Genomic DNA, 230,686 nt, shown 5'->3' on the forward strand with positions numbered 1-230,686 from the left:
TCACTCTGGAAGTAGCTGAAGTTCAGCACCTCGATCGGACCCGAAATCATCTTGCGGCCGGCGGCCTTGAAGGTAGCGACACCGGGATGTTTCTCGTCGAGGGTGCCGAACACATGCTCGACCATGGTGTCCATCTGCTCTTCGGAGACCGTCTCGATCGCCTCGACGTCCATGATCGCGAGCACCGGGTTGCCCTCGACATTCGGGTCGCGCAGGGCAATACGGGAGGCACCCTCGATGGCGGCGGTGTCTTTCACCATGTTCACCACCGGAACCGGCCAGAACAGGCCGTCCACCGTGCGTAGTGTCTCGGCGACACTCAGCGCATCGGCCAGGTTCATATAGCCGTGCAGCGGATTGAAGTAACCCGCCCCCAGCATCACTGCATTGGCTGCAGCCGCAGAACTGACCACGATCGACGGCAGGGACTCCGCCTCGTGCATCAGCTGGTGATGTCTTTCACTGTCGTAAACAAACCGGGGCTGCAGCTCAACGCTACCGTGGGGGCGAACCAGGGACATATTGGTCTCCAAACAAGCAATTGCCGATAAATCTTGAAATTTTGGAGCCGCCATTATACGGATCTGCGGCCCCCAACCAATGACCGGTGAACCGAAATCTTGCCAGCCTGCAGACTGACGTCCACCTGAAGGGCTCTGCGCCCATGGTTCCGGCGGTTCCGGCCCGCGAGCCATGTATAATGGCCGCAAATTGAGGAGTCGCGAGTGTCCCTACAACGTTTTTTCCAGGAATGGGCCGCCCCCGCCGGTATCGGCCTCGCCGTGGCGGCGCTACTGCTGCTGGCATTTCCGCAGCTGCGCGGTGGCGCCCCCAAACCTGCGGCGGACGAATGGCAGGGCCCGGTTTCCTATGCCCGGGCGGTGAGTCTCGCCGGTCCCGCGGTGGTCAACATCTACACCCGCAAGGCGGTACCCCAACGCCAGCACCCGCTGTTCAACGATCCCCTGTTCCGCCGCCTGTTCGACAGCATGAACCTGCCGCAGCGCGAGCGGATGCAGTCCAACCTGGGGTCGGGCGTGATCGTCAGCGACGACGGCTATATCCTGACCAATCACCATGTCGTCGATCAGGCAGATGCCATCGTGGTATTGCTGGCCGACGGCCGCGAGGCCCAGGCACAGCTCGTCGGCAGTGATATCGATTTCGATCTGGCGGTGCTGAAAGTCGAGCTGTCCAACCTGACCTCCATCGAAGTCGGCGACCCGGAGAAAACCCAGGTAGGCGACGTGGTACTGGCAATCGGCAACCCCTTCGGGGTCGGCCAGACGGTTACCCAGGGCATTATCAGTGCCACCGGCCGCTATCTGGAAAACAACGGCACCGGCGGCTATCTGCAGAACTTCCTGCAGACCGATGCGGCGGTCAACCCGGGCAACTCCGGCGGCGCCCTGGTGGATGCGCACGGCCGCCTGCTCGGCATCAATACCTCCATCCTGAACCAATCCGGTTACTCAGGCGGCATCAGCTTCGCGATACCGGCCAATATCGCCTTCAAGGTGATGCAGGACATCATCGAATACGGGCGTGTGGTACCCGGCTGGCTCGGCATTGAAGCAAGTGCGATAACACCGCAACTGGCGCGTGCCTTTCACCTACAGTCCACGAACGGTGTGATTATCACCGCCATCTACAATCAGGGCCCGGCGCACCAGGCCGGCCTCAAGCCCGGAGATGTCATCACCCATATCGATGGTCAGCCGATCAATGACGGTAAACGGGGCATTGCCACCATGGCTACACTGCGCCCGGGGGATACCGTTTCGATCACCTTTGTCCGCAAAGGTGTGGCCGATACGGTGCAGGCAACCGTATCGGAAAGACCCAAGGCACAACGCCGCAGCGAACCATAAACAAAGCAATAAGAGGGACGATTATGCGTGCTCTACTAGGTATTCTGCTTTTCGCTTTACTCGCCGCACAGGCCAGTGCCGGCGATCGGGAACAGTTGCGACAGCAGCTCGACCAGTTTCTGGCCGGCGCCGCCGGCGATGCCGATGTTCACCAGCGTTTCTGGGCCGACGACCTGATTTACACCAGCTCATCCGGCCGCCGTTTCGGCAAAGACGTGATCATGCAGGGTCTGGAAGGGGCGAAAGGCCAGCCGGTCACTGCGAGCTACCGAGCCGAAGAGGTTGATATTCGGCTGTTCGACGACACAGCGGTGGTCGCGTTCAAACTGGTGGGAGAAGACCGATCCTCTGGCGAGGCGGTTACCAGCCACTATTTCAATACCGGTACCTTCGTAAAAAGAAACGGGGAATGGCGGGCAGTCGCCTGGCAGGCGACCAAGATACCGGGCGAGGACAAATAGGACCGAGTTACTGTAACCCCCGCGTCAATCCTCGACCCGACGCTCTATTCTGTGACCCGATAAAGGGCCGAGCGCGCATGCGCTTCCAACCCCTCGCCGCGCGCCAGCGTCCCGGCGACGCGGCCGAGCTTATCCGCACCTTCCGGCGAACAGTAGATGATCGAGCTGCGCTTCTGGAAATCGTAGACCCCCAGTGGCGACGAGAAACGCGCGGTACCGCTGGTGGGCAGTACGTGGTTGGGGCCCGCACAATAGTCACCCAAGGCCTCGGCGGTGTGCCGGCCGAGGAAGATGGCGCCGGCATGGCGAATCTGCGCCAGGTATTGTTCCGGGTCCTCGACGGAAACTTCCAAGTGCTCAGGGGCAATGCGGTTTGACAGTGCCAATGCCTCCTCAATGCTCGCCACCTGAATCAGCGCACCGCGCCCGGCCAGTGACTGAGCCGCAATCTCCCGACGCGGCAATTCATCCAGCAACCTGCTCAGCGATTTCTCCACCGCATCCAGGAACGCGGTATCCGGGCTGAGCAGAATCGACTGCGCCTGCTGATCGTGCTCGGCCTGCGACAGCAGATCCATGGCAATCCAATCCGGATCCGTCTTGCCATCGCAGATCACCAGGATTTCCGAGGGGCCGGCGATCATGTCAATGGCGACTCGACCGAAAACCGCGCGCTTGGCGGCAGCGACAAAGATATTGCCGGGCCCGACAATCTTGTCCACCTGCGGAACCGACTCGGTACCGTAGGCCAGCGCCGCCACCGCCTGAGCCCCACCGATGGTGTACAACTGATCCACGCCGGCGATGGCAGCGGCAGCCAGCACCAGGTCATTGAGCTGACCGTCCGGCGCCGGCACCACCATCGCGACACAGTCGACTCCGGCTACTTTGGCCGGGATCGCATTCATCAGCACCGAGGACGGATAGCTGGCCTTGCCACCGGGCACATAGATACCGACCCGCTCCATTGGCGTGATCTGCTGGCCGAGCACGGTGCCGTCGCTCTCCTCGTATCGCCAGGACTCCTGCAGCTGGCGCTGGTGGTATGCGCGCACCCGCTCCGCAGCCGCCTCCAGCGCCTGCCGTTCCGCCGCCGGAATGCGTTCCAGGGCGGCGCCCAGCGCGGCTTGCGGCAAACAGAATTCGCTGCCGCTTTGCAGCTGGCGACGATCGAAGCGGTTTGTATATTCGATGACCGCCGCATCGCCGCGAGTGCGTACCTGCTGCAGAATCTCCGCTACAGTGGCTTCGACACGGGTATCGGCAACGGACTCCCAGGCCAGCAGTTGCTGCAGCTGCGTATCGAAGTCACTGTCTGCGGCGTTCAGCCGGCGAATGCTGTCGGTGGTCATGGTCGCTTTCGTTCGGAAATGGATTCAGTCTGGCTTTACCGCGGCGGCCAGTTTCTCGATCAGTGCGTTGATGGGCTGATATTTCATTTTCATCGACGCCTTATTGACGATCAGGCGGCTGCTGACATGCGCGATCGTATCGCGGGCTTCCAGCCCGTTTGCCTTCAAGGTGTTGCCGGTATCGACGATATCGACAATTTCATCGGCCAGATCCATCAGCGGCGCCAGCTCCATGGCTCCGTACAGCTTGATGATATCCGCTTGGCGGCCCTGGGCCGCATAGTAGCGTTTGGCGCTCTGCACAAATTTGGTCGCCACCTTGATACGCCCGCGCGGCCGTTCCGCACCCTGGATGCCGGCGGTCATCAGGCGGCAACGGGCTATACCCAGATCCAGCGGCTCATAAATGCCGTCGACACCGTGCTCGAGCAGCGTATCCTTGCCCGCCACCCCCAGATCCGCCGCACCGTGCTGCACATAGGTGGGCACATCCACGCCGCGCAGTATCAACAGGCGCACGCCCTGCTGGTTGGTGGGAAAAATCAGCTTGCGGCTCTTGGAAATATCTTCCAAAGGCTCCAGTCCCGCGGCCGCCAGCAGCGGCAGGGTTTCCTTCAGAATTCTTCCTTTGGTCAGGGCGATGGTGATTTGCATGGCGTTTATGATTTTGCAGCTGCCCTTTCCGGGCATCGGGCGGTCCCACTTACGGGACAGATTGTAACTACTTCCCTGTACGCAGCTCGCGGCCGATGAAAGCCGCAAAAGACCCCGCGTCAGCGCGGGATCTTCGCATCCAGTCCTTGCTTATCAGCCGGGCACACGGCGAATATTCGCCCCCAGCTGCTGCAGTTTTTCCTCGATACACTCGTAACCGCGGTCGATATGGTAGATGCGGTCCACAATGGTGGTGCCCTCGGCGACCATGCCGGCGATCACCAGGCTGGCAGAAGCGCGCAGGTCCGAGGCCATCACCGGAGCGCCCTTCAGCTTCTCCACGCCGGTGACAATGGCGGTGTTGCCCTCCAGCAGGATATTGGCGCCCATGCGGTTGAGCTCATGCACCTGAATCAGGCGGTTCTCGAAAATGGTCTCCACCACTGCACCCTTGCCCTCCGCCACCGCGTTCATTGCGGTGAACTGGGACTGCATGTCGGTGGGAAATGCCGGATAGGGAGCGGTGCGGAAGCTGACGGCTTTCGGGCGGTTGCCCTTCATATCCAACTCGATCCAGTCATCGCCGATACTCAGGTGCGCGCCGGCCTCTTCAAACTTGACCAGCACCGCATCGAGAATGTCGGCGCGGGTATGGGTCAGGCGCACCTTGCCGCGCGCCGCGGCCGCCGCCGCAAGGAAAGTGCCGGTTTCGATGCGATCCGGCATGACCGTGAAAGTACAGGGGTTCAGTCGCGACACGCCGTGCACGCGCAGGGTATCGGTACCGACACCTTCGATCTGCGCACCCATCGCGATCAAAAACTCTGCAAGATCGACGATCTCCGGCTCACGCGCGGCGTTGTGCAGTACCGTAGTGCCCTCGGCCAGCACCGCAGCCATCAGCAGGTTTTCTGTGCCACCGACAGTGACCTTTTCCATCACGATGTTGGCGCCTTTCAGGCGACCGTTGGAGCGAGCGCGGATAAAGCCCTCGTCGATGGTGATCTCCGCACCCATGGCCTCGAGGCCCTTCAGGTGGATGTCAACGGGACGGCTGCCGATAGCGCAACCGCCGGGGAAGGACACATTGGCCACGCCATGGCGGGCCAGTAGCGGACCGAGCACCAGGATCGAAGCGCGCATGGTCTTCACCAGCTCGTACGGCGCGGTGAGATCGTTGACCGAGCGCGGATCTATCTCCACCCCCAGCTTCTCGTCGATAGTGACGTCGCACCCCATGCACCGCAACAGGGTGATCATGGTCGTGATGTCGTTCAGGTGCGGCAGGTTGTGGATGTGCACCGGCCCATCCGCCAGTAACGCGGCGGCAAGAATCGGCAGCGCAGCATTTTTCGCGCCGGAAATCTTCAGGGTTCCGGAGATGGGGCTGCCGCCCTCAATTATTAACTTATCCATTCGGTCTCGCGTATCGATGGCCGGCTATTACCGGCCGGCTTCTTCCGGGGTGAGCGTCTGCATCTGCACCGCATGTAATGTGCCGTCTGCGATCTTGTCGCTGAGGGCGGCGTAGACCAGCTGCTGTTTCTTCAGCCGGCTCAGACCTTCAAATGCGCTGCTGACGACTGTCACCATCAGGTGGCTGCCCTCGAAGGCAACATCAGCACGACTTTCAGGAATATGCCCCTCGATCAGGGCCTTGATTTCATCGGGTTGCATAGGCGGGAATAGCGTTGAGTTGAAAAACAGCGCGCAAGTGTACTGGAAACCGACCGGTCGCGCAGCCGCGGCGCGATCCCGGTCAGAGCCGATCAACCTACCTGGTCGGCAACATCCTTGGCTGCGGACCAGTTGGCGATCACCTTGTCGAGGTCACCATGAGTCTGCATGGATTGGGCGAACTGGCTGCGGAAAGTCTTGCCCAGGTTGACGCCGTTGAGGATCACATTGATCAGCTTCCACTGTCCCGAACGATTGCGCACCAGGGTATAGGAGACCTTGGTGATACCTTCTTTACTGCGCACTTCCTGCAATACGTTGACGCGATTGCCGTTCGGAGCACTGCCGGGATTGACAACCTTTACATCCATATCGCCGAAAGTGGCCACGCCACGGGCAAAGGTTGCCACCAGATCACGGCGAAAAGCGCTGGTAAAGCGTGAGCGCTGCGCGGCAGTCGCCTGCTTGGCATAACGCCCCATGACACCGCGGGCGATAAAGTCGAAGTCCACCACCGGGGTCAGCACGCCGTCCACTGCGCTGTAGTAGCGCTGCGGGTCTGAGTTCAGGTATTGAGCGTTGGAGCGAATCACACCCAGCAGGTTCTGGGATACCCCCTCGATCATGACGTAGGGGTTCTGAGCGGCACTGGCTGAGGGTGCCCAGGCAGACACCAGTAAAGCGCAGAGAAGGGCCTTCGCCCACAGCATAAAGCCGTGCCGATCAATCATTGAAGATGCGTTCACAAAAATTCTCCCATTGGCAAATCGTTCCTTGGACGCACATGGCGCAGATTAGTGCCATGGCGACGCCGTTTTCTTCGGCATCAAGCCGGACTTCTAGAGTCTGTCGATCATCCGCTAAGCGACAGAGCTGACAGAGACGGCGGCAGACTATACCATGGCCGCGCCCGATGATGTGGTCGCACATCACAAGCCCGCTGCCATCCGTCGCTATATAAGGTGTTTTACACCGAATTCAACGATTCGGCGGCGCGGGTAAATAGAGATTAGCACGACAAGCTGCCGGCCGGACGCATCCCCGGCCCCACGCAGCCGTCGCAATTGCGACCACACATAGGGTGCCCGGTCGCTGCCGGACACCCTTTTGGAGGCCGTTTCACGACAATACGGCACTTTTTGGATGTACCTACACTCAAATAGAAGCGATTAACTAGAGACACTCAATGACCCAGGACCCGATTTTGCAAGCGGGACGCCGCACGATCCTGATGGAAACGGAAGCCGTCGCCGCGCTGGAAAACAGAGTCAACGACGACTTCAAACGCGCTTGCGAACTGATCCTGCAGTGCCGCGGGCGCACCATCGTTACCGGTATGGGCAAGTCCGGACATATCGGTCGCAAGATCGCCGCCACCCTTGCCAGCACCGGCACTCCCAGCTTTTTCGTACATCCGGGCGAGGCCAGTCACGGCGACCTCGGCATGATCACCCGCGATGACCTGGTGATCGCCATTTCCAATTCCGGCTCTTCGGCGGAAGTGCTCACGCTGCTGCCGCTGCTGAAGCGCCTCGGCATCCCGATGATCAGCATGGCCGGCAAGGCCGATTCGCCGCTGGCCCAGGCCGCCGATGTCAATCTGGATATCGCCGTGGAAACCGAGGCCTGCCCGTTGAACCTGGCCCCCACATCCTCAACCACGGTGACCCTGGTAATGGGAGACGCCCTGGCCGTCGCACTGCTGGAGGCCCGCGGTTTCACCGCCGAGGATTTCGCCTTTTCCCACCCCGGCGGCGCCCTCGGCAGGCGGCTGTTGCTGAAAGTGGAAGATGTGATGCACGCCGGCGACGAACTGCCACAGGTATCGCCCGAGACCCTGCTGTCCAAGGCGCTGCTGGAAATGACCAGCAAGGGCTTCGGCATGACGACCGTCGTCGATCACAAGGGCACACTGCTCGGCGTATTCACCGACGGCGACCTGCGCCGGGTCATCGACCACAAAGTGGAACTGGACAAGGCCACCATGGATGAAGTCATGAGCCGTCGCCCGAAGACCGTGTCCGCGGAAACTCTGGCTGCGGAGGCGCTGCGTATCATGGAGGATCACAAGATCACGGCGCTGGTGGTAGAGGACGAGGCGCATCATCCGGTTGGCGTCCTGCATATGCACGACATATTGCGCGCCGGAGTGATCTGATCCTACCGACAAGAGATCACTGAAACCTGACAAGAAGGCGCCAGCCGCAACTGTGGCGCCGCTTTACCGCATTTAAGGACAACCGCTCTGTGATACCTGAAGAAAAACTAAACAGCGCCCTGCGTCAGGTTCGCTGGCTGGTGCTGGACGTAGATGGCGTACTGACCGACGGCAGGCTCTATTTCGACAACAACGGCAACGAACTCAAGACCTTCAATACCCTCGACGGTCACGGCATCAAGATGCTGCAGAAATCCGGCGTGCGTGTGGCGATCATCACCGGCCGCCGCAGCGCGGTTGTGGAGCGGCGCGCCCACGATCTGGGGATCAACAAGCTGATACAGGGCCGCGAGGACAAGTTCTCCGCACTCCAGGAGCTGTTCGCGGACGACCCCTGCCGCCTCGAGGACATCGCCTATGTGGGCGACGACTATCCGGATCTGCTGGTAATGACCCGCATCGGCTGCCCGATCTCAGTACCGGATGCCGCCCCGCCGGTGCGCGAGCGCGCGCTGTGGATCACCGAGGCGCGCGGTGGCGAAGGCGCCGTGCGCGAAGTGTGCGACCGCATTATGCAAGCCCAGGGCACCTTCGACGCGGCGCTGGCGCCCTACCTCGCCCCGGCGGCCCCGGGGGAGCACTGATGCGCACCTGGCTGCCGCTGGTTATTGTCGTGCTGCTGATCAGTGCCGGGCTCTGGTTCTCTGAAAGCCCGCCCCAGGAGCTGCTCGGCAAGCGGCCGACCCCACAGCAGCAGAAAGGCGCTGCCGACCTGGTGATCCACGGCGCCAAGACACGCCACTTCAACCAGGAGGGCACCCTCGCCTATCGCGTGGATGCCGAGAAGATCACCTTCTTCAAGTTCGAGCGGCGCGATCGCGCCGACCTGACTGAGCCGCGTATACTCTTCTATCAGCAGGACAAGCCGAAGTGGCGCACCGAATCCAGAAGCGGGATCGCCCACAACAACGGCCGCCGGGTGGTATTGCGCGGCGATGTGGAAATCACCGAGATGCCGGCGCCGGGCGGCATCAAGCTGAACACCCAGAGCATCACCATTAAGCCGCGTGAGGAATACGCCGAGACGGACAAAGTTGTTAAGATTACCGCCGGCCCAAACAGCACTACCGGCAAAGGCCTGCGCGCCTTCCTGAAAGAGGACCGAGTGGAAATCCTCTCCGACGTAAAGAGCAGCTATGAAACCGAATAACTTTTGTCGCCACCTGCAGATCTTTGCTACCGCAACCCTGCTGGCCCTGACTACCCCTCAGCTCCAGGCGCTGCAGAGCGACCGCGAACAGCCCATCAAGGTGCAGGCCAAGAAACTGGAAGCCAACCGCAGCTCAAACCTGTCTGTCTACAGCGGCAATGTGGTCATTACCCAGGGCTCACTGGAGATTCGCGCCGATCGCGTCGAGGTCCACGGCAATGCCAGCGGCGAGATCAGTCGCGTTATCGCCACCGGCAAGCCCGCCCATTTCCAGCAACAGATGCAACAGAGCCAGAGCCCCGTCAAGGCCCGCGCCCGCCGCATCGAGTACACCGTAGCTTCCGACGAACTGCACCTGACCGGGGATGCCCATGTCGACCGCGACGGTAACACACTGACCGCCGAGAAGATCGACTACGACCTGAACAGCGAACAGATGCAGGCTCAGGGCCAGTCCGGAGAAGGCCGCGTGGAAATGATCTGGAAGCCGGAGAAAAAGGACAACAACCAACAGGCCGGAGAGACGCCGCAGAACCAGTAGCGGCCCCACTCCGCCAACAACTGGATAAGTGCGCCGCACCTTTGCGCAGAGACCAATCCGGCATTGGACAGCCTTCTATCGTCCAGCCGCCGGACAGACAGAATTCGGAACATATTATGCCGACGCTGAAAGCGTTACACCTCGCCAAACAGTACAAGAAAAGAAAAGTTGTCCAGGACGTTTCTGTCAGCGTTACCAGCGGCCAGGTAGTGGGTCTGCTCGGCCCGAATGGGGCCGGCAAGACCACCTGCTTCTATATGATTGCCGGTTTGGTGCAGGCTGATGCCGGCCGGGTACTGATCGATGACGAGGATATCACCCGCCTGTCCATGCACGGACGGGCGCGCAAGGGGATCGGCTACCTGCCCCAGGAGGCCTCCGTATTCCGCCGCCTATCGGTGCGCGACAATATCCTCGCCATTCTCGAGACCCGCAAGGACCTGTCCCGCGCCGAACGGCAGCAACAGGTGCAGGAACTGCTGCAGGAGTTCAACATCACCCATATCGAGAACAGCCTCGGCATGGCCCTGTCCGGCGGCGAACGACGCCGGGTGGAGATAGCCCGCGCACTGGCCACGGATCCCAACTTCGTCTTGCTGGATGAACCCTTTGCCGGCGTTGACCCCATCTCGGTTAACGATATCAAGCAGATCATCCGCCACCTGCGCGACCGCGGCATCGGCGTGCTGATCACCGACCACAATGTGCGCGAAACCCTCGATATCTGCGAGACGGCCTATATCGTCAGCGAAGGCCATATCATCGCCGCCGGCACACCGGCAGAGGTACTCGCCAACCAGCAGGTACGCGAAGTCTATTTGGGACACGAATTCACGATTTAAGCCCTGCCCACCCTTCTGGTCCCCCGTTTTGGAGAGTGACCGAAAATTCATCACCACTCGCCGGACCCAGCCGAAATTGCGACCGCAGTTTCGGCACAGTTATTGCTTGTAATCCGCCAATCAGGGGGTTAGTCTGCTGCGTCTTGGATATTTTGAAGCAGCATCCGCCGCCTTGGCCTGCAGTTCCCCACTATGAAGCAGTCTCTCCAGTTAAAGCTCGGCACACAGCTGACGATGACGCCCCAGCTACAACAGGCCATTCGCCTGCTGCAGCTGTCGACGCTGGATCTTCAGCAGGAAGTGCAGTCGGCACTGGACAGCAACCCACTGCTTGAAATGGAAGGCGAGGAGCAGGCGCCAGCGGAGCCCCAGCAGAATCAGCAATCAGCGGAGCCCGGCGCTAGCGACGACAGTGCGCACAACAGCGGCGAGCGGGACAGTGAGGGCGACTGGAACCAGGATATCCCCGACGAATTGCCGGTGGACACTCGCTGGGACGACATCTACAGCGGCGGCAGCTACAGCGGCGACGGCGACGAACTGGCGCTCGAGCAGCGCAACTCCGCCCCGGACAGTCTGCAGGACCACCTGCTCTGGCAGCTCAATCTCACCACCTTATCGGCGCACGACAAACTGATCGGCGAGAATCTGATTGACGGCATAGCCCCGAATGGCTTCCTGGAAACCCCTCTCGGCGAAATCGCCGCAGATCTCGACGCGGAAGAGGATGAGGTCCTCACCGTACTCAAGACCATCCAGCAGTTCGAGCCCGCCGGCTGTGGCGCGCGCGACCTGCGCGAGTGTCTGCTGCTGCAACTGCACCAGCTGCCGGCCAACACTCCCTGGCTGGAGCAGGCGCAGCTGGTGGTAGATCGCCATCTGGATCTGCTCGGCAAACGCGATTTCCGCCAGCTCAGCCGGCGCACGCGCCTGAACGAAGCCCAGCTGGGCGACGTAGTGCGGCTCATCCAGACCCTTAACCCCTACCCCGGCGAAGCCTTCGGCGGCGAGGAACCCCAATATGTGGTGCCGGACATCATCGTCCGTCGCCGGGAGCACCGCTGGCTGGTGGAACTGAATCCGGAGACCACGCCGCGGCTGCGCATCAACGGCGACTACGCCGCCCTGATCAAGCGCGCCGACAACTCCACGGAAAACAACTTCCTGCGCGACAACCTTCAGGAAGCACGCTGGTTTCTCAAGAGCCTGCAAAGCCGCAACGAGACACTGTTAAAGGTGGCTTCCTGCATCGTCGAGAAGCAGCAAGCGTTCTTCGAGCTGGGTCCGGAGGCGATGAAACCCATGGTGCTGGCCGATATCGCGGAGACCATCGGCATGCACGAGTCCACCATCTCCCGGGTCACCACGCAGAAATACATGCTGACCCCCCGCGGTGTTTTCGAGCTCAAATACTTCTTCTCCAGCCACGTGAGCACCGACTCCGGCGAAGACGCCTCGTCCACCGCCATTCGCGCGATGATCCGCAAGCTCATCGACGCCGAGATACCGCGCAAACCGCTATCCGACAACAAGATCACCCAGGAACTGGACAAGCAGGGTATCAAGGTGGCCCGGCGCACCGTGGCCAAGTACCGCGAGTCCATGGGTATCCCCTCCTCCAGCGAGCGCAAGCGCCTGGTCTAGCACCGCGGGCAGGCCTACTGCCCGGAGCACCAAATTGGCAGCCGCAGGGTGCACCGACGCAACGTCGCACGCAGATAATTGACCAGAATAAAAAGGCTGGTCGCAAATTCACGGGCGCCCGTTGCCACCCGGGCCGCGACCAATGTCCAAACTTTGAGTGTATCCTTCCATTCTGGCGTACTTCCTAGTAGGGTTGCCGCCCAGATGGGGGGTCGCGCCGCTACGCGATGCACTCGATAAGGAGCAATCCATGCAGATCAACATTAGTGGTCACCACGTCGATTTAACTCCACCCATTCGCGATTACTGCGAAAGCAAGCTGGAAAAACTCTCCCGGCACTATGACAACATTACCAATGCCCACGTAATTCTCTCCGTCGAAAAACTGATTCAGAAAGCCGAAGCCAGGGTGCACATCAACGGGCACGACCTCTGCGCCGGCTCCGAAGACAAAGACATGTATGCGGCCATCGACGCACTCGCCGACAAGCTGGACCGCCAACTGAAAAAACACAAAGAGAAGTTGCAGAACCACCGCTGAACTATGACATTGGAAGCATTACTCTCTCCCCGCCTGAGTCTTTGCCACCTGGCGGGGAGCAGCAAAAAGAAGTTGCTGCTCAATATTGCCCAGGCCATCGCCGAACAATATCCACAACACGACTCCGACACCATCTTCAACCAGCTGATCGCCCGCGAACGCCTGGGATCCACCGGTATTGGCGATGGCGTCGCTATCCCTCACTGTCGCCTGCCCGGCTGTGAGCGACCCATTGGTGTCCTCTGCACCACCCAACCCGCCATCGATTTCGACGCGGTAGACCGCCAACCGGTGGATCTCCTGTTTGCGCTATTGGTACCGGAAGACGCCGAGCAGGAACACCTGGAAACCCTGGCGGAAATCGCCGCCCTCTTCTCCGATAGCCGGGTAAGAGAAAAACTGCGCCAAGCGGAGAGCGGGGATGAGCTCTACGCACTGGCCATCGACAGTGCCGCCGCTGCATAATCTGACACAGAAAATAGGTTGCCTTCGATGACATGAGCGCTATCGGCGCCGTCTCCGCTCGCGTCATTACGGCAGCTTGTTGCTTTTCGAACAGTTCGCGCTGCATGAAGAAAGGATTTCCCTATGCGCCTGGTGATTATCAGTGGCCGCTCCGGTTCCGGAAAAAGCTCTGCCTTGCAGTTGCTGGAGGATGTCGGTTTTAACTGTATCGACAACCTGCCCGCCAGCCTGCTGCCGGAGCTGATCAAGCGGGTGCGCGAACAGCCGCCGATTGACAGTACCCCAGGCTCTCTGGGCAGTCCCCGCCTCGCCCTGGGTATCGATGCGCGCAACCTTTGGCAGGATGTGCAGCAGGCTCCGCGAGTAATCGAATCACTGCGGGAGAGCGGCGTACAGTGCGATGTCATCTATCTCGATGCGCGCTCACCGGTACTGGTGCAGCGCTTCAGCGAAACCCGCCGCAAACACCCCCTCAGCGACGACCGCACCCACCTGCTGGAAGCATTGAACCGGGAAAAGGAACTGCTCGCGCCGGTTTCCGCAATGGCCGACATGGTGATCGATACCAGCAGCCTCAGCCTGCATCAGCTGCGCGACCTGATAAAGACGCGGGTGGTGGGCGATGGATCGGAGGGCATGGCCATCCTGTTTCAGTCCTTCGGCTTCAAGCACGGCGTACCGGTAGACGCAGACCTGGTATTTGATCTGCGCTGCCTGCCGAACCCCTACTGGGTAGCGGAGCTGCGCCAGAAGACGGGCCTGGATCCGGAAGTGGTCGAGTTCCTGCGCACGCATCCCGAAACCGACGCGATGGAGCGGGATATCAGCCAGTTCCTGCAGCACTGGCTACCCTCCTATCAAAAGAGCAACCGCAGCTACACCTGCATTTCAGTCGGTTGCACCGGCGGCCGCCACCGCTCCGTTTATATGGTGGAGCAGCTGGCCAAGACCTTCGCCGGCCAGTTCGACAATGTGCAGGTTCGCCACCGCGAACAGCAAAAATAAAACCCGACATCAGCCGGAAACACCGACGTCCCATGCAGAAAAGTCGCCTAACGATCATCAACAAACTCGGCCTTCACGCCCGTGCAGCGAGTAAATTTGCGCAGACCTCGGCACGCTTCTCTGCCAACGTCAGGGTGCACTGCGGGGGCAAATGCGTGGACGGTAAAAGCGTTATGGCGCTGATGTTATTGGCGGCTGGCAAGGGCACCGAACTGGAACTCGAGATCGAGGGCCGCGACGAAGACGCTGCGCTCTGTGCCATATGCGAACTGGTGGCCGATCGCTTTGGCGAGGCCGAGTGAACAATGCGCACTTGTGCCCGGCAGCATGTGGATAGATAGCGGCGATAGGCATAGAATCGCCGCTGACTAAGCAGCACCGATTTTCGACCACCCACCACCTTCAATGCAGTAAGGAATCACCGTGTCCAGCCCTCCCCCCGCAGAAATCAAGTTCCGCGCGCAGAACCAGCTGGGTGAACTGTTTGCGGCACTGGATAGCGGTACCGGGCGCGAGGTGCGGCGCATGCTCAGCACCCTCACCCCGCAGAGTATTGCCCAACTGCTCGAGAGTTCCCCGCCCCGCATCCGCCAGGTACTGTGGAAGCTGATCGACAAAGACGTCGAAGGCGAGGTGCTGCAAGAGCTCACCGACGAGGTGCGAAGCCAGATTCTCGCCACCATGGACACGGAGGAAATGGTGGCGGTGATGGAGGGGCTCGACGCCGATGACGTCGCCGACATACTCCAGGATCTGCCCGAGCGGGTGATGGCGGAAGTCCTCTCCGCTATGAGCGCAACCGACCGCCGGCGGGTCGAGAGCGTACTCGCCTACGACGAGGAGACCGCCGGCGGCCTGATGGACACGGATACCATTTCCGTGCGCCCCAACCTGACCCTCGACGTGGTGCTGCGCTACCTGCGCCGCCACGAGCAACTGCCCGAGTCCACCGACAGCCTGTTTGTGGTCAATCGCCAGGGCCAGTACATCGGGTTGCTGCCGCTTGCCAAGCTGCTTACCACCGACCCGGCGGTAACGGTGCGCGAAGTGGTCAACACCGACGTGGAGCCCATTCCGGCCGACATGCCCGACACCGAGGTGGCGCGGCTATTCGAGAAGTATGATTGGATCACCGCGCCGGTGGTGGACGAGAACAACCGCCTGGTGGGGCGTATCACCATCGACGACGTCGTGGACGTGATCCGTGAGGGCGCGGACCACTCACTGATGAGTCTCGCGGGTCTGGACGAAGAGGAAGACACTTTTGCCCCGGTACGCCGCACGGCGCGGCGGCGCGCGCTGTGGCTCGGTATCAACCTGCTCACCGCACTGCTGGCATCCTGGGTGATCAGCCTGTTCCAGGGCACACTGGACAAGGTGGTGGCGCTGGCGATCCTGATGCCGATCGTCGCCAGCATGGGCGGCGTCGCCGGCAGCCAGACCCTGACGGTGGTGATCCGCGGCATGGCCCTCGGCCAGATCGGCCGCAGCAACCTCGGCTGGCTGATGTCGCGCGAGCTCGGGTCCGCGATACTTAATGCACTGCTCTGGTCTGTGGTGATGGGTGTGATCGCCGGTCTCTGGTTCGGGGATCAGCGCATCGCGATCATTATCATCGCCGCGATGGTGATCAACCTGGTCACCGCCGCCCTCGCCGGCGCGGTCCTGCCGGTGGCACTGCGCGCCATGCGCATCGACCCGGCCCTGGCCGGCGGCGTGGCCCTCACCACGGTCACCGACGTTGTGGGCTTTATGTCCTTCCTCGGCCTCGCCACCTGGTATTACGGCTGAAATCACTAATCTTAGAAGGTCGCCCCGGCGCCCCAAACAGGGCTTGCGACAGTGGTCGAAAACGGTATCGGGGCGGACCGCCCCTAGGGCAATGAATTGGAAAGCGGAATGTACGAAGACGACGATTACGAAGACGACCTGCCGAAGAGCAAGACCAAAGTCAAACAGGAAATGCACGAACTGCAGGACTTGGGCAAACAGCTGACCGAGCTGTCCAAAGCGCAGCTGGCTGAAGTGCCTATCGATGCGGACCTGCAGGAAGCGATCGACACCCTGCACCGGATCAAATCCAATGAGGCGCGTCGTCGCCAGATGCAGTACATCGGCAAACTTATGCGCAGCGCCGACAGCGAGGCGATCGAAGAGGTGTTAGACCGGTTCAAGGAGCGCGACCAGCAGCACCTGCGCTTCGACAAGATGGCCGAGGACTGGCGCGAACGCCTGTTGCAGGAAGGCAACCCGGCGCAGAGCGACTTCTTCGATCGCTATCCGCAGGCAGATCACCAGCAGTTGCGCCAGCTGGTACGCGATTCCAACAAGGAAATAAAGAACAACAAGCCGCCGACCAACCGGCGCAAGCTGTTCCGATTTTTGCGGGATTTCTTTATGCAGGAAGGGCAGTAGACAGACTGCGGCCGCTATTTTTCCGCAACCACGGCGCGGAGGCGAACACCCGGTTCGCCTCCGCGTAGTATTTACTCCCCGCTGGTCTCAGCCTGCCACTCAAAGAGGTTCAACTCGATAAAGAAGAATGCCACCAGCCATAGGAAGGCATCCCAGAAATCCAGGAAGCTGCCGCTGAAGCCCCAATAGATTGCACACAGGAACAGGGTGAAATACAGCACCGCTTTCACCAGCTGCGAGTAGCGCATGATTCGATCGGACAGCTCGTGGCGCAGCTGCAGCCATACCTCGAACGCGAGAATCACCACCACCAGTAGCCAGGCACCGGCGTTGATCACGTCTGTCCAGGCGAGCCATTCAATTTCGCGCCAGACCGCCGTGTCGCCGAGAATCTGTACGTCGGCCAGCCGCAGCACACGGGCATCCGCCAGGGTGGTGCAGTTCGCCGCCGTCAGCGGCACATACTCGTCCTGCGCCACGACCAACTGCCAGCCCCCCTGCGCCGCCAGCTCACAGACGGGCTGCGCCACCGACGCCAGGTCGGATACGTACACCATCTCGGCCACATAGCCGTAGAAGGAGTACACGATGAACAGGTAACAGAAGGCCGATATGGCGTTAAGCGTCCACTTGATCCAGCCGCGAATCCTGTGATCCGCGAGGACAAATGTCTCCAGCTCGAACACCAGCAGCAACAGCACCCAGGCCAGGGTATCGATGGAATCGTTGTAGGCCTCGATCACCCGGCTCCATTGCAGGCCATCGCCAAACACAGAGCCGGCGGCGGCATGATTGTCCAGAAAAAAGGCGTAGACGTTATAGGCGAGTAACAGGTAAACGGTGTATTTGAATACCCGGAAAAGCGTGTAGCGGTTGTTGGGCAACGCCACCGAAGCCATCTCGGACATCAGCACGGACCTCTGTAGATTATTGTTTTACCTCGTCGCAGCGGCCGCAGTGGACCGCCAGCGACAATATCGAATAATTATTCGGTTTTTGCAATAGCCGGGACGAAATCCAGGGCCAGCGAATTCAGGCAATAGCGCAGGCCGGTGGGCGCGGGGCCATCCTTGAACACATGGCCGAGGTGTTCGCCACAGGCCGACAGCACTTCGGTACGCTTCATGCCCCAGCTGTAGTCCACCTTCAGCACGACATTTTCCGGATAGGCGATGTCCCAGAAGCTGGGCCAGCCAGTGCCGGACTCGAACTTGTGCTCGGAGCTGAATACCGGCAATCGACAGCCGGCGGTCACATAGACGCCATCGGCTTCGTTATGCAGCCACTTGCCGGAGAAAGCGCGCTCGGTGTCCTTTTCCCACAAGACCTCATACTGATCCTCCGGCAACAGCTGGCGCCAGACAGACTTGGGAATTGCAGACAAGTTGGTACCGGCAGCGATATGCGCCCTGGCCTCCGCCACGGTCATGGATTGATCGCGTTTTTCGTCGGCCTCGGTACAGGCTGGCAGTGCGAATACCGCCAGCAGTAGCGAGACCATAAACAAGGATCTGTTCATTCTCGACTCCTTGGGCAGGTAAATTTCCCGTCACTATAGAATTGGAGTCCGGGCAGGCGGGGCAGTTCAAATCGCCGGCGTCAGCCGGGAGGGCGGCTCCGCGGGCTCGGCGTACAGATTCTCCGGCGTTTGCAGGCGGCGCCGCTCCTCCCGCTCGGCGGCCTCACCCTGACGCTGGGCGCCGTCGCCGTCGAACAGCTTGTCGAAGCGCACTTCCGGCTCCTCCCAGTCACCGCTGATGCGGTAGCTGACGCTGGCCATTTTATTTACCTGTTTCTTGAACGCCTTACTGATCAGGTAGACCCCGGCCGCCGCCGGCAAGCCGCCGGCCAGCGCCGCCACCAGCGCCAGATTGTTGCCCACCGGCAGTGTCGCCACCAGGGTCAGGTTCAGATCCTCCCGCTTCAGATTGACTCTGCCCGCCATCTGCAGCTCGCTGGTCGGCCCCTCCACCTGGATGGGCACTGCGATTAACAGCTGACCGTCGCCCTCGAACACCACCTCGCCGCGCACCTGGTCGAATGCCATACCGCTCTGGTAGAGGTCAGAGAAGTCCAGCCGCAGGCGGCGCGCCCAGGTGTCGAAATTGAACAGGGACAGCAGCCGCAATAGCGCCGAACCGGCATTGTCGGTGGCGCGCAGGAAACGGCCATCGCGGATATCGATTTTCAATTCACCGGACAGCAGGTTGCCCGCCACCCGCGCCGGCGAGCCATCCCAGCGCAACGCTGTGTCAAAACTGGCGAAGCGGCTCTCGATCAAGGGTTCCTGTCCCCAGGCGCGCTGCACATCGGCCAGATCGTCGGCCACCAGGCGGCCGATAAATTGGGACGAATCGCGGCCATCGGCATCGCGCATCCACATCAGCTGGGCGCCGAGCCTTTTCTCGCCACTGCCGCGGCCCTCCAGCCGCACGCCGCGCGCGGCACCGCGAATGTCACTAAGCACCAGGCGGTCCGTGGACGGGCGCAGACGGAAGGACCAGCGCCCCAGATCCTCTTCGCCGATATGCAGGCTTTCGGTACTGAAATCGATCCGGGGGAGCCCGGCAAAATCGAAACCCGCCCAGGGATCGGCTTTTTCCTGCTTCTCAGCGTCTTCGCTGCCGGCCGCAGCCTCGGACGGCGCCGGCAAGCGCAGATGCGTCAGCTCCAGCTGCAGCGGTGTCGATCCGTCCATGGCCCCGCTCAACTGTCCGGCAGCGGTGTCACTGTCGAACTGCAGTTGCCAGTCGGCACCGAGGCCGCGCCCGCGCACGTGTATATGTTCGATTTCCGTGGTGCCAAGCAGCAGGCGATCGGTGCTCAGATCCAGCGAGACCGGCAGCGGCTGCGGGGAAGCCTCCAGGTCGGCACCGACACTTTCGCCAGTGTCGCTTTCACGAGCATCATAAATGCGCAACAGCTCACGCCAGCGCGGCAGGTCGATGCGTGACAGGTCTCCGCTGATTGCCAGCCCCCGGTCCCGGGGTAGCCGCGCCTCGGAATTCAGGGCGATGACGCCGCGCTCCATTGCTCCCTGCACCAGCCAGAACTGGCCCTGTACATGCTCGCCCAAATTCAAGTGAAACAGACTGCCCTGCTCGCCAATGGGTACACGCAGCACAAAATTGGTCTTTGCCTCGGCCTGTTTGCCGAGCGGCGCCGGCAGGTTCACGGCCACACCGGCCAGATTGGAGTTCAATTCGAAGATCGCCGAATAAGGCTCTTCCTTCGCCTTGGCGGGTATGGTCACCAGCGCCTGATAGGCAAACACGCCATCCAGCCACTGCAGTTCCGGGCGACCACTCCAACGACGCACCGACTCGGTATCGGCACTGCCGTCGACAACCACCTGGGTGTCGCGCTGTTCGCCAGTGCCGAAATGGCGAATCTTGGCACTCAGCGGCCGCCCCCACAGGCGGCCGTTGAACCGGGTTCCGGCCAGCCCCTGTTCGCTGTCGTAATCCACGCGCCCGTGCAGCTGCTCGATCTGCAGGTTGAGGTTCTGCAGTTGCAGGGCGCCGCGCTGCAGATCCAGCTGCACGCGCTGCCGGGCGGGCAGATCCGCACCGCCGAGAGGCTGCGACAGGGCCAGACTGCCGTCCATGTGGCCGCCCAGTTTCCACTCGTCGAATGCACTGCCCAGCTGCTGCCGCAGCGGCGACTGCTGCAACAGCCTGAGTCCGTCAGCGGCCGGACCCGACAACTGCGCATGCACATCGAGCCGGGAGCCGATTCCATGGGGATTCGGTGTAACCCCCACCACAATGTCGCGCGCATCGATGTTCCACAAACGCGCCGCTGCGGCCCGCACCAGCACATTGCCATCATTGATCAGCAGGCGTCCGTCGACGTTGTGAGCGGCGGGCCAGCCCGCCGCATAATCCAGGTCGGCGGTGTTGAAGTCGGCGGCAAGTTGTACGGTCTGCCGGTCCGCGTGCTGCCCCAACGCCAGCAACCTTTCGTCGTCGCCTTCTCGGTAACTGGAACCGCGATAGACAAAGGCCGCGTTGGTGACGCGGCCGGAATTCTTGTTGCCGAGCCCGTCGTTTAACCAGTGCCGCAGGTCGTCACTGACCGTCTGGGGCACCAGCTGCCGCTGGACCGAAAGTGGCGCGTCGCGCAGGCCCAGCGCCAGGGTGAGCTCCGCCGCGCGGGTGCGGGCGACATAGGGCAGCTGCAGCAGGAACTGGCCACTGACTTTGCCCAACTCGCCGTCGAGTTGCAGCGGGCCGGACAGCACCTGCACCGAATTGCCCTGCCGGTCTACAGACCAGGCAACGGTACCGCTGGCGTGTTCGAAATGAAACGTATCGCCATACAGGTTCGGGAAATGGGCGCTGAACCCGCCTCCATCCAGTTCGACGCGTCCGTTGGCACCCTGCAACTGCACAAAACCATTCAGTCCCGCGACAGCTGGCGCACCGCGGTACGCCTCGGCGCGGAGGTCGCGCAGGTTGGCGCTCAACGCGATTTGGCCGTCGATCGCGCGAACCAACTGTACACTGCGCAACTGACCGCTGGGCTGCAGGGCGCGCAGCCATTCGTCTGCCGGTCCCTGCAACAGCTCCAGCCGCTCGAGGATACTGCTCCAGCCACCGAGGTCGATCACATCGGCTGCCAGCTGCAGGCCGTGCTCACGGCTGCCGCTCGTCTGCAGGTTCAGCGGCGGCATTTCGAGGCCGCGCCAGTCCAGCTGGATATCCTGCAGCGCCAGGCGCCACTGCTGCCCGGGCTGCCAGCGCCCGGAAATGTCCCCGGCGACAGACTGCAGCGGCGCGAGTACCGATACCGGCGACTCGCTGTCCGCCGCGGCGATGACGTCGGAGTTCTCTGCCTGGGCCTGGCCATCCGGCTCGACCTGCTCGAGGCTGAGGCGGCCGAGCAGCCGGTAGCCACTGTCCGCGGCGCTCTGCAACCACAGCTTGCCGCGCGCTTGCTTGCGCCCGGCCCAGTGATATTTCTCCGGCAGTGGTGTCAGCTGGTGCAGCAGCGTGACGATATCCTCGTCGAGCAACAGCTCATTCAGTTGGATATAACCGTTTAGCGAGAAGTGGGATTTGTCACGAGGATTGCCGCGCCCCTCGAGAATCAACCGCAGGGTTTCCCGATCCACCTCCGCCATCTGGGAATCGCCGTCACGGGAGATAAACGCGCGGGCGCTGAGGCGGTGAAAATAACCGCTGTTTTCCAAATGGATCTGCGGCAGGTTTACCTCCGCCCGCTGGCCGTCCGCCAGGCGCAGGGTGATGCTGGCATTGCGCACCTGCACCTTGGGGCCGAGCTGGAAGATGCGTGCAGGATCGCCGACGCGCGCTACACCTTCGCCTGCTTTGTCGACCGCCTCTACCGACGCCTGGGGGAAACCGTCGATATGCCACTGGCCGCGCTCACCGCGACTGAGTCCGGCAGCAAAATCGTGTACCTGCAGGTTCTTCCACACCAGTTCGCGGTTCCACAGGCTGGCGAGCAGATCCAGATGAAACAGCCCGTAGCCCATCTGTACTTCGCCATTTTCGCCGAGGCGCAGCCCGTCCAGCTGCAGCGCCACCTCCAGCGCCTGCCAGCGCAGGGACAGGCGATCCATCTGCACCGGGACGCCGAGACTCGCCGACAGCCAGCTACTGATCTGCGGGCGATACTGCTCCACCTGCGGCGACAGAATACGTCCGGTCTGCACCAGTATCGCCAGCGCGATCACCACACTGACGGTCAGCAGCCAGAATTTGCGTGCCAGCCAGCGCAGTACCCCGATCACGATCCACCTCCGATTGCGCACGGCGATTCGCCTCGCACCACAGGGGCACGGGGGGCTCGGCGGGCGACAGAGCGCGGATCAGACCAGCACAATGTCGTACTGCTCCTGGTTGTAAATGGGCTCTACCTGAAACTGAATGGGACGACCGATAAACTCTTCCAGATCGGCGACATTGGCGGACTCCTCGTCGAGCAGCAGATCGATCACGACCTGACTTGCCAGTACCATGATTTTCTCGCTGTCGTAGGCGCGGGCCTCACGAATAATCTCACGGAATATTTCGTAACACACCGTCTCGGCACTCTTCAACGTGCCCCGCCCCTCGCATACCGGACAGGGCTCACAGAGGATCTGGCCGAGAGACTCACGGGTCCGCTTGCGGGTCATTTCCACCAGCCCCAGCTCCGAGACACCGGTGATACTGGATTTGGCGTGATCCCGCTCGAGGGTCTTTTCCAGCGTGCGCAGCACCTGGCGCTGGTGCTCCGGGTCCTTCATATCGATAAAGTCGATAATGATGATGCCGCCCAGATTGCGCAGACGCAGCTGGCGCGCAATGGCGGTGGCCGCCTCCAGATTAGTCTTGAAGATGGTCTCTTCGAGATTGCGGTGGCCGACGAAAGCACCGGTGTTCACATCGATGGTGCTCATCGCCTCGGTCTGCTCGATAATCAGGTAGCCGCCGGACTTCAGTGTGACCTTATTCTGCAGCGCCTTGCGGATCTCCTCCTCGACACCGTACAGGTCGAACAGCGGGCGCTCGCCCGGATAGTGCTCCAGGCGCCCGGCGATCTCCGGCGCATACTTGCCGGCAAATTCTGCCGCGCGACCGTGGGCCTCGCGGGAGTCGATACGGATTTTCTCGGTGTAGGGGCGCGCCAGGTCGCGCAACGCGCGCATAAACAGCGGCAGATCCTCGTAGATGACCGAAGGCACCGGGCGATCCTTGATGCGCTGCTCCAGCTCCCGCCACAGCTTGTACAGGAAGGGGATATCGCGCAGCAGCTCGTCTTCGCTGACACCCTCGGCCACCGTGCGCAGGATAAAGCCGCCGTCGCCGGACAGGCCCTCTTCCGCCAGCTTTGTCGACGCCAGCTCTACCAGCGCGCGCAGCCTGTCGCGCTCGCTCTCATCCTCGATCCGGTTGGAAATACCTATGTGACGGGTCTGCGGCATGTACACCAGGTAGCGCGCGGACACCGAAAGATGTGTGGTCAGACGCGCGCCCTTGCTGCTGATCGGGTCCTTGACCACCTGCACCACCAGCGACTGCCCCTCGCGCACCAGTGCACGGATGTCCGCCACTTCGGTCGACTCGCGGGACTCCATGCCCTCCTCGTCCAGCGGCGCGATATCCGACGCGTGGATAAAACCGGCCCGCTCGAGACCAATATCCACAAACGCCGCCTGCATGCCCGGCAGCACTCGCACCACCTTGCCTTTGTAGATATTGCCGACGATGCCGCGGCGCGCGCTGCGCTCCAGGTAGACTTCCTGCAACACACCGTTTTCCACCAGTGCCACGCGGGTCTCGGTGGGCGCGACATTGATCAGCAGCTCTTCGCTCAAGAGTCGGCCTCCTGCCAGTAGGACTCACACCAATAGGGAATGGCGGCGTGTTCCAGCATCGGCACCAGCGCCTCCAGCGGCAGCCCCACCACATTGCTATAACTGCCACTGATGGATTCGACCAGGGCGGCACCGAGGCCCTGAATACCGTAACCGCCGGCCTTGTCAGCCGGTTCCCCGGTACGCCAGTAAGCGTCGATCTGTGTCTTGTTCAGATGCCTAAATCGCACTCGGGTTTCCACCAGGCGACTGAACTGGCGCTCCATCGAGCGCAGGCACAAGGCGGTCAGCACCGAGTGCTCGGTACCCGAAAGTGCGTGCATCATGCGCTCAAAATCGGCGAAATCCCGCGGTTTTTCCAAGACCCGGTCGCCGGCCATGACCACTGTGTCGGCACCCAGCGCCCACAGGCTCGGATCCGAGCCGGCGGCCATCTGCAACCCGGCCGCTGCCTTGTCGTGGGCGAGGCGCTGGATATAGTCCTGCGGAGTCTCCCCGGACTGGCGCTGCTCCGGCACATCGGGGGTGATCTGTGAAAAAGGCACAGCAATCTGCGCCAGCAGCTGTGCGCGGCGCGGGGAGCCGGAGGCTAGGAGAAGTCGGCTTGCGGCGGAAGATTTTGACACAGTACTGCTTATTGTTAGTGGACCAGCGGCTGATTATAGCGGCATCGATCGAAAAGTGATCGGCCTTTTACAGAGTTTAACAGTCGGTGACCAACCGTTCAGCGCACCTGCAGGCGCCCAGCCATGCTGTTAAGCCACGGTGCCACCCAGGGCCACAACAGGGCACTGGTGATGGCCGGCCACAGGAAAGTCAGCCCGGGAACCGGCTTGCCGGCCAGGCTGTGTACCCAGTTGCCCACCACCTGATTGATACCCACGAGGACGAATACCCACAGCAGCTGCTGGGCTGGGTTGAAAGCGCGGGTGCGCCGGTAGGTCAGCAGACTGAAATAGGCCAGCACCGCCAGTGCCAACGCGTGCGACCCCAGTGTTGCACCGGTTACCAGGTCTTCCACCAACCCCACCAGCCAGGCAAATCCTACCCCCAGATTCTGCGGCATGCGTGTGATCCAGAAGATGACTAGCAGTGCGGTGAATGACGGGCGAAACCACAGCCAGTGGTGCGGCAGTGGCATGACGGCCAGCAGCAAAGCGACGAGCACCGTTGCGGCGATGAACCAGCGGTTATTCGCTTCCAAGGCCTTCGTCCCTGTCGCCGATCACCGCCAGCACAAAGCGGCTCCGGTTCATGCGCCCGCGCGGCTGCACTTCGGCCTCGGCAAATGCCTGGCCGGGATCACGCTGCACCGAAATGACTTCACCGACCGGATAACCGGCCGGGAAGCGCCCGCCGAGCCCGGAGCTCAGCAGCAGGTCGCCCTCGCGGATATCACTGGTATTGGCCAGGTGGCGCAATTTGAGTCGGTAGAGGTCGCCGGTACCCTCGGCCACCGCACGCACACTGTTGCGCAGCACCTGCACCGGGATGGCGTGACTGGCGTCGGTGATCAGCAAGACCCGGCTCGAAGAGCCACCGGCTTCAATCACCTGTCCCAACAGACCGCTGGCGTCCATAATCGGCGTACCCACGTCGACACCGTCGTCGCGGCCCTTGTCGATCAGCAGCACATGTTCGAGCGGGTCCGGCGAGACACCGATAATCTGTGCCACCAGCAGCCGCTCATCCACGGTCTCGGCCGAGTTCATCAGTTCTTTAAGCTGGGTATTTTCCGCTTTTACCGCCGCGAGCAGCTGGCTGCGCTGTTCCAGCAGCAACAGCTGACGCTTGAGCCGGCTGTTCTCCTCCAGCAGCTCCTCGCGCGTGCGCCACTGCTCGCCGGCCCAATCGCCGACACGCTCGGGAGCCCCGGTTATCCAGTAGAAGGGCGCAACAAAGCCGGCCAGTCGCTCACGCAGCGGCTGCAGCCAGTCGGTATAGAGATTGATCGCGATGAGTGCCGCCGCCACCAGGCCCAGCACGAGAATGCGGGACTCAGGCGAAGGGCCGCGGGTAAATAGCGGTTTAATGGGCAGACCCCCATTAACAGGTCAGTTTGTGTTCTTGTTATCGGATCATACATGTAAGAGCGGCCCCTGGCCGCGATCTACTTCTCGCCGCCGCAGCGACTGATCGCGGTCAGGGGCCACTCCTACAGCAACAGCCGGTTAGTTGGACACCAGGTACAGGCGGCTCTTGTCCATCATATCCAGCGCCTTGCCGCCGCCACGCGCCACACAGGTGAGCGGGTCGTCGGCAACGATTACCGGCAGGCCGGACTCTTCCATCAGCAGGCGGTCCAGGTCGCGCAACAAAGCACCACCGCCGGTCAGCACCATACCGCGCTCGGCAATATCGGAGGCCAGTTCCGGTGGAGACTGCTCCAGCGCACTCTTCACCGCCTGGACGATGCCAGTCAGCGGCTCCTGCAGCGCTTCGAGAATTTCGTCGGAGTTCAGGGTGAAGCTGCGCGGCACGCCTTCGGCCAGATTGCGGCCGCGCACGTCGATTTCGCGCACCTCACTGCCGGCGTAAGCACAGCCGATCTCTTCTTTGATGCGCTCGGCCGTGGCATCACCGATCACGCTACCGTAGTTGCGACGCACATAGTTGACGATGGCCTCATCGAAGCGGTCGCCGCCGATGCGTACGGAATCGGAGTAAACGACACCGTTCAGGGAGATGATGGCGATCTCAGTGGTACCTCCGCCGATATCCACCACCATGGAACCGCTGGCTTCCTCAACCTTGAGGCCGGCGCCGATCGCGGCCGCCATGGGCTCCTCGATCAGCCATACCTCGCGCGCCCCGGCACCCATCGCGGATTCGCGAATCGCGCGGCGCTCCACCTCGGTAGACTGGCACGGCACGCACACCAGTACCCGCGGGCTCGGACGCATCCAGCTGTTCTCGTGCACTTTCTTGATAAAGTGCTGCAGCATCTTCTCGGTGACCTGGAAGTCGGCGATAACACCGTCTTTCAGCGGGCGTATCGCTGTGATATTACCCGGCGTGCGGCCGAGCATACGCTTGGCCTCGACACCGACGGCCTCGACGATCTTCTGGCCGTTGTAGTGGCGGATGGCGACGACGGAGGGTTCATCGAGGACTACGCCGCGATCGCGCACGTAGATCAGCGTATTGGCTGTTCCCAGGTCGATAGAGAGATCACTGGAGAACATGCCCCGCAAACGTTTAAACATGGAATTCGATTACCTTGTACTAATTATCAGCGCCCCGGGGCGGGCACCGCAGGCGCGGTTCAAACCCGGTCTCAAAGCCTAGTTAGTCCGCGCGAAAAATTCTGAGTTCCAGACCGCAAAAGCTGCCCGGATTTATGCTTGTTTACCGGGGGCGCGCAGACCCCGGCCAGAATCGGCAAACTCTAACAACGGCGCGGGTTGAGAGCAAGGCTGAAAAACAATCAATTGTGGACCGCGAGCCATATTGCGAGCCGGGCCCCGCGGCCGGCGCTGGCCAGCCGGTGAGAATAGCGGCCCAATGTGCTAAATTTGCCTCCCCCTGCCTCCCGCCCGACGCGAGGCAGCCCGATATTTGCCACTCAAGCTGGAGCCCCAATTGCCATGGCCGTGGATACGCAAACCGTAGAGAAACTGGCGGAACTCGCCCGCATCGCTATCTCCACCGAGACCATCGACGAGGTCAGCAACCGCCTGGGCGAGGTCCTGCAACTGGTGGATCAGCTGCAGGCTGTCAGTACCGAAGGCGTGGCCCCCATGGCCCACCCACTGGACGAGGAGCAGGTGCTGCGCGCCGACGAAGTCACCGAGTCCGACCGCCGCGAAGAATTCCTGCAGCTGGCTCCCCAGTCCGAAGAGGGTCTCTACCTGGTGCCGAAAGTGATCGACTGACCGCGCCGGCGCCTTCAGCCAGCCAGATCAGACGAAGAGCCTTCAGCTCAACTGGAAAGAGCCCTCAGCTCAACGGGAAAGAGCCCTCAGCTCAAGCATAAAGAACTCTCAGCTCAAGCGGAAAGAGCCATCAGCTCAGACAAATCGAGCCTTCAGCGAAATAAGAGATCCCTCAGCCGATCCGAACCCATTAGGGAAGAACATGCACCAGCTAACCATCGCCGAGATTATCCGAGGATTGCGCGACAAGCAGTTCTCCAGCGTCGAGATCACCCGCCACCTGCTCGACCGCATTCAGCAACTGGATGGCAATTACAACAGTTTTATTACCGTCACCGAAGAACTGGCGATGACCCAGGCCGCGGCGGCGGACGAGCGCCTGAGCAAAGGCGAGGCACCCGCCCTGTGCGGCGTGCCCATCGCCCACAAGGACATCTTCTGCACCAGCGGCGTGCGCACCAGCTGCGGCTCGAAAATGCTGGATAACTTCGTACCGCCCTACGACGCCACTGTGGTGGAGAACTTCAACGCTGCCTCCGCCGTTACCCTGGGCAAGACCAATATGGACGAGTTCGCGATGGGCTCTTCCAACGAGACCAGCTTTTACGGCCCGGTGAGAAACCCCTGGAACACCGACTGTGTGCCCGGCGGCTCCTCCGGCGGTTCCGCCGCTGCCGTAGCGGCGCAGCTGGCTCCCGGCACCACCGCTACCGACACCGGCGGTTCCATCCGCCAGCCGGCGGCGCTGACCAATACCACCGGCCTGAAGCCCACGTACGGGCGCGTCTCCCGCTGGGGCATGATCGCGTTCGCGTCCAGCCTCGACCAGGCCGGCCCCATTGCCCGCAACGCGGAAGATGCTGCCTACCTGCTGTCGGCGATGGTGGGCCACGATCCGAAAGACTCCACCAGCCTGAACCGACCGGTGCAGGACTACACGCTGAACCTGAACGACAGCATCGCCGGACTAAAAATCGGCGTGCCGAAAGAATACTTCGGCGAGGGCCTGAATGCGGACACGGCGGCGCGGGTTCAGGACGCATTGAAAGAATTCGAAAAGCTCGGCGCCGAACTGGTGGAAGTGAGCCTGCCCCACACCGATTTGGCCGTGCCCGCTTACTATGTCATTGCGCCGGCAGAGGCATCGGCCAACCTGTCGCGCTTCGACGGCGTGCGTTACGGCTATCGCTGCGAGGATCCGCAGGACCTGCGCGACCTCTACATGCGCTCCCGCGGTGAAGGCTTCGGCGACGAGGTCCAGCGCCGCATTCTCGTCGGCACCTACGCCCTGTCCGCCGGTTACTACGATGCCTACTACAACAAGGCACAGCAGGTACGCCGCCTGATCAAACAGGACTTCGTGCAGGCGTTCGAGAAAGTCGACGTAATCATGGGGCCGACGTCGCCGTCACCCGCCTTTGCGCTGGGGGCAAAAAAGGCGGATCCGGTGGCCATGTACCTGGAGGATATCTATACCATCGCCACCAACCTGGCGGGCCTGCCCGGCATGTCCCTGCCCTGCGGCCTGGTAAACAACCTGCCGGTGGGCCTGCAGATCATCGGCAACTACCTGGATGAAGCGCGCATGCTCAACGTCGCGCACCAGTACCAGCAGGTAACCGACTGGCACCAGCAATTCGCAAGCTCGGCCAGCCCCGCATAAGGAGAATCACTGTGGAATGGGAAATCGTTATCGGGCTGGAAGTACACGTACAGCTCTCCACCAAATCGAAACTGTTTTCCGGCGCCAGCACCCAGTTTGGCGCCGCACCGAACACACAGGCCTGCGCGATCGACCTGGCCATGCCGGGCACCCTGCCGGTCCCCAATGCAGAGGCCTTTCGCTCCGCCGTGATGTTCGGCCTGGCGATGAATGCGGAAATTGGCAAGCGCTCCGTGTTCGAGCGCAAAAACTATTTCTACCCGGACCTACCCAAGGGTTACCAGACCACCCAGCTGGCGGAACCCATCGTCGGCCCCGGTGAAATCGAAATTCACCTTGAGGACGGCAGCAGCAAGACAGTGCGCCTGCACCACGCCCACCTGGAAGAGGACGCCGGCAAGTCCCTGCACGAAGCTGTTTTTGAAAGTGGCCACGGCATGTCCGGCATCGACCTGAACCGCGCCGGTACGCCGCTGATCGAAATCGTCTCCGAGCCGGATATGCGCAGTGCCGCCGAGGCGGTCGCCTACCTGAAAAAGATCCACAGTATCGTCACCTACCTGGGCATCTCCGACGGCGACATGTCCCAGGGTTCGATGCGCTGCGATGCCAACGTATCGGTGCGATTAAAGGGCGAGGAGAAACTCGGCACCCGCACCGAGCTGAAAAACATCAACTCCTTCCGCTTCGTCGAGCGCGCCATCAAGGTGGAAGCCGAGCGCCAGATCGACATCCTCGAGGACGGCGGCAGCATCGTGCAGGAGACGCGCCTGTACGACGCGGACAAGAATGAAACCCGCTCCATGCGCAGCAAGGAAGTGGCCAATGACTACCGCTACTTCCCCTGCCCGGACCTGCTGCCGGTGGTTCTCAGCGACGACTATGTGGAGCAACTGCGCAACGAGCTGCCGGAGCTGCCGGACGCCAAGGCCGCGCGCTTAAGGGATGAGTACAAGCTGTCTGCCTACGATGCCGACCTGCTAACTCAGGAAAGGGCAACCGCCGACTACTTCGAAACGGTAGCGAAAGCATGTGGTGAAGCCAAGCTGGCGGCCAATTGGATGACCGGTGAACTCGCCGCGCTGCTGAACCGGGAGGAGCTATCCATCGGGCAATCGCCGGTCTCCGCCGAACAGCTGGCCGGCCTGATTCTGCGCATCAAGGACAACACCATCTCCAGCAAGATCGCCAAGCAGGTGTTCGAGGCCATGGCCAACGGCGAGGGCGACGCGGACACGGTGATCGAAAAGCGCGGCCTCAAGCAGGTATCCGATACCGGCGCCATCGAACAGATGGTCGATGACGTCATCGCCGCGAGTGCTGCGCAAGTGGACAACTACCGCAATGCCGACGAGGCCAAGCGACCGAAGATGATGGGGTATTTCGTCGGCCAGATCATGAAGGCCTCCAAGGGCCAGGCCAATCCGCAGATGATCAACAAGATCCTCAAGGAAAAGCTCGACGCCCTGCTCTGAGTCTTGCCTCTATCTAATCGGGGGAGCACCTGAGGGCGCTCCCCCATCCTCCCCTGCCCGAGTAATCCGCCCGCCACTCGCCAGTGCAGGCGATCTCCGGTCGCCGAACGATCATTCTTTGCCTGCACATACGCTGCAGCTAGTCCGGTATTCGACCAATGGCTACTGGACAAACGCCACAAGAGTCACGAAAGTAAGGATCAATAACCGATAACGATAACCTCAGTACGATAACAACAACGAGGTACCGCCGATGACAGACACGCTTCTCAGCTACACCAGCGGTAGCAGCGCCCAGCCGCTGATCGATATGACCATCGGCGACAAGTTCGATCAGGTCGCGGAAAATTACCCCGATAATGAAGCCTTGGTCGTGCGCCATCAGGGCATTCGCTGGAACTATCGGGAGTTCCAGCAGCAAGTCGACACCTGCGCCCGCGCGCTGCTGGCCATCGGCATCGACAAGGGTGACCGGGTCGGCATCTGGTCGCCCAACTGCGCCGAGTGGACCACGCTGCAATTCGCCACCGCCAAGATCGGCGCCATCCTGGTCAACATCAACCCGTCCTACCGCCTGCACGAACTCGAATACGCCCTCAACCACTCGCAAACCCGTATGCTGGTGATCGCCGAGCGCTTCAAGAGCTCGGATTACACTCGGATGCTCTACGAGCTGGCGCCGGAACTGCAGTCATCGGATCGGGGCAAACTCGCCGCCGCACGGCTGCCCCACCTGCAAGTCGTCGTCAATCTCGCCGAGCGGGACTACGGCGGCATGTGGCGCTGGAACGACCTGCTCGAACAGGCCGACAAGGCCAGCGAGGCCCAACTGGCAGCGGTGCAGCAATCGCTGCACTACCGCGACCCGATCAATATCCAGTACACCTCCGGCACCACCGGTTTCCCCAAGGGCGCCACCCTGTCCCACCACAATATCCTCAACAACGGTTTCTTCGTCGCCGAGAGCATCAAGCTGACCGAGCACGACCGCCTGGTGATTCCGGTGCCGCTGTATCACTGTTTCGGCATGGTGATGGGCAACCTGGGTTGCGTCACCCACGGCGCCACCATGATCTACCCCGGCGAGGGCTTCGACCCGGGCGCGGTACTGGAGACGGTGGCAACAGAGCGCGCCACCGCCCTGTATGGCGTGCCGACCATGTTTATCGCCGAGCTGGAACACCCGGACTTCGCTAAGTACGACCTCAGCTCCCTGCGCACCGGCATCATGGCCGGCTCCATCTGCCCCGCCGAGGTGATGAAGGCGGTCAACGGCAAGATGCATATGCAGGAAGTACAGATCGCCTACGGCATGACCGAGACCAGCCCGGTTTCAACCCAGACTGCCGCCAACGATCCGTTCGACAAGCGCGTCACCACCGTCGGCCGCACCCAGCCGCACCTGGAATCGAAGATCGTCGATCCCGCCAGCGGCGAGACGATGCCGCGCGGCGCAATCGGCGAACTGTGCACCCGCGGCTACAGCGTCATGCTCGGATACTGGAATAACGAGGAGGCCACCCGCGCCGCCATCGACGGCGACGGCTGGATGCACACCGGCGACCTGGCCACCATGGACGAGGACGGCTACATCCAGATCGTCGGCCGCATCAAGGATATGGTGATCCGCGGCGGCGAGAACATCTATCCGAAGGAAGTGGAGGAGTTCCTCTACACCCATCCGGCCATCGCCGATGTACAGGTCACCGGCGTGCCGGACAAGAAATACGGCGAGGAGCTGGTGGCCTGGGTGCAGCTGCGCACCGATGCCGGCACTGTTTCAGAGGAGGAATTGCGGGAATTCTGCAAGGGCAAGATCACCCACTTCAAGGTGCCGCGCTACTTCAAGTTTACGGACAGCTTTCCGATGACCGTCACCGGCAAAGTCCAGAAATTCAAAATGCGCGAGATCTCCATCGCGGAGCTCGGCCTCGAGCAGTAGGAAAAGCAACGGGCGCGGATGTTCCGCGCCCGTCACCTGCACGCCGATAGTATTCACTCTCCCCCAAAGGCGTGCTTCTTATGTACCATGGGAACGGACCAACTCACCAAAGTGTTGAAGGTTCCCCATGAAAATAATAAAAACGTTAACTCTCATCGCACTGATGCTGCTGACAGGCTCCTATACCTGGGCCACCGATTATTCGTCCGTTGCAGAGCTGCGCCGTGCGCTCGATAACGGCAGCACCACATCCGCACAGCTTGTAATCGGCTACCAGAAAATGATCGAGGAGCACGACGCTGAGCTCAATGCGGTCACCCAGATCAGCCCCACGGCCCTGCGGGAAGCCACGCGCCTCGACCGACTGCGGGCCCAGGGCAAGTTGCTGGGGCCGTTACACGGCATCCCGGTACTGCTGAAGGACAATATCGACACCGCCGATGGTCTCGCCAACACCGCCGGATCGGTGCTGCTCGCAGACAACTTCCCCGAGCAGGATGCATTCCTGGTCAAACAACTCAAAAAGGCCGGAGCCATTGTGCTCGGCAAGGCCAACCTGAGCGAGTGGGCCAACTTCCGCTCGACCAATTCCTCCAGCGGTTGGAGTGCGACCGGCGGCCAGACCCGCAACCCCTATGATCTGAGCCGCTCCCCCTGCGGCTCCAGCGCCGGTTCCGCGGTCGCCGTCGCCGCGGGGCTGGTGCCATTGGCAGTGGGCACCGAGACCGATGGCTCCATCACCTGCCCGGCTGCGATCAACGGTATCGTCGGTATCAAACCCACCCTGGGACTCGTCAGCCGCTCCGGCATTATTCCCATTTCCATACACCAGGATACCGCCGGCCCCATGGCCACCACGGTGACCGGTGCAGTGATGCTCCTGGACGCCATGGTTGGGCGCGACAGCACCGACCCCTTCGCTCAAGCTCCGCACGGGCCCTACGCAGACAATCTGGTCACCGGCGGTCTGAAGGGAATGCGGGTTGGCGTGGTGCGCAACCTGATGGGCTACAGCCCGCGCACCGACGCGGTCTTCGAGCGCGCGCTCGACACGCTGAAAAACCAGGGCGCGGCGATCGTCGACAACGCCAATATCGAAACCCTGGATGCGATCCACGCAAAGGAATTCGATTTGCTGGCCTGGGACTTCAGGGACGCGCTCAATGACTATCTCGCCGGTGCCAGCGGCGACTACAGGAGTCTGGCAGCATTGATCAAGGGCAACGAAGAATATCGCGAGCGGGAATTGCGCTATTTCGGTCAGGAAATCTTTATCAAAGCGCAGGACTCCCGCGGTCGCGATGAACCCGAATACGAACAAGAAATCGCCAGACTCAAGTCTCTCGCCGGCGCGAAAGGAATAGATGCGACCCTGGAGAAATACGATGTCGATATCTTGGTCGCACCGACCGTCGGTCCGGCGTGGAAGATCGACCATATCAACGGCGACCACTACCAGGGCTCCGCCACCACACCCGCGGCGGTAGCCGGCTACCCGCATATCACCGTACCCATGGGCTTCGTCGAGCACCTGCCGGTCGGCATCTCATTTTTTTCCGGTGCCAACCGGGAGGACATACTGATCCGCGCTGCGTACAATTACGAGCGGGCCAGCCAACAGCGCCGCGCCCCCGAGTTTTTGGCGGGCGATTCAATTTAAACCGCGCTGTGTGGCCGCGCCCCAACTCCGGGACAATTTAAGGAAGAGTCTGTGAGCCTGAAAAAAGACAAGCAAAAAGTACTCGGCGAAGTATTTGACGATGAACGTATCGCCGGTTTCCTGGTTGGCGAAGCGCCGGAAGGCGTCAATCGCGACTACTACCTGCTCGAGCGCGCCTACCGCAGTATGAAAGCGGACAATTTCGCCACTTTCATTCGCCTATTCCAGGAACAGAACCTGGACCTCGACAGTCCCGGACCGGATGGCAAAACACTGCTGGCGCGCATCGAAGAACATCGCCAGGGCACAGACTATGCAGAGATCCTGAAGGCCGCCGGCGCCCGCGCCTGACGGGGGAAAGATTATGACTTCCAATCCGGTACACGGTGTCGACGCACTGATGCGCGGCGCCCGCCTGCTGACCAGGCGCGAACTGCGACCGTTCATTATCGTTCCGCTGCTGATCAACCTGGTAATTTTCATCGCCGTCAGCGCGCTGATGATCTCGCAACTGGGCGGACTCACCGACTATCTCGGCAGCCTGCTCTCTCACACCCCGGTGAATACCGAGAACATGTCCTGGTGGGAATCCGTCATGGCCAAAGGCGCCGCCTGGGCCGCCGACGCCTTCCGCTGGCTGGCCTGGGTGATCGCGCTGGCCGTGCTGGTGCTGTTCTTCTTTGTCTACGGTTACCTATTCGGCATCATCACCAATATTATCGCTGCGCCATTTAACGGCTTTCTGGCGGAGAAGGTGGAGGAAATCCTCACCGGCAAAGCGCCACCACCGGAGCCGCTGGGCAAGATGGTCTGGCGTACCCTGGGCCGGGAATTCCGCAAGCTCGGTTACTTTATCGGCTGGGGTCTGGTGATACTTGTTGTCGCACTGCTGACGAGTTGGACCGTGTTCATACCGGCCGTGCTGAGCGCCCTCTGGGGTGCCTGGTGCATGGCGATCCAGTATGTGGACTATCCGCTAGACAATCACCAGCGTCCATTCAGCGAACTGAAAAGCGTTCTGCTGCGGCGCAAACTGACCACACTGAGCTTTGGCGGCACCGTGATGCTGGCAAAGATGGTGCCGATACTGAATATCTTCGTTATGCCGGCGGCAGTGGCGGGAGGCACCGCGCTGTGGATCGAGCGCCTGCGCCAGCACGGGGATCCCGGCACGGACAAGCTGCCCATCGACCAATAAAAAACGCGGGCCAAGCCCGCGTTTTTTGTTTTGGCTAACGCCACCTGCCACGCTGCTGCGCGCGCGCACTAACCAGCCGGAATACGATCCAGTAGATCCGGTACCAACCGCTCTGAACCGAAAGCGCTCAGGTGATCATCGTCGCGGTAGAGGGGCATCCCGCTTGCCTGAATCTGGCAGCGCGGACGACAGAGTTCCGGCACCAGGCTCTGACGCTGTACCTGAAACTCTTCCGCCAGAGCGTCAAATATCGCATTGGCGCGGCGGTTGCGCGCCTCCACATCCTCCCGCGTGGGGGCTGCCTGCAGCTGGGCGCCAACAAACTCGGCACTCACGATGGCCATCGGTACCGAGAAGGGGATCTCTGGAAGTCCTTCCACGATCACAACCTCTCGCCCGGTAGCACGAATGCGGGCAACGGTATCGGCAAGGCCGCTGGCGACCAGCTCGAAATTGTGCGACGCCGGATCTCCCGCCGCCGCAATTTGCCGGGCACTCTGCCCGGAGGCCGGAGCCATAACGGCGGGCGGGCCACTTTCACCTGGGGAGCGGGTTCCCTCCACCACCAGTGCCCAGCGAGCCACCAGGATCACGGTATTCAGGTCATCGCGCTGCTCCAGCATCTCCATTACCTGCGCGTTGAAGGTATCGCAGCCGTGAGACGCCCCCATTTCCATCCGGACCACACCCAGCAGCGGTGCACAGGCCGACTTGACCGCCGCAACACCGCGGCGCTTCCTGTCCTGCAGCCAGCGCTCAAAACCCGGTAGAAAGGCACCGGCATGCGAGTCGCCCCACAGCAGATAATCGACAGAAGCGCCGTCTTCCGCCGCCACACCAAACTCGCACAGCCCCTCTGCCGGTGAAAGCCCCATGCAGCGACGCTGCTCGGGGGTGCGTTTGATGGCATTTTGATAAGTCGCAAACAGGGATTCCGGCAAACGGGAGGGCATCCCCTTGTTGACGTTGATCACCAGGGCCACGGATACCACCAGCGTGGCCACGGCGCCGAGGGTGCGCACCAGACCCCGCCGCGAAAAGCCCTGCGGCGTCGGTCGGCGAAACGGCGCCTCCACGAACCCCCAGCTAAGCCAGGCCAGCACCAGGGAAAGTGCCACCGCCTGCAAAGCCAGCGCCAGCGGAAGTTCCGCGCCGCCGTGCAGGAGCCGGAAAAGTACCAGCACGGGCCAGTGCCACAAGTACAGGGAATAGGAAATCAGCCCGACTGCAACAAAGGGACGCCAGGACAATAGTCTGCCGGCCGCCGTCTGCCGCTGCCCCCCAACCCAAATCAGAGCAGCGGCACCGATACAGGGCAACAGTGCAGCCATGCCGGGAAAGGGCGTGGAGGCATCGTAAAGAAAGACAGCGGCGAGGATCATTGCTAGGCCGGCGCCTGCGGCAAGCTCCAGCAGCCAGACACGGCGCACTCGGGCTACGCCCGCCAGTGCAATCAACGCTCCCAGGCCCAACTCCCAGACTCGGGTCGGCGTCAGAAAATAGTTGGCAAACGGCTGTGCCTTGGTGGCCCAGATCGACAGGCCGAGGGAGAGTGCGGATATGCCGGCCACGGCGAGTAACGTCAGGCTTCGGCCACGGCTGGCCAGCAGGCAGAGCAGCAGCGGGAACCCGAGGTAAAACTGCTCTTCTACCGAGAGCGACCAGGTGTGCAGCAATGGCTGCCAGTCTGCATCGCTGCCGAAGTAGTCCTCGGTGCTCCGCCAGAACCAGATATTGGAAACGAACAGCAGCGTAGCCAGCACCGACTGCGCCAGCTCTTTCAGCGGCTCAGGCGGTAAAACGAACCAGCCCACAGCTAGAGAGACGATCAGGACTGCGAACAGGGCCGGCAGAATACGGCGGGCGCGGCGCTCATAAAAGCTCGTCAGGGAAAAGCGGTCCTCTCCGATCTCACGCAGCAGAATGCCGGTGATCAGGTAACCGGAGATGACGAAAAATACATCGACACCGACAAAGCCACCAGAGAATCCCGGCAGCCCGGCATGCGCAAACAGAACCGGCAGAACCGCGAATGCGCGCAATCCGTCAATATCGCGACGGTATCCAATATTACTCACAACCAATGACCAAGAACTGACTATTCAGTAAAAATAATTTACATACAGCCAGTCCATGGCGCGCTGCGTTTAACCCTGCTGTTGCGGGTGACGGAGCTACTACCTACCAGAGGTTTTCTGTTTCCTGATACGCCGATACCAGGGTGCCCGCGGCTGGGCTATTTTGGCGGTCTGCGCCAGGCACTGCGCGAGCGCGGACAATTCCTCACCAAGAGTTCCACCGAGGATTCCATCGGCACAGTCGGCTGTTAACAGCGCCTGCAACCGGTCTGCCAGCAGGGCATCCCTCAATCCCAATGGATTTTCCAGCCCCGCCTCGAACAGATCCACCGTCCAGCGGCTCAGATCCGAAAATGAAATCCTGTCGTTGCCCTCGCGCGGGTAGGCACTGAAGTCATCACTAAAGGCCAACCCGGAATCGTTGCACAAGAAGCGATCGTTCAGATTGCGGTTGGAAACCTCGAACTGCAGGAAGAATGCGAGCGCCGAGGCGCGGCTGGGTGTCAGGCGGACAGTGTCTACAACCATCTTCGGCTTGAGTTTATCGATTTCCCAGCGCGCCACGCCCAGTTCGACCAGCTTGTGAGTCAACAGGAACTGCTTGCGGCAGACACCCTCATTGACGCGACACGGTGGGATTTGAACCCCGTCACCCAGCAATGCGGCAAAATCCGTGACGATATCGCCGCTGCTCTCTCTGGCGACATCGAAGTCCCGCACCCGGAGCGACGGCAGGCCAAAACTCTGCTCCCACAACTGCAACTTGGCAAAATAGTCGTAATAGGTTTTGACGGCTTCGTTTAGCTCTGGAAAAGCGCCCTCGCTGTGCCCCATCAATTTGCTGGAGGAACTCCAGTCGCGCTCGCTGGCCCTGGCCGACTGCTGCTTGAAGGACATCGCCTGCCGGTCCTGTCGTCGCAGATAGACAATCACAACGACATCGTCGAAAAACTTCTCGCAGCAGGCTCGCACCTGTTCGATGTCCTCTGCCGAGTGCAGGAATGAAAAATGCTCACCGGAGACGATAACGCGCTCACCGCGACTGTTCGCCAGCAGCTGCTCGAGGCGCCGATTGGGGCCAAACGAAAGACCTCCATTCTCCTTACGCACGTCCACCGCCGCCGATGAATTGCCGTTCTTACCCAGCGAAACAAATTCATAGCCCTGCTCGAGCAAACGGTCGGCATGGCGCTTAAGGGCCAGCTGCAGCGAGCTCGATGCGGTCTTGTGATAGCCGATATGCAGGTAGAGGGTGCGCATGGTGCCGTTGATAGTCTGGATAATCGGTGCAAGAGTAAAAACAATCGTCACCGGAGTAAAACTTCTGTGACTCGCTGTTTCTTGTCGACCCGTGTGGTTTTTAACTTATTCTGTTCATTCTTTGCCCGCGGGGAATAAAAACGCGGGCTGAGCCCGCGTTATTTACGGTTGGACTAGTGGCGCGGCCGCCGGCCACCGCCGCCGCGACGGCTGCCGCGACTGTCTCTGTCACCGCTGCTGCGCTGCACTTTCACTTTCGGCGGTTCTGCCAGCAGCTCCTCCGGCGGAACCTCGCACTTCAGTTTTTGGCCCAGCAGCTGCTCGATCGGCTCCAGGCGCATGGCATCGTCTTCACAGGCAAAGCTGATCGAGGTACCGGTCTTGCCGGCGCGACCGGTACGGCCGATACGGTGTACGTAATCTTCCGGCTCTTCCGGCAGCGTGAAGTTGACCACATGGCTGATGCCGTCGATATGGATACCGCGGCCCGCCACATCGGTGGCCACCAGCACCTTGGTCTTGCCGGACTTGAAATCCTCGAGCGTGCGCACGCGCTTGTTCTGGGCGATTTCACCGGACAGCAGGCCGGCGGAGATACCGTGGGCCAGCAGGTTTTCATGCAGGCGGCGGCACTGGTCGCGACGGTTGGCAAACACGATCAGGCTGTCCACCGCATCACTCTGCAGGATGTTGTACAGCAGTGTGTACTTCTCATCGCTCGCGGCCAGGTAGACATGTTGCTCGACGCTGTCGGTGGCCACGCGCTCCGGCTCGATCTCGACAATGACGGGCTCGTCGGTCCACTGCTCTACCAGGGAATCCACTTCCGGCGTAAAGGTGGCGGAGAAGAACATGGTCTGGCGGTGTGTCTTGCGCGGCGTCTGGCGGACGATACGGCGCACCTGCGGGATAAAGCCCATATCGAGCATGCGATCGGCTTCATCGATCACCAGCACCTCCACCTGGTCCAGGTAGCAGTCGCGGTTGCTGGCAAAATCCAGCAGCCGGCCGGGAGTCGCGACAAGGATATCCACCAGTCGCTCGTTCAGGTTGCGCTGCTGCTTCTGGTAATCCATACCGCCGACCAGGGTATGAATCTCCAGATCGGTGTACTTGCACAGGGCCTTGGCGTCATCGGCGATCTGCATCACCAATTCGCGGGTGGGAGCGATGATCAGCGCGCGCGCCTCACCGGCATAGCGCTCGCCGTCAAACGGGTTTTTCAGCAGGTCGTCGATAATCGTGATCAGGAAGGCGGCGGTCTTGCCGGTGCCGGTCTGGGCCTTGCCCACCATGTCGTGGCCATTCAGGGTGTGCGGCAGCGAGCGGCCCTGAATCGGTGAACAGTATTGGAAGCCGAGATCCTGAATCGCATGCATCAGCACCGGCGGCAGGCCCAGGTCGTGGAAGCGCACCTTGCCTTCCTGTTCCGGCACCTGGAAATCGTCCAGCGACCAGGGAGCGGACTGCGCCGGCGCAGCCTCCTGGCTCTTGCTGTCCCGGCCACGGCGGGACTTGCCCTGGTCGGCGGCGGAGCCGGACTCGGCTTGGTCGGCCTTGGAACTCTTGTGGCTCTCGGACTTGGCGCCCTTGCCGGAACGCTGGCGCTCTCCCTTGCGATCAGAGCGCTTTTCCTCGCGCTGGCGGCTCTCAGCCTCTCGCTGAGGACTCTTTACCTCGCGCTGAGGGCTCTTCTCCGCCCGCTGAGGGCTCTTTTCCTGCTGGGGGCCCTTCTCGTCTTTGGACCCGGAACGGCGGAACAACTTTCCTATCAAGTGAAATACTCGCTATATGCTCACAAATTCGACAAGAGCGAATTTGAACGCCGCAGGCGCCCGCAGGGCGCACGCCATGGACGGCATGGGTTAAATAATCGGCGAGTATATCATCTATATGGACCGGAACCCGAACCTTATTGACGCCATCACTATTTGCTGCAGCGGCGGCAGATCCAGTAATCCAGGCTGAGGAAGCGGCCCGCGCCGCTGAACAGCAGCGCCAGCAGCATGATGAAGTAGGTGGCGGCGAACTCTATGCCATTTTTCAGTATCGTGAAGTTACCTGCCTCGGTCAGCCAGTCGTAGTTGCCGTACTCCTTGAGCAGTTCCACTGCCTTGTCCTTACGCACCGCGGCCTCGGCGATCAGGTCCTGGCGCCATTCCCAGGGCATCACCAGGGTCTGGTCCGGCAGCGCCGACCAACCGTACTGCCAGTGCGCCGTCACGGCGGCGACGGCCATCACAAACATCAGCGGCAGCGCCACCAGGCGCACCCCCAGACCCAGCAGCAGCGCTACGCCGCCGAGCAGTTCGGTCAGCGCCGCCAGCCAGGCCATCAGCAGCGGCGCCGGCAGCCCCAACCCCCAGTCCGGATTACCGAACCAGGCGGCCACGTCACCGATATGGCTGACCTTGTTCATACCGGACAGAATAAAGATCGGCGCCAGGTAGATACGCAGCGCCAGCGGCCCCAGCCAGTCCAGCGAGCGCAGGCAGCGCAGAAAACCGCCATAAAGTCGATTGATACCCGCCAATGCGCCATCCATAATTCCGCCCTCGTTATTCGCGCTCGTTTTTCACTGTAGTCGACGCACTGCCGCCAGTTGTTACACCCCTATGTTCAAACTCTACCGACGGGCCACCGCCACCGAACTCTCCCGCCTGACCACGCTCGGTGGACCGCTGGTGGTAAGCAACCTGTCAGTGGTCAGCATGGGCGTGACCGACACTATCGTCGCGGGGCGCGCGGGCGAGGTAGATCTGGCCGGACTGGCGCTCGGATCGAGCATCTGGGCAGTCTTTGCTGTGACCCTGATCGGCCTGCTGGCGGCAGTATCGCCGCTGGTGGCCCACCTGCGCGGGGCGCGGGACGAGCGGGGCTGTGCGGAGCAGCTGCAACAATCGCTATGGATTGCACTGGTCGGCGGCCTGATTGTGGTCGCCGCGCTGCTGGCCGTGCCGATCTGGAGCCAGTGGATCGACACCGAGGAACCGGTACGCCGGGTCCTGCAGCAGTACATGCTGGCGCTCGCCACCGGCACCCTGCCCTTTGCCGTGGGCACCGCACTGCGCGGCTATTGCGAGGGTATGGGCCAGGTGCGCCCGGTGATGCGTATCTACCTGGCAGCGGCAGTGCTGAACATCCCGCTGGATATTCTGTTCGTATTCGGTGCCGGGCCGATACCTGCCATGGGCGGCGCCGGCTGCGGCTGGGCAACGGCCCTGGCGAGCTGCTCTATTGCCGCAGCACTGTTCTGGCACGCCGGTAACGACCCGGTCTACCGCGCGCTGCAGCTCAGGTTGCTGCCACCCCGGCCCCACGGGCCGACACTTCGACAACTGCTGACGGTGGGCCTGCCCATCTGTATCGGTGCCGCCAGCGAGGTCACCTTCTTCGCCAGCCTGACGGTGTTGCTGGCCCCCTACGGCGCCACCATTCTGGCGGCGCATCAGATAGGCCTGAACATCGCCTCCATCTTTTACCTGGTGGCACTCGCGCTGGCACAGGCGCTGAGCATCCGCACCGCCCAACTGCTGGGGCAGGCGCGGCCGAAACGCGCGCGCTTCACCGCCAAGGTGGGCATCAGCAGCGGACTGCTATTTGCGTTCGCAACCGGCATACTGCTGATCACCCTCCGCCACCCATTCGTACTCGCCTATACCAGCAACGCGGATATCATCGCGGTGGCCACCAACCTATTGCTGCTGGGTGCGGCGTTTCAGCTGGTGGACGTCGCCCAGGCCATGGCCTGGGGCGCTCTGCGCGGTTACCGGGATACCCGTGTGCCGATGTACGTACAGCTGTTTTCGTACTGGTTGGTGGGCCTGACCTCGGCCTACTGGCTGGGGGAGAATTTCTGGGGTGTCTACGGCTACTGGACAGGTATCTGTATCGGCCTCAGCACCGCGACCATCCTGCTCGGCTTGCGCCTGTGGCGCACCAGTCGCCGCGCGATCCTGAGCGTCCACCATCCCTGATCGGCAAATTTCGTCACAGACCCGGGGAACGCTTTCGCTATACTCGCGCTCCAAGGCTACAGCCAACAGGCGCGTAATTAAGCCTGCCATCGAGTTTTTACTGGAGTGACTGAATGTTGTTGCGCTCGCCCCTGAGCCGATCCCACCGCACACTGAGTTTCGCCCTGCTGCTGATATCCGCACAGGCACTGGCCCTGACCGAGGCGGAAGAGCCGCAGGACAAGCCGGTGCCACAGGCGGAAAACCTGCAGCTGGACCAGCCGCTTGTCGAGGAGCAGCAACCGGTTGCGCCGGCTGGCACAGACCAGAAGCCCCAGGACGAAGCGGCGCCGGAGAGCAAAGACGAGGAACCCCTGCCCAAGGCGGAAAACCTGCAGCTCGACCAGCCCATCGAGGAGCTGGAAGAAGTTCCGGCGGCCAAGCCTGAGCCACAGCCGGCGGTATCCGACACCACAGACTCGCAGCCGATAGCGGGCGCGGAGAGCGAAGAGCTACAAACTGACGCGCCCCCCCCCGAAGAGCAGGCCAAACCGCTGCGCCTGCTGGGCGCCGAGGTACCGCCGGGCACCTCCACACGCCTGGCATGGTCCCCCTCCCAGCACTTCGAAGGTGTTTACAGCTCCACCGCGGTGCTGGTGGTCAACGGTGCCCAGCCGGGCCCGACCCTGTGCCTGACCGCGGCCGTACACGGCGATGAACTCAACGGCATAGAGACAGTGCGACGGGTCATGTACAACCTGGATGCGGACAAACTAAGCGGCGCGGTTATCGGTGTGCCGATCGTCAACCTGCAGGGTTTTCACCGCGGCTCCCGCTATCTGACCGACCGCCGCGACCTGAACCGGCACTTTCCCGGCGACCCGCGCGGTTCGTCGGCATCGCGTATCGCCCATTCATTTTTCCACGAGGTGATCAGCCACTGCACCGCAGTGGTGGACCTGCATACCGGCTCCTTCTACCGCACCAACCTGCCGCAGCTGCGCGGTGACCTGAGCAACCCCAAGATCGTCAAGATGACGAAGGGCTTCGGCTCCACTGTGGTACTGCACAGCGATGGCGCCAAGGGCACTCTGCGCCGCGCCGCGGTGGAGGCTGGCATTCCCACGGTCACGCTGGAGGCCGGCGCGCCGATGGTGCTGGACGAGCTATCGGTGAGCCACAGCGTCAAGGGCATCCGCACGCTGCTGAATCAACTGGGCATGGTGGCCAAGTTCCGCCTGTGGGGCGATCCGGAGCCCGTCTATTACAACTCCACCTGGCAGCGCGCCACCACCGGCGGCATCATCTTCAGTGACGTGAAGCTGGGGCAGTTCGTGCGTAAGGGCGACCTGCTGGGCACGGTGACCAACCCGATCACCAATGTGCGCACCGAGATCCGCTCCCAGCACAATGGCCGCATCCTGGGCATGGCGATGAACCAGGTGGTGCAGCCGGGATTCGCCGCTTACCACATCGGCATTCAGGCGCCGCAGGAACAGATCAGTCCGCCGGAAGAAGTGACCGCCGAGAACGAGCAGACGGTAAAAGAGACCGCCGCATCGCCGAGCGACGAAAAACCGGCGAAGGGCGACGCCCACGCCGATGAAGCCGCGAGCGGCGATGAAGAAGTGATCGAGAGCCAGTCGTCCGATAGCGATGGCCGGGATGAGGACTAGGGAACCTCACTTCCCGGCGACTGAACGCCGCTGACCCGGTCGATGATGCTCACACCGGCCAGGCTCAGCGGCTCCGGCTGCAGCGTGATGTGATCGATATCGAAACGCTTGATCAGGGTTGCGCGCAGCCGCCCCAGCACTGCCGGCCAGGCCTGCAGGTCGTCGACGACGATATGCGCAGACAGGGAAATGGTGCTGCTATCCAAACGCCAGATATGCAGGTCGTGCACCGAGCGCACACCTTCCACCGCTGCCAGCGTCTCCCCCACTACCGGCAGGCTCAACTCCCGCGGCACCCGCTCCATCAGCACATCCACCGCATCGCGCAGCAGGCGCAGACTGGACAGCAGGATCAACAGACAAATCAGCACCGACAATAGTGGATCTATCGGCAGCCAGCCGGTGAAATAGATCACCGCACCGGAAATCAGTGCCGCCACCGAACCGAGCAGGTCCCCCATCACATGCAGCAGCGCACCGCGGATATTCAGCGTCTGTTCGCCGCGGTGCAGTGTCCAGGCCACCAGCAGATTGACCAGCAAACCGATAAACGCGATCAGCATCACGGTGCCGCCCTGCACCGGTTGTGGCTCGCGCAGCCTGCCCACCGCGGCATAGCAGATACCCACCACGATCAGCAGCATGAACACCGCATTGACGATCGCCGCCAGTACCTCCGCCCGGCCCCAGCCAAACGACAGCTCGCGGTCCGCGGGCCGCTGCGCCAGCAGCGCCGCCACCGCGCCCAGTGCCAGCGCCAGTGAGTCGGTGGCCATATGGCCGGCGTCACCGAGCAGCGCCAGCGACCCCGACAGCCAGCCACCGACGGCCTCCACCATCGCAAAAGCGAAGGTGATAACCAGGCCCCAGACCAGGGGTCGCAGATGGCCGCTGCCGTGGCGGTGGTGGACGTGTTCGTGCACGGATTCCCTCCCGGTGAAATCAATGTTCTGCAATGCGCGCCGGACATGAGCCATTGCAGCAGAATTATTTTTGCCCCAGCGTCAGCCGCTCCCAGCCCGAGTAGTCTTTGCGGCTGTCGATATTGTTGAAACCGGCAGCGGCGAACAGATCGCGCACCGCTGCCGCCTGCTGCCAGCCGTGTTCCACCAGCAGCCAGCCGCCGGTCTCGAGATATTCAACACTGCGCCGGGCTATCTGTTCAATATCCGCCAGCCCCTCGCGATCCGCAACCAGTGCCGAGCGCGGTTCGAAGCGTACGTCACCCTGCGCCAGGTGCGGATCGGCGGCATCGATATAGGGCGGATTGCTGACAATCAGATCGAACGGCTGCGGCGCTATCTGCGCAAACCAGTCGCTCTGCACTATCTGCACATTGTCGAAACCGAGTGCGCGCCGGTTTTCCTCGGCAAGCGTCGCGGCATCCGCGGACTTTTCCGCGGCGACAATGTGCCAGCCGGGTCTCTCTGACGCCAGTGCCAACGCGATGGCACCGGTACCGGTGCCCAGGTCCAGCGCGCGCAGCTGGTGTTGCGGAAACAGCTGCAGTGCGGTCTCCACCAGCAGTTCGGTTTCCGGGCGCGGAATCAGTGTGGACGCATTGACTTTCAGCGGCAGTGACCAGAACTCGCGCTCGCCGGTGAGGTGCGCCACCGGCTCTCCGCTGGCGCGGCGCGCCAGCAGTGCATCGAATTGCCGCTGTTCCGCTTCACTGAGTTCGTATTCCGGCCAGGTGTAGAGCCAGGTGCGGGGCCGGCCGAGAATATGGCCGAGCAGCACCTCGATATCGAGGCGGGCGCTGTCGCTGCCGGGGAGTTCGGCGCTGCGGCTGAGATTCTGCTTGACGCTGCTCATCGGAAAATAGTCATCGGGCGGCAACCGCAGCAGGCGGCTCCCGCCCGAGCCATCACTGGCCCAGCGCCGCCAGCTGGTCCGCCTGGTGCTCGGTGCGCAGCGGTTCGATCACTTCATCCAGCGCGCCCTGCATCACCTCGTCCAGCTTGTACAGGGTCAGGCCGATGCGGTGATCGGTCACGCGGCCCTGCGGGAAGTTGTAGGTACGGATACGCTCGGAGCGATCGCCGCTGCCCACCAGGCTTCGGCGCGCATCGGAAATTTCCCGCGCCGCGGCTGCCTCCTGCTCGCTGGAAAGCTTGGCCTGCAGCAGGGCCATCGCCTTGGCCCGGTTCTTGTGCTGGGAGCGCTCGTCCTGGCACTCGACGACGATACCGGTCGGAATATGGGTCAGGCGCACCGCCGAATCGGTCTTGTTCACGTGCTGGCCGCCGGCACCGGACGCGCGGTAGGTGTCGACGCGCAGATCCGCCTTGTTGACTTCGATCGCGTCGCGCTCGTCCGGCTCCGGCATGACCGCGACGGTGCAGGCGGAGGTGTGAATGCGCCCCTGGGATTCGGTCTCCGGCACCCGTTGCACCCGGTGCGCGCCGGACTCGAACTTCAGTTTCGCATAGACATTTTCACCGGCCACGCGGGTGATGATTTCCTTGTAGCCACCGTGCTCGCCCGGGTTTTCGCTGATGATCTCGATGCGCCAGCCCTGCTTCTCCGCGTAGCGGGAGTACATGCGGAACAGGTCGCCGGAGAAAATCGCCGCTTCGTCACCACCGGTGCCGGCGCGGATTTCCAGGAACACGTTCTTGCGGTCATTGGGATCCTTCGGCAGCAGCAGAGTCTGTAGCTCACGCTCCAGCGGCTCCAGCTGCGCCTCGGCTTCGCGCAGCTCTTCCTGCGCCATCTCGCGCATTTCCGGATCGCTCTCGTCGAGCATTTCCCGCGCTGCGGCCATATCGTCCTGCAACTGTTTATAGCGACCGTAACATTTGACCACCTCTTCCAGCTCTGCGTACTCGCGGGAGAGATCGCGGAACTGCTCCTGATCGGATATCACCTCGGCATCACCGAGCAGCGCCGACACTTCTTCGTGGCGCTCCTGCAGGTTCTCCAGCTTGTTCAGTAGCGAGTCTTTCATCCGTCTTTTTTCTCTGAATCGATATCGGTCAGCGGGTCCAGCCCGACGATTTGCCGCGCAATACGCAGCCGCTCCAGATCGCCCTCGGCGGTGGCGCGCTTGAGGCTGATGGTGGGCGCGTGTATCAGTTTGTTGGTCAGCGAGCGGGCCAGCTGTTCGAGCAGCCGCCGCGGATCCGCACCCTTGTCCAGCTGCTGCAGCGCCCGCTCGAGCTCAACGCCGCCGATTTCCTGGGCGCGCTGGCGGTAGCTGCGAATGGTATCCACGGCGCCGAGCGAGCGGTGCTGGCGCATAAATTCCGCCGCGGCAGTGGCGACGATCGAATGGGCGGCCTCGGCGGCCTTCTCCCGCGAGCGCTTGCCCTCGTCAATCACGCCGCGCAGATCGTCCACCGTATAGAGGTAGACGTCGTCCAGCTGGCCTACCTGAGTTTCGATATCCCGCGGCACGGCGATATCCACCATAAATACGGGGCGGTGGCGACGCTTCTTCAATGCCGACTCCACCGCGCCTTTGCCGAGGATCGGCAACTGACTGGCGGTGGAGCTGATAACAATATCGGCACGGGGCAAATGATCGGGAATATCGGCCAGCAATATCGCCTCGGCGCCGAAGTTCTCCGCCAGCTGCTGCGCGCGGTGCAGGGTGCGGTTGGCGACGATCAGCTGCCGCACGCCCTGCTCCAGCAGGTGGCGCGCCACCAGTTCGATGGTCTCGCCGGCACCGATCAGCAGCGCTGTCTGCTCCTTCAAATCGGTGAAGATGCGCGACGCCAGAGATACGGCAGCGTAAGCCACCGACACCGGGTTTTCGCCGATGGCGGTCTCGGTACGCACCTTTTTCGCCACCGCAAACACCTGCTGGAACACGCTGTGCAGCAGGCTGCCGACGCTGCCGCTCTCGCGCGCGACCGCATAGGCGGACTTGATCTGGCCGAGGATCTGCGGCTCGCCGAGCACCAGCGAGTCAAGCCCACAGGCCACCTGCATCATATGGCGCACCGCCGCCTCGCCACTGTAGCTGTAACTGCAGCTGTCCAGCTGCTCCAGCGACACTTGGTGATACCCGGCCAGCCATTCGAGCAGGCGCTCGCGCTCAACCTCGCCGTAGATCTCGGTGCGGTTGCAGGTCGACAGTATCGCCAGCTCCGGGCAGTTCAGCGCCTTGCGCGCTTCCGTCAGGGCGCCGGGCATCACCTCGGGGGCAAAGGCCACCCGCTCGCGCACCTCTATTGGTGCACTATCGTGGTTAATACCCAGGGCGAGGATTGGCATAGGTTCCCGTCGGCGTTAAATCTTGAGGTGCAGGCCCGGGATCCCCCCAACCCCCTACTGCGGCGGCCCCAGAGCACACCCTGACTGTTTTTCGCTCGGTCGAAGTGCTCTACGTACTGCAAGTACGCATGCGCTCTCCTCCTGTCACGAAAAGCAGCCAGGACGCACTCTGGAGCCACCTCGCTACGGTGGTTCGGGGGAATTCCGGGCCAGCGTTGGGGGCGCATTTTCACGGGCGGCCGCTCCGCTTGCAAGGTCGGGAGGCGGTTTAATTGCGCGCAGAGTTGCGGCCAGCCCCTCTGCCAGACGGCTCCGCAGGCAAATCGCGACTAGAATTATACGGAGATAATCGCCTAAAACACGCCACCCGCGCCAAGGCCCCGCGCGACGCCAACGTATGGATACGTCTCTATGCTTCCAGCACCTCGTCCGAATCCAGCCGCCAAAGCCTCCTCACCGCTTCGCTACCCAAGCCTGCTGGCGGCGGCGCTATCTCTACTCATCAGCGCCTGCACACAACAGCAAACCCAGGTACCGCCAGAGGCCGCCCTGCAGCAAGACACACTGCCGGCACCGGCCGTCGAGAAAGAGACCGCCGCACGCGCCTTCCCGATTGATACGTTTTATACGCTGCTGGTCGCCGAAGTGGCCGGCAACCGCGAGCAATACGACGTAGCCCTGGCCAACTACTTTCATCAGGCCGAACGCACCCAGGACGCCGGCGTGGCAGCGCGCGCCACCCGTATTGCGCGCTTCCTCAATGCGCGGCGGGCAGCACTGCGCTCGGCAAAGCTGTGGGCGGAACTGGAACCGGAAGATCCGGAGGCTCAGCTGGCCGCCACCGCCGAACTGACTCTGGCCGGAGACCTGCAGACCGCCCTGGTACACGCGGAAAAGGCCCTGGAGCTGGGGGGCGACGCACCGCTGCAGTCCCTCGCTGCCACCGCCGTATCCAACCGGGAACTGACCGAGCAGGTAAAGCCCGATTTCCTGCGCCTGGCGGAGAAATACCCCGACAACGGCGAGGTGGTGCTGGCCTACGCAATGATGCTTCGCGCCGCCGAGCAGTATGCACAGGCGCTGACCCTGGTGCGCAGGGTACAGGAACAACACCCGGACCTGCTCGACGCACCGCTACTGGAGACGCACCTGCTCGTCGACCAGGACAGGCGCAAGGAGGCACTGCAACTGCTGGAGAAACTGGTCGCTATCCATCCGCGGGAGAGCCGCCTGCGCCTGCAGTATGCCCGCCTGCTGATTCGCGAGGATCTCGCCCTGGCCCAGCAGCAGTTTGCGGAGCTAGTAAAACAGAACCCCAACGACGGCAACCTGATCCTGTCCCTGGCGCTGATTCGCTATGAAACCGACCATATCGACGAAGCCAAACCACTGCTGGAGCGGCTGCTGACACTGGAACAGCATCAATCGGCCGCGCATTTCTATCTGGCTGGCATCGCCGAAAAGGAAAAGGACGTTCCCGCCGCAGTGGCGCACTACCGCAAGGTTGAACCCGGCAACGACTATGTGGAGGCCATTACCCGCGGCACGGAGTTACTCGCCGCCACAGGGCAGAATGAAGAAAACGGCAAGTGGTTTGCCGAGCTGCGCCGGCGACATCCGCAACAGCAAGAGCACTTCTATCTGATGGAAGCGGAGCTGTTACGCAAAAATGAACACTATCAACAGGCGCTGGAACTGGTCGACCAGGCCTTGGAAGACCACAGCGACAATGGCCGTTTGATTTACACCCAGGCCCTGCTGAACGATAAGCTCGGCAACGGCGCCGCGTTTGAACAGGGCATGCGCAAACTGCTGGACCGGGACCCCGATAACGCCACCATACTCAACGCACTGGGTTACAAGCTGATTGAGGACGAGTCCCGCCACGACGAAGCGCTGCAGCTTATCAGCAAGGCACTGGAACTGCGCCCCGACGATCCGGCCATCATCGACAGCATGGGCTGGATACAGTACCGTCTCGGCAATCACAGCGAAGCGGTCAAGTATCTGCAGGATGCCCTGGAGAAATTACCCGATCACGAGATTGCAGCGCACCTGGGCGAGGTACTGTGGGTACAGGGCAATCGCGAAAAAGCCATGGCAGTCTGGCAACAGGGGCTCAAAAACAATCCGCAGAGTAAAATCATTCCGGCCGCGATGAAGCGTCTGCAAATCAACGAATCATTGGAACAACATGCATCTGACAGCTGATTATTCCCGCATCGCAAAACGGATTCATTTTCTTGCGTTGGCCCTGCTGACTTTTTTGCTCGCCGCCTGTGCCGGCCAGCAACCCCAGCCGCCCACCGCAGCGGAGCAGTCGGCGATGCAGCTGCAGAACTGGACCATCCGCGGCAAGCTCGGCGTGCGCTCCCCCACTGACAATGGCAGCGCCAATCTGACCTGGGAGCAACAGGCAGCGCCGAACTACCGCATTCACCTCAGCGGCCCCCTCGGCGCCGGCGCCACGGTGATCAGCGGTTCGCCCGGCGGTGTCAGCCTGAAGCGCGGCGACGAACCGCCATTGCAGGCGCGCAACCCGGCGCAACTGACCATGGAGACCCTTGGCTGGCCGCTGCCGGTCAACGAGATGTTCTACTGGGTTCGCGGCCTCCCGGCCCCCGGCGGCGCCAGCAATCAGCAGCGCAACGCGCAGGGTCAACTGCAGAGCCTGCGGCAATCCGGCTGGCAGCTGAATTTCAGTGAATACCAGAACCGGGGCCCCTATGTCCTGCCCACCCGCATCAAGGCGGAAACGCGCGCTGCCGCGGGGCCGGTAAAAGTGACGCTGGTGATCAAGGAGTGGCTTTTTTGAATGATGGATGGCGTGCAGATCGGTATCATGCACCGTTCTGCTTAACTGGCCCAACCACCATTCATGATTCTGCAGCTACCCGCGCCCGCCAAACTCAATCTGATTCTGCGCATTCTCGGTCGCAGACCCGACGGCTATCACGAACTGCAAACCCTGTTCCAGCTACTGGATTTCGGCGATTCACTGGAGTTTGAGACGCGTGAAAACGACCGGATCAGCGTGGATGCGGGCACGCTGGATATTCCACTGCAGGACAACCTGATTTATCGCGCCGCGCAACTACTGCGGCAGCATACCGGTTGCAACAAGGGAGCCCATATCCGCCTGCAGAAAAACCTGCCCCAGGGCGGCGGTATCGGCGGCGGCAGCAGCGACGCGGCGACCGCACTGCTCGGCCTCAATTACCTGTGGCAATGCAATCTGCCAATCGACGCGTTGGCGGAGTTGGGACGACAGCTGGGTGCCGATGTACCGGTGTTCGTACGCGGCCGCACTGCGTGGGCCGAAGGCGTCGGTGAAAAACTGACACCGGTAGCCACCGAGCCGCGCCACTACCTGGTGCTGGTACCCAACTGTGCCGTCAGCACTGCGGCGGTTTTTGGCGATCCCCGTTTGACAAGAGATTCCACCGCAATTACATTAGCGGCCCTTCGCGAGGGGCAACCCGGCGACATACGGCTGGACAGTGAATGGCTGGAACGACATTCCGGTAATGACTGCCAGGCCCTGGTCGAGAAACTCCACCCGGAAATCCGCGCCGCCCGAGAGTGGCTGCAGCAGTTCGCCAAAGCGCAACTGACCGGTACCGGGGCCTGTGTATTCGCAGCGTTTGACTCGGCCCAGGCGGCCAGCGACGTACTGGCGAAACTGCCGGCAAAATGGAGCGGCTTTGTCGCCGCCGGGGTGCAGGAATCCCCCACCCACCGGCAACTTGCGAAGATAGCGTCAACTCTTTAAGGCGCAAACTTTACTGGGGCGTAGCCAAGCGGTAAGGCAGCGGGTTTTGATCCCGTCATGCGTAGGTTCGAATCCTACCGCCCCAGCCACTCTTTCAGTTTTGCAGAATTCATCCTGAATTCTGCAAAAGACGCCGATCGCGGCACATGTCCGCAATCGGCTCCCGCCAATTCAACGGCTTCGCCGCTGAATTGCGAGCGTCACATCCATGTGACGCCGGGTAGTAATGAACAACATTATCCTGTTTTCCTTCGCGGCCGCCTGTGCCGCCCGGCATAAAGGTGACGCAATCGCGCGCTAACAGCTTTCATAGACGCAGGCATCTACACTTCATTTCATTTGCAGACAGAACTAAAGGAACTCGCAGTGGCTGACTTAATGGTCTTTACCGGTAACGCAAACCCGGAACTGGCACAGAAAATTGTCGACCATATGGCGATCCCCCTGGGCGAAGCGGTGGTCAAGCGCTTCTCCGACGGCGAGATTGCAGTGGAAATCACCGACAACGTGCGCGGCCGCGACGTGTTCGTTGTGCAGTCCACCTGCCAGCCCACCAACCGCAACCTGATGGAGCTGATCCTGCTGGTCGACGGCCTGCGTCGCGCCTCCGCCGGCCGCATCACCGCGGTGGTACCCTACTTCGGTTACGCGCGCCAGGATCGCCGCGTGCGTTCCCAGCGGGTGCCCATCTCTGCCAAGGTGGTGGCCGATATGATGGTGAGCGTTGGTATCGACCGCGTTCTGACCGTCGACCTGCACGCCGAGCAAATCCAGGGCTTCTTCGACGTGCCGGTGGACAACGTCTACGGCTCCTCAGTACTGCTGGACGATATCGAGCGCCAGAACTACGAAGATCTGGTGGTGGTATCCCCGGATATCGGCGGCGTGGTGCGCGCCCGCGCCGTGGCCAAGAGCCTCGAATGCGAACTGGCCATCATCGACAAGCGCCGTCCGGCCGCCAATGTGGCCGAGGTGATGAACATCATCGGTGAAGTCAACGGCCGCACCTGCCTGCTGGTAGATGACATGGTCGATACCGCCGGCACCCTGTGCAACGCCGCCAATGCCCTGAAAGAGCACGGTGCCAAGAAAGTCGTGGCCTACTGCACCCACCCGGTGCTGTCCGGCAACGCCATCGACAACCTGAACAACTCGGTTCTGGATGAACTGGTAGTCACCGACTCCATTCCGCTGGGCGACAAGATGGAGCGGGCACCGAAGATCCGCCAGCTGACCCTGTCCGCGATGCTGGCCGAATCCATGCGCCGCATCAGCAACGAGGAATCGCTGTCCGCGATGTTCCGTTGATCCCCTGCCGGCAAAGCGTTGCGGATCACGCAACGCTTTGCCTTTCCCCGCGATTCCCGTAGAATACGCGCCCGCCCGGCCCCGCCGGGCGTTTACTATTGGATTGAAGCAATCCGATTTACAGCAATGCCAGAGTGGTCCGGTCGCAGGTCACTCTGGGCAGACAACCCGAGGTTTATCCCATGTCTGATATCAAACTGAATGCCAGCGTCCGCAGCGACGAAGGGAAAGGTGCGAGCCGCCGCCTGCGTCGCCTGGAAGGTCGTGTCCCCGGTATCGTTTACGGTGGCAAGGCCGAGCCGCAGTCCATCTCCGTACTGCAGAAAGAACTGTTCAAGGCCCTGGAGAACGAAGCGTTCTTCTCCTCCGTTCTGAGCCTGGACATCGACGGCAAGGAAGACAAAGTGATCCTGCGCGATCTGCAGCGTCACCCGGCCAAGCAGCAGCTGCTGCACGTCGACTTCCAGCGCGTTTCCGCCAACACCAAGGTTCACGTGAAAGTGCCGCTGCACTTCCTGAACGAAGACACCTGCAAAGGCGTTAAAGCCGGCGGCATCGTGTCTCACACCCTGACCGAGCTGGAAATCAGCGCTCCGGCGTCCAAGCTGCCCGAGTTCATCGAGGTAGACCTGGCCGGCCTGGAAATGGACGGCATCCTGCACATCTCCGACATCAAACTGCCGGCCGGCGTTGAGTCTGTGGACCTGAGCCACGGCGCCGACCACGACCTGGTTGTCGCTTCCGTGCACAAGCCGCGCGGCGCCATCGAGGCAGAAGCCGAAGGCGAAGGCGAAGCAGCTGAAGGCGCAGGCGAAGAGTAAGCGCTTTGTCGAAGGCACCGGACACGCCAATCCAGTTGGTTGTGGGGCTGGGCAATCCCGGCCCCGAATACGACCGGACGCGCCACAACGCCGGTGCCGACTTTGTCACCGAGCTGGCCCGCCGCCATGGCGTCCAGCTCGCGTCCGACAGCAAGTATCACGGCCTCAGCGGCCGCGTGCGGATCGGCGGCCAGGATGTGCGCCTGCTGATTCCCACCACCTATATGAATCGCAGCGGCCAGTCCGTGGGCCCGCTGGCGAACTTCTTCAAGATTCCCGCCGAAGCCATTCTGGTCGCTCACGATGAGCTCGACCTGCCCCCGGGTACCGCGCGCCTGAAAGCCGGCGGCGGTCACGGTGGCCACAACGGGCTGCGGGACATCATCTCCGCGCTGGGTAACAATCGCGACTTCATGCGCCTGCGACTCGGTATTGGCCATCCGGGCAGCGCCCGCGAAGTGGTCAAATTTGTCCTGCAGCGCGCCCCCAGAGCGGAACAGGAACAACTGGCCGATGCCATCGACCGCGCCGTCGATGTCATGCCTGCCGCAGTCAGCGGTGACTGGGGGGCGGCCATGAAAGATCTCCACACTAACGCCAAATAAGCCGGGCACAGTCGTACCGACTGGGTGCAGCCAATCCGCCCAAGCCCGGACTAGCAGACAGGAACCAGACCATGGGTTTTACTTGCGGTATCGTCGGCCTGCCCAACGTGGGCAAATCCACGCTGTTCAACGCCCTGACCAAGGCGGGTATCGACGCCGAGAACTTCCCCTTCTGTACCATTGAGCCGAACGCCGGCGTAGTACCGGTGCCGGATACGCGCCTCGACAAACTGGCCGAGATCGTCAAACCGCAGAAGGTGCTGCCCACCACGATGGAATTCACCGACATTGCCGGCCTGGTCGCCGGCGCCTCCAAGGGTGAAGGTCTGGGCAACAAGTTCCTGGCCAATATTCGCGAAACCGATGCCATCGCCCACGTAGTGCGCTGCTTCGAAGACGACAACGTCATCCACGTGGCCAACCAGGTACATCCGGTCGCGGATATCGAGGTGATCAACACCGAACTGGCGCTGGCCGACCTGGACACCGTCGAGAAGGCGCTGCAGCGCTACACCCGCGCCGCCAAGGGCCAGGACAAGCACGCCATCAAGATGAAGGCCCTGCTGGAGAAAATCCTGCCGCACCTGGACGAGGCCAAGCCGCTGCGCTCCTTCGGCCTGTCCGACGATGAGCTGGCCGACTTGCGCGAACTGAGCCTGCTGACCGTCAAACCCACCATGTACATCGCCAACGTGGACGAGGACGGCTTCGAGAACAACCCGCACCTGGACGCCGTGGCTGCCATTGCCGCCGAGGAAAATGCGGTGCTGGTGCCCATCTGCAACAAGCTGGAAGCGGAGATCGCGGAGCTGGACGACGACGAGAAACAGGAGTTCCTCGAGGAGCTGGGCATGGAAGAGCCGGGGCTCAACCGGGTCATTCGCGCCGGCTACCAGCTGCTGGGCCTGCACACCTACTTCACCGCCGGCGTCAAGGAAGTCCGCGCCTGGACCATCCCGCTCGGCGCCACTGCACCGCAGGCCGCCGGCAAGATCCATACGGATTTTGAGAAAGGCTTTATCCGTGCCGAAGTGATCAGCTACGCCGACTTCGTCGCCCATAACGGCGAAGCCGGCGCCAAAGAAGCCGGTAAATGGCGCCTGGAAGGCAAGGATTACGTGGTCGCGGATGGCGACGTGATTCACTTCCGTTTCAACGTCTGACCTTCGCACGTCTTCGCCCCCCTCCGGCTCCGGAGGGGGCGCGCTCCCCACACCGCAACACCGGTGACCCAATGATCCAATCCAACTGGAAAGTCGGCCTGCCCCTGGCGCTGACCACTGCCTTTATGTGGGCAATGCTGCCGATCGCCATGAAGGGCCTGCTCGGCGACATCAGCGCAGCCACGGTCACCTGGTACCGTTTCTCCGGCGCCGCACTGCTGGCGGGGACCTATTACGGCTGGACCCGCCAACTGCACCTGGGACAGCTGTTCACCCGCAGGCTGCTGCCCCTGACCACACTGGCCGTGCTCGGCCTGCTGGGTAACTACATCGCCTACGCCACCGGACTGAGCTATATCACCGCCGGCGCAGTGCAGGTGCTGATTCAGCTGGCCCCGCTGCTGCTGCTGATCGCCAGTGTTATCTGGCTCGGGGAGAGCTTCTCCCCGCGCCAGTGGATGGGCGTACTCATGGTGGCCGTGGGGCTGCCGCTGTTTTTCAATCAGCGCCTGGAGGAACTGCTCAGCGGCAGCAATGCGGATTATCTGATCGGCGTCGGCTTTATCCTGATCGCCGCCGTCACGTGGGCCATCTACGGGCTGTTCCAGAAGAAAATCGTCACCAGCACCCGCCCGCAGAGCCTGCTGGTACTGATCTACCTGGCCGGCACCCTGTGCTTCCTGCCGATGGCGGATCCCCTCAGCGTGGTCAGGCTGGACTGGCTCGGCTGGGCGCTACTGATCTTCCTGACCGCCAACACCCTGATTGCCTACGGCGCCTTCGCCAAGGCCATGGCCGCCTGGGAGGCATCCAGGGTCAGTGCCACCCTGGCCCTCGTTCCGCTGATGACCCTCGGCCTGAGCGCACTTATCGGCGCCCTGTGGCCCGACTATATCGAGGTCGAACCCCTGAACTGGATCAGCTGGATGGGCGCATTTGCCGTGGTCGCGGGCTCCCTGTTCGCTGCCATCGGCCGGGGCCGCTAGCGCTCGCACAGAGACGCTAACTTACTGATTAATTTACTAAAATGGGGGTTGACACACCCCCGCAGTCGCCCGATAATGCGCGCCCTCGGTTAGCCGAGACTTTCAGTGGCAAGGTAGCTCAGCTGGTTAGAGCGCAGCACTCATAATGCTGAGGTCGGGAGTTCAAGTCTCCCCCTTGCTACCATTTTCAAACTGTGAGCAATCGTTTCACAGTCCTTGAAACTGGGGCGTAGCCAAGCGGTAAGGCAGCGGGTTTTGATCCCGTCATGCGTAGGTTCGAATCCTACCGCCCCAGCCATTTTCTTCTTCGATGAATCCCCTGGAAACCCGAAGCCGATATCACTCGGTATCGCCCGCAGTTTCGGCATTCAACCAACTGGCCGGCACTTAACACGCAGTTTTCCAGGGCCGACTACACCAATTCGCGACAGCGCCAAATAAAAAGGGCGATCACACGATCGCCCCCGCAGCCTCATAACTTTGCGCACTCCCGCTGCGATCCCTCTGCCTGGACAGACGTCGCCCCTCGCGGCGCAGGCCCAATAAACGCAGCCATTCGAACCCCGCCAGACACAAGATGACCGCCAACAGCGCCAGGCCGAGACCGGCCACGCCCAGCGTGTCCAGCTCTGACGCACAGGCCCAGACAAACTGCCCGACACACAGAACCGCCACCACCAGCAGCGTAGGCTTGCGACCGATCAGCCCTACGACGAATACCCCGAGTGGCGCCCCCAGAGCCACCACCGGCGCCGCGGCCAGCCAGTTGCCGAACACCCCCGGCTGCCACTCACCGGCCAGCGACTTGACCACGACGCCGATTACGGATGCGAACGCCATGATGACCACCGAGGTGGGAATCGCCACCTTGAGGTCGACCCGGCTCAGCAGCACCAGCGCCGCGTAGATCACCATATCGATACCGACTCCGGTAACCGACACGGCACTGAACCCCGCTACGCCGCCGAGCAATAGCCCGACCCGGAAATCCAGCGGACAGTTCGGATCTCCGGCGTGGTCGTGACCGGTAATCTCGCCCAGGCGGTACAGATGCAGGATGCCGAAGCTGCCCCAGAGGACGGCGAACGCCAATTTCACCCACAGCTCTGGCACCAGCGGTGCGAAGAAAAGGATACCCGCGGGAGTGGCGACAAGCGCACCGAGCAGCGCACCGCGCAACATCGACCAGGCCAGCACCTGGCGGCGGCAGAGAATAAAGATACCGGCACTGACCATACCGATGGACTGCACCGCAAAACTGAAGTCCCGGCCGAGACTGGCCGGCATATCGAACAGCAGCACGAGTACGGGGAACCCCACCGTACCACCGCCCATCGGGGTCGAGCCGGCGGCGTAACTGCCGACCGCCATGGACACGGCCATGGGCCAGTGCTCGAGGGCTGTTTCCCAGTGGTCAAAACCGATGACCAACAGCAGCCACACACCGTAGAAAGCCGCCAGAAACAGCAGCCACAACCAGATTAAGTTACGCATGGCTTGACGAGGAAAACAGGTAGGACATGAAGGAATCAGGGCTCCATGGTGCGGCGAACCACGACATGGAGCTCAGGGCGCGCCGACTCAAATGGCCGTGCGCGCCGCCGCGGGTGCGGCTTAAACGCCAGCCTGAAGTTTGGCCAGACGCGAGAACTGGTGCAATGAACCCAGCTGCGCGTACAGTGCCGGCAGGAAGCCGCGCTTGCGGAAGTCGGCAAAATCCTCTTCGCTCAGCTCGCCCAGCTTCTTCTCGTCGACGATGTAAATACCGCCCAGGTTGATCTTTTCCTCGCCCGCGTTGACCGCGACATTCTGCGAGGTCAGCAGATCTTTCTCGACCAGAACGTTGACGAACGCCTTGGTCATCTGGTCACTTTCCAGATAGCCAACCAGGGCTTCCTTCTTGGCCTTCAGGTAGTCGGTTTCCTCGCCGGTCTCGGTAAACAGGGCGTTACCCTCCTCCTCGCTCACCAGCGGGCTGTTTTCCAGCAGGCCGACCATCAACTGATCACTGTCTTGCCCGGCCGGAGCCAGCACAAACGGGTGGTTGCGGATGGCGCCGGGCACGAAGACTCCCAGCCACTTGTCACCATCGACGAACAGGTTCTCGCCGGCCTTCAGTCCCATCAGCGCAACCGACTGAAACTGATCGGTGTCAGAATTCTTGACAAAAACAATCGGGTATTCAGCAGCCAGACGCGCATACTCATGCGCGGTAACAGGCACCATGTGGCTACCCTTGACATGCTCAAAGGTCCCCAGCTCGCGGATCTTCACTTTGCTGTGGGCATCGCTACGCAGGGCGACAACTTTGGGGGACTGGTTCTCAGACATACAACACTACCTAATTTAGTTATTAGCTGATTATTATGCTCAGTGGGTCCACAGTATATTTGCCTGCTTGCAAAAGAAAAGTGTTTATCGGCAGGTATCGTCAGCCAGTTGCGCCTGCCACCGGGCAATTGACAAGCAGGCCTCTGGCTACCGCAGATTCGAGCATAGAGGTCGCGCCTATGGCTCGGGGGGCTCAGAAATTATCCCTGCATCTCGGTATGCGTGCTTCCTCTTCCGCATCCACAAAGGCGACATTTCCCGACCGAGCGTTCATTGGTGTTACCGTCAGCAAGGCACAGCCGCTATCCGATAAGGGGTCCGGGGATCAATGGCAGAAGCTTATCGAGCCTTGCAATGACTACGGAAGGACGCCCTGCCCCAACCGGGAAAGCCCCACCATAGACGGTGCATAGCTTCCCGCTTGTCTATTCATCGGGGTTTAGCCTGGCCGACAGATAGGTTTTCAGTTGCCGCCTGTGTATTTCCGTCACCCCTCCCAGGACACCGCGCATATTTGCCGGAATATGTTCCGCCGGATTGCCGCTTTTGCGGAACACCAAGTAGTCGAAGATCTCACTCCAGGCTTTGAGCTTTTCCGGGGACAGGGCATGGGTTGCCAACAGAGCATGCAGAAGTGCATCAAATACTGAGTCGGCACCGGAGTCACCGCCTATTGCACCGCCCTGCCAGTAGTTTACGAGAACATTAATATCACTCAGCGCTTCGACCTGGTGCCACCACAGCGTGGGGATAAATATTGCATCCCCCGGACGCAGCTCCGCGAATTGTGCCGCGGTGTGCGCTTTGCTGAATTTTGGATAGCGGGCCAGGTCCGGCTCGATTCCCATCAGCGTGGTAGGTGCACCCGCCGGAGTATGATCGATCGGTCCGATGTACAGATTCTCTATTTGCCCTGTCGGAAACAGGGTAAATCTGCGTCTCCCCATGGCGACACAGGCAATATTGTCAGCATCGTCGAAATGCGCCCCCACACTGCCCTGATTGCCAATCCAGATTCTGGGCCTGACGGCGGGATCAAATAGCGGCATCGTCAGCCTATTGGCGAGTTTCGGAAAAATCTCATCGATAAAGGTGCTCTGCAGCGCCAGTACCATGACGCTATCGAGCGGCACCAATTGTTCCAACTTCTCCACGAAAGCGGCGAACGCCATATCCTTGCGGGAAAAATTCAGACGGCCGGATTGCTGTGAATAGCCAATACGGCCTCGCTCCTTTGCCGGCGCCTCAACGACGCGGATCCTCCCGGGGCGTTCGTCCCGGCCCAAATCGCGCAACTTCTCCAGGGCATCCGCGGGCGAATCGGCCAGTATCGGCCAATCCGCCACCAGACCACGAATCACGACCGGTGTCTGGGTACTGAGATATTCGTCTTCAAACCCGGACAAGTCGCAAGATTTAATCTCATCTATTGGCCGCATCTCCCTAGCCGCCCTGTTTTGCCTTCAGCTCCAGGATCCGGCGAACCTGGCCCAGCGAGACCAAGTGGGCATATACAGCACCGAAATAGTTGCGCTGGTGCATTTCAAGCACGGAAGCTTCATCCAGATCCCGTACCGCCTGTTCAGAAACACAAAAGATTCCGGAAATCTTGCGATCCTTACCATCGACCTTGAACATAAGCTCCCGCTGTTCGAGAAGATTCTTGCTATCCAGAAACTCGACAAAGACTCGCGTCTCCGCCTCATTGCGTGCGTGCTCGCTTAACAATTTTTTCATCGAGTTGACAACCTGGGATGGGTTGCCATCTTCATCAAACAACGGCTGTCCGAAGTCCCTGGAGAATTTCTTCGACAGTTCATTGATGCACAGGGTCATCTCTCCAGTATCTCCGTTGCCGGCGATATAGAATGGATACCGCCTGATATCGAGGGGAATATAGGCGGAGTTACCCTGCCCATTTGTGAACACTACATTCTCTCCTTCCTCTACCCCCAGCATTCCCGCACAACGGTAATCGCCGGTTGCACCATCTTTTACAAAAATAGTCGGAAAGCTGTTAGCCGCACTGATTAATTCACTCGCGGCCAATGGGACCAACTGCTGGCCAGCCAGATGCTCAAATTCAAAGCCTGGCCGTATACGCAACTCCCGATGTTCATTCGAATCGAGAGCAACAATATTTCGCTCAAAAGTCATATTCCTACCCAGCTATCGGCATATTGATATTCGGACAACCTGAAAAACCAGAAAAAACTACAAAAAAAGCCGGGCGAAAGCCCGGCTTTTTTTGTGCTAACAACGCTTAGAAGTCGTAGCGCGCACCGATTACAAACCGGCGTCCATTCTCATACAGAGACATCAGACGATCTTCGTAATCGCTGTACTCAACGATCTGCTCATCGGTGAGGTTAACCGCTTCAAACGTTAGCTGTGCGTTGTCAGTAACGCTGTAGGAGAAGCTCGCATCCCACTGGCCGTAGGCGTCGTTGGAGAGCGGGTTACCGTTCCAGTGAAAACCTTTGCTCCACTCGGAGCGATAGTTGTACATGAGGCGGGCACCGAAGGTGTCGTTCTCATAGTAACCCATCAGGTTTGCCATGGTATCGGAGATACCGACTACAGTATCTTCACCGGTGCTGGTGTAGGTATAGTTGGCCTGCAGACCAAAACCGTTGTCGAAATCGTGCAGCACGGCAAGTTCGACACCAGCCACCAGGCCGCCCGGACCATTGACGTCACGGGAAAAGTCGACATCTACGTAGCTGTCGCTCTGCTCGTCATAGCGGGCCTCGGTGTAGGTTTCCTTGGCCAGATAGCTGTGATTCTTCTTCACGAAGGTAGTTGCGGAGAAAGCGGAAACATCGCCGTAATACCACTCGTAAGAGACATCCAGCTGGTCGGCAATAAACGGCTCCAGGAATGGGTTACCTGACTGGCCCTGAGGATCCGGCGCATTCAGAGAACCGAAAGTCTCAAATGCGGAAATCTGGTTCCAGTTTTGACGGGCCATCACCCGGGCAACCGCGGTGCGAACCACCATGTCATCGTTCAGGTCGTAGGCAATATTGAAGCTCGGTAGGAACTCACTGTAGTCATTGTCTTCAGTCACCCACTCGAGATAGGCCGGATTCAGCCAATCGCGGTCGATGGTTTTGAAGCCCCAGGAATCGCTGCTGAACTCGTAGCCGGAAGAGGCCTGATCGGTTGTTACGTAGCGCAGACCAAAGTTACCGCGGTAGCGCTCGCCCTCGAATTCCGCCTGCGCGTAAACAGCGAAGATATCCTCTTCTACCGCCCAGATATTGGCCAGCTCCAGAGACCGGGCGTAATCCGCCGGGACGCCGTTCAGGCCACTAAACGCAATTTCTTCCATTACGTCGCGAACCTGTTTGACCACGTTGGTCGCGTTACCGGCAACCGGAGAATCGATGTTCACGGTACCACCTGAGTTCAGGTCACAGCTGGCCAGGGTCGGACAAGTATTGAAGATGTATTGCAGGTATACCGGCCACTCAGAGGCCAGGTCCTCGTTACCGGCAAGAGTTCCGGGACCATGCCAGCTGTACACGGTGCGGTCCTGGGTACGCTCTGCACTGCGAGACTTGATACCGGTCTTGATAGCAGTGAAGGCACCGGCGTCGATCGGCAGTTCCAAATCGACCTGGAAGTAGGTCTCTTCGTCTGTGGTGGGCTTTTCGCCACCCCAGATCCAGCCGGCACCATAGGCCTCGGCATCGTTCGGAGCGGGATTGGTAGTCAGTGACGGCTTTCTCAGATCGAAAGCATAGTCACCACCGGTCCAGCCATACTCCCAAGAGGTCTCGCGGTAGGTACCGCCCTCCGCAGAAGTCTGGCCAGCCACCACGTCCAGGCTGAACGCATCGGCGTCATACTCGGCTGTCAGGGTATAAGACTGGGACTCGGAAGAAGAGACACGGTTAATCCAGTTAACCACACCGCGACCTGCACCGCTGATCTCGGACGCGACAACACTGGAACCGCTCATTTGACCGTTTGCAACATGTTCTAGGGCATTGTCACCGGCAAATACCAGCCAGTTTCCGTTCATGTTGTCGGCGTTTACGCTGGTATCGAGGGCATCGAGGGTGAACAGCAGCTCATCGGTGGCACGGAACTGGGTGGACACGAAAATGGTCTCGCGCTCGCGTTCCTGGTAGAAAGTCGGCGCACCCATGGTTCCCGGGACCATGGTTCCCGGAGTCGCCTCATCGGTCCAGGACAGCACTTCGAAGCCGGAACGCTGTACGGTGCGGTCCTGCTTGGTCGCAGCAACCAGGATACCGAACGTTTCGCTGTCGTTTTTCCAGGAATACTGGCCCGATACGCTCGGATCGAACTCTTCGGAGCTCTCGGAGTAAACGCTCTCTGCGGTTATAGAACCCTCACCCGCATCCAGGTCGAGTGGACGGTGGGTGCGAACGTTTACGGTACCGCCCAGAGAACCTTCATCCTGGGAGGCCTGCGGGCTCTTGGAAACTTCAAGCGAGGAAATCAGTGTTGACGGCAGCAGGGTGAAGTTAAAGCTGCGAGCCGGGTTATCCAGAATAAACCAGTCCGCGGTACCAACGGATTGGCCATTCAGGGTCGTGCGGTTGTAATCGGGACCGGCACCGCGAATAGAAACCTTCTCACCCTCACCGAATTCACGACTAACCGCGACACCAGTGATGCGTGACAGAGATTCAGCGACGTTCTTGTCCGGGAACTTGCCCACGTCCTCGGCAGAGATCGCATCGACGATTCCTCCAGCATTACGCTTGGTGCTGAGCGCGTCCTGCAGAGAACCGCGAATACCGGTAACGGTAACCTCTTCGAGGGCCTCACCACTGGTCTGGGCAACTGCCAGCGGGGCCACCAGGCCACCGGTCAGGACAGCCGCACTGATGGAGAGTGCGAGTTTGTTGCGATTAAGCATCGATTTCCCCTTCCTTTTTTATTGATATAAAGATTTGGTTTGAAATTTTTTATCACCTTGTACCGCCAAATGATAGCGCTGTCATTTCCATTTATGATAGCGCTGTCATTTCCGTGAAAAACAATACACAGAAAAAAAATAAAAAGCTACAGGTTAGGAAGCGATTTAACTTGATATCCGTTTATCTGGACGTATTTGACGCCAACGGGCAAAAATCCAGCTGAAACAGCAAGTTAAGGAATTGTCGGGCGAGACCAGTATCTACGCCAAATTGTCATGAATGACAGCAAGGCGGCGGATCAACCGCAGCTTTCTGATTAATTATTAACCGCAGTGAAAAGTAACTGGCAACGAAAGGCCGACAGGGGGAAGCGGTTCCGCCCCTCCCCCAAGGGATCAGGGCAGAACCCATTGATTAACAATTACTCAATTTCTTTGATGCGCATCGAGCTCGTATGGCCGTTTACATTCAGGCGTTCGCCCTGGGTAATCAGAATACGCTGGCCTTTTTGCAGGTCGAGGCGCGAACCCAATACTTCCACGATCGATTCCGTCAGGTGGCCGAGGGGCACGGATGCCGGATCGAACTCTACCGGCTCGACGCCGCGCAGTAACACCAGCTGGCGCGCGACACGCGGGTGACGGGTCAGCGCGTAAATCGGCAGCTGGGTGGTGGCGCGGGACATGATACGCGGCGTGCGCCCTGACTCGGTCAGCGCCGCGATCGCGCACAGGTTCTCTACCCTCGCGGCCACGTCAATGGCGGCCTGGGCGATCACTGTGTCGATGCGGACAGACGCACTCTGGTTGGCTGCCGGGCGCGGCACACTGCCGAGATACTGTTCGGCACCTACGATGACTTCGCTCATGGACTCGACTGCGGCTACCGGGTAGTCGCCGGCGGCGGTTTCCGCGGACAGCATCACCGCATCGGTGCCATCGAGTACCGCATTGGCCACGTCCATGACTTCGGCGCGGGTCGGTGTCGGGCTGGTGATCATCGACTCCATCATTTGGGTCGCCGTGATCACGCCGCGGTTCAGCGCGTTGGCGCGGTTGATCAGTTTCTTCTGCACCCCGATCAGCGCCGGATCGCCGATCTCGACACCGAGGTCGCCGCGGGCCACCATAATCGCATCCGATGCCAAGATCAGCTTATCCATCTGTTCGTCGTTGCCCACCGCTTCGGCGCGCTCCACCTTGGCGACAATCGCCGCCTGGCTGCCGGCCTCCTGCATCGCGCGGCGGGCGGTTTCCAGGTCGTCCGCACAACGCGGAAAACTGACCGCGAGGAAATCCACTTCCAGTTGCGCCGCCAGTTCGATATCCCGGTAATCCTTTTCCGTCAGCGCGGGCGCAGAGAGGCCGCCACCGAGCAGGTTGATGCCCTTGTTGTTGGACAGCTTGCCGCCCTGCAATACGCGGCAATAGAGCTTGCGTGGCGTGGTGCCGGTCACTTCGAGGCGGATCTTGCCATCGTCCAGCAACAGGATATTGCCGGCCTTGCAATCCTTGATCAGGCTCGGATAGTCGACACTGACACGGTGCTGGTCACCGCCTTCCGGCGGGCAGTCCAGATCGAGCGCAAACTCGCTGTTGTTTTCCAGCCAGATACTGCCCTCGGTGAAGCGGGCAATTCGTATTTTCGGTCCCTGCAAATCGCCGAGCACCGCAACCAGCTTGTTCTGAGCTACGGCGGCCCGGCGCACTTCCTCGACGCGGCGGCGATGATCTTCGGCGGAGCCGTGTGAAAAGTTCAGGCGCACAATATTGACACCGGCGCGGACCATTTCCTCGATGACATGCGGCTTGTCGGTTCCGGGGCCGAGGGTGGCGACGATTTTGGTATGGCGAATCATAGAGTCCAGCTGGAAATTATTGTGAAAATTTAAGAGCTTTGCCCTCCCATTCAGGGAGGGCTGTACACGTGATAAAGCTTACGCGGATTCCGCCACAAACTGATTAAGCTGTAGTGCTTCCGCCATCGCGAGGCTGGTATCGAGCATACGGTGGGAGAAGCCCCACTCGTTGTCATACCAGGCCATGACCTTGACCAGATTACCATTGACGCGGGTGTGGTTGGCATCAAAGTGACTGGATGCCGTGGTGTGATTGAAATCCACGGATACCAGCGGCTGGTCGCAGTAGGTCAGTACACCACTGGTTTCCGCAGCCTCGCGCATGATGCGGTTGACTTCATCCACGGTGGTTTCGCGACCGGCGATAAACTGGCAGTCCACCAGGGACACATTGCTTACCGGAACACGTACCGCCATACCGTCCAGGCGACCTTTCAACTCGGGCAGCACCAGGCCCACTGCCGCGGCAGCGCCGGTCTTGGTGGGAATCATATTGTCTGCGGCGGCGCGGGCGCGATAGATATCCGCGTGCACCGCATCCTGGGTGTTCTGGTCGTTGGTGTAGGCGTGCACCGTGGTCATGAAGCCGCGCTCGATACCCAGGGCACGGTGCAGGGCCTTGGCCACCGGTGCCAGGCAATTGGTGGTACAGGACGCGTTGGAAACGACCTTGTGCTCCGCGGTCAGCTTGTCATCGTTCACGCCATAGACGACGGTCAGGTCGGCATCCTTGGACGGGGCGGAAATCAGCACCGCCTTGGCACCGGCGGCAAGATGCGCGGATGCCGAAGCCTTGTCGGTAAAGCGACCGGTACACTCGAGCACCAGATCGACACCCAGCTCACCCCAGGGCAACTTGGACGGATCGCGCTCCTGGCACACCTGCACGCGATCGCGACCAATCAGCAGCGCATCACCATCCACCTGTACCTCGGTGTTGAAACGGCCGTGGATAGTGTCATAGCGAGTCAGGTGTGCATTGGACTCCACCGGCGCCAGATCGTTGATGGCCACCAGCTGAACACGGTCACTGTAGCCGGATTCGTAGATCGCGCGGGTGACATTGCGGCCGATACGGCCATAGCCATTGATGGCAATTCTGATTTTCATCTCACTTTACCTTCATTATTTGAATTTGGTCATTCCGCCGGGAATCCACCGGTCCGTCGGGGCTCCCCTCCCGTGCTCCGACCGTTTACTTGAGCGCGGATGCCACCTTGGCCAGGCGAGTGATTTCCGCCCAGTTCCCCTCCCGTACCAGGCCGGCAGATGCCATCCAGGAGCCACCCACGCACACCACATTGGAAAGCGCGAGGTAGTCGGCGGCGTTACCCGGGCCTATGCCACCGGTGGGACAGAATTTCACCTGCGCCAGCGGACCGCCGATAGACTTCAACATCGGCACGCCACCGGCAGCCTCGGCCGGGAAAAACTTCTGGTAGCGATAGCCGCGCTCCAGCAGGCGCATCACCTCCGACGGGTTGGCGGCACCCGGCAACAGCGGCACATCGGACTCTGCCGCCGCGTCGAGCAGCTGCTCGGTCGAGCCCGGACTGACCATGAAACTGGCTCCGGCATCCACCGAACGGCGCAGGTCATCACCGTTCAGCACGGTGCCGGTTCCCACATGCGCATCCGGCAGGTGTTTCGCAATCTGTTCTACGGCGCCCAGCGCCGCTTCCGTGCGCAGGGTCACTTCGAGTACGTTCAGTCCCCCTTCTACCAGCGCTTCGGCGAGTGGCAGTGCATCTTCAACTTTTTCTATGACCAGTACCGGGACTACGCCAGCCTGCTCCAATACTTCGGCGAGTTTTTTTTGCATCAGTAAATTCCAGATTATTCGTTAAGGCGCCCAGTAAACGGTGACCGGCTTTAACCCCTGCTTGAGAATACTGCGCACGGGCATCTCCAGCTCGTCGCTGCCAAGCAGCGCCTCGCGATACACTTTCAGTTTCTCGTCGCCGGTAATGAGCAGTTTGATATCTCGCGCCTGCAGAATGCCGGCCAGAGTCAGCGTCATGCGTTCGGTGTGAACTCCTGTGACCTCACTCTGTCTGGCGGTAATGGCGCTGCACAGTTGTGCGGAATTTGGGTCCAGTGCCGCTTCCAGGCCCGCGGCGTGAGGAAACAGGGACGCGGTATGCCCGTCACTGCCCATGCCCAGCACGCAGACGTCAAAGGGGTTGGGCAATTCGCCATAGGCGCGCTCACAATCGGCCTGACCTTCCACGGCACTGGCGTGCGCAGTTTTCATGCCGAGAAACGGCGCTTCTGCGGCACAGTTCTGCAGCAGGCACTTTTCGATGAAAGCCTGGTTGCTACCGCTCTCCGTTTTTTCCACCCAGCGCTCATCGACCAGGGCAACGTTGATCTGTGACCAGGGCAGTGGTCGCTTGGACAGCTCCCGGTACACCGGTTCGGGCGTGCTGCCGCCCGAAACCAGGAAGCTCGCCTGTCCTCGCTCCTTGATACCTTTTTGCAGATCACGGGCGCAGTCATGGGCTAGCGCCTGCACCAGGCGCTCGCGATCTGAAAAGAATTTTTCTTCTACCATGCAATTTTCCATTTACCTGAAAGCAAGGTTTTACTAGGGGTTAAACCAGTGACGACCGTCGCGAGCCAGTAACTCGCTGGCGGCCTGAGGGCCCCAGCTACCGGCACGATACAGGTGTGGTTGACTGTTGGTCTCACGCCAGTAATCAATGATCGGATCCACCCAGGACCAGGCTGCGGCGACTTCGTCGCGGTGGATGAACAGCGCGGAATTATTGGCCGCGGCATCCAGCATCAGGCGTTTGTAGGCATCGCTCCGGAAGCTGTCGTAGGTATCGGACAGTGTCAGGTTCAGCTCTGCCGGCTGCAGTTCCGTAGTCAGGCTGTCCATCTTCTTCGCCATCAATACCAGTTTGATGCTCTCTTCCGGCTGCAGGCGGATGACCAGGCGGTTTGGAATAATGTCGCCGGCGGATTCGTCGTAGACGCGGTGGGACACTTTCTTGTACTGAATCACGATCTCGGCGCAGCGCTTTTCCATGCGCTTGCCGGTACGCAGATAGAAAGGTACGCCGGCCCAGCGCCAGTTATCGATATGTGCGCGAATTGCGACAAAGGTTTCCGTGTTGCTGCCCGCGGCTTCCAGCTCTTCCAAGTAACCGGGCACCAGCTGGGTACCGAGCCCGCCGGCCACGTACTGACCGCGGACAACATTTTTGTCCACGCCTTCGCCAACCAGGGGGCGCAGCGCTTCCAGCACCTTGATTTTCTCGGCGCGAATATTCTTCGCGCACATCTTGTTCGGGGATTCCATCGCGATCAGGCACAGCAGCTGCAACAGATGGTTCTGCACCATGTCGCGCAGCGCGCCGGTATCATCGTAAAAGCCCGCCCGCCCCTCGAGGCCAACCGTTTCCGAGATACTGATCTGGATATGGTCGATGGTGCTGGCGTCCCACAGGTGCTCAAACAGCACATTGCTGAAACGCAGCGCCAACAGGTTCTGGACGGTTTCCTTACCCAGATAGTGGTCGATACGGAAAATATTATTTTCCGGGAAGTAGCTGGCTATCTTGCTGTTGATTTCATCGGAGGTCTGCGCGTTGTATCCGAGGGGTTTTTCCACCACCACGCGCGACTGCTCATTGATCAGCCCCTTCAGTGACAGGTTTTCGCAGCAGGGACCGAAGACCCCCGGCGGAATGGCCAGGTAGAACAGGCGTCCGCGCGCTTCGTCGGCGCCGAGAATGTCGGCCAGCTGATCCCACTGCTCGTCAGGCACGGCAATATCCAGCGCTACCGGGCGCAGCAGCTGGCTGAACTCTTTCCACACCGAATCGCTGTACTCGCCGTCGCGGAGGTGTTTTTTCAGTGCATCCTGGGCTGTGTCCAGGTACTGGTCCGCATCGTCCTGACGGCGGCATACCGGCAGAATGCGACACCCTTCGGCCAGGCTGCCTTCCATATGCGCGCGGTACAGGGCCGGGATCAGCTTGCGTAATGCCAGGTCACCGCCGCCGCCAAACAACACCATATCAAATGGATTTGCCATAAATTTTGCTCTGGTTTTGTCTTTTCTTGGATGCTCTAAGCACACCGTGAAATTAGTAGAGAATGCTCGCACCGCTCTCGGCGCCGCTGGCGATTGCCCGCATATTGGCAAACAGCTCGCGGCCCATCCCCCTGGCGCTCTCGGACAGATCGCACTGGGCGGGTTCCCGCGCCGCCAGCTCTGCGTCGTCCACATGCACCCGCAGAACGCCCGCCTCGGAATCCAGCTCGATCAGATCACCGTCGCGCACTTTCGCGATGGGGCCACCTTCGACCGCCTCCGGTGACATGTGGATAGCCGCCGGCACCTTGCCGGAAGCACCGGACATACGCCCGTCGGTCACCAGCGCCACCTTGAAACCCCGGTCCTGCAGCACACCGAGGGTCGGCGTCAACTTGTGCAGTTCCGGCATACCGTTGGCGCGCGGCCCCTGGAAACGCACCACGGCAATAAAATCTTTTTCCAACTCGCCGGCCTTGAAGCGCTCCAGCAATTCGTCCTGACTGTTCAAAACGATGGCCGGCGCTGTCACCTTCAGATGCTCCGACTTCAACGCGGATACCTTGATGACGCTGCGGCCGAGGTTGCCGTCGAGGAGCTGCAGACCACCGTGGTGCGAGAAGGGATCGCTCACCGGGCGAATCACGTCCGGATCGCCGCTCTCCTCGGCGGTCGGGCGCCAGACGACACCGCTCTTGTCTTCGCTGAGGAAGGGATCGTCGCAGTACGGCTGCATGCCGGAGTTGCCGAGTACGGTATGCACGTCGTCGTGCAGCAGCCCCGCACCCAGCAATTCGCGAATCAGGTATTGCATACCGCCGGCGGCGGCAAAATGGTTAATGTCGGCGGTGCCGTTCGGATATACATGGCACAGCAGCGGCACCACTTCAGACAGCTCTGCCATATCCTGCCAGGTCAGCTGGATACCGGCCGCGCGGGCCATGGCCACCAGATGCAACGTGTGGTTGGTGGAACCGCCCGTAGCAAGCAGGCCGACAATACCGTTGACGAAGGTCTTCTCAGTCAGAATCTTGGCGATCGGGGTGTGTTGGCTGGGCTCGGTAATCTGTACCAACTGCTTCACCGCCGCTTCGTTCAGCGCGGTGCGCAGTTCGGTGCCGGGATTGACGAAGGAGCTGCCCGGTAACTGCAGGCCCATAATTTCCACCAACATCTGATTGCTGTTGGCCGTACCATAGAAAGTGCAGGTACCCGGACTGTGGTAGGAGGCGCTTTCCGCTTCCAGCAATTCCTTGCGACCCACCTTGCCCTCGGCATAGAGCTGCCGCACGCGCACCTTTTCCGCGTTGGAAAGACCGGTGGGCATCGGGCCCGCCGGCACAAATACCGCCGGCAGGTGGCCGAAGGCCAAGGCGCCGATTACCAGCCCGGGAACGATCTTGTCGCAGATACCGAGGAACATGCTGCCCTCGAACACATCGTGCGACAGGGCAACAGCGGTAGACATCGCAATCACGTCGCGGGAGAACAGGCTCAGCTCCATACCCGCGCGCCCCTGGGTCACGCCATCACACATGGCCGGCACACCCCCGGCAACCTGGGCAGTGGCGCCGTTGCGGGCGGCCGCCTCTTTCAACAGCTGGGGATAGGTGCCGTAGGGCTGGTGCGCCGACAGCATGTCGTTGTACGCAGTGACGATGGCCAGATTGGGACCGCGCCCCGACGCGATCAGGTTCTTGTTCTGATCGGACTCGGCGGCGATGGCGTGGGCGAGGTTGCCGCAGGACAGGCGGCTGCTGGCGCGCCCGTCAATATGCGCCTTTTCGACTTGCGCCAGATACTGCGCACGGGTTTCCTCGCTGCGCTCTATGATTCGCTCGGTAACTGCTTGAACCTTGCTGTGTACCATAACCTTTCCATTTTATGCTGTTCGTTAGCCGGCAAATTCCAGCGCCGCAGCACCGGCCGTCACCCGCCTGTAAAAGTTGATCAGCCCGGCAGTGGATGCGTCCTGATTGCGAAAATCACCGCTATCCAACTGTGGTTGTAGTGCCGAGGCCAACCCTTTGCCCAGTTCTACGCCCCACTGATCAAAAGAATAAATTTGTAATATGACGCCTTGGGCAAAAATCTTGTGCTCATAAAGCGCGATCAATGCGCCCAGGGAATGCGGATCAAGCTTTCGCAACAGGATCGTGTTGCTGGGCCGGTTTCCGCGATGCACCTTGTAGGGCGCCAATTTGCGAATCTCTTCGGCTCGCAGCCCTCTGGCCGCCAGCTCTTTTTCTACTTCTTCCCGGCTGACACCGTTCATCAATGCCTGGCTCTGGGCGAACATGTTCGCCAACAGAATTTCGTGATGGCCCGGCAGCGGGTGTCCCGGGGTAACGCTGCCGATAAAGTCCGCCGGCACCACTTCCGGACTCTGGTGCAGATACTGGTAAAACGCATGCTGACCGTTGATACCGAGCATGCCCCATATTAGAGGGCCGGTTCCGTAGTCCGCCTCCTCCCCTGCCCTGGTAGTAGATTTTCCATTGCTTTCCATTTCCGCCTGCTGCAGGTACGCCGGCAACATATGCAACGCCTGCTCGTAAGGCAGAATCGCGTGCGCCGGATAGCCCATAAAGGTGCAGTACCAGAGACTGACCAGCGCCATCAGCACCGGGGCATTTCGTTCCAGCGGCGCCTGCCGAAAGTGCCGATCCATAGTGGCGGCCCCGTCGAGCAGTGCGCGGAAGCCCTCGAAACCCACGGCCATCGCGATGGGCAGCCCTATCGCCGACCACAACGAGAAGCGCCCGCCTACCCAGTCCCAGAACTGGAAAATGCGTTGCGGCGCTATACCGAACGCACAGGCTTTTTCCGGGCTGGCGGTCACCGCGACAAAGTGCCGCTGCAACACCACCTCCGGGGACGCCACACTGCCGAACCAGTCCAGCGCACTGCGCGCGTTGGTCATCGTCTCGGTGGTCGTGAAGGTCTTCGAAGAAACCACAAACAGGGTTGTCTCCGGATTCAGCTGCGCCAGGACGTCATGCAACTGGGCGCCGTCGACATTGGAGACGAAGTGAATACGCACTTCGTCGCGACGATAGGCCCGCAGCGCCTCGATCACCATCTCGGGACCGAGATGGGAGCCCCCGACCCCCAAATTGACGACATCGGTGATGCGCCTGCCAGTACATCCGGCCAGGACGCCATTATGTAGTAAATTTACAAACTCTTTCAAGCGCTGCAGCTCACTGTCGACCAGAACATCCACCGGAGCCCCGCCGACCTGCAGCGAGCCAGACAAGCCGCCGCGCAGCGCGGGATGCAGAACCGGGCGCCCCTCCGTGCGATTGATGGGCGCACCGGCAAACAGCTGATCGCGCCAACCCTCCAGGTCCGCGTCGCCGGCAAGCTGTAACAAATTTACAAGAACTTCGTCATCGATCAGGTTTTTGGAAAAGTCGAACAGGAATTCCGGCAACTCGACGGAAAAGCGCGCCGCGCGCTGTGGATCGTCATTGAAAAGATCGCGCAGCTGGCGGCCGTGCATTTTTTCGGCCAGAGAATTGAGACGTCGCCAGCTGGGAAACTGGGTAATATCCATGAGAGCCCCCTAGATTGCGGGTGCCGACAATGGGAATCGGACACCGGTTATTGTTTTTGCAACCCTGCCCGCCACTCCAGAACGGAAAATGACAGCGTTGTCATACCGAAGAAAGCCTCCCACAGCGAGACAGCGCTGTCAATTTGAATTGTAGTTAGTTTTCACGATCTGCGGCGGGGCGGCAGGGGACTGAGATGCCCAAGTCCCACCGCTAGCGCCGCGCAACAGAAAAGAAATGGCATTTGCTGATAAAATGCCGCCTTCGGCCGATAAGACCTCTGCCCTTGCCGCATCTGCAACTGGCGGCCCGGCACACAGAGGCTTTTAAAATAAGGACAAGCGCCTAGATGAAAGTCACCATCAACGATGTCGCCGCTATGGCCGGCGTCTCCATCAAGACCGTATCCCGCGTGATCAACAACGAACCCTCGGTGCGTCCCGCCACGCGGAAAAAAGTCATGGACGCCGTGGCCGCGCTGAACTACCAGCCCAATCTGGCCGCACGCAATCTGGCCGGCACCCGCTCCTATACCATCGCTTTCATCTACGACAACCCGAACGCCTATTACGTGATCGATATGCAAAACGGCATCCTCGAGGCATGCAAGGCGCGCGGCTATGAGCTGCTGATTCATCCCAGCAATTCCAAGTCTGCATCAGTCCACGATGAACTGAAGAACCTGGTCGAACATTCCAAGATCGCAGGACTTGTACTGACCCCGCCGTTCTCCGAAACCCAAGCGGTTATCGACACGGTCAAGTCGCTGAACGTGGACTATGTGCGTATCGTTTCTGCCGCGGCAGCGCACGACGACGAGGAAAACTGTATTCAGGTCGACGACAGTGCGGCCGCTTACGATATTACTCAGCACCTGTTGGGACTGGGTCACAAACGCATCGGCTTTCTCTGCGGTGGCGAGGAACACGTGTCCACCCACGGCCGCCTCGACGGCTACCGCCGCGCCCTCGAGGATGCGGGCCTGCCCGTTGAGGAGAGCCTGATCCTGAAAGGCGAATACTCCTTTGACTCGGGCGTGACCGGCGCCAAGAAGCTGTTGCAATCCGACAATCCGCCCACGGCCATATTTGCCAGTAACGACGAAATGGCTGCCGGCGCACTGTTCGCCGCGCGCTTAATGCATTTTGAAATTCCGGAGCAGCTGTCCATCGTCGGCTTCGAGGACAGCCCCTTCTCCCGCCAGACGTGGCCGAAACTCACCACTGCCCACCAGCCCAATAACGAAATCGCCAAATGCGCCGCGGCGCTGGTCCTGAGCAAGGCGCGCGGCAAGAGCGCGGCGGAAAACGGCAAGGCGAGCAAGGAGGCGGGCATCCAGCGGGAATTCACCCCCACACTGGTGGTCAGGGACTCCAGCGGTCCGGCACCGAAGTAACCAATTTCCTATCTGCGCGCGAATGCTGCTTCGGCACCTGCAGCAAGCCAGGTTGCGCGCATAAAAAAGCCCTCAGGAAGAGGGCAAGATGACGAGAACCAGAGAGAAAAACAACAGACGGGTCACATCAAAAAGTATCAATTCCAGCTGCGCAGCTTGTGCCCCTTCAGGGCGTAGAACAGGATGAAAATATAAGCCGGTATCGCTATCACATAGGCGAACTGACCATCGCCGGTATCGGCAAAGTGGCCGTACAGCGGCGGCAGGATCGCGCCGCCGGAAATTCCCATAATCAGCAGTGCCGCGCCCTTGGAGGTGAACTTCCCCAACCCTTCCAGCGCCAGCGGCCAGATCGCCGGCCAGCACATTGCGTTGGCAAATCCCAATAGCGCGACGAAGAACACCGCATTCGGAATCTCCGGCAAACCGAACAGCGACAAGGTCGCCGCGGAGAAAGCCGAGCTTTCCAGAGAGCCGGTCATCACCAGGAAAGTGAAGGCAATTCCCAATACGGCGGAGATCAACAACGCAGTCTGCTGGCTGATAAAGCGCGGAATAGCAATGGTGCCGTAAATGTACCCGAGCACCATGAAGATCATCGTATAGGAGGTCAGTACGGACGCCGCCGCGGTGTCCATGCCCGCCTGCTTGCCCAGCAGACCAATAGCGTCACCGGCGATCACTTCGACACCGACGTAGAAGAACAGCGCCAGAGATCCCAGCACCAGCTGCGGAAACTTCATCAGCCCGGACAGCGTAACCGCGGCATCTTCCTGCCCGGCGAGCGCCTCATCGTCGATATTGGGCAACGGAGCAAACGTCATGGCGACGGCGAGCACAGCGGCGAGAATCGCCATGCCGATGTAGGGGTTGACCAGCTGGCCCGCCAGCTCATCGAGTTTGGCATCCTTGGCGGTCGCGGACAGCGCTGCCAATTCAGACTCAGAAATGCCGGTGATGCCGGCCATCACGAGTACCGCAAACACCCACGGCGCCACGATACCGGCACCCTTGTTCAGCAGTCCCATGATGCAGATACGCACCGCCGCGGTTTCGCTGGAGCCCAACTTGACCACGTAGGGATTGGAGGCAGTCTGCAGAACAGTCAGGCCAGAGCCCACGACAAACTGCGCCAGTAGAAAAACACCGAACAGACGGCTGTAAGCGGCGGGAATGAAAATCAGTGCCCCGACCCCCACCAGCGCCAGCCCGAGCGCCATACCATTCTTATAGCCGGTGCGCTCGATGATCGCCGCCATCGGCAGCGCCATGACGGTGTAAGCAATATAGAAAGCGGAAGCCACCAGCATGGCCTGGAAGGCGGTCAGCTCACAGATGGTCTGCAGAAACGGAATCAGGGCACCATTCAACCAGGTGACAAAGCCGAATATAAAAAACAGCAAACCAATAATCGCCATCGGCAGCAGGTTGCTTTTTGGCCCACTGTGAGCACTTTCATTGATAGCCGCGGTTTCCATAGGAGTACCTTCTTATCGTTATGGTCTTATCTTTATATTCGCTTGGCGGAAGTCAGTGCGGATAGACTACCCTGCCACCTATCCAGGTCTTCACAACCTGTAATTTCTCATCCAACAGAATCAAGTCCGCCGGCGCACCGGCTGCTATGTTGCCCCCCTGCACGCCGAGGAACTGTGCCGGGTACAGGCTCGCCATGCGCAGGGCTTCCGCCAGCTCCACACCGCACCAGTCGCTGATGTTGCGCACCGCACTGGCCATGTCCAGGTGCGAACCGGCCAGCTCGCCGGTGGTGGAGGTGAGCCTGTCGCCCTCGCGTGTTACCACTCGGTCGAACAGCGGGAAACTGGTTGCGTCGCTGCCCACCAGCGACATCGCATCGGTCACCAGCATGATCTTGCCGCGCGGCTTGGCCTTCAGCGCCAGCGACATGGCCTCGGCACACACGTGGTGGCCATCGGCAATCAGCCCACACCAGGCACCGTCGCTGATCAGCGCGGTGCCCACCATGCCCGGTTCGCGCGACTGCAGTGGCGACATCGCGTTATACAGATGAGTAAAGCCGGTGGCGCCGGCCGCGAGCGCGGCGGCGGCGGTTGCGCCGTCGGCATTGGAATGGCCGAGGCACACCTTGACGTTCAGCGCCACCAGCTTGCGAATATCGTCCGGCGACACATTTTCTGGTGCCAGGGTAACCACCTTGATTCCCAGGTCATCACGGGCGTAAATCGCCAGCTCATCGTCGGTCAGCGGGCGGATAAATTTTTCTTCGTGGGTGCCCTTCTTCGGCGCACTAAGGTGCGGGCCCTCGAAGTGCACGCCGATAACACCGGGAACGCGCTCGCGCATGGCTGCACTGACCGCATCGGCGGCCTGCCGCATGACATCCACCCGGTCGGTGATCAGCGTCGGTAAGAAACCCGTGGTACCAAAACGCGCGTGCGCCGCACTCATCTTGCCCAGCGCATTGACGGTCGGGTCGTTGTTAAACAGCGCACCGCCACCGCCGTTCACCTGCACATCGATCAGGCCTGGCGCCAGCAGACCGCTGAGCCGCTCGGCAGTGACGGAAATCTCGCCGCCGACGGACTGAATACGGCCGTCGTCGCCAATGGTCAGCGGAATATTGCGGCGAATCTGTTCGCCGTCAAAAAGCTGCTCCGCGATCAGTGTGCGCACTGGAATTCTCTCCGGTTTGTCAGCGGGTCTGGGTGACTTTCTTCAGGCCAGCCGGCTCATCCGGATTGATACCGCGGCTGACTGCGACATGGGCGACATCGATATAGAAACGCTGCAGCAGCGCCAGCGGCGCCACGCGCGGATGCACGCCCTTGCTCGGCACATGCAGATTCACCAGGGTGCCGCCGCGACGAATGATGTCGGCGATCTGCTCGCTGTGCGCCTCGAAGGATTCATCCTCGATCGGCACATTGACCACGGTCAGCTTCTGCTCGACCAGTGTCACCGGGCCGTGCAGGAATTCCGCACTGGAGAAGGACTCTGCGTGGATATTGCAGACTTCCTTCAGTTTCAGCGCCAGCTCGCGGGTGATGCCGTAACCGGGACCGCGGCCGAGCACCACCAGGTTTTTCACTGCCGCCAGATCCTCCGGACGCAGTTGGATGTCGGAATCCACCGCCTCGGTGAGGGTTTGCGGCAGACTGTTGACGGCGTCGAGCAGTGCCGGATCTTCGGTCCAGTTGGCCACCAACTGTAATACCGCGGACAGGGTGGCCAGGTAGCTCTTGGTCGCGGCGACTGCTTTTTCCGGTCCGGCCTTCAGCGGCACCACCAGGTCGACCACATCCTTGATCGGCGCGCTTTCATCGTTGACCAACGCCACGGTATAGGCACCCGCCTCTTTCGCCATCCTGGCCTGGGCGAGAATGTCCGGGCTGCGACCGGACTGGGAGATCACCAGTACCAGCGCACCTTCCAGCTTCAACTTGCGGCCGTACACGCTGGAGACGGATGGCGCCGCGGCGAAAGTGGGCGTCCCGGTTTCGATTTCGATCAGGTACTTGGCAAATACGCCGGCGTGATCGGAGGAGCCGCGCCCGACGATCATCACGAACCTGGGCGGCTCTCGGCGCAGTCGTTCACCCAGCTGCGCCATGGTGGCGGCGTTGCCCTGCAGTTGCTCGGCAATGCGTGCAGGCGCCTCGCGGGCCTCGGTTTCCATCACAGTCATAGCCATAACGCTATCCACCTGGGTTGTCTCGGCGGGAGTTGCTGCAGTCATAAGAATCTCGGCTTCCGTTATCCAAACAGGGCTTTCGTATCGGCTTCCTCGGTGACCGACCGCGTGTCGCTGCTTTCCTGCGCCAGCGACTGTTGCGCGAAGTAGACGCAGCCGATTTCCGGCGCATCCAGTGGCTCAGCCAGGCGCTGCACCACGTGCGGCGCCAGCCAGGGGCGCAGACGCGGCGCCAGGCCGCCGATCATCGACAGTCGCGGCGGCTTCAGCTCCAGCAATTTGTCGGCCAGGTCGCTGATATAGGCGGCACCATCACGCACTATCGCCACCGCCACCGGATCGCCGGCCTCGGCGCATTCGATGACCGGCACCGCAAGGCGTGCATAGTGGCTGGAGGATTTGCCGCCGATCTTCTCGAATACTTCGTTGGCGTCGTGGGCATCGAGTGCCTTCAGCACCTCGCCTTTCAAGCGGGAATCCTCGGCCAGGCCATCCAGTGCCATCAGCACGTACTTGACCGCCTCCATGCCCATCCAGGCACCGCTGCCCTTGTCACCGTGCGGAAAACCGTGACCGCCCACCAGCTTGCCCTGCCCGTTCACCCAGGCATAACCGCAGGAACCCGTGCCGGCAATGATCACGGCGCCGTCACCGCCACGATGTGCGCCGAGGCAGGCAGAGTGCTGATCGGTGGTGAGGTACATTTTCTTGAAGGGATGGGCCCAGGAGGCCATTTCATTGTAGAGGCGCGGCATGTTGACGCCGGCAAGGCCGACGCCGGCGACCAGCTCGCCGAGGGTTTCCGGGGGCAGCTTGGCGTCTGCCAAGGCCAGGGCGGCGGAGCGCACGATGGAGTCGATGGTCTGAGCGTAGCCGTGTAACGGGTTGGCAGGTCCGGCCACACCGGTACCGAGGACCCGGCTGTCGGCGTCCACAATAGAGGCGCGGCATTTACTGCCACCGCCATCGATACCAATATAAAGTGTGTCCCTATCTCTCAAAGCAACCATCTGTACCGGCCTCTAAGATTCTGTATTGTTATGTGTCTTTACCGGGCTTCCCACTACATTTCCCCCGGGAAGCCGGCCGGCGCGCAGAGGGCGCCAGTGCCAATATAGGAGGGATACTACAGCAGCAATGACAGCGTTGTCATCTCATTTGGTAAAAAAACACAATGGAAGCCGTCTCCGCGGCTGCAGTCGGCCCTAAAAAGACCGATTTCCCATTCGAAGACATCGAAGTATAAAGGCTGATAGCGGTCTCGCCCACCGGCGTCCTGAACCTGGCACGGCCGTGCACGACTACTCTGGTCCAAGATGAGTGCAGCGCGCTCTGCACAAGTTTCCGATCATTGCGACCGGCAAAGTGCATAGGGGATTTTCGCCGCAGTGCCGACGCCATCCCGACCACGAGTGGTCGCCAACCAGTGCATACAGAGTTAGTGCAGACACTCCGAAACCTAGCTGCTAAAACTGCGCAGTCATTACCGCCAGCCTGTAACAAATATGTCACATTTTTCTGCGATAAAGCGCCCGCCCGGAATGGCGCTCTGAAGTTGAGCGCTGCCCGCACGACACGAACCGCCAGCCGTTCGGACTGAATCTTTCAGTCTGCAGCAACACAACAACGAATACGGCGGAATTCGTGCCGAATACTTCCCTACAAGGATGCAAGCGAGAGGTTATCTAAATGGGGGGCTTGTCCATACGCGCTGTTGCGACTGCGCTTCTTTGTTGCCAACTACTGGTGACACCAGCACTGGCGGCAGAATCAAAAACGCTGTTCCGCCTCACCGGCTCCAACACCGTCGGCGCCGAGCTGGCCCCGCGACTGGTGAAAGGCTATCTGCACAGTCTTAAAGCCACCGACATAAAACAACGCAGCGACGACGAGCACCACTGGATCAGCGCCAGGCTGGACGGACACGCTGTAGAGGTGCCCATCGTCGCCCTCGGTTCCAGCACCGGGTTCAAGGCATTACACAGCGACAGTGCCGATATCGGCATGGCCTCACGCCAGATCAAACAAAAGGAATTGGAAATGCTGGCGCGCTTCGGCAATCTCACCGGCGCCGAGGCGGAGCATGTGATCGGTCTGGATGCACTGGTTATCGCCGTTCACCCGCGCAACCCGATCGGACAGCTCACCATCGCGCAGCTCCGGCAGATTTACAGTGGCGAAATTCTCAATTGGGCCGAACTCGGCGGCCCGGACCTGCCGATCCGCCCCCTGCACCGGGATATCGAATCCGGTACCCGTGCCACTTTCGACCGGGAAGTATTTGGTGGCAGTCAGCCTGCGGCGGGCAATGTTTACGAGGTTTCCGGCAATGCAGAGACCCATCAGTTAGTGCTGCGCCAGCCCGGCGCAATCGGCTACTTGCCCTTCGCCGATGCCACAGACGTAAAGAAAGTGGCGATCAAGGCCGGCGACCTGGCCGCCGTGATACCCGACCGCGGCATCATTGCCACCGAAGATTTCCCGCTGACCCGGCGCCTGTATTTGTACAAGAACCCCAGCCAGTACAAGCCGCACGTGGACAGCTTCCTGCAGTTCGTCGAGTCACCCACAGGGCAGGAACTGGTCGCGGAAACGGGTTTCATCAACCTGACACCGGTGGCGCTTAAAATGACGCCCTACCCCAACGCGCCCGAAACCTACCGGGCACTGATGGAAAAGGCGGAACGCCTCAGTATTTCTTTCCGTTTTGCCGACGGCAGCTCGGAACTGGACAGCCGCGCCCTCAAGGACCTGCACCGCCTGGAGCAGTATATGGACAATGCCGACCGCGAACTCAGTCTCACCCTGGTGGGCTTTTCCGATCAGAAGTCCAACAGCAACATCACCGATATCATTTCCCGCTTCCGCGCTCTCAAAGTCCAAGGCGCACTGCTGCGGGATCACCAGCTGGGTGACAGCAGAATCCTCGCACTGGGGGCTTTTGCGCCACTGACAGCGGATCGCGAACAGGCACCGATCAAAAACAGCCGCGTCGAGGTGTGGATTAACTAAGCAAGCTCTGATTCAGCCCGTGATATCCCTCGTCTGCAGAGCGGTTCACAATATTGCGCCGCCAAAGTTCCCGGTGCGGTTCGGCTATGCTAATGATTGGCCCGACAGATCCTGCAGGCCAATGATCATAGGGAAGCGTGAATGGCGGCGACGGAATTACTGCGGCGATCGTGGCGCACGGCCACGCTGTTTCTGGTGCTGCTGTTCCTCAGCAGCTGCTCCAGTATTCAGTTCGCGTACAACCAGCTGGATCTCTGGATGCGCTGGCAGATCGATGATTATGTCGACTTCACCAGCACGCAAAAGGGCCAGCTGCAGGGTGCCCTCGACAGCTTCCACCACTGGCACCGCCAGACCCAGCTACCCCGCTACGCCGACTACCTCTCCCAACTCGCCGACGAGGTCGACGAGGGCCAGCTGCAAAAAGTAGAGCTGGCCTCAATCGAGGATCAGGTACGAGCATTCTGGGATACCGCCAGCACCCAGCTCTACGACCTGCTGCTGCCGCTGGCCGCGCAACTGAGCGATGCGCAGATTGATGAACTGGAGCAGAACCTGCGCGAAAAGCGCGAAGAGTCGCTGGAGAAGTGGCAAAAGTCTCCGGAAAAAATTGAGCGGCGCAGAAAGAAGCAGATTCGCAAGCAGAGCGAACGCTGGCTCGGCTCCCTGAGCGCCGAACAGGAGCAAATGATTGCCGACTGGGTCTCGCACGTGGCCTACAACCCGCTGCTGCGCGACAAGCAGAGGGAGATCTGGCAGGCTCGCTTTGTCGATCTGCTGCGCCGCAAGCCCGACGGCTACCTGGCGCAGATGCGCGACCTGTTGCTGAACCCGGAACAGCTCTGGCCCGATGATTACCGGCAGATGCAGGAGCAGCGGCACCGCCAGGCCCGCCAACTGAGCCATAAAATTCTCGCGAGCACCACCGAGGCACAGCGCCGACACCTGACCAGAACCCTGCGCGAATACGCGCACGACTTTCGCGTCCTCGCTACACAATAAGCGGCCCGCAAAGCCGTTTTTATCGCCGAGACAGCTGACGAATCCCACCTGCGGCTGCTAAGCTCGCCGCTTCCATTGATCAGACAGGGGAACCTCGTGCGTATCGACTCCGCCACACGCGACCAGTTACAGGAATGGGAAAAGGAACTCAGCGCGCAGTACCAGCGCATCTGCCAGCATGAACTGAGCCTGGATATCACCCGGGGCAAACCGTCGGCAGAACAGTTGCATCTGTCCGACCGACTGGACGGCATACTGAATGGCGACTTCCGTGCCGCCGACGGCACCGACACCCGTAATTACGGCGGCCTGGAAGGCCTGGTCTGCGCGCGCGAGCTGGGCGCGGATATCCTGCAGGTACCCACCGAGGAGGTCCTCGCCGGCGGCAACAGCTCCCTGACCCTGATGTACCACGCAGTATTGACCGGTTACCTGTTCGGCTTCGCCGGCAGTAAACCCTGGCGGGAGCTGCAGTCACCGAAGTTTCTATGCCCGGTACCCGGCTACGATCGCCACTTCTCCATCTGTGAACAACTCGGTATCGGTATGGTGACTGTGCCGATGACCGACAGCGGCCCGGACATGGACGCGGTGGAGGAACAGATTCGCAATGATCGGGACATCATCGGTATCTGGTGCGTGCCGAAGTTCTCCAACCCCACCGGCGTTACCTACAGCAAGGAAACCGTCGACCGCCTGGCGCAACTTGGACAGTTCGCCAATCCCGGCTTCCGCATCTTCTGGGACAACGCCTACGCGATCCACGATCTCGAGCAGCAGGTCAACCTGCCCAGCATTCGCGCCGCGACACAGGAACATGACACCGCGGATTCCGTCCTGCAGTTCGCCTCCACGTCTAAAGTGACTCACGCCGGCGCCGGCGTGGCCTTTGTCAGCGCCAGCACTGCCAATCTGGCGTCACTGAAGAAGCAGATGCAGGCCATGACCATCGGCCCGGACAAGGTAAACCAGCTGCGCCACTCGCGTTTCTTCGCCGAGTTCACCATGCTGCGGGAACATATGCAGAAGCACGCACAGATACTGAAACCGAAGTTCGAGTGCGTATTGAATCAGCTGGAAAGCGCCTTCGGCGATTCGGACCTGGGCGGATGGGAAAAACCCAAGGGCGGTTATTTCGTTTCCTTCAATACCCGCCCGGGCTGCGCCGCGGCGGTGGTCAAACTCGCCGCAGACGCCGGCGTAAAGCTGACACCGGCCGGCGCGACCTTCCCCTATGGCAAGGACCCGGAAGACCGCAATATCCGTATCGCCCCGAGCTTCCCGCCGCTGGAAGAACTGGATACGGCCATGTCGGTGTTCGTGCTTTGTGTGAAGCTTGCCAGCGTGCGCCAGCAGCTGGAGAAACTCTAACGGAAAAGAACGGCGGAACTTGACGCCGAGCCCCTGCAGCCGGTGACCGTCCGGGAAATATTTACCGATGAGGTTTTTTCTCGGACGGTCACCGGCTGCAGGGTCGCTCGAAGCCCTTCAGGAACAGGTCTCTGAGACAGGTTCGAATATCGATCGCGGCTGTCGGTCGCTCCTGAGGCCAGCTGGCCTTCAGCCGCCGAGATAACGCCTGGCGAATTTCGGATCCACCTGCTCCAGGTCGACCACCACCAGCCCGTCCACCGAATCGCAAAAATCCGGATCCACATTGAATGCGTGGAAGTTGGTTCCGCCCGGTTTTGTCACCGCGGTGTATTTCCTGAACAGCGGTGGCAGCATTACCCCCTCCTCTTTCAGGATCTGCTTCAACACCATCATGTCTTGCGCCGCATCGCCGGTCAGTGGCGGCAGGTCATCGCGCACTTCGACAAACGGCAGGCGCGCAGCGCCGAGGGGATTGTCGGTGGCATAGTGATTTAGGAAGTAGCGCACTATCGCCGACTTGGCCCGCCCGGAGAAGGTTCCGGGCATGGACACGGGACCGAACAGGTAACGCACATTGTTGCGTCCAACCCACTGACCGATTCCGCACCAGAGCAGATCCAGACCGCGGCCACGCCAGTACTCCGGCAACAGAAAACTGCGTCCCAGTTCCGCGGAGGCGGGCAGGCACTGCTGCGGTGGACGCGGGTAATTGAACAGCGTACTGCTGTAGATCTGTTCCGGCATCAGACGCTCGGTCTTTGCCAGCCGGTAGGCACCGGCGATCTGGCGCCGTTCGTTATCCCACAACAGCAGGTGATCGTAGTACGCATCGACAGCATCCCAGTCGCGACGCTGGCCGGAAGATGCACAGCATTGACTGGCAGGAATAGAATTGCGCGCTAATTCCTGATCCGCTCGATCTGCTCGAACCGGGATACACTCGCCAGATAATCCTCCCAGCTGCTGGCCAAATCGACGGTCTGGTAACGCTTGTATTTTTCCCGATCCAGCCAGAACACCCTCGTCCTGGCCCGGCGCAGGTCAATCGGCGGCAGGCCATCAATCGCCTCCGCGCCGGCATTGAAGACCGACCCGGCCCTGGAGTTCTGGATCATGTCGCTGACAATCGTCAGCTGGATATCCTCTGCCCGTGGATCGATCCTCCGCAACGCGGCGATATCCGACAGTGCCTCGAATATCGGCGACCGTTTCTGCTCCCCGGCAGCAACCACCGAAGCGATGGCATTTTCGAGCGGCGCTTCAAAACGCTGCCGATACAGCCGTTCGACGAAGTTGCGGTTCGACGTGAGCATATCCGCCTGATCGGCAGATTTCGGTTTGCACAGGTCAATTACCGGATCTGACAGGCCATTGTATTTTTCGTCCAGCACGAAAATAGAAAAACGGTCATTTACCCTGGCGTTCTGCAGCAACCCCGAAATATGGGTGCGCAGGAATTGTTCCTGGTGGGGAGACAGGGCATCGGAGACATCGATGACCAGCAAGTGATGGACATACCTGGGGGTATGTTCGTTGCAGAGCGTGACCTTGTCATAGTCCTTGTCCGGGGAATTGATGACCACGAAAATGAATACGGCCAGCGCGCAGAGCAGCGCCAGCCCGAGCGCGAAAATCGCTACCCCCTTTTTGTCCTCGGCTGACATGCCTCCGCGGGAAACTCTCATCACATGCCACTCAGTCCGTTGTCCCGCTCAATGGCGCCGATCAGGGCCGCCAGCTCCTTCTGTACTTCCTGGCAGTGGCTGTGGATGGCCGCCATGGAATCCGCGTAGGCCTGGTCTAGTTCCCCGAGAGTCTGGTCGAATGCGGACAGATCACACTTGTGCTGCTCCAGACCGGTGGTATTCAGCTTGGGCAGCTTGTCCAGCTCGAAGCGCAGCAACTCGCCGAAATAGGCCGCCCGGCGGTTCATCATTCGCGCCGAGTAGGACTGGTAATAGCGGACCAGCTCATCCAGCAGTCCCTGCGCCTTGACGATATCCTCCTCGTAGTGATTGCGGATCTCCTCACTGCGCTCGATGCTGGACTTGAAGCTGATGTACTGGGATCGAATCTCTCGCTCCTTGTCGGAAAGTTCCTGCTGGGACTGCTCGGCCACACCGTTGATCTCCTCGATGGCCTCCGCACAGCTCCTGGCCCACTGGTCCTGCAGATTCGTCACCCTCCGGGTCATGGCGGTGTAGCCGGGATAGCGGTCATCCACCACGAAGAATTTCGCCGTCAGCAGTATCAGCGCAATGCCGCTGACGATGACCATAATCCAGGAATTGAAATCGTGAATACCGAAGGGATCCCCCCACAGGTTCAGCACCGCCAGCTTGGAGGCGATGAAGGGATTCACTTCCAGTGCCTCGCGATAGTGGCCGACGCCGAGCACGAACGCCGTGGCCAGCGCGCCGATCGCCGCAAACACCAGCAGTGCACACAGTTTGCGGGCGATATTGCGGTGAAAACTGTTTCTGAGGGCGACCGCGGCGAAAGCGGCCAGGCCGAGATTGACCAGGGAAATGATAAACGCCTGGAAGAAACCGCCTACCAGTCCCAACTCACTACCCTTGGACAGAAAAAAGGAGTTCAGTGCGGTCTCGAAAATAACGATAAAAAAGATGATCGAGTAATGCAGGATTTTTGATTCCCGGTAGATGGCATCCCGGGTCAGGCCGTTCCTGTGCCGGAATATTTCGAGATCCGTACGCACGGATGCAAGCTCCTTGGCCGCCCTCTTCAGGTCCTGGGAAATGACCGCGAAGCGGCTGCCAACTCTCTTGCGGATGGTGCTTTCTGTACTCTTGATTTCCTGATACAGCTGGCGGATACCCACTTCGTTGCGGGCCTCGACCTGCTCATCGAGCTGCTCCTGCCTGCCCTCGTGGACCTTGCCAATGATCTCCCGCAGCACATAGGAGCGCAGGCTTTCCTCGCTCTCGGTATGGCTGTCGCGGTCGATCTCGGGAATGCCTGCCTTGACGTCGCGTTCTACACGCTCTTCTAGTCGGAGGGCGGAAATTGCGGCTTTGGTTGCCGGGATTGAGGTCATGACTTCACCTAAAAGACATCCACTACATTTAGGTTTTGATTCGGTCTGGCTCTCCGCTGACAGAAATACATCCGTGCGCTTACCCGCGCAGCTTCAGCTGCCGGCTCGCGGTGCAGCGAAAATTTTCCTTATCTCTCAGAATAGCCGGCCGACAGAAACGCAGGGGCGAATGCGATGAACGGTACTGCGAGAGCGGCGCTGGAGAGCTGCTTAAAGTAGAACAAGCCGCCACCGACAGGATTCAGCGGAGTAATGAGGCAGCTATCGCCCTCTCACTTCCGGGCGGCCGTTGTTGATTGCGCATCGTGCGGGCTGATTTATCCGCCGCTCGTATGGCCCGACAGGTGGAGAAGGCATACCGCCCGCAGTTTGGCCGGGAAGTATGAATATAAAGTTGGGGAGAACTATGGCGACGGCAGAGCGCCGCCGCGAGTGGACGTTTACTCGGGATCTACCGGTGGGCGAATCGGGGTCGGGAAGGGAAACTTGGTGACCTTGTCGCCTTTTACTTCGACGATCTTGCCCACGCCCTCTTTCTCCACCTCGTCGATGCGCACGATGCTGTGCATCGGGATATAGGAACGGGTTACAGAGGCAAACTCGTTCTTCAGTTTCTCCTCGCTGGGGTCCACTACCAGCTGCGCCTTTTCGCCAAAGACAAACTCCTCCACCTCGATGAAGCCATACATATCGCTCTGATAGATGGCCCGGGCGTAGAGCTCGTACACCTGGTTCTGGTTGTGGAAAATGACTTTGTAAATAGGGTTGGCCATAGGACTCTCAGAAAGGGGGCATTACCCCGGCTGGGTTCTCGTCTCAATACGGGCGGTGCCCGAAAAAGCGCGCAAGAATAGCACAGGATTTGCGCAGCTAATATAGCCGTCTATGCAGTGCCTGACGGTATCGCTATAATGCCCCACCATTTTAATTGACTAGTTTTTGATCAGGCACGATATGTCCGAAACCACGCCCAAAACCGGGGTGAAAAAGCTCTATATCAAGACCCACGGCTGTCAGATGAACGAGTACGACTCCGCGCGCATGCGCGACCTGCTCGGCGAATCCCATGCCATGGTGCCGACCGACGATCCCGAAGAGGCGGACGTACTGCTGGTCAACACCTGTTCTATTCGCGAGAAGGCACAGGAAAAATTGTTCCACCAACTGGGCCGCTGGAAGCACCTGAAGGAAAAAAATCCCGACCTGGTGATTGGCGTCGGCGGCTGTGTCGCCAGCCAGGAGGGCGAGGCTATCGCCAAGCGCGCTCCCTACGTGGACCTGATCTTTGGCCCGCAGACCCTGCACCGCCTGCCGGAAATGATGGAGACCAGGCAACAGGACAACGGCGCCATAGTCGTGGACGTGAGCTTCCCTGAGATCGAGAAGTTCGATCGTCTGCCGCAGCCGGAGGCAGAAGGCGCGACCGCCTTCGTCTCCATCATGGAGGGCTGCTCCAAGTACTGCACCTTCTGTGTGGTGCCCTACACCCGCGGCGAGGAAGTCAGCCGCCCGGTGACGGATGTGCTGGAGGAAGTGGCACACCTGGCGGAACAGGGGGTGCGCGAGGTCAACCTGTTGGGACAGAACGTGAACGCCTACCGCGCCGCCGGCGAAGACGGCCAGATCGTGGACTTTGCCGAGCTGATCACCTATGTCGCGGCCATCGACGGCATCGACCGCATCCGCTACACCACCTCGCACCCGGTGGAGTTCTCCGATGCGCTGATCGATGTCTACGCGGAAGTGCCGGAGCTGGTGAATCACCTGCACCTGCCGGTACAGAGCGGTTCCGACCGCATACTGATGGCGATGAAGCGCGGTCACACCGCACTGGAGTACAAATCCAAGATCCGCCGCCTGAAGAAAATCCGCCCGGATATCTGCCTGTCGTCCGACTTTATCATTGGCTTCCCCGGCGAGACCGACAAGGACTTCGAGGACACCATGAAGCTGATCCAGGACGTGGGCTTCGATATCTCCTTCAGCTTCATCTATTCCCCGCGCCCGGGCACACCGGCGGCGGACCTGCCGGACGACACGCCGGAAGAAGTGAAGAAACAGCGCCTGCAGCTGCTGCAGCACCGCATCAACCAGCAGGCGGCGGAAATTGCCCGCCGCATGGTGGGCAACACCGAGCGGGTACTAGTGACCGGTGTGTCGAAAAAGGACCCGGGCCAGCTGCAGGGTCGCACCGAAAATAACCGGGTAGTCAATTTCCGTGCCGACGATCTGGCGCTGATCGGCAAATTCGCCGATGTACTGATCGAGGAGGCGCTGCCGAACTCATTGCGCGGCAATTTGGTAGCCTCAGAGCTCGATGGCCCGCTGATGTAAGCCTATCTACCCAATCACGGGAGCGGTGACGCGCCGCTCCCGTCCGCTACGCCAAGGCAAGTATTCCCGGTTCTGTAATACCAACCCGTTATAAAGGCTATATAAGGTTAGAACCCATTTGTCGCACTCTACCCTTTCCCCTACTGGGAAAATGGGTATACCCTAGCAGTGAAACCCCCAGATAAAGGTGCACGGAAACCAATTTGGAAACTCATACTCTCGCTCACAGTATCACTCTTGAGCCCAACGACGCCCGCCGCCTGGCCAACCTCTGTGGCCAATTCGATCAACACCTGCGCCAGATTGAACAGCGATTGGATATCGAGATCCGCAATCGCGGCAATCAGTTTGCCTTTTACGGAGAGCCCAAGTCCGCCCGCGCCGCCGGTGAACTGCTGAGTTCCCTGTACAAGGAGACGGGGACACGGGATCACCTGACGCCGGACGAGATTCACCTGGCCCTGCAGCAGGCCGGTGTCGAGGAGCTTCTGAACAAGAACGACGCGAGTGAGAGCGGCGAGGCGGAGCAGGTAGTACTGATCCGCACCAAGAAGTGCTCCGTGCGCCCCCGCGGCCTGAACCAGCGCAAATACGTGCGCGCGGTACAGACCAACGACATCAATTTCGGTGTCGGCCCGGCCGGTACCGGCAAGACCTATCTCGCCGTAGCCTGTGCGGTGGAGGCGCTGCTGAAGGATCAGGTCGAGCGCATCCTGCTGGTGCGTCCGGCCGTGGAGGCGGGCGAAAAGCTCGGCTTCCTGCCCGGCGACCTGAGCCAGAAGGTGGATCCCTATCTGCGCCCCCTGTACGACGCCCTCTATGAAATGCTCGGGTTCGAGACAGTCGGCAAGCTGATCGAGCGCAATGTCATCGAAGTGGCGCCGCTCGCCTATATGCGCGGCCGCACGCTGAACAACGCCTTCGTGATCCTCGACGAGAGCCAGAACACCACCCGCGAGCAGATGAAAATGTTCCTGACCCGGATCGGTTTCGGCTCCACCGCGGTGATCACCGGCGACCCGAGCCAGGTCGACCTGCCCCGCGGACAGGCCTCCGGCCTGCGCCACGCCATCGAGGTGCTCGGCAAGGTCAACGGCATCAGCTTCACCCATTTCGGTGCCAAGGACGTGGTGCGCCACCCGCTGGTACAGCGCATCGTCGAAGCCTACGACATCCACGAGGCAGAGCGCGAGGCGATGTCGGCGGCCAAACCGGATGAAGACGCGGCCTGAGGCCAGCGTTCGAGCGCCATGATCGATTTACATCTCGACGTGCAGCGGGCCAGCCGCTGCACCGACCTCCCCTCCGACGACAGTATCCACACCTGGGTCGCGGCCGCCCTCTCGGGACGCCGCGATACCGCGGAACTGGCGGTGCGTATCGTCGACGAGGAGGAGAGCCGCCAGCTCAACAGCCAGTACCGCGGCAAGGACAAACCGACCAATGTTCTGTCCTTCCCCGCCGAGCTTCCGGAGGACCTGGATCTCCCACTACTCGGGGATCTTGTGATCTGTGCCCCTGTTGTGGCTCAGGAGGCGGAGCAACAGCGCAAAGCGCCTTCTGCGCACTGGGCACATATGGTGGTCCATGGCACACTGCATCTCCTCGGTTACGACCATATCGAAGACACCGACGCAGAGGTGATGGAAAAGCTGGAAGCAGGCCTGCTGGCGGGTCTCGGTTTTGCGGACCCCTATGCCCCCGCGGAAGAATTGAAGGAATAACAGCGCACGTACCGTTGAAGCAGTACAGCCACCCAGCGCTACAGACTAGAGTACAGACGAGAGAAAACCGGAGCATGGCCACTTCCATGACCACAGACGAACCCCCAAGTAGTCAGTCATCCAGCAAGTCCCGATCGGGCGAGAAGAACTGGCTCGAGCGACTATTCGGCGCTTTTTCCGCCGAACCCAAGTCCCGCGACGAACTGCTGGATATCATCAAGGATGCCGCGGACAACAAGCTGGTAGACGCGGAGGCCCTGTCCATCATCGAGGGCGCGCTGGATGTCTCCAGCCAGCAGGTGCGCGAGATCATGATCCCCCGCTCGCAGATGGTGGTGGTCAGCCTGCAGGACAAGCCCGAGGAGTTCCTGCCGAAAATCATCGAGTCCGGCCACTCCCGTTTCCCGGTGATCGGCGAGAGTATCGATGACATCCGCGGTATTCTGCTGGCCAAAGACCTGCTGCCGCTGGTGCTCAAGGGCCTGGAAGAATTCCAGCTCGAAGATATTATCCGTCCGGCCAATATCATCCCCGAGAGCAAGCGCCTCAATATCCTGTTGCGGGAATTCCGCGAAAACCGCTACCACATGGCCGTCGTGATTGACGAATACGGCGGTGTCTCCGGCGTGGTCACCATCGAAGATATTCTCGAGGAAATCGTCGGCGAAATTGAAGACGAGACCGATGAGGAAGAGGCGGACAGCTTTATCCGCAAAGTCGGTGACAACGACTTTATCGTCAAGGCGCTGACACCGATCGAAGAATTCAACGAGTACTTCGACTGCGAACTCAGCGAAGAGGAGTTCGATACCATCGGCGGCCTGATCATGCAGTCCTTCGGTCACCTGCCGGGACGCGACGAGAGCACCCGCCTGGGCGACTTTATGTTCCGGGTGCTCTATGCGGACAACCGCCAGATTCACCTGCTGCGGGTCAGCCGTAAGGAAAGACCGCCAGAGGAAGAAACCTGACCTCGGGAAACTGAACTCCGCAACAGATCTCCGGACTAAGTGACCCGGGTACTGATGCCGGACCCCTTGCGCCCCGTCCGCAGAGGAGTACCGCGAAGCCCCGCTGGCGGGGCTTCTTGCTTTTTCCCGGCAGCAGTACCGCTCAAGTGCAAAGATGACCCGACGAAACCGATAATGCACAGACTACTCTTTCCCCTCGCCAGCGCTGCTGCTGGCGGCCTGATGACACTCTCTCTGGCCCCCTACGATTTCTGGATGTGCGGCCTGCTGTCGCTGTCCGCCCTGGCCTGGCTGTTGCTGCGTGCATCCGGCGGACAGCCGCTGCGCGGCCGCAGTGCATGGTGGATCGCCTTCTGTTACGGTCTGGGGCTCTTCGGCACCGGCGGCTCCTGGGTCTATGTCTCCATCACCGAATTCGGCAACTCCTCGGTGCCATTGGGACTGGCGCTGACCGGCGGTTTCGTCGCCATCATGGCGCTGTTACTGGCGCTGCCCTTTTACCTGCTCGGGCGATTTACCAACCACACCACCGGCTTCGCGCTCGCCTTTGCCGCGCTCTGGTTTATCAGCGAATGGCTGCGCACCTGGATCTTTACCGGCTTCCCGTGGCTGTTTGCCGGCTACGGCCATATCGACACCTGGCTGTCCGGCTGGGCGCCGGTGTTAAGTGTCTACGGTATCGGACTGTTGTTGGCCTTCACCGCGGCGGTCATCGCCCTCGCCGCAACCGGGCGCCTGGCGCCATTCCGCCAGGGTGCCACTCTGGCTCTGATCGGAGCGGCGTTGCTGCCGTGGCCCCTGGGCGCACTGCTGGCGCAGGTGGAGTGGACCCAGCCGGACGGCAAGGAAATCACCATCGGACTGGTGCAAGCCAATATCCCCCAGGACAAGAAGTGGCTACCGGAATTCCGCGGTGAGACCATCAGCCGCTACCAGGACGGCACTCGCGCGCTGAGCGAACAGGGTGTCGACGTCATCATCTGGCCCGAGGCGGCGCTGCCGCTGCTCTACGGCCAGGCGCCGAACCTGATGCAGGCGCTGCAACGCAACGCCGAACAGACCCGGATAGACCTGATCAGCGGTGTACTCTACGACCGCGAGGACAACAGTGCCGAACGCCGCCGCGTGATCCACAACTCCGCCGCTGTCTTCGGCCGCAGTCCGAGCGTCTATCACAAGCGCCACCTGGTACCGTTCGGAGAATATGTACCGCTTGAAGACTGGATCCGCGGGACCATCGAATTCTTCGACCTGCCCACCTCCTTCATTCGCCCGGGTGCAGAGGGTCAGCAACCGCTGAGCGCGGGTGGCGTCAGCTGGGCGCCGCTGATCTGTTACGAGATCGTCTATCCGCGCCTGGTCGCCAATACCGCCCTGCCGGCCCAGGTGCTGCTTACCATCAGTAATGACGCCTGGTTCGGGGACTCCATCGGCCCGCTGCAGCACATGCAAATGGCGCAGATGCGCGCGCTGGAAACCGGCCGCTATCTAGTGCGCGCGACCAACACCGGGGTGACCGCCATCGTCGATCCAAGCGGCCGCATTGTGGAAAAACTGCCTCAATTCGAACGTGCCAATATGGTGGGAACAATAACTGCGAGGCACGGCGCTACGCCGTTTATGCTGGCGGGTATATCGCTGGTGTTCGCCCTGGCGCTGCCGATGCTCGCCGCGGCGACACTGCTACGACGCAAAAGAAGTGCACAGGCGAACATCGCTATCGGCCAGGCCGCCGACTGACAACGCCCGGCACCCCGCCGTGCCGCCGCACAAGGGCGCGGCATTTCACCCTCACCCCCACGGATATCACCTAAACTCCGCTGTATTTGTGCCCGAGCCGGCTTCCGGTCTCGGGCTGCTACTATGTATGCCGTAACCGCGAGCAAATTCGCATTTGGAAAAAGCGGATACACTGACTGGAGCATGGCAAGGATGCCTACCCTATGCATTGTTTAATCAGCGGCGGCACCGGTCTGATTGGCCGGCTGTTCTGCCAGCAGTGGCTGGCCCGGGGCGACACGCTGACCGTGTTGAGCCGCCAACCCGACAAGGTGCGAAAACTGTGCGGTGAAAAGGCACAGGCCTGCCGCGAGCCTCAGGAAGTCGACACGCCGGTTGACGTGGTGGTGAACCTCGCGGGCGAACCGATCACCCACCGCTGGACAGAGAAGCGCCGAGAACAGATTCGCAATTCGCGCCTGCGCATCACCGACAAGCTGGTACGCTGGTCCCTTTCCCAGGCCCCACGGCCGCGCTACTTCCTGTCCGGCTCGGCGGTCGGCTATTACGGAGATCGCGGTGGCGACCTGCTGCGGGAAAGCAGCCCTCCCGGCGGCGGCTTCGCCGCGCAACTGTGCCGGGACTGGGAGGCCGCCACTCTGCCCCTGCAACAGGCGGGTATCTGCGTCGGCATCATGCGCACCGCCATCGTCCTCTCCACCCGCGGCGGCGCCCTGGCGCAGATGCTGCCGGCATTCCGCCTGGGCCTCGGCGGCCCGATGAGTTCCGGCGAGCAATGGATGAGCTGGATTCACGAGGACGATATTGTCGGGCTGATGCTGCACGCCATCGACCGACACCTGTGCGTGCCATTCAACGCCTGTGCGCCCGAAGCGGTGACCAACAACAGCTTCGCCCGCCTGCTGGCCAAGCAGCTGCACCGACCGAGCCTGCTGCGCACGCCGGCGTGGTTGCTGAAACTGATGTTCGGGGAGATGGCAGAAGAGCTGCTGCTCGCCAGCCAGAGGATGGAACCGCGCACCGCGCTCGACAGCGGCTACAGCTTCCAGTTTCCAACGCTGGAGCAGGCCCTCGCGGACCTGTTGCCGGGTAACGGCCACGCCAACAAGGCGCGGGTCTAGCGCCGGTCTAGGGGAGCGGACCGAAGGGGATTACCCCGCTCGGCCCTGAGCAGGGCCTAGGCGGCCTCTACACTGCGACTCAGCGCCTGCGACAGATAACGGCGGCCGGATTCGCTGGACACCAGCTCCGCCTTACATTCCATCGGCGCCGAACCGACCCACTGCGCGTGCCAGCGATACCACTGGTGCTCTTCACCATCGCAGCGCAGCTCGACGAAATCCACTTCCGCCGGATTGATGCGGAACTCCCGCACAATCTGCCCGGCAAACGTCTCGAAATTCTTGCCCACCTGCGCGGCACCCTCGCTACCGGCACAGAGGAACACCAGCTCCCGGTCGTCTCGAATCACGCGCTTGAAACCAATCCACACGGCGCGATTGAGGCGGTTGTGCAGTTGAATGGGGGAAAAAGATGCGGGAATACCCTTCATCTCAGCGATACCTCTTTTATTGTTATGGTTGCTATCCACAGCCACTGCTCCATATGACAATAATCTACGGGCTTATGCTGCTGGGTCAGCCATCTTATGCCCGGTGTGTTTAGCAGACAAGGCTGCATCGTGACCCAAACCCTTTGGGCCGCCACCGCTCCAAAAGGTTCCTCAGCAGGACCTGACGGCCGGCAGGGGCATCCAGCGATACCAGCGCCGCGCCAGCAGTTCGCGCCAATACAACTGAGTGCGCAGCATTGCCGCAGCACTCGGCATCCAGCGCAGCAAACCGCCCTGGGCACGCGGCAGCAGCTCGGCAGAGCTGCCGACCGGCAACGGCCGCACCTGCAGTCCAGCGCGGGCGAAGACTTCGGCTGCACGGGGCATATGCCACCAGTGCGTAACCAGCACAACGCTCTCCACGCCGGAATCGTGCAAAATGGCTGCGGTATTGACTGCGTTCTCGGCCGTTGTACGGCTGCAATTGTCACGCCAGGTCACGGGACGCTGGAACACCTCCTGCATCACGTCCGCCATCAGGTTCGCCTCCGAGAGCTGCTCCTGCTCGTAGACACGCCCGCCGGCAACCAGTACCGGCAACTGGGCCGGCGCCCGCTGCGCGGCCCAGGCCACCCGCTCAAGGCTGGTGGCCGACAGCCGCTCAGAGCCGGAACCGGCATCCCGATACCGGCCCCCGCCGAGCACCACCACCGCCTGCGGTACCGCGTCCGGTGCCTCGGTGCTTTTGCCCAGCCGCTCTCCGAGCCAGGTGGAAAATGCCGGCGTCGCGCAAACCCACAAAACGGCGAACGAAAGGATAGCCAGCGGCAATGACAATTTGGCGAACAGTGAAGTTGCGGGAAAAAAATACAGGACCAACGCCAGCAACAGCCCCAACAGTGGTGCCAGTGGGGGCATCACCAGCGTGGTCAGTATGGCGTGCACCTCCATCAGCGTTCCAGGCCGCCCTCTATCTGTCGAAAGCAGCCGTAGCCACAGCGATGGCAGGGGGTTATCTGGCTATTCTCCGGTGGCGTGACGCGGTAACCGCAGCCCAGGCACTGCAGCTCCTCGCCGTGCCCCACCCTTTCGCCGGCCAGCGCCCAGGGCTTGCCCTGTTTGATGCAGCGCATCAGGTTTGGCCAGGCGGTCTCGGTCGGATCGGCGGCGTCCAGCAGCCAGCTGCCACTGCGCTCTTCCAGCGTCTGTAGCTCGCCGCCCAGGCCGCGCAGATAGTCCACCGCGCGGTGCAGGTCATCCTTTAGCCAGGCGCGCAGGAAGGCGACTTTGTTGGCGGTCAAGTCCTCCACGGCCAGCTCCCCCTCCACCAGTTTCTCCAGATCCCGGCGCAACTCCTCGCCCAGATCCTCTTCCGGCGGCAACTTCGGTTCCTTCGTCACGGCATCCCTCCTATAATTCCGCGTTTGCGCATCCTAGCCGATACGCTGGGGTCAATCCTTGATCGCGATCAAGCCATGCTGATCACGATCGCTGGACGGCCCGACGACACGTTGAATGGTTTCCCCGCAAATTTTGATCACAGAGTATAGGTCCCCAATCGATGGAAGAGCAGTACAACCCCTCCGCAGTCGAAGCGTCCGCCCAGCAGTACTGGGAGGATCAGCAAAGCTTTGAGGTGCAGGAGGACGCCAGCAGGGAAAAATTCTACTGTCTGTCCATGTTCCCCTACCCGAGCGGCAAGCTGCACATGGGGCATGTGCGCAACTACACCATCACCGACGTGATCTCCCGCTACCAGCGCATGCAGGGCAAGAACGTGCTGCATCCGATGGGCTGGGACGCCTTCGGCCTGCCGGCGGAGAACGCCGCCATCCAGAACAAGACCGCGCCGGCCAAATGGACCTACGCCAATATCGACTACATGAAGGGCCAGCTGAAAGCGCTGGGCTTCGGCTTCGACTGGTCCCGCGAGCTGGCCACCTGCCAGCCGTCCTACTACCGCTGGGAGCAGTGGTTCTTCACCCGCCTGTACGAGAAAGGCCTGGTCTACAAGAAGAACTCGGCGGTGAACTGGTGCCCCCACGACCAGACGGTACTGGCCAACGAACAGGTCGAGGACGGTTGCTGCTGGCGCTGCGGCACCACCGTAGAGCGCCGCGAGTTGGCGCAGTGGTTTATCAAGATCACCGACTACGCCGAAGAGCTGCTCAACGACCTGGATCAACTGCCCCACTGGCCGGAACAGGTGCGCACCATGCAGCGCAACTGGATCGGCAAGAGCAAGGGCGTGGAGCTTAGCTTCGCCTTGCCCAAGACCATCGCCGGCGTCGACCACTTCGACGTTTACACCACCCGCCCGGACACGCTGATGGGTGTGACCTACGTATCGCTGGCCGCAGAGCATCCGATCGCACTGGAGCTGGCGCAGAGCAATGCGGAGCTGCAGGCCTTTATCGCCGAATGCAAGAAGCAGTCCCTGTCCGAAGCCGATATGGCCACGATGGAAAAGAAAGGCATGGACACCGGCCTGGTGGCCATCCACCCGATCACCGGCGAGGAAGTGCCGGTGTGGGTCGCCAACTACGTGCTGATGGACTACGGCTCCGGCGCGGTCATGGCCGTGCCGGCCCACGATCAGCGCGACTGGGAGTTCGCGCGCAAGTACGGCCTGCCGATCAAGCAGGTAATAGAGCCCACCGACGGTGCAGCCATCGACCTCGACCAAGAAGCCTTTACCGACAAGGGCCAGCTGGTGAACTCCGGCGGTTTCGACGGCCTCGACTTCGAGTCGGCCTTCAACGCCATCGCCGATGCGCTGTCCGCCGGTGGCAAGGGCCGCGTGACCACCAACTACCGTCTGCGCGACTGGGGCGTATCCCGCCAGCGCTACTGGGGTGCGCCGATTCCGATGTTCAACCTGCCGGACGGCGGCGAGATTCCGGTGCCAGCCGATAAACTGCCGATCCTGCTGCCGGAGGATGTGGAGCTGGACGGCGTGCAGTCGCCGATCAAGGCCGATCCCGAATGGCGCAAGGACGACCTGAACGGCGAGCCGGTGGAGCGAGAGACCGACACCTTCGACACCTTCATGGAGTCCAGCTGGTATTACGCCCGTTACACCTGCCCCGATTTCGACCAGGGCATGCTGGATCCGGAGCGCGCCAACTACTGGCTGCCGGTGGACCAGTATGTCGGCGGTATCGAGCACGCCATCCTGCACCTGCTGTACGCGCGCTTCTTCCACAAGCTGATGCGCGACGAGGGCCTGGTGGACAGCGACGAGCCGTTCAAGCAGCTGCTGTGCCAGGGCATGGTGCTGGCGGAGTCCTTCTACAAGGAGGTGGACGGCCACAAGGTCTGGATCAATCCGGCCGACGTCGACGTCGAGCGCGACGACAAGGGCAAGCCGATCAAGGCCGTAGAACGTGCCACCGGTGAGGAAGTGGTTACCGGCGGCGTGGTGAAGATGTCCAAGTCCAAGAACAACGGCATCGACCCACACGCCGCCGTCGAACAGTACGGCGCGGATACCGTGCGCCTGTTCACTATGTTCGCCGCGCCGCCGGAACAGACCCTGGAATGGCACGACGCCGGCGTGGAAGGCGCCAGCCGCTTCCTGCGCAAGCTCTGGAAAACCGTGCACGGCCATATCGCCGCCGGCGATGGCGGTGTGGAGTTCGACGCAAGCGCGCTGAGCGATAAACAACAGCAGCTGCGCCGCAAGACCCACGAAACCATCCAGAAAGTCGGCGACGACTACGGTCGCCGGCAGACCTTCAACACCGCCGTCGCCGCGGTGATGGAGCTGCTGAACGAAGTCAACAAGCTGGCCGAGCGCGACAGCAGCCAGGGCCTGGCGGTGGAGCGCGAAGCCTTGCAGGCCGCCGTACTGCTGCTGGCACCGGTCACGCCGCACATCTGCCATCAGCTGTGGCAGGCGCTCGGCAACAGCGCCCCGCTGGTGGATGCCCAGTGGCCGCTGGTCGACGAAAACGCACTGGTACGCTCCAGTATCACGCTGGTGGTACAGGTGAACGGCAAGGTGCGAGCAAAGCTGGATGTTCCGGCAGAAGCCGACAAGGAAACCCTGGAGAAGATGGCGTTGTCCAACGACAACGTTCAGAAATTTATCGGCGATGCCACTGTGCGAAAAGTCATCGTGGTGCCCGGCAAACTGGTCAATATCGTAGCCAAGTAAGCCGGGCCGTCGCCGAGGTATTGCAACCTTCGGGGGATCGAGCAGTGAAGAATCTCATGGCAGTTTTCGTGGTGGCCCTAGTGGCCACCACACAAGCCCACGCAGCCCAGCTGGACAAGCAACTGACTGGAAAATGGCAGAGCCTGTGCAAAAAAGCCTCGGGAAACTATCTGCGGATCACCAGTTCTTTTTCGGCTGACGGATATTACTCGGCCAAGTCGGTGTTCTACACCGACGCGGCTTGCAAAGAGACCAACGGCGTGGAGATTATCTCCAACGGCAAGTACCGGCTCGGCCGATCACTTACCGCCGCAGGAGGCGAATCCGCCCGGGAAATAGATATCGATGTGCATGAGCTGGTCAGCGGTGGCCTGCAGCTCCCAGGTAGCGGCCAAAAAATTGCGCAGGTTATTGCCATCATCGACGACAAACTGATCTTCGGCGATGCACCGGGACTGCAGGCAGTGACCGGCGGCGAGCGACCGCAAAAACTCAATCACAAATTCTATTCGCGAAAACAATGACAAAAATATTCAGCAAGCCCTTTATTTATTTCATCACCGCCGTTCTGCTGAGCGGCTGCGGCTGGCATCTGCGCGGCGCGCCGAAAAACTTCCCCCCGGGCAGCCAGCTGTATATCTCCGCGGAAGACCCGCGCAGCAATATCGCCGAAGAGCTGACCCGCCTGCTGCAGAACGCCGGCCTGCCGATGGCGGAATCCCCACTGGAAGCGGATTACGATCTGACCATTCACAAGGAAACAGAGCGCAAACGCACCGTGTCCGTGGATGCCCAGGGGCGAGCTGCCGAATACGAGCTGATCACCAGCGCACTGTACAGCGTACGCGACAGCAGCGGCCGCACCCTGCTGAACAATGCCCAGGCAGATGTGTACCGCTCTCTCGAGTGGAGTTCCGCCGAGATCGTCAGTAAGGGCGAAGAGGAGCGGCTGCTGCGCGAAGAGATGCGCCGCGAGCTGATCAGTCGCATCATCGACCGCCTGCGCCGCATCGACGTCAACGCGCCGCCAGAAGAGAAGAGTTACTAGGATATCCCACTCCCCATGCGCATCAATCCCCGCCAGTTGCAACAGAGCCTGAACAAGGGCCTGGCCCCCGTGTACGTGGTATCGGGTGACGAGCCACTGCTGGTGCAGGAGTGCTGTGACAGCATTCGCGCCGCGGCGCGAAACAGCGGTTTCAGCGAGCGCGAACTGCTGCACGCGGAGCACAATTTCGACTGGGGCCAGTTGCTCGCCTCAGCCGGCAGCATGTCACTGTTTGCCGAGAAGAAAGTTATCGAGGTGCGCCTGCCGAGTGGCAAGCCCGGCGACAAGGGCAGCAAGGCGCTGCAGGAGTTCGCCTCGCTGGCCAGCGACGACCTGCTGCTGTTACTGGTTCTACCCAAGCTGGACCGGTCCCAACTGAACAGCAAATGGGTAAAGGCACTGGAGCAGAATGGCGTGCTGCTGCAGATATGGCCGGTGGATGCGCAGGAAATGCCGCGCTGGATTCACCAGCGGCTGCGCGCCGCCGGGCTCGATGCGGAGCCGGAGGCGATCCAGATTCTCGCCGAGCGGGTCGAAGGCAACCTGCTCGCCGCCAGCCAGGAAATCGAAAAGCTCAAACTGCTGAGCCAGGACAACCTGATCACGGCCGCGACAATGAGCGACGCCGTAGCCAGCTCGGCCCGCTATGACGTGTTCGGCCTGATCGACCGAGCGCTGGCTGGCGATGCGGAAAACGCCGTAAAGACACTGCACGGTCTGCGCGCCGAGGGGATCGAGGCGCCGGTGGTACTCTGGGCCCTGGCGCGGGAGATCCGCAGCCTGCTGGAGATCGGCGAAAAACTGGATCAGGGCCAGCAACTGGCACGGCTGGTGCGTATCCAGAAAAGACAGCCGCTGATCCAGTCCGCACTGGCACGGCTGCGCCCGCGACAGCTCGAGAGCCTGCTGCTGCGCGCCCGCGCGGTGGACACCGCGATCAAGGGCGGCAAGGATCAGGATCCGTGGACCGGCCTGCTGGAACTCACCCTGAACCTGTGCGGCAAGCGCAGCATCTGATTAAGCTGCTGCCCGGGATCCTCCCACCCGCCGGATGCTCATTCGGCGCCGGAAAATAATCAAACGACCACTGCAATTGGAAGGAAATACAGTTTGCTTTGCCCCCGGCGACGGCTAAATTGAAGCCTGTAGGCCGGTCTCTCCAGCCAGGCTGGCGCGCAATAAAACCAAGCTCCGAGCGAGGACAGCGATGAGCGAAGCCGAATCTCCGTCTGTACTAGCCGCCACCCATGAAGTCATCAACCAGGTACCGCCGCTCGCCGGCCACAACCTTTATGCCGGCGATACCGCACTGCGCGAGGCGGTGCAGCACAATGGCGGGCACTGGGCCGAAGACGACTTGCAGCGCTACGGGGAGGTCTGCGGCCGCCCCGAGATGATCGAGCGCGGCTACAACGCCAACGAATTCAAGCCGATCTTCGAGAGCCACGACCGCAGCGGCAACCGCATCGACCTGGTGCGCTATCACCCCTCCTACCACCAGCTGATGCAACTGGCCCTGTCCGAGGGTCTGCACAGCGCGCCCTGGACCGATCCCGGCCCGGGCGCCCATGTGGTGCGTGCGGCCAAATACTATCTGCACAGTCAGCTGGAGGCCGGGCACGGCTGTCCGATCACGATGACCTTCGCCTCGGTGCCGTCCATCCGCCTCAATCCACAGCTCGCCGACGAGTGGCTGCCGAAAATCACCGCCCGCGGCTACGACTCGAGTAACCGCCCATACACGGAAAAATCCGCACTGACCATCGGCATGGGCATGACTGAAAAGCAGGGCGGCTCCGACGTGCGTGCCAATACCAGCACCGCTACGCCGATGGGTGACGGCACCTACGAACTGGTCGGGCACAAGTGGTTTATGTCCGCGCCGATGTGCGATGCCTTTCTGATGCTCGCGCAAGCCCCCGGCGGCCTGTCCTGCTTCCTGGTACCGCGCTGGCGTCCGGACGGCAGCAAAAACCCGCTACAGGTGCAGCGACTGAAGAAAAAGGCGGGAAACGTCTCCAACGCCTCTTCCGAAGTGGAAATGCGCGGTGCCCTCGGCTGGCTGATCGGCGAAGAGGGGCGTGGCGTCAACGCGATCATCGAAATGGTTGCCACCACCCGTTTCGACTGCATGATCGGCTCCTCCTCGGGTCAGCGCCAGGCGGTGGTGCAGGCGATTTACCACGCGTCCCAACGCAGCACTTTCGGCAACATCCTGATCGACCAGCCGCTGATGCAGAATGTGCTCGCCGACCTGCAGCTGGAGGTGGAGGGGTCCGTCGCCATGACCATGCGCATCGCCCGCGCCCTGGACCACCTCGATCGCGAGCACGAACAGATGCTGATGCGCCTCGGCACCGCCGTCGGCAAATACTGGATCTGCAAGCGCACGCCCCATCACGCCTATGAGGCCATGGAGTGCCTCGGCGGCAACGGCATCATCGAGAATTTCATCACCGCCCGCCTGTACCGCGACGCGCCGATCAATGCGATCTGGGAAGGGTCGGGCAATATCCAGGCGCTGGATGTGCTGCGCGCCATCGCCAAGGCCCCGGCCGTAATTACCCATTGGTTCGACGAGCTGGAGCAGAGCAAAGGTACCGATCTACGCTACGACCGCGCCCTGGTTCGTCTCAAAAACGAATTTTCGAATAGGGATGAAATCGAGTACCGGGCCCGCCACCTTGTCGACCAGCTGGCACTGACGATGCAGGCACACCTGCTGGTCCAGGGCGGCAACAGCGCGGTGGCCGAGGCCTTTATCGCCTCGCGCCTAAATACCGTCGGCGCGCACAACACCGGCTGCCTGCCCACCGGTGTCGACGTGACAACGCTGATCGAACGCGGCAATCCCCTCGCCGTATAGCGGCCAGCGAAAAACAAAAAAGCCCCGGCGTCGACCGGGGCTTTAGCTGTATCTCTAATTTTTTCGCGGCTGTCTTTCGAGTGCGCGCAGGCGCTACCACGGCAGCGGTGTGCCATCCCAGAACAGCAGTTGCCCGCTATCCTCGGGCCGCAGGCCTCGCAGCACACCGACGATACGCTCGGCGCTCAGCTCCGGGCGAAAGAGTTTGTCCTCGGCAATATTCTCCTGAAAGGGCTTGGACAGCGCCGTATCCGTAGTACCCGGGTGAATCGCCACCACGCAGCAGCTCTCGAGGCGCCGCCCCCATTCGATGGAGAGATTGCGGATCAGCATATTCAGCGCCGCCTTGCTGATACGGTAGCTGTACCAACCACCCAGATGGTTGTCGCCGATACTGCCCACTTTGGCCGACAGCGACGCCCACAGCAGCGGTTGTCGACGTTGCAACAGCCTGCCGAGCGCCTGGGCCAGGTGCAGGTGGGTGAGCAGATTGACGCGCATCGACTGCAGCAGCCAGTCGTCATCGCACTGCTGGAGGGATTTTTCCGGGCCGTGCGTATCGTCGTGCAACAGGCCGCAGCAATTGATCACCCAGTCCGGCAGGGCTGCCGACTCGGACAGGAATTCCCGCACCGCATCAATCGACGACGCATCGCCCAACTCTACGGACAGATGGTGTTGCTCGCCGCGGTGACCCTCGAATGATCCCGCCTCGCCACGGCTGAGCGTCAGCAGAGACACTTGCGGATAGCGCCTTACCAGCTCGCCGCCGATGGCCTGTGCGAGGCCACCGGATGCGCCGGCGAGCAGTACCGTTGCAGGTCGATCGAACATACCGGCCTCCCTGCCGGGTAGCATCTTGTCGGCTTTAGCGGCCGGATTTTTTCCCTGCGGCCTTCTTCGGTGACGCTTGCGGCGCGTCTTCCTTGACCACCCGCAGCATCGGCTCGTCGGAGCGGAATATCAGGCCGTGAATTTCAGTGGTGTTCTGCCCCTGCAGTAACTGCTGCAGGAATTGCACTATCTGCGTGGAAATTTCCTGCCCGGGGACCAGCACCGGAATGCCGGGAGGATAAGGCACTATCTCGTCCGCACAGGTGCGGCCGACCAGATTGCGGGTCGCTTCCACGCCGTTGTCCATCAGCGGCAGCTCCTCGGTCTCGGCGAAATAGGCATCGGCCGGCAGGCAGTTGAAGTGCGTGAACTCCGGCAGCTTCCTCGCCGAAGCGATGTGGCCGCGCTTGCGCGTGTTGCGGGCCAGCTGCTTGAGCGCGTGAATCAGGCGCAGCAATTTGCTCTCGGTGCTGCCGAGGGTCACCAGTACCGTGACCGTGTTGTAGGTGGTCTTTTCCACCTGAATGCCGTACTGGTCGAACAGCTTGATCTGCATTTCCTTGCCGGAATAACCACTCGCGGAAATATCGATCGTGACCTTGGTCGGGTCCAGGCGGATGTTGTCGTTGGCCAGCGGCTCGGCGATCAGGTCGTCACGCGTCAAGGCGCGGAAGACTCCGGTTTCATCGACGGCGCGGCGCAGCGTATCCACCATCTGCAGGCACTGCTTGAGGCGGCTGTAACCTTCCATCGCCATCTGCTTGCGCGCGACGTCGAGGCTCGCAATCATCGCGTACTGCGGGCTGGTGGAAGCGTGCATGTTCAGGTTTTCGCGGAAGCGGAACTCGTCGAAATCGGGATCCTGCACGTGGATCATACTGGCCTGGGAAAAGGCCGACAGCATCTTGTGGGTGCTCTGGGTCACGTAGTCAGCGCCGCACTCCAGCGCCGTCGGGCGCAGCTCCGGATGGAAGTAGCCGTGGGCAAACCAGGCCTCATCCACCAGCACCTTGACGCCACGCTCGTGGGCGTAATCGATGATCGGCTTCAGGTCGTAGCGCAGGCCATCGTAGGTGCAGGAGGTGATCACCAGCAGGCGGGCATCGCTGTGCTCATCGAGCGCCTGCTCGATGTCGGAGCGCTTTACCGGACCGTAAATACCGAACTCAGGGTGCAGCACCGATTTCAGGTACACCGGTTCGCAGCGATTCATCACGATCGCGTGGTGCACCGATTTGTGACAGGCCTGGTCGACAATGATTTTGCCACCGCCGCCGAGAATCTGCTGGATCACTACCTTGTTCGCGGTGGAGGTGCCGTTGGTCAGGAAAAAGGTGTGGCGCGCGCCGAAGGCCTGTGCGGCCAGATCCTGGGCTTCCTGGATCACCGAGTGCGGCTCCAGCAGGCTGTCCAGCACCTGTACCGAAACCGAAAGATCGGTGTTGAATACGTGCTCGCCCATAAAGCGGTAGAAGTCACCGACCCAGGGGCTGTTGCGCAGGCTATCACCGCCGGAGTGCCCTGGGGTATGCCAGGCGTCGCGAGCGGAGAACACGTACTCTTTAAGTGTGTCGGCAAAGGGCGTAGACGCGCGGCGGGCGATGAATGCCTGCACCAGGCGGAACATGTGGTTGAAATTGCCCTCGCGGCGGTCAAACAGTTCGTCGAAGCGCTGACGGAGGTTGGCGAGGGACTGCGCACTGGGCGCCGCCTGGGGCGCGGTGCCGGCGCCGGCGAGGGAGCCGTGCGCGACCAGAAATATATTGAGCTGCGAGCGCAGGCCATGGATCCGATCGGCCAGCTCATCCGCAGCCTCCAGGCTTTGGGCGTCACAACCGCCGTCCACGATCAGCGCCTGCAGATTGTCTTCTTCCTGCACCAGGCGCTCGACACCGGCAGGCGTGACGGCTTCGAAACACAGGCCAAAAGGATTTTCGTGCTGTGCAGCGGTCGCATTCAGAGCATTGACCCAGTCGCCCGCCAGCTGGCGATCGGCGCTGATCAGGGCCACGCGGCACTCCAGCGGCTGTGCGCTCTCAGTCAGGTTGCCCAGATCAGGCATCTTCAGTTCCAAACCCATAGTCTTATCCATCAGCATAGCCCGATTCTTTCGGCGGGCGCCTGTCTCGTTCTGTTAACTTTTTGATTTTATTTAATTTTTTCGACTGCCAGAGGCAGCCGCGACGGCCCCGGAGGACTGTGACTCACGGGCCAGGGGGCAAATACTAAAGGAGGCGAACAGGGAATTCCGTGAAGTCGGGGGATTTAGCGTTATTTGCCAAAAGATGACAGTTAAACCGCATCTGCTGCCATCTGGAACATGAAATTTAGAACTTTGCGCTACGGACTTGGCCGTTGAATTCGAGACAGTCCCGCACCCGCTGCAGCTGCACCGGCGACAGTGCCTGCAGCGGGAAATATCCCAGCTCCGAATGCTCACTGGAGAGTGTGATCGCGGCCGAATCGGTGAAGTGGGCGCGGAAGATAAACACGTGGGAACTGTAGACGCGGTGGTAATAGACACCGCTCAGGTAATCGATCTGCACCTCGCGCCCCAACTCCTCCCGGCATTCGCGCAACAGCGCCTCGTGGATCGTCTCGCCGGGATCCAGCGCCCCTCCGGGTAGGCCCCAGCTGCGATCGGCGTAGGTGGCACGCAGCTGTAACACCTCGCCGGTTTCATTGGTAATGACCGCGTGAGCACTGAGGCGGTAGGTGTCTTCGAATCCCATTCCTATAAGCCCCGAGCCAACTCAAAGCCGAAACCCAGCGTCTGTACCGACTCATCGTAGTCGATCAGGCTCTCGCCGTAGCCGTTGAAATACTTCACATAGCCGCGCACGCGGTTACCGATCGGAAAGCTCCAGCGCAGTTCCACCGCGCCGCGGTTATCGGAGCGCAGGTTGTTGCGCAGCATTATGCCGTATTGGTGACCTCCACAGCGGTAGCCACCGGTCAGCTCAAAGTGACCCAGATAAGCCTCAATATCCGGGTTGTCGTCCTTCTCGCGCTTTTCCGGAATACGGTACCAGGGTTTGAACGAAATAAAGTAGCGGTCACCTTTCTCAAACAGCATATTGGTGTAGATCCGGTTCCAGCTGCGGGACAGCGGCTCGCTGCGACCATTCGACTGGTGGTTGATCGCCAGCTGATTGGCGACGTTCTGCCAGCCGAACAGGCTCCAGTCATTCAGCCAGGTCATGATCAGTTCCGGCTCGTGGTTGGTCTCCCGAAACGGCGACGAGATATCCGAGTTGTAGGCCTGCCAGAAACTGCGGTTGGTATAGGCGACACTCATAAAGGAGGCCTGCCCCAAAAATCCGCGCCACACCGGCACCTGCACCGACAGCTGGAACTGCACTTCGACTTTTTGCAGTTTATCCAGGGTTTCACCGGCAACCTCGACATCCTCCAGCCCGGCCTTGTTTGGCGACGGGTTGTAGACGGCGGGCAGCAGATAGTTCACCTTGTGGGACGCGAGGGTGAAAGGATTACTGGCGGCGTCACGGATGGCAAGGGCAGCCTGCGAGGCACCAACTACCGGAACTTCCTCGACAGGAGTCTGGCCCCTGGGCTCAGGCACCGTATCTACGGGCTGCATACCCTCAGGCGGGCGCGCTTCCCGCTGCATCGGAGGACCATAGACCTGCTGCGCGCAGAAGCGTCGCATCTCATCCAGGGTGGTGCTGGCTGGCGCCACCACCAGCTGTTCACGCAGGCAAGTTTCTTCCTGCTCCTCCGGGCTAACGGCGGTGGCTTCCTGCAGCGCCTTCTGTACTGATTCAGTTGCTTCCTGCAGTGCGTCTTGCGATACAGCCTCCACAGCCCCGACATCTGCAGCGAACAAAGCGGCGATGCCGATCCCCCCAAACAACTTAAGTAGCGGCAAAACTGAATCTCCGTGGCATAGCTCTGATCAAACCAGAATTATTCCACGGTCAAGGGCCTGTTTACACTAATTCGATGGTCGCGAAACCCACCACTCAGCTCGAAATTCCCTTTGTAGAATTCGATATCCGGGGGGGGCGTCGCCAACTTTATCTTCCGGAATACTGACAGCTGAAATTCTATTTCAAGTGATTGAACCTCGCCGCCTTTAGCATGACTGACATCCAAATCGCCATTAATACCGCTGTACGCGGCGCGAAGCACATAACTGGCTTTACGGGATATCAACGAGAAGCGGTTGCTGTCTACGTCCTAAACGACCTGCATGCGGTCTCGTAGGCTGCTAGTTTGGCGGTTTGACCTGCTGGGGCGGCGGGGTACCGCAGGATACTGCTCGGGCGTTCCCGGTGTGGCTTTGCCCGCTGACGCCTGCTCGGGTAATCGTGCCTCTCGCGGTTCCGCAGTGACATATTTGGCGCCGCTGGACAGCTCCCGACTGCGCTGTTCGGCCGGGGCCACCGCTTCCAGCAGCGATTCCTGGCCAATAGACATTACCGGGAAGCAAAGCAACGGTACCAACCCCATCAAACTTCCCTGTCGATGGGTGGTGATCAAGGTGACGGCTCCTTGCCATTAACGCTGCAAGTTTGGACAGGCTACTGCCGGCTCACCGCAAGCTGCTCATCGGCGTCATTGTATACACCGTATCCATGGCGTCCGGTCCCGCAGCTTCAGATGTTGATGCCAAGCAGCTGCGGCGACCATTCCAGATCCCGCAGCCGCACCTGCCACAGGCGACCGGTACTGGAGGGCCAGTCGTACCCGACCAGCAAACCGCGGCTGTCCACGTAACAGTGCGCGTCACGCTCGGCCTCATCTCCCTGGTAGACATAGGCGCTGATATCCGCCCCCAGCTCCTGGGTTCGCTGGGTGGCAACATCGCCAACCATCGGCCGGGCGCTGCGGTGGGTGACACGCGGCGCGAGCAGTTTGCCCCGTTGGGATGGGTCGACAATATCCGGCGTGACCACCTCCAGGCCGTCCTTAAACTGCTCCAGCTTAACCAGCAGCGGTCCCATGAAAATCCTCATCAGCGGGAACAGCAGACGGCCGCGACCGGCGATTGATGCCTGCTGCGGGCCATTCGGGCCGGTCCAGCTGGCCTCGATGGTATCGCCGAGCTTCGGAGCCTCACCCTCACCGCTGCACAGGCGGTAATGAGCACTGACCTCGCCCACCTCATCGCGCCAGCAGACCCGGCACTCCCTCACCAGGCCGTCGCTTAGCTGCGCGCGTACTACCATGCCGAAGCCCTGCTCGCCGACCAGGCGCTGACTGACCAGGGTGCGCACGCCCTCGTCGTCTTCGCCTAATTGCCAGCTGTCCTGAACCGGCATTTCGCGGCCATCACAGCTGTAGTGATAACGTCCCTGCGCCAGGGTTGAATTCAATCGCATTGCAGACCATCCTCCCTGTCCGCTGCACGCACCAAATTGATACATTTTTTGGTGCGTAACACCGAACTTATGTCTGCAAAGAGTATTGCATACGGGGGCAAATTTGCGCCGCGATTGGCGCGAGAATTAGCGCGAGTAAGTGGTGTAATTACGCGGTAATAACTACAGATAACGCTGCCAGAAATGTGCCTCTCCCATGGCCTCATCCAGTGTGTAGGGTTTAAAACCGGCCTTGCGGTAAGCAATTTGTGCAGGCAGGTTTTTCTCCAACACTTCCATGGTCAGCTTACAGCAGCCTCTTTCTTTTGCCTCGCGCGCGACCAGATCCAGCATCGCACCACAGACACCACTTCCGCGCGTCTCTTTACTGACTATCACATCGTGAATATTCACCAGCGGCTTGCAGACAAATGTCGAAAAGCCCATGAAGCAGTTGATCAGACCCAGCGCCCGATCGTCGCGATAGGCCAGCACGCTGAAAGCACCGGGAAATTCCGCCAGCTTCTGCAATAATTGTGCGCGGCAGTAATCGGGCAGTGGCTCACCACCACCGAAAGGGTCGCGCGCATATTCGTCCATCAGTGTCAGGATATCCTGCGCATGTTTATCATTCCGGTAGTCGGCGATCACGGTACTTACTTGCGTTGCGGTGTCGAACATAACCCACCCTCCGTTTACAAACTCTGGATTCTATCCCCGGTGCCCAGCAGGTGGAAACCCTGCCCGACAAGAGGGTTTGGCTGGATCGCACCAGCGTCGGAATAAGTGTGCATATTATCGACGATCGGAGACAGCTGTGCGCTACGTTCCTCGAATGTTGAATCGCTACCCGGGGCGCGCGCATGGCTTGCGGATGGGACTACACGCGAATGAACCCACAGCGCCGCTACTTCAACGGCAGTATCGGCCTGATGGATTGGGGGCCGGTTAAATAAAAATCCCGGCCAAAAGGCCGGGACTCTGTCAACAGAAAGCTATGCGCTCTATCTTCCTGTCAGTGCTTTGGCTGAGAGTGCTGCTGTACACCGTACTGGCTATATATGTTACTGCGGAATTTCGGATCGGCCATATTCGGCCAGTTGTCCTTATCGAAGCCCTCTGCCTTCTTCAGTTTTTCCTTGTCGACACTAAGGATGAAGCACTTGTTCTTGGCATCAAGGCGCATTGCTTCCGGAGGAATCGCGAACAGGTCGTCACCCAATCCCATTATGCCGCCGAACGACAATACATAGTAGGCGATCGAGTGGCTTTCGGTATCGAGCATGATTTCCTTAATGGTGCCGAGATCTTCGCCTTGGCGATTTTTGACACTGTCTCCTTCCAGAGAGGATGCGGACAGAACGGTATGGACTGGCATGGCATTTTTCCCTTGATCGAGAATCAATTTCTAACGTGGGTTGCGGCTAACGAAAAAAGGATGAAACTTCTTTGTGCCAACTTGAGTGTAGCAGTGCTCCGTACACTGAAATTAAAAAGCGCGCTATGCTGATATCAAGCTGTCGTAAGCGCTGCAATCACCTCTGACCGCTACATTATTCGGCCATCCGCCACCAACCTTTTTGAGCGGTAGGACTCAAGGGCAGCGTGTCGAGGTTAATGGTGTCTCGGTGTCTGCCTATAACATCTGCAAAAAGATTTTTCCCGTCGATGCCAGACACCCTGGAGCAAATTGATGCCATGCAGATCCCTATCGCGATAACACAGCTGACTCCAAGCGTCGTCGCCCGCCCTCTTTGCCACACATAGACACAGTCTCAGTTTCCTGGACAAGCGGAGCCAATCAGAAGTCAGTCCGGCCGATCGCTACTTTCGGCAGAAATATCACCATTTGCCGAATCGGTATCCCCGAAGCTGCGCAGGTAGTTGCGCAAGCGGGTGCGCTGGGCCAAGAGCCAGCGCACCCGGATCCTGTGGCGGCATAGCGGACTAGCCCGGTAGGGGGTGCGTCGGCGGCGGGAAAGTGCTCGCGTTCTTTTTCTGGCCATGGTTTCCACGCTCCCAGTCAAAGCTGCAGACTAACAGATATCGGAGCCGGGATTCACGGCCGAAGCTATTGGCCGGCACCGATAAAGTCGCTATCCTCGCAAATTAATGGACAACTAGTCACTTCAGGAAAAGCCATTGCGTCCACTCAAACACCTGTTACAGAACAACCGTCACTGGTCACTCGCTACCCGCGAGCAGAAGCCGGATTTCTTCATCAAACTGTCCGAGCAGCAATCCCCTGAATACCTGTGGATTGGTTGCGCCGACAGCCGCGTACCCGCCAACGAAATTGTAGGCCTGCTGCCCGGCGAGCTGTTCGTACACCGCAATGTGGCCAATGTGGTGGTACACACGGATCTCAATTGCCTGTCGGTGCTGCAATATGCGGTGGAGATTCTCAAGGTCAAACACATCATTGTCTGTGGCCACTACGGCTGCGGCGGCGTGCAGGCGGCCCTGCAGAACCAGCAGCTGGGCCTGATCGACAACTGGCTGCGCCATATTCAGGATGTGCGCGACAAGCACCACACGCTGATCGACTTGTTCCAGCAGCAGGAGCGCACCGACTTGCTGTGCGAACTGAACGTGCTGGAGCAGGTAATTCACGTCTGCCAGACCACCATAGTGCGCGATGCCTGGCGGTCCGGACAGCAGTTGTCAGTCAACGGCTGGGTCTACGGCCTCAAGGACGGCCTGGTGCACGACCTGGGGATCTCCATCACCCACCCGGGCGAGATCTCGGAGGTCTATCACAGTGCGCTAACCACTATCGCCCAGCGCGACAACGAGTAGCGACTTCCGCGCATTTTTTTCTTACTATTCCCCGTCCAAATTTAACTGGCCCGGCTCTGCCGGGCTTTCTGCATCTGTCCGGGGGAATCAATGGCCGAATACCGCGTTTGGGAATGTCAGATCTGTGGCTGGATTTACGATGAAGCCAAGGGCTGGCCCGAGGACGGTATCGCCCCCGGCACCCGTTGGGAGGATATTCCCGACGACTGGTGCTGCCCCGAGTGCGGCGCGGCCAAGCAGGATTTCGAGATGCTGGCGCTGGCGCCACAGCGCCAGCCACAGGAAACTGCTCCACTCTCCGCCGCCACACCAACCGAATCTGCGCCGGCAGCACCAGACTCCGCAGACAATAAAGCCGGCTACCGCATCTGGGAGTGCATGGTGTGCGGCTGGGTCTACGACGAATCCAAGGGCTGGCCCGAAGACGGCATAGCCCCCGGTACCCGCTGGGAAGACATTCCCGAAGACTGGTGCTGCCCGCAGTGCGGCGTGGGCAAAGATGAATTCGATATGGTTTTGGTGACCGAGACGGAAGCGGAACCGGCGCCAGTGCCCGCAGCTGAGCACATGCAGGGCGCTGCCAGCGACAGAGAACCGCTGGTCATCATCGGTACCGGCCTCGCCGGCTACAACCTGGCGCGCGAGTTCCGCAAGCTGGATCAGGCCACGCCGCTGCTGCTGGTAACCGCCGACGACGGCACCGCCTATTCCAAGCCCCTGCTGTCCGCGTCCCTGGCCCACGGCAAGACACCGCAACAGTTGGCCAGCGCCTCTGCCGAACAGATGGCGCGAGAGCTGAACGCCGAGATCCTGGTACACACTCGGGTGACCGATATCGACGCCGAAGCGAAAAACCTAACCCTGGCAGTGGGGAACGGCAGCCACAGCGCCGGACTGCGCTATGGCAAGCTGGTACTGGCCACCGGGGCCGGTTGCCGCCCGCTGCCGGCGATCGAGGGTGACGGCCACGCGCGCCTGTTCCGTATCAACAGCCTCGGCGACTACCACCGCTTCCGCACTGCGATGGTGGGGCGCAAGCGTGTGCTGCTGCTGGGCGCCGGCCTGATCGGCTGCGAATTCGCCAACGACCTGATCCAGGCCGGGTTCGAGGTGGAAATGGTGGATCCGCTGGACTGGCCCCTGGCTACCCTCCTGCCGGAAGCCGCCGGCCGCGACATTCAGCGCACTCTCGAGTCCCACGGCGTCCGCTTCCACGGCAACGCGCGGGTGACCCGCCTGGATCGCAGCGGCGGCGGTATCCGCGCGCAATTGGATAGCGGCGAGCACATCGACGCCGATATTGCCCTGGCCGCCCTCGGCCTGCAGGCCAATACCGGCCTCGCCGCAGCGGCGGGCCTCAAAATCAATCGTGGCATAGTGGTCAATCGCCAACTGCAGAGCAGCGATGCCAATATCTTCGCCCTCGGCGACTGCGCCGAAGTGGACGGCCACCTGCTCTACTTTGTCGCGCCACTGATGGCCTGCGCCCGCGCCCTCGCCAAAACCCTGAGCGGTGAGCCGACGCCGGTGCACTACGGCACCTTGCCGGTAGCGGTGAAGACCACGCTGCGCCCGACCACCGTCTGCCCGCCGCGTCCCGGGGCCGAGGGCAGCTGGCATATCGACAGCTCCGCAAGCGGCGTGCAGGCGGAGTTCCGCGGGGCCGATGGCCGCCTGCTCGGCTTTGCCCTCACCGGCTCGGCAATCACTGCGCGCGACACACTGACCGCGGAGTGCACCCCCCTAATGGATGACTGACAACACTGGAACTGCCCCGGAGCAGGCCAGCAGTGGCCCGTTCGAGGCAAAGCGCGCAATAAAGACGCTTTTGCCGTAGAATGGCCGCCAGCACTGATTTTGCACAAATATTGATCGACGGTATGACCACAGAAAGTACTCCCGCCATTGCCCCCTCAGCCCTGCAGAGCCGCGCCCTGCGCGACACGCTGGGCCAGTTCGCCACTGGTGTCACTGTAGTTACTACCCGCGATGCCGCTGGCGAGCCGGCGGGCATGACCGTCAACAGCTTCAATTCCGTATCCCTGGAGCCGGCACTGGTACTGTGGAGCATCGACAAACAGTCTCTCGGCTACGACGCCTTCACCCAGCAGGAGCACTTTGCGGTGCACGTGCTGAAAGCCGATCAGCAGCATGTCTCCAACCTGTTTGCCGGCCGCGGTGCCGACAAGTTTGGCCAGGTGCACTGGCACCCGGGCCCCAACGGGGTACCGCAGCTGGACGACTGCGCCGCCTTTTTCCACTGCCGCCGCGTACAGTGTATCGATGGCGGCGATCACACCATCCTGCTCGGCGAAGTGCTGGAATTCACCGCCAGCGGCGGCGAACCACTGATCTTCCACCGCGGCCGCTATCGCGCGCTGGCAGGAGACTGACAGGTCCGGTTATTAGACTTGTACATTTGAGCGTCAAATCGTCTAAACACGGCCACAAATAATGGTGGCCCTGTAACCTCGGCGTCATACTTCATAGGCACGCTGCTGGAAATTTCACCAGGTCAGTGATTCATGCAGACACCCGGCTCTCTCTTCTGCTTCGCTCATCGCGGCTATCGCCAGCGGGCCACCGAAAATACCCTGCAGGCCATTGCCCATGCACTGGAATTCGATGTCGACGGTATCGAGATAGATATCTGGAATGTCGGCGGCCAGCTGCTGGTCAAGCACGATCGTCGCCTCGGCCGCCTGATCGCCGGCAGCGAACTGCTCACCGACATGTGCCCGGAGGTGCTGCGCGAAAAGCTGCTGCCATGCGGCGGCCGGGTGCCGACTCTGCGCGAGGTACTGGAAGCAGTCGGTAATAACGCCCAGCTGAATATCGAAATGAAAGGCCCCAACTGCGCCGCCCTGGTCGCCCGGGAACTGGAATCCTACGTGCGCGACAGCGGCGCCTCTTTCGAGCAATACCTGATCTCCTCATTCGACCACCGTCAGGTTTACGACAGCCTGCAGCTGCTACCCGAAGTGCGGCGCGGCGTACTGCTGGATGGCATACCGCTGGATCTGGCCGCCTGCGCCGAGCCGCTCAAGGCCTACTCCATGCACCTGAGCCTGGATTTCGCCGATCCGGAGCTGATCGCCGACGCCAGGCGCCGCGGCCTGAAAAGCTACATATTCACCGTCAACAATATGGATGACCTGACGCTGATGGCAGCAATCGGTGCGGATGGTGTCTTTACCGACGAGCCGCAAATGGTCATGGATTTCAACGCGCGGGCAACGGCGGAGATACTGTTACATCAGCACGTCGAAACCGGCGACAGCGATGTGCCGCAAGCGCCCTAGCCCTTCAGATTTCGCGTATATCAGTAGTTATTGGGCACAAAAAAACCGGCACAAAAGTGCCGGTTTTTTTTGCGTTTAAGGCGCTTAACGACGCTCTTAGAAATCCGCACTCGCGCGCAGATACCAGAAGCCGCCGTTAAAGCCGAACGGAGAAGTGAGAGCCTGACGCACACCCAGGAACTGCAAGGTCGGGTCGGCCTCGTCGTCCGGCTGCACATCGAAGATATTTTCACCGCCCAGAGCCACTTTGTAGTTTTCCTGAATGGTGAAAGTCGCCTCCAGATCCACCAGGACGTCGCCACTATAGCTGGACGCATCGGACGCATCGCCAGGTCCGAACAAGCCGAAGGTGGACTCCCAATCGCTATAGCGGTTGAAACGCAGGTAACCGCTAAACATGTCGCCAGTGTCGAAATCGAACGTCAGGGTCGTACGATCGCTGGGCACCTGGTTTTCCAGGTCGAACACTCGCGACTGGTTGATGGTGTTGGCCGCGACTTTACTCACTTCCTGCTGGTTGTGATTGTGACGCAGATCCACGGTCAGCAAGTTACCCGCAACCTCGAAGTCGCTGGTGATGGCCAGATCGATACCGGAAACCTCGGAGTCATAGGCGTTGACGAAGAAGTTGGCGTTACTGCCATTCAGCAGCGCAGCATCTGCGACACCGGCATTTTCCAGCAGTGCTACCTCGTCCGCACCGATGGTGTTATTGCGCAATGCCAGGCGATCCTCGATATCGATGTTGTAGTAATCGATGGTCACGCTGGTATTGTCGAACGGATTGATGACCGCACCGATGGTAAAGCTGGTGGATTCTTCCGGCGTCAACGCAACTGCTCCCAGGGCTTCGGCAACCGGATGACTAACCGGGTAGGTACCGTTGGGAATCAGGTTGCCGCTGGCGTCCGCAGTGGTGGTCACGTTCAGGGTATTTACCTGACCGGGAGTGGGCGCACGGAAGCCGGTGTTGGCAGTAGCGCGCAGAGCGAAACGCTCGTTGAAGTCGTAACGTGCGGACAGTTTCCAGTCGGAAGTGGAGCCGAACTGATCGTAGTCCTCGAACCGCAGGGCCGCACCCAGTGTCAGCTGGTCGGTAACATCTGCCTCTAGATCCACATAGGCAGCCATACTCTCGCTGCTGTAGCTACCCGCAGCTTCTGTGGGGAAGCCCTGGAAACCGTCAGAGCCAACACCAAATACTGCCGCGGTAGGCCCTACGGCGATAGAGGCTGCATCACCAGCGCCGATCTTGTAAGTTTCCTCACGCCACTCGGCACCAAATGCCACGTTGAGCGGGCTGCTCAGCCCTGCGATATCGACGGGCTGAACAAAGTCAGCATTCAGGCTGCTCTCTTCCTGAGTCAGAGTACCCGGATTGAACGTCGTCGGCGACAGGGCACCGAGGCTCGGGTTGATGGAGTCCTTCAATACGTAGGACACCTCATTCTCCGCGGTGCGGGCACGCAGATCCCAGGTCATGCCGGAAGCCAGCTCCCCGCGGGCACCGAAGACTGCGGAAATGTCGGTGATATCAGCGCCAAACTGCGGGTTATAACCACCGGGGAACATGGTGTAGATCGGGTTGCGCAGCACGTAGCCACTGGCACTGGAGCTATCGGCAACCAGATAATCGGCTGGATTCAGGCCCTTTGCGTTAATGCTGTCGATCAGGGACTGGGGCGCCGGATCCGGCATAAAGTCGCCATCGGCATCGGCCTGCAGAGTAGCGCGCGCACCAAATTCATATTGCGGGTCCAGCACCGGCCCACGATAGAAGAAATCGGAGATGGTGGAGTTGTCCGAGTAACCGAAGTTGCCGTACAGCTCGACACTGTCGTTCAGGTCATAGCCAGTGTTCACGAACAGCTTGGTGGTCTCCACCTCGGGATCGCCCCAACGCTGACCAAGGCCATCCAGCGGTACCTGATCCACACCGACCACGGAGCCGACAAACTCGGCATCCGGACGCGCGGCGCCGCGCCAGGTCTTGTCTGCGGTGGAGTGTTCGACGGTCGCGTTAACGAAACCGTTGTCGCCGAGACCGAAACCGGCATTAGCAGCCATACTGGTGCGGGTACCATCACCCTCGAAGTATTCACCGGTCTGCGCGGATACGCTGATGCCCTCGGCATCGTCTTTCAAAACTACGTTGACTACGCCGGCAATTGCATCCGAGCCATACTGGGCCGAAGCGCCATCACGCAGTACTTCCACCCGCTCGATCGCCATCGAAGGAATCGCAGCGAAGTCCACTGCCTGAGCGCCCTGGTTAACGGTACCGAGCGGCGCCAGCTGCAGGTTCACCAGTGCCGAACGATGGCGTCGGCTGCCATTGACCAGAACCAGCGTCTGATCCGGCGACAGGTTTCGCAGAGTCACCGGGCGAATAAACGCGGTGCCGTCCGCAATCGGGAAACGCTGGGTATTAAATGACGGTGCTATTTTGGCTAGGGACTCGGTCAGGTCGAAACTGGCCTGATCCGCCAGATCCGCGCCGCCAACCAGGTCTACCGGGGAAAGGGTTTCTGTTGGAGAGACGCCTTCCTTGCGGGTGCCGATGGTGACGACCTCTTCGAGAGTGCCATGGTCCGCAGAAGGTTTTTGTTCGGCCTGCTCCTGCGCCAATGCGCTGCCGACAGGGAGCGCAAGTGCGGCGGCGATGGCCAGCGACAAAGGTTTGAATGAATAGGATTGCATAATTGCAGGTTCTCGCTCTTCTCGTTATTGCTGTGAGCACCGCGCTGTTCGATATACCTAGACTGCAACGCGCGGTGATTATTTTTTGTGCAGACAGAACCACTGGTCGCACTATTATTGTGCGGTCAGAGTATTCAAATCCTACTTACCGAGCAATGCGTCTGGAGAAATCACAAAGAACCGAGCCGATGCCGGAGAAGATTGTTACAAGTGGAAACATTTTTCGCGCCAATAAGGACAGGGCCTGCAGTTAACTTGCATTATTAGGTCAAACCTCCTTTTCTGGTGCGAAAGTTCCGGAGTGTTGTCCGCCTAAAAATGTCTCTAAGCGTGACCAAATGCATCAGGCTCTACCGGCCAGAAGAAGAAATGCAGCAAAGTCAGCTTTGACACATTCGACTATCTCTTAGGAGCTAGTCACTCTATCTAGTGATCACTACAGGCAGAATGTCAGGGTGGGCGATAGGCGCAGTTCAAGAGGGCGCGGGAAAGGAAATATCGGCAAAATCTAGTAGCGATCGCGTCCGGGAGTGCCATCGTCATCACCTTTGATCGGCGAGGATGCCCCCCCCTCAGTGTCCGCCTCTTTCAACTCCTGCCCCAGTAGGTGCGAACGGGTTTCCTCGAATTCATGCAAACGCCTCTGCACCTGTCCATTGAAGGAGCTTTCCGGGTATTCGCCATTTTGATCCACGTTACCGGCCTCCATGCCGGTAAGTAGCGCCAGAGCTTCGTCCACAGTCGCTACCGCGAAAACGGCAAATTTTTTCTCCCGCACCGCCTGCACCACTTCCTCCTTGAGCATCAGGTGCTGGATATTGGCGGCCGGGATAATCACGCCCTGCTCCCCACTGAGCCCGCGGGCCTGGCAGATATCGAAGAAGCCCTCGATCTTTTCGTTGACGCCGCCGACCGCCTGCACCACGCCGAGCTGGTTGACCGAGCCGGTAACCGCGATCCGCTGGCGCAGAGGTACGCCGGCGATGGCGGAGAGCAGTGCGCAGAGCTCGGCGAGGGAGGCGCTGTCGCCATCGACCGGGCCGTAGGACTGTTCGAACACCAGACTGGCGGACAGGGAAAACGGCTGCGACGGGGTGTAGCGGTTGGCGAGGAAGGCGCTCAGGATCATAACCCCCTTGGAGTGCAGCGGACCACCCAGCTCCGACTCGCGCTCGATGTCCACCATCTTGCCGCTGCCGAGGCGCGCGGTGGCGGTGATCCGCGATGGGCGGCCGAAGGCGGTGTCGCCGAGCTGGATGACGGACAGGCCGTTGATCTGTGCGACCTGTTCCCCGGCGGTGTCGATCATCAGGATGTCGCGCTCGATGGATTCCTGCAGCCGCTCCTGCCACTGTCCCTGGCGGTACTCGCGCTGCTCTACCGCCTTCTGCACGTGGGATCTCTCTATCTGCTGAGCCTCTTCGCGTCGGCACCAGTAATCCGCCTCGCGTAACAAGTCGGCCAGCCGCTCGCCGTGCAGCGAGAGCTTCTGCGCATCACCGGCGAGGCGCGCCGCCTGCTCGACTACCCGCGCGAGCCCCTCTTTCGACAACCGCCGCAGCCGCTCCCGTTTGACCAGGTTCAATATGCGCCGCGCAAAGGCGGCCACGCTGTCGCGCTCGCGCGCGATGTCTTCGGCAAAATCCGCGTAGACCTTGAACAGCTGCTTGGCTTCCGGGTCGTGCGCCTTCAGCAGGTAATAGAGCCAGCGCTCACCGATCAGCACCACATTGACATTCAGCGGAATCGGTTCCGGTTCCAGCGTGATGGTAGATAACAGACCCATCTGCATTTCCAGCGGCTGGATCTTCAGCTCACGGGAGCGCAGGGCGCGTTTCAGTGTCTCCCAGACAAATGGCGTCATCAGCAGCTGGTGCGCATCCAGGATCAGGCAACCGCCGTTGGCTCGATGCAGGGCGCCGCCCTTGATCAATTTGAAATTGGTGATCAGGGTGCCCATATGCGACTCGTGCTCGATGCGGCCGAGCAGATTGGCGTAGGTAGGGTTGTCCTCGTAAACCACGGGCGCGCCATCGACATCACCGTTATCGACAAGAATGTTCACACGAAAACGATTGAACTCCGGTGCGCGGATCAACTTGCCGGGAGCGATACCCTCCTTCTGGCCCTGCTCACCGGCCGCGCGAAAATCATCGGCATTTTCGATCACGCCACGCTTGATGTTTTCGATAAACGCCTGCACCTGCTCGAGATTCTGGTAGCGCCGGTGCAACCAGTCGATGCGTTCATCCAGGGTCAGGTGCAGATATTCGCGGTTCAGTCGCTTGAGATCCTTGGCCAGCTTCTCGTGCCAGCGCAACACACGCGCCAGGGTTTCCTTCAGGTCGACATTGACCTTCTCGATATTCTCCTTGAGCCGCTGTTGCTCCTGTTCGGGCAGCTCGGCAAATTGTTTCGGGGTGATGAATTCTTCTTCGACCAGCGGGCCAATGGTGTAGCCGGAAGGCGTGCGCACGAGACCAATGCCGAGTTGCTGGGCGCGGTCCACCAGCTCGGTAAAAGCCTGCTCCTCGCGCTCTTCCAGTAGCTGCTTGAGTTCGTCCCGGCGCGCTCGGTACTCGTCGCTTTTGAAGATATCGGGGATAGCCGTCAGCAGGTGTTCGAGCAGGTTCTCGGTATCGTGTTTCAGCTGCCGCGCAGTACCGGCGGGAAGTACCAGGGCGTGAGGCTTGTGATCGGCATCGAAGTTGTGGATGTAACAGAGGTCCTCGGCCTGATCCCGCCGCTTCGCCCAGGCAGCGATGCGCCGGTCGACCAGTGCGTGCTTGCCGAGGCCGACAGATCCGGCCACGTAGAGGTTGTAGCCGTTGCCGGACATATCCAGCGCAAATTCCAACGCCTCCAGCGCGCGCTCCTGTCCGAATGGATGACTTTCGTCCGCCCCGCCCTCCCCGGCCTGCACTTCCAGCCATTCCAGCGGGCAGTGCTGATAGAGCTGATCCGGAGACAGGGGGACAGGATTCATTCGCGCGCCCAACAAACGAAAGAAAAGACAGTTTCAACCGGGATGCCGCCCAGCGGTCGTCTTTTCGGCATCCGGCAATTCAGCTTAGCTCAGTCGAAATCCTGCTTCTCCATCCACGGAATAATCCGCTCAAACGCTTCTTCAATTTTATCGATGGAGGTGGCATAGCTGATCCGCAACGCGTTGCGGCAGCTTTCGCCGAAGGTCTCGCCGGGGATGGTGCAGACACCGGTTTCCCGCAACAGCCGCAGGGCGACGTTGTTCCCATTGACACCGTCCGGCAGCGACGGAAAAAGGTAAAAGGCGCCTTCCGGCATGTAGCCCTCCAGGTAGGGCGTCTGTTCTACCAGCTGTACCAGTCGGTCGCGCCGCTTTTTGTACGTCTCGACAATGCCGTCGACAAAACTGCGATCACCGCGCAGGGCGGCGACACCGGCCCACTGACAGGGGGTGTTGGCAACGGTAGTGGTGAACATATGGTAGCGGCGCAGTTTGCGGATGGCGCCCTGGCTCGCGATCAGCCAGCCGATGCGCATACCCGCCATGCTGAAGGTCTTGGAGAAACTGCTGATGATCATCACATGGTCGAGATCCGAACAGCAGGACAGCACGCCGGCGTAGTCGCGGTTGTCGTAGACCAGGTGATCGTAGACCTCGTCGCTGATCACATAGATACCGCGATAGGCGGCCTCCTGCACAATCATCTCGACGGTTTCACGCGGGTAGACGGTACCGGTGGGATTGCTGGGTGAATTCAGCACTATCGCGTGGGTATTTTTGTCGATCGCGTCGATGACTTCGTGCGGATCCAGCTGGTGGTTGTTCTCCGCGCGGGTGGGAATGTATTTCACCTCGCCGCCATTCATACGGATTAACGGCGCGTACAGCATGAAGGACGGATCCGGCACGATAAATTCACGCCCGGGGGCGGACACTGCGGTGAGTGCCAGGTAAATCGCTTCGGTGGCACCGGTAGTAACGAGGATATTCTCCGGAGAAATTTTTCGGCCGTAGCGTTCGCCGTTGTATTCGGCCAGCGCGTCGAGCAGCTCTGGCAGGCCGGCATCCATGGTGTAGCCGGTCTGCCCGGCCTCCAGCGCATCCACCGCAGCCTGGATGACATGGGGCGGTGCCGGCGCATCCGGCTGGCCGATGGACAAGTGGATTACATCGTCCATGGTCGCCGCCATGTTGACCATCTTGCGGATCCCCGGCACCGGAATCGTCAGTAGCGCCGGATTCCAGACCGGGTCCTCGGATTCGTAGAAATCGAAGTCGAGCTTGCTCACGCCTCCTCCCCGGCAGCAGCGTCGACGCGGAAAAGCTCCGGACGCCGATCGGTCAGCGGCGCGGCCAGCTGATACGCCTGGCCCGCGCGCAGTACGGTGGCGTCGTCAAAACGCCGCCCAACCAGCTGCAGGCCGATCGGCAGGCCGTCGGCGGAAAAGCCGCAGGGCACCGACAGCGCTGGCTGGCCGGTGAGGTTGAATGGATAGGTAAACGGCGTCCACGAGGGCCAGCGGGTGCTGGGCCAGTCTTCCGGTACTTCGCGACCGGCCTTGAACGCGGTGACCGGCAGCGTCGGCGTCAGCAGCAGATCGTATTTCTGGTGGAAATGCGCCATGCGCTCGCACAGGGCGGTGCGCTCGTTGACCGCGGCCAGATAATCGAGCATCGACAACTGCGCCGCCTTCTCCGCCACCGCCACCAGCTGTTGATCCATCAGTGCGCGCTGGCGCTTGCCGAGATTGCGCAACGCATTGGCCGCGCCGCCGTAAAACAGGTGACCGAACGCCGCCAGCGGATCGTCAAAGCCCGGATCTACTTCCGTCACCTCGGCGCCGAGCGACTGCAAAACCTTGACCGCGGCGTGCACGGCCTCCTCCACCTCGCGATCCAGTTGCACGTAGCCGAGGGCGGAACTGAAGGCGATGCGCAGCCCCTTCAGCAGTTCCTCCGGTTCGCCCTGAACCTCGCCGAAATAGTCGATGTTGCGCCGCGGGATCGCCTGGGTATCGCGGTGGTCCACCTCGGACAACACGTTCATCATCAGCGCGCAGTCCGCCACCGTCCAGGTCATCGGACCGGCGTGGGCCAGCGTGCCGAAGGGGCTCGGCGGCCAGTGCGGCACCTCACCGAAACTGGGCTTGAGGCCGACGAGACCACAGAAGCCGGCGGGGATACGAATGGAACCACCCGCGTCGGTGCCCAGTGCCAGCGGCCCCATGCCCAGCGGCACCGCCGCGGCGCTGCCGCCGCTGGAACCACCGGCGGTCTTGTCGGTATTCCAGGGATTACGGGTGACGCCGTCGATCGGGTTGTCGGTGACGCCCTTCCAGCCAAACTCCGGCGTGGTGGTCTTGCCCAGCGGGATGTAACCGTTGCGCCGCAGTGCGGCGACACAGGGCGCCTCCTTACCCAGGGTCGTTTCGGGATCGATGGTCTTGGAGCCTTTTAGTGTCGGCCACATCGGCGTCAGGAACACGTCCTTGATCGCGACGGGCACACCGTCCAGCAGCCCCTGCGTCTCACCGCGCACATAGCGCTGCTCCGATTCGCGTGCCCAGGCCAGGCTGGTTTCACCGTCCACCAGGCAGTAGGCATTGACCGCGGGATTGCAGCGCTCTATCTGGCGCAGCAGTGCTTCGGTGACCTCTACCGGGGAAAATGCCTTGTCTTTATACCCTTGCAGTAACTCCACCGCCGTCATGCGGATAAAATCACTCATCGGCCATCCCTCTTGTTCTCGATTTATTCCCCCATCCTAGTACGATGTGGCGCGCATTTATAAGGCGATAAGCGGATTCACGTTGACTCATACGCCCCGATTACATTCCGCAAATTTTGTGACACAGGTCACGCCCGGTGTGATTCCTTCAGGCTGCAGTCAGCCTTGGTGAGATAATTTGCCGCTTCGAGACACCCCTGGACGGGAACAGACACAGTGAAACTAAGAACGAAAATGATGCCACTCGCAGCCCTGGCGCTCCTCGCCAGCGGCTGCGCCACCATGAGCGAAGAGGAGTGCCGGGTCGCGGATTGGCACGCGATCGGTTATGAGGACGGCGCCGCTGGCCTGCAGGTTGCACAGCTGGGCAAGCGCCGCGAGGCCTGTGCGGAATACGGTGTGCGACCGGATGCGAACGCCTACCGCGCCGGCCGCGATGAGGGATTGCAGCTCTACTGCACCGAGCACCGCGGCTTCCGTCTCGGCCGCGCCGGCGGCGGTTATAACGGCGTCTGTCCGGCGGATCTGGAGGGGCTCTTCCTGCATGGCTACGAGGCCGGGCGCGAAGTGTATCTGGCCTGGAATGCGATGAACCAGGTTTCCGGCGCCATCAATGACCGCGAGCAGGAGCGCGAACATATCCTCGACGACATCACCGAAATGAGTGCGCGCCTGATCAGCGATGAGTCGACCAGGGAAGAACGCGTCACCCTGCTGGCCGATATCGCCCGCCTCAAGGGTCGGCACACCGAGCTGGGCGTGGAAATCGACGATCTGGAACACGAGCTGGCGATGCGCGAGGCGGAGTACCAGGAGGTACAGGCACGCGCCCCCTACCAGTAATGCCTGCCTACAGGCCGGCGGGCGCTGCTCGACGAGTGAATTATTCGAGCAGGCCGCTGGCCACCGCGCCCTGCAGCTGTTCTTCAATCACCTGCCAGAGTTCGCGGCTGCCATCGCCGATACGGCTGTTGAGCGCAAAGACTTTCTCTTTCGGAATCTTGTTTTCCTTCCACGCGTGACCGCCGCCACGCAGGTTGTGCAGCAGCGGCGGCACGCGATCGATGGCGCGGGCGTACCTGGATTCCGCCGTCTCGCCGGCCTCGAATTCCTGCCACAGAGCAAACAGTTCTTCGCCCCGGCCGCCCGGCACCAGGGCCAGCACGCGCTGTACGCCGGCGGCCTCGGCCGCTTTCTGTTCCGCGGTTTCGCTCGCGTAAACAATCTTGTCGCCGGCATCTATCTCGCCCAGATCGTGGATCAGCAGCATTCTGATCACGCGGTCTATATCCACCGGCTCATTGGCGTATTCCCTGAACATCAGCGCAGTGAGGCACACATGCCAGCTGTGTTCGGCGGAATTCTCCCGGCGCTCGAGACCGACCGGGCGGGTCTTGCGCAGCACCGCCTTTAACTTTTCGATTTCGACGACAAACTCCAGCAGCTGCTCGATTTCGCCGACCCTCGTTTCTTGCATCGTCACTCCTCGCGATCCGCCGGATGGTTGACGCCGTCATTGACCGGCACCTCGCCGATCGCAAACGGGTTGACGCCCTCCAGGCAGGCGATATTGAAACCGTACTGCGTCGGGTTGGAGCGGCGCTGGTGATGAGTGTAAATACCGCAAGTGCCACAGAAATAATGCTTCGCAGTACCGGTGTTGAACTGGTACAGCCGCAAATGCTCTTCGCCGCAAGTGATCTTGATTCCGCTTAAGGGTACTGAGGCGACGATGGCACCGCGCCGGCGGCACAGGGAGCAATCGCAGCGACGCGGTTCGACAATACCGTCAGGCAACTGCAGTTCAAACTGCACCGCGCCACAGTGGCAGGAAGCCCGGTGCACCGGTTCAATTACCGTCGCGCCAACTTTTCTGATCAAGAATTCCCCTCTTTATCCGCTGCAGTGGTTCTGTCGCACGGCCGCGGCATGGGCACCCCCAGTTTTTCCGCCCAGGGCCTGAGGTCCTCCATGATCGACGGGTACAGTTCGACGCCCTCGCGCAGCTGCTGCGCCCGCGCGGCCCAGGCGCGCTGGCCCGGCACCCGCACCGGCGAGTCGCTGTCGCTGCGGCTGTTTTCCCACAGGTCGCACAGGGTCACCGTCTGGCGCAGGAAGTCCGCGCGGGAACCGAACGCCTGTGGATCGATGATCTGCAGGAACACCGAGTTGGCCTCGTCGTCATCCTTCGCCGCCGTGTCTGCGCGCCCATAGCCGCCGAGCGCCATCGACAGCACTTCCAGCATCGCCGACAGCGCCGCGCCCTTGTAACCGTGATCGGCGCCACCCACCGGCAGGATACTGCCGCCATTTTTGAATGCCGCCGGATCATCGGAAATATTGCCCTCGCTGTCCTTCAGGCACGGCTGCGGCATTTTCCTGCCCTCGCGCTGGGCGCGGGCGACGTAGCCGCCAGCCGTCACCGACATACTGATATCGAACAGCAGTGGGTAGTCGCCGGCAGGCGCGGCAAAGGCGAGTGGATTGGCGGAAAACAGCGGATCCCGACTGCCCTGCGGCGAAACGGTATTTTCCGCCGGTGTCGAGCAGGTCAGTATCGCCACATAACCCGCCTCGACGATCGGCGGCAGGTAGGCGGCCAGGCAGGCGACATGCTGGCTGCGACGGATGGTGGCGGTCACCACGCCGTGCTCCGGCACCCGCTGCAGCGCCTGCTCAATGGCAAGCGTCAGCACCCAGGGGCCCGGTAAAAAGTCGGCATCCCAGTTGAAGCAGTTGCCGCGGTCGGTGAGCAGATGCGGCTCGCCCTCCTTGCGGGACTCGCCGTCCAGTAACCATCCCAGGTTGCTCGCGACACGATTCATGCCATGGGTGGTGAAGCCGAGTAGATCGGCCTGCAAAAACACCTTCGCCATTACCTCTGCTCGCTCGGCGGCGAGGCCGGCGCGCTGAAACATTTCACTGGCGAATTGCTGCAATTCCGCTGCGTCGTAGCGTTTCGACATAGGAACTCCCTGCTCTGAATAGTGTTTCAATGGTCTTTAACTTTGCCGCGCATCGCTTTCACCTGGCCGCGCCGTGTCTTGTGCTGCAGCCGCCTTTCTTTGGCGCCCTTGCTGGGCTTGGTCGGGACGCGCTTTTTTTGCTTCCTGCTGGCCTTTTCCACCAGTAGCCGCAAACGCTCCAGCGCGTCTGCGCGATTCTTTTCCTGGGTGCGAAAGCGCTGCGCCTTGATCACGATCACCCCATCGGCACTGATGCGCTGGTCCTGCATTTTGAGCAGTCGCTCCTTTAACTCGTCCGGCAGCGAGGACGACGCAATATCGAACCGCAGGTGAATGGCGCTGGACACCTTGTTGATGTTCTGGCCGCCAGCGCCCTGGGCGCGTACCGCGTGCATCTCCACCTCGTCCAGTGGAATCGTCAGATTTCTAGAAATTTTCAACATATAAGACTGATTTGTTATGCGATATCCAAATAGCGGCACACATTGTCTATGCTAGGACTGATAGCCGCAAAATTTAACCCATCGCTGCAGCATTCCCAGGCGGTACCCGCGATGACAGAACAAAGTCCCCCCGGCAAGGCCCATTTCGATCCACCGGTGTTCTACATCTCAACAGCGGTATTGTTGCTGCTGGTGGCCTACGCCGTGGTCTTTCCGGAAACCGCCACGGCACAATTCAAGGAGCTACAGGCGGCCATCGTCACCAACATGAGTTGGTACTATGTGCTGGTGGTGGCGATTATCCTGATCAGTGTCATCGTAATCGGGATTTCCAAGTTCGGCGAAGTGAAACTGGGACCGGAGCACTCGGAGCCAGATTACGATTTCTGGTCCTGGTTTGCGATGCTGTTCTCCGCCGGCATGGGGATCGGCCTGCTGTTCTTCGGTGTGGCCGAGCCGGTGATGCATTATCTGCAGCCGCCGGTGGGCGAAACCGGTACCGTAGCCGCAGCGCGCCAGGCAATGGTACTGACCTATTTCCACTGGGGTTTTCACGCCTGGGCTATCTACGCCATTGTGGCGTTAATCCTCGGTTATTTCAGTTACCGTCACAAACTGCCACTCACCCTGCGCTCCGCCCTCTACCCGATGATCGGCGAACGCATCCACGGTCCCATCGGCCACGCGGTAGATATCTTTGCCATTGTCGGCACCGTGTGCGGCGTGGCCACCACATTGGGTTACGGGGTACTGCAAATCAACTCCGGGCTGAATCATTTATTTGGCCTGCCGGTCGGCGTCGAAGCACAGGTGGTGCTGATTGTCGTTACCACCATACTCGCCACCATTTCCGTTGTCCTGGGATTGGACACCGGAATCAAGCGGCTGTCGCAGCTGAATATGACACTGGCGGCGCTTCTTCTGGTCATGGTGTTACTGCTCGGTAGTACCGTTTACCTGCTGCAGGCCTTCGTGCAGAACTTTGGCAGTTACCTGTCGGTGATCGTCAACAAGACGTTCAATCTGTACGCCTACCAACCCACCGACTGGCTCGGCGGCTGGACCATCCTCTATTGGGGCTGGTGGATGTCGTGGTCACCGTTTGTGGGGCTGTTTATCGCGCGCATCTCCCGCGGGCGCACCATTAGGGAGTTCGTCGTGGGCGCCATGATGGTACCGGCCCTGGTAACCCTGCTGTGGATGACGTTCTTTGGCAACTCTGCGATCCATATGATCCTCAACGAGGGGCTGACATCGCTCGGCGAAATTGTCGCCAAGGATCAGTCGGTGGCGTTGTTCCAGTTTCTTGAGCAGTTCCCCTTCTCCAGTGTATTTTCTTTCGTTGCGGTAGTGATGGTGGTGGTGTTTTTCGTCACCTCTGCCGATTCCGGAGCATTGGTCGTGAATATGCTGTCGTCACACGGTCGCGACGACACGCCGCTGTGGCAACGTATTTTCTGGTGCTTCCTGATCGGCGCAGTTGCCATCGCGTTGCTGCTCGCCGGGGGTCTCGGTTCCCTGCAAACGGCGGTCATCGCCAGCGCGCTGCCCTTCTCGGCGATATTGCTGGTGGCCATTTATGGACTGGTCACCGCCCTGCGCGCGGACACAGTGAAACGCATTACCCAGAGTGCGCCGGTATCACCGATCAGTGCGCGCAACCCGGTGGTATGGCAGCGGCGGCTGAAGAATGCGCTGCAACTGCCGTCGCTGGAAGAGGTGCGCGAGTACATTCGCGATATCGGCAAACCCGCTTTGCACGAGTTTGCCGAGGAATTCAAAAAAAACGGCTATACCGCCAAGGTCACCGAGAACCAGAACGAGTGGGTGCAGGTCGAGGTGCTGCAGGGCGAGGAAGTGAGCTTTGTCTATGGGCTACACCCAAAGGCAACTCTCAAGCCCGATGCCGCCAACCCGGATGAGGAACTGGACGACACTCACGACGTCGGCTCGCCGGATATCTATTTCCGTGCCGAAGTCCATCTCTTTGAGGGCGGGCAGGACTACGACGTGATGGGTTGGACCAAGGACCAGCTGCTCACCGATATGGTCTCCCAGTACGAGCGCCACCTGCAGTTTCTCCATACGGTGCGATAGCGCGCCAGAGTCTTCACTCGCTACTCTCCACCGCCGCGTGCAGAGACAGAATTCGTCGCGGCAGAAAGTGACCGACCAGCCAGCCTTGTGTTCACTGACTCCTTTCACTGTCCAAGTCAAATCCGCTAGTATGAACGGATTCCTTGAGGTGCAGGAATAACAACAATAATGACGCGCGCCCCTATCTATCTTTGGCATTCTCAGAAGCTGCCGGCGGGCGCGCGGTGTATCCGCGATTAGGAGAAAACCATGCCCAACGCCAAGCGCAGCCTTGCGGCCGCCATTGCACTCGCATCCCTGAGCAGCACCGCGGCATTCGCCAACGAATCCGCCTTTTCCCAGGTAGTCGCCTTCGGTGACAGCCTGACCGACGTCGGCAATGCCGGCGTATTTACCAGCGGTGGCGAAGACCGTCAGGTGGCCATCAGCCTGATGTCCCAGCAGCTGGGACTCGGCCCGGTAACGCCGTCCTGCGGCGGCATGCAACTGTGCCTGCCCAGTGTCGACCCGAGCCTGAGCGAAGCGGAACTGCTGGCGTCGGCACAGGCCCAGGTACAGGTAGCGCTGTCTAACTCGGGCAACGGCTGGGCCGTCGGCGGTCACCGCGCCGGCGATGTGCTACTGAATATTCTCGGCACCCAGGGTTACTTCAACTATCTAAGCGAGCGCGGTTTGACGCTCGATATCACCGACCACAGTTTTTACAGCGCGCTGCTGCCGGATCCGACTCGCGAAACCAGCACCGGCCTCTATCCCGATCTGGACCTGCTGGGCCTGCTTCTGCAGGGCCCCTCTGTGGTTGCCGAGCTACGTGCGGCGGCAGACAGCTTCAGGGCCGCCGGTGACACCGCCACCGCGGACGCCTACGATGCCCAGGCAGACGGCCTGCAAGCGCAAATCGACGCGGCACCGGGCCAGATCGTTGCCGACTCCGGCATTACCGGCAATCCGCACCCGACCGGCCTCGGCTACCTGGAGACCACCTCCGGCAAGGCCGACCCGAACGCCCTCTACTGGGTCAACGGCGGCGGCAACGATCTGCTGGGCGGCTTCGAAGCGATGGTTACCGGCAACATTACCGAGGCGCAGTTCGGCGAAAATATCGGCATGGCGGCCACGATGCTGGCGGACGCGGCCGGCGCTCTGTCGAACGCCGGTGCCAACTATATCCTGCTGTCCAACGTGCCCGACGTCAGCAAGACCGCCGGCGTCTATGCCAGCACCATGCAGGCGGTGTACAACAGCCCGGAAGCGCAGCAACTTAACGACGCGGTGACCGCCGGCCTGATCACCCAGGAAGAGGCCGACGCGCAGCTGCAGGCGGCGGTCGACGCCACGCTGATGCAGACCAGTGCGGCCAGCGAAGCCTTCAACTCCACCCTGCTCTCCGCCGCCAAGGATATCGACGGCGTGCTGATGGTGGACCAGGCCGGCGTGCTCAAGGTGACCCTGGCCAATGCCGGCGCACTGGGTTTCTCCGCCGAGTTCGACCAGACCACCTTCTGCTACAACGGCAACCAGTGCATCCAGCACCCGGAATACGGCATCGACGGCACCGCGCCGGATGACAGCCAGCTGATCTTCAACGACGCGGTGCACCCGACCCAGGCGGCGCAGCAGATGCTGGCCGATTACTATACCAACGTGGTCAATGCGGCACAGGTCGCCGGCCAGCTGCCGGATGTCGGCGTGCAGGCCGCGCGCACGCACACCAACACGCTGGATGAAAGCCTGCTCGGCGCCCGCTACCGCGAAGCGCAGAGTGGCGTGTTTGTCGGTACCGTGTTCGGCAATACCGACTACGACAGCGCCTTCGCGCCGAATGTCAGTGGCGATAACAGCGGCAACCTGATCGGTGCCACCTATGCGCTGCGCAATAACACGGAGCTGGGCTTCGCCGTCAGCCGCACCGATATCGATGTCGACAACGACCAGGCCGCGGTGGAGTCCACCTCCACCAACTACAGCCTGTTCGGCCGCATGCACTACGATGTATTTTTCGTCGATGCCAGTGCGACCCTGACCGACGTCGACTACGACAACGTCAGCCGCACTTTCGGCCTCGGCAACAACTTCAGCAGCAGCCTCGATGCGACCACCGCCGGTGAAAACCTGTCCCTGAGCATGACCGCCGGTGTGAACATTCTCAGCGGCGCCTCGCAGTTCGGCCCTTTCGCCAATGTCACCCGCGCGACCGTGGATGTGGACGGCTATACCGAGGATGCCATCGACGGCTTCACCTACACCGACCTCAACGGCATCGAGCGCGATCCGTTCGGCATGCACTTCGGCGATCAGGAGCGCCGCTACACCACCATGCGTATCGGTGCCTTCGCCAGCAAGACCTGGGACAACGTCAGCGCCTACGGTCAGGTCTGGTATGAAGACACCACCGGTACCGACAACGACTCGGTCGAAGTGGGTGTGAAGTCCATGGAAGGCAATATGAACGCTATGCCGAGCTACGCCAGCGAAGGCGTCGGCCTGTTTGAGGACGGCGCCGGTGCGATTGTCGGTCTGCGCTGGCAGGCGGCCGACAGCATCGCCGTCAGTGCCAACCTGGCCGCGCGTCCGACTACCGAATCGGGCTCCATCAACGTCAGCTACCGCTTCTAAGCAACCCTCAGTGCGCCCTCACTCCGGGGGGCGCACAACTTTTTCTCCTCGCCGTCCGCCCGATCCGTCCGACTATCTCAGCGGCGCTCGCCAAACTGCCGGTGCGGTTGCAAAATGGTGCCCTTCTTTTTTCGAAGGACAATGACAAACACCATGTTCCAACTGGAAACACCGCAACTGGTGCTGCGCGAACTGACCGAAGAAGATGCACCACTGATGCTCGCGGTACTGAACGATGCCGATTTCCTGCGCAACGTCGGCGATCGCGGGGTGCGCACGGTAGACGATGCCCGCCGCTATATCGTCGACGGCCCCATGGCGATGTATCGCCAGTACGGTTTCGGTATGTACCGAGTGGAACTAAAGGATGGCACCGCCATCGGCCTGTGCGGACTGGTCAAGCGCGACGGCCTCGACGATGTCGATATCGGCTTCGCGTTCCTGCCGGACTTCCGCGGCCAGGGTTACGCACTGGAGGCTGCCGAAGCGGTGATGCAATACGCCCGCGAACAAGTAGCCCTTAAGCGTGTCGTGGCCATTACCCTTCCCGACAATACGCCCTCTGTCCGTCTGCTGGAAAAAATCGGCCTGCAGCCCGAAGGGCGTATCACATTGCCCAACGATGACGACGAGTTGCTGCTAATGGGCTGGAGCGCGACGCCTACAAAAAACTAAGTAAAAAAAGGCGAGCACACTCCTGAGGGAACGAGTGTCTCGCCAAGGATGGTATATCTAGGAGGCAGGCCGGGGCAGGTTTACCCTGCCCTACCCGCAAGCAGTGACAACTCAGTGCGCGCTGGCCTCGCCGGCGCCTTTCGGGAAGCGGATATTGGCCACCATCTCCTGCACATCCTTCGGTGCATCGGAGGTGAAGCGCGCCACAGCGGTTGCAACGGCAAAGTTCAGCAGCATACCCAGGGTACCGATACCCTCCGGCGAGATACCGAACCACCAGTTCTCCGGGGTGTTGGCGGCGGGATTCACGAACTTGAAGTAGATGATATAGGCCGCCGTGAAGGTGATACCGGAAACCATGCCCGCGATGGCGCCTTCCTTGTTCATCCGCTTACTGAAGATACCCAGGATAATGGCGGGGAAGAAGGACGACGCCGCGAGCCCGAACGCGAATGCCACCACCTGCGCGACGAAGCCCGGTGGGTTGATCCCCAGGTAGCCCGCGATACCGATGGCCACCGCCGAGGCGATACGCGCGTAGCGCAGCTCCTGCTTGTCACTGATATGCGGCATCAGGTTGCGCTTCAGCAGGTCGTGCGAGATGGAGGTCGAGATCACCAGCAGCAGGCCCGCCGAAGTCGACAGTGCCGCGGCGACGCCACCGGCAGCCACCAACGCGATCACCCAGGCCGGCAGATCGGCGATTTCCGGGTTGGCCAGCACCATGATATCGCGGTCGATATTCATCTCATTGCGCTCATCGCCGGAATAGAACATCTTGCCGTCGCCGTTCTTGTCCTCCCACGAGATCAGGCCGGTGCTCTCCCAGTTACTGATCCAGCTCGGCGCCTCCTCGTAGGCGGTGCCCTGCGCATCCGGACCGTTGATCGTATCGATCATGTTTACCCGGGCGAAGGTGGCGATGGCCGGAGCAGTGGTATACAGCAGCGCGATAAACAGCAGTGCCCAGCCGGCAGACTTGCGCGCGTCGCGCACCTTGGGCACGGTGAAGAAGCGCACGATCACGTGCGGCAGGCCCGCGGTGCCGACCATCAGTGCTGCGGTAATGAAGAACACATCGATGGTGCTCTTGGTTCCCGAGGTGTATTCGGCGAAGCCAAGCTCCGTCGACAGCCCATCGAGCTTGTCCAGCAGGTAGGTGCCGGAGCCGTCGTTCAGCTCCGCGCCGAAGCCGATCTGTGGGATCACGTGGCCGGTCATCATGATCGAGATGAAGATGGCCGGCACCAGGTAGGCGCAGATCAGTACGCAGTACTGGGCCACCTGGGTGTAGGTAATGCCCTTCATGCCGCCGAGCACCGCGTAGAAGAACACGATCGCCATACCGATGATCACGCCCGCGGTGATGTCCACCTCCAGGAAGCGCGAGAAGACCACGCCGACGCCGCGCATCTGCCCCGCCACATAGGTGAAGCACACGAATACGGCACAGATTACTGCGACGGTGCGCGCGGTATTCGAGTAGTAGCGGTCCCCGATAAACGCCGGCACGGTGAACTTGCCGAACTTGCGCAAGTAGGGTGCCAGGCACAAGGCCAACAACACATAGCCACCGGTCCAGCCCATCAGGTAAACGGCACCGTCGTAACCCATAAAGCTGATCAGGCCAGCCATGGAGATAAACGAGGCCGCCGACATCCAGTCGGCCGCCGTGGCCATGCCATTAGCGACCGGGTTGACGCCGCCACTGGCGACATAGAAATCCCGGGTGGAGCCGGCGCGCGCCCAGATGGCGATGCCGATATACAGGGCGAAGGTCAGCCCCACGATAATGAATGTGAGAGTTTGAATATCCATGACCCGCTCCTAGTGTGTGTATTCTTCTTCGAGGGATTCACCAAGCTCTTGCGGCTCTTCGTGGTCCTCGTGCACGTTGTACCTGCGATCGAGTTTGTTCATCTTGATCACGTACACCACGATCAGCGCCAGGAACACGTAAATGGAACCCTGCTGGGCAAACCAGAAGCCGAGCTTGAAACCGCCGAGGCGAATTGCATTGAGCTCATCGACCAGCAGGACGCCGCAGCCGAAGGACACGGCGAACCAGATCACCAGCAGTGTCAGCATCAGACGCAGGTTTTCCTTCCAGTAATCGTCCGCGTGTTGTTCGCTTTCGAAACCCATCTTTCTATCTCCCAAAAATATTATTAAGAGTTATTGTCCGATTATGAGAGCACCCTGACGGGCGCCCCGGGGAGTTGCTAGAACACATACTTTACCGAAAACTGCAGCCGCTGCAGCTCTCCCTCATCGTCGGCCAAAGTACCACTGAGGTTTTCGATCTCCTTGCTGGCGAGAATATATTCGCCACCCAGGGTCATTTTCGGGATCGGCGAATAGAGCAGGTTCAGTTGCATACTCTGGTAAGCCGCGGCGGTGGTGTCGGAGACGCTGTCCGGGTTGTCGGCCTTGGAGGCGGACAGCACCAGGTTGCTGCGCCACTCATCGCTCCAGAAATGGCGCAGGGCGATAAAGCCGCCGCTCTGCTCGATCAACTCAATATCACCGTCCGCCTCGATAATACCGGCGCGGTAGCCGTTAAGGCCCATATAGCGACCGAGCGCGTTGCCGGAACTCAGCATAAAGCGGATATCGTCGCGGCCCAGCTGGTATTTGCCGGACACGCTGATTGCATAACCGCGCATCGACTCGTTGTCGGCGCCGCTGTCATAGGCCAGCTCGCGACTCATCGACGCCACCGAGTAACTGAAATCGCCGGCGCTGTTGTTGTAGCGCAAAACCAGGTCCGGCGTGCCGCTGTCGTCGTAGGGGTTCTCGCTGCCGTTGTACAGGGTCGTGGCCGGGTTTTCCGCGGCCAGCTGCAAGCTGCCGCTGCCGATTTTGCGCGTGTAGCGCAGTTGCGGCTGGCGCTCGAAAATGGTGCCGACGGGGCCGACGAAGTCCATACCCTCCGGCAGCGCCCCCACATTGAAGAAGGTCGACCAGGTCTGGCCCGCGAGCAGGCTGTTGCGGCCATCCATCTGCCAGTCCACATAGGCATGGCGCAGCCGCTGGGCGTAGGAGTTGCTGATGCGCTCGTCGCCCTGGCCGCTGGCCATCGCATCGATTTCCAGGTGCGTATTGACCTGGCCACCGGCTACCGCGGTGCGGCTCTTGATGAACAGGCGCGACGACTTGGCGTGGGAGTGGAAGCTGCTATCACCACCCTCGCCGCCAACCGGTATCGTGGACGGCACCAGGAAATCCTCACCGATGCCGGCGGTGGCGGCATTGCCGTCGGAATATTCGCTGAACATACTGTCCAGTTTCATAAAGCCGCCGATCTCGATCTGCGTGCCCTGTGGTTGCTGCGGTGGCTCAGGGTTATCCACCACCGCGCGGCGCTGCTGCGCCGCCTCGGCGGCAAGTTTGTCCACCTGCGCCTGCAGCTCCTCGATACGCAGCTGCAGTTCCTCTGTACTGGTCTGTGCTGCCGCAGACAGCGGCACCAGGTTGATCATCATCGCTGAAAACAGGCCCGCCGCTGTGCGGGCAGATTTTATTCTTGTAAGCGACATAAGCTCCCTCCGAGCGTGATTTGTCGAAATACTGCTTTGCCGCTGACGATAAAAGCCTGTTGGCGATCACTTGGGTATTAACCATTGGTCTAAATCCGCCGCTCTTTCGACCAATGTCTAAGGACCCATTTCTTCTGTTTCGACGTTTGTCTAATACGCCCGGCCGCGGGGATATGCAGAATGCGAAAGACAAGAACTGGCAAGATGATGAGGCCCACCGTGTCTGAGCAAACCCTCTACCCCGTACCGCAGCACTACGCCGAGCAAACCCTGCTGAACGAAGAGGAATACTTCGAGCTGTACAACCGATCCGTCGAGGACAGCGAGGGCTTCTGGCGCGAACAGGGCCAGCGGCTCGACTGGATCAAGCCCTATACTCAGGTCAAGGACGTCTCCTTCGCCAGGGACGACCTGCATATCCGCTGGTACGCCGACGGCAGCCTGAACGTCGCCGCCAACTGCCTCGACCGCCACCTGGCCGAACACGGCGACAGCACTGCCATCCTGTGGGTCGGCGACGAACCCGGCGTGTCGCGGGAGATCAGCTACCGCGAACTGCACGCGGACGTCTGCCGCTTCGCCAACGGCCTCAAGTCGCTCGGCGTACAGAAGGGCGATGTGGTCACCATCTACATGCCGATGATTCCGGAAGCGGCCGTGGCCATGCTGGCCTGCGCGCGTATCGGCGCGATTCACTCGGTGGTATTCGCCGGGTTTTCCCCGGAGGCCCTGGCCGGCCGTATGGACGACGGCAAGTCGCGCGTACTGATCACCGCCAATGCCGGTGTGCGCGGCGGCCGCTCGGTGGTACTGAAGGAGAACGTCGACAAGGCGGTCGCGCTGTGCTGTGAGACCACCGTGGACAAGGTGGTCGTCGTGAACTACACCAGCGACAAGGTCGCCTGGAACCCGGAGCGGGACTGCGACTACGGCGAGCTGGTGGCACAACAGAGCGACGACTGCCCGGCGGAGGCGATGAACGCGGAGGATCCGCTGTTCATCCTGTACACGTCCGGCTCCACCGGCAAACCCAAGGGCGTGCTGCACACCAGCGGCGGCTACCTCACCTATGCCTCCCTGACCCACGAATACGTGTTCGACTACCGCCACGGCGAGCGCTACTGGTGCGCCGCCGATATCGGCTGGGTCACCGGCCACTCGTATATCCTCTACGGCCCACTGGCGAACGGCGCCACCACCGTGATGTACGAGGGTGTACCGAACTACCCGGACGTGACCCGCGTGGCGCAGATCATCGACGAACACAAAATCGACATTCTGTATATCGCGCCGACGGCCATTCGCGCACTGATGGCCGAGGGCGACAAGCCTGTGGCGGGAGCCGATCTGTCCAGCCTGCGCCTGCTCGGTACCGTCGGCGAGCCGATCAATCCGGAGGCGTGGAAGTGGTATCACCGCACCTTCGGTCGCGGCCGCTGCCCGATCGTCGACACCTGGTGGCAGACCGAAACCGGTGCCGCCATGCTGACGCCGCTGCCCGGCGCCACGGCGCTGAAACCCGGCTCCGCCACCCGTCCCTTCTTCGGCGTGCAGCCGGCGCTGGTGGACAACGACGGCAACATCCTCGACGGCGCCGCCGAGGGCAACCTGGTGCTGCTGGACAGCTGGCCCGGCCAGATGCGCACGGTGTTCGGCGATCACCAGCGCTTTATCGATACCTACTTCAGCACCTTCGACGGTATGTACTTCACCGGCGACGGCGCCCGCCGCGATGCCGACGGCTACTACTGGATCACCGGGCGTGTGGACGATGTGCTGAACGTGTCCGGCCACCGTATGGGCACCGCCGAACTGGAGAGTGCGCTGGTCGCCCACCAGGCGGTTGCCGAGGCGGCAGTGGTGGGTTACCCGCACGATATCAAGGGCCAAGGTATCTACGTCTACGTGACCCTGAACAGCGACCTGGAACCCAGCGAGGAGATGCGCCGGCAACTGCGCGACTGGCTGCGCGCCGAGATTGGCCCCATCGCCACGCCGGACGTGATCCAGTGGGCGCCGGGCCTGCCAAAGACCCGTTCAGGCAAGATCATGCGCCGTATCCTGCGCAAGATCGCCGCCGACGAGTGCGACCAGCTCGGCGATATCTCCACCCTGGCGGACCCGTCAGTGGTGCGGCAACTGATCGACAATCACGCCGAGCTGACCCAGAGCGCCTGATTGGAAAATGCCGGGTGTTGCGGCGCACCCGGCTGCTTGTATTCGCAGTAGCGGTATCGCCAGTGAACGGCGGTACCGCTTTGCCGTTTTCGATAGACAGAAACAATAACAACAGCTCACAGTATCGGCGTACACTGATAAGAATATAATGTGTGTACGCACTCACTCTCGCCGGCGGATCTGCGTGGGGCGAGACCCATTGATGATGAGGGAGCGATAACCATGCACGCCAATACTAATAAAGCAGTGCAAAAGTTCATTATCGCCGACGACCACCCGCTGTTTCGCAGTGCCCTGCGCCAGTCCATTACCCAGGCATTCCCGGATGCCGAGCTGTACGAGGCAGAGGATATGGACAGCCTGCAGCGCTGCGTGGCCGCCCACGGCGATTGCGATCTGCTGTTGCTGGATCTGCACATGCCCGGCGCACGCGGGTTCAGCGGCCTGATTTTTGTCAGCGGCCAGTACCCACAACTACCGGTGATGGTGGTGTCCGCGAACGAGAAACCGGAAGTAATGTGCCGCGCGATCGACTACGGCGCCTGCGGTTTCCTGCCCAAGTCCGCACCGGTCGAGACGATCACCACCGCCCTGCAGCAGGCGCTGGCCGGCGAGATCTGGCTGCCGCAGGGCGTGGCCGAGCAGGGTGCGGCGGACTCCTCCGATCTGGCCGTGGCCGATGTGGTGGCATCGCTGACGCCGCAGCAGTTCCGCGTCGCCACCATGCTCGCGGAAGGGCTGCTGAACAAGCAGATCGCCTACGAGATGAATGTCACCGAGGCCACCGTCAAGGCACACCTGACGGCGCTGTTCCGCAAGCTGAACGTCAACTCGCGCACTCAGGCGGCTCTGGCGCTCGGCAGCCTGGATATCGAACCGCCCGGACAGTTCACGCCGCCGCCGAAGCACGCGCCGGCGCACGCCTGAATCTCATATAGGAAAATCGGGAAACTCTCTACCTCGATGCGAAGGTCATGCTGCCGGAGGAGCTTTGCGGGACTGTCCGCGAGAGGGATCTCGCGGACAAGCCCCCAGGGATGGGTTCACGGCGAGTCCCGCAAAGCTCCTCCGGCAGCAGGGCCGCCCCTATAATTCAACTACTGCTGTAGTCCGCCGCGCCAGCCGCCGCACCAGGTTGCGCAGCGCCGCCGGCTTGACCGGCTTGGACAGGTAGAAACATCCGCGTGCGGCAGCCGCGTCGCGCACCTGCTCGGAAATATCCGCGCTGATCAGAATGCCCGGCAGGGGCTGTCCCCAGCGGTGATTCAGTCCGTCCAGTGCGGCGACCCCCGTCTCGTTGCAGTCGAGGTGGTAATCGACGATCACCAGTTGCGGCGGCTGCTCACTGGGCCAGGTGGCCAGTGACTCCTGCAGTGACCGCGCCGCCGTTACCCGGCAGCCCCACCCGCTCAGCAGGCTCTGCATGCCGCGCAGAATCGATTCCTCGTTGTCGATACACAGCACCCGGATCCCTGCCATATCGGCACCGGCAGGTTGCGGCTGCGGCGGCACCCGCTCGGCCCGCACCGCCACCCCCAAGGGCACCCGAATAGAGAACATGGCGCCGCGCCCCGGAGTCGACTGCACCGCGATCGGGTGCTGCAGCAGGTCCGCACTGCGCTTGGCGATCGCCAGCCCCAGCCCCAGGCCCTTGTCGGATGAGCGTTCCGCGGAGGTCAGGCGCACAAACTCGTCAAAAATCTGCGCCTGTGCCTCCGGAGCAATGCCGGGACCGGTATCCCAGACCTGGATCTCCAGCTCCTGTCCAAACTCCCCGCCGCGCCGCCGTGCGCCGAGGAGCACCTTGCCGCGGCTGGTGTAGTGCAACGCGTTGCTGAGGAAATTCTGCAATATCCGCCGCAGCAGGTGGCGATCGCTGTGCACCCACAGACTGCTGGGGCGGTAGCGCAATTGCAGGCCGCGGCTGGCGGCGATGGCCTGGAACTCCACCGTCAGCGCATCCAGCAGCTCGCCGACCGGGAAATGCTCCCGCTTGGGTGTCAGGTTGCCGCCGTCCAGGCGGCTGATCTCGCGCAGCGCGCCAATCAAATGCTCGGCAGTATTGAGCGCGCTGTCGATGTGGCCGATATCCTCTAAAGTTTCGTCCCAGTCGCTGCGCGCCGCCTTCTGCTGGGCCGAGGCGATAAACAGGCGCGCGGCATTGATCGGTTGCAGCAGATCGTGACTGGTATGGGCGAGGAAGCGGCTCTTGGCCGCATGGAGTTCGCGCATCTGCCCTTCCACTTCGGCACGGCGACGGTTCTCCGCCTGCAGCGCCTCATTGCTCTGCAGCAGTTCCGCGGTGCGCTGTTCCACCCGCTCTTCCAGAGTACGCTGGTTTTCCTCCAGGGCATCCACCGCTGCACGGTAGTCGCTGATATCGGTAAAGGTGGTGACAAAGCCGCCGCCGGGCATCGGCGTGCCACGCACCTCGACGATGCTGCCATTTGGTAGCCGGCGCTCGAAGCGGTGCGCACTGCCGTGGCGCAGCAGCTCCAGGCGCCGCTGGACCTCCGCTTGCAGATCGGCGTTCTCGCCGTAGAGGCCCCTCTCGGCGTTGTGGTGGTACAACTTTTCCACCGGGCAGCCGATATAGAGCAGGCGCTCCGGGTAGTCGAACAGTTCGATATAGTGCTGGTTCCAGGCCACCAGGCGCAGGTCCGCGTCCACCACGCTGATGCCCTGGCTGATGGTCTCCACCGTGGTCTGCAGCAGCTCCTGCGAAAAGCGCAGCTTCTGTGAAGTGCCATCCACCAGCCGCGCAATATCTTCCAGCTGGAACGGACGGTTGCTCCGCAACAGGTCGATCACCTGGTGGGCAGTGGCCGAGCCGATAATGCCGGCGAGAATGCTCTCCGCCTCCTGCACGGCAAAGCGCGGCGCCGCGTCGTCTGCAAGCAGGCGCTGCTGGCTGCGCCGCTCGAAACCGTTCCAGATCTGTTCCGATCGTTTGCGCCCGACAAACGGCTGCACCAGGCTCTTCAGCTGGCCGACCTTGATCGAGGTCAGCTCCAGGTCGACACCGGCATCCAGCTCCGACAGTTCGACAAAGGCCTGCGCCTGGCGGCGGTCGCGCTCCTGCGCCCGACACAGCAGGGATACGGATACAAACAACGCCACATTGGCCAGCAGGCTCCAGAAAACACCGTGGCTGAGCGGATCCAGTCCGCCGAGACCGAACAGCTGCTCCGGCCGCAGCCAGGCCAGCCCGAACAATCCTTCCGTGAGCAATGGGTGCTGCGGATAGACCGCCGGCAGCACCAGGCAGTAGAACCAGAGGCCGTAGCCGGCCACCAGCCCGGCGAGCACGCCGAGGCGGTGCGCCCGGCGCCAGTAGAGGGCGCCGACCAGCGCCGGCGCCAGCTGCGCGGCGGCGGCGAACGACAGTAGACCGATGGAGGCCAGCGGCGCGACCCCGGTAATGGCGCGGTGCATGCCCCATCCCAGCATCAGCAGCAGCAGAATGCTGAGGCGGCGGATCAGGCGCAGGTGGTTACCGAGCGACGCCGCCGACAGCGGGGTAAAGCGGCTCAGGAACAGCCACAGCGGCGCCACCAGCTCGTTGGAAATCATCACCGCCAGGGTTACCGCGGCGACGATCACCATGCCGGTGGCCGCGGAGAAGCCGCCGATATAGGCGAGCAGGGTCAGGGCATCATTGCCGCTGGCCATCGGCAGTGTCAGCACCAGGCCATCCGGATCCAGCAGCCCCTGCGCCAGCATCGGCTGCCCGGCGAGGGCGATGGGCAGGATCAATAGCGAAAAGAGCCCCAGGTACAGCGGCAGCAGCCAGCGCGCAGTGCGCAGGTCGCGCTGATCCTGGAATTCGACCACCGCCATGTGGAACTGGCGCGGCAGGCAGATAATGGCCACAGTGGCCAGCAGGGTCTGGGTCAGGAAGTTGGCATCGGGGATCAACGGATCCAGGTGCAGCGCGGTGGCGCCATGGGGCTCGCCCCCGATCATCAGCCAGACAGCCAGCGCGGCCACGGCGGCAAAGGCGAGGAGCTTGACTACCGACTCCAGCGCAATGGCGGCTACTACCCCGCGGTTGCGCTCGCGCCCTTCGAGGTGGCGGGTGCCGAACAGCATCGCGAACACCCCCATCAGCAGCGCGGTGGCGAAGGCCGTATCCAGGCTAGTAAAGCTGGCGGACCCCGGCGCCGCGCCAACGGTATCCCAGGCCATAGCCACCGCGCGCAGCTGCAACGCGATGTACGGCAGGCTGCCGACAATCGCCAGCAGCGTCACCAGCGCCGACAGGCCCTGGCTCTTGCCGTAGCGGGAGCCGATAAAATCGGCGATGGAAGTCACCTTCTGGCGTTCACTCACCAGCATCAGCTTGCGCAGGAAAGCACCGCCGAACAGGAACAGCAGCATCGGCCCGAGGTAGATCGGCAGGTAACTCCAGGTACTGGTCACCGACTGGCCGACGGCGCCGAAGAAAGTCCAGGAGCTGCAATAGACCGCCAGTGTCAGCGCATAGATGATCGGGCGGTAGCGCAGCAGCCACTGTTTGCGGTGCTCGGCGCGCCAGGCCACCACGAACAGCAGCGCCACGTACAGCAGGGCAAAAAACAGCAGGTAGGGCTTAGCGATCATTGAGTCACTCCGCGCATTGGTTGACGCGTAAGTGATCTTTATACCCGATGCAACCTGCCGCAGCTATTCGCTATTGGTCGGCACAGACTTTGTCCAGTATCCGTTCAAGTGCCCGGTACTCGTCCGGATCCAGCCGCTCGGCGATGGAATTTGCCAGCGCCGAGTAGACCGACTCCCGCGTGCGCAGAAACAGCTCCCTACCCTGCTCGGTCAGCAGGATATGCTGCGCCCTCGCATCGTAGCGGCAGGTGACCCGCCGTATCAGGCCGCGTTTCTCCAGCTTGTTGACCATTACACTGGCCGACGACTTCTGCACCTGCATTTCCGCCGCCAGGGCGGAAAGGTGGCTGCTGTCGTCGTGCTCGCCGCTGCCCGGCTCAGGCCTGCCGCTCTCGGCGATGTACACGCACAGCAGGTATTCGAATTCATTGCTGCTCAGCCCCTCCCGCCGGTCGCCGGCCGCCTGATTCCAGGCCTGGGACAGAATGCGTTGCAGGTTCATCAGGGATCTGTCCAGGCTCATCAGGGCTCCGACCATCTAGTTAGAAAGGCTAACCAGTATAGAGGCGCGCCCTTTCGGGTCAATGCCACGCCATATACATAGTTTGACAAACTAACTATTTAACCCGTAAAGTTAGCAAAGCTAACTAATTGTATGGAACCTGTCATGAGCAAAACCGATACGAATCACAGCAGTTGTGAAAGAGGAACCTGGGACAGGGAGACCGCCGACTGGTATGTGACGCGCTGGGGCGAGCATCCGCTGCACGGCGCCGTCCCGAAACTTTGCCGGCTTTCGGATGGAGAGCGAGTGCTGGATATCGGCTGCGGCAGTGGCACTGTGGTGCGCGAAATCGCCGCTTGCCTGTCTGCCGGCGAAGTGCTCGGCATAGACCCGACGCCGCGCATGATCGAGTTAGCCCGGAAGAAAAGCCGTGGCCTGGAATTCCCGGTGCCGGTTCGTTTTGTCGAGACCGCGGCAGAGCGGCTGCCCTGCCCCGCCCGAAGCTGTGATCTGGTGCTAGCGATCAACTCCCTGCACCACTGGCAGGATGTGGCAGCCGGCCTGGCAGAGGTACAGCGGGTACTCAAGCCAAGCGGCCGCTTCGTCGTTATCGACGATCTGTGGGAGGAAATCCAGCGGCATATCCGCGATCACCACCCGGAGGCGCAGCGGGACGGCCACCCGCACTGGCTGTCGCCGGAAACTATTACCGAAACCCTGGCGGCCGCCGGCTTCTCCTGTACCTCGCGCGAATACCGCGCGACGGAGATCGCCGTCTCTATCATTACCGCACACCCCTAGGAGGCAAGAATGAACTTCACACTGGCGCTGATGGGCCTGTCCACCTATATCCTGATCTGGGAAAAGCTGCCCTACTGGGGCAACTGGTTCAACCGCATTGTAGAGGCCCTGCCCGGCCCCCTGGCTTACCTGTATCAGGCCTGGCACTGCCCTTTCTGCTTCGGTTTCTGGATTGCGCTGGCACTGCACGCAGTAACCGGCATCCAGACGGTAGAGGCACTCGCGAGCATGCCCGCCTATATCGGCGCCGCCGGTCCGGTTGTGGCCTGGTTCCTCGATGCACTGGCTACAGCGACGCTGATCCTGTTTGGCAAGTTGTGTTTCGATGCCATCGCCGGCCCGGCTATCCACGGCTACCAGATGACCGTGAAATTTCGCCAGGGCAATACTTGGGAGTGACTTATCCAATGTCGCAACAGCAATGGTCGATTCGCAAAGCGACGCTAGCGGACGCTGAGGGGCTGAAAGACTGTATGGTGAGGGCTTACTCCATCTACCAGCACAAGCTTCACGGGAAGCGGCTGCCGCCGATAGATGCCGACTACCGGGAAGAGATCGCCTCGTTTCCGACCTGGGTAGCGGAAATAGGCGACGAAATTGTCGGCGGAATCACCCTGGTTCCTGATCGAGGCTATATGACCCTAGCCAATATAGCCGTGAGCCCCGAGCACCAGAGCATGGGATTGGGAAAAGGTTTGCTGGCATTTGCCGAAGCGGAAGCGCGGCGACGCGGCTTTTCGCTGATGCGTCTGGCAACCCACCGGCTGCTGATTGAGGTCGCCACCTTTTATCGGCACCTGGGCTGGAATGAATGCGGTCGCGATGCCGACAGGATCTATATGCAGAAAGCCATTCCGGTGTCAGGCCATTCCGATCAGTAGAGAATGCAGCACCTCGATTGACAAGCCTGCAAGCTGAACTAGGCTCGAACGTAAAAGATCCCCACCCCCGAGAGAACTCCGTCATGATTATTGCCACCGACATGCCCGAAGTCGCCAAATGTGTTGTCAGCCAGTGCGCCTACAACGCCGATGACGGCTGCCACGCGCGTGCCATCACCATCGGCGAGGGCGCCGCCCCGGACTGCGATACTTTCTTCGACAATGACAAGCACACCCACAGCAGCCGCACCGCGGGGGTGGGTGCCTGCAAGATAGAGGACTGCGCCCACAACGACGATTTTGAGTGCACCGCCGACAGTATCCAGGTAGGTGCCAGTGGCGGCTCGGTAGACTGCCAGACCTATACCAAGCACTGAATTGCAGGCCTCTTCCCACTGATCAATCCTTGCCGAGTATTCGGTTCTGCACTTTTGAGCGAGGCCGGCTTCGCCGGCTCGCGTGCGGGCAGCGGCGCAATTGACAAGCGGTTTGGCTGAACTAGTCTGCTATTTACCTACCGCTGAAATAGATCATCCCTGATCTATTTCAGCGTCACCTGCAAATTACTGGCACAGATACGCGGATCTGCTGGCAATTCGCAGGCTCGCGCCGGCTATCGCCGGCGACGGCACATCCCTGTGCCGCACCCTTGACCCGTCGATAGTTTTCGCCGGGTTAGCAGCAGCCAGATCCGCTTACGAGGTCCGCGATGATTATTGCCACCGACATGCCGGAAGTCGCCCGCTGCACCGTATCCAAGTGCGCCTACAACACCGACGACAGCTGCCACGCCCGCGCCATCACCATCGGCGACGGCGACAATCCCGGTTGCGACACCTATTTCGCCAATTCCACCCACACGCGCAGTAAACGCTCGGCGGGTGTCGGCGCCTGCAAGGTGGATTCCTGTGATTTCAATGATGACTTCGAGTGTTCGGCCAACGGCATTCAGGTCGGTCGCCAGGGCGATTCGGTGAAATGCATGACCTGCAGCTGCCATTAGCAACCATTACCGGCTGTTAACTAGCGGGCCTGCGCCAGCCTTTTCTTTTTGCGTTTAAGGAACACGGCGCATCACCGGCGTTACGGGTGCAGCCGCTCGGCGCCCCGGGGAAACTGGCCCGGTGTGATCAGGTTTCGGCAACATCTCCCCACGCCAGCTCGCCCTGCTCCCATACGACTCCGCCCTGCTGCTGATAGCGCTCGATCCACGGTCGGTAGCGCGCCTCGACGAGCTTGCGCTTGATCTTCAGCGTTGGTGTGGCCAGATCGTTCTGCGGCGTCCAGTCGTGTGCAGTAACAAATATTGCGCGCAGCCGCTCGTGGGGTGGCAACTGTTCGTTGACGGTGTCGAGTACCTGCGCGAGCTCGGCGTTGACTTTATCCGGGTCCTGTTTGCGCCCCAATTCCGACAGGTTCGCCAGCATGACCGGCTGATCCATCCCGTGGCCAAGCACACAGACTTGTCCGAGAAGCGCCACCTCGCCGAATCGGTTCTCCAGCGTGGCCGGCTGCACGAATTTCCCCTTGCTGGTCTTGAAGGTATCCGACAGGCGCCCGGTAATATGCAGCAGGCCGTCGTCGTCAATGAAACCTGCGTCACCGGTGTGGTAAAAGCCATCGCGAATGACTTCGGCCGTTTTTTCCGGCTCTAGGTAATAGCCCTTCATCAGCGCATCGCTCTTGAACAGAATCTCCCCCTCCTCGGAGATCTTCACCTGGCAATCCCAGAATGGCTTGCCCACGGTACCGGGTACCGGTGTTTCCCCCATATGCGTATTACAGCCGTAGATAAAGTTTTCCGTCATGCCGTAGCCATCCGCCACCATCATGCCCATGCGGTGATACCACTTCTGTAAATCCACGGAAATGGGCGACGCGCCGGTGACCAGCATGCGTGCCTGATCCAGTCCCAGCCCCTGCTGCACCTTGCGCTTGAACCAACTGTTAAGCCCGGGAATCCGCAGCAGCGTGCGCTGCAGCGACGGTGAAATCTTGGCGTCGATCCCCTCCTTGAACTTGGCCCACAATCGCGGCACGGAGAAAAACATCGTCGGGCGAGCGCGTTGCAGGTCCTCGAGAAAGGTCTCCATCGACTCCGGGAAATGCACCGGGGTGCCCGAATAGAGGCTGTGGAACTCAACCACGATACGTTCGGCCGCGTGGGCCAGCGGCAGATAGGAGAAGAAGCGATCCGTCTCGTCGTAACCGTAGCCGCGCACCATATTCGGCACGGCAAAGGTGATCGCCGACCAGGTATGCATGACCCCTTTCGGATTACCGGTGGTGCCCGAGGTGTACATGATGGTGAACACCTTATCCTCAGGGAAAAGGGGGCTTTCGGGATACGGGCTGTGCGACTCGAGTAAAACTTCCAGCGTGCTATCACACTCAATTTCGCAGCGCTGAATGGCGACCGTCGGCAGTCGCCCCGCGACTTGGCTCAGAGCGCTATTGTCATCACTGGCACCACAGAAAAGCAGCTTGCTGTCGGAGTGCTCGAGCACATACTCCATGGAGCTCGCCGACTGGCCCGGGTATAAGGGCACGCTCACCATTCCGGCGAGCATGATGCCGATATCCACGATGATCCAGTCCGCACAATTTTTTGCGTGAATTGCAATGCGATCACCTGGTTCAAACCGTTCGCGCAGAAAGCTGGCGATGCGCCGCACGCGATCCATTACATCCCCCCAAGTGTACTCGCGCCACTCGCGCTGCACCATCTGGCGCAGGTAGACCTCACCAGCCTGCTCCCGCTCCCGCTGGTAGAGAAGCTCCAGTGGCTGCTTGCCTGCCACAAGCCGGTACTTTTGCTCTGGGGTCATGGTATTTGCCTCGCGCTAGCCTTTTATTATGCGTGTGACCTCAATTTTGAATGGCTGCAAAATGCTGCAGAGCCAACAACAGATTACTCTCTCCTTTTGCAGACAGACCAGCTCCACGACGTGTTTTGGCGCGTTTTTCACCCGCTCTACCAGTGACTGAGTCACTGGCTTCCAACGAAGACTCTTTTAAGGCAGGGATGCGCGGCAAGTAGGAGTGAGGAAGGTATTAAAATAAAGGAAATAAAAGCTCGGCCAGACGGGTTCAAGTTGGACCGGCTGCTCGTCGGAACCACCAGCCAGGGCGCCCGCATATGTAGTGAAAGTATTAGTGCTTTTTATTTTCTCTCCGCGGCTGTACGGGTCAGCAGCGCGCTGCCCGCCCTTCTTTTCAACTTCTAAAACACAATGCCCGGGCAGGTGCCCGGGCATTGGGATAGGTCAGTTCATGATCGCCGCCGCGGGACTCAGCCCTCGCAGCGCATCGCGGCCTTGTCGGCGGCTTTGGGCACGTACTTGATGTTAGCAACCGCCAGCGACAGCTGTCCCCCGGTGCTCAGTGCCAGCGCGTTGGATACGCGACTGAAGTCGGCGCCTTTGTCAACGAAGCACTGCAGGTCGATGGAGAGCTTCGACCACTTGCCGGTCTCAAGGGACTGCAGGGTACTCTGCAGCGGCAGTTCGGCGGAGCAGTCGTCGCCACAGGCAATGATCGCGCTGACAGGTTGTTGAGGCTTGCTGTCCACGCGGACGTCGAAGGACAGGGCGGCGCCCTCTTTCAGGTAGCGGCTCAGGTCCTGCGGTATTTCCGCGACCAGCATTACGCTGCCGTCGCGCAGGCCTTTCCACTCGATCTTACGGGCGTCCTCCTGCGACTCCATGTCGATGGAAGCCACGGTGATATTGGCATCTTCCCCGCTAGTGGCGCGGTTACCGGTCACGGCCACCGGTGCCTGTCCCTTTTCTGCGATTTGCAGCTGCCAGGGAGCGCGGGGGCGTGATACCAGCATCCACGCATCTTCCAGAGCGCCGTCACTATAAGTTTCACCGTCTTCCGTCAGCTGGTTGCTCACCAGGGATTCATCCCCCGACTGCAGACCATAGCCAAGCTGGAACAGTGGCTCATAATCGTCGTGGTAAGGGTTGAGTACGGTTTGATGCACGTAATGCGGCCAGCTGAATGGCAGGGTGCCGGTGAAGTCGTAGCGCATCTCACCATTGGCACCAGTGAACAGCACATCTGCTACACCAGCGCCTTCGGAACCGGGCAACCAGGCGGCGACGAATGCATCAGACGCGTTCATTTCCCTGTTCACCCACAGCGGGCGGCCCGACAGGAAAACGCTGACTACCGGAACACCTTGCTCACGCAGCTTCTTCAGCAGTGCAAGGTCAGTCTTGGTGGTCTGCTGGTATTCCAGGCTGGACAGATCGCCGTGCCACTCCGCATAGGGCTCTTCGCCAAACACCACGATAGCGACATCGGGCTTCCGGCCGTTGGCAAAGCTGTCATTATTGAATTCGCCCTGCTCACTCAGCACGGCCTCACCGCCGGCAGATTTTACAACCTCCTCGATACCCTCGTAGATGGAAGTTGCCCCGGGGAAATCTGCACGGGTGTTACCAGTACCCTGCCAGGAAACCGTCCAACCGCCGGTCTGTTGTGAAAGATTGTCGGCACCATCACCGGCAACGAGCACGTTCTGCTTCGGTTTCAGGGGCAGCAGGTTGTCATTGTTTTTCAACAATACGAGGGACTTGCGCACTGCCTCGCGTGCCAGCGCGCGGTGGTCGTCATTGCCTAGAATACCGTCCTTACCAGCCAGTGGGCGCTGGTGTTCGAACAGGCCCGCGCGGATTTTTACGCGCAGGATACGACGCACCGCGTCATCGATGCGCGTCATCGGAATTTCACCGCTCTGCACCTGAGCCAGGGTGTTTTTGTACAGTTCTTTCCAGTCCGACGGCACCATGAACATATCGAGACCGGCATTGATAGCCGCAGCACAACTGTCCACGGTGCACCCGGGCACGAACTGGTGGCCGTTCCAGTCACCAACCACGAAGCCGTCAAAACCCAGGCGCTCTTTCAGCACATCATTGAGCAGGTATTCGTGGCCGTGTAGACGATCGCCGTTCCAGCTGTTGAACGATGCCATCACCGTTTGCACGCCGGCGGGAAGCGCACCGAAGTAGCCGGCGGCATGCACTTCGGCCAGCTCTTTCTCCGGCACCAGGTTGTCCCCGCGGTCGATGCCGCGCATGGTGCCACCGTCACCGACAAAGTGCTTGGCAGTGGCGACAAGGTTCTCACCGCGCAGGAAGTCATCGTCATCCTTTTCGCCCTGCAGCCCCTTTACCATCGCTTCTGCATAGGCCTTCACGACTGCTGGATCTTCTGAGTAGCTCTCGTAGGTGCGCCCCCAGCGATCATCACGGACCACCGCCACGGTGGGCGCAAAGGTCCAGTCGACCCCAGTCACTGCCACTTCCCGCGCAGTCGCCTCCCCGATACGGCGAATCAGCTCCGGATCGCGCGCAGCGCCAAGGCCGATATTGTGCGGATAAAGAGTGGCCCCAATGATATTGTTATGCCCGTGTACCGCATCACTGCCCCAGATAATGGGAATGGCCACACCGCCATCGGAGGTATCCATAGAGGCTGCAAAGAAAGCCTCGGAAAGCGCCAGCCAATCCTGCGGCGTGGCGAACTTGTTGTTGTCCGGGTAGCTGCCACCGCCATTCAGGACAGAGCCAAGGTGATACTCCTTCACATCTTCCGGCGTGACATACTTGATCTCAGCCTGAATCATCTGGCCGACTTTTTCCTCCAGTGACATCTTGACCATGAGATCACCGATTCGCGCCTCGAGCTCAGGATCTTTCGCCAGTGCAGGTTTCAGTTGCGGCCATACGGAAATATCCCCTTCCACTGCTGCCATCTTCTCAGCAGCTCCTCCGTCTGCATGGGATACTGCGGCGCCGTTGGCTTGCTGTTCGCCCTCGCAACCGCCGAGGAGAACACCACAGAGCAAAGCCGCTACGGTGTATTTCTTTCTAAGAGGCATAGAGATACTCCTTGTATTTATCCATTCAGACGCAGAAAAGCCGCTGCACCGCTGAGGGCGGGGAACGGGTGGCTAACCAGGAACACTGGCAAGTGCTCCAGATAACCGGACATGACGCCCTTTGACCGCAGCCGTTGTTCAAAATCGCTCTCACCTAATAGGGACCCGATCCGGGGCAGAATGCCACCGCCCAGGTAGACCCCGCCGCGTGCACCGAGGGTAAGAGCTACGTCGCCACAAAAGCTGCCAAGCAAATTGCAAAACGTGAAGACCGCATCGCGAGCGAGCGCGCAGTCACCACTGAGCGCTGCGGCAGTGATCGCTGCCGGATTCTCCGCCGCACCCTGGAGACCGCGCAGAGCGGCAAGGCCCTGGTAGATATTCTGGAGCCCTTGTCCACTGAGCAATTCCTCAGCTGACAGGTGGCTACGGCTGCGGCCCAGGAACTGAAAAAGGCCAAACTCCTCATCGGTCACGGGGGCGATTCCTGCATGGCCGCCTTCCCCGGGCAATGCACGCCATCCACTACCAGCTTTGAACAGGCCACAGACGCCGAGCCCGGTACCGGGGCCGATCACCGCCCGTGGGGCTGTAGTGTCCCAGGTGCCGCCAACGGCCCCCAGGCGGTCTACACGAGTGAGGTTTTGGGAGTCCAGCTGCGCACAGCTCAAGGCAAGAGCGGCGAAATCATTGATCACCTCGAATCGGCGATATCCGAGCTGTTTGCCCACTTGCGCTTTGGAGAAGCGCCAGGAGAGGTTGGTGACCGTAACCAAGTCGTTTTCGGTGGGGCCGGCAATGGCAATACAGGCCTCCTGCACACCCTGACGACATTCCGCCGGTACTGAATCCAGATAGGCTGTTAACGCTGCCTCAATCGTCGGATAGTTGGCGCACTCGAACGTGCGAATCTCGTCCACCTCAACGCTTGCATTCGTCCCTGCGGACGCCAGACCGAAACGGGCGTTCGTGCCGCCGATGTCGGCAACCAGCTGCCACTCCTGCGCCTCAGAGCGCGTCATCATCTGATTCTGCATGGGCTACTTAGCTTCGCTGTTGATCACATATTGCGGCAAACTCTGGAGCTGGCCGGCAAAAAGATAGGACTGTGGGTTGGCTGACGGGTATGTGTCCGGACACATTATTCTTGTTGCACCTCACGCAAATCCGAGGGCCATATAAAGTGCACGGATTGTCGTAGTGCAACAAGATTAAGTCGCTGGGATGGACTTTATTCTGGTCAAAGAGGACCAATAAGGGGCAGACTTCAAACCTTGCTGCGCATTAGTGGTGAAAACGCACCGTAATAAACGATGTAGCAGTAGCACAGCAGCGGTACCAGAAACGACAGCTGAATACCGGCATAGTCTGCCAGAATACCCTGTAGCAGCGGCACCACAGCACCTCCCACAATGGCCATGCAGAGCACACCGGATCCTTGACTGGTGTCACGGCCCAACCCGCTCAGAGCAAGACTGAAGATTGTCGGGAACATGATGGAGTTACACAGCCCGACAGCAAGAATTGCCCAGACCGCCTGCATACCAGAACTCACCATCGCCACCGCGATCAGGATCGTGGCAAAAAAGCCACACACGGCGAGCATCACTCCCGCGCGCACGTACCTGAGCAACAGTGCGCCGACGAAGCGGCCCACCATGGCGCCGCCCCAATAGTAGGAGACATAACGCGCAGCAACAGCGGCCTCCATTCCCGCTACCGAACACTCGCCAAAAAAGTTGACCAGGAAGCTGCCTATGGCCACCTCAGCGCCTACATAGACGAAAATGCCTACAGCTCCCAGGGTCAGCCGCGGGTAGCGCAGTACCGAGAAGGCACCTCCCAGGCTCTCCCCAGCAGCCGCCTTGCTCTGCTGAGCGTGGATCGCCGGCAAACGAATCCAGGAGAAGAATGCCACCATCAGCAACAGCACCACCGCCAGCCAGAAATACGGCACTTCCACCAGTGCTGCCTCCTGAGCGCGGAAAGCGGCCAAACCCGATTGCGTGGAGAGGTCTAGCCCCGTCGCAGCAGCGGAGAAAATAATCAAACCACCAAACGCCGGCGCAAGCGTCGTACCGAGAGAGTTAAACGCCTGGGTCATGTTCAGGCGGCTGGGACCGCTGTCGCTGCGGCCGAGTGCAATCACAAAGGGGTTGGCGGAAACCTGCAGGATGGTAATACCGGCAGCCAATACAAAAAGGCCGAGTAGGAAGATTTCATATACCTGCATCCTTGCAGCCGGGATAAATACCAAGCAACCGGCACAGGCGATCAATAACCCCAGTACCAGACCCAGTTGGTAGCCAACACGTTTCAGCAGAGCGCCCGCCGGAACCGAAACGATGAGATAGGCCGCAAAGAAACTGAACTGAACGAAGATCGCCTTGGTATAACTAAGCTCGAAGACGTTCTTAAGGTGGGGAACCAGGATATCGTTGAGACTCGTGATAAAGCCCCAGATAAAGAACAATGAAGAGAGCAGGATCAGGCTGACCCGCGGACTGACGGCAGGCGCAGCATTGACGTCGACGCCTGTACATGCCGCATCGGAGGTCATGGGCCGCGCTGCCCCGGACGCAAACTCTTTCATCAAATATCCGCTAATCCAGCTGGAGCCTCTCCGCACACGAAGGGAACCCCCAGCTCTCTCCTGCCTGGCCATCGGCCCTGCGCAAATGGTTAAAACTGCCCGGGAAGGGAAACAACCTGCGCTTCACTCACAGAGCGAGTTCCACGCAGGGTCCTGCGAGACGCCTTGTTTCACCATAACGATACCGGAACGTCCTATTCCGGAGAAGGCAATGTACCACAGTGCGCAACAAGCCCGAGAACCCCTAATCCATCCCCCTGCGATTAGCCGGACCGATGATACGGCAGGGCGGATGGCCGCCGGTACTTGGGGTCCGACAACAGGTCCCGCGTGTTACAGCACGGTGACCTCGACACCCACTCCAGACAAGCCGGACCAATTCCGCGATAAGGCGGACAGCCGGTCGGCCCCGAGGCTGGCAGGTGATACCCCCAGCGGTTAGTATCTACTCAGCGCCCACGCGCAGCGTGCACCGCGATGATGCATCAATACAATAATTCCCCACATGGCGATGACTCCCCAGCAACACCCCGAGCAGGTTGCGATACTGAATTCGCAACGCTGGTTCTGGAAGTTACAGCTTGTCAGTTGGCTGGGCATCCTCGTGACTACCTTTCTCTCCCTGACGTTTTGGCACTCTTCAGTCGAGTGGCCGCACTTCGAACCGGGTAACACCCTGTTCCAGTGCAGTATCGGCTTCTTCCTCTCGTTACTGCTCAAGCCGATCTTCGACGTGGCCTGGGAAACGCCAATCGCACTGCGTACCTTCATCTATTTGGTCGCCGTTGGCGTGATTTCCGGTATCTGGACCCTCGTACGGATGGAGACCTACATTCGTCTGACAGGGGAAGACTCTCTCTGGGCAGAATTTGGAGGCTGGTACTACGCGTCTCTTTTTGTATTTCTGTTCTGGAGCGGCCTGTACTGCGGGGTAAAATATTTTCTACTCCTGCAACAAGAGCATGAAAAAGTACTAGAGGTGGCCGCATTCCACGAACGGGAGCAGATCCGCCGGCTGCACGCGGAGGCCGTGGCCAAGGAAGCGCAGTTAAAAATGCTGCGCTACCAACTCAATCCCCACTTTCTGTTTAATACCCTTAACTCCATCAATGCCCTGATCCGTTTCGAGCAGGCTGGAGAAGCACGGGACATGGTGGTACGCCTCAGCCAGTTCCTACGCCACTCGCTGACAGAAGACCCAGTCAACAAGGTGAGCCTCGACCAGGAAATCGGGGCCGTGTTGCTGTATCTGGATATCGAAAAAACGCGCTTTGCCGACCGGCTGAAGGTGGAACTCGACGTTGAGGAACAAACCCGACGGGCACTCGTACCGAGCATGCTGCTGCAACCCTTGGCTGAAAATGCCGTGAAGTTCGCGATCGCGCTCAGCGAGTCCGGCGGGACAATCAGGATCCTGGCACGACGAGAGGGGCAGGAGTTGTCCCTACAGATCTGTGACTCCGGCAACCCGGAGGGGCCCTCAGACACGGAAGCCGAGGAACCAGTGTCGACAGGTGTCGGGCTCTCCAACGTCCGTGATCGGCTCAGCACCCTGTATGCCGATGACTACAGCCTTACCCAGACACGCAAGGAAACTGGTGGCATGCTGATACACATCCGCATTCCCTTTGAATCACGCGCGACCAAAGTAGATAACAGTACAACCAGGGAGGTAATCGCATGAGCCATTTAAGGGCTGTTCTGGTGGATGACGAACCCCTGGCGTTGCGCCTGCTGCAGTCGATGCTGGAAGAAGTCCCCGGTATCGAAGTCGTGGCCACCTGTCGTAACGGACGCGAGGCCCTCAGTGCGGTTGCCCGGCACACACCGGATATTCTGTTTCTCGATGTGCAAATGCCGGGCATGAATGGCTTCGACGTCGTCCGTCGGCTGCAGGGCGACACCATTCCGCTGGTGATCTTTGTCACCGCCTATGATCACTATGCTATTGAAGCCTTTGAAGTGCATGCGGTGGACTACGTCCTCAAGCCTCTCGAGGCCGATCGCCTGGAACTGGCAATCCAACGCGCCCGCGAACGGCTTCACCAGCGTAGTGCCGGAACCGGCGAAGAACCCGATGCCGAAAAAGGGCGGCTGATGGCCTCGCTCGAGTCCATGGACCGGCCCATAGAAAGGTCCGGCAACGAGGGACCAGGCAAACTGGCGATCAAGGACCGCGGCCGCATCATTATGCTCAACCAGGCTGACGTAGAGTGGATCGATGCCGCGGGTGACTACATGTGTGTCCACGCTGGGGGCGACACCCATATCATGCGCAGCACCATGAAAGAGTTGCAGCAGCAGCTCTGTGACAGCACCTTCAAGCGAGTTCACCGCTCTACCCTGGTCAACCTGGACTATATCGGACAGATCAAGGTCCTGACCAAGGGCGAATACCTACTCACACTGGCCAGTGGCGCCGAGGTCAAGGTCAGCCGGAACTACCGGCAGCCCATCAAAGATTACCTGGATGCCAGCCGCGGCACAGCCGTATCCTGACGCCTCGCCAGAGCGCTAAGCGCCCTTCCCCGCTTGTCCCCGACTTTTTTCGGGCAAAAAAAACCCGGCAGTTTACTACCGGGGTATGCAAGGGAGACGAGCTCTCAGCTTTCTTGTACGCGGTGTCCGCGAACACCGTAAAAAAGAATGTAGAGATAGCACAGGATCGGCAGTGCGAAGGCCAGCTGGATGCCAATCTGGTCTGCCAGTAGACCCTGAACTACCGGCAACAGTGCACCACCCACGATTGCCAGGCACAGGATGCCTGAACCCTGACTGGTCAGGCCACCAAGGCGGGCCAGCGCCAGGCTGAAAATCGTCGGGAACATGACCGAGTTACACAGCCCCACGGACAGCACGGCCCACATGGCGACACTGCCTGATCCCATGATAGTCAGGGCCAGCAGAGCGCAGGCGCCCAGCGAACAGGCCGCCAACACCTTGCCGGCGGGTAGATACTGCATCACTACAGCACCAATAAAGCGACCAACCATTGCACCGCCCCAGTACAGGGATACATAGAAAGCCGCCTGCTTTTCGCTAATACCGGCGATACTGTCCTGAGAGAGGAAGTTCACCAGGAAGCTGCCAATGGAAACCTCCGCACCAACATAGACAAAGATAGCAATCGCGCCCAGCAGCAGGTGAGTGTGCTGCAATGCATGGCCCTTCTGGCCCGCAGTGAGGTCAGAAGCAGAATCGAGATGACTGTCGATTGTCGGCAGCTTCAGCTTGGCAAAGACAACTGCGAGTACAGCCAGGGCTGAAGCCAGGATCAGGTAGGGCAACTCTACCGCCGAGGCGTGATCTGCAGCAGTCATCTGCTCACCGGCGACGCTCGCGACCGACAGAATCAGGAAAGCGCCGAAGAACGGCGCCACAGTGGTGCCCAGCGAGTTGAACGCCTGGGTCATGGTGAGCCGGCTGGCCGCAGTGCTCTCCGAACCCAACGCAGTGACGTAGGGGTTGGCTGACACCTGCAGCACGGTAATACCGGCCGCCAGCACGAACAACGCAAACAGGAAAACGGCATAGACCTGCATTCGTGCGGCGGGAATAAATAGCAAACAACCCACGACAGCAACCGTCAGCCCAACCACGATGCCGCGCTGGTAGCCAATTTTGCCGACCAACTTGCCCGCAGGCAGGGAAACCAGGAAGTAGGCACCAAAGAAGCAGAACTGCACCAACATGGCCTGGGCATAGTTCAGATCAAAAACCGCTTTCAGGTGTGGAATCAGGATGTCATTCAGGCAGGTGATAAAACCCCACATGAAGAACAGAGATGTCAGCGCCACCAGCGCAAACCGCTGGCCGGTCTGGTGTCCGGGGGTTGCGTCAATTGCTCCCGCCGGGATATTGGTTCCCATCGTCGCCATATTCTAGTCCTAAAACATCATCGTTATTATCGGTGCCCTTGCCGGCTGAACCTCTCAGCCCAGCCCTTCAAACCCGAAGGGTCTCAGGCCGAAGTTTTAACACAGCCCCAGCAACACATCTGGGTATTTTCGATGAGGGGGATCAAATTGGGGGCAGCAGGGACACAGCCAACCAAACGGAAACTTATCAACCGAAAATTCACCCATTTACCTGCGTACCGAGTCTTGCAACTAGGCCAACAACCTAATCAACCGACCCACGCCCACACTGAGCTTGTATATAAAAAAGGGCCAACCCTGGGGTCAGCCCTAAAACTCTCTGGCACCTTCGGGAAGCTGCTCCCGAAGGTGCCTCGGGGACACCCCGTCAGAGGTTAGAAGTTGTAGTTAAATCTAACACCGTAGTTGGCCGGGACCGACATGGGCCCGCGAACCAGACCATCGCCACCGGCAGCCCAGTACGGAATGATTTCATCAGTAACGTTGTAACCAAACATTTCCGCCGAAATCTTATCGTCCGCAGTCACATAGCGCACGGACACATCAACGGTTGTGAAGGCATCTCGTTTATCGCTAAAGGCCTCCGGGGTGGAAGTCGGGAACTCATGCTTATCCACGTTCCAGTAGGTAAGGTAAGAGTCGTCTTCCCAGTGCACGTTAACAAACGGGATGATCCGATCCCCATTGCCCAGTTCGAACGTGTGGGTGTAGTTAACGGTGAAAGCAAAGTTCGGCGAGGCCGCCAGTTCATTGCCCTTCAGGTTGCGGTACAAGTCAGTGTTTTCATTGGAATATGCCAGCCCGTAGTCTGCAATTTCGAACAGCTCTTGGTTAGCAAAATTCCAGCGTGTCTCGAAGTCCGAAGTAATCTCCGTATCGAGCCAGGTGGCGTAACCGGCAAACACACCGTTTTCAAACGGTGCCCACTGGAACTCCAGCTCGACACCCTGGATGCGCGCCTCTGCCGCATTCTTGGTGCGGTAGACGACTACGCCGTTGGTGATGATTTCACCAAAGGTATCCGATGCCGGGTTCATGTCCTCCGAGTAGACATCATAAACGGACTCCGGCGCGGCCAGCTGCATGTCCGTGTAGTCGGAGTAGAAATAGGTCGCCGCCAGGTTCAGGCTGCCATCAAAGTAGCTACCCTTTGCACCCAGCTCATAGGTAGTCACGGACTCAGGGGCGTAGTTGCTATCATGCCTGATCTGGATTTCATTGCCATTTTCATCCAGCACGTACTCGCCAGTCTCCGGATCCTGCACGGTCTCGACCACCACGTCGCCAATACCGCCGGACTTGAAGCCGTCCGCCACATAGCCATACACCATGACGTCGTCGGTCAGGTCGTAATCCAGCCCCAGACGGAAGTTGGAGTCAGACCAGCTACCCTTGGTGTCATTGTTGGTTGCCACAGTATAAATGTCAGGGTTGGCAAAATGATCTGCCGAATACTGATTAAAATAATCGTCAGCATCCAGGCCATCAGCCCACACCCACGCAGGGTAACATCCTGGGAAACCGGCATCTGCTTCACCCAGGCTCCAGTCGCGGTTACAGGACAGGTTGTGACCACCAACGTCCTGCTTGGTGTCTTTGCTGTAGCGATAGCCAGCAGTCAGGAACAGCTTTTCGGTCAGCTCGTAGGTACCCTGCCCGAACACGGCCTCGGACTCGAGTGTGCGGTTGGGCTGATCCCAGAACACAGAATCATTCATGTGGGCGTTGAACAGCCCGTTCATGTCGTTGTTTTCTTCGAAGTAGAACGCGCCGGCAATCCACTGCAGCGGACCGTCACCGGTAGACTGAAGCTGCAATTCATGGGACTGAGAGGCATACTCTGTATCGGTAAACCACAGTTCCATATCCCAGTCGGTCACACCGCCATCGATATCGACGAGGTTGGAGCGCTCCTGCACCGCGTAACCGGCGTTGTAGATGAAAGCCATTTCATCGCTGAAGTCCCAGCGGAATGAAGAGCGGAAGCTATCGATAGAAAGATCCAGTTCCCCTGGCGTGTTCACCGCAACGGTATACTGGTCAGCACCGGGGCCATAAATATCTTCACAGCTGCCACCAGCAAGTTCCAGCTTGTCGCAATCGATGGTATTGATGGAGCCAGCACCCTGATCCTGATATTTCTCAAAGGTGGTCATCCAAGAAATATTCTCGGTCGGCTCCCACAGCGCGGAAACACGTACTGCGTACTGATTGATGTTGTTGTAGAAGTCCTCTTTGTCAGCCTTCACCAACTCTTTCTTGTCAGTCCACCAGTTGCGGTCCTGAATCCGGGTTTGTGCATCCCCCTCAAGATCGGCGGCGTTCTGCGCATAGCCCGGCAGTCGACGACGGTCCCACTGGTTAGGGTCATAGTAGCCGTCTAGGTATGAGTCGCGGGTTTGCTGCATGAAGGACGCACGCAGGGCGAAGGTGTCAGACACGGGGAGGTTCAAGACGCCCTTCACAACCCGGTTGTTCCAGGAGCCAAGCTCAACGCCGACATTACCTTCGAAGTTTTCCATGTCCGGACGCTTGGAGATAACGTTCACCACACCTACGGTGGAGTTACGTCCGAACAGCGTTCCCTGAGGGCCACGCAGAGCCTCTACTCGCTCCACATCGAACATCAGCGCCATAGCACCCTGGGGGCGAGGAGAGTAAATACCATCCATGTGCAGGCCTACAGAAGGGTCGCCCAGCTCACTGGTATTGGTTGAGCGCACACCGCGCATGGCAATTACCGGCGAGGCTTGGTCCTGGTCATAACCAATATCCAGGTTCGGCACCAAGCCGGCCAAGTCTTTCACATTGGTTGCACCGGTGCGCTCCAACTGATCCTGGGAGAATGCGGTGATCGAAACCGGTGTATCCATCAAGCTTGTTTCGCGCTTGGTGGCAGTTACAACAATCTCTTCCATTGATTCAGCTTTGGACTTTGAGGGAGTCCCAGCTTCTTGAGCCATCGACATTTGCGGCAATACTGCAGCACCCAGTGCGACAGATATAGTCAGCGCCAACCGATCCTTGCGGAATGTTTTGTTCTTCATCAACACTTCCCCGAGTCTTTAAGATTATTGTGTCGTGTTTGTGGTTCTCTCTTAGGCGCGAAGCTCGGTTGTTTATTCGGGCAAGTAACCACCCCACCCACTGCAGCCCGGTCTTGATACCCCCTACCCGGCCAACCGCCGCCGCACCAACAAGGTGCACCTCAGCGACCCTTCGCACTGTTATGGCATATTGCCGGCTTGACCGGCTACTGCAATTGGGGGGGCGAGCAAACAGGATATGGCGGATTAAAAGTGCGGCGACAGGGATTTCAGGTCTTCAGGATCCAAATGATTTCTGCCGCTTGAAAGCAAAAAAGGCCTGCAACATTGCAGGCCTTTGCGTCGAGATTCCCTGGCTCTCTGGTTCCCCTAATGCTCCGGGACCATGCTTAACTGACTTTCTCTCCATGCGCCTGCTTGTCGGCGTGGTAGGAGGAACGCACCAGCGGGCCGCAGGCGGCGTGCTTGAAGCCGATCTGTTCGGCGTAGCGGCGGTACTCCTCGAACTCGTCGGGATGCACATAGCGCTGCACCGGCAGGTGCTGCTTGCTCGGCTGCAGGTACTGGCCGATGGTGAGCATATCGATATCGTGCGCACGCATATCATCCATGACCTGGAAGATCTCTTCCTTCTCCTCGCCGAGGCCCACCATCAGACCCGACTTGGTCAGCACGTCCGGGCGGCGCTTCTTGTATTCCTGCAACAGCTTCAGCGACCACTTGTAGTTGGCGCCGGGGCGCGACTCGCGGTACAGGCGCGGCACCGTTTCCAGGTTGTGATTGAACACGTCCGGAGCCTCGGCCTCGAGGATATCGAGTGCCACGTCCATGCGACCGCGGAAGTCCGGAGTCAGGATTTCCACCTGCAGGTTGGGCGACAATTCGCGCGACTGCCTGATACAGTCGGCAAAATGCTGGGCGCCGCCATCGCGCAGATCGTCACGATCCACCGAGGTGATGACCACGTAGCGCAGGCCCATCGCGGCGATGGCTTCGGCCAGGTGCTGCGGCTCTTGCGGATCAAGCGGGTTCGGCTTGCCGTGGCCCACGTCGCAGAACGGACAGCGGCGGGTGCAGATCTCGCCCATGATCATGAAAGTGGCGGTACCGCCGCTGAAGCACTCACCCAGGTTCGGGCAGCTGGCCTCTTCACACACGGTGGCCAGTTTCTGCGAACGCAGGATGCTCTTGATGCGGTCCACCTCCTTGGAGGCGGGCACCTTTACGCGGATCCAGTCCGGCTTGCGCAGTACCGTGTCACTGGCGATCACCTTGACCGGGATGCGCTCGACCTTTTCGCCATCGCGCAGTTTCTCGCCCTGCTGCAGGCGGCGGGTGCGTTTTACCGGTACCAGGTCCGGCTTGTCCGGTGTGGAATTGTCAGCCATTCGTCGTTTCCTGCTCTTCTTTCCCCTGCTCGGGGGCGCGCAAGCGCGCAAATTCATTTTCATCCAGCGGCTGCCAGTTCGCATCGGCCAGCCCGAGTGTACGCAGCAATTCGCGCACGAAGATTTCGGCTACCTGGTTCCAGTCCGGAGCCGGCTGCACCAGCTCGGCCATCTGCACCATCTGCATGCCCGCGTAGCCGCAGGGATTGATGCGCAGGAAAGGCGCCAGATCCATATCGATGTTGATGGCGATGCCGTGAAAGCTGCAGCCGCGGCGCACCCGCAGGCCGATAGAGGCGATCTTGTTACCGGCCCGTGGGCCGTCGGTCAGGTAGACCCCCGGGGCATCGGCGCGCGGCGCGGCAACGATGCCGAACTCCTGCAGCATGGCCACGGTGGCACTCTCCAGCGCCGTCACCAGGTCGCGCACGCCCACTTTTGCCCGGCGCAGGTCCAGCAGCGGATAGACCACCAGCTGCCCGGGACCGTGGTAGGTGACCTGCCCGCCGCGATCGACCTGTACCACCGGTATATCGCCGGTGTTCAACAGGTGTTCCGCCTTGCCGGCCTGCCCCTGGGTAAATACCGGCTCGTGCTCCACGCACCAGATCTCGTCGGCGCTGTGTTCGTCGCGGATATCGGTATAGCGGGACATCGCCTGCCATACGGACTCGTAGTCGCGGCGCCCCAGATTTCTAACCAGGGTCATCACAAAACCATATGCACCGACGGGTGCTCTTTGAGTTCCTCGAACAGCGCCTTCAGCTGCTCTTCGCCGGTGGCGACGATATAGAAAGTCATCGAGGTGAAGTTGCCGCTCTTGCTGTCGCGCAGGGTAATACGCTCTTCGTCGAGACCCGGCGCGTGGCGGCGCATGACCTCGAGGACGAATTCATGTACCCCGTCGTCCGCATCGCGGACAACCTTGACCATATAGTCTTCGCAGGGAAACTCGATTTTCGGGGGTTGCTGATTGGGATCTTGGCTCATACCACTCTCCAGGGGCGCGCAGACAGAAATAGAACAAACCTTGGGCGCGACCGGCCGGCGATTATACAGCGGTGAGTGAATAGTGGACAGGGAGGCCGGGGGAATGTGGACAGGAATCGCGGCGCGCTGGCCAGCAAGTTGGAACCGAGGCCGGCGGAGCCACTGCTCCGCCGGCCTCAGGGGGCTTTAACTGAAGAAGCCCATCACAAAGCGCTTGAGGGCATCCCAGAGGCGCTTGAAGAAACCGGCCTGCTCGACATCCTCGGCGGCAACGGCCTTGACGTCCGCGACGGTTTCACCATCCAGGGTCACCACTACCTTGCCGACCGGCTGGCCCTTCTCCAGCGGCGCTTCCAGTTCGCCGTCGATGATCAGGTCGGCCTTGATGCTCTCTTCGCCGCCACGGGGGATGGTGACGAATACGTCCTTCTCCACGGCAATACCCACCTCCGGCTTCTTGCCACCCCAGATACGCTCGGTCTGCAGCACGTCATCTTTGCCATAGACCTTGTGGGTCTGGTAGTAGCGGAAACCGTAGGCCAGCAGTTTCTGCGTCTCACCCGCGCGCTTCTCGTCGCTGTCGGTACCGACAACCACCGCGATCAGGCGCATGCCGCGCTTCACTGCAGAGGCCACCAGGCAGTAACCGGCCTCTTCGGTGTGGCCGGTCTTGATACCGTCCACCGCCGGGTCGCGCCACAGCAGGCGGTTGCGGTTGGGCTGGTTGATACCGGCCCAGCTGAAATACTTCTCCGAATAGATATCGTAGTGCTGCGGGTGGTCATTAATCAGCGCGCGCGCCAGAATGCCCAGGTCGCGGGCGGTGGTCAGGTGGCCGTCTGCCGGCCAGCCGGTGGCGTTGACGAAATGGGTGTCGTGCATGCCCAGCAGTTCCGCCTGCTGATTCATCACTTCGGCGAACACCTCTTCGCTGCCGGAAACATGCTCGGCGAGGGCGATACTGGCATCGTTGCCGGACTGGATAATGACGCCGCGCAGCAGGTCGATCACCGGCACCCGGTCACCGACCTTGACGAACATCTTCGAGCCGCCCTTGCGCCAGGCCTTCTCGGAGATACGCACCTTATCCTGCTCTTTGATACTGCCCTTCTCGATCTCCTCGGACACGATATAGGCGGTCATCATCTTGGTCAGGCTGGCCGGCGGAATTTTTTTGTCCGCATCTTGCTCGACCAGAACCTGACCGGTATGCGCGTCCAGCAGCAGGTAGGCAGTGGCCGCGAGCTGCGGCGGAGCGGGAATCAGCGACTGGGCCTGGGCCAGGGCGGCGCAGAGCATCAGGAAAGAGCAGGCAATTAAGCGTTTGATCATGGGTGAGTGTCTCATTATTCCTCGTGTTCGTTGATTTCGGGCCATCGCGAGCCCTCGCCATGCCAGCGGCCATTGGGCCGTGCGGCAAGCCAGGCCTGCTGTATTGTTATTTGCGTCTTCCATGCCTCTCTCCCGGAGGACAGTTCCAGGTTTTACTAAACGGCTCGAGGCCGTTTAATCGTATACGACTTGCGGTTGTCCCAGGCGGTTCTGCTCTACGGTTTCGCGCGCCGCCACCAGGGCGCGCTGCTGCGCCAGAGGCCCGATACGCACACGGTACAGCGTTTTACCACCGCGCTCGACAGGACTGACGGATACAGGATAGTCGACCACAGCGGACACCTGTGCGCGCACACTGTTGGCCTGGTTGGCGCTGCTGTAAGCGCCCACCTGCAGGTAGGTATTGCCGGGTAACTTGAAGCTGGCATCCTGGGCCAGGCTCTCGCGGGCGGAGACATCTTTTTCCACGGCGAGAGTCTCGCCTGCCGTCGGCAGCGAATCCGGGTCCAGCGCCTGCACTTCCACCCTTGCTACACCCTTGTTCACGTAGCCCAGTTTCTGCGCTGCGGTATAGCTCAAATCGATAATGCGACCCGGCACAAAGGGACCGCGATCGTTGACCCGCACTATCACGCTGCGGCCATTTTCCAGATTGGTGACTTTGGCGTAGCTGGGCAACGGCAATGTCTTGTGCGCCGCCGACATGGCGTACATATTGTAGACCTCGCCATTGGCCGTGCGGCGACCGTGAAACTTGGTGCCATACCAGGACGCGTGCCCCCGCTCCTTGTAGCCCTTGACGTCACCACGCACCCGATAGGTGACGCCATTTACTTTATAGGGGGATTTATTGCCGGCTTTGCCGATCGGTTCGCGCACGGGTGTCGGCTCGGGTGTGGCCAACATATCCACCGGGACCGCTGGGCCGCTGTCCTTGACGGAGTCGAAGTCGGGTTTAGGTTTGGTCGGTTGGCCGCTACAGGCCGCCAGTAGCAGAGCGGTCAATGCCACTCCCAGTCGCGCATTGCACTGAAACATATTCCCCCCGGCGTGCGGCTAAAAATGCCGCCCCCAAGCCGTTGTTATTGGTAACTGCTTGTTTGAATCGAATTCGTTGGATTATCGATAGCAAATTAGGTTCCACAAGTCTGTGGAACCCTGCTGTTTTTCTGTTCTATCTACCGGTCAGGCGCAACTCAGGATCGGCCCCCGCGCGCCTTCACGATCTCCTGCGCCAGGTCGTACGCCGCCATAGCGTATAGACGGCTGCGGTTATAGCGGGTGATCGTGGAAAAGTTGTTGAGTCCAATCCAGTACTGCTTGCCCTGCTCTGTTTCCAGGGAAAACACGTTGGCCCGCATATCCGGCTCAACTTGCGCGGTGGTTGGAAAACCCTTTTCCGCCAGCTGGCCGACAGTCCAGTTCGTATCCAGTGAATCGTTGACAATGGTCATGTCGGCATTGGGACGCGCGTTGGCGAGTACCGTTACCGGCTGGCCGGGCTTCCAGCCGTGCTGGACGAAATAGTTGGCGACACTGCCGATCGCGTCTTCCGTGTCAGTCCAGATATCTGCATTGCCGTCGCCGTTGAAATCTACCGCGTAAGCGCGATAGCTGGACGGCATAAACTGCCCGAATCCCATCGCACCGGCATAGGAGCCTTTCAATGCAGTCGGATCGAGTCCCTGGTCGCGGGTCAGCAGCAGGAAGTTTTCCAGCTCCTTGGTAAAAAACGCCGAGCGGCGCGGATAGTTAAACGCCAGTGTCGCGAGCGCATCGAGAACCCGGTAGCCACCCATGTTGCCGCCGTAGCGGGTTTCAATACCGATGATGGCGACGATCATCTCTGCCGGAACACCGTATTTTTTCTCGGCTTCCGCCAGCGTCTTGGCGTTCTTGTCCCAGAAGTCGACGCCGCCGGCGATGCTCTGCGGAGTCAGGAAGATCTTGCGGTATTCATACCAGGGCTTGGCCTTTTCCGCCGGACGCTTGATCGCCTTGAGAATAGAATCCTTGCGCTTGGCCTCGCGCATCAGCTCGTTGAGCTCTTCGCGGTCGAAGTCGTATTTTTCCACCATGTAATTGACGAACGCCCTGGCATTGGGGTTATCGCCATGGCCGGGCTCCTGGGCGCAGGCAGTGAGCATCAGTCCCATCCCTGCCAGTAATCCTGTGGTCCACTTCAAAACAACCGCTCCTATTCTCATAGTGCTTCTCTACATCCAAATTTTATTGTTTGGCGGGCATCCGGTTACTTACTAAAAGGTTACCCGGCGCCGCTCTGTTCCTATGGCCATCAGGATACCGAACCCAGCCATCAAAGTAATGAGAGAGGTTCCGCCGTAGCTCACCATTGGCAGTGGAACCCCCACTACCGGCAGCAGTCCAGTGACCATTCCGATATTTACAAACACATAGACAAAGAATGTGAGCGTAATACTCCCCGCCAATAGTCGACCGAACACATGTTGAGCCATAAAACTAATATAGATGCCGCGTGCAATGATCAATACATAGAGTAACAACAGCAATAGTGCGCCGCGCATGCCCCACTCTTCGGACAGCACCGCGATGATAAAATCCGTGTGGCTCTCCGGCAAAAAGTCCAGCTGCGACTGGGTGCCCTGCATATACCCCTTACCGTAGAGCCCACCGGAACCGATCGCCGCCTTGGACTGGAAGATGTTCCAGCCGGCGCCGAGCCGGTCAGCATCTGGGTCCAGCAATGTGAGGATACGCTGGCGCTGGTAGTCACGCAGTCCCCACTGCCAGATTGGCCAGGCGGCAGCAACCAGTCCCATCACCGCGGCGCCGATCATCTTCCAGCTGAGACCGGCCAGATACAGCGCAAACAGGCCGGAGGCGGCGATCAGAATGGACGTACCGAGATCCGGCTGACGCACGATCAGTGCTGCCGGCAGCGCGACTATCCCCAGCGCACCCAGCACGGTAAAGAAGGACGGCGGCAAGTTCCGCTTGTGCAGGAAAGCCGCCACCGACATGGGAACCGCGAGCTTCATAATTTCCGAAGGCTGGAAACGGAACCCACCCACCTCGAGCCAGCGCTGAGCGCCCTTGGCGCCCACGCCGACGAACAACACCGCCACCAGCAGCGCACAACCACCGACATAGGCCCAGGGTGACCAGCGCCGATACACGTCCAGCGGTATCTGCGCCACGATAAACATGCCGACGAACGCCAGCACCATAAACACCGCCTGGCGCTTCACATAGTGCACGTCACCGCCGGCGGCGCTGTGCAGCACGCCCAGACCCACCGCCGCCAACACCAGCAACAGCACCAGCAGCGGCACATCGATATGCCAGCGGCGCGACAGGCTCACCGGGCGGCTGAGACTGCTGTGGGAATCCGGCAGTCGATGCATGTAGTCACGGCTAGCCATGTCCTGCCCCCATGTCGATTTCGTCGCTCACCGCTTCTTCCGGCAGGTCCTGCGGGCGCGACATCCAGTCGAAAAATACTTCGCGCGCCACCGGCGCCGCAACTTTGCCGCCGCCCTCGCCGTTCTCCACCAATACCGCGACGGCAATCTGCGGATCGTCCACCGGCGCAAAGGCGACGAACAGCGCGTGGTCCCGATGGCGCTCCTTCAGCGCCTCCGAGTCGTATTGCTCGCCCTGGGCGATACCCACCACCTGGGCAGTGCCCGACTTGCCGGCCACGCGGAAATCCAGATCCTTACCGGCCTTCTTTCCGGTCCCGTGGGCGCTATATACCACGGCTTCCATGCCCTCAAACACCAGATCCCAGTTCTCCGGCTTGGCTTCCACATGATGTAACACTTCCGGTGGCTGCTCGACGCCGTCCACCGCCAACACCACCTGCGGCTTGAAATGGGTGCCGCGACTGGCAATCGTCGCCGTCATCACCGCCAACTGCAGTGGCGTGGCCAGCACGAAGCCCTGCCCCAATACCGCGTTCAGGCTGTCACCGGGGAACCAGGGCATACCGCGGGCACCGCGCTTCCACTGACGCGAAGGGAAGAGTCCCGGGCGCTCCACCGGCAGGTCGATGCCGGTCTTGGCGCCGAGGCCGAAGCGGGTGGCAATATCGTGCATGCCGTCGATATTCCAGCGCGCCGCCATGTCGTAGAAATAGACGTCGCAGCTCTCCGCCAGGGCCTGGATCAGATCCACGTGCTTGCCGTGTCCCCAGCGCTTCCAGTCGCGGTACAGGCGGGTATCGTTGGGCAGGCGGTAGTAGCCCGGATCCTTGACCTTGTATTTGGCGTCAATGACACCGTCGGCGAGTCCGCCGAGACCCATCATCGGTTTCAGGGTCGAACCGGGTGGATACTGGCCTTGCAGGGCGCGGTTGAACAGCGGCACGTCGAGGGAATCGCTCAGGGCGCGATAGTCGTTGAAGCTGATGCCGGTGACGAACAGGTTGGGATCGAAAGACGGTTTACTGACGAACGCGAGCACGCCGCCGGTTTTCACGTCGATGGCGACAACGGCGCCGCGCCGGTCGCCGAGGGCCGCCGAGGCAGCGCGCTGCAGACGCGCGTCCAGGTTGAGGGTCAGCTCGGCACCGGGTTTGGGGTCGTGGCGTTCGAGTACCCGCAGCACGCGGCCGCGGGCATTGGTTTCGACATTCTCGTAGCCCACCTCGCCCAGCAGCAGGTCCTCGTAAGAGCGCTCCAGGCCTGCCTTGCCGATACTCTGGGTGCCGCGGTAGCGGCGCACGTCTTCCTCGGTAAAAGTACTCAGGTCGCGCTCGCTGATACGTCCCACATAGCCGACGCTGTGGGCGAACAGATCCGTCAGCGGGTAATAGCGCACCAGTTCCGCCTCCACCGACACCCCGGGCAGGCGGAATTCATTCACACTGATGCGGGCGATCTCCTCCTCGGTGAGACGAAAACGCAGGGGCACGGGTTCGAACGGGCGCCGCCGCTGCATGCGATTGCGAAACTTCTCCACATCGCTGTCATCGAGGCGAATCAGGTGGCCGATCAATTCCAGCGTCGCGTCCAGATCGCGCACCCGCTCGCGCACGATCGCCAAATTGTAACTGGGGCGGTTGTCGGCCAGCAGTATGCCGTTGCGGTCATAGATCAGACCGCGGGTCGGCGCGACCGGGCGCACCTGGATGCGGTTTTCGTCCGACTGAGTACGGTAGTCGTCGTAGTTGACCACCTGCAGGTTGTAGAACCGCGCTACCAGGACACCGAGTAACAGCGCCACCCCGGCGAGCGCCACCAGCATGCGGTTGCGAAACAGCCGCTGCTCGGTCAATGGATCCTTTAGATGGAGATCGTGAGGCATCGGAAGGTGTGTAAGGCTAGCTCAGTGGATGGCGCAAAAATTGTCTAATTTGCGTACATTATCACAAGTGGCAGCCTATGAGTGGTTCGTGGTTGGCAATTCGTGGTCGCGATTCGGCGCAAGCCACGCATTATTTGTGATACGGATGTCCGGCCAGTAGTGTCCATGCGCGGTAGATCTGCTCTGCCAGCACCACCCGCACCAGCGGATGCGGCAGGGTCAGCGGCGACAGAGACCAGCGCTGGCGGGCGCGTCCGAGACTCTCAGCGGAGAGCCCGTCCGGCCCGCCGATCAGCAGACTGACGTTCTCGCCGAGCATCTGCCAGTCCCGTAACTGTTGCGACAGCTGTTCGGTACTCCAGGGCTTGCCTTTCACGTCGAGCGCGACCACATGGTCTCGAGGGCCCAGGGCCGCCAGCATCGCCTCGCCCTCCTTCTGCCGGGCTTTCTCAATCAGCGCCGGCGAACTCTTCTGACCGCGCTGACCGAGCGGGATTTCCACCATCTCCAGTGCAATTTCCCGCGGCAGTCGCTTGGCGTACTCGGCGTAGCCTTCCTGTACCCAGCCCGGCATCTTGCCGCCGGCGGCCAGTATTCGTATTTTCATGGGCAGCTGTTCACAACAGATGGCTCAGCGCGGATCAGTCCCGATGCGGATCGCTGCCGTCGGCACCTTCGCGGGTGTTCGGCGTCATCGACCAGAGTTTCTCCAGGTCGTAGAAGCTGCGCACATCCGCCAGCATTACGTGGACCACAAGATCACCGTAATCCACCAACACCCACTCGCCCTGATCCATGCCCTCGACACCGATGGGACGCACGCCGGCTTTCTTGCCGTCTTCCACCACATTATTGGCCAGGGACTTGACCTGGCGATTGGAGGTACCGGTGCAGATCACCAGGTTGTCCATCACGTCCGAGAGTTCGGATACATCCAGGGAGACGATGTCCTTGCCCTTGAGATCCTCCAGCGCCGCCAGGGCGATATCTTTGATTTTCGTCATAACACCTTTTTACTGGCCGCTTGTCGCGGCTGTTCGATAAAGTTGATTGTCTTCAATGTATTGCAGCACCGCCGCCGGCAACAGGTAGCGCGGAGACTGGCCACTGCCGATCAGGTGGCGGATATGGGTCGCGGATATCGGTAACAGAGTCTGCTCCCGCACCACCAGGTGTCCGCCCGGCTGCACATGCAGGTCCGCGATGCCGCCGGCATGCTTTTCCAGCAACTCCGCCACTTCCCCTTGGCCGCCGCCAGAACCCTTCTGCGGCAGCTTCCAGCCGGGGCGGGCGACCACCACCAGGTGGGCCAACTGCAGCAACCGCTGCCAGCGATGCCAGCTCGGCAGCGTCAGTAGCGAGTCCAGACCCATGCAGAAGCTGATCGACACCTGTTCGCCCAGCTCTGCCCGCAACTCCTCCAGGGTATCCACGGTATAGGTGGGTCCCGGGCGCTTCAGTTCGCGTTCGTCGAGCTGTAGTTCGTCGCAACCCTCGAGTGCCAGCGCCAGCATCTGCCGCCGGTGCTCGGCGGATATCCCGGGCGACTGCCGGTGGCGCGGCTGGTGACTCGGCAGCAGCCGCATCTCGTCGACGTCCAGTGCCTGGCGCAGTTCCAGTGCCATACGCAGATGGCCGAAGTGCACCGGGTCAAAGGTGCCGCCGAACAGCGCGATGGTGTGCAGCTTGTTACTCATCAATACCCTTTGAAGCCCCAAGCGCCCCGTCCGGGCACAGCGCCGGAAAGGGATAGTCCTTCCGGCACCCTCCGATAAAACTTAACAAATTGCCAACGGCCTCCGTTGACTCACTCGCGAATATGTCCGTCGCCGAGCACTATCCACTTCTGCGAGGTCAGTCCTTCCAGGCCCACCGGGCCGCGGGCGTGGATCTTATCGGTGCTGATACCGATTTCCGCACCGAGACCGTACTCGAAGCCGTCGGCGAAGCGTGTCGAGGCGTTTACCATGACCGAGCTGGCATCCACCTCGGCGAGGAAGCGCCGCGCACGGCTGTAGTCCTCGGTGACAATGGACTCTGTATGGCCGGAGCCATACTGGGCGATATGTTCCATCGCAGCATCCATATCCGCCACCACGCGAATTGACAGGATCGGCGCCAGGTATTCCTCGCTCCAGTCGCTGTCGCTGGCCGCCGCACAGTCTGCCAGAATTTCCCGGGTCTGCTCGCAACCGCGTAGTTCAACACCTTTGTCGCGGTAGGCCGCCGCCAGCCGCGGCAGTATTTCCGCCGCGACGCCCTCGGCTACCAGCAGGCTCTCCATCGCGTTGCAGACCCCATAGCGGTGGGTCTTCGCATTCAGCGCGATATTGAAAGCCTTCTGCAAGTCCGCTTTATCGTCGATATACACGTGGCAGACACCGTGCAGGTGTTTGATCACCGGCACCCGCGCCTCGCGGCTGACCCGCTCAATCAGGCCGGTGCCGCCGCGCGGCACAATCACGTCCACATATTCCGGCATACTGATCAGTGCACCCACCGCCGCGCGATCGGTGGTATCCACTACCTGCACCGCGGTTTCCGGCAGGCCCGCCTCCTTCAGGCCCGCGGCGATACAGGCGGCGATGGCGCCGTTGGAATGCAGCGCTTCACTGCCGCCGCGCAGAATGGTCGCATTGCCGGATTTCAGGCACAGGCTGGCGGCGTCGATCGTCACATTGGGGCGGGACTCATAAATGATCCCGACCACACCCAGGGGCACGCGCATCTTGCCCACCTGAATACCACTCGGACGGTATTTCAGGTCTTCTATTTCACCCACCGGATCCGGCAGCTCGGCGATCTGGTGCAGGCCCTCGATCATGCCATCGATGCGCTCGTCGTTGAGCTCCAGGCGATCCAGCAGCGCCGCGTCCAGACCATGGTCGCGCCCGGCGCGCATATCCCGCGCATTGGCCTCGGCAATCTGATCGCGCCGGGCGTCGAGCTGCGCGGCAATCGCCTGCAGGGCACGGTTTTTCGTGGCGGTATCGGCACGGGCCATCAGCCGCGCCGCTGCACGCGCTGCGCGCCCCATTTCCTCGAGCTTGGCCCGGGTGGATTGCTGATCGGCAGAATCGGCGACGGAACTGTTCACTATGGCTCTCCATGCGGTGTTCGATGGGCCGCGCAGTATACGCCAAAATGACGGCGATTCGGATGGTTACTCCCGGGCCCAGCGATCGAGGCTCGCGGCGATATCCGCCAGCCGCACCAGCGGATCTTCGGTAGCGAGCAATTCAACCCGCACCTTGTCGTCCAGCGGCAGCAACTGCGCCAGCTGCCACGACAGTGCGTCGGCCGAGTCAACCGGAGCAAATTTGAGGGAAAGCATCGAGGCGTGCTGTTTCAGCTCCTCGAGCACCGCCAGCAGGCCGTCGCACTCGGACGGTATCGGCTGCGGCTCCGCCTCCGGCAGCCACTCCACTTCGCCGAGCAGCAGGCCATCCTCGGCGCGACTGGTACCGACGACGCGAAAGCGGCGCTGGCCGGACACCAGCACGTGCAGCAACCCCTCCTCCCCCTGACTCCAGTCGACTATCTTCACGTAGACCCCTAGTGGCCATACGGAAGCACGCCCGACCTCGCCGCCCGAGCGGATCAGCACGACACCAAAACCGGAGTCCGCTTTCAGGGTTTCACTGACCAGGTGCAAATAGCGCTGTTCAAAAATGCGCAACGGCAGGGTTACGCCGGGATACAGCGCCACGCTCAGTGGGAACAGGGGAATCTGTGGCAAAACACGCTCTCGGTTGCAGTGGCTCTATTAAAGATACCATCTGCACCGGCGGCTTCGAGCGCCAATAAAAAAGAATTCTGTGCCACCACTTGTCTAGACTCAAAGAAGCTGTTTCAAGAACCGGCCCGCAGCTGTCCGTATGTAGCCGCGACAGTGCCGCCCCCAGTCTTCTTGGACGGATTGAACAAGCACGATAGCGGAGAAACCCCATGCGTTGGCGCCAGGGTCGCAGAAGTAGCAATGTGGAGGACCGCCGCGGACAGTCTTCTCCCGGCATGGGCGGTAGCGGAGGCCTGGGCAACCTGCTGGCCCTGGCGCCGCTGCTGCTGCGCAGCAAGACCGGCTGGCTGATACTGGCATTGCTGGCCGCCTTCTACTTGTTCGGCGGTGACCGCCTGTTCGACGGGGCTCCGCAGCAGACACAGCCGCCGGCCCTGGGCCCGGAGCAACAGGGCCAGCCCGGCACCCGGGCGCCCGGAGATGAAGTCGCCGATTTTGTCTCGGTAGTGCTGGCGAATACCGAAGACACCTGGGGCAAGCTGTTCCAGACCGCCGGCTCGCGCTATGTGCCGCCCAAGCTGGTGCTCTACGACGACGCCGTGCGCTCCGCCTGCGGTCTCAACACCGCGGCGGTCGGCCCCTTCTACTGCCCCGGCGACAACAAGGTCTACCTGGATCTCAGTTTCCTCGGCGACCTCCGGCAATTGGGCGCTCCGGGAGACTTCGCTTTCGCCTATGTGATCGCCCACGAAGTCGGCCACCACGTGCAGAACCTGCTCGGCACCTCGCAGAAGGTGCAGGCGGCGCGCATGCAGTCCGACAAGGTAACCGCCAACCGCCTGTCGGTGATGCTGGAGCTGCAGGCAGACTGCTTTGCCGGCGTCTGGGCCTTCTACGCCCACCGGGACCAACAGATGCTCGAACCCGGAGATCTCGAGGAGGGCCTGGCCGCGGCCGCTGCCGTCGGCGACGACCGCCTGCAGCGCCGCTCGGGTCGCGCGGTGTCCCCGGATGCGTTTACCCACGGCAGTGCCGAACAGCGGGTCTACTGGTTCAAGCGCGGCTTCACCACAGGTGATGTCAAGCAGTGCAATACCTTCGCCGCACTGGCCGGCAAGCAGTGAGTGGCAGTCGTCGCACACAGGCACTAAGCTGCTGCGAGTGAAATCATTTTACGGAGAATTCCCATGCCCAAAGCCACCGCGCGCCACATTCTGGTGGAAAGCGAAGAGAAGTGTCAGGAACTTAAAAAACAGCTGGAAAACGGCGCCGACTTCGGCGCACTCGCCCAGGAGCACTCCAAGTGCCCGTCCGGCCGCTCCGGCGGCGACCTGGGCGAATTCAGCCAGGGACAGATGGTACCGGAGTTCGACAAGGTGGTGTTCTCCGGCGAGCTGAACAAGGTGCACGGCCCGATCAAGACCCAGTTCGGCTATCACCTGCTGGAAATCACCAGTCGCAGTGACTGATCGACCGCTTCCTCGAAGCAAAAAAAAGCCGGGTGATCACCCGGCTTTTTATTTTCCTAAAGCGGCTCGGCCTGTGAGCCTGCCAGGCCGTCGTCAACCGGCAGCGGCTTTCCCGGCGCCTCCGGAGCCGGCAGCGGCTTGAACAGCAACAGCAACAGCGGCAGCAGCGTCAGAGAGCCGAGCAGCGCCGCAGACATGGCCAGCGCGGTGAGCAGGCCAAAATAAATAGACGGCACAAACTTGGACAGCGCCAGGATCGAGAAGCCGGCGATGATGGTAATGGCGGTGTAGAACATCGCCCGGCCAATCGTCGCATGGCTGCGGTGCATAGTCGCCAAGTAATCGCCGTCTTTCGCAAACTCATCGCGGAAGCGGTACAGGTAATGGATGGCGTGATCCACACCGATACCCACCGTAATCGCGGCAATGGTGATCGTCATCATATCCAGCGGAATACCGGCCAGGCCCATGCCGCCGAGCACCACACAGGCCGCGAGCATGTTCGGTATCAGCGCGATAAGCGCGAGCGACAGGGACCTGAACAGCACCAGGAACATCAACAGAATACCGACGAACACCGCACCCAGGGTCAGGATCTGCGATTTGAACAGGCTCTGCAGCATATTGTTGTAGAGCACCAGCAACCCCGTCTGGTGAATATTTTCCGGCGCTATGTCCATTTCATTGTGGGCGTAATGGTAGATACGCTGGATCAGTTCATCACGGCGCAGATTCGGATCGGTTTCCATTGCCCGCAGCGTAATGCGCGCCTGATTGTGCTCGACCGATAGATAGGGATCCACCAGCACCTCGGTGATTTCGTCCGGCAGACTGGTGCGCGCCACGGCCAGTTCGAAATCATTCAGCGGACCATTATTTAAATCCCGTGCCACCTTGTAGAAGGTCGCCAGGGACTGCACCTTGCCGATTTCCGGCTGCTGCTCCAGGTAGTCGTGCAACTGCTCGATTTTTGCCAGGCCGGCGACGGTAAACCAGTAACTCGGCTCCGCAGTATCGCCAGCGCCGCCGAACGGATCGTCAGTCGCAAAGGGATCCTCCTCGGCAACCTCCTCGTCTCCGCCTGCCATCGCAAAGGGATCTTCCTCCCCCTCGAATGCCATTTCTTGCTCCGCCGGCTTGTCGAGGATGATATCCAGGGTCACGGTGCCGCCGAGGCGGCGGTCGATCACCAGCATGCCCTGGTAGATCTCGGTGGAATCGTCGAAGTAATCGATAAAACGGTTTTCCACCTTCAACTGCGAAATACCCACGGCGCTGGCGACGGCCGCCACCAGAGATACCCCTATCACCACGCCGCGGCGCTTTTCGGCAAAACGCGAGAACAGCAGCGTGAACGCGTGGGAATTATCCTTGCTGACACCACCGGTGCGCTTCGGCAGCACCATCAGGAGTGTCGGAATCATCAGGAATGACAGCACCAGTGCCAGGCTCACGCCCATGGTCATCATCCAGCCGAAATCGATCACCGGGCGGATACCGCTGACCACCAGCGACGCAAAGGCAACGATAGTAGTCAGCGCCGTATACAGGCACGGCTTGGCCATAAAGCGCACCGCGGCCAGGGCCAGCTGTTCGCGATCCCACTCCGGATGCTGCGCGGCATATTCGCGGTAGCGCACCGCCAGGTGAATGGTGATCGCCAGGGTGATGATCAACAGTAGCGCGACGAAATTGGCGGAGATCACGGTCAGGCGCCAGTCCAGCCAGCTGAGCAGCCCCAGCATCATCACGGCGGTGGTCACACAGGTGGCCAGCGGCAGCAGCACCCAGCGTATCTGGCGGAAGATAATCAGCAGTGTGGCGATGATAAACAGCAGAATACCCGCACCGAATATCACCAGGTCGCTCTTGATAAAAGAGATCATGTCGGCGGTGATCATCGACACACCGCCGAGGAACAGTTCGGCTTCACCCTTGTAGCCGGCCAGGATCTCCCGTACTTCCTCGACTCGCGCACGCGACTCATGTTCCTGAGCAGTGCGGTGCTGGAGGTAGGTCTGGCTTACCTCTTCCAGATGCGCCGCTTCCTCTTCCGTCAGCCCCTCGCTGTTGCGTTTACGGCGCAGCGCGTCGCGCTCGCGCACCAGCTCGATACCACGGCTGTCCAGCTGCAGGTTGACCAGCAGCGCGGTAGTCTGGCCGTCCGGACTCAAAATCAGCTCGCGGTAGATCGGGCTGGACAGAAACTCCTGCCGCGCCAGTTTCTTGTCGGTACCGGGCGTCGACAGGGTGCGGACGCCGTCATTGATATCGGTGATCGACAGCTTGGGGCTGTACAGCAGCGGTACGTCGAGGATGCTCTGCACGCTGGTCACGCCGTCAACCTGCGTCAGCTCGTCGCGCAGTTGGCGCAGGGTTTCGAGGGACGCATCGGTGAAGAGGTCGCCGTCGCGGTAGCGGTAGGTCACGACAAGAAAATCACCGCTCGCATAGCGCTCGGAAATTTCACGGAAGTAATCGATGGACTTGTCCGCTTCCAGGGTAAGTGAGTCGGCCGAGGCGTCGAGCTTGAAACGCGGCAACCCCAGCGCCGCCGCCAGCGCCAACAGCGCGACGAATAACAGCACGGTTTTCGGTCGCCGGGTTACCAGGTTTTCGTAGCAGGTCTTGAAAGCTGACAGCATAAGATTTCGCTTAAATTAAAAATATAGTTGGCCATTTAGCGGCGAATACTTTGTTCGCCCGGACCGAAAGAAGGCAAAGATAAAATTCGCCTTCTCGCTGATTTCCTAAAAAATTTTACGGCGCGTCGATATGCCCCAGGTCGCGCTCGGGGAATAACAGATCCCTGACCCGCCGCTTAAGTTCCTTGGGCCCGGGAAATCCACCATCGCGTTTGCGCTCCCAGATCAGGTCATCACCCACGGATATTTCAAATACGCCACCGCTGCCCGGCTTCAATGCCACCTGCTCCAGGTCATCGGCAAAGGTGTACAGCAGCTCCTGGGCCATCCAGGTGGCGCGCAGCATCCAGTTACACTGCACACAGTAATGAATAGTGATCGTCGGCTTCACGGGCTGCCTGCCTTTATTTATCCGGACTACTCGCCCCAGCTGGGCAGCAGCGCCTGCTCCACGCCCAGCTGATCCAGCAGCCGCGCGACCACGAAATCCACCAGGTCCTGTATCGACTGCGGCCGCTGGTAAAAGCCGGGACTGGCCGGCAGTATCATCGCCCCCATGCGGGTCAGTTTGAGCATATTCTCCAGATGGATTTCCGAATAGGGCGCCTCCCGCGGTACCAGGATCAGCTGCCGTCGTTCCTTCAGGGCCACATCCGCGGCACGCTCGATCAGGTTGTTGGAGGCTCCGCAGGCTACCGCCGACAGGGTGCCACCGCTGGCCGGGCAGATCACCATGCTGGAGGCCGCGCCCGTACCGGAAGCCACCGGAGAGAACCAGTCCCGCTTGCCGAACAGCTTCAGCTGGCCATCCGCGGCACCGAAGCGCTCGCCGAGCAAGTGCTGCAGTTCATCCTCGTCGCCATCCGGCAACTGGCAGTCGGTCTCGGTATTGATCACCACCCGCGCCGCATCGGACAGCAGCAGCCAGACCCGCACATTGGCGGCGAGCAGGCACTGCAACAGGCGCAGGCCGTACTGGGCGCCGGACGCCCCGGTCATCGCCAGGGTGACAGTCTTGTCGAATACAGGTTGACCCAAAGCAGATCCCCAATGGCAGGTTAGGAAGTGCGGCCGTGCTTCTGCTCCAGCGCACCGAGCAGCCGCTGGTGAATACCGCCGAAGCCGCCGTTACTCATTACGACGATATGTGTGCCCGGCTCGGCCAGGTTGACCGCGGATTCTACGCCAGCCTCTATGTTGTCGAAAATCTTTGCCGGCACGGTGGAGTGATGCACCACGTCACCCAGGGACCAGTTCATCCCCTCGGGCTGATACCAGAGCACCAGATCGGCGCCGGAGCATGACTGGGCCAGAGTCTGCTGGTGGATCCCCATACGCATGGTATTAGAGCGCGGTTCAATCAGGGCGATGATCTTGTCGTCGCCGACCTTCGCCCGCAGCCCATTCAGCGTGGACTCGATTGCCGTCGGGTGGTGGGCGAAGTCGTCATAGACGCGGATGCCGCCCACCTCGCCGAGGCACTCCATGCGCCGCTTGACCCCCTCGAAGCTGCCCAGTGCCTGGGCCGCCAGTTTCGGCTCCACACCCACGTGGCGTGCCGCGGCCATGGCGGCGAGACCGTTGCGTACATTGTGCAGACCGGTCAGATCCCACTCTACGCGCGCCACCTCCGCATCGCGGAAATTGACCGCAAAGCTGCCGCCGTCCGCGGCGATATCCACCGCGCACCAGTCACCCAGGCGCACGCCGTCTTCCGCCTCGGTGGCGAAGCGCTGCACCTCGCTCCAGCAGCCCTGTTGCAGTACTTCCTCTACGGTGTCATCGGCGGAGGCCACGATCAGGCCATTGCCGGGCACGGTGCGCACCAGGTGGTGGAACTGGCGCTGGATCGCCGCCAGATCGTCGAAGATGTCCGCGTGATCGAACTCCAGATTGTTGATGATCAGCGTACGCGGGCGGTAGTGGACAAATTTGGAGCGCTTGTCGAAGAAGGCGGTGTCGTACTCGTCCGCCTCCACGACGAAGAACGGGCTCTCGCCGAGACGCGCGGACACACCGAAATTGCTCGGCACGCCGCCGATCAGGAAGCCCGGCCGCATATCCGCCTTTTCCAGGATCCAGGCCAGCATGCTCGAGGTGGTGGTCTTGCCGTGAGTGCCGGATACCGCCAGCACCCAGCGCCCGCCGAGGAAGTGGTCACACAGCCACTGGGCGCCGGACGTATAGGGCAGCCCTTTTTCCAGCACCGCCTCCACTGCCGGGTTGCCGCGGGACAGCGCGTTGCCGATGATTACCAGGTCCGGGGCCGGCTCCAGCTGGGCCGGATCATAGCCCTCGGTGAGCTGGATTCCCGCCTGTTGCAGCTGGGTGCTCATCGGCGGGTAGACGTTGGCGTCGCTGCCGGTCACTTTGTGCCCCTCGGCCACGGCCAGCTGTGCCAGACTGCCCATGAAAGTGCCGCAGATACCTAGAATATGGATATGCATGGCGGAAATTTGTACTCCTGCTGGTTGCCGCGCAAGCTTAACACGGCGAATCGCGGCAGTAATTGCCAAATACCCCAGTTTCAATGCAATTTCATCGCCATTCCATTAGACTCCGCCCCCTAATTTGCCAGCCTAAACCCCCGAGCGGTAGTAGGACCTACCGCCATTGGCCGGCGGCCAATGCGAGCGCCCCAACTGCCAGCAAGTCCGCGACTTGCGCCAGTGGTTGGGGCGCGAAGGTTTAAAGGGGCAGGACGCCCCCATAAACCGTAGAGTGAACAGGATGACCATGTCGAAAAAGAACGCCTTTTATGCTCAATCTGGCGGTGTAACTGCCGTGATCAATGCTTCCGCCTGCGGAGTCATCGAAGCCGCACGCGAGTATCAGGACCATATCGGCAATGTCTACGCGGGGCTGAACGGCATCCTCGGCGCCCTGCGCGAGGAACTGATCGACGTGAGCCAGGAGAGTGTCGACACCATCACCGCCCTGCGCCACACCCCGTCCGGCGCCTTCGGCTCCTGCCGCTACAAGCTGAAGAGCCTGGAGGAGAACCAGGCCGAGTACGAACGCCTGATCGAGGTGTTCAAGGCCCACGACATCGGTTACTTCTTCTATAACGGCGGCGGCGACTCCGCCGATACCTGCCTGAAGGTATCCCAACTGTCTGAGACTATGGGCTACCCCATCCAGGCCATCCATATTCCCAAGACCGTCGACAACGACCTGCCGCTGACCGACAACTGCCCCGGTTTCGGTTCCGTCGCCAAGTACGTGGCCGTATCCACCAAGGAAGCGGCGATGGACGTGGCCTCCATGTGTTCCACTTCCACCAAGGTCTTCATTCTCGAGGTGATGGGCCGCCACGCCGGCTGGATCGCCGCCGCCGGTGCCCTGGCGCAGGAAGAGGAAGGCGATGCGCCCCATATCATCCTGTTCCCGGAAGTGGCCTTCGACAAAGAGACTTTCCTAGCCAAGGTGCAGAAGACCGTCGATGAGAAGGGCTATTGCGTGATCGTCGCCTCCGAGGGCGCCCAGTACGCCGACGGCACCTTCCTCGCCGATGCCGGCACCACCGACGCCTTCGGTCACAAACAGCTGGGTGGCGTGGCGCCGACCCTGGCCACCATGATCAAGGACGAACTGGGCCTGAAGTACCACTGGGCCCTGGCAGACTACCTGCAGCGCGCCGCGCGCCATATCGCTTCCGCCACCGACGTGGCCCAGGCCTACGCCGTCGGCCGCGCTGCGGTGGAGATGGCAGTAGCCGGCAAGAACGCCATCATGCCGGCCATCGTGCGCGATTCCGGCCCCGAATACGGCTGGTCCGTGGCCGAGGCGCCGCTGGCCGACGTGGCCAACGTCGAAAAGATGATGCCCAAGGAGTACATCAGCGAGGACGGCTTCGGCATCACCCAGGCCGGCCGCGACTACCTGCTGCCGCTGATCCAGGGCGAAGACTATCCTCCCTACAAGAATGGCGTGCCGCTGCACGCGAAGCTGAAAAAGCAGCTGGTGGAAAAAAAGCTGGATAAAGGCTTCGACATATAGGTCACTACCCACATCACAAACAAAAAAGCCCCGACGCCAACGCCGGGGCTTTTTTGTTTTTGCTAGCGGCCAGATCGATTGATCTGCCTGCCGACTTTTTATGTGTCGTGACAGGCGTGCAGACAGCGCATGAATTTCACGTGCGGGCCGCCGCGGGAATTAAATCACCGCCTCGTTGACGGCTTTTTTGACATCGGCATCGCTACTCTCCGCCGTGCCGGGCGCCGGTTCGGCGGCAAGCGGATCGATCTCGTCCAGGGGCAGCTGGTCAATTGCGGCAAAGTCCAGTACCAGTTCGTCATCGCTGCTCTCCGCCGCGCCGGGCGCCAGTTCGACTGCAACGGGATCTATTTCGTCCAGGGGCAGCGGGTCAATTGCGGCAAAGTCCAATAAAAGTTCGTCATCGCTGCTCTCCGCCGCACCGGGCGCCGGCTCGACGGCCACCGGCTCCATTTCGTCCAGGGGCAGCGGGTCAAACGCGGTAAAGTCCAATACCAGATCATCATTGCTGCGCTCCGCGGCGCCGGGCGCCGATTCGGCGGCTGCCGGATCTGTTTCGTCCTGCGGCAGCTGGTCAGAGGCGGCAATATCCAGTACCAGATCGTCGTCGCTGAGCGGGCTGCCCTGCGCCGACAAATCGGCGGAGTCCTGACCGAAGGACTCATCCAACTGCAATTCCTCGAAAAGGCTGTCCGGGCTGTCGGTTGCAGGGCTGCCGGCACTTTTTTGGCCCTCCTCTTCACCGTCTGCAGCCGCCATCTCGCTGACTTTCGCTTTGCTACCATCCAGCTCTGGGGCAGGTGGCGGGAAGATCGCGGAGCGGATGGCGGGCTGCGAGCTGTCGGGAGCGGATTGCGTCTCCCGTGGGGCGGGCGCCAGACTGTCAGGCAGATCGATTTCGCCAGCCCAGTCGGCGGTGAGCGGATCAAGCCTCTCTGGCCACGCATCTGCAGCCATGCGGCGCTTCTGCCACCAGTCTTGCAGCTGACTGAGAGCGACGCCCGCGGCGATACCGGTCAGGATCAAGAGCAGCAGAGTGGCATAGCTGGGGCCGGCGTCGCGAACGATGACCGGGGCCGGCGGCACGACAGCGCTGATGTCGCCAGAAGTGGCGTCGGCGCTGCCCTCTGCGGCCGTGGTGGCGGCACTAGTGCGCAGTTCCGCTTTCAGCTCCGTGATGCGCTGCTCCTGTAGCTGCAGCATTTCCTGCATCGTGGCCAGGTATTCGCTGGTTTCGATGCGCTTGATTTGCTGGCGCAACTGCTCGTTTTCCCGGTTGACCTTGTCGAGCTGCTCTTTGACGACATCAATTTCTTCCTGGAGACGCACGGCGCGGCTGCCACCGGTTTCGGCCGGGCTGCCAGAGAGGCGCAGGCGACCCTGTGGTTTTTCCTCGGCAGGGACAGCCGGGGAGACGGAATCCGCTATCGAAGGGGATGGCTCGCGCTCGGCCGGGCCCGGCGCGGCGGCTGGACGGCTGGCGACAGCAGGCGGAGCAGAGTAATCAGCGGCGCTTGGCAGATCCAGCAGCGCTCCGGTCCGCAGGCGGTTCATGTCGCCATTGAGGAAGGCGTGAGGATTGCGTGCGTGTATGGCCGCCATTACCGCATCCAGCGGGATGCTGCTATCGGGCTGAACCCGGCGCGCAATGAGCCAGAGGCTTTGGCCGGGCGCCACGCGCCATTGCTTGCCGGTATAGGCGGCCTCCGCCGGGGCGGGTGGTTGAACGGCCGGGCTGGCGTTTTGGGCCGGGGCTGCTGTCGCAGTTGGGGGGGCGGCCGACGGCAGATCCACCAGCAGATTGTAGTCGCGATAGATGGTGCCACCGGGCCAGCTCAGCTCCAGCAGGAAGCTGACCAAGGGCTCATGCAGCGGCGCGGGCGACTTTACCTGAATAGTAAGGCCGCCGGACAGCTCGCTGACACTGATCATAAAAGGCTTGGCATCGGCGGCCAGATCGTAGCCCATCTGCTCGGCACTGCGGCCGAGTACCTGGCGGACCCTGACTTGATCCACATTCAGCGAGGCGCTGCGGTCCAGTATGGGGATTTCAACTGTGAGCGGATAGCCGATGGCGGTTTTGAGCGAGGCATTGCCCAGCCCCAACGCCAGGGACGACGCGCTGGCGAGAATCAGGGGGATTTGCAGGATGAGCGCAAACAGTGTTGCCAAGCGTGAGGTTGTAGGCAGGGTTTGGTGTAGATCCATTACACTTGCTCCGGCGGCGCAGCAATTTTGGCGATTTGGCGAAGTCAGGCAACCTTCCCTGTTCACCTGTTCTTATCTGGCGTCTATATATAGCACACAGGGGTACAGTGCGCCGGCAAGTGGCGTTATAACAATTTTTTTATTAACCGATTTGTAGGCTGGCAGCCGGTTGAAACGTCCAGTTTGCAGAATGTGTTATCACAAGATGGCTTTTGACCGCGTGCTTGTTGATGCCATTCTCGGCAGCAATTTCCTCATTGATCGAGTCGTCTGCCCGGTGCTGCGGGCTCTGCGGTTCGCGGCGTGCAAGCCTGTCGGCATAGCCGGATGGCGGCTGGCGGGTAGACTGGCCAGGATTACTTTGAAGGGAATTTGCGACTGGGCAAGCGCTTGCAGAAGCTGGCGGAACCGCCCGCAGTGGCAATTGCCGTCGCCAATGACGACCGGTTGATCCGGATTTTTCTATTGCAGCTCGATACAGGCCAGCTTGTCAGACATCGATATCAGACCAGACGGCAAACTCATTGCCGCTCGGCTCAGTAAAATGGAAGCGCCTGCCGCCGGGGAAGGAAAAAATCGGCTTGATCACCGCTCCCCCCGCGTCTTCCACCTTCTTTAAGGTTCCTTCCAGATCGGCGCTGTAGAACACCAGCAGGGCGGCGCCCTTCTCGGTTGAGGAGCAGGCATTGGCCTGGAAAAAGCCGCCATCCAATCCTTGGCCGGAGAAGGCGGTGTACTCCGGGCCGTAATCGACAAAGTCCCAGCCGAATGCCCGTGCGAAAAACGCTTTCGTATCAATCAAGTTTCTTGACGGAAACTCGACGTAGTTAATTTTTTCGTGGTTATTCACGCCCCTACTTTCTCCCGGACTTATTGAGAGCAACCGCAGCGCGGATTAGCGCTTTAAACGCGCTCGCGTCGATTTTTTCACCTTCACCGATATCAATCGCGCGCCTCACCTTGCCATCGAGGCTCGAATTGAACAGTCTGGCAGGATCGGACAGCGCGGCGCCCTTGGCAAAGGTCAGCTTCACTTTCGACTTGTAAGATTCACCGGTACAGATGATCCCAGTATGCGACCAGACCGGCACGCCTGTCGGGTTAGTGGGCTTGAACCACTTGCACTCTTCAAGGATATCCGGATCCGCCTCCCTGATAAGCCTGCGGATACGGCTCAACATATCTCCGCGCCAGTCTCCCAGACTCGCGATCTTATTGTCGATCAGCTCAGATGCCGATGGTACTTCGCATGAATCGGGCCTCTCCATGCCAGCCTCCCAATCTTCCCTGTTTATAGTCGCGCCGAATTATGCACAGCAAATTATTCCCGCTCCAACATAGCGATTCATTTTATTATGATACTGGTGTTAGCCAAGAAAAGCATGACCAGGAAAGTATCCATTTATCGTCTGAAAACTCAATATTCCTGGCCGTTAGTGAAATTCATTTTGTTTACAGAAAGCGGCAAATTCCGAACAGAATTCCAGAGGGCATATAACGTAAAAATGGAAATTGGCGGCAGCTGTATGTCGCCGGGCAAATCTAACTCCAACCATTAGTCGCCCGGCATTTTCTCAATGTGAGGGCGCGGCGCCCCAAACCTCTTCCAGGCGTTGATCGCGACCGCAGCGGTAGCGGTAGTACTTGTAACGCACAGGATTGCGCTGGTAGTAATTCTGATGATACCGCTCGGCGGGATAAAAGGTACTGGCCGGTTTGATCTTGGTTGCGATTTTCTTGCCGAGTTTAGTGGCCACCCGTTTTTTGCTGGCCTCGGCCAGCGCCTTTTCTTCTTCGGTTCCGTAGAAAATTTCACTGCGGTACTGGTCGCCGCGATCGCAGAACTGGCCGCCCTTATCGAGGGGATCCACGTTGCGCCAAAAGACATCGAGCAACTGCGCGTAGCTGACCTTGTCAGCGTCGTAGGTGACCTGTACCACTTCCGCATGCCCGGTACCGCCGGCGGAAACCTGCTCGTAACTGGGATTTTTCACATGACCACCACTGTAACCGGAAGTCGTCTGCAGCACGCCATCAACCTTGTCAAACGGCGGTTCCATACACCAGAAGCAGCCACCGGCGAAGATGGCGGTGCGGATGTTCTTCGATTGTTCGGCACTGCCCGCGACAGCGACCAGCAGCAACAAGACGGCGATCAGCCCACGCATAATCCACTCCTCATTATTTCAGGCACTGTCACTTGGTCGGATGACCGGCGGGATTTATTACAGAGCAAACCGACCTTCACACGCTCGCACAAAGATGTCCCGGTATCCCGCCGCGTCGAAGGATATCGGATTGGTTCCGGCGGAGGGGTCCACCGCCGCCATAGCCCCGACCTTCTCTGCTTGCGCGGTATCTATACCAATTTCTGCCAGTGTATGGGGGATACCGATCTGCTCGCGTAGAGCCAGCACCCAGTTCAATACCGCATCGAAGCTCGCCCCGGGCAAATCCAGGTAGCGCGCCAGCCGCCCCATCGGCTGTTCAATGCCATCGCGATTGGCATGCAGTACATAGGGCATCAATATCGCATTGAGCAGGCCATGGTGCGCATCGAAGAGCGCGCCGAGGGGGTGGGCGAGCGCGTGCATGGCGCCGAGACCGCGCTGGAAGGCCGTCGCCCCCATGCAGGATGCCACCAGCATCTGCTGGCGCGCGTCCAGATCCGCGCCGTCGGTCACCGCGCGCGGCAAAAATTCTTTTACCAAGCGAATGCCTTCCAGCGCGATCCCCTCGGCCATTGGATGAAACAGCGGCGAGCAAAAGGCCTCCAGGTTGTGGGACAGCGCATCCATACCGGTCGCCGCGGTGATTTTCTCCGGCAGCTCCAGTGTCAGTTCCGGATCCAGAATCACAATCGCCGGCAACATGCGCGGGTGGAAGATAATGCGCTTTATCTGCGCTTCCTCATCGGTAATCACCGACGAGCGCCCGACTTCCGAGCCGGTACCGGCAGTAGTGGGCACGGCCACTACCGGTACCATGCCGTCCACATCGACACGCAGGTAGTTGTCGTCGATATCCTCGAAGTCCCAGATGGGGCGCTGTTGCCCGGCCATCAGCGCGATGGCCTTGCCCGCATCCAGTGCCGAGCCGCCGCCGAAGGCAATAACGCCGTCGTGCCAGCCCTCGCGCAGGACTTCCACACCGTCCGCAACATTTTGTCCGTTCGGGTTGCCTTTCACCTGCGAAAAGACTTCGACCTCCAACCCGGATGCCCGGCACAGTTCCACCGCGCGCTTCAACAGTGGAAGTTCCGCCAGGCCGGGGTCGGTAACCAGCAGCGGTTTATGCATATTGAGTTCGCGGCAGGCAGCGGGCAGGTCGGCAATTCGCCCCGGCCCGACGCGCATCGCGGTGGGGTAATTCCAGTTCATATGAAATTTTTCCGCGTTCATAACTCAACCTTGAGATGGAAGGACTTGGGTCGGGTGAGGTGTTCGAAACCGACAGCGGAGAGCGTGCAACCGCGGCCGGAATTCTTGACGCCGGTCCAGGCCAGCGCCGGATCGAGATAGTCACAGCGGTTCAGGAATACGGTGCCGGTTTCCAGCCGCTCGCCGAGCGCCACTGCGACCTGTTCATCGCGACTGAAGATGGCGGCGGTGAGACCGAATTCACTATCGTTCATCAGCTCCAGCGCCTCGCCATCATCGCTCACTTTCTGCACCCCCAGCACCGGACCGAACGATTCTTCGCGCATCACGCGCATGCCGCCGTGGACACCGGTCAATAACTGCGGCGCCAGGTACTGGGTGCCGCGCCGGTCCTCCGCAAACTCAGCCGCATCGATATGCGCCGTTGCGCCGCCAGCCACCGCCTCGTCCACCTGCGCGCGCACGAAATCAGCGGCCTCGGCGCGGACCAGGGGCCCCAGTGTCGTGTCCGGATCATCCGGGCGCCCCAGGCAATAGCCGCGTATCAGCTCGGCGGCGCGCGCGACAAACTCGTCGAATAACTGCTCGTGCACATAGGCGCGCTCGATAGCGCAGCAGGATTGACCGGAATTGAAAAAGGCCCCGTCCACCACTGTTTCCACAGCGTGGTCGAGGTCGGCATCCGCGCGTACGTAGGCCGGATCCTTGCCACCGAGTTCCAGGCCGACATCGATAAAGCGGCCGGCGGCCGCGCGCTCGACCACCTCCCCACCGGCGACCGAGCCGGTGAAGGCGACGTGATTAATTTCGCGGGCACGAATCAGTCGCTCGGTATCGCTGTGACTCAGGTGTAGAAACTGAAAAACACCCTGCGGCAGGCCAGCCTCGGTGAACGCCGCCACCATGTTTTCGGCGCACAGCGGTGTCTGCGCCGAATGTTTCAGCAGCACCGTATTACCTGCGAGCAGGGAGGGCACTACCGCGTTGACCGCGGTGAGGTAGGGGTAATTCCATGGCGCTATCACCAGCGACAGACCCAGCGGCTCGCGGCGGATAAAGCGGGTAAAGCCACTTTTCTCCGGCAGGTGGATATCGGCCAGTGCCTCGGCGGCGATCTCCGCCATGTGATTGGCCCGCTCGGCGAAACCGAGAATCTCTCCGGCGGCAAAGCGGATGGGCCGCCCCATCATCCAGCAAAGCTCCTCGCCCAACTGTTCCTTACGTTCGGTAAAAACAGCCACCGCTTCACGCACTATCGCCGCCCGTTCGGCGAGCGGCGTGCAACGCCAGGCACGCTGGGCCCCTACAGCGCTATCGACAGCGGACTGAATTTCCACGTCACCGGCGAGCGCGCGTTCGACGTAGACAGAATTGTCGATCGGAGAGATGCAGTGCAGTTTATTCATGGTTATCGATGCATACGCAGATTGATGTCGACAGGCGGAGGCCCGTGTACAAAGGGCGAAACGATGATCAGATAATTTCGAAGTAGCGGTCGAGCTCCCAGTCGCTCACGTGGCGCCGGTACTCGCGCTCCTCCCACTCACGGCTGGCGGCGAAATGCTCAACGAAGTCGCTGCCGAACAGCTCCCGCGCCGCCTCCGAGGCTTTCAGCCGCTGCGCCGACTCCCACAGGGTGCGCGGCAGCGCCAGTTCCGCCGGCTGCTGCAAGGCATAGGCGTTGCCCGCCACCGCATCGCTCGGTTCCCACTGCTGCATCACGCCGTAGAGGCCAGAGCCCAGCGCCGCCGCCAGGGCCAGATAGGGATTGGCATCGGCAGCCCCGAGCCGGTATTCCGTGCGCTGGGACTTGTCGCTGCCGGGTATCACCCGCAGCGCGGCGGTGCGGTTCTCCACACCCCAGGTGGCATCGGTGGGTGCCCAGAAGCCCGGAACCAGGCGCCGATAACTGTTGACCGTGGGCGCCATCATCGAGAGGAATTCAGGCATCAGCCGCTGTTGGCCGGCAAGGAAATGGCGCTGCACGGCACTCATGTTCTGTGGCTGTTCCGGGTCGTAAAAGGCGGACTTGCCACTGTTCCGATCGCGTAGGGACAGGTGGATGTGGCCGCTCTGCCCCGGATAGTCGCCGGACCATTTGGCCATAAAGGTGGCCATCAGGCCGAGCCGTTGCGCCAATACCTTCAGGAAGGTCTTGAACAGCGCCGCCTTGTCGCCGGCGGCCTCGGCGCCATCCACGGCAATGGCCGCCTCCAGCACGCCGGGGCCGGTTTCGGTATGCAGCCCCTCCAGGGGGAAATCCATGCGCTGACCCAGGTCGAGGATCTCCCGGTACAGCTCCGCGTGTACCGAGTTGCGTAACATCGAGTAGCCGAACCAGTCCGGGGTGAACGGCTTCAGGTTGCGGAAGCCCTTCTCGCGGGCCGAGTCTGGGGTCTCGTCGAACAGGAAAAACTCGTACTCCAGCGCTGCCAGCGGCTCGAAACCGAGGGCCTGGCAGCGCTCGATCACCCGGCGCAGCGTGGCGCGCGGGCACACGGCCTGGGCCTGGCCGTCGAACTCGGCCAGGAACAGCAGCATATCGTCCTCGAAGGGCACCTCCCGACAGCTGTCCGGCAGTATGCGCACCGGCGCATCCGGGTAACCGGTGTGCCAGCCGGTGTAGCGGGCGTTGTCGTACAGCTGGTCCTTGACGTCCCAGCCCAGTACCACATCGCAGAAGGAGAAACCGTGCGCGAGGGAGGAGAAGAACTTGTCGCGGCTCATATACTTGCCACGCATGACGCCGTCGTTGTCGAACAGGCCCACCTTGACGTGACTGAGGTTGCGCTCCTCGACGATGGCGCGCGCCTCCTCCGGGGTCCTGATTTCCCTGGGTTTCAACATGGCTTCAGCCTCCTTGTTGTTATGGCTGAGTTGTTGTGGCTGTGTTACAGGATAGACCCGCCACCGGCGTCTATACCCCTATATACCCCTAACCAATGAGTCTAAGGGCGCCGCTTTCAGCGCCGGGGTTCAGGATATATAATCCGCGCTCCCGAATTTTCGATCACTACTCAGTCAGGAACAGCAATGAGCTTCGACAAGGTTTCCGCAGGTAAGGACCTGCCCAACGATATCAACGTCATCATCGAGATCCCGGCCAACCACGACCCGATCAAATACGAAGTGGACAAGGACGCGGACGCGGTATTCGTAGACCGTTTCGTAGCCACCCCGATGTTCTACCCGGCCAACTACGGCTACGTGCCCCAGACCCTGTCTGAAGACGGCGACCCCCTGGACGTGCTGGTTGTGGCCCCCTACCCGGTAATGGTCGGCTCCGTAATCCGCTCCCGCGTGATCGGCGTGCTAAATATGACCGACGAGTCTGGCGTAGATGCCAAGCTGCTGGCGGTACCGCACACCAAGCTGACCAAACTGTACGATCACGTTCAGGAAATCGGCGACCTGCCGGAGCTGCTGCTCAAGCAAATCGAGCACTACTTCGAGAACTACAAGGCGCTGGAAGCCGGCAAGTGGGTGAAAGTAGAAGGCTGGGCCGACGCCGAAGCGGCGCGCAAGGAAGTCATGGCCTCCCGCGAGCGCTACCTGAAAGAAGAAGGCTAAGCCACGCGTTTGCAAAGCAACGCTTTGCGCACGGCTTAGCGAGCCGCCACGGATGGCGGGACCGTCGCTAGAACAACGGCAATGCCGCCGCGCCAGGGATGGCATGTAACGAGCTTTTAGCCCGATCAAAAAAACCGGCCCCAGGCCGGTTTTTTTGTATCTGTTTGTGGAAGAGAACGCCCGGTTACGGCTCTGCTGGAATCAGTCGAGCTTCCAGTCGGGCACCTCAACAGCTGCCGCCTGAGTGCGCGAGCGCTCGCTTTCGTCGATCAGGTTGCCCTGCGCCGGCTTCAGGCTGAGGTGATCCACGGAAACCTGCACTGTCTCTTTTCTGTCCCGCTCGTGCTCCTTGACCAAATTGCCCTCCATCGGCGCCAGGCTCCAGTCCGGCCCGGCCGATGCCGGTGCAGAGGCGGGTTCATCCGCCTGCGGCGCCGGCGCAGGCGGCGCTACCGGTTCCCCGTCAGCCTTGAGCGCTGCCTGAGCGCCCAGCTTCGCCAGCGTTGCCTGCAGCTGTTCGGCCTGAGCCTGGGACAGCCCCTTCTTGATCGCCAGCGGGCGGCCGCTGAACAGTTTGTCGACGGTTTCCGGTCCGGCCTTGAACAGCCGCGCCAGGTTCGCCTTTACGTCGGCGGCGGTAAATCCAGGCACCAGATCGCCGCGAAAGATCAGGCTGTAGGTGGGTTCCGACATGGATTTGCCTCTGTTGTTATTGGTTATTCGTCCGGATTCAGCGTCTGATCCATTGTATAGGCCGGGGCAGCGGCAGTGGTACCGCCGACCTGGCGCGCGGGCACACCGGCAACGGTCGTGTGTTCGGGCACATCGCTCAACACCAGACTGCCGGCGGCGATCCTTACGCTCTCGCCGATCCTGACCGGACCGAGAACCTTCGCACCGGCGCCGATCATGACACCGCGGCCGATTTTCGGGTGCCGGTCGCCGCCGCCACTGCCACTGCCGCCGAGGGTCACCGAATGCAGTATGGAGACGTCGTCCTCCACCACGCTGGTCTCGCCCACCACCAGGCCGGTGGCGTGGTCGATCATGATGCCGCAGCCGAACTTCGCCGCCGGGTGGATATCCACCGCAAACTGCTCCGAGACCCGGCTCTGGAAATAGAGCGCCAGAGTGTGCCGCCCCTGCTGCCACAGCCAGTGGGCGACCCGGTGGGACTGCAGGGCGTGAAACCCCTTGAAGTAGAGGAAGGGCGTCAGATACTGATCGCAGGCGGGGTCGCGATCGTACCAGGCACTGATATCCGCGCGCATGCAACGGGAAATAGAGTCATCCGCCTGCAGTGCTGAGGCAATGACCTCCTGCAGCGCCGTGGCGGTCAGCGCATTGTGGTCCAGCACCGATGCCAGCTGGTAAGCCAGCGCGTCGTCGAGGGATTTGTGCCGCAGTACGGTGTTGTGGAAGTAACTGGCCAATACCGGCTCGCCAACCGCCGCTGCCGTCGCCTCGGCGCGCATCGCCTGCCAGATATCTCGTTTTCCTGTCTCGCCGTCGATGATCCGATCCTCACTCAACCCATTTCCGGATAGCAGTGATCCGGTATCCGCACAAAGCGCGTATATATATCGTGTATATGTCCGCACACAGTGTCGCACAGTTCCAACTCACAGCTCTGCAGTTGTTCACAGAGCCGTTCGGGAGTCAGCAAATGCTGCAGCTCAAACGCGCGCGGCGCGTAACTCAGGTGCCAGCGCTCCGGTGCTACGCCGCCACGGTCTTCGGCATAGGGCCGAAACAGGCCATAGCTCTGTCCGGCGGCAATGCGCGCATCCAGCCAGCAGTGGAAGGGGCCGAAAATTCCATCGTCCGCCACCTCCTGCGGGGTCAGCTGCGGCCGATAGTCGGCGGGCATTGCCGCGGCGTCCACCACGTCGAAATCCGTACCCCAGTGGTGACGGGATGCCCCCGGCAGCGCCGACCAGCGCAATATAGCGAATGCAACCTGTACCGGCGACAACCGCGCCACATCCAGCTCGACGCCGTTGCTGTCGAGCACCGGGCGCAGGCCCGCCGCCTTGTTGTTCCAGATAGTGCGCTGGCGCTCGAAGCTGCGAAAGCCCGAAACCACCAGGGGATCGAAGCCGGCATCGTGCGCGTCGGCGCACAGGCGCTCGAAGGCGACCAGCGCTTCCGGGTGCAGCAACTGTTCCGAGCGCGGCTCGACAATGACGTGCTCATCGCTAAGCCCGAACAGCATTCGTTTTAAAGGTACAGCTAACATAACTTTCTTATACGCGGACAACCTGAACAGGGCCAACTAAAGTGAAGAGACTTCAAGCCACTACTCTACCAAAAACGGAGACATTGCCGCCCACCAAGCAAAATTTATTTGATAGCAATTTCGATTCGCTTTGCGTTTTTAGCACCAATGCTAATGAATGTTTGGCCCTTTATCGTTTTATGCTATTTTCGGTCGCACGGCAAAAGGATCTTGCTGTGCGGAAACGAACGCCAATCTAGTTAGGGAAAACCCTCATGCACCCGAGTCAATCAGAGCTGTTAAAGCTGAAAAACCTGGGCCTCGCCTCTGTCAACATTCTCCACTCCATCGGCATTCGCTCCTGTGATGACCTGCGCCGGGTAGGCCCGGTAGAAGCCTTTATCAGCATTCGCAACCGCGGTATCAACGCGTCTCGCGTAATGCTCTATGCCCTGCAGGGCGCGCTGCTGGATGTGCACTGGAATGATCTGGATCCGGACCTGAAGCGACGCCTGGCCAGCGAGGCGGACCGCCTGCTGGCGGCACAGGACGCAGAGTAACCGCCGCCACAAAATTGACGAAGCGGCCGCGCCGAAGATCTTGAAAGCGCCGTCGCCGCCCCTATCTACACTTCCTCCTGAGAAATCTTGTTTGGAGAACACCGATGTTGCGCATTGGTCTCTTTCTGCTGACCAACTTTGCCGTCCTGGTCTTGGTTGGTATTGTATTCAACCTGCTGGGCTTCCAAGGCATCCTCGACGCCAATGGCGTCAACCTGAATCTGGGCGGACTGCTGACGTTGTGTGCCCTGTTCGGCTTCGGTGGCGCGCTGATCTCGCTGCTGATGTCGAAGACCATCGCCCGCATGACCACCCGCACCCAGGTCATCGACCAGCCGCGCACGGCCGACGAGCAGTGGCTGGTGGAAACCGTGCGCGAACTGGCACAGAAGGCCGGTATCGGCATGCCCGACGTGGGTATCTTCCCGATGCCCCAGGCCAATGCGTTCGCCACCGGCTGGAACCGCAACAGCGCGCTGGTGGCCGTCAGCTCGGGCCTGCTGGAGCGCTTCAATCGCGACGAGGCGCGAGCGGTCATCGGCCATGAAATCGGTCACGTCGCCAACGGTGATATGGTCACGCTGGCACTGATTCAGGGTGTCGTGAACACCTTCGTGATGTTCTTTGCCCGGCTGGTCGGCTTCTTTGTCGACCGGGTGCTGCTGCGCAACGAACAGGGACTGGGGATCGGCTACTACGTGACATCCATCATCATGGATATGGTGTTCGGTGTCTTCGCGATGATGGTCGTCGCCTGGTTCAGCCGCCGCCGCGAGTACCGCGCCGACGCCGCCGGTGCCAGCCTCGCCAACCCGCAATCCATGATAGCCGCGCTGCAGCGCATCAAGGCGGAGTCCGAAGCCGGCCGCGAGCAGCCGCTGCCCAGCAACATGAAGGCGTTTGGCATCTACGGCAATATGGGCGCGCTGCTGGCCAGCCACCCGCCCCTGGAAGACCGCATCCTGGCGCTGCAGAGCCCTCAGCGGTAACGAAGAGAGCCCTCCGCGTTAACGAAGAGCCCTCAGCGACATTGGAACAGTCCGCAACGACAGCGAAGTGAGCCACAGGCACGGATAAAAACGCTCTCTTCGCAGTCAAAGCCTCCAGCTGTTAACCCGGTTTTCCCTCCGGGTTAACATGCTTCCATCGAACCCAGAAACTGCATACGCCGACCATGAACAAGCTCAGAACCTTGCTGCTGGCCGCGCCACTGCTGTTGCTCACCGCACTCGCTACTGCAACCACTCCAGTGCCGGTCTTTTCCACCGACGACGAACAGAACACCATGCAGGTGTTCAATTTCGCCAGCCCTTCGGTGGTCTACGTCACCAACGAGACCCTGGTCCGCGACCGTTGGACCCTGCGCCTACACACCGTGCCCAAAGGGGCCGGCAGCGGCTTTATCTGGGATGAGTTCGGTCATGTAGTGACCAACTTCCACGTGATCGAGGGTGCCCGCAAGGTCACCATTACACTACAGGACCGCAGCGAGTGGCCGGCCGAACTGGTGGGCTCTGCACCGGAAAAAGACCTGGCAGTGCTGAAGATCGATGCACCACCGGAACTGCTGAGACCGCTGGTGCCCGGCACTTCGAACGACCTGGCCGTGGGCCGCAAGGTACTCGCGATCGGCAATCCCTTCGGTCTCGACACCACGTTGACTACCGGCGTGGTCAGCGCCCTGGGCCGCGAGATTCAGGCCGCCAACAATCGCACCATCCGCAACGTGATCCAGACCGACGCGGCCATCAACCCCGGCAATTCCGGCGGCCCCCTGCTCGACAGCAGCGGCCGCCTGATCGGCGTCAACACGGCGATTTACAGCCCGAGCGGCGCCAGCGTCGGCATCGGCTTTGCGATCCCGGTCGATACGGTGAAGAAGATAGTGCCCGAGCTGATTGCCCACGGCCGCCTGGTGCGCCCAGTACTGGGTATCGAATCAGCGCCGGACCAGTGGGCCAGTCGCTACGGTTTCGAGGGCGTCGCCGTACTGCGCACAGCACCCGGCATGCCCGCGGAACAGGCCGGGTTGCAGGGCGTCTACCGCACCCAGCGCGGTGGCTGGCAGCTGGGAGATGTGATCGTGGAGGTGAATCGCCAGCCGGTGCGCACTTACGACGACCTGTTGAACGTACTGGAAAACCACCGTGCCGGCGATGAGATCAGCCTGGGCATCGTGCGCGACGGGAAAATGCGCCACACATCGATTACACTCGCCGCTCCCGAATAACCGACAAAAGAATTGCTGTGCAGAAATATTTTCTTTGCCGTTACGATGAATTGACCGAGGGTCAGTCGAAGGGTTTCTCGCTCGGCGACACCGCCGCCGGTACCGACAATGTATTTGCGGTAATGAAGGACGGCGAGGTTTACGCCTATAAAAACAGCTGTCCGCACCGCGGCATCAATCTGGACTGGCAGGAAGACCAATTCCTCGACCCCGACGGCGCCCTGATCCAGTGTGCCTCCCACGGTGCCCTGTTTCTGATCGAGACCGGCGAGTGCATCGCCGGCCCCTGTGCGGGCGACTCACTGACACCGGTGCCCGTTGAACACACCCAGGAAGGCCTGTACGTTTTGCTGGCGGACTGAGCCGGAAGTCACAGACACGAGCGACCAACGGATGGCCGTTCCTGCAAAATCCATTTAGCTAAAAGGGATCGCCTCGAAGAGTGCGATCTCCGCAGCGTTGATACGCGCCCGATAGGCGAGCACCTCGACGCCCGCCGCCGTTGCCGCGTCTAATGCTGCGGCGTAGGCCGGATCAATCTCCCGCGCTGCCTCCACCGTCTCGATACCCGTGTGCTGCACACAGTAAAACAGCACTGCGCGCACTCCGCTTTCGGCCAGCTTCTGCAGCTCGCGCAGATGTTTGGCTCCCCGGCTGCTGACCGCATCGGGAAAGTAACCGCGGCTGCCCTCTGCCAGCGTGACGCTCTTTACTTCTACATAACAGTCCCCACCGGGGCCCGACAACAGCAGGTCGATGCGGCTGTTCTCGTCGCCGTAGCGCACCTCGCGGCGCAGAGACTCATAGCCCTGCAGTTCGGACACCACCCCGCCGCTAATCGCCTCCTCGACCAGCGCATTGGCACGCCCGGTATTAACCCCTGCCAGCGCCCCCTCCGGTGTCGTAGTGACCTCCAGGGTATGGCGGTACTTGCGCTTGGGATTGCCGGAATCCGAATACCAGCAGGGCGTATTTTCTGCCCAGCAGTTTCTCATCGACCCGGTATTAGGACAGTGGATAGTAAAGACTTCCCCGTCCGGGGTTTCGATATCGGCGAGGAACCGTTTGTAACGGCGCAGCAGGGTGGCCTGCTGCAGGGGCGGAGTGAGCTTCACGTGACGACCAATTGTGACAATTTTGACGCCACAAAATACTAGGGAACCTATGCGCAAGTCCATGGCCGCTCTGGCTTTCAGAGCGGTTCACAATCAAGGCGCAGCTTTGCAGGAATGCCGAGGCCTTTCAAAAAGTTGCAACGCAGAGTGTGAATTGCTCTGAAGGCCCCGGAGGGCGGGCCCTGAAGCGCACATCTGCTGCGTTGCAGCGCTTGTAAAGGGCTGGGCCATTCACTGCGCACTGCGCCTAACAGCTGCACGCTTCAGGGACCCGCAGAGAGGCTATGGACTTGCGCATAGGTTCCCGCGCCAACATTTTGTGGCGCGAACGGAAGAGATTTGGTAGCTTCTTCGCCCTCGGTCGCCAGGGCCATCGATGTATTGGGGTTGGGGGCGCCGGAAGAAGGAATAGCCTGCCATCGTGTCCTTGTTCAATGGGTTAAAAATGCATCACCCCGAACAATTCCGGACTAGGCTAGATTGAATTTGGTGGTATCGCCCCCATTAACGGGGGCCCGTATAGAAAGAGAGGCAACGACTATGCCCAAAACTGCTGCGAGCGCCGAATCTCTGCACGGCTTTGAGCCCTACAAAGAGAAGAAGGGCGAAGAGTACATGAATGAGAAGCAGCAGGAGCACTTCCGCAACTTGCTGCTGGCCTGGAAGGCTGAGCTGATGGCGGAAGTGGACCGCACCGTTTCCCATATGAAAGACGAGGCAGCCAATTTCCCGGACCCGGCCGACCGCGCCAGCCAGGAAGAAGAGTTCAGCCTCGAGCTGCGCACCCGCGACCGCGAACGCAAGCTGATCAAGAAAATCGACGCCACGCTCGAATTGATTGACCAGGACGATTACGGTTTCTGTGAAGCCTGTGGCGTAGAAATCGGCATTCGCCGTCTGGAAGCGCGCCCCACCGCTACCCTTTGCGTGGACTGCAAAACGCTGGCGGAGATCAAGGAAAAACAGATTTCTGGCTGATCTCACCTGTAGTGACGAGGCGATTCAAAAGATCGCCCGCCGCTCGAGGGCGATCTATAGGATCGCCCCTGCACAACCTTGAAGACCTCCAATCTTTATATCGGCCGTTTCGCCCCCTCCCCCACCGGACCATTGCACTTCGGCTCCTTGGTGTGCGCCCTGGGCAGCTACCTGGACGCCATTGCCCACGGCGGCCACTGGCTGGTGCGCATGGAGGACCTGGATCCCCCACGGGAAGAACCGGGCGCGGCCGACCGCATCCTGAAGTCGCTCGAGGCTCACGGCCTGCACTGGTACGGCCCGCTGGAATGGCAAAGCCGCCGCCATTCGCTGTACGAAGACATTCTTGCCGAAATGGCGGCGCGAGACTTGATCTACCCGTGCCACTGTTCGCGCAGCCAGATCCGGCGCAATGGCGGCCACGATAATATCGCCTGCCGAACAGGCGCAGAGGAACAGGGGCCGAGTGCCCGGCGCCTACAAACACCTTGCGCCTTGCGGCTGAAGTGCGCCGGCACCGAGGAGCAGTTTGTCGATATCTGGCGCGGCGAGCAGCGGCAGCTGATCGGCGAGGACACCATTCTCAAGCGCCGCGACGGCCTGCACGCCTATCAGCTGGCGGTCGTGGTCGACGACATCGATCAGCGTGTCAGCCATGTTGTCCGCGGCGCCGACCTGCTCGACACCACCGGCGCGCAGCAACTGCTGTTCCGGCTACTCGGCGCCACGCCGCCCCAGTATGGCCACCTGCCGCTGGTGATGGGCCCCGACGGCCACCAGAAACTGAGCAAGCAGAATCACGCCCCGGCCATCGACGACCGGCGCGCTGCGGCGAACCTGTGCACCGCTCTCGGTTTCCTCGGCTTTCACACGCCAGCGGAATTGGCGCACGAAAGGCCGGAACATATTCTCAAGTGGGCCGCGGCACGCTGGCAGCGCCACCAAGTGGACATGCGCGACCGGCAATTGCACTGAGCGGGCGCGGCAATTAACATTTTTCGCCAGTTCGCGGTGACTCGCGGGGAAATTGCTGTAACGCCTCTCGGACCGCGTTCAGTTTCCGCCGCCTGAGCGCTTCGATAGACCGCCCCGAACCTATCGGCGGCCGACTTTTAACTGCAGCCGCCACGAACCGGGCATCAATAAGCATTCTATGAGCAACCGCACCCTGTTAATCCTGCTGGTACTGGTGGGCTACGTTTTCTCACCGACCATCTTTACCTGGATGATCAATCCATCCGGCGCCTGGTACCGGCCTTTCATTCTGTGGTTCGTGCTGATCCTGCTGGCGGTATTTGTACAGATGAGGCGCAAGTCCGATGAACTTTGAGCTTGCGCATATTGCCCTGATCGGCGTGGCCTATATCGCCGCGCTGTTTTTCGTAGCCTTCGCCACTTCCAAGGGCTGGCTGCCGTCGCGCTGGGTGCGCCACCCGCTGATCTATGTGCTGTCGCTCGGGGTATCGCTGTCTGCCTGGACCTTCTACGGTATCGTCGACCTCGCCTGGCAATACGGCTACGGCGTGCTCGCCTACTATCTGGGCACCGGCGCCATGTTCCTGTTTGCGCCGGTGGCTCTGGAGCCGCTGGCGCGGCTGGCTCAGCGCTACCAACTGACGTCGCCGGCGGATCTGCTGGTATTCCGCTATCACAGCCGCGAGGCCGGCACCCTCGCCACACTGTTTATGCTGCTGGCGCTGCTGCCGCTGATTGCGCTACAGATACAGGCTGTATCAGAAACCCTCGCACTGCTGTCACGGGACAGTGTCGCCACACTGGCTCTGGCGGACAGCGGCGTCACCAGTAAGAACCTGATCGCCTTCTTCTACTGCGTCCTACTGGCACTCTTTACCAGCATGTACGGCGCCACCCGCGAGCGCCGCGCCGGCCTCGTCAGCGCCATGGCACTGGAATCAGTGGTCAAACTGGTGGCGCTTGTGGCGGTGGGTGCCTACGCCATCTACGGCGTATTCGGCGGTTTTGGTGGACTGGATCAATGGCTGGTGCAGAACAGCGATATGCAGCAGCTGCTGTACACACCGATCAAACAGGGGTCGTCGCACACGCTACTGCTGGTGTTTATCGCCACGGCCGTGGCCATGCCACACATTTTTTACCTCAGCGTGGCAGAGCGCCCCGCGGCCCAAACCCTGCGCACTGCCAGCTGGGGTTTCCCGCTGTTCCTGCTGCTGATGGCACTGCCGATCTTTCCGATCATGTGGGCCGGTTTCGCGCTGGACGTTTCTGAACCGGTGCAGTACTTCGCCCTGGCCGTGCCGCGGGCCAGCGGTTCGGCACTGCTGACAATTCTCGCCTTTATCGGCGGCCTGTCCGCCGCCACCGGCGCCCTGGTGATGATCACCTTGGCCCTGTCCACGATGGTGATGAACCATTGGCTGCTGCCGGGCACCCGCTGGCACTCCGAAGACAACATGTACCGCCAGCTGGTGTGGCTGCGCCGCGCCCTGGTCGCCGCGCTGTTCCTGGCCGGTTTTGCGTTCTACCTGCTGCTGAACAACCGTCTGTCGCTGTCGGACCTCGCGTTGCTGGCATTTATCGCTTCGCTGCAGTTCCTGCCGGGAATCTTCGCGGTCATTCACTGGCCACGCGGCAATCGCCGCGGCTTTATCGGCGGCCTGCTGGCAGGCATGTTGATCTGGGCCGTCGGCCTGTTGTTACCGGCAATCTTCGGCCTGAGCGGCATGACCCTGCCCGGCACCGATGTGCAGGTGCCGCTGGGTATGACTATCTGGACCCAGATCACCACCCTGTCGCTGGCTGCCAACGTGTTGCTATTTATCGGCCTGTCGGTATTTACCCGCAGCAGCAGCCTGGAACAGTACGCCGCCGATCTGTGCAGTGACGACACCCTGAGCCAGGCCCTGCGCCTGGAGCTGGACGTGGAATCGGCCGCGGATTTCCGCGTGCGTCTGGCGGAGAGCCTCGGTGGCGCGACCGCCAATCAGGAAGTGAACCGCGCCCTGCGCCAGTTGAATCTGCCCGACGGCGAGCGCCGCCCCTACGCGTTGCGCCAGCTGCGCAACAAGCTGGAAGCGAACCTGTCCGGCCTGCTCGGTCGGGTGCTGGCCGGGCAGATCATCGATCGCCACTTCCCCTTCAAGGACAGCGACCAGCCGGCCAACAAGGATATTCACCTGATCGAGACGCGGCTCAGCCGCTACAAGAACCAGCTGACCGGCCTCGCCGCGGAGCTGAATAACCTGCGCCTGTACCACCGGCAGATGCTGGAGGAACTGCCACTGGCGGCCTGTTCTCTGGGGCGCGACGGCGAGATATTGCTGTGGAACTACGCGATGCAGGACCTGACTGGGATCGCCGCCGGCGAGGTGATCGGCTCCAAGCTGGAATACCTGGTGGAACCCTGGCGCACCCTGCTGACCGAATTCGCCGATTCCGCCGACGCCAGCCGCTTCAAGCAGCAGGTCAATCTGGGCGGCAACAGCCACTGGCTGAACCTGCACAAGACGCGCCAAAAGAGTAGCCGCAGCGGGCGCGCGCGGCGCGACCGCGGCGACGGCCTGATGCTGCTGCTGGAAGACATTACCGAGACACAGATCCTCGAGCAGGAACTGATCCACAGCGAGCGCCTGGCGTCAGTAGGGCGGCTGGCCGCCGGTGTGGCCCACGAGGTGGGCAACCCGGTTACCGGTATCGCCTGCCTGGCCCAGAACCTGCACTTCGAGTCCGACAGCGCGGAAGTTCGCGACACCGCCGACCAGATCCTCAGCCAGACCCAACGGATCAGCCGCATCGTACACTCACTGGTCAATTACTCGCACAGCGGCAGCCAGGAGAGCGAGCGTGCACCGGTGGATCTCTACGCCTGCGTGCAGGAAGCGGTGCAGTTGCTGTCGCTGCAGCGCGACAAGACCCAGGTAACGTTTGACAATGCGGTGCCCGAGGACCTGATCGCCCCCGGTGACAACCAGCGCCTGATCCAGGTGTTCATCAACCTGCTCAGCAATGCCCGTGACGCCAGTCCCGACGGCGGCCATATCCAGATCGACGGCTATGTCGCCGGCGGTTGTGCCTGCGTTGCCGTCACTGACGATGGTCCCGGTATCTCGCCGGAACACCGCGATCGCATCCTCGAGCCCTTTTTCACCACCAAGGAGCCCGGCGAGGGCACCGGCCTCGGCCTGGCAATGGTGTACAGCATTGTCGAGGAACACGACGGCCAACTGGAGCTGATCAGCCCCGCCAACCCGGAAACCGGTCGCGGAGCAAAATTCATCGTGCAACTGCCCCAGGCAAGATAAGTGTCACCAGGTGCAAATATTGCGCAAAATTCGTGCAAATATTGCGCAATCGGGTCCATTTGAGTTGCATCGAAACGCTGAGCGGGTAAAACTAGGCGCTCACTGAGCATTTTGTAACCAGGCGTAACACATGAGCCACATCCTGATCGTCGAAGATGAAGCCATTATTCGCACGGCGCTGCGGAAGCTGCTGGAGCGGCACCGCTACAAGGTCAGCGAGGCGGGTTCTGTGCGCGAGGCGACCACCAAGTACCGCCTCAGCGATGTCGACCTGATTATTTCGGACCTGCGCCTGCCCGGTGCCCCGGGTACCGATCTACTCAAGCTGGCGGGCGATGTGCCGGTGCTGATCATGACCAGTTATGCGAGCCTGAGATCGGCGGTGGATTCGATGCGTATGGGGGCCGCGGACTATATCGCCAAACCCTTCGATCACGACGAAATGATCGCCACCGTGCGCCGCGTGATCGGAAAGGCCGAACAAAGCCGCGCCCAGGCGCCTGCTGCCAGCAAGGAATCCGGCCGCACCATCGCCGGCATGATCGGCGACAGCCCGGTCATGCGCGACCTCTACAGCCGCATTCACAAAGTCGCCCCGACCGATGCCACCGTGCTGGTGCATGGCGAGACAGGCACCGGTAAGGAACTGGTGGCGCGCGCAATTCACGAGGAGAGCCGCCGCGCCACCAAGCCGCTGATTTCGGTCAACTGCGCGGCGATTCCGGAGACCCTGATCGAGGCTGAACTGTTCGGTCATGAGAAAGGCGCCTTTACCGGTGCGCAGACTGCCCGCGAAGGCCTGGTGGCCGCTGCCGACGGCGGCACCTTGTTCCTGGATGAAATCGGCGAACTGCCTCTGGAGGCCCAGGCGCGCCTGCTGCGCGTGCTTCAGGAGGGGGAAGTTCGACCGATCGGCGCGGTGGAATCCCGCAAGGTGGACGTGCGCCTCGTGGCGGCAACGCACCGCAACCTGCGGCAGCTGGCCGCAGAGCGCAAGTTCCGTGAGGACCTTTACTACCGCATCAACGTGGTGCAGATGACCCTGGCACCGCTGCGCGAGCGCGGCAAAGATGTGCTGGCGATCGCCGAGCACCTGCTGGCGAAATATTGCGCCAAGGTGGAGCGCCCCACGCTCAAGCTATCGCCGGAGGCCGTCCAGGCGGTGACCACCTATACCTGGCCCGGCAACGTGCGCGAACTCGAGAACGCGATACAGCGCGCGGTGATCCTTACCGACGACAACAGCATGGAAATCGACCACAACACGCTGGATATTGACCTGGAGCTGGTACCCGTTGAAGAGGCGGATCCCGAGCGACTCCCGCGCAGCCGCCATACGGACCCACGCGAGGACCTGTCCCTGGAGGACTACTTCGCCCGCTTCGTCATCGAACACCAGGACACCATGAGCGAAACCGAACTGGCGAAGAAACTGGGGGTCAGCCGCAAGTGCCTGTGGGAGCGCCGCCAGAAACTGGGCATTCCGCGCAAGAAATCCCGCCGCGCCGCAACGGCCGAAGCCTGATACCCATAGAACTTACCGCGACGGGGGGTGATCTTCGGACCGCCCCGTCACCCTCGGACCGTCCCGCCAACGCTGCGTCGACAATCCCACCACCCGATTCCACCGTTACCCGTACCTACCCGCACTAGTAACAACTGAAAGTGTTACCCCTGTCTCACCAGGAGTAACAACTGCCGCGTTATCCGTAACGTAAAGAACTGTTACGGCGTCGCCCAATCACTCAAAATTTTTTTAAGCTATTGATTTAAAAGGGATTTTTAAAGTTGGCACACTAAATGCTTTCTTACTAGTACAAACAAGAAGAACAGCCAAGAATAAAAATAAATGACTGTTTAAGCCCTAATAACTACTCACAATAAGCGGGCGAAACACAATAAAAACAACGGGGCGGTCGACAATAAAAGCAAACAGGGACCAAAACCGACAGAACAATAAAAACAACAAACAATAACAATAAATAATAAAAATAAAGCAGAAGACAACAAAAAAAACGACAAGCGCGTTACAAACTGACTGATTGTACCTGGGAGAGGGTGTTTGCTAGACAGCAAATTGATAGCGCAAGGAAGCCGCTGCCTTCATAGTTAATAAGAATAATTCCCATCTTTCCTTTCTTTTCCCTGAGCTCACCACGCAATCTGCCCAGATTGCGGGCGTACGCCTTTGCCTGTGGTAGAATCCGCCCCGCAACAGGACCTGTCAGCACCAGTTCGAACGAGTAATTGTGACGGGACCTTCCAAGCCAGATCCCGTTGGCAGCAGTCAAGACAGACAGCCGTATGCTCAATTCCCTGATCAGTAGTATCAAACGCTGGCGCAAGCCGGCCAATCCAGGCCCCAGGGTCATCGCCCGCAGCGATCACAGTATTTCCCGCCGGGATATCAGCCGCGCCGCGCTGACGGTAATGAAGCGCCTGCAGGAGGCCGGATTTCAGGCCTATATCGTCGGTGGCGGTGTGCGCGACCTGCTGCTGGGTGGCCATCCCAAGGATTTCGATGTTGCCACAGATGCCACACCGGAACAGGCCAAGCAGCTGTTTCGCGGCGCCCGTATCGTCGGCCGCCGCTTTCGCATACTGCACGCGCGCATCGGCCGCGAAATTATCGAAGTTACCACCTTCCGCGGCCACCATAACGATGGCGAGGAGCACGAAGCACAGCAGTCGGAGCACGGTATGCTGCTGCGCGACAATGTGTACGGCGATTTGCAGAGCGACGCGGTCCGCCGCGATTTCACCGTCAATGCCCTCTACTACACCACCAACGGTTTTGCGATCCACGACTACACCGGTGGTGTCCGCGACATAGAACAGCGCCTGATCCGCATGATCGGCGATCCGAGTACCCGCTATAAGGAAGATCCTGTGCGCATGCTGCGTGCAGTACGCTTTGCCGCCAAACTGGACTTCACGATCGAAGACAAGACCGCGGCACCGCTGAAAGAGCTGGCGCCACTGCTACGCAACATAGCGCCGGCGCGGCTGTTCGACGAAGTGCTGAAGCTGCTGATGAGCGGCCACGGCGAGCGCACCTTCGAGCTGCTGCGCCAGTACCAGCTGTGGCACCACCTGTTCCCGGACAATGCCGCTTGTCTGGACGACCCAGCCGCGCTGGAGCTGACCCGCCTGGCACTGCGCAATACCGATCAGCGCATCCGCGACGACAAGCGCGTGACCCCCGCCTTCCTGTACGCGGCGCTGCTGTGGCCGGCGGTAAATGCAGAACAGCAGAAGCTGGCCGACAGGGGCACGCCGCCGATACCGGCCCTGGCCCAGGCCGCGCAGAAGATCACCAGTTCACAGCTCGCACACACGGCCATCCCGAAGCGTTTCTCGATTCCGATGCGGGAAATCTGGGATCTCCAATCCCGCCTGCCGCAGCGCGGTGGCAGCCGTGCCCAGCGCCTGAGCGAACATCCGCGCTTCCGCGCCGCCTACGATTTTCTGCTGTTGCGCGAAGAGTGTGGCGAACTGGAACCCGGTCTCGGCCAATGGTGGACCGAATTCCAGGAAGCCGATGAAGAACAGCGCCAACAGATGGTGCGCAAGCTGCAGCGCAGCGGCAGCAGCAGCCGACGCGGGCGCGGTTCGCGCGGCGGGCGCCGCCGGCCCCCCAAAGCAGCCGAGTAGTCAGTGCAGCGCGTATATATCGGCCTCGGTAGCAATCTGGCGGAGCCGGAAAAACAGCTGCGCAGCGCACTGGAGGCGATGGACACGATCCCCGCTACGCGCCTGTTACGCAGTTCCAGTTTTTATCGCAGTGCTCCGGTGGGTCCCGGTGAACAGCCGGACTATATCAATGCCGTGGCTGAGCTGGAGACAGAGCTGGCACCGCTGGCGCTGCTGGATCGACTGCAGGCGATCGAAGCGGCGCACGGGCGTGAACGGAGCATCCGCTGGGGTGCCCGGACCCTCGATTTGGATATACTGCTGTTCGGCCGCGAGCAGATAGACGTGCCGCGCCTGCAGGTTCCACACCCGCGCATGGCCGAGCGCAACTTTGTGTTGCTGCCACTGGCAGAGCTGGAACCGGAGTTACAGTTGCCCTCGGGGGAATCCATCCAGGCACTGCTGCAACTGTGTCCGCAGAATCGCCTGGATAAAATCTGACGCCAAGTTAAAGTAGCCAGATCAGCCGCGGCAGCGAACCTTGTCTTCGCCCCTGCAGCCCCGGAAGGGAAGGCCGCGAATAATAAAGGAGTAAGTTCAGTGGTCATCGAAACCGGCGAATCCCATCCGCAAGAACTCGACCTGTCCGGCAAGACATTGCCGCGATTTATCGCCGTCGAGGGGAATATCGGCGTGGGCAAGACCACGCTGGCGAAGAAACTCGCAGCGACTTTCAATTACGACACGCTGCTGGAGCTGCCGGAAGACAACCCCTTTCTCGAGCGCTTCTACCAGGATCCCAAGAGCGCCGCCCTGCCCACCCAGTTACATTTTTTGTTACAGCGCTCGCAGCAGATACAGGCGCTGCGCCAGGACGACCTGTTCAAGCCCGTTCGTGTCTCCGACTTTCTGATCGAAAAAGACCAGCTGTTCGCCGAGGTTACGCTCGATCCCGACGAGCTGGCCCTATACCAGCAGGTATACAAGCACTTGACCCTGCAGGCACCGAAGCCGGATCTGGTGGTGTATCTGCAGGCGCCGTTGAGTGTCCTGCAGGAACGCATCCGCACCCGCGGCATCGCTGCCGAGCGCTCGATCAGCGACGACTACCTGGCGACGCTGAACGAGGCCTACACCAATTTCTTCCATTACTACGACGAGGCGCCACTGTTGATCGTCAACAGCGAGGACATAGATATCGTCGACCGTCCACAGGATTATCGCCAGCTGGTGGAGTACATGCTCACCATCAGCAGCGGCCGCCACTATTACAATCCGGGGAATTGATAGTTATGTACGCTCCAGTTGAATTGGAAAAGCCGGTCACCGTGCAGACGCTGCGCAAGATGAAAGCGGACGGGGAGAAATTCATTACCGTCGCGCTCTACGATGCCCCGATGGCGGCGATGGCGCAGAAAAGCGGCGTGGAAGCGGTACTGGTCGGAGACTCCCTCGGTATGACGGTGCTCGGCTATGACAGCACGATACCGGTCACCATGGAGCAGATGATCTATCACGTGGAAGCCGTAGCGCGGGGCAACAAAAAGTCCCTGATCATGGGCGACATGCCGTTTATGACCTACGCGACCCCGGAGCAGGCACTCACCAACGCCACCCGTATCATGCAGGCGGGCGCACATATGGTGAAAATAGAGGGCGGCGCCTGGCTCGCGGAAACCGTGAAAATGCTGACCGACCGCGGAATCCCGGTGTGTGCGCACCTGGGCCTGACACCCCAGTCGGTGCACAAGCTGGGTGGCTACCGCGTACAGGGCCGGGATGAAGACCAGGCCGGCCAAATCCTCGATGACGCCGCCCAACTGGACGAGGCCGGAGCAGACCTGCTGGTACTGGAATGCGTTCCGGCAGCCCTGGCCAAACGCATCACCGATACCGTGTCCATGCCCACCATCGGTATTGGCGCCGGGCGCGATACCGACGCCCAGGTGCTGGTGATCAACGATATTCTCGGCCTCACCGAACAGCCGCCCAAGTTCTCGAAAAACTTCCTGCAGGAAGCGGGCAACATTCCCGGTGCATTGCGCAAGTACGCCGAAGACGTCAAGAACGGCGTTTTCCCCGAAGACAGCCACACGTTTTACTGATAGCCATGACGTTCGACCAACTACTCGCAGAGTGGCGCGCGCACGGGCGCGCGCAACAGGTTCCAACGGGCTGGACTCAGGGACGCGCTACCTTCGGCGGTCTGGTAGCCGCGATGCTTTACGAAAAAATGGCGGCGCATGTCGATGCCGATGCAAGTCTGCGCTCGCTGACCATATCCTTTGTCGGCCCGGTGGGGTCCGATGCGATCGATATTTCTTCGACCACGTTGAGAGCCGGCCGCTCGGTAACCCAGGTGGAAGGACATCTCCGCCAGGACGATTCAGTACTACTCGCAGGTCTCGCCAGCTTCGGTAAGGGGCGCGAATCGAATATCCACGTGGCCACCGATCGCGCGCCCGAATTCACTGGTCCCGACGAGTGCGAGGCCCTGCCCTATATTCCCGGCGTAGTGCCGGAATTCACGCAAAAGTTTGACTATCGCATTGCCCGCGGGCAATTGCCTTTCAGCGGCAGCAGCGACAATCACCTGGGCGGCTGGGTGCGCTTCAAGGATGGCAGTAACGCCCCGGTAACCATCAGCCACCTGCTCACCCTGATCGATGCCTGGCCGCCGGCGATTCTGCCGATGTTACGCGCACCAGCACCTGCCAGCTCGCTGGCCTGGACGGTGGAATTTATCGAACCACTGCCAGCGCTGAAGGCCGACAGCTGGTGGCAATATCTGGCGGAAGTGGAGCAGGCTGCGGATGGTTACGGCGTGATTCAGGCGCGGCTGTGGGATGCGGACGGCAGGCTGGTGGCCTTCTCGCGGCAAACAGTCACGGTATTCGATTGATCACAGCCACACGTCCGGTGGCATGCGCTGTCAGACCGGCTGTGTCTGCGGCTCCGGATACGGCTTGGCGAAAGAAAAAGCTTGTGATGATGGCCCCCGGGTTTTCAGTGTCTGCAGCGCGCGCCTCGCGTCTTCGATGCTCGGAATCGTACCGGCGGGAATCCACCAAAGGGCCAGCGCCGGCCCTGTGAACTTCTCGAACCAGCTCTTTTTATTCTTCAGTACTTCTAGATGCTCACCGGAGTACACATAATTCTTCAGAGCTTCCATTGAGGTCCACACCGACATATTGACGATAATGCGCTCGTCTTCGAACACCTGAAGCGCAGTCGCATCGCCCTCCTCTGTCTGCAGCCGCCAGACGAACCCCGGGCTGTGATCCGCCAGTGCATTGATTCGATCTAGCTGGTCGACGAAGCCCTGCATTACAGGGCTGTCCAGCGGGCCTTTGGCCCGCGCTATATTGACCTGGGCCAGGTGAAAATTTTTCGACATATCCGTGTCCTTAAAGCCATTTTCTCCAGCGGAAAATCACGATCTGCAGTATCACCGCGAGCACCAGCAGGCCGCAGAAGACCGCAAACGCCCCTGGCGCATCGGCGCCGGGGATTCCGCCCACGTTTACCCCCAGCAGGCCGGTGAGGAAACCCAGCGGCAGAAAGATGGCCGCAACCACCGACAGCACATACATACGGTTGTTGAGCTGTTCCGAGTTGCGACTCAGCAGCTCCTCCTGGGTGACCGCGGCACGCTCGCGCACCGCGTCTATGTCTTCAATATGGCGCAGCAGGCGATCACTTACTTCGCGCAGCTGCATACGGCTGCCCTCGTCGAACCAGGACACCTTTTCCTGCAGCATGCGCGACAGCGCCTCGCGCTCGGGGGCGAGATAGCGGCGCAGGGTAATGGTTTGCTTGCGCAGCTGTGCCAGGTCGGCCCGCAACTCCGCACTGCGGGCGTCCAGCACGCGGTCCTCCAGGTCGTCGATTTTGTCCTCGAAGGCCTCTACCGTGTCACTCATGCGCCATACCAGTAGATCCGTCAGGGAAACCACCAACCCCGCAGCGTTGACCGGTCCACGCCCGGCGCGCAGGAGCTGCAACAGATCGTTGACCGAAAGCAGGCGCCGCCTGCGGGTACTGATAATGCGGTGTTCTTCTACCCACAGCCGAATGGATACCATGTCTTCGGGTTGCGATTCCGGGTTGAGATTGACTCCGCGCAACGCGACCAGCAGACCGTCGCCAAGTGCGGTGGTACGCGGCCGGGTTTCCTCGGTAAGCAGCGCATCGACCACCAGAGGCTCGAGGCCACTCTGCTCGCGCAGCCACTGCTGCACCCCGGCATCGGTATAGTCGAAATGCAGCCATAGCAGGCCCTGCTGTGGCTGCCAGTCCCGGACTTCGCTCCAGCCCAGATCCCTGCCTCCGCCTTCGCGATCAAGCAGATAGGCGTGAATCAGGCCGACATCCACGGCTATCTGTTCTTTTGTGCCTGTGCTATCCATGCGCGTCTCCATTTTTCTAACGCTGCAATAACAGCGATGCCTCTGCCCTCTCACCGGGAGCAAGCTGCCAACTGTCGGCAAAGGCATTGCCGTGCTCCACACAGACAAACTCACCGTAGTGATCGTCAACGTCCGCCAGTGTCGCGGCCAGTTCCGGGCCCGGATTCCAGGTGATCACGCTGTGGCAGTTGTCGCTGTGGGTGTGGATGGGCGCGCGAGTGAGAATCTGTTGATGCGCAGGTGCATTTTCAAACACCCGATCGACCTCGCCGGGAAAAGTGAGCGGTCCCTCCTGGCGAAACCGCGCCAGTTCGCGGGTGTTGTCCAGGTAATCGGTATGCTCCAGTCCGTGCACTTCGATTTCGCGCACGCTTTCCACCGGGAAATACGTGTGCCACGCCCAGCTGTACTCAACGGTCTTTTCCGCCAGGTTTTCCAGTCGCAGGTGTAACTGCAGTTCGCGCCCCAGCCGCATCGTGAAGTCACAGCGGAATGGCGCCTCGAAAACCTCACTGCCGTCATGCCGGAAAGTGAACACCAACTCCACGTCGCCACCCGGCAACTCTTTCGCTCCTGTCAGCTGCCACGGCTGAGTGCGCACCAGTCCATGTTTGGGCTTAGTCGGATCGACGCGGTTGATGCCGAACCAGGGTAGGCATAACGGGATGCCGCCGCGCACGGCTTTGCCCGGCTCGAATTGTGCCTTGGGACTGAGCCATAACAACGGCTCCCGGTCCGCGGCCTGGAACTCCAGCAGCTGGGCACCTTGCTTGGCGATAACCGCACGGTACCGCGGTGTCTGCACCAACAGCAGGTCGAGCCCCGGTTTGCCGTAGAGGGCACCGCTATCGGTATCGCGGATAAAACTGGTTTGTAACTGGTCACTCACGCGTGTACTAGATCCTTATTGTGATGGTTTCTATTTTTCTGTTTTGCTGAGATGTGCCAGTTCACCGGCATGCTGCTCCCAATTCTGGCCGTCGAAGGGCTCTATCACAACGCCTTCCGGCATCCCGTCCAGACAGCGGAGATTGACACTGTAACCATCGGGATTGGACCGCGGGACATAAAAGGATTTCACCCCGCAGTGCCGGCAGAAATAGTGCCTGGCCACTCCGGTATTGAAGGTGTAACAGCTGAGATGATCCTTGCCTTGCAGCAATTCGAAATCCGCGGTCGGCACTATCAGGTGCTGAAAGCCAACCATCTGACACATCGAACAGTTGCAGGCATGCGCCACCAGGGGTTCACCGGCCTCATGCCTGACGATTGCGCGGAAGCGCACTGCACCGCAGTGACAGCCCCCTTCCAGTGTGCTGGCAACCTTATTCATCGATAAGATTCTCTCGGGTAAATAGTGGTCGGGCACACAGCAGCGTCAGGGCACCTGCGGCGAGCATAAAGTGGAACCAGTTCATTCGCGCCAGCCCGAACACCCGCGTCGCACCGGTGCCAACCACCAGACCAGCCATGATGACCAGCACGGCGCCGGCGCCGAGTAACAGCGCCTGCGGACGCGACAGGCCGCGCGCCGAAAGCAATTCCAGCACCGCTACCGCCAGCCACAGCAGCAACCCGAGAGTCGAATAGATGCTGCCGACTGCCTGCGCAGACAAGGCCGCGGTTTCCGCCGCACCCAGCGACGAGCCGATCACCAGCACCATGGTCACGTAGGCCGGCGCGCGGCTGGCCTGACCGATTGCCAGCCCGAGGCGCGCCCATAGCAAGGCAATACCGATTAGTAAAAAGGAGACACTGCCCGACAGCCGCGACAGCGCGCGATGCAGCTCGGTAACACCGGGATCAATCCCGTACCGATAGGCCCCCGCCGTGGCGGCCAGGGCCAGGCAGAGCGAAGCTGCGACGATCAGCAGGGCCGGTGATTGGCAGCGGCTGCGGGCGATATACCAGTATTGATTGGCCACCAGCAGGGCGGCCAGGGCGAGCAGAATTTCTGCGAGCCAGAAGTTGTGCAAGGTTGTTCCCCTTTTTCTTTAAAGAGGATTCTAACCGAAAGCGAATGGGGCTGCGCCATAGCAACTGGGCCCACGGGCAGAACCGCAGGTATAAAAAAACCCGGCAGTTGCCGGGTTTTTTGTGCGCTCAGGAGACTCAGGCTTCGTCAGAGGCCTGGTTCGCCTCGGCGGATTCCTCCGCCTGATCCGCCTTCGCTTCCTTGATGGAGAGCTTGATGCGGCCACGCTGGTCGACGTCCAGTACCTTCACGAATACCTTCTGGCCTTCGCTGAGGTAGTCGGTCACAGCGTTAACACGCTCTTCGGCGATCTGGGAAATATGCACCAGACCGTCCTTGCCCGGCAGGAAGTTCACGAATGCGCCGAAATCGACGATGCGCACTACGGTACCCTCGTAAATGGCGCCGATTTCAGCTTCTGCGGTGATTTCCTCGATGCGGGTTACCGCCGCTTCCAGGCTCTCGCCGTCTTCACCGAATACCTTCACGGTACCGTCGTCTTCGATATCGATGGAGGCACCGGTTTCCTCGGTGATGGAACGGATGGTCGCGCCGCCCTTGCCGATCACGTCGCGGATCTTGTCCGGATGGATTTTCAGGGTTGCGTAGCGCGGTGCGTTCTCGTTCACAGTGGAGCGGGATTCGCCGATAACCTTGTTCATTTCCGCGAGGATGTGCAGACGTGCGTGCAGCGCCTGCTCCAGTGCGGTTTCCATGATCTCTTCGGTAATACCTTCGATCTTGATGTCCATCTGCAGCGCGGTCACACCAGAGGCGGTACCCGCTACTTTGAAGTCCATGTCGCCGAGGTGGTCTTCATCACCGAGGATATCGGTCAGAACCGCGTAGCCTTCGTCTTCCTTCACCAGGCCCATGGCGATACCGGCTACCGGCGCCTTCAGCGGCACACCGGCGTCCATCAGCGCCAGGCTGGAACCACACACGGAAGCCATCGAGCTGGAACCGTTCGATTCGGTGATTTCAGAAACCACACGCAGGGTGTACGGGAAGCTCTCCGGATCCGGCAGTACTGCGGCAATACCGCGACGCGCCAGACGGCCGTGGCCGATTTCGCGACGACCGGTAGCGCCTACACGACCCGCTTCACCTACGGAGTAGGGAGGGAAGTTGTAGTGCAACATGAAGTAGTCTTTGCGCTCGCCTTCCAGAGCGTCGATGATCTGCGCATCGCGGGTAGCGCCGAGGGTGGCTACTACCAGAGCCTGAGTCTCACCGCGGGTGAACAGTGCAGAGCCGTGACCCTTCGGCAGCACGCCGACTTCCACGCTGATCGGGCGCACGGTCTTGGTATCGCGACCGTCGATACGCGGCTCGCCGCGCACTACGGCGCCGCGAACGATTTTCTTCTCCAGCTTGCCGAAGTAGCTTTTGACGGTGCCTTCGTCCACTTCCTCGGTCGCCAGGACTTCAGCAGCTTCGTTGCGCAGCTCGCCCAGACGGGTGGTGCGCGCCTGCTTGTTGGTGATCTTGTAGGCTTCGGCTACTTTGTCGCCGAACTGGCCTTCCAGCGCAGCCTTCAGCACGCCGTCTTCCGCTTCCGGCTGCCAGTCCCAGGTGGGCTTGCCCGCTTCGGCTTTCAGCTCTTCACAGACTTTGACAACGGCCTGCATCTCCTGGTGAGCGAACAGTACTGCGCCCAGCATGATGTCTTCCGGCAATTCTTTCGCTTCGGATTCCACCATCAGCACGGCGTCTTTGGTGCCGGCTACGACCATGTCCAGCTCGGAAGTCTTCAGCGCGCTGTAAGTCGGGTTCAGCAGGTAACCGTCTTCCTGGGTGTAGCCCACGCGCGCGGCGCCAATCGGGCCACCAAACGGGATGCCGGAAACAGACAGGGCTGCGGAAGTACCGATCATGCCGGCAATATCCGGATCCACGTCTTTCTCGGCAGACAGCACGGTGATCATTACCTGAACTTCGTTCATGAAGCCCTTCGGGAACAGCGGGCGGATCGGACGGTCGATCAGGCGGGAGGTCAGAGTTTCTTTCTCGGACGGGCGGCCTTCACGCTTGAAGAAGCCACCGGGAATCTTGCCGGCCGCGTAGGCCTTTTCCTGATAGTGCACGGACAGCGGGAAGAAGCCCTGATCCGGCTTGGCTTCTTTGGCGCCTACTACGGTACACAGCACCACGGTTTCGCCCATGGTTACCAGCGCCGCACCGGTGGCCTGGCGCGCAACGCGGCCGGTCTCGATGGTGACTTGCTGATTTCCGTACTGGAAGGTTTTGCTTACTGGATTCACTAGTATTTTCCTATTTCCTATCGGTTACTGGCCCATTCCAGTAACCCCTACAGGCGGCCCGAACAATTCCGATGGGCCACGGACATTGCGGTACAGGATGTACCGCCACCGGCCTAAGGCCGGCACGAGCGCCAAAAGACAGCGGATTAACACATCTGCACCAGCCTTTCGGACGCGACTGTTGGAAAGTGGCAGGGATGTCACTCTCCAGCAAGTAGGTAAAAAGAAGAATGCCCGCCAGAGGCGGGCATTCCAGGGTCTTAGCGACGCAGGCCGAGCTTGGCGATCAGCTGTGCGTAGCGGCTCAGATCCTTGCGCTTCAGGTAGTCCAGCAGCTTGCGACGCTGGTTTACCATGCGGATCAGGCCACGACGGGAGTGGTGATCCTGCTTGTGCGCAGAGAAGTGACCCTGCAGTTTGTTGATATTGGCGGTCAGCAGGGCTACCTGGACTTCCGGGGAACCGGTATCGCCTTCGGATTGGCCGTGCTCTTTCAGGATGGCTGCTTTTTCAGTTGCAGTCAGTGCCATAACGAATTACCTCGTCGTAATATGCTTTGAAGATTCGGCTGGCCCGTGCATATTTACAGACCAGCTAGTCGATTTGCAGCCGCTGACTTGAATAGTCAGTTGCTACTTACCAGACGTCGCGGTGCCACGCACCCGTCATCGGTAATTTCTCCAACGCCCAGAAAATCGCCATTTTCCAGGAAGAGGCGCACCATATCACCTTCTTCGCCTATACGGTAGACCTGCAGATCCATTACCGGCTGTCCCTGACGCACATAGTAACCAGAGTCATCCGGCAGTATCAGCTTGGGCAATGTGGCGGCGGGTGAATCCACTGGCAGCAGGTGGTGGTCGAGTTCTTCCGCCCTGCCCTCACCGCGCTCTTCGGTCAGCTCATCGAGCGTAATGGCATCTGCCTCGTCGAAGGGCCCGGCGGCGCTGCGGTGCAGCTGGTCCACGTAGGCACCCACACCCAGGGCCTGACCCAGGTCCTCGGCGAGGCTGCGGATATAGGTGCCCTTCGAGCAGTGCACTTCCACCTCGGCGCGGGGCTGGCGGCCTCCGGTAAAGCTCAGCAGCTCGAACTCGAAGATCTCGACCTCGCGCGCCTCGCGCTCCACTTCCACACCCTGGCGCGCCAGCTTGTACAGCGGCTGGCCCTTGTGCTTCAGCGCCGAATACATGGACGGCACCTGCTTGATGCGGCCGCGGAACTGCTCCATGGCCTTCAGTACCGCCTGCTCGGTCAGCCCGGAGGCGTCGCGGGTCTCCAGCACATCGCCGTCGGCGTCACCGCTGGCGGTGGTCATGCCGAAGCAGAAGGTACTGCGATAGCGCTTGTCCGCGTCGAGCAGGTACTGGGAAAACTTGGTTGCCTCACCAAAACAGATCGGCAGCACGCCGGTGGCGAGCGGATCCAGCGCGCCGGTGTGGCCGGCGCGATTGGCGAAGAACAGGCGTTTGGCTTTCTGCAGGGCGTCGTTGGCGGTGATGCCGGCGGGCTTGTTCAACAACAGCACACCGTGAACCGGCCGGCCCCATTTAGGTCTGCGGCCCATGAATCAGTCTTCGTTTGAATCGCTGTCGTCTTGGTGGTGCTTGCGGTCCGCTTGCACCGCCTTGTCGATCAGCGCAGACAGCTCCTGACCGCGTACCGAAGTTTCGTCGTAACGGAACAGCAGGCGCGGAATGGTGCGAATCTGAATCGAGCGTGCCAACTGCGTGCGCAGGAAACCGGCGGCCTTGTTCAGCACGTCCATCGAAGCGTTGATCTTGGCGCGGTCGTCCTCGCCGACGAAGGTGACGTACACCTTGGCGACGGTCAGGTCGCGGCTGACCTCCACGTCGTTGACATTGACCATGCCCAGACGCGGGTCGCGCACTTCCTTCTGGATCAGTTGCGCCAGTTCGCGGCGCATGGCATCGGCGACGCGGTCGGCACGGTGGAATTCTCTTGCCATCGGTTACCTATCGGAATGGCTTTTTGCAGTCTCGTCATTCCGGCGCAGGCCGGAATGACGAATCCGGATGTTGACCGCGGCTTACAGCTCGCGGGCAACCTTAACGATATCGTAGACCTCGATCTGGTCGCCGGGCTTGACGTCGTTGTAGTCCTTCACGCCAATACCACACTCCATACCGTTGCGCACTTCCTGCACATCGTCCTTGAAGCGGCGCAGGGACTCCAGTTCGCCCTGGTAGATCACGACGTTGTCGCGCAGTACACGGATCGGCTTGTTGCGGTGCACGACCCCCTCGGTGACCATACAGCCGGCAATGGCGCCGAACTTCGGCGAGCGGAACACGTCGCGCACTTCGGCGATACCGACGATATCTTCGCGCAGCTCCGGCTCCAGCATGCCCGACAGGGCCTGCTTCACTTCGTCCAGCAGGTTATAGATCACGCTGTAGTAACGGATCTCAACGCTCTCGGTCTCCGCCAGTTTGCGCGCGGCGACGTCGGCGCGGGTGTTGAAACCGATCACGATAGCGCCGGAAGTCAGGGCCAGGTTGATATCGTTCTCGGCGATACCACCCACACCACTGGACACGACGTTGACGGAAACTTCCTCGTTGCCGATATCCGCCAGCGCACCCAGGATGGCTTCCAGGGAGCCGCGCACGTCGGCCTTGATCACCACCGGCAGCACCTTGCGCTCGCCGGCGGCCATGTCCGCGAACATGTTTTCCAGCTTGGCGGCCTGCTGGCGCTTCTGGCGCTCACTGCGCTCCTTCTCGGCGCGCTGCTCGGCCACTTCGCGGGCCTTGCGCTCGTCCGCCACCACCAGGAATTCATCACCGGCATTCGGCGTAGTATCCAGACCCAGCAGCTCCACCGGGGTGGAGGGGCCAGCTTCCTTAACCTGTTTGCCCAGCTCGTTGGTCATCGCGCGCACGCGGCCGTAGCTCTGACCGGCCAGCACGATATCACCGCGCTTCAGCTCGCCGTTCTGCACCAGCAGGGTGGCAACCACACCGCGACCTTTCTCCAGGCGCGATTCGATCACGACGCCGGTCGCCGGCACGCCGACCTTGGCCTTCAGCTCGAGCATTTCCGCCTGCAATGAAATGGCTTCCAGCAGATCGTCGATACCCTGGCCGGTGTGCGCAGATACATTGATGAACTGCGTGTCGCCACCCCAGTCTTCCGGGATCACGTCTTTCGCGGCCAGTTCGTTCTTGACCCGGTCCGGATCCGCCGATTCCTTATCGCACTTGTTGATGGCGACAACCAGCGGTACGCCGGCGGCGCGGGCGTGATTGACGGCCTCTTCGGTCTGCGGCATCACACCGTCGTCCGCGGCCACTACCAGAATCACCACGTCGGTGGCCTGGGCGCCGCGCGCACGCATCGCGGTAAACGCGGCGTGGCCCGGGGTGTCCAGGAAGGCGATCTCGCCCTGGCTGGTCTGCACGCGGTAGGCACCGATGTGCTGGGTAATACCGCCGGCCTCGCCAGAGGCAACCTTGGTCTCGCGAATATAGTCCAGCAGCGAGGTCTTGCCGTGGTCAACGTGACCCATCACGGTCACCACCGGTGCGCGCGACACCTCTTCACCCTCGGCCGCCTGGGCCTCGGCCACCAGCGTCTCCTCCAGCTCGGACTCGGAGCGGTACACCACTTTGTGGCCCATCTCCTCGACGATCAACTGTGCGGTATCGCGGTCCAGGCTCTGGTTGATGGTGACCATCTCGCCCATCTTCATCAGGCGCTTAATCAGCTCACCGGCCTTGATATTCATCTGCTTGGCCAGCTCGCCGACGGTGATGGTTTCACCCAACTGTACTTCGTACACCTGCTTTCCTGTCGGCCTCTTGAAGCCGTGTGTAGGTTTGATTTTCAGCGTCGGACGGGACAGCGAGCGGGTGCTGCGCTTCTCGTCCTCGTCGCTTTCGAAAGCCTCGAGAGCCTGGTCGTACAGCGCGGTCTTGCTGGATTTTTTCGGGCCGCCCTTGGCCGCGCGCCGTCCGCGACGCTTGCGCGGTTCTTCCTCGTCCTTTTCCACGACCACAGTTTCCAGCTTGCGGCGCAGAGACGGCTTGACCGCTTCGGTCTTGGCCTTCTCCTGCTTTTCCTGCTCGACGCGCTGGCGCTCCGCCTCGACGCGGGCCTTCTTCTCTTCCAGCTCGCGCTCTTCCTGCTGGGCCTGCTGCTTGCGGCGCTCCATTGCAGCGATACGCATCGCCTCTATGTCGTCGACATAGCTGGTGCGGACCGGCGCCGGCTCGGGCTTCTCTGCCGGCTTTTCCTCGGCAGCTGCCGGCTCGGGCTCGGCCGCGCTTTCCGCTGCTGCCTGCTGTGCCGCGACTTCGGCTTCCGCCGCTTCACGGGCGGCCTGCGCTTCCGCTTCCGCGCGGGCGCGCTCGGCTTCCAGCTGTTCGGCGCGGGCTTTCTCCTGCGCGGCCTGTTCCGCCAGTGCCTGATCCAGCTCCGCCTGCGATTCTGCCTCTTGAGCCGCCTCGGCCTCCAGCTCTTCCGCCGGGCGCTTCACATAGGTGCGCTTCTTGCGCACTTCCACATTCACGGTTTTACGGCCGGTGCCAGAGCCGGTTTTCAGTGTAGTGGTGGTCTTGCGCTTCAGGGTGATTTTGCGCGGCGCAGCGCCCTGCTCTCCATGACTGCTTTTCAGGAAGTTGAGCAGGACCTGTTTTTCCTCATCCGACACCACCGCATCCGCAGTCGTGTGGGGCAAACCCGCTTCCTTCATCTGCTTGAGCAGACGATCCTCGGTGGCACCAACCGATTTGGCGAGTTCGCTAACTGTTACTTCGGCCATTCTCTCTCCTAAAAGTCACTTGGTCGGAGGGGGTTACTTGTTCGTTTCGCGTTAATACTTATGCTTGTTCGCCGCTGTCGTCGGCAAACCACGGCTCGCGCGCCTTCATGATCAGCGCTGCGGCACGTTCCTGGTCGACACCTTCGATATCGAGCAGGTCATCCACCGCCTGCTCCGCCAGGTCTTCCATGGAGGCAATGCCGCGACTGGCCAGCAAGAAGGCCAGGTGACGGTCCATACCGTCCATATTCAGCAGGTCTTCCTGCGGCTCGGACGCATCCAGCTGCTCTTCGGACGCCAGCGCCTGAGTCAGCAGCGCGTCCTTGGCACGGGCGCGCAGTTCCTCGGCGATTTCCTCGTCGAAGCCCTCGATACCCAGCATTTCCTCGATGGGGACATAGGCCACTTCTTCCAGAGTGGTGAAGCCCTCATCCACCAGCACGCCGGCAACGTCTTCGTCGATATCCAGGCGCTCCATGAACGTTTCCATGATGGTGCTGGACTCGGCTTCCTGCTTGCTCTGCCACTCATCAACGCTCATCACGTTGATCTGCCACTGGGTCAGTTCGGACGCCAGGCGTACGTTCTGGCCGCTGCGGCCGATGGCCATGGCCAAGTTTTCTTCGGCCACTGCCACGTCCATGGAACCGGCATCTTCGTCGACGACGATGGATTCGATTTCCGCCGGCGCCATCGCATTGATGACAAACTGCGCCGGGTTCTCGTCCCACAGCACGATATCGACGCGTTCGCCGGACAGCTCGTTGGAAACGGCCTGTACACGCGCGCCGCGCATGCCGACACAGGCGCCGACCGGATCGATACGGCCGTCGTTGGTGGTGACGGCGATCTTGGCGCGCAGGCCCGGATCGCGGGCAGCACCCTTGATTTCGATAACCTGTTCGGCAATTTCCGGCACTTCGATGCGGAACAGCTCGATGATCATCTCCGGGCAGGAACGGCTCAACATCAGCTGCGGGCCGCGGGCCTCCGGCTGGATTTCCAGCAGGATGGCGCGCACGCGGTCGCCCAGACGGAAGATCTCGCGACCTACCAGCTGATCACGCGGCAGGCGCGCTTCGGCGTTACCGCCCAGGTCCACGGCGATAAAGTCGCGGGTCACCTTCTTAACGGTGCCGCTGACCAGCTCACCGACACGGTCGCGGTACTCTTCCACAACCTTGGCGCGCTCGGCTTCGCGTACCTTCTGCACGATCACCTGCTTGGCGGTCTGCGCGGCGATACGACCGAACTCTACGTTCTCGACCTGCTCGCGGTAGACATCGCCGGCTTTCAGTTCGGGATCTTTCTCGTGGGCCTCTTCCAGAGTGAACTGGGTACCCAGCTCCGCGAGGGTATCGTCATCCACGACTTCCCAGCTGCGGAAGGTCTCGTAGTCACCAGTCCGGCGATCGATAACGACTTCGATGGTGGAGTCCTCGTCGTAGCGCTTCTTGGTGGCCGTTGCCAGTGCCGCCTCGATGGCCTGGAAAATAATTTCCCGGTCAACGCCTTTCTCGTTGGATACCGCCTCGGCTACCAGCAAGATCTCTTTATTCATGCAGCTGTGCCTCTAAATCGCCTGAATCCAGGCTCCTGTACAGGTTACTAAATAGGTTACTTGGTAAATTGGGGAACTATGTTTGCCTTCTCGATACTGTCGATCGGCAACAGGTATTCGTTCTCGCTGTCCACGCGCAGTACCACTTCATCGCCCTCGACACCGGCGAGCAGACCGCGCCACTTGCGCTGTCCGTCCAGCGGCATGCGCAGGCGCACCTCTATCTGTGCGCCGACAAAGCGCTGGTACTGATCCAGCTTGTACAACGGGCGGTCAAGCCCAGGCGAAGAGACTTCCAGCGTGTACCTGCTGCTGATGGGATCTTCAACGTCCAGCACGGCACTCGCCTGGCGACTGACTTTTTCGCAGTCCTCCACGCTGATACCGTCTTCGGAGTCGATAAAGATACGCAGCAGCGCGTTGCGGCCGTGGGTCTGGTATTCGATACCCCAGAGTTCACAACCCAGCGATGCCACCACCGGCGCCAGAAGTTCTTCCAGCAGTTCGCGTTTGCTCGCCATTCACGTCACCACACTAAATCGGCAGGACTGCCGATTTGCACAGCCATCGGCTGCCCCGAAGGGGTGAAGTGCAAGAATGCACTTCGTAAAACAAAAAATGGGCCCACGGCCCACTTCGAATAGGTACCTGCAACATTTCCTGCAGATACGAAAAAGCCCCTGACGGGGCTTTGACCGCACATCCGCACAGCCAGTATGCGCGGACGCAAAATTTGGTAGCGGGGGCAGGATTTGAACCTACGACCTTCGGGTTATGAGCCCGACGAGCTACCAGGCTGCTCCACCCCGCAACAACTCTGAGAAACGAAGCCTGGTTGTTCTTCGCTTCTCTGCGGTGGGTTGCCCCAACCGCTCAAGAGGCTGCGCATTCTAGGGGCGCGGCCCCGGTGAGTCAACCCACACTTGGCATTTATTTGCACTTAACCGTGAGGCGCCTCGTTGGACAGTATAGATAGACGCAGAAAAAACTCACCGTCTAAATTTCCCGCCGCCAAATCCGCAGCCACAACGCCCCCCGAATACAGCTTTCCCGCACTCAGCAGTAAATGCTATTGATACAGATTCTCATTTACTTTAGTATCGCCGGCCGTACGAACACATCCGCACCCGGTCCCGTTCCGGACCCGGTACTGCACAGAATAAACGTATCAGGAGCTCCCGCATGCGCTGCACGAAAACCACTCTGGCTCTGGCCATTTCCCTAGCCTCCTCTGCCGCCCTTGCCGCTGACGAGCGCATCGAAGAGGAAATCGTCGTAACCGCCAGCCGCACCGAGAAGCCGCTGAGCAGCATCCCCAATACAGTGACCCTGATTGACGAAGCGGAACTCACCGAGCAGCTGAGCGCCACCAGCGACCTCTCCACCATCCTCGGCAACCTGATCCCGAGTTTCTCGCCCAGCCGCCAGAAGATGACCAGCTCCGGCGAGAGCCTGCGCGGGCGCAAGCCGCTGTACCTGATCGACGGCGTGCCGCAGTCGAACCCGCTGCGCAATGGCGGCCGCGATGGTCACACCATCGACCCGCTGATGCTGGAGCGGGTGGAAGTCATTCACGGCGCCAATGCGATCCACGGCATGGGTGCCTCCGGCGGTATCATCAACCTGGTGACCCGCACTCCCAGTGACGAGTTCCAGCAGAGCGTCCGCGTTGAATCCGCGCTGCAACCGGATGAGCTGAGCGATACGCTGGGCTATAACGGCAGCTACAGCGTTTCCGGCAAGCTGGACGCTGTAGATGTACTCGCCAGCGTCAGCTACCGCAACACCGGTATCAGCTACGACGCCAACGGCGACATTGTCGGCTTCGACAATACCCAGGGCGACACCATGGACAGCGATGCCGTCAACGCCTTCGTCAAGACCGGTTACAGCTGGGATGACCAGCGCCTGCAGCTGACCGTCAACCACTACCTGATCGAGGGCAACAACAACTGGCTGAGCGTCGACGGCGATATCGATGCCGGCGTTCCCACCACCGCCATCGAGACGGATGTGCCCGGCAAGTCCCCGTCCAATGAGGTGACCACCATCAACCTGCAGTACACCAACGAGGAGTTTCTCGGTCAGAAACTGCGCGCACAGGTATTCTCGCAGGATTTTGCCGGCACCTACGGCGGCGGCAGCTACGCGACTTTCCAGGATCCGGCCTACGGCGAGGAAGTGTTCGACCAGTCGCAAAACAACTCGGAGAAACGCGGCCTGAAGCTGACCCTGATCAAGGATCAGATCGCCGGCGCCCCGATCAGCCTCGCCTACGGTGTCGACCTGCTCGAGGATGAAACCTGGCAGCAGCTGGTACAGACCGGCCGCGCCTGGGTACCGCCCACCCGCTACAAGAACATCGCCCCCTATGCGCAGGCGGAATTCGCCGGCATCGATCGCCTCACCGTCACTGCCGGGGTCCGTCACGAAATTTCCGAACTCACGGTGGACGACTTCACCACACTGTACTCCTACAACGGTGGTCAATTCGTCAGAGGTGGCAACCCGGAGTTCAGCGAGACGCTCGGCAATATCGGCGCCACCTATACGATCAATGATGCCTGGCGCGTCTATGCCAACTACTCCGAGGGCTTCTCCATGCCCGACGTCGGCCGGGTACTGCGCGGCATCAACCAGCCGGATCAGGATGTTGAGAGTTTCCTCGATCTCAAACCGATCCTGACCCAAAACGAAGAGTTCGGTGTCGAGTTCAGCGCGGAGCAATTTGCCGCGCAGCTGGCCTACTACACCTCGGACTCCGATTTCGGGCAGCGCCTGGCACTGGGCAGTGACGGCATCTACAGCGTCAAGAGGGAGCAGACCGAAATCGACGGTGCGGAACTGCGCGGACAGTGGTTTGCCAGCGACAGCGACACCCTGGAGGTCCGCTACGCCTACACCGAAGGCCGCTACGATTCCAATGCCGATGGCAAGGTGGACACCGACCTGGACGGCCGCAACATCGCCCCCAACCGCTTCAACCTGAGCTGGGCACGTAACTGGACAGATACATTCAGCACCCGACTGCAGGCCAACTGGTTGCTGGATCGCGATTTCGAGAACAGTGCCGGTGATGTCACCACCGAGTTCGACGGTTACACCATCATCGACGCCAGCGCCCAGCTGAAAGCCCTCGGCGGCGAATTTGCACTGGGTATCCAGAACCTGACCAACGAAGACTACTTCACTTACTATTCCCAGACCGCGGGTAACGATACCCGCAACTTCAAGGGGCTGGGCCGCAACGTGAACCTGTCATATTCGAAGGTTTTCTGATCCGTGCGCCACTGGCTTTTCATCCTGCACAAGTACGCGGGCCTGACGCTGGGCCTGCTGCTTTCCCTGATCGGCATCACCGGCAGCCTGCTGGTGTTCGACCACGCACTGGATGAAAAGCTGGCGCCGGAAACCGTCACCTTCAAGCCTTCCCCACGCCCGGCCACTTACACGGAAATCTTCGCCGCCGCCCAGGCGGCGATACCGGGCAACCCGGAACCCAGCCGGCTGATGACACCGCGCCAGCCCGGCAGCCCGTTTGTGGTGCGCTTTCCGACACCGGAGGGTGCGCCGGGCCCCATTGAAGTCAGTGTTTCGCCGACCGATGCGGAAGTGCTGGCGGTGCGCGGCTGGGGCACTCCCGACTACACCATGAGCTGGATCTACCGCCTGCACTACACGCTGCTGGCGGGTGGCACCGGCAAGACCGTTGTCGGTTTTATGGGGCTGCTGCTGATGCTGTTCTGCATTACCGGCGCTGTACTCTGGTGGCCGAAAAAAAGCAGGAGCAGCAAGACACGCTGGCGGCGCGCCTTCTCGATTTCCCAAGGTGGCAATCGCTTTCGCTTTTATTTTGACGTGCACAGGGTGTTCGGGATTTATTTTCTGCCGCTGCTGCTGATGACCAGCTTCTCCGGCGTAACGCTGGTTTTCCCGCAGCAGGTGCGCGCAGTCGTCGGCACCTTTATTACCACCGAACCACTGGCGCCGCTGCCGGGCTCCGTGGCGAGCCAGGGAAACAGGATCTCTGCCGACCGGGCCGTGGCCATCGGGCAAGCGGCCTTTCCCGGCGGCGAGCTGAAACGTATCTATCTGCCCACCAACGCCGCCGACAGCTACGGCATCACGTTTCGCGCGGCGGGTGAGGCCTGGAGCAACTACGGCGCCAGCTTTGTGCGCGTAGACCAATATTCCGGGGAGGTCCTGTTCACGCAGAATGTCACCGAAATTCCGCTGGGTAACAAAATCCTGCGCTGGCAATTTCCGCTGCACAACGGCGACGCACTGGGCATCGTCGGACGCTGGCTGATATTGCTCGCCGGACTGACTCCAAGTCTATTGTTCGGCACGGGTGTCTATCTATGGTTAAAAAAGCGTGAGAAGAAAAGCTTCAAACGACGCACGATATTATCACCGGGCACTCCTACCGCCTGAATCCTCTGGCCTGACAGCGAATGCCGGGGCAATTCCAAAATCGAGCGCTGTACCACGGGGACAGGGTAGAGCCGTAAAGGTCGGACCAAAAGAAGTCACCTGCGCCAAAGCCTCGATTCAGCCCCCTGGGCCTGAAGCATTGAAATCTAGGGCACCGCTATTGCACGTGGATCGGCGCAAAGTCCAGAAATGAGATCAACCTGCCAGCAAACCACCGGCGGAAAAGGATGACGCAACGTTAGAGACGAATATGCAGGACGCGCTATTGATCCACTGCAAAATGATTCTAATCCGCACGGGAAGATACGCTACTTCGAATCACCTGTGATTCGAAGTAATGTATCTTGCCGTTCAAGCGAAAAGGCCTCCGATCTGTGGCCTTGAAACCTGAGCCAGCCCAGCTTTGCGCCGGATCCAGGCCCTTAGCCTGGATACCGGCGATTTCTAACAGGCTGTGGGCAATGTGCGCGGTACTGACAGGCAGGTTTGCATTAGACTGAATCAAGGCCCAGCGTTCCGGGTGCCGCTTGCGCCAGCTTTGTGAGGCCCAGAAAAACTGTGTTGTTCGCAAGTCCTGCTCGGTGCCGATATTGTGCCCAAACAGCGCGCGCTCATCGTCCAGGAGATTCTCACCGTGATCGGATACATAGAGCAGCACTGCGGGCTGCTCCATGTTTTCGATTAACTCGATGGTGTCGGCGAGGATGCTATCGGTATATCGCAATGAGTTATCGTAGCTGTTGACGAGAAAATCGCGCCGTGATTGGTTTTCGAGGTTGTCATCCCAGACAGCAAACTCACGTGGATAGCGATTGCGAAATGTAAAGTGACTCCCGCGACCGTGCATAATTACAAGACCACCATTCGATGCGGGGCCGGAGAGCAGCTGCTTTACCTCATTTAACAACGCCACATCGAGCTGTCGCTCAAAGTACTTGCGGGTGGTTGCCTCCCCAGCCAGAACATGAATATGGCCACCAAACTGACTGACTTCCTGAGTGGATATCCACCAGCTTTTTAACCCAACCTCCGAGAACGCGCGCAATATCGAAGCTTCACTTAGTATCCGATCAAACTCTGTTATCGGCGCAAGGCTCAACATGGCCGGCACTGAAACACGGGTCAGCGCTGATTGTGTCGTCACATCTGGAAACCATATAACGGCGTTATTCGCCGCGATTCGGGGAGTAGTATTCCTTCTATACCCCTGTAGCGTCCAGTGGTCCGGACGCGCAGATTCCCCGATAACCAGGACATAAATCGTGTCTTTGGGATCATCGGTTTGTGCATCGAAACGAAAAGTTTTCCGAGTTTCCAGGAATTCACGCGCCTGCCGGTATTGCTTCCAGGCGATATAACCTTGCGGAAGAATTCCCGCAGGGGCACTGCGGTCATGCACCAGGATATCGTAAGCCGCGAGTTCGACACCGTAGTCATAGGTGTGCATCTGCCGGGCAGCAGCCACACCATAAGCGCAGATCAATAACAGCGCCAAAGCCAATCTTGTCCTGTGGGGCACCCGCCAGTGCAGGTCGAGAATTCCGTACAAGCCACCCAGCCATATTGCAGACAATGCCAATACGGATAGAGCAATCGGCGCCGTAAAGCTCGATAAGAACTCTGGCAGCTCTGCCATCTCCCCCGCTAATATCAGCAGGTAGCTCGCGCTCAAACGGCTCTGATAGAAAACCACCAGGAACAGATCAATGGCAGTAGTGATATAAAACGGCAGCAGCAGGGCATGCAGTAACAAAGGCTTTTCTACCAGGCTGTGCAACAGCAACAAACCGAGCACCGAAGCGGCTAAATTAAATAGCAGCAGTGGCTCCAGCTTTATCTCCAGCCCAGGTAGCAGACCGGCATCGAAGAGCAGTAACGGGGAAAGTAAATAGCCGTTGAGCAGCAGTAGAACCCACAACCCTCGTACATTTAAAATCTGGAACATCGAATTATTATTCCATTTTAAAATCCGCCAGTTTTAGGGCCCATTATTTTCTATTGGCGACTATTTCATTAGAGGATCAGGATTGTTTATATCATTACTCATGCGGGTTGCAGCCAATACCAGCTGAAATCTATTGCCGAGGCTGTGTCGCCGGTATGCGAACGAGCAATAACTCAACATGATTAGTGCATAGATTGTAGATCAGTGAAACTTGCTGCTTGGCAACCTGATTGCGTTGCGCGCCGAAATTGGCGCCCATCACTGGTCGCTCGCCAAACTAAACGACTGTTATCCAACAAAGGTAAGAAATGGCAGCCTCGTGCGACCAGGTCGCCAATCATATCTGCACGCCATTTTAAGAGGCGCCCCCTAACCACCTCCAATACGTCGCTCTCTTTTATACCGAGAGGTTTGCCGTGAAAGTTCACCCCTCCTTGCGTTGACCGTATCTTCGCGCCTGCTGTCGGCGGCACAAGCATCAGCGGGATAGGTCTCCCCCAAGCACGTTTCTACGAACTGCAGACAGCCAGAAAGCCAGTCCTGATATGTGCATGCAGACTTACTGACCCTGTCGCGAATTACTGCCAGTGTGGCATTGCGTTGACGGCGCCTGGGTGGGGTATTTCTTGTGATGTTTGCCGTCGGACTGGATATCGGACTGGGGGTCAGCTTCTGACTTAAGTCGCCGTTAATGGACGAACCTCTCCGAATGCCGGCGCGGCCACGGCGACATAGAGCCCATCACATTTCGCGCTGCAGAGGAGGCCCGGAGCAACTTCGGGCGCTGGCTGATACTGATCGCGCGAATCGCGCTGGCGGGCCGCGTTATAACCCGGCGAGGCTGCTGGCCTTGAACTGGGCGAAATAGCGCTCCCCTTCACGCAGCTGCAGGCGCTCGCGGGACAAACGGGAAATATCCGCGCTGAATTCCTGCTCGCCGACGGCGAGGCGCAAGCGTACCCGCCCGCCCGCGAGGGGCACTATTTCCCGCAATTCCACCGCCAGGCAATTGAGGATACTGGAGAGACCGGGCTGTTCCAGACACAAACCGATGTCGCCCGAGCCAAGCAGGAAGGCGATGGACTGACCGACCTTATAGCGGCCGGCAACGCGATCCGCATACAGGGTCGCATCGCCCAGCGACAGAGTCAGCAAGCCCTCCTCCTGGGACAGCACGCGCGCCTCGATGCGGCTGAAGCAGGATTCGCGATCCAGAGAGTCCAGCTGCAAGCGGCGAGCGACCGCGCGCACCGGCAGCGGTCCATTCAAGGCGCCGCGCTCCATCCACAGGCACTGGGTTGCCAGTAACTGTATCTCATCGAAATCATGGCTGGTCCAGATCACCAGCGCCGGGTGGCGGGCCCAGAAGGCGCGCAAGCGTGGCAGCAGCTTGCGGATCACCTGCAGGCGGTCGACTGCCGCCAGCGGCTCGTCGTACAGCTGTACCGCGGCGTTGCTGAACAGCTGGCGCAACACCGCCACCCGCTGCGCCTCACCGCCGGACAGCAGTTCCACCGGCTGGCGCAGCAGCGGCGTTATGCCGAAACACTCGATCAACTCGGCCCGCTCTTCCGGCGCCAGCGGCCGGCGACTGTAACGGTGGGCCAGCGCCAGGTTGTCGGCCACGGTCTGGCCGCCAAACAGGCTGCTGTCCTGAAAGGCGAGGGAGAGATCGCGCCGGTGGGTCGCGAGGCCGCGCCTGCCGCTCTGCCAGGCGACACCGCCGAAGCCGATCTTGCCGGCACAGCCGCGCAATCCGGCCAGCGCCGCCAGCAGCGTGCTCTTGCCGCCGCCGGACGGTCCGGTGAGACCGAAAATGCCCTGCGCGGGCAGAGCCAGCTCCCAGGGCGTGTCCGCGTTCAGCGACGTCACCAGCCCCTGTACCGACAGTCCATCACAGTCCAGCGACTGTATCGCGCGGCGGAAAAGCGGCAGGCTCAGTTCCATCAGCCCGGCACCCCCATAAAGCGCTCTTCGCGCTGCGCCTCAGAAACCGCGCGCCCGAGCCAGCGGGCCAGCAGCAGCAGCGCGGTGGTAACCACCAGCAGCACCAGCGCCAGCCGGTGGGCGGCACCGTATTCCAGCGCCTCCACATGCTGGTACAGGGCGATGGAAACCACCTGGGTTTCACCGGGAATGGCGCCGCCGATCATCAGCACTACGCCGAACTCTCCGAGCGTATGGGCAAAAGTCAGCGCGCAGGCACTGACGATCGCCGGGCGGCTGGCCGGCAGCAACACCTTCAACAGGGCGGCGTGGGGTGGCATGCCCAGCGCTGCGGCGGCGCGGGTCAGGCGTTTGCCGTTCTGGCTGAACGAAGCCAGTAACGGCTGCACCATAAACGGCAGGGAGTAAATCACCGAGGCGATCACCAGCCCGGTGAACGAGAACACCAGCGGCTCGCCCCAGACGCCCGCCAGCCACTGGCCGCTCGCATGATTGGGGGAGAACAGCAACAGCAGGTAGAAACCCAGCACCG

General features: G+C 60.7%; 197 protein-coding genes and 4 tRNA genes (2 of these 201 only partly in view). 86 read left to right on the forward strand and 115 right to left on the reverse strand.

Annotated elements, in window-relative coordinates:
• Positions 1–521, reverse strand: the 5' portion of a protein-coding gene (gene sat / locus BLW36_RS06380) for a sulfate adenylyltransferase (protein WP_211567142.1). Its footprint begins 670 nt before the window's first position; only the first 521 of its 1,191 coding nucleotides appear in the window; the start codon lies at positions 519–521; the stop codon falls past the left edge of the window.
• 204 nt (positions 522–725) lie between these two features.
• Between sat and BLW36_RS06385 the strand changes: the two genes are divergently transcribed.
• The gene (locus BLW36_RS06385) at positions 726–1,871 is read left to right on the forward strand and encodes a S1C family serine protease (protein WP_091386241.1); all 1,146 of its coding nucleotides are present in this window, start codon (positions 726–728) and stop codon (positions 1,869–1,871) included.
• 23 nt (positions 1,872–1,894) lie between these two features.
• On the forward strand, positions 1,895–2,332 hold the full coding sequence (locus BLW36_RS06390; protein WP_091386244.1) for a nuclear transport factor 2 family protein: 438 nt from the start codon (positions 1,895–1,897) through the stop codon (positions 2,330–2,332).
• A 44-nt stretch (positions 2,333–2,376) separates the two neighbouring features.
• Here BLW36_RS06390 and hisD read toward each other — a convergent pair whose 3' ends face one another.
• The 5 genes from hisD to BLW36_RS06415 all read right to left on the reverse strand — a co-directional run bounded on the left by hisD (position 2,377) and on the right by BLW36_RS06415 (position 6,761).
• The gene (gene hisD / locus BLW36_RS06395; protein WP_091386246.1) at positions 2,377–3,684 is read right to left on the reverse strand and encodes a histidinol dehydrogenase; all 1,308 of its coding nucleotides are present in this window, start codon (positions 3,682–3,684) and stop codon (positions 2,377–2,379) included.
• A 24-nt stretch (positions 3,685–3,708) separates the two neighbouring features.
• A complete protein-coding gene (gene hisG, locus BLW36_RS06400) occupies positions 3,709–4,338 on the reverse strand; it encodes an ATP phosphoribosyltransferase (protein WP_091387007.1) in 630 nt (209 codons plus the stop codon).
• Positions 4,339–4,491: 153 nt separating this feature from the next.
• Complete coding sequence (gene murA / locus BLW36_RS06405; RefSeq protein ID WP_091386248.1) at positions 4,492–5,754, reverse strand: UDP-N-acetylglucosamine 1-carboxyvinyltransferase; 1,263 nt, start codon at positions 5,752–5,754, stop codon at positions 4,492–4,494.
• 27 nt (positions 5,755–5,781) lie between these two features.
• On the reverse strand, positions 5,782–6,015 hold the full coding sequence (locus BLW36_RS06410) for a BolA family protein (protein WP_091387008.1): 234 nt from the start codon (positions 6,013–6,015) through the stop codon (positions 5,782–5,784).
• Positions 6,016–6,107: 92 nt separating this feature from the next.
• Positions 6,108–6,761 carry an MlaC/ttg2D family ABC transporter substrate-binding protein gene (locus tag BLW36_RS06415; RefSeq protein WP_244506148.1) on the reverse strand — a complete coding sequence of 218 codons (654 nt, stop codon included), beginning with the start codon at positions 6,759–6,761 and terminating at the stop codon, positions 6,108–6,110.
• 440 nt (positions 6,762–7,201) lie between these two features.
• Here BLW36_RS06415 and BLW36_RS06420 point away from each other — a divergent pair, with 440 nt between their 5' ends.
• The 12 genes from BLW36_RS06420 to yjgA all read left to right on the forward strand — a co-directional run bounded on the left by BLW36_RS06420 (position 7,202) and on the right by yjgA (position 16,836).
• Positions 7,202–8,173, forward strand: a complete 972-nt coding sequence (locus BLW36_RS06420; protein WP_091386250.1) for a KpsF/GutQ family sugar-phosphate isomerase — start codon at positions 7,202–7,204, stop codon at positions 8,171–8,173.
• An 89-nt stretch (positions 8,174–8,262) separates the two neighbouring features.
• The gene (locus BLW36_RS06425; protein ID WP_091386252.1) at positions 8,263–8,817 is read left to right on the forward strand and encodes a KdsC family phosphatase; all 555 of its coding nucleotides are present in this window, start codon (positions 8,263–8,265) and stop codon (positions 8,815–8,817) included.
• A complete protein-coding gene (gene lptC / locus BLW36_RS06430) occupies positions 8,817–9,383 on the forward strand; it encodes an LPS export ABC transporter periplasmic protein LptC (RefSeq protein WP_091386254.1) in 567 nt (188 codons plus the stop codon). Before BLW36_RS06425 ends, lptC begins: the two co-directional genes overlap by 1 nt.
• A complete protein-coding gene (gene lptA, locus BLW36_RS06435; RefSeq protein WP_091386256.1) occupies positions 9,370–9,924 on the forward strand; it encodes a lipopolysaccharide transport periplasmic protein LptA in 555 nt (184 codons plus the stop codon). The genes lptC and lptA overlap by 14 nt, the downstream gene beginning before the upstream one ends.
• 116 nt (positions 9,925–10,040) lie before the next feature.
• Positions 10,041–10,766: an LPS export ABC transporter ATP-binding protein gene (gene lptB, locus BLW36_RS06440; RefSeq protein ID WP_091386257.1), complete on the forward strand. Its 726-nt coding sequence runs from the start codon at positions 10,041–10,043 to the stop codon at positions 10,764–10,766.
• Positions 10,767–10,958: 192 nt separating this feature from the next.
• Positions 10,959–12,410, forward strand: a complete 1,452-nt coding sequence (locus BLW36_RS06445) for an RNA polymerase factor sigma-54 (RefSeq protein ID WP_091386259.1) — start codon at positions 10,959–10,961, stop codon at positions 12,408–12,410.
• 250 nt (positions 12,411–12,660) lie between these two features.
• A complete protein-coding gene (gene hpf / locus BLW36_RS06450) occupies positions 12,661–12,951 on the forward strand; it encodes a ribosome hibernation-promoting factor, HPF/YfiA family (RefSeq protein ID WP_091386261.1) in 291 nt (96 codons plus the stop codon).
• Between the two features lie 3 nt (positions 12,952–12,954).
• Complete coding sequence (ptsN, locus tag BLW36_RS06455) at positions 12,955–13,416, forward strand: PTS IIA-like nitrogen regulatory protein PtsN (RefSeq protein ID WP_091386263.1); 462 nt, start codon at positions 12,955–12,957, stop codon at positions 13,414–13,416.
• Positions 13,417–13,539: 123 nt separating this feature from the next.
• Positions 13,540–14,421: an RNase adapter RapZ gene (rapZ, locus tag BLW36_RS06460; protein WP_091386265.1), complete on the forward strand. Its 882-nt coding sequence runs from the start codon at positions 13,540–13,542 to the stop codon at positions 14,419–14,421.
• 32 nt (positions 14,422–14,453) lie between these two features.
• Positions 14,454–14,723: an HPr family phosphocarrier protein gene (locus BLW36_RS06465; RefSeq protein WP_091386267.1), complete on the forward strand. Its 270-nt coding sequence runs from the start codon at positions 14,454–14,456 to the stop codon at positions 14,721–14,723.
• Positions 14,724–14,844: 121 nt separating this feature from the next.
• Complete coding sequence (gene mgtE, locus BLW36_RS06470) at positions 14,845–16,212, forward strand: magnesium transporter (protein ID WP_091386269.1); 1,368 nt, start codon at positions 14,845–14,847, stop codon at positions 16,210–16,212.
• Positions 16,213–16,320: 108 nt separating this feature from the next.
• Complete coding sequence (gene yjgA / locus BLW36_RS06475) at positions 16,321–16,836, forward strand: ribosome biogenesis factor YjgA (RefSeq protein ID WP_091386271.1); 516 nt, start codon at positions 16,321–16,323, stop codon at positions 16,834–16,836.
• A 71-nt stretch (positions 16,837–16,907) separates the two neighbouring features.
• On the opposite strand, the gene BLW36_RS06480 is transcribed toward yjgA, so the two are convergent.
• The 8 genes from BLW36_RS06480 to BLW36_RS06515 form a co-directional block, all read right to left on the reverse strand.
• Complete coding sequence (locus tag BLW36_RS06480) at positions 16,908–17,744, reverse strand: hypothetical protein (RefSeq protein ID WP_091387012.1); 837 nt, start codon at positions 17,742–17,744, stop codon at positions 16,908–16,910.
• A 77-nt stretch (positions 17,745–17,821) separates the two neighbouring features.
• Positions 17,822–18,355 carry a peptide-methionine (R)-S-oxide reductase MsrB gene (msrB, locus tag BLW36_RS06485; protein WP_091386273.1) on the reverse strand — a complete coding sequence of 178 codons (534 nt, stop codon included), beginning with the start codon at positions 18,353–18,355 and terminating at the stop codon, positions 17,822–17,824.
• 66 nt (positions 18,356–18,421) lie between these two features.
• Positions 18,422–22,594 (reverse strand): YhdP family protein, encoded by a 4,173-nt coding sequence (locus BLW36_RS06490; protein WP_244506149.1) that lies wholly within the window; start codon positions 22,592–22,594, stop codon positions 18,422–18,424.
• A 78-nt stretch (positions 22,595–22,672) separates the two neighbouring features.
• Positions 22,673–24,163 carry a ribonuclease G gene (gene rng, locus BLW36_RS06495; RefSeq protein ID WP_091386275.1) on the reverse strand — a complete coding sequence of 497 codons (1,491 nt, stop codon included), beginning with the start codon at positions 24,161–24,163 and terminating at the stop codon, positions 22,673–22,675.
• Positions 24,160–24,789, reverse strand: a complete 630-nt coding sequence (locus BLW36_RS06500) for a Maf family protein (protein ID WP_091386277.1) — start codon at positions 24,787–24,789, stop codon at positions 24,160–24,162. Before BLW36_RS06500 ends, rng begins: the two co-directional genes overlap by 4 nt.
• 98 nt (positions 24,790–24,887) lie before the next feature.
• On the reverse strand, positions 24,888–25,367 hold the full coding sequence (mreD, locus tag BLW36_RS06505; RefSeq protein ID WP_091386279.1) for a rod shape-determining protein MreD: 480 nt from the start codon (positions 25,365–25,367) through the stop codon (positions 24,888–24,890).
• Positions 25,354–26,202 carry a rod shape-determining protein MreC gene (gene mreC, locus BLW36_RS06510; protein ID WP_342027486.1) on the reverse strand — a complete coding sequence of 283 codons (849 nt, stop codon included), beginning with the start codon at positions 26,200–26,202 and terminating at the stop codon, positions 25,354–25,356. Before mreC ends, mreD begins: the two co-directional genes overlap by 14 nt.
• 132 nt (positions 26,203–26,334) lie before the next feature.
• Positions 26,335–27,369, reverse strand: a complete 1,035-nt coding sequence (locus BLW36_RS06515; protein WP_091386284.1) for a rod shape-determining protein — start codon at positions 27,367–27,369, stop codon at positions 26,335–26,337.
• Positions 27,370–27,750: 381 nt separating this feature from the next.
• On the opposite strand from BLW36_RS06515, the gene gatC reads away from it, so the two are divergent.
• From gatC to cysZ, 7 genes are all read left to right on the forward strand, one after another.
• Positions 27,751–28,038 (forward strand): Asp-tRNA(Asn)/Glu-tRNA(Gln) amidotransferase subunit GatC, encoded by a 288-nt coding sequence (gene gatC, locus BLW36_RS06520; protein WP_091386286.1) that lies wholly within the window; start codon positions 27,751–27,753, stop codon positions 28,036–28,038.
• Between the two features lie 202 nt (positions 28,039–28,240).
• The gene (gatA, locus tag BLW36_RS06525; RefSeq protein ID WP_091386288.1) at positions 28,241–29,701 is read left to right on the forward strand and encodes an Asp-tRNA(Asn)/Glu-tRNA(Gln) amidotransferase subunit GatA; all 1,461 of its coding nucleotides are present in this window, start codon (positions 28,241–28,243) and stop codon (positions 29,699–29,701) included.
• An 11-nt stretch (positions 29,702–29,712) separates the two neighbouring features.
• Complete coding sequence (gene gatB / locus BLW36_RS06530) at positions 29,713–31,176, forward strand: Asp-tRNA(Asn)/Glu-tRNA(Gln) amidotransferase subunit GatB (RefSeq protein WP_091386290.1); 1,464 nt, start codon at positions 29,713–29,715, stop codon at positions 31,174–31,176.
• Between the two features lie 253 nt (positions 31,177–31,429).
• Positions 31,430–33,118, forward strand: a complete 1,689-nt coding sequence (locus tag BLW36_RS06535; RefSeq protein ID WP_091386292.1) for an AMP-binding protein — start codon at positions 31,430–31,432, stop codon at positions 33,116–33,118.
• Between the two features lie 127 nt (positions 33,119–33,245).
• The gene (locus BLW36_RS06540) at positions 33,246–34,778 is read left to right on the forward strand and encodes an amidase (RefSeq protein WP_091386294.1); all 1,533 of its coding nucleotides are present in this window, start codon (positions 33,246–33,248) and stop codon (positions 34,776–34,778) included.
• Between the two features lie 51 nt (positions 34,779–34,829).
• On the forward strand, positions 34,830–35,129 hold the full coding sequence (locus BLW36_RS06545; protein WP_091386296.1) for a PA4642 family protein: 300 nt from the start codon (positions 34,830–34,832) through the stop codon (positions 35,127–35,129).
• A gap of 13 nt (positions 35,130–35,142) precedes the next feature.
• Complete coding sequence (gene cysZ, locus BLW36_RS06550) at positions 35,143–35,976, forward strand: sulfate transporter CysZ (protein ID WP_091386298.1); 834 nt, start codon at positions 35,143–35,145, stop codon at positions 35,974–35,976.
• A 68-nt stretch (positions 35,977–36,044) separates the two neighbouring features.
• On the opposite strand, the gene BLW36_RS06555 is transcribed toward cysZ, so the two are convergent.
• The 4 genes from BLW36_RS06555 to BLW36_RS06570 form a co-directional block, all read right to left on the reverse strand.
• Positions 36,045–38,054, reverse strand: coding sequence for an acyltransferase family protein (locus BLW36_RS06555; RefSeq protein WP_211567143.1), 2,010 nt, complete (start codon positions 38,052–38,054; stop codon positions 36,045–36,047).
• A 99-nt stretch (positions 38,055–38,153) separates the two neighbouring features.
• Positions 38,154–39,365 (reverse strand): hypothetical protein, encoded by a 1,212-nt coding sequence (locus tag BLW36_RS06560; RefSeq protein WP_091386300.1) that lies wholly within the window; start codon positions 39,363–39,365, stop codon positions 38,154–38,156.
• A 122-nt stretch (positions 39,366–39,487) separates the two neighbouring features.
• Positions 39,488–41,089, reverse strand: a complete 1,602-nt coding sequence (rhlB, locus tag BLW36_RS06565; protein WP_244506152.1) for an ATP-dependent RNA helicase RhlB — start codon at positions 41,087–41,089, stop codon at positions 39,488–39,490.
• A gap of 152 nt (positions 41,090–41,241) precedes the next feature.
• A complete protein-coding gene (locus BLW36_RS06570) occupies positions 41,242–41,859 on the reverse strand; it encodes an HvfX family Cu-binding RiPP maturation protein (protein ID WP_091386304.1) in 618 nt (205 codons plus the stop codon).
• Between the two features lie 70 nt (positions 41,860–41,929).
• Here BLW36_RS06570 and BLW36_RS06575 point away from each other — a divergent pair, with 70 nt between their 5' ends.
• A complete protein-coding gene (locus BLW36_RS06575) occupies positions 41,930–43,291 on the forward strand; it encodes an MATE family efflux transporter (protein WP_091386305.1) in 1,362 nt (453 codons plus the stop codon).
• A 113-nt stretch (positions 43,292–43,404) separates the two neighbouring features.
• A complete protein-coding gene (locus BLW36_RS06580) occupies positions 43,405–44,946 on the forward strand; it encodes a succinylglutamate desuccinylase/aspartoacylase family protein (protein WP_091386307.1) in 1,542 nt (513 codons plus the stop codon).
• On the opposite strand, the gene BLW36_RS06585 is transcribed toward BLW36_RS06580, so the two are convergent.
• From BLW36_RS06585 to hemA, 4 genes are all read right to left on the reverse strand, one after another.
• Positions 44,943–45,869 carry a cation diffusion facilitator family transporter gene (locus BLW36_RS06585; protein WP_091387019.1) on the reverse strand — a complete coding sequence of 309 codons (927 nt, stop codon included), beginning with the start codon at positions 45,867–45,869 and terminating at the stop codon, positions 44,943–44,945. The genes BLW36_RS06580 and BLW36_RS06585 overlap by 4 nt on opposite strands.
• Before the next feature lie 64 nt (positions 45,870–45,933).
• Positions 45,934–46,761: a peptide chain release factor N(5)-glutamine methyltransferase gene (gene prmC / locus BLW36_RS06590; RefSeq protein WP_091387021.1), complete on the reverse strand. Its 828-nt coding sequence runs from the start codon at positions 46,759–46,761 to the stop codon at positions 45,934–45,936.
• A 52-nt stretch (positions 46,762–46,813) separates the two neighbouring features.
• Complete coding sequence (gene prfA, locus BLW36_RS06595) at positions 46,814–47,896, reverse strand: peptide chain release factor 1 (protein WP_091386309.1); 1,083 nt, start codon at positions 47,894–47,896, stop codon at positions 46,814–46,816.
• Positions 47,893–49,170: a glutamyl-tRNA reductase gene (gene hemA, locus BLW36_RS06600; protein ID WP_091386311.1), complete on the reverse strand. Its 1,278-nt coding sequence runs from the start codon at positions 49,168–49,170 to the stop codon at positions 47,893–47,895. Before hemA ends, prfA begins: the two co-directional genes overlap by 4 nt.
• 411 nt (positions 49,171–49,581) lie before the next feature.
• Here hemA and BLW36_RS06605 point away from each other — a divergent pair, with 411 nt between their 5' ends.
• The 11 genes from BLW36_RS06605 to BLW36_RS06655 all read left to right on the forward strand — a co-directional run bounded on the left by BLW36_RS06605 (position 49,582) and on the right by BLW36_RS06655 (position 58,123).
• Complete coding sequence (locus BLW36_RS06605; protein WP_091386313.1) at positions 49,582–51,381, forward strand: tetratricopeptide repeat protein; 1,800 nt, start codon at positions 49,582–49,584, stop codon at positions 51,379–51,381.
• Positions 51,365–51,985 (forward strand): lipoprotein insertase outer membrane protein LolB, encoded by a 621-nt coding sequence (gene lolB / locus BLW36_RS06610; RefSeq protein WP_091386315.1) that lies wholly within the window; start codon positions 51,365–51,367, stop codon positions 51,983–51,985. Before BLW36_RS06605 ends, lolB begins: the two co-directional genes overlap by 17 nt.
• 63 nt (positions 51,986–52,048) lie before the next feature.
• A complete protein-coding gene (ispE, locus tag BLW36_RS06615; RefSeq protein ID WP_091386316.1) occupies positions 52,049–52,942 on the forward strand; it encodes a 4-(cytidine 5'-diphospho)-2-C-methyl-D-erythritol kinase in 894 nt (297 codons plus the stop codon).
• 14 nt (positions 52,943–52,956) lie between these two features.
• Positions 52,957–53,031 (forward strand) — tRNA-Gln (locus BLW36_RS06620).
• Between the two features lie 289 nt (positions 53,032–53,320).
• A complete protein-coding gene (locus BLW36_RS06625; RefSeq protein ID WP_091386318.1) occupies positions 53,321–54,250 on the forward strand; it encodes a ribose-phosphate pyrophosphokinase in 930 nt (309 codons plus the stop codon).
• Between the two features lie 182 nt (positions 54,251–54,432).
• Positions 54,433–55,071 (forward strand): 50S ribosomal protein L25/general stress protein Ctc, encoded by a 639-nt coding sequence (locus BLW36_RS06630; protein ID WP_091386320.1) that lies wholly within the window; start codon positions 54,433–54,435, stop codon positions 55,069–55,071.
• Between the two features lie 5 nt (positions 55,072–55,076).
• A complete protein-coding gene (pth, locus tag BLW36_RS06635; RefSeq protein WP_091386322.1) occupies positions 55,077–55,676 on the forward strand; it encodes an aminoacyl-tRNA hydrolase in 600 nt (199 codons plus the stop codon).
• Positions 55,677–55,747: 71 nt separating this feature from the next.
• Complete coding sequence (gene ychF, locus BLW36_RS06640; RefSeq protein WP_091386324.1) at positions 55,748–56,839, forward strand: redox-regulated ATPase YchF; 1,092 nt, start codon at positions 55,748–55,750, stop codon at positions 56,837–56,839.
• 71 nt (positions 56,840–56,910) lie between these two features.
• Complete coding sequence (locus tag BLW36_RS06645) at positions 56,911–57,825, forward strand: DMT family transporter (protein ID WP_091386326.1); 915 nt, start codon at positions 56,911–56,913, stop codon at positions 57,823–57,825.
• 107 nt (positions 57,826–57,932) lie between these two features.
• Positions 57,933–58,009 (forward strand) — tRNA-Met (locus BLW36_RS06650).
• A 39-nt stretch (positions 58,010–58,048) separates the two neighbouring features.
• A tRNA-Gln gene (locus BLW36_RS06655) sits at positions 58,049–58,123 on the forward strand.
• A gap of 152 nt (positions 58,124–58,275) precedes the next feature.
• Here BLW36_RS06655 and BLW36_RS06660 read toward each other — a convergent pair.
• The 12 genes from BLW36_RS06660 to pgi form a co-directional block, all read right to left on the reverse strand.
• On the reverse strand, positions 58,276–59,319 hold the full coding sequence (locus BLW36_RS06660; protein WP_091386328.1) for a sulfite exporter TauE/SafE family protein: 1,044 nt from the start codon (positions 59,317–59,319) through the stop codon (positions 58,276–58,278).
• Between the two features lie 120 nt (positions 59,320–59,439).
• Positions 59,440–60,156 carry a SapC family protein gene (locus BLW36_RS06665; protein WP_091386330.1) on the reverse strand — a complete coding sequence of 239 codons (717 nt, stop codon included), beginning with the start codon at positions 60,154–60,156 and terminating at the stop codon, positions 59,440–59,442.
• 425 nt (positions 60,157–60,581) lie between these two features.
• Positions 60,582–61,562, reverse strand: a complete 981-nt coding sequence (locus BLW36_RS06670; RefSeq protein WP_170833141.1) for a cupin-like domain-containing protein — start codon at positions 61,560–61,562, stop codon at positions 60,582–60,584.
• Positions 61,563–61,599: 37 nt separating this feature from the next.
• The gene (locus BLW36_RS06675) at positions 61,600–62,313 is read right to left on the reverse strand and encodes a SapC family protein (RefSeq protein WP_091386334.1); all 714 of its coding nucleotides are present in this window, start codon (positions 62,311–62,313) and stop codon (positions 61,600–61,602) included.
• A 106-nt stretch (positions 62,314–62,419) separates the two neighbouring features.
• Complete coding sequence (locus tag BLW36_RS06680; protein ID WP_091386336.1) at positions 62,420–65,053, reverse strand: TonB-dependent receptor; 2,634 nt, start codon at positions 65,051–65,053, stop codon at positions 62,420–62,422.
• A gap of 422 nt (positions 65,054–65,475) precedes the next feature.
• Positions 65,476–66,912 (reverse strand): pyruvate kinase, encoded by a 1,437-nt coding sequence (gene pyk / locus BLW36_RS06685; protein ID WP_091386338.1) that lies wholly within the window; start codon positions 66,910–66,912, stop codon positions 65,476–65,478.
• 78 nt (positions 66,913–66,990) lie between these two features.
• Positions 66,991–68,022 (reverse strand): type I glyceraldehyde-3-phosphate dehydrogenase, encoded by a 1,032-nt coding sequence (gap, locus tag BLW36_RS06690; RefSeq protein WP_091386340.1) that lies wholly within the window; start codon positions 68,020–68,022, stop codon positions 66,991–66,993.
• Between the two features lie 85 nt (positions 68,023–68,107).
• On the reverse strand, positions 68,108–68,734 hold the full coding sequence (locus tag BLW36_RS06695; RefSeq protein WP_091386342.1) for a bifunctional 4-hydroxy-2-oxoglutarate aldolase/2-dehydro-3-deoxy-phosphogluconate aldolase: 627 nt from the start codon (positions 68,732–68,734) through the stop codon (positions 68,108–68,110).
• A 21-nt stretch (positions 68,735–68,755) separates the two neighbouring features.
• Complete coding sequence (pgl, locus tag BLW36_RS06700) at positions 68,756–69,466, reverse strand: 6-phosphogluconolactonase (RefSeq protein WP_091386345.1); 711 nt, start codon at positions 69,464–69,466, stop codon at positions 68,756–68,758.
• A 33-nt stretch (positions 69,467–69,499) separates the two neighbouring features.
• On the reverse strand, positions 69,500–70,957 hold the full coding sequence (zwf, locus tag BLW36_RS06705) for a glucose-6-phosphate dehydrogenase (RefSeq protein ID WP_091386347.1): 1,458 nt from the start codon (positions 70,955–70,957) through the stop codon (positions 69,500–69,502).
• Positions 70,958–71,009: 52 nt separating this feature from the next.
• Entirely contained in the window at positions 71,010–72,827 is a 1,818-nt protein-coding gene (edd, locus tag BLW36_RS06710) for a phosphogluconate dehydratase (RefSeq protein WP_091386349.1), read from the reverse strand.
• Between the two features lie 24 nt (positions 72,828–72,851).
• The gene (gene pgi / locus BLW36_RS06715; protein ID WP_091386351.1) at positions 72,852–74,516 is read right to left on the reverse strand and encodes a glucose-6-phosphate isomerase; all 1,665 of its coding nucleotides are present in this window, start codon (positions 74,514–74,516) and stop codon (positions 72,852–72,854) included.
• A gap of 347 nt (positions 74,517–74,863) precedes the next feature.
• Between pgi and BLW36_RS06720 the strand changes: the two genes are divergently transcribed.
• Positions 74,864–75,910: a LacI family DNA-binding transcriptional regulator gene (locus BLW36_RS06720; RefSeq protein WP_091386352.1), complete on the forward strand. Its 1,047-nt coding sequence runs from the start codon at positions 74,864–74,866 to the stop codon at positions 75,908–75,910.
• A 137-nt stretch (positions 75,911–76,047) separates the two neighbouring features.
• Here BLW36_RS06720 and BLW36_RS06725 read toward each other — a convergent pair whose 3' ends face one another.
• From BLW36_RS06725 to nagK, 4 genes are read right to left on the reverse strand one after another with little or no spacing between them, the layout of a single operon-like run.
• The gene (locus BLW36_RS06725) at positions 76,048–77,388 is read right to left on the reverse strand and encodes a sugar MFS transporter (protein WP_091386354.1); all 1,341 of its coding nucleotides are present in this window, start codon (positions 77,386–77,388) and stop codon (positions 76,048–76,050) included.
• A gap of 52 nt (positions 77,389–77,440) precedes the next feature.
• On the reverse strand, positions 77,441–78,565 hold the full coding sequence (nagA, locus tag BLW36_RS06730) for an N-acetylglucosamine-6-phosphate deacetylase (protein WP_091386356.1): 1,125 nt from the start codon (positions 78,563–78,565) through the stop codon (positions 77,441–77,443).
• A 19-nt stretch (positions 78,566–78,584) separates the two neighbouring features.
• Complete coding sequence (gene nagB-II / locus BLW36_RS06735) at positions 78,585–79,628, reverse strand: glucosamine-6-phosphate deaminase NagB-II (protein WP_244506153.1); 1,044 nt, start codon at positions 79,626–79,628, stop codon at positions 78,585–78,587.
• Positions 79,629–79,645: 17 nt separating this feature from the next.
• Positions 79,646–80,593, reverse strand: coding sequence for an N-acetylglucosamine kinase (nagK, locus tag BLW36_RS06740; protein WP_091386359.1), 948 nt, complete (start codon positions 80,591–80,593; stop codon positions 79,646–79,648).
• Between the two features lie 736 nt (positions 80,594–81,329).
• On the opposite strand from nagK, the gene BLW36_RS06745 reads away from it, so the two are divergent.
• The 3 genes from BLW36_RS06745 to BLW36_RS06755 all read left to right on the forward strand — a co-directional run bounded on the left by BLW36_RS06745 (position 81,330) and on the right by BLW36_RS06755 (position 84,968).
• A complete protein-coding gene (locus BLW36_RS06745) occupies positions 81,330–82,595 on the forward strand; it encodes a phosphate ABC transporter substrate-binding protein (RefSeq protein ID WP_170833142.1) in 1,266 nt (421 codons plus the stop codon).
• Between the two features lie 141 nt (positions 82,596–82,736).
• On the forward strand, positions 82,737–83,597 hold the full coding sequence (locus tag BLW36_RS06750) for a DUF6279 family lipoprotein (protein WP_091386363.1): 861 nt from the start codon (positions 82,737–82,739) through the stop codon (positions 83,595–83,597).
• Between the two features lie 96 nt (positions 83,598–83,693).
• On the forward strand, positions 83,694–84,968 hold the full coding sequence (locus BLW36_RS06755; protein WP_091386365.1) for an aspartate aminotransferase type Ic: 1,275 nt from the start codon (positions 83,694–83,696) through the stop codon (positions 84,966–84,968).
• Between the two features lie 189 nt (positions 84,969–85,157).
• Here BLW36_RS06755 and BLW36_RS06760 read toward each other — a convergent pair whose 3' ends face one another.
• The 4 genes from BLW36_RS06760 to BLW36_RS06770 all read right to left on the reverse strand — a co-directional run bounded on the left by BLW36_RS06760 (position 85,158) and on the right by BLW36_RS06770 (position 88,802).
• Positions 85,158–85,985, reverse strand: coding sequence for a GNAT family N-acyltransferase (locus tag BLW36_RS06760; protein ID WP_091386367.1), 828 nt, complete (start codon positions 85,983–85,985; stop codon positions 85,158–85,160).
• Positions 85,871–86,656, reverse strand: coding sequence for a hypothetical protein (locus tag BLW36_RS17100; protein ID WP_139304828.1), 786 nt, complete (start codon positions 86,654–86,656; stop codon positions 85,871–85,873). Before BLW36_RS17100 ends, BLW36_RS06760 begins: the two co-directional genes overlap by 115 nt.
• Positions 86,656–88,029 carry a hypothetical protein gene (locus BLW36_RS06765; protein ID WP_091386369.1) on the reverse strand — a complete coding sequence of 458 codons (1,374 nt, stop codon included), beginning with the start codon at positions 88,027–88,029 and terminating at the stop codon, positions 86,656–86,658. Before BLW36_RS06765 ends, BLW36_RS17100 begins: the two co-directional genes overlap by 1 nt.
• A gap of 440 nt (positions 88,030–88,469) precedes the next feature.
• Positions 88,470–88,802, reverse strand: coding sequence for a DUF1820 family protein (locus BLW36_RS06770; protein ID WP_170833143.1), 333 nt, complete (start codon positions 88,800–88,802; stop codon positions 88,470–88,472).
• A gap of 181 nt (positions 88,803–88,983) precedes the next feature.
• Here BLW36_RS06770 and miaB point away from each other — a divergent pair, with 181 nt between their 5' ends.
• From miaB to BLW36_RS06800, 6 genes are all read left to right on the forward strand, one after another.
• Positions 88,984–90,363 (forward strand): tRNA (N6-isopentenyl adenosine(37)-C2)-methylthiotransferase MiaB, encoded by a 1,380-nt coding sequence (miaB, locus tag BLW36_RS06775; protein ID WP_091386371.1) that lies wholly within the window; start codon positions 88,984–88,986, stop codon positions 90,361–90,363.
• A 203-nt stretch (positions 90,364–90,566) separates the two neighbouring features.
• A complete protein-coding gene (locus BLW36_RS06780; RefSeq protein WP_091386373.1) occupies positions 90,567–91,595 on the forward strand; it encodes a PhoH family protein in 1,029 nt (342 codons plus the stop codon).
• 18 nt (positions 91,596–91,613) lie between these two features.
• Positions 91,614–92,087: an rRNA maturation RNase YbeY gene (gene ybeY / locus BLW36_RS06785; protein ID WP_091386375.1), complete on the forward strand. Its 474-nt coding sequence runs from the start codon at positions 91,614–91,616 to the stop codon at positions 92,085–92,087.
• 74 nt (positions 92,088–92,161) lie between these two features.
• A complete protein-coding gene (locus BLW36_RS06790; RefSeq protein WP_425286743.1) occupies positions 92,162–93,058 on the forward strand; it encodes a CorC family transporter in 897 nt (298 codons plus the stop codon).
• A 174-nt stretch (positions 93,059–93,232) separates the two neighbouring features.
• Positions 93,233–94,798: an apolipoprotein N-acyltransferase gene (gene lnt, locus BLW36_RS06795; RefSeq protein WP_091386377.1), complete on the forward strand. Its 1,566-nt coding sequence runs from the start codon at positions 93,233–93,235 to the stop codon at positions 94,796–94,798.
• 203 nt (positions 94,799–95,001) lie between these two features.
• Complete coding sequence (locus BLW36_RS06800) at positions 95,002–95,919, forward strand: TIGR01777 family oxidoreductase (protein WP_091386380.1); 918 nt, start codon at positions 95,002–95,004, stop codon at positions 95,917–95,919.
• Between the two features lie 56 nt (positions 95,920–95,975).
• On the opposite strand, the gene BLW36_RS06805 is transcribed toward BLW36_RS06800, so the two are convergent.
• The 3 genes from BLW36_RS06805 to BLW36_RS06815 all read right to left on the reverse strand — a co-directional run bounded on the left by BLW36_RS06805 (position 95,976) and on the right by BLW36_RS06815 (position 97,750).
• Positions 95,976–96,350: a hypothetical protein gene (locus BLW36_RS06805; RefSeq protein WP_170833144.1), complete on the reverse strand. Its 375-nt coding sequence runs from the start codon at positions 96,348–96,350 to the stop codon at positions 95,976–95,978.
• Between the two features lie 171 nt (positions 96,351–96,521).
• Complete coding sequence (locus BLW36_RS06810) at positions 96,522–97,301, reverse strand: YdcF family protein (protein ID WP_091386384.1); 780 nt, start codon at positions 97,299–97,301, stop codon at positions 96,522–96,524.
• Positions 97,301–97,750 carry a zinc ribbon-containing protein gene (locus BLW36_RS06815; protein ID WP_091386386.1) on the reverse strand — a complete coding sequence of 150 codons (450 nt, stop codon included), beginning with the start codon at positions 97,748–97,750 and terminating at the stop codon, positions 97,301–97,303. Before BLW36_RS06815 ends, BLW36_RS06810 begins: the two co-directional genes overlap by 1 nt.
• 161 nt (positions 97,751–97,911) lie before the next feature.
• On the opposite strand from BLW36_RS06815, the gene leuS reads away from it, so the two are divergent.
• The 5 genes from leuS to BLW36_RS06840 all read left to right on the forward strand — a co-directional run bounded on the left by leuS (position 97,912) and on the right by BLW36_RS06840 (position 104,423).
• Entirely contained in the window at positions 97,912–100,509 is a 2,598-nt protein-coding gene (gene leuS, locus BLW36_RS06820; RefSeq protein WP_091386388.1) for a leucine--tRNA ligase, read from the forward strand.
• A 44-nt stretch (positions 100,510–100,553) separates the two neighbouring features.
• Positions 100,554–101,033, forward strand: a complete 480-nt coding sequence (locus tag BLW36_RS06825; RefSeq protein ID WP_139304829.1) for a hypothetical protein — start codon at positions 100,554–100,556, stop codon at positions 101,031–101,033.
• A complete protein-coding gene (locus tag BLW36_RS06830) occupies positions 101,030–101,557 on the forward strand; it encodes an LPS-assembly lipoprotein LptE (RefSeq protein WP_091386394.1) in 528 nt (175 codons plus the stop codon). Before BLW36_RS06825 ends, BLW36_RS06830 begins: the two co-directional genes overlap by 4 nt.
• A gap of 15 nt (positions 101,558–101,572) precedes the next feature.
• Entirely contained in the window at positions 101,573–102,574 is a 1,002-nt protein-coding gene (gene holA / locus BLW36_RS06835; RefSeq protein WP_091386398.1) for a DNA polymerase III subunit delta, read from the forward strand.
• A 190-nt stretch (positions 102,575–102,764) separates the two neighbouring features.
• Positions 102,765–104,423: an acyl-CoA dehydrogenase family protein gene (locus BLW36_RS06840; RefSeq protein WP_091386400.1), complete on the forward strand. Its 1,659-nt coding sequence runs from the start codon at positions 102,765–102,767 to the stop codon at positions 104,421–104,423.
• 93 nt (positions 104,424–104,516) lie between these two features.
• On the opposite strand, the gene BLW36_RS06845 is transcribed toward BLW36_RS06840, so the two are convergent.
• From BLW36_RS06845 to BLW36_RS06875, 7 genes are all read right to left on the reverse strand, one after another.
• A complete protein-coding gene (locus BLW36_RS06845) occupies positions 104,517–105,257 on the reverse strand; it encodes an SDR family NAD(P)-dependent oxidoreductase (protein WP_091387026.1) in 741 nt (246 codons plus the stop codon).
• Positions 105,258–105,291: 34 nt separating this feature from the next.
• Positions 105,292–107,337 (reverse strand): aminotransferase class I/II-fold pyridoxal phosphate-dependent enzyme, encoded by a 2,046-nt coding sequence (locus tag BLW36_RS06850; protein ID WP_244506155.1) that lies wholly within the window; start codon positions 107,335–107,337, stop codon positions 105,292–105,294.
• A gap of 247 nt (positions 107,338–107,584) precedes the next feature.
• Positions 107,585–107,989: an NUDIX hydrolase gene (locus tag BLW36_RS06855; protein WP_091386404.1), complete on the reverse strand. Its 405-nt coding sequence runs from the start codon at positions 107,987–107,989 to the stop codon at positions 107,585–107,587.
• A 2-nt stretch (positions 107,990–107,991) separates the two neighbouring features.
• Entirely contained in the window at positions 107,992–109,080 is a 1,089-nt protein-coding gene (locus tag BLW36_RS06860; protein ID WP_091387028.1) for a phospholipase A, read from the reverse strand.
• 796 nt (positions 109,081–109,876) lie between these two features.
• On the reverse strand, positions 109,877–110,602 hold the full coding sequence (locus tag BLW36_RS06865; protein ID WP_091386406.1) for a hypothetical protein: 726 nt from the start codon (positions 110,600–110,602) through the stop codon (positions 109,877–109,879).
• 162 nt (positions 110,603–110,764) lie between these two features.
• Positions 110,765–111,262, reverse strand: coding sequence for a GNAT family N-acetyltransferase (locus BLW36_RS06870; RefSeq protein ID WP_091386409.1), 498 nt, complete (start codon positions 111,260–111,262; stop codon positions 110,765–110,767).
• 334 nt (positions 111,263–111,596) lie between these two features.
• Positions 111,597–111,959, reverse strand: coding sequence for a PRC-barrel domain-containing protein (locus BLW36_RS06875; RefSeq protein WP_091386411.1), 363 nt, complete (start codon positions 111,957–111,959; stop codon positions 111,597–111,599).
• 764 nt (positions 111,960–112,723) lie between these two features.
• Here BLW36_RS06875 and can point away from each other — a divergent pair.
• The 4 genes from can to BLW36_RS06895 all read left to right on the forward strand — a co-directional run bounded on the left by can (position 112,724) and on the right by BLW36_RS06895 (position 116,682).
• On the forward strand, positions 112,724–113,380 hold the full coding sequence (can, locus tag BLW36_RS06880; RefSeq protein WP_091386413.1) for a carbonate dehydratase: 657 nt from the start codon (positions 112,724–112,726) through the stop codon (positions 113,378–113,380).
• A gap of 90 nt (positions 113,381–113,470) precedes the next feature.
• Positions 113,471–115,138 (forward strand): FAD-dependent oxidoreductase, encoded by a 1,668-nt coding sequence (locus tag BLW36_RS06885; protein ID WP_091386415.1) that lies wholly within the window; start codon positions 113,471–113,473, stop codon positions 115,136–115,138.
• 122 nt (positions 115,139–115,260) lie between these two features.
• Entirely contained in the window at positions 115,261–115,773 is a 513-nt protein-coding gene (locus BLW36_RS06890) for a flavin reductase family protein (RefSeq protein WP_091387030.1), read from the forward strand.
• Positions 115,774–115,905: 132 nt separating this feature from the next.
• Positions 115,906–116,682 (forward strand): glycerophosphodiester phosphodiesterase, encoded by a 777-nt coding sequence (locus tag BLW36_RS06895; protein WP_091386417.1) that lies wholly within the window; start codon positions 115,906–115,908, stop codon positions 116,680–116,682.
• Between the two features lie 96 nt (positions 116,683–116,778).
• On the opposite strand, the gene BLW36_RS06900 is transcribed toward BLW36_RS06895, so the two are convergent.
• The 4 genes from BLW36_RS06900 to BLW36_RS06915 all read right to left on the reverse strand — a co-directional run bounded on the left by BLW36_RS06900 (position 116,779) and on the right by BLW36_RS06915 (position 125,096).
• Positions 116,779–119,382 carry a TonB-dependent receptor plug domain-containing protein gene (locus tag BLW36_RS06900; RefSeq protein WP_091386419.1) on the reverse strand — a complete coding sequence of 868 codons (2,604 nt, stop codon included), beginning with the start codon at positions 119,380–119,382 and terminating at the stop codon, positions 116,779–116,781.
• Positions 119,383–119,890: 508 nt separating this feature from the next.
• Positions 119,891–122,368, reverse strand: coding sequence for a Lon protease family protein (locus tag BLW36_RS06905; protein WP_091386421.1), 2,478 nt, complete (start codon positions 122,366–122,368; stop codon positions 119,891–119,893).
• An 89-nt stretch (positions 122,369–122,457) separates the two neighbouring features.
• Complete coding sequence (locus BLW36_RS06910; RefSeq protein ID WP_091386424.1) at positions 122,458–123,657, reverse strand: pyridoxal phosphate-dependent aminotransferase; 1,200 nt, start codon at positions 123,655–123,657, stop codon at positions 122,458–122,460.
• Complete coding sequence (locus tag BLW36_RS06915) at positions 123,654–125,096, reverse strand: amidase (protein WP_091386426.1); 1,443 nt, start codon at positions 125,094–125,096, stop codon at positions 123,654–123,656. Before BLW36_RS06915 ends, BLW36_RS06910 begins: the two co-directional genes overlap by 4 nt.
• Positions 125,097–125,330: 234 nt before the next feature.
• Here BLW36_RS06915 and BLW36_RS06920 point away from each other — a divergent pair, with 234 nt between their 5' ends.
• Complete coding sequence (locus BLW36_RS06920) at positions 125,331–125,939, forward strand: DUF2799 domain-containing protein (RefSeq protein WP_091386429.1); 609 nt, start codon at positions 125,331–125,333, stop codon at positions 125,937–125,939.
• A gap of 40 nt (positions 125,940–125,979) precedes the next feature.
• Here the strand turns inward: BLW36_RS06920 and BLW36_RS06925 are convergent, their stop codons facing one another.
• The 4 genes from BLW36_RS06925 to arfB are packed head-to-tail and all read right to left on the reverse strand — an operon-like array spanning position 125,980 to position 128,505.
• Positions 125,980–126,573: an HD domain-containing protein gene (locus tag BLW36_RS06925; RefSeq protein ID WP_091386432.1), complete on the reverse strand. Its 594-nt coding sequence runs from the start codon at positions 126,571–126,573 to the stop codon at positions 125,980–125,982.
• Positions 126,574–126,575: 2 nt separating this feature from the next.
• Positions 126,576–126,977, reverse strand: a complete 402-nt coding sequence (locus tag BLW36_RS06930; RefSeq protein WP_091386434.1) for a GFA family protein — start codon at positions 126,975–126,977, stop codon at positions 126,576–126,578.
• Positions 126,974–128,062, reverse strand: coding sequence for an Ldh family oxidoreductase (locus BLW36_RS06935; RefSeq protein ID WP_091386437.1), 1,089 nt, complete (start codon positions 128,060–128,062; stop codon positions 126,974–126,976). Before BLW36_RS06935 ends, BLW36_RS06930 begins: the two co-directional genes overlap by 4 nt.
• Before the next feature lie 26 nt (positions 128,063–128,088).
• The gene (arfB, locus tag BLW36_RS06940; protein WP_091386440.1) at positions 128,089–128,505 is read right to left on the reverse strand and encodes an alternative ribosome rescue aminoacyl-tRNA hydrolase ArfB; all 417 of its coding nucleotides are present in this window, start codon (positions 128,503–128,505) and stop codon (positions 128,089–128,091) included.
• A 111-nt stretch (positions 128,506–128,616) separates the two neighbouring features.
• Between arfB and BLW36_RS06945 the strand changes: the two genes are divergently transcribed.
• The 3 genes from BLW36_RS06945 to BLW36_RS06955 all read left to right on the forward strand — a co-directional run bounded on the left by BLW36_RS06945 (position 128,617) and on the right by BLW36_RS06955 (position 133,893).
• On the forward strand, positions 128,617–130,602 hold the full coding sequence (locus tag BLW36_RS06945) for a BCCT family transporter (protein ID WP_091386442.1): 1,986 nt from the start codon (positions 128,617–128,619) through the stop codon (positions 130,600–130,602).
• Positions 130,603–130,851: 249 nt separating this feature from the next.
• Positions 130,852–133,218, forward strand: coding sequence for an autotransporter outer membrane beta-barrel domain-containing protein (locus BLW36_RS06950; protein ID WP_091386444.1), 2,367 nt, complete (start codon positions 130,852–130,854; stop codon positions 133,216–133,218).
• 141 nt (positions 133,219–133,359) lie between these two features.
• Positions 133,360–133,893 carry a GNAT family N-acetyltransferase gene (locus BLW36_RS06955; RefSeq protein WP_244506156.1) on the forward strand — a complete coding sequence of 178 codons (534 nt, stop codon included), beginning with the start codon at positions 133,360–133,362 and terminating at the stop codon, positions 133,891–133,893.
• Positions 133,894–134,004: 111 nt separating this feature from the next.
• Here BLW36_RS06955 and BLW36_RS06960 read toward each other — a convergent pair whose 3' ends face one another.
• From BLW36_RS06960 to BLW36_RS06970, 3 genes are all read right to left on the reverse strand, one after another.
• Entirely contained in the window at positions 134,005–135,711 is a 1,707-nt protein-coding gene (locus BLW36_RS06960) for a sodium:solute symporter family protein (protein WP_091386446.1), read from the reverse strand.
• 9 nt (positions 135,712–135,720) lie between these two features.
• The gene (locus tag BLW36_RS06965; protein ID WP_091386448.1) at positions 135,721–136,038 is read right to left on the reverse strand and encodes a DUF4212 domain-containing protein; all 318 of its coding nucleotides are present in this window, start codon (positions 136,036–136,038) and stop codon (positions 135,721–135,723) included.
• Positions 136,039–136,115: 77 nt separating this feature from the next.
• A complete protein-coding gene (locus BLW36_RS06970) occupies positions 136,116–137,432 on the reverse strand; it encodes a DcaP family trimeric outer membrane transporter (protein ID WP_211567144.1) in 1,317 nt (438 codons plus the stop codon).
• Positions 137,433–137,651: 219 nt separating this feature from the next.
• On the opposite strand from BLW36_RS06970, the gene acs reads away from it, so the two are divergent.
• Entirely contained in the window at positions 137,652–139,610 is a 1,959-nt protein-coding gene (gene acs, locus BLW36_RS06975; protein ID WP_211567145.1) for an acetate--CoA ligase, read from the forward strand.
• A 222-nt stretch (positions 139,611–139,832) separates the two neighbouring features.
• Positions 139,833–140,537, forward strand: a complete 705-nt coding sequence (locus tag BLW36_RS06980; protein ID WP_091386450.1) for a LuxR C-terminal-related transcriptional regulator — start codon at positions 139,833–139,835, stop codon at positions 140,535–140,537.
• A 159-nt stretch (positions 140,538–140,696) separates the two neighbouring features.
• Here BLW36_RS06980 and BLW36_RS06985 read toward each other — a convergent pair whose 3' ends face one another.
• Positions 140,697–144,212, reverse strand: a complete 3,516-nt coding sequence (locus tag BLW36_RS06985) for a hybrid sensor histidine kinase/response regulator (RefSeq protein WP_091386452.1) — start codon at positions 144,210–144,212, stop codon at positions 140,697–140,699.
• A 70-nt stretch (positions 144,213–144,282) separates the two neighbouring features.
• The gene (locus BLW36_RS06990) at positions 144,283–144,735 is read right to left on the reverse strand and encodes a MarR family winged helix-turn-helix transcriptional regulator (protein WP_170833145.1); all 453 of its coding nucleotides are present in this window, start codon (positions 144,733–144,735) and stop codon (positions 144,283–144,285) included.
• Between the two features lie 144 nt (positions 144,736–144,879).
• On the opposite strand from BLW36_RS06990, the gene BLW36_RS06995 reads away from it, so the two are divergent.
• The 5 genes from BLW36_RS06995 to BLW36_RS07015 all read left to right on the forward strand — a co-directional run bounded on the left by BLW36_RS06995 (position 144,880) and on the right by BLW36_RS07015 (position 147,402).
• On the forward strand, positions 144,880–145,518 hold the full coding sequence (locus BLW36_RS06995; RefSeq protein WP_170833146.1) for a class I SAM-dependent methyltransferase: 639 nt from the start codon (positions 144,880–144,882) through the stop codon (positions 145,516–145,518).
• 9 nt (positions 145,519–145,527) lie between these two features.
• The gene (locus BLW36_RS07000; RefSeq protein ID WP_091386458.1) at positions 145,528–145,917 is read left to right on the forward strand and encodes a hypothetical protein; all 390 of its coding nucleotides are present in this window, start codon (positions 145,528–145,530) and stop codon (positions 145,915–145,917) included.
• 8 nt (positions 145,918–145,925) lie between these two features.
• On the forward strand, positions 145,926–146,399 hold the full coding sequence (locus BLW36_RS07005; protein ID WP_091386460.1) for a GNAT family N-acetyltransferase: 474 nt from the start codon (positions 145,926–145,928) through the stop codon (positions 146,397–146,399).
• An 83-nt stretch (positions 146,400–146,482) separates the two neighbouring features.
• The gene (locus BLW36_RS07010; RefSeq protein WP_170833147.1) at positions 146,483–146,776 is read left to right on the forward strand and encodes a DUF1540 domain-containing protein; all 294 of its coding nucleotides are present in this window, start codon (positions 146,483–146,485) and stop codon (positions 146,774–146,776) included.
• A gap of 332 nt (positions 146,777–147,108) precedes the next feature.
• Positions 147,109–147,402: a DUF1540 domain-containing protein gene (locus tag BLW36_RS07015; RefSeq protein WP_170833148.1), complete on the forward strand. Its 294-nt coding sequence runs from the start codon at positions 147,109–147,111 to the stop codon at positions 147,400–147,402.
• A 127-nt stretch (positions 147,403–147,529) separates the two neighbouring features.
• Here BLW36_RS07015 and BLW36_RS07020 read toward each other — a convergent pair whose 3' ends face one another.
• The 4 genes from BLW36_RS07020 to BLW36_RS07035 form a co-directional block, all read right to left on the reverse strand.
• Positions 147,530–149,227 (reverse strand): AMP-binding protein, encoded by a 1,698-nt coding sequence (locus BLW36_RS07020; protein WP_091386462.1) that lies wholly within the window; start codon positions 149,225–149,227, stop codon positions 147,530–147,532.
• A 464-nt stretch (positions 149,228–149,691) separates the two neighbouring features.
• Positions 149,692–152,292 carry a glycoside hydrolase family 3 protein gene (locus tag BLW36_RS07025; protein WP_091386465.1) on the reverse strand — a complete coding sequence of 867 codons (2,601 nt, stop codon included), beginning with the start codon at positions 152,290–152,292 and terminating at the stop codon, positions 149,692–149,694.
• 17 nt (positions 152,293–152,309) lie between these two features.
• Positions 152,310–153,329 (reverse strand): glucokinase, encoded by a 1,020-nt coding sequence (glk, locus tag BLW36_RS07030; RefSeq protein WP_091386467.1) that lies wholly within the window; start codon positions 153,327–153,329, stop codon positions 152,310–152,312.
• A gap of 230 nt (positions 153,330–153,559) precedes the next feature.
• A complete protein-coding gene (locus BLW36_RS07035; protein WP_091386470.1) occupies positions 153,560–154,885 on the reverse strand; it encodes a sugar MFS transporter in 1,326 nt (441 codons plus the stop codon).
• A gap of 505 nt (positions 154,886–155,390) precedes the next feature.
• Here BLW36_RS07035 and BLW36_RS07040 point away from each other — a divergent pair.
• Both BLW36_RS07040 and BLW36_RS07045 read left to right on the forward strand, forming a co-directional pair.
• Positions 155,391–156,569, forward strand: coding sequence for a sensor histidine kinase (locus tag BLW36_RS07040; protein ID WP_091386472.1), 1,179 nt, complete (start codon positions 155,391–155,393; stop codon positions 156,567–156,569).
• Positions 156,566–157,384: a LytR/AlgR family response regulator transcription factor gene (locus BLW36_RS07045; RefSeq protein ID WP_091386474.1), complete on the forward strand. Its 819-nt coding sequence runs from the start codon at positions 156,566–156,568 to the stop codon at positions 157,382–157,384. The genes BLW36_RS07040 and BLW36_RS07045 overlap by 4 nt, the downstream gene beginning before the upstream one ends.
• A 104-nt stretch (positions 157,385–157,488) precedes the next feature.
• Here BLW36_RS07045 and BLW36_RS07050 read toward each other — a convergent pair whose 3' ends face one another.
• The 15 genes from BLW36_RS07050 to BLW36_RS07120 all read right to left on the reverse strand — a co-directional run bounded on the left by BLW36_RS07050 (position 157,489) and on the right by BLW36_RS07120 (position 174,548).
• Positions 157,489–158,763, reverse strand: coding sequence for a sugar MFS transporter (locus BLW36_RS07050; RefSeq protein ID WP_211567146.1), 1,275 nt, complete (start codon positions 158,761–158,763; stop codon positions 157,489–157,491).
• A gap of 374 nt (positions 158,764–159,137) precedes the next feature.
• Positions 159,138–161,810: a TonB-dependent receptor gene (locus BLW36_RS07055; protein WP_244506157.1), complete on the reverse strand. Its 2,673-nt coding sequence runs from the start codon at positions 161,808–161,810 to the stop codon at positions 159,138–159,140.
• A 389-nt stretch (positions 161,811–162,199) separates the two neighbouring features.
• Positions 162,200–163,198, reverse strand: a complete 999-nt coding sequence (gene lipA / locus BLW36_RS07060) for a lipoyl synthase (protein ID WP_139304830.1) — start codon at positions 163,196–163,198, stop codon at positions 162,200–162,202.
• The gene (lipB, locus tag BLW36_RS07065; protein ID WP_091386479.1) at positions 163,191–163,907 is read right to left on the reverse strand and encodes a lipoyl(octanoyl) transferase LipB; all 717 of its coding nucleotides are present in this window, start codon (positions 163,905–163,907) and stop codon (positions 163,191–163,193) included. The genes lipA and lipB overlap by 8 nt, the downstream gene beginning before the upstream one ends.
• Positions 163,907–164,188, reverse strand: coding sequence for an HP0495 family protein (locus BLW36_RS07070; RefSeq protein WP_091386481.1), 282 nt, complete (start codon positions 164,186–164,188; stop codon positions 163,907–163,909). The genes lipB and BLW36_RS07070 overlap by 1 nt, the downstream gene beginning before the upstream one ends.
• Positions 164,189–164,374: 186 nt before the next feature.
• Positions 164,375–165,520, reverse strand: coding sequence for a D-alanyl-D-alanine carboxypeptidase family protein (locus tag BLW36_RS07075; RefSeq protein WP_091386484.1), 1,146 nt, complete (start codon positions 165,518–165,520; stop codon positions 164,375–164,377).
• A gap of 174 nt (positions 165,521–165,694) precedes the next feature.
• The gene (locus BLW36_RS07080; protein WP_280140351.1) at positions 165,695–166,531 is read right to left on the reverse strand and encodes a septal ring lytic transglycosylase RlpA family protein; all 837 of its coding nucleotides are present in this window, start codon (positions 166,529–166,531) and stop codon (positions 165,695–165,697) included.
• 185 nt (positions 166,532–166,716) lie between these two features.
• Positions 166,717–167,706, reverse strand: a complete 990-nt coding sequence (gene mltB / locus BLW36_RS07085; protein ID WP_244506158.1) for a lytic murein transglycosylase B — start codon at positions 167,704–167,706, stop codon at positions 166,717–166,719.
• 72 nt (positions 167,707–167,778) lie between these two features.
• Entirely contained in the window at positions 167,779–168,924 is a 1,146-nt protein-coding gene (rodA, locus tag BLW36_RS07090) for a rod shape-determining protein RodA (protein ID WP_091386490.1), read from the reverse strand.
• Complete coding sequence (gene mrdA, locus BLW36_RS07095) at positions 168,917–170,809, reverse strand: penicillin-binding protein 2 (RefSeq protein WP_091386492.1); 1,893 nt, start codon at positions 170,807–170,809, stop codon at positions 168,917–168,919. The genes rodA and mrdA overlap by 8 nt, the downstream gene beginning before the upstream one ends.
• Positions 170,810–170,939: 130 nt before the next feature.
• Positions 170,940–171,416 (reverse strand): 23S rRNA (pseudouridine(1915)-N(3))-methyltransferase RlmH, encoded by a 477-nt coding sequence (gene rlmH / locus BLW36_RS07100; RefSeq protein WP_091386494.1) that lies wholly within the window; start codon positions 171,414–171,416, stop codon positions 170,940–170,942.
• A 34-nt stretch (positions 171,417–171,450) separates the two neighbouring features.
• Complete coding sequence (gene rsfS / locus BLW36_RS07105; RefSeq protein WP_091386496.1) at positions 171,451–171,813, reverse strand: ribosome silencing factor; 363 nt, start codon at positions 171,811–171,813, stop codon at positions 171,451–171,453.
• Positions 171,814–171,822: 9 nt separating this feature from the next.
• On the reverse strand, positions 171,823–172,506 hold the full coding sequence (gene nadD / locus BLW36_RS07110; protein WP_091386499.1) for a nicotinate-nucleotide adenylyltransferase: 684 nt from the start codon (positions 172,504–172,506) through the stop codon (positions 171,823–171,825).
• A gap of 110 nt (positions 172,507–172,616) precedes the next feature.
• On the reverse strand, positions 172,617–173,906 hold the full coding sequence (locus BLW36_RS07115; protein WP_280140345.1) for a glutamate-5-semialdehyde dehydrogenase: 1,290 nt from the start codon (positions 173,904–173,906) through the stop codon (positions 172,617–172,619).
• A gap of 66 nt (positions 173,907–173,972) precedes the next feature.
• On the reverse strand, positions 173,973–174,548 hold the full coding sequence (locus tag BLW36_RS07120) for an LON peptidase substrate-binding domain-containing protein (protein WP_091386501.1): 576 nt from the start codon (positions 174,546–174,548) through the stop codon (positions 173,973–173,975).
• 209 nt (positions 174,549–174,757) lie between these two features.
• Here BLW36_RS07120 and ypfJ point away from each other — a divergent pair, with 209 nt between their 5' ends.
• Entirely contained in the window at positions 174,758–175,672 is a 915-nt protein-coding gene (gene ypfJ / locus BLW36_RS07125) for a KPN_02809 family neutral zinc metallopeptidase (protein WP_091386503.1), read from the forward strand.
• A gap of 63 nt (positions 175,673–175,735) precedes the next feature.
• Entirely contained in the window at positions 175,736–176,017 is a 282-nt protein-coding gene (locus BLW36_RS07130; RefSeq protein WP_091386505.1) for a peptidylprolyl isomerase, read from the forward strand.
• 56 nt (positions 176,018–176,073) lie between these two features.
• On the opposite strand, the gene BLW36_RS07135 is transcribed toward BLW36_RS07130, so the two are convergent.
• The 4 genes from BLW36_RS07135 to mpl form a co-directional block, all read right to left on the reverse strand.
• Positions 176,074–178,662 (reverse strand): efflux RND transporter permease subunit, encoded by a 2,589-nt coding sequence (locus BLW36_RS07135; RefSeq protein ID WP_091386507.1) that lies wholly within the window; start codon positions 178,660–178,662, stop codon positions 176,074–176,076.
• A gap of 115 nt (positions 178,663–178,777) precedes the next feature.
• Positions 178,778–179,053: an Rdx family protein gene (locus BLW36_RS07140; protein ID WP_091386509.1), complete on the reverse strand. Its 276-nt coding sequence runs from the start codon at positions 179,051–179,053 to the stop codon at positions 178,778–178,780.
• A gap of 26 nt (positions 179,054–179,079) precedes the next feature.
• A complete protein-coding gene (locus BLW36_RS07145) occupies positions 179,080–179,661 on the reverse strand; it encodes a flavin prenyltransferase UbiX (RefSeq protein ID WP_244506186.1) in 582 nt (193 codons plus the stop codon).
• Between the two features lie 59 nt (positions 179,662–179,720).
• Entirely contained in the window at positions 179,721–181,109 is a 1,389-nt protein-coding gene (gene mpl, locus BLW36_RS07150; RefSeq protein ID WP_091386512.1) for a UDP-N-acetylmuramate:L-alanyl-gamma-D-glutamyl-meso-diaminopimelate ligase, read from the reverse strand.
• Between the two features lie 289 nt (positions 181,110–181,398).
• On the opposite strand from mpl, the gene BLW36_RS07155 reads away from it, so the two are divergent.
• Positions 181,399–182,661, forward strand: coding sequence for a 6-phosphofructokinase (locus BLW36_RS07155; protein ID WP_170833149.1), 1,263 nt, complete (start codon positions 181,399–181,401; stop codon positions 182,659–182,661).
• A 159-nt stretch (positions 182,662–182,820) separates the two neighbouring features.
• Here the strand turns inward: BLW36_RS07155 and BLW36_RS07160 are convergent, their stop codons facing one another.
• The 7 genes from BLW36_RS07160 to BLW36_RS07190 form a co-directional block, all read right to left on the reverse strand.
• A complete protein-coding gene (locus BLW36_RS07160) occupies positions 182,821–184,869 on the reverse strand; it encodes a type IV pilus assembly protein FimV (protein WP_091386517.1) in 2,049 nt (682 codons plus the stop codon).
• 490 nt (positions 184,870–185,359) lie between these two features.
• Positions 185,360–185,719, reverse strand: a complete 360-nt coding sequence (locus BLW36_RS07165) for a VOC family protein (RefSeq protein WP_091386520.1) — start codon at positions 185,717–185,719, stop codon at positions 185,360–185,362.
• A gap of 4 nt (positions 185,720–185,723) precedes the next feature.
• Positions 185,724–186,137 (reverse strand): DUF1801 domain-containing protein, encoded by a 414-nt coding sequence (locus tag BLW36_RS07170; protein WP_091386522.1) that lies wholly within the window; start codon positions 186,135–186,137, stop codon positions 185,724–185,726.
• 306 nt (positions 186,138–186,443) lie between these two features.
• The gene (gene msrA, locus BLW36_RS07175; RefSeq protein ID WP_091386524.1) at positions 186,444–187,037 is read right to left on the reverse strand and encodes a peptide-methionine (S)-S-oxide reductase MsrA; all 594 of its coding nucleotides are present in this window, start codon (positions 187,035–187,037) and stop codon (positions 186,444–186,446) included.
• 57 nt (positions 187,038–187,094) lie between these two features.
• Positions 187,095–188,249: an iron-containing alcohol dehydrogenase gene (locus BLW36_RS07180; RefSeq protein WP_244506159.1), complete on the reverse strand. Its 1,155-nt coding sequence runs from the start codon at positions 188,247–188,249 to the stop codon at positions 187,095–187,097.
• Between the two features lie 17 nt (positions 188,250–188,266).
• Positions 188,267–189,655, reverse strand: a complete 1,389-nt coding sequence (locus BLW36_RS07185; protein ID WP_091386529.1) for an aldehyde dehydrogenase family protein — start codon at positions 189,653–189,655, stop codon at positions 188,267–188,269.
• Between the two features lie 67 nt (positions 189,656–189,722).
• Entirely contained in the window at positions 189,723–191,096 is a 1,374-nt protein-coding gene (locus BLW36_RS07190) for a glutamine synthetase family protein (RefSeq protein ID WP_091386531.1), read from the reverse strand.
• A gap of 186 nt (positions 191,097–191,282) precedes the next feature.
• Here BLW36_RS07190 and ppa point away from each other — a divergent pair, with 186 nt between their 5' ends.
• Positions 191,283–191,819, forward strand: coding sequence for an inorganic diphosphatase (gene ppa / locus BLW36_RS07195; protein WP_091386533.1), 537 nt, complete (start codon positions 191,283–191,285; stop codon positions 191,817–191,819).
• 201 nt (positions 191,820–192,020) lie between these two features.
• Here the strand turns inward: ppa and BLW36_RS07200 are convergent, their stop codons facing one another.
• From BLW36_RS07200 to BLW36_RS07210, 3 genes are read right to left on the reverse strand one after another with little or no spacing between them, the layout of a single operon-like run.
• Entirely contained in the window at positions 192,021–192,512 is a 492-nt protein-coding gene (locus BLW36_RS07200) for a hypothetical protein (protein ID WP_091386535.1), read from the reverse strand.
• Positions 192,513–192,535: 23 nt separating this feature from the next.
• A complete protein-coding gene (gene cysE / locus BLW36_RS07205) occupies positions 192,536–193,351 on the reverse strand; it encodes a serine O-acetyltransferase (RefSeq protein WP_425286744.1) in 816 nt (271 codons plus the stop codon).
• Positions 193,348–194,034 (reverse strand): M15 family metallopeptidase, encoded by a 687-nt coding sequence (locus BLW36_RS07210; protein ID WP_091386537.1) that lies wholly within the window; start codon positions 194,032–194,034, stop codon positions 193,348–193,350. The genes cysE and BLW36_RS07210 overlap by 4 nt, the downstream gene beginning before the upstream one ends.
• A gap of 278 nt (positions 194,035–194,312) precedes the next feature.
• Between BLW36_RS07210 and BLW36_RS07215 the strand changes: the two genes are divergently transcribed.
• The 4 genes from BLW36_RS07215 (at position 194,313) to BLW36_RS07230 (ending at position 197,189) form a co-directional block, all read left to right on the forward strand.
• Positions 194,313–194,597, forward strand: coding sequence for a TfoX/Sxy family protein (locus BLW36_RS07215; protein ID WP_091386539.1), 285 nt, complete (start codon positions 194,313–194,315; stop codon positions 194,595–194,597).
• A gap of 104 nt (positions 194,598–194,701) precedes the next feature.
• Positions 194,702–195,586, forward strand: coding sequence for a protease HtpX (gene htpX, locus BLW36_RS07220; RefSeq protein WP_091386541.1), 885 nt, complete (start codon positions 194,702–194,704; stop codon positions 195,584–195,586).
• 185 nt (positions 195,587–195,771) lie between these two features.
• A complete protein-coding gene (locus BLW36_RS07225; protein WP_091386543.1) occupies positions 195,772–196,827 on the forward strand; it encodes a S1C family serine protease in 1,056 nt (351 codons plus the stop codon).
• A gap of 17 nt (positions 196,828–196,844) precedes the next feature.
• On the forward strand, positions 196,845–197,189 hold the full coding sequence (locus BLW36_RS07230) for a Rieske (2Fe-2S) protein (RefSeq protein WP_091386545.1): 345 nt from the start codon (positions 196,845–196,847) through the stop codon (positions 197,187–197,189).
• Between the two features lie 54 nt (positions 197,190–197,243).
• Here the strand turns inward: BLW36_RS07230 and sfsA are convergent, their stop codons facing one another.
• Positions 197,244–197,942 (reverse strand): DNA/RNA nuclease SfsA, encoded by a 699-nt coding sequence (gene sfsA, locus BLW36_RS07235; RefSeq protein WP_091386548.1) that lies wholly within the window; start codon positions 197,940–197,942, stop codon positions 197,244–197,246.
• A gap of 540 nt (positions 197,943–198,482) precedes the next feature.
• On the opposite strand from sfsA, the gene dksA reads away from it, so the two are divergent.
• The 10 genes from dksA (at position 198,483) to BLW36_RS07280 (ending at position 209,735) form a co-directional block, all read left to right on the forward strand.
• Positions 198,483–198,920 carry an RNA polymerase-binding protein DksA gene (dksA, locus tag BLW36_RS07240; RefSeq protein WP_091386550.1) on the forward strand — a complete coding sequence of 146 codons (438 nt, stop codon included), beginning with the start codon at positions 198,483–198,485 and terminating at the stop codon, positions 198,918–198,920.
• Positions 198,921–198,998: 78 nt separating this feature from the next.
• The gene (gene gluQRS / locus BLW36_RS07245; RefSeq protein ID WP_091386552.1) at positions 198,999–199,895 is read left to right on the forward strand and encodes a tRNA glutamyl-Q(34) synthetase GluQRS; all 897 of its coding nucleotides are present in this window, start codon (positions 198,999–199,001) and stop codon (positions 199,893–199,895) included.
• A gap of 178 nt (positions 199,896–200,073) precedes the next feature.
• The gene (locus BLW36_RS17330; RefSeq protein ID WP_170833150.1) at positions 200,074–200,250 is read left to right on the forward strand and encodes a hypothetical protein; all 177 of its coding nucleotides are present in this window, start codon (positions 200,074–200,076) and stop codon (positions 200,248–200,250) included.
• Positions 200,240–203,200, forward strand: coding sequence for an ATP-binding protein (locus BLW36_RS07250; protein ID WP_091386554.1), 2,961 nt, complete (start codon positions 200,240–200,242; stop codon positions 203,198–203,200). The genes BLW36_RS17330 and BLW36_RS07250 overlap by 11 nt, the downstream gene beginning before the upstream one ends.
• 130 nt (positions 203,201–203,330) lie before the next feature.
• A complete protein-coding gene (locus BLW36_RS07255) occupies positions 203,331–204,725 on the forward strand; it encodes a sigma-54-dependent transcriptional regulator (protein WP_091386556.1) in 1,395 nt (464 codons plus the stop codon).
• A gap of 779 nt (positions 204,726–205,504) precedes the next feature.
• Positions 205,505–206,854, forward strand: coding sequence for a polynucleotide adenylyltransferase PcnB (pcnB, locus tag BLW36_RS07260; RefSeq protein WP_091386558.1), 1,350 nt, complete (start codon positions 205,505–205,507; stop codon positions 206,852–206,854).
• 3 nt (positions 206,855–206,857) lie between these two features.
• Complete coding sequence (gene folK / locus BLW36_RS07265; RefSeq protein WP_091386560.1) at positions 206,858–207,334, forward strand: 2-amino-4-hydroxy-6-hydroxymethyldihydropteridine diphosphokinase; 477 nt, start codon at positions 206,858–206,860, stop codon at positions 207,332–207,334.
• Positions 207,335–207,433: 99 nt separating this feature from the next.
• Positions 207,434–208,120 carry a deoxynucleoside kinase gene (locus BLW36_RS07270; RefSeq protein WP_091386562.1) on the forward strand — a complete coding sequence of 229 codons (687 nt, stop codon included), beginning with the start codon at positions 207,434–207,436 and terminating at the stop codon, positions 208,118–208,120.
• A gap of 5 nt (positions 208,121–208,125) precedes the next feature.
• On the forward strand, positions 208,126–208,938 hold the full coding sequence (gene panB, locus BLW36_RS07275) for a 3-methyl-2-oxobutanoate hydroxymethyltransferase (protein ID WP_091386564.1): 813 nt from the start codon (positions 208,126–208,128) through the stop codon (positions 208,936–208,938).
• Between the two features lie 5 nt (positions 208,939–208,943).
• Positions 208,944–209,735 (forward strand): acyl-CoA thioesterase, encoded by a 792-nt coding sequence (locus tag BLW36_RS07280; protein ID WP_091386565.1) that lies wholly within the window; start codon positions 208,944–208,946, stop codon positions 209,733–209,735.
• A gap of 30 nt (positions 209,736–209,765) precedes the next feature.
• Here BLW36_RS07280 and BLW36_RS07285 read toward each other — a convergent pair whose 3' ends face one another.
• The 13 genes from BLW36_RS07285 to BLW36_RS07345 all read right to left on the reverse strand — a co-directional run bounded on the left by BLW36_RS07285 (position 209,766) and on the right by BLW36_RS07345 (position 222,639).
• Entirely contained in the window at positions 209,766–210,230 is a 465-nt protein-coding gene (locus BLW36_RS07285; protein WP_091386567.1) for a DUF3291 domain-containing protein, read from the reverse strand.
• Between the two features lie 10 nt (positions 210,231–210,240).
• On the reverse strand, positions 210,241–211,242 hold the full coding sequence (zntB, locus tag BLW36_RS07290) for a zinc transporter ZntB (protein WP_091387049.1): 1,002 nt from the start codon (positions 211,240–211,242) through the stop codon (positions 210,241–210,243).
• A gap of 16 nt (positions 211,243–211,258) precedes the next feature.
• The gene (locus BLW36_RS07295; protein ID WP_091386569.1) at positions 211,259–212,131 is read right to left on the reverse strand and encodes a D-hexose-6-phosphate mutarotase; all 873 of its coding nucleotides are present in this window, start codon (positions 212,129–212,131) and stop codon (positions 211,259–211,261) included.
• Positions 212,132–212,161: 30 nt separating this feature from the next.
• Positions 212,162–212,575 carry a GFA family protein gene (locus tag BLW36_RS07300; RefSeq protein WP_091386571.1) on the reverse strand — a complete coding sequence of 138 codons (414 nt, stop codon included), beginning with the start codon at positions 212,573–212,575 and terminating at the stop codon, positions 212,162–212,164.
• Complete coding sequence (locus tag BLW36_RS07305) at positions 212,568–213,218, reverse strand: hypothetical protein (RefSeq protein ID WP_091386573.1); 651 nt, start codon at positions 213,216–213,218, stop codon at positions 212,568–212,570. The genes BLW36_RS07300 and BLW36_RS07305 overlap by 8 nt, the downstream gene beginning before the upstream one ends.
• Positions 213,219–213,354: 136 nt before the next feature.
• Positions 213,355–215,481: a polyribonucleotide nucleotidyltransferase gene (pnp, locus tag BLW36_RS07310; RefSeq protein ID WP_091386575.1), complete on the reverse strand. Its 2,127-nt coding sequence runs from the start codon at positions 215,479–215,481 to the stop codon at positions 213,355–213,357.
• A 260-nt stretch (positions 215,482–215,741) separates the two neighbouring features.
• Complete coding sequence (gene rpsO, locus BLW36_RS07315) at positions 215,742–216,011, reverse strand: 30S ribosomal protein S15 (RefSeq protein WP_091386577.1); 270 nt, start codon at positions 216,009–216,011, stop codon at positions 215,742–215,744.
• Positions 216,012–216,106: 95 nt separating this feature from the next.
• A complete protein-coding gene (truB, locus tag BLW36_RS07320) occupies positions 216,107–217,048 on the reverse strand; it encodes a tRNA pseudouridine(55) synthase TruB (protein WP_091386580.1) in 942 nt (313 codons plus the stop codon).
• A gap of 3 nt (positions 217,049–217,051) precedes the next feature.
• Entirely contained in the window at positions 217,052–217,450 is a 399-nt protein-coding gene (rbfA, locus tag BLW36_RS07325; protein ID WP_091386582.1) for a 30S ribosome-binding factor RbfA, read from the reverse strand.
• 81 nt (positions 217,451–217,531) lie between these two features.
• The gene (gene infB, locus BLW36_RS07330) at positions 217,532–220,267 is read right to left on the reverse strand and encodes a translation initiation factor IF-2 (RefSeq protein WP_091386584.1); all 2,736 of its coding nucleotides are present in this window, start codon (positions 220,265–220,267) and stop codon (positions 217,532–217,534) included.
• Between the two features lie 58 nt (positions 220,268–220,325).
• Positions 220,326–221,828 carry a transcription termination factor NusA gene (gene nusA / locus BLW36_RS07335; RefSeq protein ID WP_091386586.1) on the reverse strand — a complete coding sequence of 501 codons (1,503 nt, stop codon included), beginning with the start codon at positions 221,826–221,828 and terminating at the stop codon, positions 220,326–220,328.
• Between the two features lie 56 nt (positions 221,829–221,884).
• The gene (rimP, locus tag BLW36_RS07340; RefSeq protein ID WP_091386588.1) at positions 221,885–222,349 is read right to left on the reverse strand and encodes a ribosome maturation factor RimP; all 465 of its coding nucleotides are present in this window, start codon (positions 222,347–222,349) and stop codon (positions 221,885–221,887) included.
• 213 nt (positions 222,350–222,562) lie between these two features.
• A tRNA-Met gene (locus BLW36_RS07345) sits at positions 222,563–222,639 on the reverse strand.
• A gap of 371 nt (positions 222,640–223,010) precedes the next feature.
• On the opposite strand from BLW36_RS07345, the gene BLW36_RS07350 reads away from it, so the two are divergent.
• Positions 223,011–225,107: a TonB-dependent receptor gene (locus BLW36_RS07350; RefSeq protein ID WP_091386590.1), complete on the forward strand. Its 2,097-nt coding sequence runs from the start codon at positions 223,011–223,013 to the stop codon at positions 225,105–225,107.
• 3 nt (positions 225,108–225,110) lie between these two features.
• Positions 225,111–226,262 (forward strand): PepSY-associated TM helix domain-containing protein, encoded by a 1,152-nt coding sequence (locus BLW36_RS07355; protein ID WP_091386592.1) that lies wholly within the window; start codon positions 225,111–225,113, stop codon positions 226,260–226,262.
• A gap of 286 nt (positions 226,263–226,548) precedes the next feature.
• Here BLW36_RS07355 and BLW36_RS07360 read toward each other — a convergent pair whose 3' ends face one another.
• From BLW36_RS07360 to modB, 3 genes are all read right to left on the reverse strand, one after another.
• The gene (locus BLW36_RS07360) at positions 226,549–228,207 is read right to left on the reverse strand and encodes a phosphoethanolamine transferase (protein ID WP_091386594.1); all 1,659 of its coding nucleotides are present in this window, start codon (positions 228,205–228,207) and stop codon (positions 226,549–226,551) included.
• An 825-nt stretch (positions 228,208–229,032) separates the two neighbouring features.
• Entirely contained in the window at positions 229,033–230,154 is a 1,122-nt protein-coding gene (locus BLW36_RS07365; protein WP_091386596.1) for an ATP-binding cassette domain-containing protein, read from the reverse strand.
• Positions 230,154–230,686, reverse strand: the 3' portion of a protein-coding gene (gene modB, locus BLW36_RS07370) for a molybdate ABC transporter permease subunit (protein WP_091386599.1). 178 nt of this gene lie beyond the right edge of the window; only the last 533 of its 711 coding nucleotides appear in the window; its start codon lies off the right edge, out of view; it ends in the stop codon at positions 230,154–230,156. Before modB ends, BLW36_RS07365 begins: the two co-directional genes overlap by 1 nt.

The sequence above is a fragment of the Microbulbifer marinus genome (genome assembly GCF_900107725.1).
GTDB lineage: Bacteria > Pseudomonadota > Gammaproteobacteria > Pseudomonadales > Cellvibrionaceae > Microbulbifer > Microbulbifer marinus.

What these genes read in the sequence shown, in the direction of transcription:
- rsfS (WP_091386496.1), bottom strand. Translation starts at nt 171,813, where the DNA reads ATGACGAAAATCAAAGATATCGCCCTGGCGGCGCTGGAGGATCTCAAG.
- msrB (WP_091386273.1), bottom strand. Translation starts at nt 18,355, where the DNA reads ATGAACAGATCCTTGTTTATGGTCTCGCTACTGCTGGCGGTATTCGCA.
- lptA (WP_091386256.1), top strand. Translation starts at nt 9,370, where the DNA reads ATGAAACCGAATAACTTTTGTCGCCACCTGCAGATCTTTGCTACCGCA.
- BLW36_RS06580 (WP_091386307.1), top strand. Translation starts at nt 43,405, where the DNA reads ATGTTGTTGCGCTCGCCCCTGAGCCGATCCCACCGCACACTGAGTTTC.
- BLW36_RS06675 (WP_091386334.1), bottom strand. Translation starts at nt 62,313, where the DNA reads ATGACTTTTGAGCGAAATATTGTTGCTCTCGATTCGAATGAACATCGG.
- hpf (WP_091386261.1), top strand. Translation starts at nt 12,661, where the DNA reads ATGCAGATCAACATTAGTGGTCACCACGTCGATTTAACTCCACCCATT.
- BLW36_RS06840 (WP_091386400.1), top strand. Translation starts at nt 102,765, where the DNA reads ATGAGCGAAGCCGAATCTCCGTCTGTACTAGCCGCCACCCATGAAGTC.
- BLW36_RS06920 (WP_091386429.1), top strand. Translation starts at nt 125,331, where the DNA reads ATGATGCCACTCGCAGCCCTGGCGCTCCTCGCCAGCGGCTGCGCCACC.
- BLW36_RS07185 (WP_091386529.1), bottom strand. Translation starts at nt 189,655, where the DNA reads ATGAATAAACTGCACTGCATCTCTCCGATCGACAATTCTGTCTACGTC.
- BLW36_RS06665 (WP_091386330.1), bottom strand. Translation starts at nt 60,156, where the DNA reads ATGTCTGAGAACCAGTCCCCCAAAGTTGTCGCCCTGCGTAGCGATGCC.
- BLW36_RS06830 (WP_091386394.1), top strand. Translation starts at nt 101,030, where the DNA reads ATGACAAAAATATTCAGCAAGCCCTTTATTTATTTCATCACCGCCGTT.
- rapZ (WP_091386265.1), top strand. Translation starts at nt 13,540, where the DNA reads ATGCGCCTGGTGATTATCAGTGGCCGCTCCGGTTCCGGAAAAAGCTCT.
- BLW36_RS17100 (WP_139304828.1), bottom strand. Translation starts at nt 86,656, where the DNA reads ATGAGAGTTTCCCGCGGAGGCATGTCAGCCGAGGACAAAAAGGGGGTA.
- BLW36_RS07285 (WP_091386567.1), bottom strand. Translation starts at nt 210,230, where the DNA reads ATGTCGAAAAATTTTCACCTGGCCCAGGTCAATATAGCGCGGGCCAAA.
- BLW36_RS06970 (WP_211567144.1), bottom strand. Translation starts at nt 137,432, where the DNA reads ATGTCGCTTACAAGAATAAAATCTGCCCGCACAGCGGCGGGCCTGTTT.
- BLW36_RS06925 (WP_091386432.1), bottom strand. Translation starts at nt 126,573, where the DNA reads ATGCAAGAAACGAGGGTCGGCGAAATCGAGCAGCTGCTGGAGTTTGTC.
- BLW36_RS06765 (WP_091386369.1), bottom strand. Translation starts at nt 88,029, where the DNA reads ATGACCTCAATCCCGGCAACCAAAGCCGCAATTTCCGCCCTCCGACTA.
- BLW36_RS06570 (WP_091386304.1), bottom strand. Translation starts at nt 41,859, where the DNA reads ATGGATGGCGCATTGGCGGGTATCAATCGACTTTATGGCGGTTTTCTG.
- BLW36_RS06915 (WP_091386426.1), bottom strand. Translation starts at nt 125,096, where the DNA reads ATGAGTGATTTTATCCGCATGACGGCGGTGGAGTTACTGCAAGGGTAT.
- prmC (WP_091387021.1), bottom strand. Translation starts at nt 46,761, where the DNA reads ATGAGCAGCGTCAAGCAGAATCTCAGCCGCAGCGCCGAACTCCCCGGC.
- cysZ (WP_091386298.1), top strand. Translation starts at nt 35,143, where the DNA reads ATGACTTCCAATCCGGTACACGGTGTCGACGCACTGATGCGCGGCGCC.
- ybeY (WP_091386375.1), top strand. Translation starts at nt 91,614, where the DNA reads ATGATCGATTTACATCTCGACGTGCAGCGGGCCAGCCGCTGCACCGAC.
- BLW36_RS06535 (WP_091386292.1), top strand. Translation starts at nt 31,430, where the DNA reads ATGACAGACACGCTTCTCAGCTACACCAGCGGTAGCAGCGCCCAGCCG.
- nagB-II (WP_244506153.1), bottom strand. Translation starts at nt 79,628, where the DNA reads ATGACTGCAGCAACTCCCGCCGAGACAACCCAGGTGGATAGCGTTATG.
- BLW36_RS07000 (WP_091386458.1), top strand. Translation starts at nt 145,528, where the DNA reads ATGAACTTCACACTGGCGCTGATGGGCCTGTCCACCTATATCCTGATC.
- pyk (WP_091386338.1), bottom strand. Translation starts at nt 66,912, where the DNA reads ATGATTCGCCATACCAAAATCGTCGCCACCCTCGGCCCCGGAACCGAC.
- lptB (WP_091386257.1), top strand. Translation starts at nt 10,041, where the DNA reads ATGCCGACGCTGAAAGCGTTACACCTCGCCAAACAGTACAAGAAAAGA.
- BLW36_RS06410 (WP_091387008.1), bottom strand. Translation starts at nt 6,015, where the DNA reads ATGCAACCCGATGAAATCAAGGCCCTGATCGAGGGGCATATTCCTGAA.
- BLW36_RS06660 (WP_091386328.1), bottom strand. Translation starts at nt 59,319, where the DNA reads ATGCGTAACTTAATCTGGTTGTGGCTGCTGTTTCTGGCGGCTTTCTAC.
- leuS (WP_091386388.1), top strand. Translation starts at nt 97,912, where the DNA reads ATGGAAGAGCAGTACAACCCCTCCGCAGTCGAAGCGTCCGCCCAGCAG.
- BLW36_RS06770 (WP_170833143.1), bottom strand. Translation starts at nt 88,802, where the DNA reads ATGGCCAACCCTATTTACAAAGTCATTTTCCACAACCAGAACCAGGTG.
- BLW36_RS07045 (WP_091386474.1), top strand. Translation starts at nt 156,566, where the DNA reads ATGAGCCATTTAAGGGCTGTTCTGGTGGATGACGAACCCCTGGCGTTG.
- gatA (WP_091386288.1), top strand. Translation starts at nt 28,241, where the DNA reads ATGCACCAGCTAACCATCGCCGAGATTATCCGAGGATTGCGCGACAAG.
- ppa (WP_091386533.1), top strand. Translation starts at nt 191,283, where the DNA reads ATGAGCTTCGACAAGGTTTCCGCAGGTAAGGACCTGCCCAACGATATC.
- BLW36_RS07250 (WP_091386554.1), top strand. Translation starts at nt 200,240, where the DNA reads ATGAACTTTGAGCTTGCGCATATTGCCCTGATCGGCGTGGCCTATATC.
- BLW36_RS06850 (WP_244506155.1), bottom strand. Translation starts at nt 107,337, where the DNA reads ATGGGTTTGGAACTGAAGATGCCTGATCTGGGCAACCTGACTGAGAGC.
- lnt (WP_091386377.1), top strand. Translation starts at nt 93,233, where the DNA reads ATGCACAGACTACTCTTTCCCCTCGCCAGCGCTGCTGCTGGCGGCCTG.
- BLW36_RS07200 (WP_091386535.1), bottom strand. Translation starts at nt 192,512, where the DNA reads ATGTCGGAACCCACCTACAGCCTGATCTTTCGCGGCGATCTGGTGCCT.
- BLW36_RS06465 (WP_091386267.1), top strand. Translation starts at nt 14,454, where the DNA reads ATGCAGAAAAGTCGCCTAACGATCATCAACAAACTCGGCCTTCACGCC.
- BLW36_RS06645 (WP_091386326.1), top strand. Translation starts at nt 56,911, where the DNA reads ATGATCCAATCCAACTGGAAAGTCGGCCTGCCCCTGGCGCTGACCACT.
- mpl (WP_091386512.1), bottom strand. Translation starts at nt 181,109, where the DNA reads ATGCATATCCATATTCTAGGTATCTGCGGCACTTTCATGGGCAGTCTG.
- BLW36_RS07055 (WP_244506157.1), bottom strand. Translation starts at nt 161,810, where the DNA reads ATGAAGAACAAAACATTCCGCAAGGATCGGTTGGCGCTGACTATATCT.
- prfA (WP_091386309.1), bottom strand. Translation starts at nt 47,896, where the DNA reads ATGAAAGACTCGCTACTGAACAAGCTGGAGAACCTGCAGGAGCGCCAC.
- BLW36_RS06420 (WP_091386250.1), top strand. Translation starts at nt 7,202, where the DNA reads ATGACCCAGGACCCGATTTTGCAAGCGGGACGCCGCACGATCCTGATG.
- BLW36_RS07225 (WP_091386543.1), top strand. Translation starts at nt 195,772, where the DNA reads ATGAACAAGCTCAGAACCTTGCTGCTGGCCGCGCCACTGCTGTTGCTC.
- BLW36_RS06855 (WP_091386404.1), bottom strand. Translation starts at nt 107,989, where the DNA reads ATGGGATTCGAAGACACCTACCGCCTCAGTGCTCACGCGGTCATTACC.
- BLW36_RS06870 (WP_091386409.1), bottom strand. Translation starts at nt 111,262, where the DNA reads ATGTTCGACACCGCAACGCAAGTAAGTACCGTGATCGCCGACTACCGG.
- yjgA (WP_091386271.1), top strand. Translation starts at nt 16,321, where the DNA reads ATGTACGAAGACGACGATTACGAAGACGACCTGCCGAAGAGCAAGACC.
- lipB (WP_091386479.1), bottom strand. Translation starts at nt 163,907, where the DNA reads ATGACCCTGGTTAGAAATCTGGGGCGCCGCGACTACGAGTCCGTATGG.
- BLW36_RS06950 (WP_091386444.1), top strand. Translation starts at nt 130,852, where the DNA reads ATGCCCAACGCCAAGCGCAGCCTTGCGGCCGCCATTGCACTCGCATCC.
- rbfA (WP_091386582.1), bottom strand. Translation starts at nt 217,450, where the DNA reads ATGGCAAGAGAATTCCACCGTGCCGACCGCGTCGCCGATGCCATGCGC.
- BLW36_RS06960 (WP_091386446.1), bottom strand. Translation starts at nt 135,711, where the DNA reads ATGGATATTCAAACTCTCACATTCATTATCGTGGGGCTGACCTTCGCC.
- pgl (WP_091386345.1), bottom strand. Translation starts at nt 69,466, where the DNA reads ATGGTAGAAGAAAAATTCTTTTCAGATCGCGAGCGCCTGGTGCAGGCG.
- BLW36_RS06990 (WP_170833145.1), bottom strand. Translation starts at nt 144,735, where the DNA reads ATGAGCCTGGACAGATCCCTGATGAACCTGCAACGCATTCTGTCCCAG.
- BLW36_RS07025 (WP_091386465.1), bottom strand. Translation starts at nt 152,292, where the DNA reads ATGCCTCTTAGAAAGAAATACACCGTAGCGGCTTTGCTCTGTGGTGTT.
- lptC (WP_091386254.1), top strand. Translation starts at nt 8,817, where the DNA reads ATGCGCACCTGGCTGCCGCTGGTTATTGTCGTGCTGCTGATCAGTGCC.
- nadD (WP_091386499.1), bottom strand. Translation starts at nt 172,506, where the DNA reads ATGAGTAACAAGCTGCACACCATCGCGCTGTTCGGCGGCACCTTTGAC.
- BLW36_RS06885 (WP_091386415.1), top strand. Translation starts at nt 113,471, where the DNA reads ATGGCCGAATACCGCGTTTGGGAATGTCAGATCTGTGGCTGGATTTAC.
- BLW36_RS06575 (WP_091386305.1), top strand. Translation starts at nt 41,930, where the DNA reads ATGTTCAAACTCTACCGACGGGCCACCGCCACCGAACTCTCCCGCCTG.
- miaB (WP_091386371.1), top strand. Translation starts at nt 88,984, where the DNA reads ATGTCCGAAACCACGCCCAAAACCGGGGTGAAAAAGCTCTATATCAAG.
- BLW36_RS06790 (WP_425286743.1), top strand. Translation starts at nt 92,162, where the DNA reads ATGGCCACTTCCATGACCACAGACGAACCCCCAAGTAGTCAGTCATCC.
- hisG (WP_091387007.1), bottom strand. Translation starts at nt 4,338, where the DNA reads ATGCAAATCACCATCGCCCTGACCAAAGGAAGAATTCTGAAGGAAACC.
- BLW36_RS07035 (WP_091386470.1), bottom strand. Translation starts at nt 154,885, where the DNA reads ATGAAAGAGTTTGCGTCCGGGGCAGCGCGGCCCATGACCTCCGATGCG.
- BLW36_RS07145 (WP_244506186.1), bottom strand. Translation starts at nt 179,661, where the DNA reads ATGACCGGGGCGTCCGGCGCCCAGTACGGCCTGCGCCTGTTGCAGTGC.
- dksA (WP_091386550.1), top strand. Translation starts at nt 198,483, where the DNA reads ATGCCCAAAACTGCTGCGAGCGCCGAATCTCTGCACGGCTTTGAGCCC.
- rodA (WP_091386490.1), bottom strand. Translation starts at nt 168,924, where the DNA reads ATGGCTAGCCGTGACTACATGCATCGACTGCCGGATTCCCACAGCAGT.
- BLW36_RS07070 (WP_091386481.1), bottom strand. Translation starts at nt 164,188, where the DNA reads ATGAGCCAAGATCCCAATCAGCAACCCCCGAAAATCGAGTTTCCCTGC.
- BLW36_RS06750 (WP_091386363.1), top strand. Translation starts at nt 82,737, where the DNA reads ATGGCGGCGACGGAATTACTGCGGCGATCGTGGCGCACGGCCACGCTG.
- BLW36_RS06800 (WP_091386380.1), top strand. Translation starts at nt 95,002, where the DNA reads ATGCATTGTTTAATCAGCGGCGGCACCGGTCTGATTGGCCGGCTGTTC.
- BLW36_RS06955 (WP_244506156.1), top strand. Translation starts at nt 133,360, where the DNA reads ATGACAAACACCATGTTCCAACTGGAAACACCGCAACTGGTGCTGCGC.
- BLW36_RS06445 (WP_091386259.1), top strand. Translation starts at nt 10,959, where the DNA reads ATGAAGCAGTCTCTCCAGTTAAAGCTCGGCACACAGCTGACGATGACG.
- BLW36_RS06390 (WP_091386244.1), top strand. Translation starts at nt 1,895, where the DNA reads ATGCGTGCTCTACTAGGTATTCTGCTTTTCGCTTTACTCGCCGCACAG.
- lolB (WP_091386315.1), top strand. Translation starts at nt 51,365, where the DNA reads ATGCATCTGACAGCTGATTATTCCCGCATCGCAAAACGGATTCATTTT.
- BLW36_RS06605 (WP_091386313.1), top strand. Translation starts at nt 49,582, where the DNA reads ATGCTTCCAGCACCTCGTCCGAATCCAGCCGCCAAAGCCTCCTCACCG.
- hemA (WP_091386311.1), bottom strand. Translation starts at nt 49,170, where the DNA reads ATGCCAATCCTCGCCCTGGGTATTAACCACGATAGTGCACCAATAGAG.
- zwf (WP_091386347.1), bottom strand. Translation starts at nt 70,957, where the DNA reads ATGGCAAATCCATTTGATATGGTGTTGTTTGGCGGCGGCGGTGACCTG.
- BLW36_RS06720 (WP_091386352.1), top strand. Translation starts at nt 74,864, where the DNA reads ATGAAAGTCACCATCAACGATGTCGCCGCTATGGCCGGCGTCTCCATC.
- edd (WP_091386349.1), bottom strand. Translation starts at nt 72,827, where the DNA reads ATGGTACACAGCAAGGTTCAAGCAGTTACCGAGCGAATCATAGAGCGC.
- BLW36_RS17330 (WP_170833150.1), top strand. Translation starts at nt 200,074, where the DNA reads ATGAGCAACCGCACCCTGTTAATCCTGCTGGTACTGGTGGGCTACGTT.
- BLW36_RS06725 (WP_091386354.1), bottom strand. Translation starts at nt 77,388, where the DNA reads ATGGAAACCGCGGCTATCAATGAAAGTGCTCACAGTGGGCCAAAAAGC.
- BLW36_RS06980 (WP_091386450.1), top strand. Translation starts at nt 139,833, where the DNA reads ATGCACGCCAATACTAATAAAGCAGTGCAAAAGTTCATTATCGCCGAC.
- pgi (WP_091386351.1), bottom strand. Translation starts at nt 74,516, where the DNA reads ATGGATATTACCCAGTTTCCCAGCTGGCGACGTCTCAATTCTCTGGCC.
- BLW36_RS06515 (WP_091386284.1), bottom strand. Translation starts at nt 27,369, where the DNA reads ATGTTTAAACGTTTGCGGGGCATGTTCTCCAGTGATCTCTCTATCGAC.
- gap (WP_091386340.1), bottom strand. Translation starts at nt 68,022, where the DNA reads ATGAAAATCAGAATTGCCATCAATGGCTATGGCCGTATCGGCCGCAAT.
- truB (WP_091386580.1), bottom strand. Translation starts at nt 217,048, where the DNA reads ATGGGCCGCAGACCTAAATGGGGCCGGCCGGTTCACGGTGTGCTGTTG.
- gatC (WP_091386286.1), top strand. Translation starts at nt 27,751, where the DNA reads ATGGCCGTGGATACGCAAACCGTAGAGAAACTGGCGGAACTCGCCCGC.
- BLW36_RS06895 (WP_091386417.1), top strand. Translation starts at nt 115,906, where the DNA reads ATGCAGACACCCGGCTCTCTCTTCTGCTTCGCTCATCGCGGCTATCGC.
- BLW36_RS07160 (WP_091386517.1), bottom strand. Translation starts at nt 184,869, where the DNA reads ATGGATCTACACCAAACCCTGCCTACAACCTCACGCTTGGCAACACTG.
- ispE (WP_091386316.1), top strand. Translation starts at nt 52,049, where the DNA reads ATGATTCTGCAGCTACCCGCGCCCGCCAAACTCAATCTGATTCTGCGC.
- ypfJ (WP_091386503.1), top strand. Translation starts at nt 174,758, where the DNA reads ATGCGTTGGCGCCAGGGTCGCAGAAGTAGCAATGTGGAGGACCGCCGC.
- BLW36_RS07020 (WP_091386462.1), bottom strand. Translation starts at nt 149,227, where the DNA reads ATGACCCCAGAGCAAAAGTACCGGCTTGTGGCAGGCAAGCAGCCACTG.
- murA (WP_091386248.1), bottom strand. Translation starts at nt 5,754, where the DNA reads ATGGATAAGTTAATAATTGAGGGCGGCAGCCCCATCTCCGGAACCCTG.
- BLW36_RS06630 (WP_091386320.1), top strand. Translation starts at nt 54,433, where the DNA reads ATGTCTGATATCAAACTGAATGCCAGCGTCCGCAGCGACGAAGGGAAA.
- BLW36_RS06810 (WP_091386384.1), bottom strand. Translation starts at nt 97,301, where the DNA reads ATGGAGGTGCACGCCATACTGACCACGCTGGTGATGCCCCCACTGGCA.
- BLW36_RS06875 (WP_091386411.1), bottom strand. Translation starts at nt 111,959, where the DNA reads ATGCCAGTCCATACCGTTCTGTCCGCATCCTCTCTGGAAGGAGACAGT.
- rimP (WP_091386588.1), bottom strand. Translation starts at nt 222,349, where the DNA reads ATGGCGAGCAAACGCGAACTGCTGGAAGAACTTCTGGCGCCGGTGGTG.
- BLW36_RS06945 (WP_091386442.1), top strand. Translation starts at nt 128,617, where the DNA reads ATGACAGAACAAAGTCCCCCCGGCAAGGCCCATTTCGATCCACCGGTG.
- htpX (WP_091386541.1), top strand. Translation starts at nt 194,702, where the DNA reads ATGTTGCGCATTGGTCTCTTTCTGCTGACCAACTTTGCCGTCCTGGTC.
- BLW36_RS07135 (WP_091386507.1), bottom strand. Translation starts at nt 178,662, where the DNA reads ATGCTGTCAGCTTTCAAGACCTGCTACGAAAACCTGGTAACCCGGCGA.
- BLW36_RS06680 (WP_091386336.1), bottom strand. Translation starts at nt 65,053, where the DNA reads ATGCTTAATCGCAACAAACTCGCACTCTCCATCAGTGCGGCTGTCCTG.
- BLW36_RS06805 (WP_170833144.1), bottom strand. Translation starts at nt 96,350, where the DNA reads ATGAAGGGTATTCCCGCATCTTTTTCCCCCATTCAACTGCACAACCGC.
- BLW36_RS06480 (WP_091387012.1), bottom strand. Translation starts at nt 17,744, where the DNA reads ATGTCCGAGATGGCTTCGGTGGCGTTGCCCAACAACCGCTACACGCTT.
- BLW36_RS07005 (WP_091386460.1), top strand. Translation starts at nt 145,926, where the DNA reads ATGTCGCAACAGCAATGGTCGATTCGCAAAGCGACGCTAGCGGACGCT.
- lipA (WP_139304830.1), bottom strand. Translation starts at nt 163,198, where the DNA reads ATGGCTGACAATTCCACACCGGACAAGCCGGACCTGGTACCGGTAAAA.
- BLW36_RS06935 (WP_091386437.1), bottom strand. Translation starts at nt 128,062, where the DNA reads ATGTCGAAACGCTACGACGCAGCGGAATTGCAGCAATTCGCCAGTGAA.
- BLW36_RS06695 (WP_091386342.1), bottom strand. Translation starts at nt 68,734, where the DNA reads ATGCAAAAAAAACTCGCCGAAGTATTGGAGCAGGCTGGCGTAGTCCCG.
- BLW36_RS07010 (WP_170833147.1), top strand. Translation starts at nt 146,483, where the DNA reads ATGATTATTGCCACCGACATGCCCGAAGTCGCCAAATGTGTTGTCAGC.
- BLW36_RS06890 (WP_091387030.1), top strand. Translation starts at nt 115,261, where the DNA reads ATGACCACAGAAAGTACTCCCGCCATTGCCCCCTCAGCCCTGCAGAGC.
- BLW36_RS07180 (WP_244506159.1), bottom strand. Translation starts at nt 188,249, where the DNA reads ATGAACTGGAATTACCCCACCGCGATGCGCGTCGGGCCGGGGCGAATT.
- BLW36_RS06995 (WP_170833146.1), top strand. Translation starts at nt 144,880, where the DNA reads ATGAGCAAAACCGATACGAATCACAGCAGTTGTGAAAGAGGAACCTGG.
- BLW36_RS07170 (WP_091386522.1), bottom strand. Translation starts at nt 186,137, where the DNA reads ATGGAGAGGCCCGATTCATGCGAAGTACCATCGGCATCTGAGCTGATC.
- zntB (WP_091387049.1), bottom strand. Translation starts at nt 211,242, where the DNA reads ATGGATAGCACAGGCACAAAAGAACAGATAGCCGTGGATGTCGGCCTG.
- ptsN (WP_091386263.1), top strand. Translation starts at nt 12,955, where the DNA reads ATGACATTGGAAGCATTACTCTCTCCCCGCCTGAGTCTTTGCCACCTG.
- BLW36_RS07015 (WP_170833148.1), top strand. Translation starts at nt 147,109, where the DNA reads ATGATTATTGCCACCGACATGCCGGAAGTCGCCCGCTGCACCGTATCC.
- rpsO (WP_091386577.1), bottom strand. Translation starts at nt 216,011, where the DNA reads ATGGCACTGACTGCAACTGAAAAAGCAGCCATCCTGAAAGAGCACGGC.
- infB (WP_091386584.1), bottom strand. Translation starts at nt 220,267, where the DNA reads ATGGCCGAAGTAACAGTTAGCGAACTCGCCAAATCGGTTGGTGCCACC.
- BLW36_RS07190 (WP_091386531.1), bottom strand. Translation starts at nt 191,096, where the DNA reads ATGTTGAAACCCAGGGAAATCAGGACCCCGGAGGAGGCGCGCGCCATC.
- holA (WP_091386398.1), top strand. Translation starts at nt 101,573, where the DNA reads ATGCGCATCAATCCCCGCCAGTTGCAACAGAGCCTGAACAAGGGCCTG.
- BLW36_RS07210 (WP_091386537.1), bottom strand. Translation starts at nt 194,034, where the DNA reads ATGCTGTTCGGGCTTAGCGATGAGCACGTCATTGTCGAGCCGCGCTCG.
- hisD (WP_091386246.1), bottom strand. Translation starts at nt 3,684, where the DNA reads ATGACCACCGACAGCATTCGCCGGCTGAACGCCGCAGACAGTGACTTC.
- mrdA (WP_091386492.1), bottom strand. Translation starts at nt 170,809, where the DNA reads ATGCCTCACGATCTCCATCTAAAGGATCCATTGACCGAGCAGCGGCTG.
- BLW36_RS07130 (WP_091386505.1), top strand. Translation starts at nt 175,736, where the DNA reads ATGCCCAAAGCCACCGCGCGCCACATTCTGGTGGAAAGCGAAGAGAAG.
- BLW36_RS06845 (WP_091387026.1), bottom strand. Translation starts at nt 105,257, where the DNA reads ATGTTCGATCGACCTGCAACGGTACTGCTCGCCGGCGCATCCGGTGGC.
- BLW36_RS07280 (WP_091386565.1), top strand. Translation starts at nt 208,944, where the DNA reads ATGACGTTCGACCAACTACTCGCAGAGTGGCGCGCGCACGGGCGCGCG.
- nagK (WP_091386359.1), bottom strand. Translation starts at nt 80,593, where the DNA reads ATGGTTGCTTTGAGAGATAGGGACACACTTTATATTGGTATCGATGGC.
- BLW36_RS06625 (WP_091386318.1), top strand. Translation starts at nt 53,321, where the DNA reads ATGGTCTTTACCGGTAACGCAAACCCGGAACTGGCACAGAAAATTGTC.
- pcnB (WP_091386558.1), top strand. Translation starts at nt 205,505, where the DNA reads ATGCTCAATTCCCTGATCAGTAGTATCAAACGCTGGCGCAAGCCGGCC.
- BLW36_RS06905 (WP_091386421.1), bottom strand. Translation starts at nt 122,368, where the DNA reads ATGAATCCTGTCCCCCTGTCTCCGGATCAGCTCTATCAGCACTGCCCG.
- arfB (WP_091386440.1), bottom strand. Translation starts at nt 128,505, where the DNA reads ATGTTGAAAATTTCTAGAAATCTGACGATTCCACTGGACGAGGTGGAG.
- msrA (WP_091386524.1), bottom strand. Translation starts at nt 187,037, where the DNA reads ATGCGTGGGCTGATCGCCGTCTTGTTGCTGCTGGTCGCTGTCGCGGGC.
- BLW36_RS07360 (WP_091386594.1), bottom strand. Translation starts at nt 228,207, where the DNA reads ATGTTCCAGATTTTAAATGTACGAGGGTTGTGGGTTCTACTGCTGCTC.
- ychF (WP_091386324.1), top strand. Translation starts at nt 55,748, where the DNA reads ATGGGTTTTACTTGCGGTATCGTCGGCCTGCCCAACGTGGGCAAATCC.
- BLW36_RS06865 (WP_091386406.1), bottom strand. Translation starts at nt 110,602, where the DNA reads ATGCGATTGAATTCAACCCTGGCGCAGGGACGTTATCACTACAGCTGT.
- BLW36_RS06540 (WP_091386294.1), top strand. Translation starts at nt 33,246, where the DNA reads ATGAAAATAATAAAAACGTTAACTCTCATCGCACTGATGCTGCTGACA.
- rlmH (WP_091386494.1), bottom strand. Translation starts at nt 171,416, where the DNA reads ATGAAAATACGAATACTGGCCGCCGGCGGCAAGATGCCGGGCTGGGTA.
- BLW36_RS06965 (WP_091386448.1), bottom strand. Translation starts at nt 136,038, where the DNA reads ATGGGTTTCGAAAGCGAACAACACGCGGACGATTACTGGAAGGAAAAC.
- BLW36_RS07040 (WP_091386472.1), top strand. Translation starts at nt 155,391, where the DNA reads ATGGCGATGACTCCCCAGCAACACCCCGAGCAGGTTGCGATACTGAAT.
- nusA (WP_091386586.1), bottom strand. Translation starts at nt 221,828, where the DNA reads ATGAATAAAGAGATCTTGCTGGTAGCCGAGGCGGTATCCAACGAGAAA.
- BLW36_RS07075 (WP_091386484.1), bottom strand. Translation starts at nt 165,520, where the DNA reads ATGATCAAACGCTTAATTGCCTGCTCTTTCCTGATGCTCTGCGCCGCC.
- panB (WP_091386564.1), top strand. Translation starts at nt 208,126, where the DNA reads ATGTACGCTCCAGTTGAATTGGAAAAGCCGGTCACCGTGCAGACGCTG.
- BLW36_RS07350 (WP_091386590.1), top strand. Translation starts at nt 223,011, where the DNA reads ATGCGCTGCACGAAAACCACTCTGGCTCTGGCCATTTCCCTAGCCTCC.
- glk (WP_091386467.1), bottom strand. Translation starts at nt 153,329, where the DNA reads ATGCAGAATCAGATGATGACGCGCTCTGAGGCGCAGGAGTGGCAGCTG.
- BLW36_RS07215 (WP_091386539.1), top strand. Translation starts at nt 194,313, where the DNA reads ATGCACCCGAGTCAATCAGAGCTGTTAAAGCTGAAAAACCTGGGCCTC.
- BLW36_RS07255 (WP_091386556.1), top strand. Translation starts at nt 203,331, where the DNA reads ATGAGCCACATCCTGATCGTCGAAGATGAAGCCATTATTCGCACGGCG.
- BLW36_RS06985 (WP_091386452.1), bottom strand. Translation starts at nt 144,212, where the DNA reads ATGATCGCTAAGCCCTACCTGCTGTTTTTTGCCCTGCTGTACGTGGCG.
- BLW36_RS07155 (WP_170833149.1), top strand. Translation starts at nt 181,399, where the DNA reads ATGTCGAAAAAGAACGCCTTTTATGCTCAATCTGGCGGTGTAACTGCC.
- BLW36_RS07365 (WP_091386596.1), bottom strand. Translation starts at nt 230,154, where the DNA reads ATGGAACTGAGCCTGCCGCTTTTCCGCCGCGCGATACAGTCGCTGGAC.
- BLW36_RS06900 (WP_091386419.1), bottom strand. Translation starts at nt 119,382, where the DNA reads ATGCAATCCTATTCATTCAAACCTTTGTCGCTGGCCATCGCCGCCGCA.
- BLW36_RS07050 (WP_211567146.1), bottom strand. Translation starts at nt 158,763, where the DNA reads ATGGCGACGATGGGAACCAATATCCCGGCGGGAGCAATTGACGCAACC.
- BLW36_RS07300 (WP_091386571.1), bottom strand. Translation starts at nt 212,575, where the DNA reads ATGAATAAGGTTGCCAGCACACTGGAAGGGGGCTGTCACTGCGGTGCA.